Source organism: Buttiauxella sp. BIGb0471 (assembly GCF_024807715.1).
Taxonomy (GTDB): domain Bacteria; phylum Pseudomonadota; class Gammaproteobacteria; order Enterobacterales; family Enterobacteriaceae; genus Buttiauxella; species Buttiauxella agrestis.
In genome coordinates this window covers 687,791-905,227 of record NZ_JANUEU010000002.1, presented here as the reverse complement: position 1 = coordinate 905,227, position 217,437 = coordinate 687,791, and the positions used below count along the sequence as shown (strand labels likewise).

The 217,437-nt window shown below is 50.8% G+C and carries 188 protein-coding genes, 2 tRNA genes, 1 other RNA gene, 2 pseudogenes and 1 other annotated feature (1 of these 194 running past the window's edge); of the genes and pseudogenes, 89 read left to right on the top strand and 104 right to left on the bottom strand.

Annotated features, from left to right (window positions below; translation table 11 throughout):
• Window positions 1-333 precede the first annotated feature (333 nt).
• Together pntB and pntA are read right to left on the bottom strand one after the other, a co-directional pair.
• Complete coding sequence (gene pntB / locus M2371_RS10810) at window positions 334-1,722, bottom strand: Re/Si-specific NAD(P)(+) transhydrogenase subunit beta (protein ID WP_034495055.1); 1,389 nt, start codon at window positions 1,720-1,722, stop codon at window positions 334-336.
• Window positions 1,723-1,732: 10 nt separating this feature from the next.
• Window positions 1,733-3,262, bottom strand: a complete 1,530-nt coding sequence (pntA, locus tag M2371_RS10805) for a Re/Si-specific NAD(P)(+) transhydrogenase subunit alpha (RefSeq protein ID WP_172894432.1) — start codon at window positions 3,260-3,262, stop codon at window positions 1,733-1,735.
• Between the two features lie 518 nt (window positions 3,263-3,780).
• On the opposite strand from pntA, the gene ydgH reads away from it, so the two are divergent.
• From ydgH to tus, 6 genes are all read left to right on the top strand, one after another.
• Entirely contained in the window at window positions 3,781-4,725 is a 945-nt protein-coding gene (gene ydgH / locus M2371_RS10800) for a DUF1471 family protein YdgH (RefSeq protein ID WP_172894434.1), read from the top strand.
• A gap of 190 nt (window positions 4,726-4,915) precedes the next feature.
• Window positions 4,916-6,298, top strand: a complete 1,383-nt coding sequence (locus tag M2371_RS10795; RefSeq protein WP_034495053.1) for an amino acid permease — start codon at window positions 4,916-4,918, stop codon at window positions 6,296-6,298.
• Between the two features lie 19 nt (window positions 6,299-6,317).
• On the top strand, window positions 6,318-7,043 hold the full coding sequence (folM, locus tag M2371_RS10790; RefSeq protein ID WP_259267692.1) for a dihydromonapterin reductase: 726 nt from the start codon (window positions 6,318-6,320) through the stop codon (window positions 7,041-7,043).
• A 75-nt stretch (window positions 7,044-7,118) separates the two neighbouring features.
• Window positions 7,119-7,847, top strand: a complete 729-nt coding sequence (gene rstA / locus M2371_RS10785) for a two-component system response regulator RstA (protein ID WP_115628926.1) — start codon at window positions 7,119-7,121, stop codon at window positions 7,845-7,847.
• Complete coding sequence (rstB, locus tag M2371_RS10780; protein ID WP_259267691.1) at window positions 7,847-9,163, top strand: two-component system sensor histidine kinase RstB; 1,317 nt, start codon at window positions 7,847-7,849, stop codon at window positions 9,161-9,163. The genes rstA and rstB overlap by 1 nt, the downstream gene beginning before the upstream one ends.
• Before the next feature lie 106 nt (window positions 9,164-9,269).
• The gene (gene tus, locus M2371_RS10775) at window positions 9,270-10,199 is read left to right on the top strand and encodes a DNA replication terminus site-binding protein (RefSeq protein ID WP_259267690.1); all 930 of its coding nucleotides are present in this window, start codon (window positions 9,270-9,272) and stop codon (window positions 10,197-10,199) included.
• 18 nt (window positions 10,200-10,217) lie between these two features.
• Here the strand turns inward: tus and fumC are convergent, their stop codons facing one another.
• Together fumC and fumA are read right to left on the bottom strand one after the other, a co-directional pair.
• Window positions 10,218-11,615, bottom strand: coding sequence for a class II fumarate hydratase (gene fumC / locus M2371_RS10770; protein WP_259267689.1), 1,398 nt, complete (start codon window positions 11,613-11,615; stop codon window positions 10,218-10,220).
• 76 nt (window positions 11,616-11,691) lie between these two features.
• Entirely contained in the window at window positions 11,692-13,338 is a 1,647-nt protein-coding gene (gene fumA / locus M2371_RS10765; RefSeq protein ID WP_034495044.1) for a class I fumarate hydratase FumA, read from the bottom strand.
• A gap of 218 nt (window positions 13,339-13,556) precedes the next feature.
• On the opposite strand from fumA, the gene manA reads away from it, so the two are divergent.
• The 3 genes from manA to M2371_RS10750 all read left to right on the top strand — a co-directional run bounded on the left by manA (window position 13,557) and on the right by M2371_RS10750 (window position 18,746).
• The gene (gene manA / locus M2371_RS10760) at window positions 13,557-14,729 is read left to right on the top strand and encodes a mannose-6-phosphate isomerase (RefSeq protein WP_034495042.1); all 1,173 of its coding nucleotides are present in this window, start codon (window positions 13,557-13,559) and stop codon (window positions 14,727-14,729) included.
• A 161-nt stretch (window positions 14,730-14,890) separates the two neighbouring features.
• Complete coding sequence (locus tag M2371_RS10755; RefSeq protein ID WP_259267717.1) at window positions 14,891-16,441, top strand: YdgA family protein; 1,551 nt, start codon at window positions 14,891-14,893, stop codon at window positions 16,439-16,441.
• Window positions 16,442-16,766: 325 nt separating this feature from the next.
• Window positions 16,767-18,746 (top strand): alkyl/aryl-sulfatase, encoded by a 1,980-nt coding sequence (locus M2371_RS10750; RefSeq protein WP_024143307.1) that lies wholly within the window; start codon window positions 16,767-16,769, stop codon window positions 18,744-18,746.
• Between the two features lie 53 nt (window positions 18,747-18,799).
• On the opposite strand, the gene M2371_RS10745 is transcribed toward M2371_RS10750, so the two are convergent.
• Entirely contained in the window at window positions 18,800-19,834 is a 1,035-nt protein-coding gene (locus M2371_RS10745; RefSeq protein WP_034495038.1) for a Mal regulon transcriptional regulator MalI, read from the bottom strand.
• A gap of 184 nt (window positions 19,835-20,018) precedes the next feature.
• Here M2371_RS10745 and malX point away from each other — a divergent pair, with 184 nt between their 5' ends.
• From malX to add, 3 genes are all read left to right on the top strand, one after another.
• Window positions 20,019-21,611, top strand: coding sequence for a maltose/glucose-specific PTS transporter subunit IIBC (malX, locus tag M2371_RS10740; RefSeq protein WP_259267688.1), 1,593 nt, complete (start codon window positions 20,019-20,021; stop codon window positions 21,609-21,611).
• A gap of 41 nt (window positions 21,612-21,652) precedes the next feature.
• Complete coding sequence (locus tag M2371_RS10735; protein ID WP_259267687.1) at window positions 21,653-22,825, top strand: MalY/PatB family protein; 1,173 nt, start codon at window positions 21,653-21,655, stop codon at window positions 22,823-22,825.
• Between the two features lie 120 nt (window positions 22,826-22,945).
• On the top strand, window positions 22,946-23,947 hold the full coding sequence (gene add / locus M2371_RS10730) for an adenosine deaminase (protein ID WP_034495032.1): 1,002 nt from the start codon (window positions 22,946-22,948) through the stop codon (window positions 23,945-23,947).
• Window positions 23,948-23,964: 17 nt separating this feature from the next.
• Here add and M2371_RS10725 read toward each other — a convergent pair whose 3' ends face one another.
• Entirely contained in the window at window positions 23,965-24,963 is a 999-nt protein-coding gene (locus M2371_RS10725) for a bile acid:sodium symporter family protein (protein ID WP_259267686.1), read from the bottom strand.
• Window positions 24,964-24,988: 25 nt separating this feature from the next.
• Window positions 24,989-25,699, bottom strand: coding sequence for a YnfC family lipoprotein (locus tag M2371_RS10720; RefSeq protein ID WP_034495029.1), 711 nt, complete (start codon window positions 25,697-25,699; stop codon window positions 24,989-24,991).
• Between the two features lie 109 nt (window positions 25,700-25,808).
• Here M2371_RS10720 and M2371_RS10715 point away from each other — a divergent pair, with 109 nt between their 5' ends.
• The 10 genes from M2371_RS10715 (at window position 25,809) to clcB (ending at window position 36,121) form a co-directional block, all read left to right on the top strand.
• Window positions 25,809-26,111 (top strand): DUF1161 domain-containing protein, encoded by a 303-nt coding sequence (locus M2371_RS10715; protein ID WP_034495027.1) that lies wholly within the window; start codon window positions 25,809-25,811, stop codon window positions 26,109-26,111.
• Window positions 26,112-26,348: 237 nt separating this feature from the next.
• Window positions 26,349-28,790, top strand: a complete 2,442-nt coding sequence (gene ynfE / locus M2371_RS10710) for a selenate/tellurate reductase subunit YnfE (RefSeq protein WP_259267685.1) — start codon at window positions 26,349-26,351, stop codon at window positions 28,788-28,790.
• Between the two features lie 10 nt (window positions 28,791-28,800).
• A complete protein-coding gene (locus M2371_RS10705) occupies window positions 28,801-29,418 on the top strand; it encodes a DMSO/selenate family reductase complex B subunit (RefSeq protein ID WP_259267684.1) in 618 nt (205 codons plus the stop codon).
• A 1-nt stretch (window position 29,419) separates the two neighbouring features.
• Window positions 29,420-30,277, top strand: a complete 858-nt coding sequence (locus M2371_RS10700; RefSeq protein WP_259267683.1) for a dimethyl sulfoxide reductase anchor subunit family protein — start codon at window positions 29,420-29,422, stop codon at window positions 30,275-30,277.
• Between the two features lie 47 nt (window positions 30,278-30,324).
• Window positions 30,325-30,963: a Tat proofreading chaperone DmsD gene (dmsD, locus tag M2371_RS10695; protein WP_259267682.1), complete on the top strand. Its 639-nt coding sequence runs from the start codon at window positions 30,325-30,327 to the stop codon at window positions 30,961-30,963.
• A gap of 352 nt (window positions 30,964-31,315) precedes the next feature.
• On the top strand, window positions 31,316-32,032 hold the full coding sequence (gene osmY / locus M2371_RS10690) for an osmoprotectant ABC transporter permease OsmY (RefSeq protein WP_172894464.1): 717 nt from the start codon (window positions 31,316-31,318) through the stop codon (window positions 32,030-32,032).
• Window positions 32,033-32,054: 22 nt separating this feature from the next.
• Entirely contained in the window at window positions 32,055-32,957 is a 903-nt protein-coding gene (osmX, locus tag M2371_RS10685) for an osmoprotectant ABC transporter substrate-binding protein OsmX (protein WP_259267681.1), read from the top strand.
• A 9-nt stretch (window positions 32,958-32,966) separates the two neighbouring features.
• Window positions 32,967-33,614, top strand: coding sequence for an osmoprotectant ABC transporter permease OsmW (gene osmW, locus M2371_RS10680; protein ID WP_259267680.1), 648 nt, complete (start codon window positions 32,967-32,969; stop codon window positions 33,612-33,614).
• Window positions 33,614-34,759, top strand: a complete 1,146-nt coding sequence (gene osmV / locus M2371_RS10675; RefSeq protein ID WP_172894470.1) for an osmoprotectant ABC transporter ATP-binding protein OsmV — start codon at window positions 33,614-33,616, stop codon at window positions 34,757-34,759. Before osmW ends, osmV begins: the two co-directional genes overlap by 1 nt.
• Before the next feature lie 66 nt (window positions 34,760-34,825).
• Window positions 34,826-36,121 carry a voltage-gated ClC-type chloride channel ClcB gene (gene clcB / locus M2371_RS10670; RefSeq protein WP_259267716.1) on the top strand — a complete coding sequence of 432 codons (1,296 nt, stop codon included), beginning with the start codon at window positions 34,826-34,828 and terminating at the stop codon, window positions 36,119-36,121.
• On the opposite strand, the gene bioD is transcribed toward clcB, so the two are convergent.
• The 3 genes from bioD to M2371_RS10655 form a co-directional block, all read right to left on the bottom strand.
• Window positions 36,074-36,769 carry a dethiobiotin synthase gene (gene bioD, locus M2371_RS10665; RefSeq protein ID WP_115628968.1) on the bottom strand — a complete coding sequence of 232 codons (696 nt, stop codon included), beginning with the start codon at window positions 36,767-36,769 and terminating at the stop codon, window positions 36,074-36,076. The two genes, clcB and bioD, sit on opposite strands and share 48 nt — an antisense overlap.
• Window positions 36,770-36,892: 123 nt before the next feature.
• Window positions 36,893-38,110: a sugar metabolism global transcriptional regulator Mlc gene (mlc, locus tag M2371_RS10660; RefSeq protein WP_259267679.1), complete on the bottom strand. Its 1,218-nt coding sequence runs from the start codon at window positions 38,108-38,110 to the stop codon at window positions 36,893-36,895.
• Between the two features lie 117 nt (window positions 38,111-38,227).
• Window positions 38,228-39,136, bottom strand: a complete 909-nt coding sequence (locus M2371_RS10655) for a LysR family transcriptional regulator (protein WP_259267678.1) — start codon at window positions 39,134-39,136, stop codon at window positions 38,228-38,230.
• A gap of 99 nt (window positions 39,137-39,235) precedes the next feature.
• Here M2371_RS10655 and M2371_RS10650 point away from each other — a divergent pair, with 99 nt between their 5' ends.
• The 4 genes from M2371_RS10650 (at window position 39,236) to M2371_RS10635 (ending at window position 43,965) form a co-directional block, all read left to right on the top strand.
• A complete protein-coding gene (locus M2371_RS10650) occupies window positions 39,236-40,486 on the top strand; it encodes an MFS transporter (RefSeq protein ID WP_259267677.1) in 1,251 nt (416 codons plus the stop codon).
• 74 nt (window positions 40,487-40,560) lie between these two features.
• Window positions 40,561-42,045 (top strand): carboxypeptidase M32, encoded by a 1,485-nt coding sequence (locus M2371_RS10645; protein WP_259267676.1) that lies wholly within the window; start codon window positions 40,561-40,563, stop codon window positions 42,043-42,045.
• Between the two features lie 463 nt (window positions 42,046-42,508).
• Window positions 42,509-42,910, top strand: coding sequence for an acid resistance repetitive basic protein Asr (gene asr / locus M2371_RS10640; protein WP_259267675.1), 402 nt, complete (start codon window positions 42,509-42,511; stop codon window positions 42,908-42,910).
• Window positions 42,911-43,158: 248 nt separating this feature from the next.
• Entirely contained in the window at window positions 43,159-43,965 is an 807-nt protein-coding gene (locus M2371_RS10635) for a serine protease (RefSeq protein ID WP_172894481.1), read from the top strand.
• A 36-nt stretch (window positions 43,966-44,001) separates the two neighbouring features.
• Here M2371_RS10635 and mdtI read toward each other — a convergent pair whose 3' ends face one another.
• On the bottom strand, window positions 44,002-44,331 hold the full coding sequence (gene mdtI / locus M2371_RS10630; protein WP_172894483.1) for a multidrug/spermidine efflux SMR transporter subunit MdtI: 330 nt from the start codon (window positions 44,329-44,331) through the stop codon (window positions 44,002-44,004).
• Window positions 44,318-44,695: a multidrug/spermidine efflux SMR transporter subunit MdtJ gene (gene mdtJ, locus M2371_RS10625; RefSeq protein WP_259267715.1), complete on the bottom strand. Its 378-nt coding sequence runs from the start codon at window positions 44,693-44,695 to the stop codon at window positions 44,318-44,320. The genes mdtI and mdtJ overlap by 14 nt, the downstream gene beginning before the upstream one ends.
• Before the next feature lie 463 nt (window positions 44,696-45,158).
• Here mdtJ and M2371_RS10620 point away from each other — a divergent pair, with 463 nt between their 5' ends.
• Complete coding sequence (locus tag M2371_RS10620) at window positions 45,159-46,193, top strand: AI-2E family transporter (protein ID WP_034495008.1); 1,035 nt, start codon at window positions 45,159-45,161, stop codon at window positions 46,191-46,193.
• Between the two features lie 45 nt (window positions 46,194-46,238).
• Here M2371_RS10620 and pptA read toward each other — a convergent pair whose 3' ends face one another.
• A complete protein-coding gene (gene pptA / locus M2371_RS10615) occupies window positions 46,239-46,469 on the bottom strand; it encodes a tautomerase PptA (RefSeq protein ID WP_259267674.1) in 231 nt (76 codons plus the stop codon).
• Window positions 46,470-46,531: 62 nt separating this feature from the next.
• Window positions 46,532-47,332 carry an arylamine N-acetyltransferase gene (locus tag M2371_RS10610; protein WP_259267673.1) on the bottom strand — a complete coding sequence of 267 codons (801 nt, stop codon included), beginning with the start codon at window positions 47,330-47,332 and terminating at the stop codon, window positions 46,532-46,534.
• Window positions 47,333-47,442: 110 nt separating this feature from the next.
• Between M2371_RS10610 and M2371_RS10605 the strand changes: the two genes are divergently transcribed.
• The 4 genes from M2371_RS10605 (at window position 47,443) to pqqU (ending at window position 55,791) form a co-directional block, all read left to right on the top strand.
• On the top strand, window positions 47,443-48,525 hold the full coding sequence (locus tag M2371_RS10605; RefSeq protein WP_259267672.1) for a LacI family DNA-binding transcriptional regulator: 1,083 nt from the start codon (window positions 47,443-47,445) through the stop codon (window positions 48,523-48,525).
• A 112-nt stretch (window positions 48,526-48,637) separates the two neighbouring features.
• On the top strand, window positions 48,638-51,733 hold the full coding sequence (locus M2371_RS10600) for a beta-galactosidase (protein WP_259267671.1): 3,096 nt from the start codon (window positions 48,638-48,640) through the stop codon (window positions 51,731-51,733).
• A 249-nt stretch (window positions 51,734-51,982) separates the two neighbouring features.
• On the top strand, window positions 51,983-53,452 hold the full coding sequence (gene ansP / locus M2371_RS10595; RefSeq protein ID WP_259267670.1) for an L-asparagine permease: 1,470 nt from the start codon (window positions 51,983-51,985) through the stop codon (window positions 53,450-53,452).
• 218 nt (window positions 53,453-53,670) lie between these two features.
• Window positions 53,671-55,791 (top strand): TonB-dependent receptor PqqU, encoded by a 2,121-nt coding sequence (gene pqqU / locus M2371_RS10590; RefSeq protein WP_259267669.1) that lies wholly within the window; start codon window positions 53,671-53,673, stop codon window positions 55,789-55,791.
• Between the two features lie 67 nt (window positions 55,792-55,858).
• Here the strand turns inward: pqqU and M2371_RS10585 are convergent, their stop codons facing one another.
• Window positions 55,859-56,578 (bottom strand): energy transducer TonB, encoded by a 720-nt coding sequence (locus M2371_RS10585; protein WP_404979389.1) that lies wholly within the window; start codon window positions 56,576-56,578, stop codon window positions 55,859-55,861.
• A 224-nt stretch (window positions 56,579-56,802) separates the two neighbouring features.
• Here M2371_RS10585 and M2371_RS10580 point away from each other — a divergent pair, with 224 nt between their 5' ends.
• Both M2371_RS10580 and M2371_RS10575 read left to right on the top strand, forming a co-directional pair.
• Window positions 56,803-57,099: a YciI family protein gene (locus tag M2371_RS10580; RefSeq protein ID WP_034494998.1), complete on the top strand. Its 297-nt coding sequence runs from the start codon at window positions 56,803-56,805 to the stop codon at window positions 57,097-57,099.
• Window positions 57,100-57,141: 42 nt separating this feature from the next.
• The gene (locus M2371_RS10575; RefSeq protein WP_156104869.1) at window positions 57,142-57,297 is read left to right on the top strand and encodes a hypothetical protein; all 156 of its coding nucleotides are present in this window, start codon (window positions 57,142-57,144) and stop codon (window positions 57,295-57,297) included.
• A gap of 43 nt (window positions 57,298-57,340) precedes the next feature.
• On the opposite strand, the gene M2371_RS10570 is transcribed toward M2371_RS10575, so the two are convergent.
• Window positions 57,341-57,523, bottom strand: a complete 183-nt coding sequence (locus M2371_RS10570; protein ID WP_072009405.1) for a YciY family protein — start codon at window positions 57,521-57,523, stop codon at window positions 57,341-57,343.
• 145 nt (window positions 57,524-57,668) lie between these two features.
• Here M2371_RS10570 and cls point away from each other — a divergent pair, with 145 nt between their 5' ends.
• Window positions 57,669-59,129, top strand: a complete 1,461-nt coding sequence (gene cls, locus M2371_RS10565; RefSeq protein ID WP_259267668.1) for a cardiolipin synthase — start codon at window positions 57,669-57,671, stop codon at window positions 59,127-59,129.
• A gap of 37 nt (window positions 59,130-59,166) precedes the next feature.
• On the top strand, window positions 59,167-59,496 hold the full coding sequence (locus tag M2371_RS10560; protein WP_034494996.1) for an HI1450 family dsDNA-mimic protein: 330 nt from the start codon (window positions 59,167-59,169) through the stop codon (window positions 59,494-59,496).
• Between the two features lie 50 nt (window positions 59,497-59,546).
• Here M2371_RS10560 and M2371_RS10555 read toward each other — a convergent pair whose 3' ends face one another.
• The 7 genes from M2371_RS10555 to M2371_RS10525 all read right to left on the bottom strand — a co-directional run bounded on the left by M2371_RS10555 (window position 59,547) and on the right by M2371_RS10525 (window position 67,439).
• The gene (locus M2371_RS10555; RefSeq protein WP_259267667.1) at window positions 59,547-60,413 is read right to left on the bottom strand and encodes an ion transporter; all 867 of its coding nucleotides are present in this window, start codon (window positions 60,411-60,413) and stop codon (window positions 59,547-59,549) included.
• Between the two features lie 15 nt (window positions 60,414-60,428).
• A complete protein-coding gene (gene oppF / locus M2371_RS10550) occupies window positions 60,429-61,433 on the bottom strand; it encodes a murein tripeptide/oligopeptide ABC transporter ATP-binding protein OppF (protein WP_034494993.1) in 1,005 nt (334 codons plus the stop codon).
• Window positions 61,430-62,443: an ABC transporter ATP-binding protein gene (locus M2371_RS10545; RefSeq protein ID WP_034494992.1), complete on the bottom strand. Its 1,014-nt coding sequence runs from the start codon at window positions 62,441-62,443 to the stop codon at window positions 61,430-61,432. Before M2371_RS10545 ends, oppF begins: the two co-directional genes overlap by 4 nt.
• A gap of 11 nt (window positions 62,444-62,454) precedes the next feature.
• A complete protein-coding gene (oppC, locus tag M2371_RS10540) occupies window positions 62,455-63,363 on the bottom strand; it encodes an oligopeptide ABC transporter permease OppC (protein WP_034494990.1) in 909 nt (302 codons plus the stop codon).
• A gap of 14 nt (window positions 63,364-63,377) precedes the next feature.
• Window positions 63,378-64,298, bottom strand: coding sequence for an oligopeptide ABC transporter permease OppB (gene oppB, locus M2371_RS10535; protein WP_034455836.1), 921 nt, complete (start codon window positions 64,296-64,298; stop codon window positions 63,378-63,380).
• Window positions 64,299-64,392: 94 nt separating this feature from the next.
• Window positions 64,393-66,027, bottom strand: a complete 1,635-nt coding sequence (gene oppA, locus M2371_RS10530) for an oligopeptide ABC transporter substrate-binding protein OppA (protein ID WP_034455837.1) — start codon at window positions 66,025-66,027, stop codon at window positions 64,393-64,395.
• A 764-nt stretch (window positions 66,028-66,791) separates the two neighbouring features.
• Window positions 66,792-67,439, bottom strand: coding sequence for a YchE family NAAT transporter (locus tag M2371_RS10525; RefSeq protein WP_034494989.1), 648 nt, complete (start codon window positions 67,437-67,439; stop codon window positions 66,792-66,794).
• 481 nt (window positions 67,440-67,920) lie between these two features.
• On the opposite strand from M2371_RS10525, the gene adhE reads away from it, so the two are divergent.
• The gene (gene adhE, locus M2371_RS10520) at window positions 67,921-70,605 is read left to right on the top strand and encodes a bifunctional acetaldehyde-CoA/alcohol dehydrogenase (RefSeq protein WP_172894504.1); all 2,685 of its coding nucleotides are present in this window, start codon (window positions 67,921-67,923) and stop codon (window positions 70,603-70,605) included.
• A 124-nt stretch (window positions 70,606-70,729) separates the two neighbouring features.
• Here the strand turns inward: adhE and tdk are convergent, their stop codons facing one another.
• Window positions 70,730-71,335 carry a thymidine kinase gene (gene tdk / locus M2371_RS10515; protein ID WP_172894506.1) on the bottom strand — a complete coding sequence of 202 codons (606 nt, stop codon included), beginning with the start codon at window positions 71,333-71,335 and terminating at the stop codon, window positions 70,730-70,732.
• A gap of 555 nt (window positions 71,336-71,890) precedes the next feature.
• Between tdk and hns the strand changes: the two genes are divergently transcribed.
• A complete protein-coding gene (gene hns, locus M2371_RS10510) occupies window positions 71,891-72,301 on the top strand; it encodes a histone-like nucleoid-structuring protein H-NS (RefSeq protein WP_034494985.1) in 411 nt (136 codons plus the stop codon).
• 600 nt (window positions 72,302-72,901) lie between these two features.
• Here hns and M2371_RS10505 read toward each other — a convergent pair.
• From M2371_RS10505 to rssA, 4 genes are all read right to left on the bottom strand, one after another.
• Window positions 72,902-74,242, bottom strand: a complete 1,341-nt coding sequence (locus M2371_RS10505; RefSeq protein ID WP_115629015.1) for a UDP-glucose/GDP-mannose dehydrogenase family protein — start codon at window positions 74,240-74,242, stop codon at window positions 72,902-72,904.
• 24 nt (window positions 74,243-74,266) lie between these two features.
• Window positions 74,267-75,175, bottom strand: a complete 909-nt coding sequence (gene galU, locus M2371_RS10500) for a UTP--glucose-1-phosphate uridylyltransferase GalU (RefSeq protein WP_034494981.1) — start codon at window positions 75,173-75,175, stop codon at window positions 74,267-74,269.
• Window positions 75,176-75,374: 199 nt separating this feature from the next.
• On the bottom strand, window positions 75,375-76,388 hold the full coding sequence (rssB, locus tag M2371_RS10495; protein ID WP_259267666.1) for a two-component system response regulator RssB: 1,014 nt from the start codon (window positions 76,386-76,388) through the stop codon (window positions 75,375-75,377).
• 93 nt (window positions 76,389-76,481) lie between these two features.
• Window positions 76,482-77,390, bottom strand: a complete 909-nt coding sequence (gene rssA / locus M2371_RS10490; RefSeq protein ID WP_034494978.1) for a patatin-like phospholipase RssA — start codon at window positions 77,388-77,390, stop codon at window positions 76,482-76,484.
• A 116-nt stretch (window positions 77,391-77,506) separates the two neighbouring features.
• Between rssA and M2371_RS10485 the strand changes: the two genes are divergently transcribed.
• The 4 genes from M2371_RS10485 to M2371_RS10470 all read left to right on the top strand — a co-directional run bounded on the left by M2371_RS10485 (window position 77,507) and on the right by M2371_RS10470 (window position 79,246).
• Window positions 77,507-77,965 (top strand): YchJ family protein, encoded by a 459-nt coding sequence (locus M2371_RS10485; RefSeq protein ID WP_172894510.1) that lies wholly within the window; start codon window positions 77,507-77,509, stop codon window positions 77,963-77,965.
• Between the two features lie 55 nt (window positions 77,966-78,020).
• Entirely contained in the window at window positions 78,021-78,863 is an 843-nt protein-coding gene (gene purU / locus M2371_RS10480) for a formyltetrahydrofolate deformylase (RefSeq protein WP_259267665.1), read from the top strand.
• 163 nt (window positions 78,864-79,026) lie between these two features.
• Window positions 79,027-79,111, top strand: a tRNA-Tyr gene (locus tag M2371_RS10475).
• A 50-nt stretch (window positions 79,112-79,161) separates the two neighbouring features.
• Window positions 79,162-79,246, top strand: a tRNA-Tyr gene (locus tag M2371_RS10470).
• A 179-nt stretch (window positions 79,247-79,425) separates the two neighbouring features.
• Here M2371_RS10470 and narI read toward each other — a convergent pair.
• From narI to narU, 8 genes are all read right to left on the bottom strand, one after another.
• On the bottom strand, window positions 79,426-80,103 hold the full coding sequence (gene narI / locus M2371_RS10465) for a respiratory nitrate reductase subunit gamma (RefSeq protein ID WP_115629021.1): 678 nt from the start codon (window positions 80,101-80,103) through the stop codon (window positions 79,426-79,428).
• Between the two features lie 2 nt (window positions 80,104-80,105).
• Window positions 80,106-80,807, bottom strand: coding sequence for a nitrate reductase molybdenum cofactor assembly chaperone (gene narJ / locus M2371_RS10460; protein ID WP_259267664.1), 702 nt, complete (start codon window positions 80,805-80,807; stop codon window positions 80,106-80,108).
• Entirely contained in the window at window positions 80,804-82,339 is a 1,536-nt protein-coding gene (gene narH, locus M2371_RS10455; RefSeq protein WP_259267663.1) for a nitrate reductase subunit beta, read from the bottom strand. The genes narJ and narH overlap by 4 nt, the downstream gene beginning before the upstream one ends.
• Window positions 82,336-86,082, bottom strand: a complete 3,747-nt coding sequence (locus tag M2371_RS10450) for a nitrate reductase subunit alpha (RefSeq protein ID WP_259267662.1) — start codon at window positions 86,080-86,082, stop codon at window positions 82,336-82,338. Before M2371_RS10450 ends, narH begins: the two co-directional genes overlap by 4 nt.
• Before the next feature lie 341 nt (window positions 86,083-86,423).
• Window positions 86,424-87,689 carry an MFS transporter gene (locus tag M2371_RS10445; protein WP_259267661.1) on the bottom strand — a complete coding sequence of 422 codons (1,266 nt, stop codon included), beginning with the start codon at window positions 87,687-87,689 and terminating at the stop codon, window positions 86,424-86,426.
• Between the two features lie 100 nt (window positions 87,690-87,789).
• Complete coding sequence (locus tag M2371_RS10440) at window positions 87,790-88,764, bottom strand: sugar phosphate isomerase/epimerase (RefSeq protein WP_259267660.1); 975 nt, start codon at window positions 88,762-88,764, stop codon at window positions 87,790-87,792.
• On the bottom strand, window positions 88,761-89,480 hold the full coding sequence (locus tag M2371_RS10435; protein WP_259267659.1) for a GntR family transcriptional regulator: 720 nt from the start codon (window positions 89,478-89,480) through the stop codon (window positions 88,761-88,763). The genes M2371_RS10440 and M2371_RS10435 overlap by 4 nt, the downstream gene beginning before the upstream one ends.
• A 193-nt stretch (window positions 89,481-89,673) precedes the next feature.
• A complete protein-coding gene (gene narU, locus M2371_RS10430) occupies window positions 89,674-91,065 on the bottom strand; it encodes a nitrate/nitrite transporter NarU (protein WP_034495098.1) in 1,392 nt (463 codons plus the stop codon).
• Between the two features lie 309 nt (window positions 91,066-91,374).
• On the opposite strand from narU, the gene narX reads away from it, so the two are divergent.
• Both narX and narL read left to right on the top strand, forming a co-directional pair.
• Complete coding sequence (narX, locus tag M2371_RS10425; RefSeq protein WP_172894526.1) at window positions 91,375-93,159, top strand: nitrate/nitrite two-component system sensor histidine kinase NarX; 1,785 nt, start codon at window positions 91,375-91,377, stop codon at window positions 93,157-93,159.
• A complete protein-coding gene (gene narL / locus M2371_RS10420; RefSeq protein WP_034494964.1) occupies window positions 93,152-93,802 on the top strand; it encodes a two-component system response regulator NarL in 651 nt (216 codons plus the stop codon). Before narX ends, narL begins: the two co-directional genes overlap by 8 nt.
• A 77-nt stretch (window positions 93,803-93,879) precedes the next feature.
• Here the strand turns inward: narL and M2371_RS10415 are convergent, their stop codons facing one another.
• From M2371_RS10415 to M2371_RS10385, 7 genes are all read right to left on the bottom strand, one after another.
• Entirely contained in the window at window positions 93,880-95,280 is a 1,401-nt protein-coding gene (locus M2371_RS10415; protein ID WP_259267658.1) for a YchO/YchP family invasin, read from the bottom strand.
• Between the two features lie 67 nt (window positions 95,281-95,347).
• Window positions 95,348-97,927 carry a nitrate reductase gene (locus tag M2371_RS10410; RefSeq protein ID WP_259267657.1) on the bottom strand — a complete coding sequence of 860 codons (2,580 nt, stop codon included), beginning with the start codon at window positions 97,925-97,927 and terminating at the stop codon, window positions 95,348-95,350.
• Window positions 97,924-101,991: a nitrite reductase large subunit NirB gene (gene nirB, locus M2371_RS10405; protein ID WP_259267656.1), complete on the bottom strand. Its 4,068-nt coding sequence runs from the start codon at window positions 101,989-101,991 to the stop codon at window positions 97,924-97,926. The genes M2371_RS10410 and nirB overlap by 4 nt, the downstream gene beginning before the upstream one ends.
• 10 nt (window positions 101,992-102,001) lie before the next feature.
• On the bottom strand, window positions 102,002-102,790 hold the full coding sequence (locus M2371_RS10400) for an ABC transporter ATP-binding protein (protein WP_259267655.1): 789 nt from the start codon (window positions 102,788-102,790) through the stop codon (window positions 102,002-102,004).
• A 2-nt stretch (window positions 102,791-102,792) separates the two neighbouring features.
• Window positions 102,793-103,674 carry a nitrate ABC transporter permease gene (gene ntrB, locus M2371_RS10395; protein ID WP_259267654.1) on the bottom strand — a complete coding sequence of 294 codons (882 nt, stop codon included), beginning with the start codon at window positions 103,672-103,674 and terminating at the stop codon, window positions 102,793-102,795.
• A gap of 10 nt (window positions 103,675-103,684) precedes the next feature.
• The gene (locus M2371_RS10390; RefSeq protein ID WP_259267653.1) at window positions 103,685-104,938 is read right to left on the bottom strand and encodes a CmpA/NrtA family ABC transporter substrate-binding protein; all 1,254 of its coding nucleotides are present in this window, start codon (window positions 104,936-104,938) and stop codon (window positions 103,685-103,687) included.
• Window positions 104,939-105,179: 241 nt separating this feature from the next.
• Complete coding sequence (locus tag M2371_RS10385) at window positions 105,180-106,394, bottom strand: nitrate regulatory protein (RefSeq protein ID WP_259267652.1); 1,215 nt, start codon at window positions 106,392-106,394, stop codon at window positions 105,180-105,182.
• A 71-nt stretch (window positions 106,395-106,465) separates the two neighbouring features.
• Here M2371_RS10385 and M2371_RS10380 point away from each other — a divergent pair, with 71 nt between their 5' ends.
• Together M2371_RS10380 and M2371_RS10375 are read left to right on the top strand one after the other, a co-directional pair.
• Window positions 106,466-106,819, top strand: coding sequence for a DsrE/DsrF/TusD sulfur relay family protein (locus M2371_RS10380; protein ID WP_259267651.1), 354 nt, complete (start codon window positions 106,466-106,468; stop codon window positions 106,817-106,819).
• Between the two features lie 236 nt (window positions 106,820-107,055).
• Window positions 107,056-107,301 (top strand): DUF1883 domain-containing protein, encoded by a 246-nt coding sequence (locus tag M2371_RS10375; RefSeq protein WP_034494958.1) that lies wholly within the window; start codon window positions 107,056-107,058, stop codon window positions 107,299-107,301.
• A 42-nt stretch (window positions 107,302-107,343) separates the two neighbouring features.
• Here the strand turns inward: M2371_RS10375 and M2371_RS10370 are convergent, their stop codons facing one another.
• Window positions 107,344-108,039, bottom strand: coding sequence for a gamma-glutamylcyclotransferase (locus M2371_RS10370; protein ID WP_034495092.1), 696 nt, complete (start codon window positions 108,037-108,039; stop codon window positions 107,344-107,346).
• A gap of 225 nt (window positions 108,040-108,264) precedes the next feature.
• Window positions 108,265-108,495 carry a putative cation transport regulator ChaB gene (gene chaB / locus M2371_RS10365; RefSeq protein ID WP_259267650.1) on the bottom strand — a complete coding sequence of 77 codons (231 nt, stop codon included), beginning with the start codon at window positions 108,493-108,495 and terminating at the stop codon, window positions 108,265-108,267.
• 279 nt (window positions 108,496-108,774) lie between these two features.
• Here chaB and chaA point away from each other — a divergent pair, with 279 nt between their 5' ends.
• Window positions 108,775-109,878 carry a sodium-potassium/proton antiporter ChaA gene (gene chaA, locus M2371_RS10360; RefSeq protein WP_034494956.1) on the top strand — a complete coding sequence of 368 codons (1,104 nt, stop codon included), beginning with the start codon at window positions 108,775-108,777 and terminating at the stop codon, window positions 109,876-109,878.
• Window positions 109,879-109,944: 66 nt separating this feature from the next.
• Here the strand turns inward: chaA and kdsA are convergent, their stop codons facing one another.
• The 6 genes from kdsA to hemA are packed head-to-tail and all read right to left on the bottom strand — an operon-like array spanning window position 109,945 to window position 115,264.
• Complete coding sequence (gene kdsA, locus M2371_RS10355; RefSeq protein ID WP_034494955.1) at window positions 109,945-110,799, bottom strand: 3-deoxy-8-phosphooctulonate synthase; 855 nt, start codon at window positions 110,797-110,799, stop codon at window positions 109,945-109,947.
• Between the two features lie 40 nt (window positions 110,800-110,839).
• Window positions 110,840-111,649, bottom strand: coding sequence for an invasion regulator SirB1 (gene sirB1 / locus M2371_RS10350; protein WP_259267649.1), 810 nt, complete (start codon window positions 111,647-111,649; stop codon window positions 110,840-110,842).
• A gap of 3 nt (window positions 111,650-111,652) precedes the next feature.
• Window positions 111,653-112,042 carry a SirB2 family protein gene (locus tag M2371_RS10345; protein WP_034494953.1) on the bottom strand — a complete coding sequence of 130 codons (390 nt, stop codon included), beginning with the start codon at window positions 112,040-112,042 and terminating at the stop codon, window positions 111,653-111,655.
• Window positions 112,043-112,047: 5 nt separating this feature from the next.
• A complete protein-coding gene (prmC, locus tag M2371_RS10340; protein ID WP_259267648.1) occupies window positions 112,048-112,890 on the bottom strand; it encodes a peptide chain release factor N(5)-glutamine methyltransferase in 843 nt (280 codons plus the stop codon).
• Complete coding sequence (gene prfA / locus M2371_RS10335) at window positions 112,890-113,972, bottom strand: peptide chain release factor 1 (RefSeq protein WP_034494951.1); 1,083 nt, start codon at window positions 113,970-113,972, stop codon at window positions 112,890-112,892. The genes prmC and prfA overlap by 1 nt, the downstream gene beginning before the upstream one ends.
• Window positions 113,973-114,007: 35 nt before the next feature.
• Complete coding sequence (gene hemA / locus M2371_RS10330) at window positions 114,008-115,264, bottom strand: glutamyl-tRNA reductase (protein ID WP_115629063.1); 1,257 nt, start codon at window positions 115,262-115,264, stop codon at window positions 114,008-114,010.
• A gap of 204 nt (window positions 115,265-115,468) precedes the next feature.
• On the opposite strand from hemA, the gene lolB reads away from it, so the two are divergent.
• From lolB to dauA, 4 genes are all read left to right on the top strand, one after another.
• Window positions 115,469-116,092 carry a lipoprotein insertase outer membrane protein LolB gene (gene lolB, locus M2371_RS10325; protein WP_172894551.1) on the top strand — a complete coding sequence of 208 codons (624 nt, stop codon included), beginning with the start codon at window positions 115,469-115,471 and terminating at the stop codon, window positions 116,090-116,092.
• Window positions 116,092-116,961 (top strand): 4-(cytidine 5'-diphospho)-2-C-methyl-D-erythritol kinase, encoded by an 870-nt coding sequence (gene ispE, locus M2371_RS10320; RefSeq protein WP_259267647.1) that lies wholly within the window; start codon window positions 116,092-116,094, stop codon window positions 116,959-116,961. Before lolB ends, ispE begins: the two co-directional genes overlap by 1 nt.
• A gap of 122 nt (window positions 116,962-117,083) precedes the next feature.
• Complete coding sequence (prs, locus tag M2371_RS10315) at window positions 117,084-118,031, top strand: ribose-phosphate diphosphokinase (RefSeq protein ID WP_034494941.1); 948 nt, start codon at window positions 117,084-117,086, stop codon at window positions 118,029-118,031.
• 99 nt (window positions 118,032-118,130) lie between these two features.
• Window positions 118,131-119,804 (top strand): C4-dicarboxylic acid transporter DauA, encoded by a 1,674-nt coding sequence (gene dauA, locus M2371_RS10310; protein ID WP_259267646.1) that lies wholly within the window; start codon window positions 118,131-118,133, stop codon window positions 119,802-119,804.
• Between the two features lie 54 nt (window positions 119,805-119,858).
• Here dauA and ychH read toward each other — a convergent pair whose 3' ends face one another.
• Complete coding sequence (gene ychH / locus M2371_RS10305; protein WP_034494910.1) at window positions 119,859-120,137, bottom strand: stress-induced protein YchH; 279 nt, start codon at window positions 120,135-120,137, stop codon at window positions 119,859-119,861.
• A gap of 275 nt (window positions 120,138-120,412) precedes the next feature.
• Between ychH and pth the strand changes: the two genes are divergently transcribed.
• From pth to M2371_RS10290, 3 genes and pseudogenes are all read left to right on the top strand, one after another.
• Complete coding sequence (gene pth / locus M2371_RS10300; RefSeq protein WP_259267645.1) at window positions 120,413-120,997, top strand: aminoacyl-tRNA hydrolase; 585 nt, start codon at window positions 120,413-120,415, stop codon at window positions 120,995-120,997.
• A 137-nt stretch (window positions 120,998-121,134) separates the two neighbouring features.
• Window positions 121,135-122,226, top strand: coding sequence for a redox-regulated ATPase YchF (ychF, locus tag M2371_RS10295; RefSeq protein ID WP_034494901.1), 1,092 nt, complete (start codon window positions 121,135-121,137; stop codon window positions 122,224-122,226).
• Window positions 122,227-122,332: 106 nt separating this feature from the next.
• A pseudogene (locus tag M2371_RS10290) lies at window positions 122,333-122,557 on the top strand (tyrosine-type recombinase/integrase); the annotation flags it as partial.
• On the opposite strand, the pseudogene M2371_RS10285 reads toward M2371_RS10290, so the two are convergent.
• Window positions 122,530-122,775: pseudogene (locus tag M2371_RS10285) on the bottom strand (integrase core domain-containing protein); the annotation flags it as partial. The pseudogenes M2371_RS10290 and M2371_RS10285 overlap by 28 nt on opposite strands.
• A gap of 481 nt (window positions 122,776-123,256) precedes the next feature.
• Here M2371_RS10285 and M2371_RS10280 point away from each other — a divergent pair.
• From M2371_RS10280 to M2371_RS10265, 4 genes are all read left to right on the top strand, one after another.
• On the top strand, window positions 123,257-123,835 hold the full coding sequence (locus tag M2371_RS10280; RefSeq protein ID WP_172894559.1) for a fimbrial protein: 579 nt from the start codon (window positions 123,257-123,259) through the stop codon (window positions 123,833-123,835).
• A 124-nt stretch (window positions 123,836-123,959) separates the two neighbouring features.
• Window positions 123,960-124,646: a molecular chaperone gene (locus M2371_RS10275; RefSeq protein WP_172894561.1), complete on the top strand. Its 687-nt coding sequence runs from the start codon at window positions 123,960-123,962 to the stop codon at window positions 124,644-124,646.
• A 15-nt stretch (window positions 124,647-124,661) separates the two neighbouring features.
• Window positions 124,662-127,214 carry a fimbria/pilus outer membrane usher protein gene (locus M2371_RS10270; protein WP_259267644.1) on the top strand — a complete coding sequence of 851 codons (2,553 nt, stop codon included), beginning with the start codon at window positions 124,662-124,664 and terminating at the stop codon, window positions 127,212-127,214.
• Between the two features lie 133 nt (window positions 127,215-127,347).
• Window positions 127,348-128,385, top strand: coding sequence for a fimbrial protein (locus tag M2371_RS10265; RefSeq protein WP_259267643.1), 1,038 nt, complete (start codon window positions 127,348-127,350; stop codon window positions 128,383-128,385).
• A 190-nt stretch (window positions 128,386-128,575) separates the two neighbouring features.
• Here the strand turns inward: M2371_RS10265 and M2371_RS10260 are convergent, their stop codons facing one another.
• Window positions 128,576-129,139: a winged helix DNA-binding protein gene (locus tag M2371_RS10260; RefSeq protein WP_259267642.1), complete on the bottom strand. Its 564-nt coding sequence runs from the start codon at window positions 129,137-129,139 to the stop codon at window positions 128,576-128,578.
• Window positions 129,140-129,299: 160 nt separating this feature from the next.
• On the opposite strand from M2371_RS10260, the gene M2371_RS10255 reads away from it, so the two are divergent.
• From M2371_RS10255 to M2371_RS10245, 3 genes are read left to right on the top strand one after another with little or no spacing between them, the layout of a single operon-like run.
• The gene (locus tag M2371_RS10255; RefSeq protein ID WP_034494891.1) at window positions 129,300-130,028 is read left to right on the top strand and encodes a DUF969 domain-containing protein; all 729 of its coding nucleotides are present in this window, start codon (window positions 129,300-129,302) and stop codon (window positions 130,026-130,028) included.
• Complete coding sequence (locus M2371_RS10250; RefSeq protein ID WP_259267641.1) at window positions 130,025-131,011, top strand: DUF979 domain-containing protein; 987 nt, start codon at window positions 130,025-130,027, stop codon at window positions 131,009-131,011. Before M2371_RS10255 ends, M2371_RS10250 begins: the two co-directional genes overlap by 4 nt.
• A gap of 35 nt (window positions 131,012-131,046) precedes the next feature.
• The gene (locus M2371_RS10245; RefSeq protein WP_259267640.1) at window positions 131,047-132,042 is read left to right on the top strand and encodes a DUF2891 domain-containing protein; all 996 of its coding nucleotides are present in this window, start codon (window positions 131,047-131,049) and stop codon (window positions 132,040-132,042) included.
• Between the two features lie 56 nt (window positions 132,043-132,098).
• On the opposite strand, the gene M2371_RS10240 is transcribed toward M2371_RS10245, so the two are convergent.
• The gene (locus tag M2371_RS10240) at window positions 132,099-133,364 is read right to left on the bottom strand and encodes an MFS transporter (protein WP_259267639.1); all 1,266 of its coding nucleotides are present in this window, start codon (window positions 133,362-133,364) and stop codon (window positions 132,099-132,101) included.
• Between the two features lie 128 nt (window positions 133,365-133,492).
• Window positions 133,493-136,600: a beta-galactosidase gene (locus M2371_RS10235; protein ID WP_259267638.1), complete on the bottom strand. Its 3,108-nt coding sequence runs from the start codon at window positions 136,598-136,600 to the stop codon at window positions 133,493-133,495.
• Window positions 136,601-136,842: 242 nt separating this feature from the next.
• On the opposite strand from M2371_RS10235, the gene M2371_RS10230 reads away from it, so the two are divergent.
• The 6 genes from M2371_RS10230 to M2371_RS10205 all read left to right on the top strand — a co-directional run bounded on the left by M2371_RS10230 (window position 136,843) and on the right by M2371_RS10205 (window position 144,563).
• Window positions 136,843-137,913, top strand: a complete 1,071-nt coding sequence (locus tag M2371_RS10230) for a LacI family DNA-binding transcriptional regulator (RefSeq protein ID WP_259267637.1) — start codon at window positions 136,843-136,845, stop codon at window positions 137,911-137,913.
• A 268-nt stretch (window positions 137,914-138,181) separates the two neighbouring features.
• Window positions 138,182-138,553: a hypothetical protein gene (locus tag M2371_RS10225; RefSeq protein WP_259267636.1), complete on the top strand. Its 372-nt coding sequence runs from the start codon at window positions 138,182-138,184 to the stop codon at window positions 138,551-138,553.
• Window positions 138,554-138,565: 12 nt separating this feature from the next.
• Window positions 138,566-140,146 (top strand): EAL domain-containing protein, encoded by a 1,581-nt coding sequence (locus M2371_RS10220; protein WP_310473318.1) that lies wholly within the window; start codon window positions 138,566-138,568, stop codon window positions 140,144-140,146.
• 335 nt (window positions 140,147-140,481) lie between these two features.
• Window positions 140,482-142,704, top strand: coding sequence for an EAL domain-containing protein (locus M2371_RS10215; protein WP_259267635.1), 2,223 nt, complete (start codon window positions 140,482-140,484; stop codon window positions 142,702-142,704).
• The gene (locus M2371_RS10210) at window positions 142,704-143,621 is read left to right on the top strand and encodes an amino acid ABC transporter substrate-binding protein (RefSeq protein WP_259267634.1); all 918 of its coding nucleotides are present in this window, start codon (window positions 142,704-142,706) and stop codon (window positions 143,619-143,621) included. The genes M2371_RS10215 and M2371_RS10210 overlap by 1 nt, the downstream gene beginning before the upstream one ends.
• Before the next feature lie 135 nt (window positions 143,622-143,756).
• Window positions 143,757-144,563, top strand: coding sequence for a transporter substrate-binding domain-containing protein (locus M2371_RS10205; protein WP_259267633.1), 807 nt, complete (start codon window positions 143,757-143,759; stop codon window positions 144,561-144,563).
• A gap of 70 nt (window positions 144,564-144,633) precedes the next feature.
• Here the strand turns inward: M2371_RS10205 and M2371_RS10200 are convergent, their stop codons facing one another.
• The 5 genes from M2371_RS10200 to M2371_RS10180 all read right to left on the bottom strand — a co-directional run bounded on the left by M2371_RS10200 (window position 144,634) and on the right by M2371_RS10180 (window position 149,761).
• Window positions 144,634-144,948, bottom strand: coding sequence for a hypothetical protein (locus M2371_RS10200; protein WP_259267632.1), 315 nt, complete (start codon window positions 144,946-144,948; stop codon window positions 144,634-144,636).
• A gap of 175 nt (window positions 144,949-145,123) precedes the next feature.
• Window positions 145,124-146,431 (bottom strand): histidinol dehydrogenase, encoded by a 1,308-nt coding sequence (gene hisD / locus M2371_RS10195; RefSeq protein WP_259267631.1) that lies wholly within the window; start codon window positions 146,429-146,431, stop codon window positions 145,124-145,126.
• A gap of 3 nt (window positions 146,432-146,434) precedes the next feature.
• The gene (locus M2371_RS10190) at window positions 146,435-147,574 is read right to left on the bottom strand and encodes an ester cyclase (protein ID WP_034494876.1); all 1,140 of its coding nucleotides are present in this window, start codon (window positions 147,572-147,574) and stop codon (window positions 146,435-146,437) included.
• Between the two features lie 148 nt (window positions 147,575-147,722).
• The gene (locus M2371_RS10185) at window positions 147,723-148,694 is read right to left on the bottom strand and encodes a nuclear transport factor 2 family protein (protein ID WP_172894587.1); all 972 of its coding nucleotides are present in this window, start codon (window positions 148,692-148,694) and stop codon (window positions 147,723-147,725) included.
• On the bottom strand, window positions 148,691-149,761 hold the full coding sequence (locus M2371_RS10180) for a LacI family DNA-binding transcriptional regulator (protein WP_259267630.1): 1,071 nt from the start codon (window positions 149,759-149,761) through the stop codon (window positions 148,691-148,693). The genes M2371_RS10185 and M2371_RS10180 overlap by 4 nt, the downstream gene beginning before the upstream one ends.
• A gap of 281 nt (window positions 149,762-150,042) precedes the next feature.
• Here M2371_RS10180 and M2371_RS10175 point away from each other — a divergent pair, with 281 nt between their 5' ends.
• From M2371_RS10175 to M2371_RS10150, 6 genes are all read left to right on the top strand, one after another.
• On the top strand, window positions 150,043-151,293 hold the full coding sequence (locus M2371_RS10175) for an MFS transporter (protein ID WP_259267629.1): 1,251 nt from the start codon (window positions 150,043-150,045) through the stop codon (window positions 151,291-151,293).
• A gap of 94 nt (window positions 151,294-151,387) precedes the next feature.
• Window positions 151,388-152,719, top strand: a complete 1,332-nt coding sequence (hisD, locus tag M2371_RS10170) for a histidinol dehydrogenase (protein ID WP_172894593.1) — start codon at window positions 151,388-151,390, stop codon at window positions 152,717-152,719.
• Window positions 152,719-153,486 (top strand): SDR family NAD(P)-dependent oxidoreductase, encoded by a 768-nt coding sequence (locus M2371_RS10165; RefSeq protein ID WP_232886833.1) that lies wholly within the window; start codon window positions 152,719-152,721, stop codon window positions 153,484-153,486. Before hisD (M2371_RS10170) ends, M2371_RS10165 begins: the two co-directional genes overlap by 1 nt.
• The gene (locus M2371_RS10160; protein WP_259267628.1) at window positions 153,483-154,214 is read left to right on the top strand and encodes an alpha/beta fold hydrolase; all 732 of its coding nucleotides are present in this window, start codon (window positions 153,483-153,485) and stop codon (window positions 154,212-154,214) included. Before M2371_RS10165 ends, M2371_RS10160 begins: the two co-directional genes overlap by 4 nt.
• The gene (locus M2371_RS10155; RefSeq protein ID WP_259267627.1) at window positions 154,211-155,002 is read left to right on the top strand and encodes an HpcH/HpaI aldolase/citrate lyase family protein; all 792 of its coding nucleotides are present in this window, start codon (window positions 154,211-154,213) and stop codon (window positions 155,000-155,002) included. Before M2371_RS10160 ends, M2371_RS10155 begins: the two co-directional genes overlap by 4 nt.
• 11 nt (window positions 155,003-155,013) lie before the next feature.
• The gene (locus M2371_RS10150) at window positions 155,014-156,180 is read left to right on the top strand and encodes a cupin (protein WP_259267626.1); all 1,167 of its coding nucleotides are present in this window, start codon (window positions 155,014-155,016) and stop codon (window positions 156,178-156,180) included.
• 70 nt (window positions 156,181-156,250) lie between these two features.
• Here the strand turns inward: M2371_RS10150 and M2371_RS10145 are convergent, their stop codons facing one another.
• Window positions 156,251-156,457 (bottom strand): hypothetical protein, encoded by a 207-nt coding sequence (locus M2371_RS10145; RefSeq protein ID WP_259267625.1) that lies wholly within the window; start codon window positions 156,455-156,457, stop codon window positions 156,251-156,253.
• Window positions 156,458-157,000: 543 nt separating this feature from the next.
• On the opposite strand from M2371_RS10145, the gene pykF reads away from it, so the two are divergent.
• Window positions 157,001-158,413, top strand: coding sequence for a pyruvate kinase PykF (gene pykF / locus M2371_RS10140; protein ID WP_259267624.1), 1,413 nt, complete (start codon window positions 157,001-157,003; stop codon window positions 158,411-158,413).
• A gap of 307 nt (window positions 158,414-158,720) precedes the next feature.
• A complete protein-coding gene (locus M2371_RS10135; protein ID WP_034455915.1) occupies window positions 158,721-158,957 on the top strand; it encodes a major outer membrane lipoprotein in 237 nt (78 codons plus the stop codon).
• 75 nt (window positions 158,958-159,032) lie between these two features.
• On the opposite strand, the gene M2371_RS10130 is transcribed toward M2371_RS10135, so the two are convergent.
• The 7 genes from M2371_RS10130 to sufA all read right to left on the bottom strand — a co-directional run bounded on the left by M2371_RS10130 (window position 159,033) and on the right by sufA (window position 165,709).
• A complete protein-coding gene (locus tag M2371_RS10130; protein ID WP_034494868.1) occupies window positions 159,033-160,082 on the bottom strand; it encodes a L,D-transpeptidase family protein in 1,050 nt (349 codons plus the stop codon).
• A gap of 100 nt (window positions 160,083-160,182) precedes the next feature.
• Window positions 160,183-160,599, bottom strand: a complete 417-nt coding sequence (gene sufE, locus M2371_RS10125; RefSeq protein ID WP_034494866.1) for a cysteine desulfuration protein SufE — start codon at window positions 160,597-160,599, stop codon at window positions 160,183-160,185.
• Window positions 160,600-160,612: 13 nt separating this feature from the next.
• Window positions 160,613-161,833, bottom strand: a complete 1,221-nt coding sequence (sufS, locus tag M2371_RS10120; protein WP_172894606.1) for a cysteine desulfurase SufS — start codon at window positions 161,831-161,833, stop codon at window positions 160,613-160,615.
• The gene (gene sufD, locus M2371_RS10115; protein WP_259267623.1) at window positions 161,830-163,110 is read right to left on the bottom strand and encodes a Fe-S cluster assembly protein SufD; all 1,281 of its coding nucleotides are present in this window, start codon (window positions 163,108-163,110) and stop codon (window positions 161,830-161,832) included. The genes sufS and sufD overlap by 4 nt, the downstream gene beginning before the upstream one ends.
• Complete coding sequence (gene sufC, locus M2371_RS10110) at window positions 163,085-163,831, bottom strand: Fe-S cluster assembly ATPase SufC (RefSeq protein ID WP_034494859.1); 747 nt, start codon at window positions 163,829-163,831, stop codon at window positions 163,085-163,087. Before sufC ends, sufD begins: the two co-directional genes overlap by 26 nt.
• Before the next feature lie 16 nt (window positions 163,832-163,847).
• The gene (sufB, locus tag M2371_RS10105) at window positions 163,848-165,332 is read right to left on the bottom strand and encodes a Fe-S cluster assembly protein SufB (protein ID WP_172894612.1); all 1,485 of its coding nucleotides are present in this window, start codon (window positions 165,330-165,332) and stop codon (window positions 163,848-163,850) included.
• A gap of 8 nt (window positions 165,333-165,340) precedes the next feature.
• Window positions 165,341-165,709: a Fe-S cluster assembly scaffold SufA gene (gene sufA, locus M2371_RS10100; protein ID WP_115629157.1), complete on the bottom strand. Its 369-nt coding sequence runs from the start codon at window positions 165,707-165,709 to the stop codon at window positions 165,341-165,343.
• A 449-nt stretch (window positions 165,710-166,158) separates the two neighbouring features.
• Here sufA and iraP point away from each other — a divergent pair, with 449 nt between their 5' ends.
• Entirely contained in the window at window positions 166,159-166,494 is a 336-nt protein-coding gene (gene iraP / locus M2371_RS10095) for an anti-adapter protein IraP (protein ID WP_172896133.1), read from the top strand.
• 301 nt (window positions 166,495-166,795) lie between these two features.
• Here iraP and M2371_RS10090 read toward each other — a convergent pair whose 3' ends face one another.
• From M2371_RS10090 to nudI, 5 genes are all read right to left on the bottom strand, one after another.
• A complete protein-coding gene (locus tag M2371_RS10090) occupies window positions 166,796-166,957 on the bottom strand; it encodes a hypothetical protein (protein ID WP_259267622.1) in 162 nt (53 codons plus the stop codon).
• 181 nt (window positions 166,958-167,138) lie between these two features.
• On the bottom strand, window positions 167,139-167,639 hold the full coding sequence (locus M2371_RS10085) for a heme-binding protein (protein ID WP_172894617.1): 501 nt from the start codon (window positions 167,637-167,639) through the stop codon (window positions 167,139-167,141).
• Between the two features lie 101 nt (window positions 167,640-167,740).
• Window positions 167,741-168,355 (bottom strand): response regulator transcription factor, encoded by a 615-nt coding sequence (locus M2371_RS10080; RefSeq protein WP_259267621.1) that lies wholly within the window; start codon window positions 168,353-168,355, stop codon window positions 167,741-167,743.
• Window positions 168,355-169,668, bottom strand: a complete 1,314-nt coding sequence (locus tag M2371_RS10075; protein WP_259267620.1) for a sensor histidine kinase — start codon at window positions 169,666-169,668, stop codon at window positions 168,355-168,357. Before M2371_RS10075 ends, M2371_RS10080 begins: the two co-directional genes overlap by 1 nt.
• 34 nt (window positions 169,669-169,702) lie before the next feature.
• Window positions 169,703-170,128: a nucleoside triphosphatase NudI gene (gene nudI / locus M2371_RS10070; protein ID WP_259267619.1), complete on the bottom strand. Its 426-nt coding sequence runs from the start codon at window positions 170,126-170,128 to the stop codon at window positions 169,703-169,705.
• Between the two features lie 275 nt (window positions 170,129-170,403).
• Between nudI and M2371_RS21585 the strand changes: the two genes are divergently transcribed.
• Both M2371_RS21585 and nadS read left to right on the top strand, forming a co-directional pair.
• Window positions 170,404-170,883, top strand: coding sequence for a type II toxin-antitoxin system RelE/ParE family toxin (locus M2371_RS21585; protein ID WP_404979385.1), 480 nt, complete (start codon window positions 170,404-170,406; stop codon window positions 170,881-170,883).
• On the top strand, window positions 170,772-171,062 hold the full coding sequence (gene nadS / locus M2371_RS10060; RefSeq protein ID WP_034494842.1) for a NadS family protein: 291 nt from the start codon (window positions 170,772-170,774) through the stop codon (window positions 171,060-171,062). The genes M2371_RS21585 and nadS overlap by 112 nt, the downstream gene beginning before the upstream one ends.
• Here nadS and menI read toward each other — a convergent pair whose 3' ends face one another.
• Together menI and M2371_RS10050 are read right to left on the bottom strand one after the other, a co-directional pair.
• Window positions 171,063-171,473, bottom strand: a complete 411-nt coding sequence (gene menI, locus M2371_RS10055) for a 1,4-dihydroxy-2-naphthoyl-CoA hydrolase (RefSeq protein WP_172894628.1) — start codon at window positions 171,471-171,473, stop codon at window positions 171,063-171,065. It abuts the gene before it with no gap.
• On the bottom strand, window positions 171,470-174,526 hold the full coding sequence (locus M2371_RS10050) for an FAD-binding and (Fe-S)-binding domain-containing protein (RefSeq protein WP_259267618.1): 3,057 nt from the start codon (window positions 174,524-174,526) through the stop codon (window positions 171,470-171,472). The genes menI and M2371_RS10050 overlap by 4 nt, the downstream gene beginning before the upstream one ends.
• Before the next feature lie 205 nt (window positions 174,527-174,731).
• On the opposite strand from M2371_RS10050, the gene ydiK reads away from it, so the two are divergent.
• On the top strand, window positions 174,732-175,832 hold the full coding sequence (gene ydiK, locus M2371_RS10045; protein WP_172894633.1) for an AI-2E family transporter YdiK: 1,101 nt from the start codon (window positions 174,732-174,734) through the stop codon (window positions 175,830-175,832).
• A gap of 207 nt (window positions 175,833-176,039) precedes the next feature.
• Window positions 176,040-176,146: antisense sRNA RprA (rprA, locus tag M2371_RS10040), an RNA gene on the top strand.
• A 3-nt stretch (window positions 176,147-176,149) separates the two neighbouring features.
• On the opposite strand, the gene M2371_RS10035 is transcribed toward rprA, so the two are convergent.
• Window positions 176,150-178,525: a glycoside hydrolase family 3 N-terminal domain-containing protein gene (locus tag M2371_RS10035; protein WP_259267617.1), complete on the bottom strand. Its 2,376-nt coding sequence runs from the start codon at window positions 178,523-178,525 to the stop codon at window positions 176,150-176,152.
• Window positions 178,526-178,846: 321 nt separating this feature from the next.
• Here M2371_RS10035 and M2371_RS10030 point away from each other — a divergent pair, with 321 nt between their 5' ends.
• On the top strand, window positions 178,847-180,244 hold the full coding sequence (locus M2371_RS10030; protein ID WP_259267616.1) for a glycoside-pentoside-hexuronide (GPH):cation symporter: 1,398 nt from the start codon (window positions 178,847-178,849) through the stop codon (window positions 180,242-180,244).
• Between the two features lie 133 nt (window positions 180,245-180,377).
• Here the strand turns inward: M2371_RS10030 and ppsA are convergent, their stop codons facing one another.
• Complete coding sequence (gene ppsA, locus M2371_RS10025; RefSeq protein WP_259267615.1) at window positions 180,378-182,789, bottom strand: phosphoenolpyruvate synthase; 2,412 nt, start codon at window positions 182,787-182,789, stop codon at window positions 180,378-180,380.
• Between the two features lie 289 nt (window positions 182,790-183,078).
• Here ppsA and M2371_RS10020 point away from each other — a divergent pair, with 289 nt between their 5' ends.
• The 8 genes from M2371_RS10020 (at window position 183,079) to M2371_RS09985 (ending at window position 191,221) form a co-directional block, all read left to right on the top strand.
• Window positions 183,079-183,912, top strand: a complete 834-nt coding sequence (locus tag M2371_RS10020; protein ID WP_034494827.1) for a pyruvate, water dikinase regulatory protein — start codon at window positions 183,079-183,081, stop codon at window positions 183,910-183,912.
• Window positions 183,913-184,071: 159 nt separating this feature from the next.
• Complete coding sequence (gene aroH / locus M2371_RS10015) at window positions 184,072-185,118, top strand: 3-deoxy-7-phosphoheptulonate synthase AroH (RefSeq protein WP_034494825.1); 1,047 nt, start codon at window positions 184,072-184,074, stop codon at window positions 185,116-185,118.
• A gap of 246 nt (window positions 185,119-185,364) precedes the next feature.
• Complete coding sequence (gene hemP, locus M2371_RS10010) at window positions 185,365-185,529, top strand: hemin uptake protein HemP (protein WP_034494823.1); 165 nt, start codon at window positions 185,365-185,367, stop codon at window positions 185,527-185,529.
• 92 nt (window positions 185,530-185,621) lie between these two features.
• The gene (locus M2371_RS10005) at window positions 185,622-187,598 is read left to right on the top strand and encodes a TonB-dependent hemoglobin/transferrin/lactoferrin family receptor (protein ID WP_259267614.1); all 1,977 of its coding nucleotides are present in this window, start codon (window positions 185,622-185,624) and stop codon (window positions 187,596-187,598) included.
• 9 nt (window positions 187,599-187,607) lie between these two features.
• The gene (locus tag M2371_RS10000) at window positions 187,608-188,639 is read left to right on the top strand and encodes a hemin-degrading factor (protein WP_259267613.1); all 1,032 of its coding nucleotides are present in this window, start codon (window positions 187,608-187,610) and stop codon (window positions 188,637-188,639) included.
• Window positions 188,636-189,451 (top strand): hemin ABC transporter substrate-binding protein, encoded by an 816-nt coding sequence (locus tag M2371_RS09995; RefSeq protein ID WP_259267612.1) that lies wholly within the window; start codon window positions 188,636-188,638, stop codon window positions 189,449-189,451. Before M2371_RS10000 ends, M2371_RS09995 begins: the two co-directional genes overlap by 4 nt.
• Window positions 189,452-189,462: 11 nt before the next feature.
• The gene (locus M2371_RS09990; protein ID WP_310473316.1) at window positions 189,463-190,449 is read left to right on the top strand and encodes an iron ABC transporter permease; all 987 of its coding nucleotides are present in this window, start codon (window positions 189,463-189,465) and stop codon (window positions 190,447-190,449) included.
• Window positions 190,442-191,221: a heme ABC transporter ATP-binding protein gene (locus tag M2371_RS09985; RefSeq protein WP_259267611.1), complete on the top strand. Its 780-nt coding sequence runs from the start codon at window positions 190,442-190,444 to the stop codon at window positions 191,219-191,221. The genes M2371_RS09990 and M2371_RS09985 overlap by 8 nt, the downstream gene beginning before the upstream one ends.
• 42 nt (window positions 191,222-191,263) lie before the next feature.
• On the opposite strand, the gene selO is transcribed toward M2371_RS09985, so the two are convergent.
• From selO to thrS, 15 genes are all read right to left on the bottom strand, one after another.
• Window positions 191,264-192,709, bottom strand: coding sequence for a protein adenylyltransferase SelO (gene selO / locus M2371_RS09980; protein WP_259267610.1), 1,446 nt, complete (start codon window positions 192,707-192,709; stop codon window positions 191,264-191,266).
• 69 nt (window positions 192,710-192,778) lie between these two features.
• Window positions 192,779-193,504 carry an EAL domain-containing protein gene (locus M2371_RS09975; RefSeq protein WP_259267609.1) on the bottom strand — a complete coding sequence of 242 codons (726 nt, stop codon included), beginning with the start codon at window positions 193,502-193,504 and terminating at the stop codon, window positions 192,779-192,781.
• 293 nt (window positions 193,505-193,797) lie between these two features.
• Window positions 193,798-194,772: a LacI family DNA-binding transcriptional regulator gene (locus M2371_RS09970; protein ID WP_259267608.1), complete on the bottom strand. Its 975-nt coding sequence runs from the start codon at window positions 194,770-194,772 to the stop codon at window positions 193,798-193,800.
• Between the two features lie 128 nt (window positions 194,773-194,900).
• Complete coding sequence (locus M2371_RS09965; protein ID WP_034494811.1) at window positions 194,901-195,362, bottom strand: NlpC/P60 family protein; 462 nt, start codon at window positions 195,360-195,362, stop codon at window positions 194,901-194,903.
• Window positions 195,363-195,441: 79 nt separating this feature from the next.
• Window positions 195,442-196,188: a vitamin B12 ABC transporter ATP-binding protein BtuD gene (gene btuD / locus M2371_RS09960; RefSeq protein WP_259267607.1), complete on the bottom strand. Its 747-nt coding sequence runs from the start codon at window positions 196,186-196,188 to the stop codon at window positions 195,442-195,444.
• On the bottom strand, window positions 196,188-196,736 hold the full coding sequence (locus M2371_RS09955; RefSeq protein ID WP_259267606.1) for a glutathione peroxidase: 549 nt from the start codon (window positions 196,734-196,736) through the stop codon (window positions 196,188-196,190). Before M2371_RS09955 ends, btuD begins: the two co-directional genes overlap by 1 nt.
• A 29-nt stretch (window positions 196,737-196,765) precedes the next feature.
• A complete protein-coding gene (gene btuC, locus M2371_RS09950) occupies window positions 196,766-197,746 on the bottom strand; it encodes a vitamin B12 ABC transporter permease BtuC (protein WP_259267712.1) in 981 nt (326 codons plus the stop codon).
• A gap of 118 nt (window positions 197,747-197,864) precedes the next feature.
• A complete protein-coding gene (gene ihfA / locus M2371_RS09945) occupies window positions 197,865-198,164 on the bottom strand; it encodes an integration host factor subunit alpha (protein WP_001229265.1) in 300 nt (99 codons plus the stop codon).
• A gap of 4 nt (window positions 198,165-198,168) precedes the next feature.
• Entirely contained in the window at window positions 198,169-200,556 is a 2,388-nt protein-coding gene (pheT, locus tag M2371_RS09940) for a phenylalanine--tRNA ligase subunit beta (RefSeq protein WP_259267605.1), read from the bottom strand.
• A 14-nt stretch (window positions 200,557-200,570) separates the two neighbouring features.
• Window positions 200,571-201,554 carry a phenylalanine--tRNA ligase subunit alpha gene (pheS, locus tag M2371_RS09935; protein ID WP_034494802.1) on the bottom strand — a complete coding sequence of 328 codons (984 nt, stop codon included), beginning with the start codon at window positions 201,552-201,554 and terminating at the stop codon, window positions 200,571-200,573.
• A gap of 55 nt (window positions 201,555-201,609) precedes the next feature.
• Window positions 201,610-201,733 (bottom strand) — a sequence feature (Phe leader region).
• Entirely contained in the window at window positions 201,684-201,728 is a 45-nt protein-coding gene (gene pheM / locus M2371_RS09930) for a pheST operon leader peptide PheM (RefSeq protein ID WP_001386830.1), read from the bottom strand. It overlaps the preceding feature by 45 nt.
• A 77-nt stretch (window positions 201,734-201,810) precedes the next feature.
• A complete protein-coding gene (rplT, locus tag M2371_RS09925) occupies window positions 201,811-202,167 on the bottom strand; it encodes a 50S ribosomal protein L20 (RefSeq protein ID WP_000124850.1) in 357 nt (118 codons plus the stop codon).
• Window positions 202,168-202,212: 45 nt separating this feature from the next.
• Window positions 202,213-202,410, bottom strand: a complete 198-nt coding sequence (rpmI, locus tag M2371_RS09920; protein ID WP_005968897.1) for a 50S ribosomal protein L35 — start codon at window positions 202,408-202,410, stop codon at window positions 202,213-202,215.
• 96 nt (window positions 202,411-202,506) lie between these two features.
• Entirely contained in the window at window positions 202,507-203,049 is a 543-nt protein-coding gene (gene infC, locus M2371_RS09915; protein ID WP_074388328.1) for a translation initiation factor IF-3, read from the bottom strand.
• A 4-nt stretch (window positions 203,050-203,053) separates the two neighbouring features.
• Complete coding sequence (thrS, locus tag M2371_RS09910) at window positions 203,054-204,982, bottom strand: threonine--tRNA ligase (protein ID WP_034494799.1); 1,929 nt, start codon at window positions 204,980-204,982, stop codon at window positions 203,054-203,056.
• Between the two features lie 292 nt (window positions 204,983-205,274).
• Here thrS and M2371_RS09905 point away from each other — a divergent pair, with 292 nt between their 5' ends.
• On the top strand, window positions 205,275-205,955 hold the full coding sequence (locus M2371_RS09905; RefSeq protein WP_259267604.1) for an SOS response-associated peptidase family protein: 681 nt from the start codon (window positions 205,275-205,277) through the stop codon (window positions 205,953-205,955).
• A 112-nt stretch (window positions 205,956-206,067) separates the two neighbouring features.
• On the opposite strand, the gene M2371_RS09900 is transcribed toward M2371_RS09905, so the two are convergent.
• From M2371_RS09900 to M2371_RS09850, 11 genes are all read right to left on the bottom strand, one after another.
• Window positions 206,068-207,042: a YiiX/YebB-like N1pC/P60 family cysteine hydrolase gene (locus tag M2371_RS09900; protein ID WP_259267603.1), complete on the bottom strand. Its 975-nt coding sequence runs from the start codon at window positions 207,040-207,042 to the stop codon at window positions 206,068-206,070.
• 188 nt (window positions 207,043-207,230) lie between these two features.
• Complete coding sequence (locus M2371_RS09895) at window positions 207,231-208,505, bottom strand: Y-family DNA polymerase (protein ID WP_259267602.1); 1,275 nt, start codon at window positions 208,503-208,505, stop codon at window positions 207,231-207,233.
• A gap of 2 nt (window positions 208,506-208,507) precedes the next feature.
• Entirely contained in the window at window positions 208,508-208,927 is a 420-nt protein-coding gene (gene umuD / locus M2371_RS09890; RefSeq protein WP_259267601.1) for a translesion error-prone DNA polymerase V autoproteolytic subunit, read from the bottom strand.
• Window positions 208,928-209,056: 129 nt separating this feature from the next.
• Window positions 209,057-210,406: a phage tail protein gene (locus M2371_RS09885; protein WP_259267600.1), complete on the bottom strand. Its 1,350-nt coding sequence runs from the start codon at window positions 210,404-210,406 to the stop codon at window positions 209,057-209,059.
• Window positions 210,407-210,469: 63 nt separating this feature from the next.
• Window positions 210,470-211,120: a hypothetical protein gene (locus tag M2371_RS09880; RefSeq protein ID WP_259267599.1), complete on the bottom strand. Its 651-nt coding sequence runs from the start codon at window positions 211,118-211,120 to the stop codon at window positions 210,470-210,472.
• Window positions 211,120-211,431, bottom strand: coding sequence for a hypothetical protein (locus tag M2371_RS09875; protein ID WP_259267598.1), 312 nt, complete (start codon window positions 211,429-211,431; stop codon window positions 211,120-211,122). The genes M2371_RS09880 and M2371_RS09875 overlap by 1 nt, the downstream gene beginning before the upstream one ends.
• Window positions 211,431-215,336: a phage tail protein gene (locus tag M2371_RS09870; protein WP_259267597.1), complete on the bottom strand. Its 3,906-nt coding sequence runs from the start codon at window positions 215,334-215,336 to the stop codon at window positions 211,431-211,433. Before M2371_RS09870 ends, M2371_RS09875 begins: the two co-directional genes overlap by 1 nt.
• Window positions 215,337-215,394: 58 nt before the next feature.
• Complete coding sequence (locus M2371_RS09865; RefSeq protein WP_259267596.1) at window positions 215,395-215,850, bottom strand: hypothetical protein; 456 nt, start codon at window positions 215,848-215,850, stop codon at window positions 215,395-215,397.
• Between the two features lie 27 nt (window positions 215,851-215,877).
• Window positions 215,878-216,288 (bottom strand): hypothetical protein, encoded by a 411-nt coding sequence (locus tag M2371_RS09860; RefSeq protein WP_259267595.1) that lies wholly within the window; start codon window positions 216,286-216,288, stop codon window positions 215,878-215,880.
• Window positions 216,289-216,369: 81 nt separating this feature from the next.
• Window positions 216,370-216,963 (bottom strand): tail assembly protein, encoded by a 594-nt coding sequence (locus M2371_RS09855; RefSeq protein ID WP_259267594.1) that lies wholly within the window; start codon window positions 216,961-216,963, stop codon window positions 216,370-216,372.
• Window positions 216,951-217,437 carry the 3' portion of a C40 family peptidase gene (locus tag M2371_RS09850; RefSeq protein ID WP_259267593.1) on the bottom strand. Its footprint extends 245 nt past the window's final position, so 487 of the gene's 732 nt are visible here — the last part of the coding sequence; its start codon lies beyond the right edge, outside the window; the stop codon is at window positions 216,951-216,953. The genes M2371_RS09855 and M2371_RS09850 overlap by 13 nt, the downstream gene beginning before the upstream one ends.

Sequence of the window (217,437 nt, the reverse complement as noted above, 5' to 3'; positions counted from 1 at the left end):
CTTAACAACCTCAAGACGTTTCTCAAAGGAGTATTTTGGCTTTGCCATATAAGGGACTATTCCATTTTATAGTCCAACTAAATGGGTGCAGTGCAGCAGGTTGGTTTAACTAACTCGGGGCTTTTTTCTGTCTGCTTTTCACCATTGGGATCGAAGCCTACAGCTTCAGCACCCGGCTATACTTTACTCTTCGCCCTGTCTCTCGCATACATTATTTTTCCATAGATTCAGTGTGTTAAATGTAATATTGCATTCACGCTATTGATGTTCAGACGTAAAAAAAACCGCCCCGAGAGGCGGTTTTGGAATACGGCTCGCAATCTTAGCGAACAACTACAGCGCTTTAAGAATCGCTTCCACACTCGCCTTGGCATCGCCAAACAGCATCTGAGTGTTTTCTTTAAAGAACAGCGGATTCTGCACACCTGCGTAACCGGTGTTCATAGAACGCTTGAACACGATAACGTTCTGCGCTTTCCACACTTCCAGCACTGGCATACCCGCGATTGGGCTGCGAGGATCTTCGAGCGCAGCCGGGTTTACGGTGTCATTCGCACCGATAACCAGAACAGTATCGGTATCAGCGAAGTCATCGTTGATTTCATCCATTTCCAGAACGACATCGTAAGGCACACGCGCTTCGGCCAGCAAAACGTTCATGTGGCCTGGCAAACGCCCTGCAACCGGGTGAATACCAAAACGAACCTTGATGCCACGCGCACGAAGTTTTTCGGTAATTTCAGCTACCGGATATTGTGCCTGTGCCACCGCCATACCATACCCCGGAGTGATGATCACCGAGGTCGAGTTTTTCAGCATATCCGCAGTGTCTTCCGCCGTGATTTCACGATGTTCGCCTGCTTCTTCGTCGTCACCCGTTGAGGAACCGTCGGTACCGAAACCACCAGCGATCACGCTGATAAAGGAGCGGTTCATCGCTTTACACATGATGTAAGACAGGATGGCACCGGAAGAACCTACCAACGCACCAGTGACGATCAGCAGGTCGTTGCTGAGCATAAAGCCCGCAGCTGCCGCTGCCCAACCGGAGTAGGAGTTCAGCATGGAAACGACAACCGGCATGTCTGCGCCGCCAATCGACGCCACCAGGTGCCAGCCGATAACCAGCGCGATGATGGTCATCACCAGCAACGCCAGAACCTGCAAGCCAACGCTTTCGGTACGTACGAAGATGATCAGCATCGCGAAGGAAACCACGATTGCCGCCAGATTCAGTTTATGGCGGTTTGGCAACATCAACGGTTTAGAGGAGATTTTGCCACGCAGTTTGCCAAATGCCACGATGGAACCTGTGAAGGTCACTGCACCGATGAAGATACCGAGGAACACTTCCGTTAAATGGATGTTTTCCATCACCGGCTCAAGACCCGGCGCATGATCCAGATAGCTGTTGAAGCCCACCAGAACCGCCGCCAGACCCACGAAGCTGTGCAGAATTGCCACCAGCTCCGGCATTTCGGTCATTTCAACTTTCTTCGCTAGGTGAATACCGATGGCACCACCAATCACCATAGCGACAATAATCCAGACAACATTGCCGGTTTCAGGCCCGAAAATGGTCGCGACTAACGCGATAGCCATACCCGCCATGCCGAACAAGTTACCTTGTTTAGATGTTTCGTGTTTTGACAGCCCTGCCAGGCTGAAAATAAACAGAATTGCGGCAACAATGTATGCTGCTGTAACTAATCCACCAGACATGTGTTACCCCTTAGTTCTTCCGGAACATTTTCAGCATGCGCTGAGTGACGGTGAAACCACCAAAAATATTGATACTGGCAATCAGCACAGCAATAAAGCTCAGGAAGCTAACCCAGCCACCGTGGCCAATTTGTAATAACGCGCCAACCACAATGATCCCTGAAATGGCGTTAGTGACCGACATCAGTGGCGTGTGCAGAGCATGAGAAACGTTCCACACCACGTAGTAACCCACCACGCATGACAACGCGAATACGGTGAAGTGGCCAAGGAATTCTTTTGGAGCCACATCTGCAAGCCAGCCAAAAAGAATAATCGCCAGCGCCATAAACGCGTATTTACGCCATGGAGAGGCAGGCTTTTTCTCTTCTACCGGTGCAGCCACTTTCTTGGCAGCAGCCTGTGGTTGAGCAGACACCTGGATTGGCGGAGCCGGCCAGGTGACTTCGCCATCACGAATGACGGTCACGCCACGCACGACGACATCTTCAAAATCAACCACGGTATTGCCGTCTTTCTCTTTGCAGAGCAATTTGAGCAAGTTAACCAGGTTTGTGCCGTAAAGCTGGGAAGATTGCGTTGGCAGGCGGCCTGGCAAGTCGGTGTAACCGATAACTTTCACGCCGTTTGGCGTAACAGTCACCTGGTCAGCAACGGTATATTCACAGTTACCGCCGTTTTGCGCGGCCAAATCGACAATCACACTGCCCGCTTGCATGGAATCCACCATTTCGCGGGTGATAAGTTTTGGCGCAGGCTTGCCGGGGATCAGCGCCGTGGTGACGATGATATCAACTTCTTTTGCTTGCGCAGCAAACAGTTCCATTTCGGCTTTAATGAAGGCTTCGGACATGACTTTGGCATAACCGTCGCCGCTGCCTGCTTCTTCTTTAAAGTCCAGCTCAAGGAACTCAGCGCCCATACTTTGCACTTGTTCTTTCACTTCCGGACGCGTGTCGAACGCACGCACAATCGCACCAAGGCTGTTCGCCGCACCGATTGCCGCAAGCCCTGCAACACCAGCACCGATAACCATCACTTTTGCCGGCGGTACTTTACCCGCAGCGGTAATTTGCCCGGTAAAGAAACGACCAAATTCATGAGCAGCTTCAACAATTGCGCGATAACCCGCAATGTTTGCCATTGAGCTAAGAGCATCGAGAGACTGAGCACGAGAAATACGCGGCACGGAGTCCATCGCCATCACGGTGACATTTTTGGCAGCCAGTTTTTCCAGCAATTCTGGATTCTGGGCTGGCCAGATAAAACTCACCAGCGTCGAACCCGCACGCAGCAGTTCGATTTCGCTATCCTGCGGAGCGTTCACTTTCAAAATAATGTCAGATTGCCAGACGTCAGCGGTATCTGAAATGGTTGCCCCAACATGGACAAACGCCTCATCATCGAAGCTAGCCAGTTTGCCCGCTCCGCTTTCGACTGTGACGGTGAAACCCAGCTTCAGCAATTGCTCCACTGTTTTTGGCGTGGCAGCCACTCGGGATTCACCCGCCCACCGCTCTTTTGGTACCCCAATACGCATAGTATTCCCTTCCATCTGTTTTTTGTTGATGGTTTGTCAGACATCGTCCTGGCAATCGGCGTGGCCAAGTCCAAAACAATGAAAAAATACATCTGTAAAACTTTTTATAACCTACTGAAAATAACGCCTGTGATCCAGATCAGGATCTCAGTATTTGTATCATTATCGTAAAAGTTTAGCGCTATGCGCTTCAGACAGCTATTTCTGACTGATTTTCATCTGTGAGACCTGATAATCCGCTTAAGCGAAGCCGCAATTCACGATTCTGCTCCGGTGCAAATTGCATATTTAACATTGTATTAACTAATTAAGTTGTAAGCTTTACCGCTTTTACTGGTCAAAGCGTTCTTTTATTAACATATAAATTTTAGTTATGAAAAATATCTGCAACCAACCGTTGCAACCCTAAAAATGCCGCAGACAGTTGCAGTGTTCAATGCCATAATCGGCGGCTAGCAAGTAACCCACAGAGAATGCGGTATTTGTATTCATTTTGCGCAAGGCGAAGGATTATTTTTATGAAGCTCAAGAACACCCTTCTGGCGTCAGCACTGATTTCCCTGACTACGCTGTCCGCTCAGGCAGCAACGGAACTGACTCCTGATCAAGCTGCTGCTCTTAAACCATTTGATCGCATTACCATCACTGGCCGTTTTAACTCGATTGGCGAAGCGGTAAATGCCGTGTCCAAACGTGCAGATAAAATTGGCGCAGCTTCTTTCTATGTTCAGGACACCAACGATACTGGCAGTAGCGGTAACTGGCGTGTGGTTGCAGATGTCTATCACGCTGATGCCCCTAAGGCTGAAGAAAACACCAATCGCGTGATCAACGGCGTGACTGAGTTACCGAAAGATCAAGCTTATGCTCTTGAGCCGTTCGATACCGTGACAGTCCAGGGTTTTTATCGCAGTCAGCCCGATGTTAACGCAGCAATCACCCGCGCAGCTAAAGAGAAAGGTGCAGATTCGTTCTACATCGTGCGCCAGATTGACGCAAACTCAGGCGGCAACCAGCGCATTACGGCTTTCATCTATAAAAAAGACGCTAAGAAACGTGTTCTGCAAAGCCCTGATGCGATCCCTGCGAACTCAGAGGCAGGTAAAGCCGCGCTGGCAGCTGGTGGCGCTGCGGCAGCCGCAGTTGAAATCCCAGGCGTTGCAACAACCAGCACCCCAACTTCTGACGTAGGCCGTTTCTTTGAAACACAAACTACTAAAGGCGGACGTTACACTGTAACGCTTCCTGATGGCACCAAAATCGAAGAAGTGAATAAAATCACCGCGGCGCAAATGGTTCCTTTCGATAGCGTGAAGTTCACTGGCCATTACGGTAGCAGCACTGAAGTGTCTTACCAGGTGGCGAAACGTGCCGCTAAGAAAGGTGCTAAGTTCTACCACATCACCCGTCAATGGGAAGAGCGTGGCGGCAACCTGACTGTCAGCGCTGATTTGTACAAATAAGCTTTCATATAATCCTAAAAAGGGTGGCATTGCCGCCCTTTTTTTATTGCGCCGAGCATTTTATGGCTCATGTCATTGCAAGCAGCTCTTACACTCCGTAAAATCCCGCGCCTTAGTGTTACCCACCATTTTTATGCACAAAAGCATAATAATTATTCTGGGTTTTTAATTTGAATTTTACGGGACTGCTATGGAAAAGAAGCTTGGCCTCGCTGCGTTAACGGCATTGGTATTGAGTTCCATGCTCGGCGCAGGTGTATTTAGCCTGCCGCAAAATATGGCGAGCGTGGCGAGTCCCGCAGCATTGTTGATTGGCTGGGCGATTACCGGTGCGGGCATTCTGTTGTTGGCACTGGCAATGCTGGTGTTAACCCGTCTGCGCCCCGACCTTGACGGCGGCATTTTTACTTATGCACGCGAAGGTTTTGGTGAGCTTATCGGTTTCTTCTCGGCGTGGGGCTACTGGCTTTGCGCCGTTATCGCTAACGTTTCGTACCTGGTGATTGTTTTCTCTGCACTCAGTTTCTTCACCGATACGCCTGAACTGCGCCTGTTTGGCGACGGAAATACCTGGCAGTCGATTGTGGGTGCATCGGTATTGCTATGGATGGTGCACTTTTTGGTGCTTCGCGGCGTGCAAACCGCAGCCAGCATTAATCTGGTCGCCACTCTCGCTAAGCTGCTGCCGTTAGGTTTGTTTGTCGTTCTGGCCGCCATGGCTTTCAAACTTTCGACTTTTAGCCTCGATTTCAGCGGCATCGCGCTGGGTGTTCCGGTTTGGGAGCAGGTCAAAAACACCATGCTGATTACCCTTTGGGTCTTCATCGGTGTGGAAGGTGCCGTGGTCGTTTCAGCTCGCGCCCGGAATAAAAATGATGTCGGTCGCGCTACCCTTCTCGCAGTCATTGCCGCGTTAGGGGTTTACCTGCTGGTGACATTGCTTTCGTTGGGCGTGCTTGCCCGCCCTGAACTTGCCGGAATGCGCAATCCTTCCATGGCTGGGTTGATGGTCGAAATGATGGGGCCGTGGGGTGAGATAATTATCGCCGCCGGGCTGATTGTCTCAGTATGTGGGGCCTATCTGAGCTGGACGATTATGGCCGCCGAAGTGCCCTTTCTTGCCGCCACGCATAAAGCCTTCCCGAAAATTTTTGCGCGTCAGAATGAAAACAATGCGCCTTCGGCTTCTCTTTGGCTCACCAATATTAGTATCCAGATTTGCCTGGTGCTGATTTGGCTGACGGGTTCGGATTACAATACGCTGCTGACGATTGCCTCAGAAATGATACTGGTGCCCTATTTCCTGGTCGGTGCATTTTTGCTGAAAGTTTCGACTCGCCCATTGCATAAAGCGATTGGATTAGGTGCATGTATTTATGGCTTATGGCTGCTTTATGCGTCAGGCCCAATGCATTTACTTCTTTCGGTGGTACTGTATGCGCCGGGCTTGTTAGTCTTTATGTATACACGCAGCACGCATAAGCATGACATCAAACTGAATTTAAAGGAAAAATCAGTCATTTTCCTGATGCTGGTGGCAGCGTTCCCTGCAACGTGGATGTTGGTGAAATAAGTACATTAAGGAGTCGTCGATGGAGATTAAAACATCAGCTCGTCCCATTCTGATTACCGGTGCTGGTAAACGGATTGGCCTCGCGTTAGCACGACACTTTTTAGCCCAGCAACAGCCTGTGATTATCAGCTACCGCACACGTTATCCGGCGGTCGCTGAACTGGAAAAGGCTGGCGCAATTTGTTTGTTCGGTGACTTTTCTACCAATGACGGCATCAAACAATTTGCCGCTGAGGTAAAGCAACATTGCGACGGGCTGCGCGCCATTGTACATAATGCCAGCGCCTGGCTTGCGGAATCACCAAACTTTTCCCCTGCGGAAACCCTGGCCGCCATGTTGCAAATTCACGTCAACGCGCCTTATTTGTTGAATCAATATCTTGAGCCGTTATTGCGCGGCCATGGCCAGGCGGGTTCGGACATTATTCATTTCACCGATTATGTCGTGGAACGTGGCAGTGATAAGCATATTGCTTATGCGGCCAGTAAAGCGGCGCTGGATAATATGACGCGCTCGTTTGCCCGAAAGCTGGCACCCGAGGTAAAAGTGAATGCCATCGCGCCTGCGATGATCATGTTTAACGAACATGACGATGCCGAATACCGCAAGGCAGCGTTGAATAAGTCGTTGATGAAAATCGCCCCGGGCGAGCAGGAAATCATTGGGCTGGTAGAATACCTGTTGAATAGCGAGTATGTGACGGGCCGAACCCATGCTGTAGACGGCGGCCGCCCACTGCGTTAAATCTGTTTACCCATGATTTATGGTGTAAAAACATTTAGCAGTGTATGTTTCCCTTTTGATCTGAAGTGCCGGGCTATGAATAAAATCGTATACGTAGAAGACGATCCAGAAGTAGGAGCGTTGATTGCCGCTTATCTCGGCAAACATGACATTGATGTGATTGTTGAAAGTCGTGGCGACCGCGCCGAAGAAACAATTCAACAACAACGCCCTGACCTTGTGTTGCTGGATGTCATGTTACCCGGCAAAGATGGCATGACGTTGTGCCGCGATCTGCGTCCGCAATGGGATGGCCCGATTGTTCTTCTCACCTCTTTGGACAGCGATATGAACCATATTTTGTCGCTGGAGATGGGGGCTAACGATTATATTCTTAAAACCACTCCGCCTGCTGTTTTGCTGGCGCGTTTACGTCTGCATTTGCGCCAGCGCGTTTCGGCGCAACATACCGTTGAAAGCAATCCCAGTGCACTCAAACCTCACAAAGCCATGCGCTTTGGGACGCTATGCATCGATCCGGTGAACCGCCAGGTCACGCTCGGTGCTGAAAACATTACCCTTTCCACTGCAGATTTTGATTTGTTGTGGGAATTAGCCACTCATGCGGGGCAAATTATGGACCGCGACGCGTTACTTAAAAACCTGCGTGGCGTGACATACGATGGTCTGGATCGCAGCGTCGATGTCGCCATTTCGCGCCTGAGAAAAAAACTCTACGACAGCGCCACCGAACCCTTCCGTATCAAAACCGTGCGTAACAAAGGTTACCTTTTCGCACCTCACGCCTGGGAAAGTGAAGCCTGATGAAAAAGCTGTTTATTCAGTTTTATCTTCTGCTGTTCGTCTGCTTCCTGGTAATGACCATGCTGGTTGGCCTGGTCTATAAATTTACCGCTGAACGCGCGGGTCGCCAGTCACTCGATGATTTAATGAAAAGCTCGCTGTATTTGATGCGCAGCGAATTACGAGAGATCCCGCCACGGGACTGGAACCGCACGATTAAAGATCTCGACCTGAATTTGTCCTTTAAGCTTAATATTGAACCGATTGATAAATTCAAACTCGACGAAATGACCATGCACCATCTGCGTGCAGGGGAAATCGTCGCCCTCGACGATGAATACACTTTTATTCAGCGCATTCCCCGCAGCCATTATGTTCTGGCGGTCGGCCCGATACCGTATCTGTTTTTCCTGCATCAAATGCGGTTGCTGGATGTTGCGCTGATGGCGTTTATTGCGTTCTCTCTCGCCTTCCCGGTGTTTATCTGGATGCGTCCGCACTGGAAGGACATGCTTAAACTGGAAACCGCCGCGCAAAGATTAGGAACAGGCCATCTTGATGAACGCATCCATTTCGACAGTGCTTCAAGTTTTGAACGTTTAGGCGTTGCGTTTAACCAGATGGCTGACAGCATCAACGCGCAAATCGCCAGTAAGAAGCTGCTGATTGACGGTATTGCCCACGAGTTACGTACTCCGTTGGTGCGTTTACGTTACCGTCTTGAGATGAGTGACAACCTGACCGAAACCGAACTGCTGGCGCTCAATCGCGACATTGGTCAACTGGAAGCATTAATTGAAGAGTTACTCACCTATGCCCGACTGGATCGCCCGCAAACCGAGCTGCAACTGGCGCACGTGAATGTTCCGCGCTGGCTTGATGAACACATCGCCGATGTCAGAATTATTCATCCGCATCTCGATATTCAGCTTGATACGCCCGCCTCTGGTAATTTTGGCCTTATTGATCTGCGCCTGATGGAACGGGTCACCGATAACCTGATCAATAACGCCCTGCGCTATAGCAAAGAACGGCTTCGCGTAAGTTTATGGCTGGATGCTGATACCGCGATTTTGCAGGTGGAAGATGACGGCCCCGGCATTCCAGCTGAGGAACGGGAACGGGTATTTGAGCCATTTGTTCGTCTGGACCCAAGTCGTGACCGTGCCACGGGTGGCTGCGGACTGGGCCTGGCGATTGTTCATTCTGTTGCAACAGCGATGGAAGGATCCGTGGTCGTCGATAGCGGTTCGCTGGGGGGCGCTCGCTTCCGCTTTAGCTGGCCGATAAAAACTGAATCCCCTTTGCCACTGGCATCCATCACACCTCGCCGCTAGAAAACACATTCTCACCTGCCTGACCAAAAACGGCGCAGGTGGCCAGGTTCGTCTCCCTGTGTTATAAATCTTTAGTATGTTGTAACTAATGGATGGTGAAGGTGAAATGGCAAAGTATGATTTGATTGATCGATTGAACGGTACTTTTCGCGAGCTTGAACACGACCTGCACCAGTTGCAGGAACAGCTTGATAGTTATCGTTTATTGGTTGGCCGCGTCTTTCAGTTACCCGCTGTTGATAAAGGTAAAGAGCACGATTCGGTGACTAAAATCGAGGTGACGCAACTGCTCGGTAAAGCGGCGCATCAGGCAACCCTCACCCATTTCACTCGTTTATTTATTCAGCAACAGTCGGAAAAAACCAGCAGCAAAGCAGCGATTCGCCTGCCGGGAGCTCTTTGTTATCAGGTAGACGAAACAGAACGCAGCGAGACTCAGAGGCTGGTTGGGCGGATTAATCAATTAAAACAAGAGCTGGAAAACATTATCAGCGTGGAGTCGGGATTGCCCAGCGTGCAACGCTTTGAATGGGTTCACCGCCAGCTTCCAGGGCTGATTACGCTCAACGCTTATCGCACGATTACGTTACTCGACAACCCTGACACGCTGAATTTTGGCTGGGCGAATAAACAAATCATCAAGAATTACACCCGCCGCGAAGTTATCGACATTCTGGAAAAGAGCCTGAAGGCGAATCGTTCGGTGCCCCCATACACCCGCGAACAATGGGCAGAGCAAATCACCCGCGAGCTAAATTCAATCACCCGCCTTTCGGATAACGTGCGCCTGAAGATTAAGCGCCCGGTGAAAGTACAGCCCGTCGCACGCGCCTGGTATCAGGAGCGCAAAAAGCAGGTGCAGCACGCATGCCCATCGCCATTAATTGTGTTGTGTAACCGGGATAATGGCGAAATGCCGCCAGAGATGGGGGAATTGCTGAATTACGATGCGGATAATATTCGCCATCGTTATAAGCCTGATGCACAGCCGCTACAGCTGGTGATCCCGCGTCTGCATTTGTATTGCGAGACATAAACGCAGACGCGGTGAAGTTTACTGCTTCATACTGCCGACCATTTCTTCCGGGCGTACCCACGCATCAAACTCATCCTCGGTGAGATAACCGAGTTTGAGTGCCGAGGCTTTTAATGTCAGCCCCTCTTTGTGGGCTTTCTTGGCAATTTCGGCGGCTTTATCGTAACCAATATGCGTATTGAGTGCCGTCACCAGCATCAGCGACTCATTGAGCAATTGTGTGATGCGGTCACGATTCGGCTCGATACCCACCGCACAATGCTCATTGAAACTTTCCATTCCGTCAGCCAATAAACGCACCGATTGCAGGAAGTTATGAATCACCATCGGGCGATAGACGTTAAGCTCAAAATTGCCCGATGCGCCGCCCATATTGACCGCCACATCGTTGCCCATCACCTGGCAGCACAGCATGGTCATGGCTTCGCACTGCGTCGGATTGACCTTACCTGGCATAATCGAACTCCCCGGCTCGTTCTCAGGAATGGCAATTTCGCCAATCCCGCAGCGTGGCCCGGAAGATAGCCAACGTACATCGTTGGCAATTTTCATCAGTGACGCGGCCAGCCCTTTTAATGCACCGTGAGAGTGAACCAGGGCATCGCAAGTCGCCAGCGCTTCAAATTTATTGGGGGCCGTCACAAACGACTGGCCAGTAATTTCAGCCAGCTCTTTTGCTACACGTACAGCGTATTCCGGGTGCGTATTCAGCCCTGTCCCCACCGCCGTACCACCCAAGGCGAGTTCGGCAACGTGCGGCAAACTGTTTTCAACATGTTTGAGGCTGTGTTCAAGCATCGCGACCCAGCCTGAAATCTCCTGCCCAAGGGTCAACGGCGTGGCATCTTGCAAGTGGGTGCGGCCAATTTTTACGATATCTTTGAAAGCCACGGCTTTACCCTGCAACGTCTCTTTCAGCACGTTTAATTGCGGGATCAGTTGTTCGCGCACCGCAATCACCGCCGCAACGTGCATCGCCGTTGGAAAGACGTCGTTCGAACTTTGGCTCTTATTCACGTCGTCATTCGGGTGAACTTTACGTTCCATGCCGCGCACACCGCCGAGAATTTCACTCGCCCGGTTTGCCAGCACTTCGTTCATGTTCATATTGCTCTGGGTACCGGAGCCGGTCTGCCAGATTGCCAGCGGGAATTCATCCGGGTGTTTACCGGCCAGAACTTCGTCTGCCGCATCCATAATCGCCTTGCCGCGATCGGATACCAGCAAACCCAGATCCATATTCACCTTCGCCGCAGCGCGTTTGGTGAGCGCCAGCGCGTGAATCAACGCGGTGGGCATTTTCTCCGTGGAAATGCGGAAGTGCTCAAGGGAGCGCTGAGTTTGCGCGCCCCACAGTTTATCTGCCGGGACGTCAATTGGGCCCATTGAGTCTTTTTCACTACGAACGGCTACCATTTCATTCTCCTTAGATTTGAGCATCCCCAAAGAATTTGGGGTAAAAAAAACCGCCCTTATGGGCGGCTTGAGTGTCTTACTTCACGCATCGCGTACATTGGGAGGCGTGTATTTTCTGGAAGAAGTCGTTGCCCTTGTCATCGACCAGAATAAAGGCTGGGAAATCTTCGACTTCGATTTTCCAGATGGCTTCCATTCCTAACTCTGCGTATTCGACACAATCCAGGCTCTTGATACTTTGTTGCGCCAGTACAGCCGCCGGGCCGCCGATACTGCCAAGATAGAACCCGCCATGTTTATGACAGGCGTCGGTCACTTGCTGGCTTCGGTTGCCTTTTGCCAGCATCACCATGCTTCCGCCGTTTGACTGGAGTAAATCCACGTAGGAATCCATACGTCCGGCGGTGGTCGGCCCTAAAGAACCTGATGCATAACCCTCTGGCGTTTTAGCCGGGCCAGCGTAATAAACCGGGTGATCTTTAATGTATTGCGGCAAACCTTCGCCGTTGTCGATACGCTCTTTGAGTTTAGCGTGGGCAATATCACGCGCCACAATAATTGTCCCGCTCAGGGAAAGTCGAGTTGAAACCGGGTATTGCGACAACTGTTTGAGGATCTCACTCATCGGGCGGTTGAGATCGACTTTGATCGCCTCCCCCTCACCCGCCTGGCGTAATTCCTGCGGAATAAATTTGCCAGGATTGTGCTCCAGTTTCTCGATCCAGATACCGTCGCGGTTGATCTTGGCTTTGATGTTTCGGTCCGCAGAGCACGATACGCCCATGCCTACCGGGCAAGACGCACCGTGGCGTGGCAGGCGCACAACACGAATATCGTGAGCAAAATATTTACCGCCAAACTGCGCACCCAGACCGAGGTTTTGCGCTTCTTTCAGCAACTCTTCTTCCAGCTGAACGTCACGGAACGCCTGGCCATGCTCGTTACCTTCTGTTGGCAGGCCGTCGTAATATTTAGTCGACGCGAGTTTCACGGTTTTTAGCGTTGCTTCGGCAGAGGTTCCACCAATCACAAACGCCACATGATACGGCGGGCAAGCAGCCGTACCGAGGCTACGCATTTTCTCCACCAGGTATTCTTTCAGGCGACCCGGACTCAGCAGCGCCTTCGTTTCCTGGTAGAGATAAGTTTTGTTCGCTGAACCGCCACCTTTGGCGATGCAGAGGAATTTGTATTCAGCGCCATCTACGCTGTAGAGGTCGATTTGCGCAGGCAAGTTAGTGCCTGTATTCACCTCTTTGTACATATCCAGCGCCGCGTTTTGCGAGTAGCGCAGGTTATCTTCAATAAAGGTGTTGTAAACGCCACGAGACAACGCTTCCTCATCACCACCCCCGGTCCAGACACGTTGGCCTTTTTTACCCATGATGATGGCTGTGCCGGTATCCTGGCAGGTTGGCAAAATGCCCTTTGCAGCGATTTCGGAGTTACGCAGGAACTGGAGCGCGACATACTTATCGTTTTCGCTGGCTTCGGGATCATTGAGGATATCAGCCACCTGCTGCTGATGCGCCGGGCGCAACATAAACGAGGCATCGTGGAAGGCGTGTTGGGTGAGTAACGTGAGGGCTTTAGGGTCAACTTTCAGGACTTCCTGCCCTTCAAACTCTGATACGGAAACATAATCGCTGCTGAGCAGGTAGTATTCGGTTTCGTCTTTTTTTAACGGGAACGGTTCTTGATAATGAAAGTCTTTATTCGGCATTGTTCTCTCACTTACTACGTTAATTATTATCTTTTATACCCTTTAGATTTCAAGCCTGAGCCAACCCCGCTGTGGCTTGAAAGATAACGGGCCTAACATGCTACACAATTTTTTAACAAAAACTGAGACTAAACCGACTTTTTAATCCCCTGGTTACTTCACTGCGGATAATTGGTTTAATAGCAGTAACTTTGTTTAGATTACTATAGGGCTTACTGATGCAAAAACTCATTAACTCAGTGCAAAACTATGCCTGGGGAAGTAAAACTGCGTTAACAGAACTTTATGGTGTGGAAAATCCTGAAAATCTGCCAATGGCAGAACTATGGATGGGCGCACATCCAAAAAGCAGCTCAAAGATTCTTAATAACGGCCAGGTGCAATCGCTACGTGATGTGATTGACGCTGATAAGCCGACACTTTTAGGCAAGGCCGTTGCAGAGCGTTTTGGTGAGTTACCTTTTCTCTTCAAAGTGCTGTGTGCCGATCAACCGCTTTCCATTCAGGTCCATCCTAACAAAAAGGCATCTGAATTAGGCTTTGCCAAAGAAAATGCCGCGGGCATTCCACTGGATGCCGCCGAGCGCAATTATAAAGATCCAAACCACAAGCCAGAGCTGGTGTTTGCGCTAACGCCCTTCCTCGCCATGAACGCATTCCGCGAGTTCTCCGATATTGTCTCTCTGTTACAGCCAGTTTCCGGCGCGCACCCGGCGATTGCTCATTTCTTGCAAGAGCCGAATGCTGAATGTCTGTCGCAGCTTTTTGCCAGCCTGCTGAACATGAAAGGTGAAGAGAAATCACTCGCACTCGGCGTGTTGAAAGCCGCACTGAATAATCAGCAAGGCGAACCGTGGGAAACCATTCGCGTCATTTCCGAGTTCTACCCGGACGACAGCGGTTTGTTCTCGCCATTGTTGCTCAATGTGGTGAAATTACAGCCAGGCGAAGCGATGTTCCTGTTCGCTGAAACCCCACATGCCTATCTCAAAGGCGTTGCACTCGAAGTCATGGCGAATTCCGATAACGTCCTTCGTGCAGGGTTAACGCCAAAATATATCGACATTCCAGAGCTGGTCGCCAACGTTAAGTTCGAACCAAAGCCAGCCGCTGAGTTACTGACTCAGCCTGAGAAACATGCGGGCGAACTCGACTTCCCTATTCCGGTTGATGACTTTGCTTTCTCTTTACACGACCTGAGTACGCAGCAGACAAATCTTGCGCAGCCGAGCGCCGCTATTGTGTTCTGTACTGAAGGTGAAGCGGTGTTGAGCAAAGATGGGCAGCAGCTGGTACTTAAACCTGGCGAATCGGCCTTTATTTCTGCACAGGAATCTCCGGTTTCAATCAGTGGTGTGGGTCGTGTCGCGCGGGTTTATTCCAAAATCTGAGTTATAAGCAACTTACTGATCTTTTGAAGCAAGATTGCTAAGCTTTAAGATGAGTTTCTTAAATGCCTCTACCCAGGCATCTACACGATGCCGGGTAAAAGGTATTTCTTTCGCCTGCTGGAGGACTCCCGGCAGGTGCACTTAATATGGACTACGACAGAATGAAAAAATCACTGGTTGCTGTAGGTGTTATTGTGGCTCTGGGTGTGGTGTGGACGGGCACAGCCTGGTACACCGGTAAGCAGCTCGAAGGCCGCATGGCTGAAATGGTTAGTAACGCTAACGCCGAATTGAACAAAGCCTCGCCGGAAGCTGGTTTGACGCTGAGCTACCAGGATTATCATCGTGGCCTGTTCCATAGTTCCATGCAGTTGGTCGTGAAACCGACCGCCGGGAAGACAAGCGCCATTCTGAAACCTGATCAAAGTATCGTCTTCAACGAAACAATCGATCACGGTCCATTCCCGTTCGCTCAACTGAAAAAATTCAATCTGATTCCGTCTATGGCATCAGTTCACACCACGCTGGTGAATAACCCAACCACTAAGCCTTTGTTTGATATCGCTAAAGGTCAGTCCTTTATTGATGCACAAACGCGTATTGGCTACAACGGCGACACCTCTTCCGATATCGATTTACTGCCATTGAATTACGAAAAAGGCGAAGAGAAAGTGGCGTTCAGCGGCGGTCAGTTCAAGGCCGATGTTGATGGTCAGGGTGACAAAATTGCCGTCAGCGGTGAAGCACAAAGCGGGCTGGTGAATACCGTTAATGAATACGGTCAGCATGTGCAGATGACGTTCAACGGCATCAAAACCGACGGTGAAAGCTCGCGCAGTGAATTTGTCGAACGCATCGGCAGCCAAAAAGCCTCTATTGAAAAGCTGGCGGTGACTGTTGAAGGCAAAGAAATGGCGGTGTTCGAAGGTTTGAATATCAATGCTAAATCTGAGCTTCAGGAAGATAAAAAACATCTTTCCGGGCAAATTGATTACACCCTGAACTCGCTGAAAGTACAGAATAAAGATATTGGTAGCGGCAAGTTAACGATCAAAATCGGCAATCTCGACGGTGCAGCGGTGCATGAGTTCAGCCAGAAATATAACGCTGAATCGCAAAAACTGCTGGCCGATCCGAATCTTGCGCAGAATCCAGAAGCTTATCAGCAGCGTATTGTGGAGCTATTTGCTGCAAACTTGCCGATGCTGTTAAAAGGTGACCCGGTCATTACCGTTGCGCCGTTAAGCTGGAAAAATGCGAAAGGCGAAAGCAGCTTTAATCTTTCCCTGTTCCTGAAAGATCCGGCGCAGGCGGCTGGCGAGCCAACCACTCCAGAACAGCAGCTTGATCGCGTCGTAAAATCACTCGACAGCAAACTGGTTATTCCTGTGGATATGGCAACTGAATTGATGACTCAGGTCGCGCAGCTTGAAGGTTACCAGCCTGCTGAAGCCGCAAAACTTGCCGATCAACAAATCAAAGGCCTGGCGGCGATGGGACAAATGTTCCGCGTGACCACCATGGAAGACAACAAAGTCGTTTCCAGCCTGCAATATTCAAACGGTCAGGTCACACTGAACGGCCAGAAAATGCCGCTTGGCGAACTGTTAGGCATGTTTGGTATGGCGGCCCCTGGCGAACCAGAAGCAGCTCCAGCACCTGAACTGGAAACACCGGTCGTTCCGGCGGTACCAGCGGTTCCCCAGCAGTAATTATTTGTTTTGCCCGCAGTCTAAAGCCTCCCACGGGAGGCTTTTTCGTTTATCGCATCCTTCAATTCACATTCTGGCACTGGCGATAACGCGCTTTTGTTTCCGTTGATGGTGCATTTTTGAAAATCTTTTTAAACAGAATCCCCCTCAGTAGCACAAACATAAATTATTTGTATCCTTAAGTGGCGAAATGTAACTCTTTGGTTATATTTATAAAACGAAAATGCTGAGCAGTGATTCTTATCACTTAAGCGACCAAATAATTTCCAGATGTGATTACTCGAAGAAGCTGAGTAGTTAGAAGGTTTTAACATGAGGGGTACAAATGAGACTTACGTTGATCGTCAAAAGTCTTGCACTGGCAGGGTTGCTTTCCTCCACTGCACTGACACCTTTGTTCGCGCAGGAAGCACCAAAAGGTGCCACAGCGTCAACAAAGCAAGCCAACGATGCACTTTATAACCAGCTTCCTTTCTCCGATAACACCGATTTCACGAATGCTCACAAAGGCTTTATCGCCGCTTTACCGCAGGACGTGATTAAAGGCGAGCAGGGAAATGTTATCTGGAACCCACAGCAGTACGCATTTATCAAAGAAGGGGAAAAATCCCCTGACACCGTAAACCCGAGCCTTTGGCGACAGTCTCAGTTGATCAACATCAGCGGTCTGTTTGAAGTGACTGAGGGCGTTTACCAGATCCGTAACCTCGATTTATCCAACATGACCATCATTGAGGGTAAAGAAGGGATTACCGTCGTTGACCCGCTGGTTTCAGCAGAAACAGCAAAAGTCGGCATGGATTTGTACTTCAAAAATCGCGGCAATAAACCTGTCGTCGCCATCATTTATACCCATAGCCACGTTGACCATTATGGCGGCGTGCGTGGTGTGGTAGATGAAGCGGATGTGAAATCCGGGAAGGTAAAAGTTTATGCGCCAGCAGGCTTCATGGAAGCAGCGGTCGCGGAAAACATTATGGCGGGCAATGTCATGAGCCGCCGTGCCAGCTATATGTATGGCAACCTCCTGAAACCTGAAGCCACCGGCCAGGTCGGCGCGGGTCTGGGCACCACCACCTCAGCGGGTACCGTGACGCTGATTGCCCCAACGAACATCATCGAGAAAGATGGCCAGAAGGAAGTCATTGATGGTCTGACTTATGACTTCATGCTGGCACCGGGTTCAGAAGCCCCGTCTGAAATGCTGTGGTATATCGAAGAGAAGAAACTCATCGAAGCCGCAGAGGATGTGACTCACACTCTGCACAATACTTACTCCCTGCGCGGCGCGAAAATTCGTGAACCGCTACCATGGTCGAAATACATCAACGAAGCCATTGTGCGTTGGGGTGACAAAGCCGAAATCATTATGGCTCAGCACCACTGGCCGACATGGGGTAACGAAAACGTGGTTGGCCTGCTGAAAAGCCAGCGTGACCTGTATCGTTATATCAACGACCAGACCCTGCGCATGGCTAACGAAGGCCTGACACGCGATGAAATTGCTGCCAACTTCAAACTGCCAGACAGCCTGGCGAAGACCTGGGCTAACCGCGGCTATTACGGCTCCATCAGCCATGACGTAAAAGCGACCTATGTGCTGTATCTCGGCTGGTACGATGGCAACCCGGCAACGCTTGATGAATTACCGCCGGAAGAAGCGGCTAAGAAATTTGTTGAGTACATGGGCGGTGCCGATGCGATTCTTCAGAAAGCGAAAACCGACTTTGACCAGGGTAACTACCGTTGGGTTGCTCAGGTGGTGAGTAAAGTGGTGTTTGCCGATCCAAATAACCAGAATGCGCGTAACCTGGAAGCGGACGCACTGGAACAACTGGGTTATCAGGCTGAGTCCGGCCCATGGCGTAACTTCTACCTGACCGGTGCTCAGGAGCTGCGCAATGGTGTGGTTAAAGGCCCAACACCGAATACGGCAAGCCCGGATACCGTTCGTGCGATGACGCCTGAAATGTTCTTCGATTTCCTGGCGGTACATATCAACGGTGAAAAAGCCGGTAATGCCAAAGCGGTATTTAATATCGACCTGGGTAGCGATGGCGGTAAGTACAAGCTGGAGCTGGAAAACGGCGTGCTAAACCACACGCCTAATGCCGAAGCGAAAGATGCTGATGCCACGATTGCCCTGAACCGTGACACGCTGAATAAAATCATCCTGAAAGAAGAAACCCTGAAGCAGGCTGAAGATAAAGGCGAGGTTAAAGTCACCGGTAATGGTGCGAAGCTCGATGAGATGTTGGGCTATATGGACAAGTTTGAGTTCTGGTTCAATATCGTTACGCCATAAATGCATACCCTGCGGCAGCGATGCCGCAGGGTATTTACATCAGGGATCTCAATTTAGTTTTTACGTATCACCAATCTCGCCGGCATAATTTGGCTCCGAGCTTCTTCGTTATCGTTTTGCACTCGTTTGACAATCCGCTGCCCGGCACTGCGGCCGATTTCTCGGGCCGGTGTTGACACCCAGGTTAAGGGCAAATCATCCAGTTCGTCGTCCATCACTTCCGCGAAAGCTGCCAGCGCCACGTGCCTGTCGTAGTAACTGTCGATACTTCCCTCGCCGCTTTGCCGCCCCGCGCGCAGTAAACCGAACCATGCGCCCATCGCCACAATGCTGTTGTGGCAGAGTACGGCGGTAATGGTCGGGTTATGCTGCAACAATGTGGTAATGGCATCTGCTGCCTTTTTCTGGCTCGGTTCGCATTCAATAATCCACTCGCTGTGGAATGGTAAACCGTATTGCAGCAATGTGGCGCAGTAGCCGCCGACGCGTTCAGCGCGAGTTAATGACGATCCGTCGCCACCCAGCCACGCAATCCTCTGGTGCCCGCGTTTGATTAAATGCTCGGTCACCAGCTGTGCAGCCTGCATGTTATCAGGCCTGATGATATCGGCTTCGTCGAGATAGCTGGCGCGGGAGGCAAACACCAGCGGCAGGTTCTTTTGTTCGGCAATGGCGCGCATATCTGCACCCTGTCCTGCCGCGCCTGCCACAATAATCCCGTCCACGCCCTGCGCCACCAGCATGTCAAAGCAACGCTGCATATGCTGCCCTTGCGCGCCGCTTTGCGTCAGAAACAACAGTTTGCCCTGCTTCTCCAGTTCATCCGTCAGGCCTGCCGTCAGTTCCGCATAGAAAGGGTTACAAAGATCGCGCACGATCAAACCAATCACGCCGCTTTGGCCGCCACGCAATGAAACGGCTTGTCTATTGCGCACGAATCCTAATTTTTCGATGGCTTCATTCACGCGTAACCCGGTCGCCGGAGAGATGCGACCTTTGCCGCTAAGCACCAGCGAAACTGTCGTGACAGAAACCCCTGCGGCTTCAGCGACTTCGTGAATGGTTATTTTCTTTTCTTGAATCGTCATTAGTCAGACGAATCCTCCATGAAGCAAATTAGGTGATAAAACGTTTAACCCGTATGAGCATATTAGGCACTCTACTGCGCTTTGGATCTGTGAACTAACACGCAATAAAGCTTGGTAAAACGTTTTATCATCCGTCTCGTTTTGTACTACTACTCATTTATTAACCAGGGTTAAAGGAGTCGTTATGGCGGCTAATACACCACAAAAAATTACGCTTTGGGAGTTTTTTCAAAACCTTGGCAAAACGTTTATGTTGCCAGTGGCATTGTTGTCATTCTGCGGCATCATGCTCGGTATCGGCAGTTCACTAAGCAGTCACGATGTTGTTACATTACTTCCGGCTTTAGGTAATCCCGTTTTACAACTGATTTTCACCTGGATGGGCAAAGTCGGTTCGTTTGCTTTTAGTTTCCTGCCAATCATGTTCTGTATCGCCATCCCACTTGGCCTTGCGCGTGAAAACAAAGGTGTTGCTGCGTTTGCCGGTTTTGTCGGTTACGCGGTAATGAACCTGGCGGTGAACTTCTGGCTAACCGCCAAAGGCATTCTGCCAACCACTGACGCAGCAATCCTGAAAGCAAACAACATTCAAAATATCCTCGGTATTCAGTCTATTGATACCGGTATTTTGGGTGCGGTCATTGTCGGGATCATCGTTTTCCTGCTTCACGAACGTTTCCACAATGTGCGCCTGCCAGATGCTTTAGCCTTCTTCGGCGGTACGCGCTTTGTGCCAATCATTACTACCGTCGTTATGGGGCTGGTAGGTCTGGTTATCCCGTTGATTTGGCCTGTTTTTGCAGCTGGGATCAACGCACTGGGCAATATGATCAATAGCGCAGGCATGTTTGGCCCGATGATCTTCGGGACGGGCGAGCGTTTATTGCTGCCATTTGGCTTGCACCATATCCTCGTTGCGCTGATTCGCTTTACGGATGCAGGCGGCACGATGGATGTTTGTGGTCATAGCGTCAGCGGCGCATTGACAATCTTCCAGGCGCAGTTGAGTTGCCCGAGTGTTCATGGGTTCTCCGAAAGTGCGACCCGCTTCCTTTCTCAGGGTAAAATGCCTGCCTTCCTCGGGGGGTTACCTGGTGCTGCACTGGCGATGTATCACTGTGCCCGCCCGGAAAACCGTCATAAAATTAAAGGCCTGCTGATCTCCGGTGTGATTGCCTGCGTAGTTGGCGGCACCACGGAACCACTGGAATTCCTGTTCTTGTTCGTGGCTCCGGTTCTGTATGTCATCCATGCCTTGTTGACTGGCCTTGGCTTTACCATCATGGCGGTGTTGGGTGTGACTATCGGTAATACTGATGGCAACATCATCGACTTCGTGGTGTTTGGGATCCTGCACGGTCTGGCAACGAAATGGTATCTGGTGCCACTGGTCGCTGCTATCTGGTTCGGGGCATACTATTCCATCTTCCGCTTCGCCATTACGCGCTTCAATATCAAAACGCCAGGTCGTGATATTGACACCACCACCAGCGCGGAAAAAGCCATAGCCGGTCAGGTCGGTAAATCTGGCTACAATGTCCCAGCGATGTTGGCAGCCCTTGGCGGCGCGGATAATATTGTCTCACTCGATAACTGCATCACGCGTCTGCGTATGTCGGTGAAAGATATGGCTTTGGTGGACAGTGCTGCATTGAAAAATCTGCGCGCCATTGGTGTCGTGCAACTCAATCAGCATAATCTGCAAGTGGTGATTGGGCCGCAGGTCCAATCGGTGAAAGATGAAATGGCACACCTGATGCAAACTGCTCAGGCGTAAACCACAATGGGCGCTTCGGCGCCCGTTTGTTGCGAGGTGATATGTTCGATTTCTCCACCCCCGTTGACCGTCACGGAACCTGGTGTACCCAGTGGGATTATGTCGTAGACCGTTTCGGTGCCGCCGATCTCCTGCCCTTCACCATCTCAGATATGGATTTCCCTACCGCTCCGGTCATTCTCGATGCCCTGCAAAAACGGTTGTCTCACGGCGTTTTAGGCTACAGCCGCTGGAAGAATGAAGAGTTCCTCGGGGCGATTGCTCACTGGTACAACGTCCGTTTTAACAGCGTCATTGATAAAGAATCGGTGGTGTACGGCCCGTCAGTGATTTATATGGTCTCACAATTGATTCGCCAGTGGTCTGAACCAGGCGACGCCGTACTTATCCACACTCCGGCCTACGACGCCTTTTATAAAGCCATTGAGGGCAACAAGCGCCAGGTATTTAGCGCGCCGCTGCAAAAAACCGCAAGCGGCTGGATGTGCGACATGGCAGCGCTTGAAGCACAACTGGCGAAGCCTGAATGCAAAATCATGCTGCTGTGCAGCCCACAAAACCCAACCGGTAAAGTCTGGACGCGCGCGGAACTCGATACCATGGCAACGCTTTGCGAACGCCACGGTGTACGTGTTATTAGCGATGAAATCCATATGGATATGGTTTGGGAAGGCCACCGTCATACCCCGTGGAATGAAGTCGGAAAAGGCCAGTGGGCACTGTTCACTTCGGGTTCCAAAAGCTTCAACATTCCGGCATTAACCGGGGCATATGGCCTGATTAATGACGCCGATGAACGCCAGAAATACCTGAATGTGCTCAAAGGCCAGGACGGTCTCTCCTCACCCGCCATTCTTGCGGTGATTGCCCATATTGCTGCTTACCAGGAAGGCGCGGCATGGCTGGATGAACTGCGGACTTACCTGCAAAGTAATCTGCGTTATGTGGCCGATACACTCAACACTGAGTTTGCGCAACTGAACTGGCAGCCGTCAGAGTCAACTTATCTGGCGTGGATTGATTTGCGCCCGCTGGGTATTGATGACAATGCGCTGCAAACTGCGTTAATCGAGCAGCAAAAAGTCGCTATCATGCCGGGATATACCTACGGCGAGGAAGGAAAAGGCTTTGTGCGTCTGAATGCCGGTTGCCCGCGAGTGAAGCTCGAAGAAGGCGTGAAACGCTTGATTGCAGCGATTAAATCCCTGCAATAATCTGCCGTGACATAATAACGAGGGGAATTAAACTTCCCCTTTATTATTTGCGCAACGTAGCTATTTAGGTGCGTTTGTTTTTATACTGTTACGCACTTTAATCAAAAAAAGAGTGCGACCATGATTGATACCACCCTGCCGCTAACTGATTTGCACCGCCACCTTGATGGCAATATTCGTGCACAAACCATTCTCGATCTCGGCCGCCAGTTTAATTTACCGCTGCCGGCGGATTCCCTTGAAGCCCTTCGTCCTCATGTACAAGTCGTTGAAACTGCGCCGGACCTGGTGAGTTTCCTGCAAAAACTGGATTGGGGCGTGAAAGTCCTGGCCGACCTTGATGCCTGTCGCCGCGTGGCGTGGGAAAATATTGAAGATGCCGCGCGTAACGGCCTGCATTATGTTGAACTGCGTTTTTCACCGGGCTACATGGCGATGACGCATAACCTGCCGGTTGCGGGTGTGGTTGAAGCCGTTATTGAAGGCGTGCGCCAGGGCTGCCGCGATTTTGGTGTTGAAGCCCGTTTGATTGGCATTATGAGCCGTACATTCGGTGAAGCCGCATGCCTTGCCGAACTCGAAGCGCTGCTCGCCCATCGCGATAGCATTACTGCTCTTGACCTGGCTGGTGATGAGTTGGGTTTCCCAGGAAGCCTGTTCCTGAACCATTTCAACCGCGCACGTGACGCAGGCTGGCATATTACCGTCCATGCAGGTGAAGCCGCAGGGCCGGAAAGTATCTGGCAGGCGATTCGTGAACTGGGTGCCGAGCGTATCGGTCACGGTGTGAAAGCTATCGAAGATCCCGCGTTAATGGATTTCCTGGCCGAACACGGTATTGGCATTGAGTCTTGCCTGACGTCGAATATCCAGACCAGCACCATCGCGTCGTTGGATAAGCATCCGTTAATCACCTTCCTTGAGAAAGGCGTACTGGCGACGATTAATACCGATGACCCGGCGGTTCAGGGCATCGATATTATTCATGAATACACGGTTGCCGCACCGCAGGCGGGTTTGAGTGCGGCGCAGATTCGCACCGCACAAGAGAATGGTTTGAAAATTGCTTTCTTGTCCGACGCAGAAAAGCAGGCGCTGATCGCTAAAGTTCGCGCGGCTTAAACCTGTTACAGCTTGGGTCAGGAAACTGACTCAAGCTCGCTTTTTTCCTTCGCCGTTTTTTTCGCGTAGCGTTGCGCAAGCACCGCGCAAACCATCAATTGCACCTGGTGGAAGATCATCAGCGGCAGCACCATCATCCCCACGGCACTCGCCGGGAACAGCACGTTTGCCATCGGCACGCCATTAGCCAGGCTTTTCTTCGAGCCACAAAACACAATGGTAATTTCGTCTGCCGTATTGAAACCCATTAAGCGTGCAACCCAGGTGTTGATCACCAGCACAATCGCCAGCAACACGATGGAACAACCGAGCACACCGAGCAGCGCGGTGCCATTCACCTGCTGCCAGATGCCTTCCACCACCGCTTCGCTAAACGCCACATACACCACCAGCAGAATGGATGAGCGGTCAGTCAGGCTGATCAATTTCTTATGTTTATCGACCCAGCGGCCAATCAACGGACGCGACAAATGTCCCACCACAAACGGCACCATCAATTGCAGGACGATTTTCCCAATCGCATGTAACGTGTCAGTGCTTCCTTCCTGGGTATTCATCAGCGCGCCAACTAAAACGGGCGACAGGAAAATCCCCAGAATGCTGGAGGCCGATGCGCTACACACCGCCGCCGCAACGTTGCCGCCCGCGACCGAAGTAAATGCAATGGCCGACTGCACCGTAGCAGGTAGCGCACACAGATAAAGGAAGCCCATATACAGCGGCTGATTAAGAATGGCGGGCGAGAGAAAACCCATCGCCAGGCCTAATAATGGAAACAGTGCGAAGGTGCTGAGAAACACGACAAGGTGTAATTTCCAGTGCCCCATTCCCGCCACAATGGCGTCGCGCGAAAGTTTGGCTCCGTGCATGAAAAACAGCAGCGCAATCGCGGCGGTTGTCAGATATTCAAACATCGTTTTGATGGCCCCTTCGCAGGGGAAGAGTGAAGCCACCACGACCACGCCAATCATAATCAGCAAAAATGTGTCAATTTTCAGACGCTGCAACCAATTCATCCGGCTTCCTTAAAAACGCTTAGCATCAATAATAATTGATACTGTTTTTGATGGTGTAACTTTCAACTTTAGGCGGTTCGACACTTTCATCGGTAATGCGCAACACACATTCCAGCGGGTTGAAATGGCCATCGTAATCGCAGGTTTGCTTAACCACCGCAATCGCTTTGCCGTTAAGTGTACTTTCAGAGGTGTAATCGAGTTTTTTCTTATCGTCGCTACCCGCTTTCGCGGTGATGGCGAGAGTCTCGGTTTTTACCGTGGTCGTTTTACCTAAAGGGTAGCCCTGCGCATCATATTGATAAGTGATGGCGGTGCCTTCGCCGTGAGCCGCGACCACAAAACCGTTATCGTCCGTCACATACGTTACGGCAGCACCGGGTAATTCAGCCAGTTGGCATTTCCCTTGTAGCTTGACTCGCCTTTCCCGACTCACCGAATCAAGGTAATAATTGGCGTCGAGCACCAGCGTGGCTCCGGTATTATTTTCCAGATCGTGAAATTCGAGTTCGTTGAAACACCCTTCCTCTGACACCAAACCCACCACGCGTTTAATCACTTCGCCCTTTTCATTGATGAGCGTTTGGCTGAAATCTTTAACCGGCCCGCGCAACGGATCGAAATCAAATTCATTAGAGAAACTCGCCATTTCAGGCGTGTAGGAAAGGGTACTGTTCTGATTGTCGCACCCGGCAATAGACACCGCCAGAGCACAGAGGATAATGATTTTATTCACGTAAATCCTGTCATCGACTTGATAGGTAACAATCATGATATAAGCAAATACAGCGATTTACACTAAAGCGACTATTCTTTAATAGCACTCTCAACATAAGGAAGAGATCATGAAACACTCGATTTGGCTGGGTGTATGTCTGTTAATCGCGACCACTCCAGTGTTAGCCGCGCAGACATCATGCGATAAAGTTAAGGCCGACATTCAGCAAAAGATTATTAATAACGGTGTCCCTGAGTCGGGATTTAGTTTGACGATTGTCCCTAACGACCAGGCCGACCAACCCGATGCGCAAGTCGTAGGGCATTGCGCTAATGATACGCAGAAAATCTTATATACGCGCACCAGCAGCGGCAACAATCCGGCAAGTGGCAGCACCACTCAGGATGGAACACAAACCGAGCCGCAGTAATCTCTTAAACCGGGGCATCACAGCCCCGCTCTCTCCCTCGCACCATACAAGTCAACTTTCATTCAAAACTCCGCACTTACTTTGACCCGTGTTAACAAACGCTACTCCTAAATGAGTAAAACTCCTTCCTGACGAAAATATTCGCCTGATAAGCAATTTTTCGCGCCGCTGTCATTACACCTAAAACTACAAAAACAATGACATCCCGACCTGAAATAAAATGTCATGGAGTGAGTTATGTCGAACCAAAGTTGCCCTGATGGAATCACCCGTCGAAGCCTGGTGAAAACCAGCGCCATTGGTGGGCTTGCCCTTGCGGTCAGTGGAATATCCCTGCCCTTTGGCTTGCGGGCCGCAGCCACGGCTGTTGGCGCTGCGGTAAACCAAAATACTGAAGATAAAGTGGTCTGGGGCGCATGTTCAGTGAACTGCGGAAGTCGCTGCGCCCTGCGTTTGCACGTAAGCGATAATGAAGTCACCTGGGTTGAAACCGATAACACCGGGCATGACGTGTATGGCGATCATCAGGTACGCGCTTGCCTGCGTGGACGCTCGATTCGTCGCCGTATCAATCACCCGGAACGCCTGAACTACCCGATGAAGCGCGTAGGTCTTCGCGGTGAAGGGAAATTCGAACGCATCTCCTGGGATGAAGCGCTGGACACCATCACCAAAAGCCTGAAAGGCACAGTGGAAAAGTACGGCAACGAAGCGGTTTATATCAACTACACCTCGGGGATCGTCGGCGGGAATATTACGCGTTCGTCGCCTTACGCCTCGCTGGTTGCCCGCCTGATGAACAGCTATGGCGGATTCCTCAGCCACTACGGCACTTACAGTACCGCGCAAATTGCCTGCGCGATGCCTTACACCTACGGCAGCAACGACGGCAACAGCACGTCTGATATTGAAAACAGCAAACTGGTGGTGTTGTTCGGTAATAATCCTGCCGAAACGCGCATGAGCGGCGGCGGGATTACGTATTATCTGGAGCAAGCTCGCGAGCGCTCCAACGCACGCATGATCGTTATCGATCCGCGCTACACAGACACCGCCGCCGGGCGCGAAGATGAATGGCTGCCGATTCGTCCGGGTACGGATGCCGCTCTGGTTGCCGGTATTGCTCACGTTTTGATTCGCGAAAACCTCGTCGACCAACCTTTCCTCGATAAATACTGCGTAGGTTACGATGAGAAAACCCTGCCGGAAGGCGCGCCCACCAACTCGCATTACAAAGCCTATATTCTCGGTCAGGGCGACGACGGCGTAGAAAAATCCCCGCAATGGGCGTCGGCGATTACCGGTATTCCGACAGATAAAATCATCAAACTGGCCCGTGAAATTGGCAGCACTAAACCGGCGTATATCGCGCAGGGTTGGGGGCCGCAACGCCAGGCCAACGGTGAATTAACCTCACGAGCCATCGCCATGCTGCCGATTCTGACCGGCAACGTGGGCATCAATGGCGGTAACAGCGGCGCACGCGAGTCCACCTACACCATCACTATTGAACGCATGCCGGTGTTGACGAACCCGGTGAAAACACAGATTTCCTGCTTTAGCTGGACTGATGCCATCGCTCGCGGGCCAGAAATGACCGCCAAACGTGACGGTGTGCGCGGCAAAGACAAACTTGATGTGCCGATCAAATTCATCTGGAACTACGCCGGAAACACCATTACTAACCAGCATTCCGACATCAATAAAACCCACGATATTCTGCAAGATGACAGCCAATGCGAAATGATTGTGGTCATCGAAAACTTTATGACTTCATCGGCGAAATATGCCGACATCCTGCTGCCGGATTTAATGACTGTCGAACAAGAAGACATTATCCCGAATGATTACGCCGGGAATATGGGCTATCTGATCTTCATCCAACCGGCGACTGAACCGAAGTTCGAACGCAAGCCGATTTACTGGATAACCAGCGAAATCGCCCGTCGACTCGGGCCGGATATCTACCAGAAGTTTACCGAGGGCCGCACCCAGGAAGAATGGCTGAAATATCTCTACGCCAGGATGCTGGCAACTGACCCCGCACTGCCGTCGTATGAAGAACTGCGCGCGATGGGAATATTTAAGCGTAAAGATCCGAACGGGCATTTTGTCGCTTATAAAGATTTCCGCACCGACCCGGATGCTAATCCGTTGAAAACGCCGTCCGGTAAAATCGAAATCTACTCCAGCCAGCTTGCGAAAATCGCCGCCAGCTGGGAGTTGGAAAAAGACGAAACCATCAGTCCGCTGCCCATTTATGCCTCCACTTTTGACGGCTGGGACGCCCCTGAACGCAGCACTTACCCGCTGCAACTTTTCGGCTTCCATTACAAAGCCCGCACCCACTCAAGCTACGGCAACATTGATGTGCTCAAAGCTGCATGTCGCCAGGAAGTGTGGATTAACCCGATTGATGCGCAGGCTCGCGGTATCGCCAGTGGCGATATGGTGCGCGTGTTTAACAGCCGGGGCGAGTTGCGGATCCCGGCGAAAGTCACGCCACGCATCATGCCGGGTGTGACCGCCATGGGCCAGGGCGCCTGGCACGAAGCCAATATGACCGGCGATCGCATTGACCACGGGTCATGTATCAACACGCTGACCACGCAGCGCCCTTCACCGCTGGCGAAAGGCAATCCACAACATACCAATCTCGTTGATATCCAGAAGGCGTAAGGAATAGCGAATGACAACCCAATACGGATTTTACATAGATTCCAGCCGCTGCACCGGATGTAAAACTTGCGAGCTGGCCTGCAAGGATTACAAAAACTTAGGCCCGGATGTCAGTTTCCGCCGCATTTATGAATATGCAGGCGGCGACTGGCAGCAAGACAACGGTGTCTGGCAGCAAAACGTGTTTGCTTATTACCTGTCGATCGCCTGCAACCACTGCGAAGACCCAGCTTGTACCAAGGTTTGCCCAAGCGGCGCGATGCACAAGCGTGAAGATGGTTTTGTAGTGGTGAATGAAGACGTTTGCATTGGTTGCCGCTACTGCCACATGGCCTGCCCGTACGGTGCGCCGCAATACAATGCGGAAAAAGGCCATATGACCAAATGCGATGGCTGCTATTCACGCATCGCGGAAGGCAAGAAACCTGTTTGCGTCGAATCCTGCCCGCTTCGTGCTCTGGATATGGCTCCGATTGCTGAACTGCGGCAAAAATATGGCAACCAGGCGTCAATCGCGCCACTGCCTTCTGCGCATTTCACCAAGCCTAATATTGTTATTAAACCCAACGCCAACAGCCGCCCTTGTGGGGATAAAACCGGTTATCTGGCCAATCCTCTGGAGGTCTAAGATGGGAAGCGGATGGCATGAATGGCCATTAGTGTTATTTACCGTGCTGGGCCAGTGCGTGGTGGGCGCTGTCATTGTGATGGGGCTGGCGTGGAACTCGGCAAGTAATAATAGCGAGTTACAGCAAAAAATGGTTCGCGCCATGTTCTTTATCTGGGTGCTGATGGGCATTGCGTTTCTGGCATCGGTCATGCACCTCGGTTCACCGCTACGGGCGTTTAATTCGCTCAATCGCGTTGGGCAGTCGGCTCTGAGCAATGAAATTGCCAGCGGTTCAGTGTTCTTCGCGGTGGGCGGTTTCTGGTGGCTGATAGCGGTGCTGAAGAAAATGCCGTTGGCGATTGGCCGAGTATGGCTTGCCGCAACGATGGTTTTGGGGCTGGTTTTTGTCTGGGCAATGACTCGCGTTTATCAGATTGACACCGTTCCGACCTGGCACAATAGCTATACCACGCTGAGTTTCTTTATCACCGTGGTGCTGGGTGGCCCGCTGCTCGCGACTTTGCTGTTACGCGCCGTCGATTACTCCTTCCACCACATAAAACTCGCCGCGCTGAGCGTGCTGGCGTTATTTGTAGCGGTGGCGATTATCGTCCTGCAAGGCAGTGAACTCGCGGCAATTCAAAGTTCCGTTCAGCATGCCAGCGCCCTGGTTCCTGATTACGCCTCGCTTCAGGTCTGGCGCATCGCACTGTTAGCGCTCGGTTTAGGCTGCTGGATTTGCCCGCTTTTACGCCGCGTTCAGCCTAAAACTCCTGGCTTGTTGATAGGGTTTATCCTGATCGTTGTCGGTGAATGTATTGGTCGCGGGATTTTTTATGGCCTGCATATGACCGTCGGCATGGCGGTGGCCGGTTAATTGGTACAAAATGCGCGGGAAAACCCGCGCAATTAAGGAAGAGAAGAATGTCTAAAAGTACGTCGGCAACAACACAACGCCTGGCGACTATCGCCCTGACAGGTAGAGTCCTGGGTGCGCTTTATTATCAAGAACCAAAAAGCCGGGATGTCGCCTCGCTGTACGCCTCACTGGCTGACCCGAAATGGGTCGAGCAATGGCCAGTCCAGCACGATGAACTGGCAGCCATTGCACAACGCATGACCGACGGGTTGGAGTATTCGCAAGAATCACTTAGCGAAGCCTGGCAACGCCTGTTTATTGGCCCTTACGCATTGCCTGCCTCCCCGTGGGGTTCGGTTTATCTCGATAAAGAAAGTGTCCTGTTTGGCGATTCAATGCTGGAACTGCGCCGCTGGATGCGCAAAAACGATATTTCCAATGAGCAAGAGAGCAATGAACCGGAAGATCACATCGGTTTGTTACTGATGCTGGCGGCTTGGCTTGCTGAAGAAGGCTTGCAGCAGAAAGTCGATGAACTGCTGGCATGGCACATTTTGCCGTGGAGCGGGCGTTTTCTGGAGCTGTTTATCGCCCATGCCGAACACCCGTTTTATCAGGCATTAGGTGAGCTAACCCAAATCACCCTTGCTGACTGGCGAACAGACCTGCTGATCCCGGTCGCAACCAAAGAATTGCACGCCTAAGAATCTGAGAAGCGGTGGATGACGCTTGCGCTTATCCACCCTACACAACCCGAACCGTAGGTCGGATAAGCGCAGCGTCATCCGACATTAACGCCCCCTGCTCACCTACCTTAAAGTTACACCGTAACTTCTATCAATCCATTTTAAGACAATTCTTTACCTTGCTCCTCAAGCGAAGCGGCACAAGGCCAAACTCGTCATTCCCCCAGAAATCATAAGCCTGCTAAATTCCACATAAACTGGAATCATTCCCGTCACGTTGCTATAGGTCAAAACACCCTGCCGACACAAGGCATAACAACAGGCGACCCGCGCGGTGGCTATAACACGTGCAACAGGGAGACACACTGCAATGCAAAATTCATCACTCGTTAAACGCACCTTCGCAGGTGCATTGGCACTGATCGTCGTGCTCGGGCTGCTCGTCTGGGGAATTGGCCCGGAGACGATCAAAGCCCGTCAGGTCGATTTGCTCTATCTCGGGCAACAGCACCTGATTTTAGTGTTTAGCTCGATGGCGCTGGCGCTGTTAGTCGGTGTCCCAAGCGGCATTCTGCTCAGTCGCCCTGCCGCCCGCCGCTGGGCCGAATACGTGATGCAGATATTTAACGTCGGCAATACGTTGCCCCCGCTAGCTGTGCTGGCGCTGGCGATGGTGTTCATCGGGATTGGTGACAAACCGGCGATCATCGCGCTGTTCCTCGCCTCACTGCTGCCGATTGTTCGTAATACCTACTCGGGTTTATGCGGCGTTCCGGCTTCGCTCATTGAAGCCGCCAACGGTATCGGCATGACGAAATGGCAGCGTCTGCGCCAGGTCGAATTACCCAACGCCTGGCCTGTCATCCTGTCAGGGATCCGCATTGCGACGGCGATTAATGTGGGCACCGCGCCACTGGCATTTTTGATTGGTGCCAGCAGTTACGGCGAGCTGATTTTCCCGGGGATATATCTTAACGATTTCCCGACCCTGATATTAGGTGCCGCCGCAACAGCCCTGTTTGCCCTGATTCTTGATATTGCACTTGCGGGCTTAGGCCGTGTTTTAAGCCCCCACACAGCGAAATAACAACAATAAAAAGGAGCGAATAATGACATCCATTAAACCCCTGATTGCGGGACTGGCCGCAACACTACTCCTGGCTGGCACAGCCAAAGCCGAGCCGATTGTGCTGGCGACGAAAAGCTTTACCGAGCAGCATATTTTATCGACAATGACCACGCAGTACCTGCGTAAAAAAGGCTTCCAGGTGACCCCGCAAACCAACATCGCCACGGTGATTTCGCGTAACGCGATGATTAACAAACAGGTCGATATGACCTGGGAATATACCGGCACCTCGCTGATTATTTTTAACCATATCAACAAGCGTATGAGTCCGCAGGAATCCTACGACACGGTTAAAAAACTCGATGCGAAACTGGGGCTGGTGTGGCTAAAACCGGCAGATATGAACAACACCTACGCCTTTGCGATGCAGCGTAAACGCGCAGAGGAAGAGAACATTCACACCATGTCGGAACTGGTAGCCAAAGTAGAACAGGTTCGCAAAACCGATCCGGATAACAACTGGATGCTCGGCCTGGACCTGGAATTCGCCGGGCGCAGCGACGGTATGAAACCGTTACAGCAAGCCTATAGCATGCCGCTCGATCGCCCGCAGATTCGCCAGATGGACCCAGGTCTTGTGTATAACGCGGTGCGCGATGGCTTCGTTGACGCGGGTCTGATTTACACCACCGATGGCCGCGTAAAAGGCTTCGATTTAAAGGTGTTGGAAGATGATAAAGGTTTTTTCCCAAGTTACGCCGTCACGCCTGTGGTGCGTAAAGAGACGCTGGCAGCCAACCCTGGCCTTGAAGATGCCCTGGACACCCTCTCCGGCCTGCTCAACAACGACGTGATCTCCACACTGAATGCCAAAGTGGATATCGACCATGAAACCCCACAAAAAGTGGCGCAAGAGTTCCTGCAACAGAAAGGTTTGCTCTAAGGAGGCATCATGGAAACGTTGAATTATATGATGGATAACGCAGGGTATCTGGGCAGTTTAACGCTGCAACACCTCTGGTTAGTGCTTTTAGCTGTGGGGCTGGCGATTGTGATTGGCGTGCCGCTGGGCATTTTAATCGTGCGCCACAAATGGCTGGCAACGCCCGTGTTAGGTGTTGCGACTATTGTGCTGACCATCCCTTCAATCGCCCTGTTTGGGTTGATGATCCCGCTGTTTTCCATGGTCGGGCAAGGGATTGGCGTGTTGCCTGCCATCACGGCCGTTTTCCTCTATTCATTGCTGCCGATTGTCCGTAATACCCATACCGCCCTCGACAGCCTGCCGCCAGGTTTGCGTGAAGCCGGACGCGGTATCGGCATGACGTTCTGGCAACGCCTGCGCTGGGTCGAAATCCCCATGGCTCTGCCGGTGATTTTTGGCGGTATCCGAACCGCCGTGGTCATGAACATTGGCGTAATGGCCATCGCTGCGGTTATCGGCGCGGGCGGTTTGGGTTTGTTACTGCTTAACGGCATCGGGAGTAGCGACATTCGCATGTTGATTGCGGGTGCCGTCATGATTTGTGTTTTGGCTATTGTGCTTGATTGGTTATTGCACCGTTTACAGCTGGTGCTGACTCCTAAGGGGATTCGATAATGATTAAACTAGAAAACCTCACGAAACAGTTTGTTCAGAAGAACGGTCAGACTTTTAACGCCGTGGATAATGTCAGCCTGAATGTGCCGGAAGGCGAAATGTGCGTATTGCTCGGCCCTTCCGGCTGCGGCAAAACCACCACGCTGAAAATGATCAACCGCCTGATTGCGCCGACCGGCGGCAATATTCTGATTAACGGTAAAAATACCAATGAGCTGGATACCGTGACCCTGCGCCGCAATATTGGCTATGTTATTCAGCAAATCGGCCTGTTCCCGAACATGACGATTGAAGAAAACATTACCGTTGTGCCGCGCATGTTGGGTTGGGACAAAGCCCGTTGTAAAGAGCGTGCCAGCGAATTAATGAGCATGGTGGCGCTCGACCCGAGCAAGTTTCTGAACCGTTACCCGCGTGAAATGTCCGGCGGCCAGCAACAACGTATCGGCGTGATTCGGGCACTTGCGGCTGATCCTCCGGTACTGCTGATGGATGAGCCTTTTGGCGCCGTCGACCCTATCAACCGCGAAACGATTCAGAATGAGTTTCTGGAAATGCAGCGCCAGTTGAAGAAAACCGTCATGCTGGTCAGCCACGATATCGACGAAGCGCTGAAATTAGGCGATCGTATTGCCGTATTCCGCCAGGGCAAAATCGTGCAGTGCGCCAGCCCCGATGAGCTGCTTGCAAAACCGGCCAATGAATTTGTTGGCTCGTTTGTCGGCCAGGACCGCACGCTCAAACGCCTGCTGCTGGTTCAGGCCGGGGATGTGACGGACCAACAGCCGACCATTACCGCTCGCGAATCTACCCCACTGCCGGAAGCGTTCGCCACTATGGATGACAACGATATGCGTTCGATTACCGTTGTCGATGGCGAAGGCAAACCGTTAGGTTTCGTGAAACGCCGGGAAGCGCGTGGTGCAACCGGAGCATGTGCCGATATCCTGCACCCGTTCCGTATTACCGGACGCGCCGAAGATAACCTGCGTATCGTGCTGTCGAAACTCTATGAGCACAACATGGTGTGGATGCCCATTACCGACGAAGATGGCCGTTACAGCGGCGAGATTTCGCAGGATTATATTGCCGATTATCTCAGTTCAGGGCGAACGCGTCGGGCGTTAAATATTTATCAGCCATAATTCATCGTTGGCGGATGGTGTAAATGGTGGATGACGCTTGCGCTTATCCACCCTACAATGCTTGCTATGCACCGCTTAAACCACTTCCCTGACATGAAAGGCATGTTACGACGGCTCATTTTTGCCGTCTGGATTGGCATCGCCTCAGCGGTGGTGGTCTGGCTGTTCCGCCAGTCGATGTATCTCCTTGAAGGCCTGTTTTTGGGCGACCACAGTGGAAGCCTGGTCGCCGCTGCCGCGGCTTTACCTTCCTGGCGACGTTTACTGACACCGGCACTCGGCGGTTTACTGGCCGGGACATTGCTCTGGAGTTGGCAACGCGCCACGCGTCAGCGCCCCTGCGCCCCCACCGATTATATGGAAGCCATTGAAACGGGCGACGGTCGGTTAGATGTTTCCGCAAGCCTGGTCAAATCGGCAGCGTCGCTGATTGTGGTGGCCAGCGGAAGCGCCATTGGCCGTGAAGGTGCGATGGTGCTGCTGGCAACCGTTTTTGCTTCGGTATTCGCCCAGCGATGTTCAAACAAAGATGAATGGAAATTATGGGTGGCCTGCGGTGCAGCCGCCGGGATGGCAAGCGCCTATCACGCGCCGCTGGCGGGCAGTTTGTTTATCGCAGAGATTCTGTTTGGCACCTTGATGCTCGCTTCACTCGGCCCGGTGGTTATTGCCGCCGTCAGCGCTTTGCTGGTTACTCATTTATTGAATGACCAACAAGCGCTGTTATATACCGTGCGCACGTTAAACGCTCCGCAGCCCATCCAATATTTGCTGATGGCAACATTCGGTTTAATAGCCGGGGTTGCTGGGCCGCTGTTCCTGTGGTTGATGTCGAAAAGTAGTCAATTTTTCCAGAGTTTGCACTTAACGCCGCCATTACAACTGGCGCTGGGCGGATTGCTGGTCGGGCTGCTTTCATTGATCACGCCGCTGGTTTGGGGGAATGGCTACAGCGTAGTGCAGTCGTTTCTTTCGCAGCCTCCGGCATTGCTCTTCGTCGCCGGGATTCTGGTTTATAAACTGGCTGCGGTGCTGGCAAGTAGCGGTTCGGGTGCGCCGGGCGGCGTATTTACCCCGACGTTATTCGTTGGTGCTGCACTGGGAATGGTCGTGGGTCAATGGTTTGGGATCTGGGCGTGGAGCGGGGATAACGTGGCGATATTGCTGGCGTTAACCGGTATGGCAACTCTTCTGGCGGCTACGACTCATGCCCCGATTATGTCAACGCTGATGGTGTGTGAAATGACCGGGGAGTTTTCATTGCTCCCCGGATTACTGCTGGCATGCGTGATTGCTTCAGCACTTTCGCGCTGGTTACGCCCGCAAACGGTCTACCATCAAAGCGCCGCTAAGGCGGGATAAATCGATGTAGTGCGCCAGTTCGCGCTGCTCTGCACGTGGCAAGTAAGGCAACTCACCCACCAGCGGCGCTGGCAATTTTTTGCTTAAGACGTCGATGATTTCGGCGTAATGTGCCAGACCAGGATTGATACGGTTAGCGACCCAGCCCATCAACGGCAGGCCGTCATTGGCGATGGCCTGCGCCGTCAGTAAAGCGTGGTTAATACAGCCTTCCTGAATGCCCACCACCATCAACACCGGTAATTGCTCCTGAACTACCCATTCAGATAATGGGCGTAAATCATTCATCAGGCTACGCCAGCCGCCCGTACCTTCGACCACAACGTGATCCGCTTGCGCAGTTAACCGTTGTAGCCCATCAGACAGCAGCGAATAGTTAATCTGGCAATTGTGGCTAACGCTGCTCTCTTCTTCGCTCAGCGCGATAGGATTGATGGCTTCGTAAGGCACGTCGACAGTAGAAACACTTTGCAGAACTAACGCATCTTTATTGCGAAGTCCCTCTGGCGTCTCTTTACTGCCTTTGGCTACCGGCTTAAAGCCGACGACGCTTTTGCCGCTGGCTGCAAGAGCCTGCAACAAAGCGCGAGAAACCACAGTCTTCCCGACTGCGGTATCGGTACCCGTTATAAAGAAACGCGTAAGCATGACGAACTCCCGAGGTAATGCTCAAAGTGATTAAGAATTGAATAATTCAGGAGTGAAAGTCTAAAAGAATAGTGATTTGACCAGTTTGAGATAGCGCAATTTTTAGTGGATCAACCAACGACATTAGCCTTGCAGCAGACGAATTAATAACGAACCGTTATACATTGCGTCTTTTACCAGCGCCGCCCCCGCCATGGTTCCACGGTGATTGTACTGCGTGCTTTCGACGTAAGTATATTCGCTATAGGCGGGCAACGCCTGCTGGCGAATACAGTCTGTAATAGCCGGATGCAGAATATCCGCGGCCCGGTTAAACGGCGAACCAATCAGGATTTTTTGCGGATGGAACAAATTGACCATGATCGCCAGAATTCGGCCGACGTTGGTTCCGATACCCAGAATGATATCTTTCGCTAATAAGTCGCCGTTTAATGCGGCATCGCACAGTGACTCAACTGTCAGCGGCTGTTCATGCAGCATAGAGCCCATAGACTGACTCATACGAAGCTGCGCCAGCTCAAGCACGCTGTCGATACTGGCGATGGTTTCCAGGCAACCGTGGTTGCCGCAATAACAGCGCTTTCCGTAAGGGTCGACCTGCGTATGTCCGATTTCGACCAGGCTGCTGCTCCCGGCATGAAGTAAACGCCCGTCGGTAATTACACCTGCGCCGACGTTATCATCAATCACCACCTGAATGACGTCTCGCGCCCCTTTTGAGGCACCAAACAGCCCTTCTGCCATCGTCCACGCGCTGATGTCGTGTTGGATATAAACCGGCACGCCGGTGTAATTTTCCAGAATCTCGCCCAGCGGCATATCGCAAACTTCGTAGAACGGCATACGGTGCACAATGCCGCGCTTGGTATCAATAATCCCAGGCATGGTGATGGCGATGGCGGTGAGGCGTTCGAGTTTGTGTTGATGGCGGATAAAAAATTGATCGATTTGCGCGATGATCCGCTCGACCAGCGGTTGCGTGTCTTCAACCGCCAGCACGACGGTGTCTTCGACAATCAACTTGCTGCTTAAATCATGCAGGCCGAGTGAGATTTCCCCGCGACTAATCCGCACAGATAAATAGTGCCATGCTTCCGTTTCCAGCATCAGCCCCACAGCAGGACGCCCCCGGCTACCCGGGTCCTGAATTTCCGTTTCTTGCACCAGATGGGCTTCAATCATCTCACGAACAATTTTCGTGATACTGGCTGGAGCCAGTTGCGCCAGGCGAGAAAGATCGATGCGCGACACCGGCCCATGGGTATCAATCAAGCGATAAACTACGCCAGCGTTAGTTTGCTTGATCTGATCAATATGGCCCGGTTGGCTATCAGCAACCACTTGCGACTCCCTTTATTTTCGCGCTGCGAAATAAACTTTGGGCTATGGTGAAACACTTCAAGTGAAGGAGTCAAATATTTACGTAGGGTTGTGATTTACCGCACATATTCCGCCGGTTTACGGCTCTTTTAACACCGTTATTGACTCGGTTAACAAGGCGGAGATCCGAAGTGCGGCGGCAGAAAGCTCACGATGTTTAGGCCAGACCAGCCACATTTCCGACTGCGCTTCGGCCTCTTTCAACGGCAGCCATACCACTTCGGATAAACGTACCCGCTTAAATGACGCCGGAAGTATCGAAACGCCTAATCCTGCGGACACCAGGCCAATAATCGTCATCGCCTCACCCACTTCCTGCGTGATATAGGGCGAAATCCCATGGCGTTGCAGCAGGCCGAGAATATCGTCATACAGGCCCGTTCCCACATGCGGGTCAAAAAAGACAAACGGCTCCTGCGCCAGTTGTTGCAGGGAAATGGCTGAACACGCCGCCAGAGGATGATCACGATGTACCATCGCCATCAGCGGTTCGCGCAATACCACACTCCAGGCGAGCGTGTCCGGAAGCCGCGTGTTGCGCATCAAACCCAGCTCCAGCTCACCGTCATTTAATGGCGCGATTTGCTCACGAGTATTAATTTCCCGCATCTGGAGATGAACATCCGGGTAACTTCGGCGAAAAGTCGACAGGCTGTCGGACACCGTTTTAATAAAAGGTGCCGATGACGTGAAACCGATACGCAGCTCCCCCGTTTCGCCCTGATGCAACCTTGCGGCTCGCCCTGCTGCGGCATCCACCTGGTTTAAAATCTGCCGTGAATCGAGCAAAAACTGACTGCCCGCCGCTGTCAGGCTAACGCTACGGTTGGTGCGTGCCAGTAGACGCGCGCCGATTTGTTGTTCAAGAATTTGAATTTGCTGGCTAAGAGGAGGTTGCGAGATACGTAAGCGTGCGGCAGCACGGCCAAAATGTAGCTCTTCAGCAACGGCAATAAAGTAGCGCAGGTGGCGTAATTCAATATTCATACTTTAAACATATCAATTGAGATTATTAATATATTAGACAGAACATTCATGTTTTTCTACTCTGAGAATTCGACCACACCTGCACAATAAGGACCCATTTTGAGTCGTACAACCCTCGTCAACACCGCCCCGGCACAGGACGTTGACGAAACAGTTTTGCCCCAGCCGACGAGCTTTATCAAACGTGGTTCACCTCAGTTTATGCGCGTCACGCTGGCGCTATTTTCTGCCGGACTCGCCACCTTCGCTCTGCTTTATTGCGTCCAACCCATTTTGCCGGTTCTGTCGCATGAATTTGGTGTATCCCCTGCCAGCAGCAGTATTTCGTTATCCGTTTCTACCGCCACGTTGGCCATCGGCCTGCTGTTTACCGGGCCACTTTCCGATGCGATAGGTCGTAAACCCGTGATGGTGACAGCGCTTTTGCTGGCCTCAATTTGCACACTGCTTTCGACCATGATGACCAGTTGGCACGGCATTTTAATGATGCGGGCGCTGATTGGATTGTCGCTCAGCGGTGTGGCGGCGGTCGGCATGACCTATCTGAGCGAAGAGATTCACCCAAGCGTAGTGGCTTTTTCGATGGGGTTGTATATCAGCGGGAACTCCATTGGTGGCATGAGCGGACGCTTGCTGAGCGGTGTGATAACCGACTTCTTTAACTGGCGCATTGCCGTCGCCGCGATTGGCTGTTTCGCGCTCGCATCCGCTTTAATGTTCTGGAAGATTTTGCCGGCCTCGAAGCATTTCCGCCCTTCTTCTTTGCGGCCAAAAACACTGTTTATCAACTTCCGCCTGCACTGGCGCGACCGGGGTTTGCCGCTGCTGTTTGCCCAAGGGTTTCTGCTGATGGGCGCGTTCGTGACACTGTTTAATTACATCGGTTATCGACTGATGCAAGGGCCGTGGTATTTAAGCCAGGCGGTGGTGGGATTGCTGTCGGTGGCTTATTTAACCGGCACCTGGAGTTCCCCAAAAGCGGGCGCGATGACGGCTAAATTTGGTCGCGGCCCGGTGATGATTTTTTCCACCGCCATCATGCTGACCGGCCTGCTGTTAACGGTGTTTTCCCCCTTGCCGGTTATTTTTGCGGGAATGCTGCTCTTTTCAGCAGGATTTTTCGCCGCGCACTCCGTCGCCAGCGGCTGGATTGGCCCACGGGCTAAACGCGCAAAAGGCCAGGCTTCTTCCCTGTATTTATTCAGTTATTACCTGGGTTCAAGCCTTGCGGGGACACTCGGCGGTGTGTTCTGGCACCAGTTTGGTTGGGTAGGTGTGGCGAGTTTTATCGGCTCGCTGTTGGTCTTGTCATTACTGGTGGGGACGCGTTTGCATCATCGCGCACAATAAGCGGCTTACAGCCTCGTTTTAGTGGATGCTTTTTGCTATTTTCACAGGCGAAAATCATCTCTTCTCGAGGCCATATGGAAAAGCAAAATTACAACCACCTCACCCGCACCTTCCAGCGTCTTTCAAGATTTGAGCATCTTTCAGCCATCGCTGGCTGGGATATGTTCACCAATATGCCTCCCAACGGTAGCGCCGCGCGAGGCGACGCTTTGGCTGAACTCAGCGTTTTGCGCCACCAGATCCTGACGGATAAAAAAATTGCCACGCTGTTGCAGGCGGCCGTTCAGGAAAACCTGAATGATGTCGAGCGTGCTAACTTGCGTGAAATGACGCGCCAGTACCAGGAGGCTATTTTACTGCCCGCTTCTCTGGTGGAAGAGAAATCACTGGTCGGCACACGCTGTGAACATGGTTGGCGTACCCAGCGCCCAGCGAACGACTGGCAGGGGTTTTCGGCCAATCTGAAAGAGGTGGTACGCGTCAGCCGCGAAGAAGCAAAACTGCGTGCCGATGCGAAAGGGAAATCCTGCTACGACGCGTTGTTAGATATCTACGAACCTGGCATGACCAGCGCTAAACTCGATGTGTTGTTCGGAGATTTACGCACCTGGCTGCCCGATTTGCTGCAAAAAGTGGTTGATATACAAGCGAAAGAAACGGTTGTTACGCCGACTGGCCCGTTTGCCACCCAGGACCAACGGGAACTGGGTCTGGAAACCATGAAGCTGTTGGGTTTTGATTTTAACGGCGGGCGACTCGATGTCAGTGCGCATCCCTTCTGCGGCGGTGTGCCACAAGATGTGCGTATCACCACGCGCTATGATGAATCCGACTTGGTTAGCGCCCTGTTTGGTGTCATCCACGAAACAGGTCACGCACGTTACGAACAAAACTTACCGCGGGAATGGCTCGGCCAACCCGTTGCACTGGCGCGTTCCACGGCTATCCACGAATCACAAAGTCTGTTCTTTGAAATGCAGTTGGGCCGCAGCAAAGAGTTCCTGAAACTGTTGCTGCCGATGGTCACTGCTCGCTTTGGCAAGCAACCGGCGTTCGAAACCGCTAACTTTATTGCCGTTAATCAGCGCGTTGAACGTGGCTTTATTCGCGTTGATGCCGATGAAGTCAGCTATCCGGCTCATGTCGTTTTACGATATGAAATCGAACGTGCGCTGATTGATGGCGATATCGAAGTGGAAGATATCCCGGCATTGTGGGATGAGAAAATGCAGCATTGGCTGGGACTTTCGACTAAAGATAACTTCCGCAACGGCTGTATGCAGGATATTCACTGGACGGACGGCGCGTTTGGCTATTTCCCGTCATACACGCTGGGTGCGATGTATGCCGCACAATTGTTCAATTCCGCAAAACTGGCACTGCCGCAGCTTGAAAGCGATATCGCAGAAGGTAACTTCACCGCGCTGTTCGACTGGTTACGCCAAAATATCTGGCAGCACGGCAGCCGATTCACCACTTCAGAATTGATTACCAACGCAACCGGTGAAGATCTTAACCCGTTGTATTTCCGTAAACATTTAGAAGCGCGTTACCTTTAGTGTTCCCCGCCTTTCCGCGCCCAAAATAATTTGAATTGTAGAAAGGCGGCAAGCGCATGAATCCCCAGGAGCATAGCTAACTATGTGACTGGGGTGACAAATCTGTCGGGAACAGATTTGAACACTGCTTGCAGTGGCCCCGAAGGGGTGAGGCCCACGATGGGCCGAATAACCGCGCGCAGCCAACGCATCAACAATTCAAAGTATGACGGGCGCAGTGTACAAACCGTTACACGCCGATACCAATCACTCACTGAAGGCTTTGATCCACAAGTCTATAGTTCATCTCAATGGCCCCGCAGTGGGGTTCAAACATTGACCCAAAGTAATTCGAGTTGCAGGAAGGCGGCAAGTGACCGAGTCCCGATGAGCTTACTCTAGTAAGTGATTCGGGTGAGTAAATGAAGCCAACACACCAGCAACTTGAAGTACGAAGGGCATAAACAAATTCGAGGATGTCGAGATGAATAAAGTATTAGCTCTGGTAGTTGCCGCTGCAATGGGTCTGTCTTCTGCTGCTTTCGCTGCTGAAACTACAGCCGCTCCGGCTCCTGCAGCAACTTCTGCTGCTGCTCACGCTCCAGCTGCAAAAACCACTCACCACAAAAAGTACAAAAAAACTGCTACCGAGCAAAAAGCTCAGGCCGCTAAAAAACACAAAAAAGAAGTGAAGAAAACTGAAGCAGCAAAACCTGCACAAACCGAGCAGAAAGCTCAGGCTGCTAAAAAGCACCACAAAAAAGCAGTAACCAAAACTGAAGCGGCAAAACCAGCTGCTCAGAAAGCGCAAGCTGCTAAAAAACACCACAAAAAACCAGTAGCTAAAACTGAAGCAGCAAAACCTGCAACTCAGCCAGCTGCGTAAGGTTATCGGGGTTCACCCGTAGGCTAAAAACACCCGGTTCGCCGGGTGTTTACTTCCGGAGTCTGGATGATGTTGCGACGCTATAGTTTTGAAATCATCCTCACGCTGCTCATTCTTTGCGGCATTATTACGCTAAGCTTCTGGCTTTAATGACTTTTTACTCCCACTTTTTGTGCGACCCGTCTATAGTTAGACCATTCATCTCGTTTATATAAAAATCAAAATTAATCGCCCCATCAGAGAGTGATATGCGCAAAAAAGTTGTGATGTTGTTAGGAGTGCTGTGTTTTTTACCCGCCCTTTCCCATGCCGATGACGATAGCGCGGCCGACGTCAAAACGCTTTTTTTTGGTAAGGATGACCGTACACACGTCAACGACCCTGCAACACCGCCCTGGGATGCCATTGGTCAGCTCGAAACGGCCAGCGGTAATTTGTGCACCGCGACGTTAATTTCCCCTCATCTGGCGCTGACTGCCGGACACTGTTTGCTGCAACCGCCTCGCGGCAAGCCTGATAAAGCCATTGCATTGCGTTTTGTCTCGAATAAAGGTAAATGGCGTTATGAAATTCATGATATTGAAGGCAGAGTTGAATCGACGCTTGGCCGTCGCCTGAAACCGGATGGGGATGGTTGGATTGTGCCGTCGGGTGCCGCACCACATGATTTTGGCCTGATTATTTTGCATAACCCGCCTTCTGGAATTACCCCGTTGCCTCTGTTTGAAGGGGATCGCGACGCACTCACTGAAGCGCTTAAAAGTCAGAGCCGCAAAGTCACGCAGTCGGGTTATCCGGAAGATCATCTTGACGACCTGTATACCCATAGCGATTGCCTGATTACAGGTTGGGCGCAAAAAACCGTGCTTTCGCATCAGTGCGACACATTGCCGGGAGATAGCGGTTCGCCATTGATGTTAAAAACAGACAGTGGCTGGAAGTTGATTGCGGTACAAAGCTCCGCCCCTGCTGCTAAAGACCGTTACCGCGCCGATAACCGGGCGATTTCAGTGACAGGTTTTCGTGACCAGCTAGAAGTTTTAGCCAGGCAGTAATTTCACCGCCCGGCCAACATGCCGGGCGGTTTTGCTTTATGCCAGTTTGATGAGCACCATTCCCGCCAGCAATAAAACCAGCCCAATCCATCCCTTACGATTTAGCCGCTGGCCGAACAAAATCCAACCCGCAGCCACGGTAGCCATAATGCCGAAACCGCCCCACAATGCGTAAGCTACCGAAAGTTCGATACCTTTTACCGCCTGCGCCAGCGCGCTAAAAGCGGCCAGCACCGCACACAGAGACAACACACCGTAGCCAAAACGACGGAATCCGTCAGAGTGCTTTAAGAGAATGTTAGCGACAATTTCCAACACGATTGCCAGCAGTAACCACAACGCGTGAATCCATTCAAACGACGGCATGTTCCCTCTCCTTTGCAGGTTTTGGGGTGCGTGGTTTTTTGGTGCTGGTGCCTGATTTAATCAGCGCAATCCCCACCACCAGCGTCGTCAATCCTATTATTTTAAGCGGTGAGATTGACTCATCAAACAATAAGACGCTGAACAGGGTGATGAATAAAATGCCGATCCCTTCCCACATCGCATAGGCCACGCCAAGTGCAATTTTTTTAACCGAGAATGAAAGTAAAATATAAGACAGTGCAATCATTAACAGCATGAAAATATAACCGAGATTATCATCGCTGACGCTCGACCATTTCATGGATAATGTGCCGGTAATTTCAGCAGCGATAGCAAGCGCTAATAAAATCCAATAGATCATGATTTCTCTCCTGACAGAGAAAATAGCCTAACCACGGCTTGCAAATGTGCTTAATAAAGCCTGCAAGCCAAATAAAATAAGTGTGATTTTTATCCCAAATTTATTCGAGATACTGCCAGGCAAAGGGATCTAAAGCGCGTTACGCCAGTGTTGTTCACCGGATAGGGAGAAAGCAGAAGAGAAAGACGGGGCTTGATGGGTCAGTAACGTTCTGAACAGCTTGTTCGTAAGCATAATGTCCATAATTTTCACAACATATCCGCGGTGTTGCTTCTCATCAGTTGCGGATAGTAAATTGTCCTCAGTAGTCAAACACCCCGAATTTATACCATATTTCAGGATGTGTCGCTTTCCCTTTTCAATTCTTTACGCTCATGAGCAGGGAAAATAAGTGTATACCCCTTCTTTTCTCGCCCGTATTATAAGCTCCATTAAGGAACATTCTATTCAGACGGGAACATCAATAATGGCAAAACCCATTATTACACTCAGCGGTTTAAAAGCCGTCATTATGTTCGGGATGATTGTCATCATTCTGGTGGGCATAAAAATAGCCGCAGAGATTATCGTGCCATTTATTCTGGCGCTGTTTATTGCCATTATCCTCAATCCGATGATTCGCCGTCTGGAGCGTGTCCGGGTGCCGCGCGTGATGGCGATTGTGCTCGTCATTTCAGTGATCGTTTGTTTTGTGGTGCTTTTACTCGCCTATCTTGGCACTACGCTGAATGAACTCACGCGCACCTTGCCGCAATATCGCTCGTCGTTAATTTCTCCGCTGCAAACGCTGGAACCCTGGTTACAACGTGCAGGAATTTCCGTTTCGGTCGATGAACTGGTGAAATATATCGACCCGAATGCCGCAATGACGCTCGTCACCAGCCTGATTACCCAGCTTTCTAACGCCATGACGTCCATCTTTTTGCTGCTGCTGACCGTGGTATTTATGCTGACTGAAGTGCCGCAGTTGCCGATAAAACTTCAGCAATTAATGTCGCGCCCGGCGGAAGGTATGGGAGCGATTCAACGTGCCCTGGATAGCGTCAGTCGCTATCTGGTGCTGAAAACCGCCATCAGCCTGGTCACGGGTTTGGTGGTGTGGATCATGCTCGCGATGCTCGATGTGCGCTTTGCCTTTGTCTGGGCGCTGCTCGCCTTCTCGCTTAATTACATTCCCAATATCGGTTCCGTTCTGGCTGCAATCCCTCCTGTCGCGCAGGTTCTGGTATTCAGTGGGTTATATGAAGCGTTACTGGTGGTGGCGGGTTATCTGGCGATAAACCTGGTATTCGGCAATATCATTGAGCCACGCATGATGGGGCGCGGGCTGGGTTTATCAACACTGGTGGTGTTTTTGTCGTTGATTTTTTGGGGTTGGCTGCTGGGACCTGTGGGCATGTTGCTTTCGGTTCCGCTGACTATAGCGGTGAAAATTGCACTTGAACAAAACGAAGGTGGCAAAAGCATTGCGGTGCTGCTTAGTGATGTGACAAAAAACTAATCATGTGGAGCCGTTCGCTTTATTGAGAGCGGCTCCAACATGAGATTACAGACTGTAGCCCGGTTTTTTGGCAAGAGTCTCAAGCTGCGGGGCTATCTCTTTATCGTAGACATCCTCTTTCCAGCGATCTTTTTCAATCGGTGTCAGCGCCACAGAAAGCGATTCATCCGATGAGCTGAAATGCTTTTTAAGCACGTCGCAAATATCGGCAGCCAGTGCTTCTTTTTGCTCGTCGGTCAACTCACGTGGAAAGTGTTTTACAGTGATATGCGGCACAGCGATTCTCCCCTTTTATTGGAAACAATATACTTACGTGAAGCTCTGTTTTGTTGCAATCGCTAAAAGCGACAAATTGCAGCAAACTCATCAAGGCTGAAACCGTGCTGTTTATCATCGACGCGCAGTCCGAATCTTTGCTGAATTAATTGATAAAGTTCAGCGGCATTGTCCAGGGCTCGCGATTGCCCATCACTGAATTGCCAGTCATTTTGCGTCAGGCTCACCCCGTTATCCCCCTTTAAACACATCATCAAATGATGGCGAAAATGGGACGTTGGCCAGTTCGAGACGTAGTAATTAGCCACCTCAAAATCGGCCGGATACTGCGGGTTTAAATCGAATCGGTACAGTGGCAGCCATTCATTTTGCTGCTGAATACTCAGCAAATAATCGTCTTCCACCTGCGTTAAGCGATAAACGCCGTGGGCGGTGGGTTGGGAGATATCGACCGCAAGGCGCAACGGCGTCGTCAAGGTCTTGCCGCCAAAACCGACATCGGCAATAAAGCGTTGCTGATGGATGCTCACCAGCAGTAAACGGTGGGTGCGCGCAGGCATTTCAGGCGGGTTGGCGATAAGCACTCGGGCGCCTAAGTCCTCCACCTCAAAACCGATGTTTTCCAGGGCGGCACGCAACAACGCGTTTTGCTCGTAGCAGTAACCGCCGCGGCCACCCACCACTAACTTTTCGAACACATCATCCAGCCCGATATTGATTTGTCGCCCCAGCAGCACGTCTAAATTTTCGAAAGGGATCGAGGAGGTATGCAGGAGATGAATACGTTGCAAGGTTTCTAAGTCTGGTGCCGCTGCCCCGTCAAAACCAATGCGCGCGAAATATGCCTGTTGGTCAAAAGCCATAATCTCAATCTCTTAAAAGAAGATGACTTCACTATAATGCGTTTTTTTGGCAGCAAATGATCGATAATGCCAAACACGCCCCGGAATAGTTGCGCCAGAAGGAAGCCGCCATGAAAAATAAATCGATGACACTTTACGATGTGGCAAAACATGCCAACGTCTCCTATCAGACCGTGTCGCGAGTCATTAATCAGGCGGAGCATGTTTCGGAAAAAACACGGCGTAAAGTAGAAACCGCCATGCAGGAACTCAATTACGTTCCCAATCGCGTCGCGCAGCAACTGGCCGGGAAACTGAGCCATACCCTTGGGCTGGTCACCAGTAATTTGTCATTGCACGCCCCCTCGCAAATTGCCGCGGCGATTAAATCTCAGGCCAGCAAACTCCACTTTAACGTGGTGATGTCGATGATTGAGCAGGCCGATTTAAATGCCTGTAAAAATGCAGTGAACGGTTTGCTTTCCCAGCGTGTCGATGGACTGATCGTTAACATCCCGCTGGAAGATGAGCAGGCACAAGCTATCCGCGTGATGTGCGGTAATATTCCGGTGTTGTTCGTGGATGTTTCCCCTGAAATGGCAACCCACAGTATTACGTTTGATGCCGTCGCGGGTACGCATTTGGCGGTGGAACATCTCATTGCGCAGGGTCACAAGCAGGTCGCTTTACTTTGCGGCCCGCAGGATTCGGTATCCGCTCGTCTGCGTCAGCAAGGCTGGCAACAGGCGCTGGCGAAACATCACCTGAATGCAGTGGCGCAGCTGCAAGGCGACTGGAGTTCGTTGTCGGGTTATCTGCAAACACTGGCGCTCATCAGTCTCAATACCCCGTTCACCGCCCTGTTAGTCGCCAACGACCAAATGGCGTTAGGTGCGTTGCGTGCGCTCAACGAGTCGGGTTTGTCCGTCCCGAAGGACGTTTCGGTCGTCGGTTATGACGACACCGAGGACAGCGCCTGTTTTATCCCGCCGCTCACTACCATCAAGCAGGACTTTAAAGCGCTGGGATCTGCCAGTGTCGACCGACTGATTGCCCTGATTCATAGCGGCGACCTTCCCTTGCAGGCGACAGTGCTGCCGGTGACGCTTATCGAGCGCAAGACCACCGCCGCTCCCCACTCGGAAACCGAGTCACCGCAAGCATTAGCCGACGCGTTGACGGCTCTTGCCCGCCAGGTTGCCCGCCTGAAATGATTTTGTGAATCGACTCACCTGAACGTGTTTTGCTGCTTTACATCTGCGTGAGTAAAAACCATATTAATGACAATTGTGAGCGCATCGCAAAAAATACAAAGGAACATTCAATATGGCAATAAAATCGGCAACCGTCGCGGCTTCACTGGCTGCAATTCTTGGGCGACGTGACTGGGAAAACCCGGCGGTGACGCAATTAAACCGCCTGCCTGCACATCCCCCTTTTGCCAGCTGGCGTTGTGAACAGGCGGCGCGGAAAGACACTGCTTCTGAAAGTACCATCAGCCTCAATGGTGACTGGCAATTTACCTATTTTACTCAGCCAGAGCGTGTTCCGCAGAGTTGGATTGCCGCCGATTTACCCGATGCGCAGACTTTACCCGTCCCCTCAAACTGGCAAATGCACGGCTTTGATGCGCCCATTTACACCAATGTGACCTATCCAATTCCCGTCACCCCGCCGCGGGTTCCTGAAGAGAATCCAACCGGTTGTTACTCGCTCACATTTAATATTAATGAAGCGTGGCTTAAGAGCGGCAAAACGCGCATTATTTTCGACGGCGTCAATTCTGCCTTTCACCTGTGGTGCAACGGGGCATGGATTGGCTACGGCCAGGACAGCCGTTTGCCTTCTGAATTTGATTTAAGCGATGTGCTGCATGCGGGAGAGAACCGGATCGCCGTGATGGTGTTGCGTTGGTGCGATGGCAGTTATCTGGAAGATCAGGATATGTGGCGCATGAGCGGGATTTTCCGCGATGTCACGCTGTTGCACAAACCGGCTACTCATCTGAGCAATGTGCGAGTGAGTACGCATCTTAATGACGATTTCAGTCATGCGGTGCTGGAAACTCAGGTCACAGTCCAGGGCGAAAATACAGCGTCGGTGCAGGTATCGGTCCAGTTGTGGCGCGGCGAGCAATGTATTGGCGAGAAGCAGCAGAAACTCGGCAGTGAAATTATTGATGAACGTGGTGCATATCACGACCGCACGACGCTGAAACTCCCGGTCGCCAATCCGCTTTTGTGGAGTGCCGAACTTCCGCATTTATATCGCGTGGTGGTGGTGTTGCGCGATGGCGCGGGCAACACCATTGAAGCGGAAGCCTATGACGTGGGTTTCCGTAAAGTCGAAATCCAGCAAGGCTTGCTGAAGCTTAACGGCAAACCGCTACTGATCCGCGGCACCAACCGCCATGAACATCACCCGATCCATGGCCAGGTGATGGACGCAGAAACCATGCGCCAGGACATTATGCTGATGAAACAGCATAACTTTAATGCGGTGCGCTGCTCGCATTATCCCAATCACCCGCTCTGGTACCGGCTGTGCGACAAATACGGAATGTACGTGGTCGACGAAGCAAATATTGAAACTCACGGCATGGTGCCGATGAACCGTCTAAGTGACGATCCGGTGTGGCTCCCCGCGATGACCGAACGCGTCACGCGAATGGTGCAGCGCGATTTCAACCATCCCTCGATTATTATCTGGTCGCTGGGTAATGAATCCGGCCATGGCGCGAACCACGACGCGCTTTACCGCTGGATTAAATCCGTCGACCCGACGCGCCCGGTGCAGTACGAAGGCGGAGGTGCCGACAGTGCAGCCACCGATATTATTTGCCCGATGTATGCGCGAGTCGACCAGGATCAGCCTTTCCCTGCGGTACCAAAATGGTCAATCAAAAAGTGGATTGGAATGCCCGGTGAAACGCGCCCGCTGATCCTGTGTGAATACGCTCACGCCATGGGAAACAGCTTTGGCGGCTTCCATAAATACTGGCAGGCGTTCCGCCAATACCCACGTCTGCAAGGTGGTTTCGTCTGGGATTGGGTGGACCAATCGCTGATTAAACACGATGAAAACGGCAATGCTTTTTCTGCTTACGGCGGCGACTTTGGCGATAAACCCAACGATCGTCAGTTCTGCATGAATGGCCTGGTGTTTGCCGACCGCACGCCACACCCGGCATTGTATGAAGCCCAACAGGCACAGCAGTTTTTCCAGTTTGAACTGCATCGTGAGTCCCCATTACGCCTGGTCATTTCCAGCGAATATTTATTCCGCCACAGCGATAACGAACGCCTGACCTGGAATATCGCCCAGGCCGGAGAAACCCTCACCAGCGGTGAAGTGCTGTTAGAGATGGCGGCGCAAGGTACGCAGACCGTTATCTTCGATTCCCTGCCGAAAATAACCCAAAACGGCGACGTCTGGCTTACAGTAAAAGTCGAACAAATCAACGCCACCGCCTGGTCTGATGCCGGTCATATTTGCGCCTGGGATCAATGGCAGCTTGCGGGTTCGCTGAACGCTACGGTGTCGCAGATTACGGGCGAAGCGCCACGTCTGGAAACCAGCCCTTGTCACTTTAATGTTCACCTTGGTCGCCACCACTGGCAATTTAACCGTGAAACCGGACTGCTCAATCAGTGGTGGACGGCGCAACAGCCCGCCCTGCTACACCCGCTGCACGATCAATTCACGCGTGCTCCGTTAGATAACGACATCGGCGTAAGCGAAGTGACGCGCATTGACCCCAATGCCTGGGTGGAGCGCTGGAAAGCCGCGGGCATGTATCAACTCGAGTCACAACTGGAGTACTGCGAAGCCGAAGCGCTGGCCAATGAAGTCCAGTTGCGCACGGTTCATAGCTGGGTGCATGACGGTAAAACGCTGTTTGTCAGCCGCAAACTGTGGCGGATTGATTGCCAGGGTGAGTTGCATGTCAGCGTAGATGTTGATGTGGCATTTGGCACACCGCCGCCTGCGCGGATTGGTTTAACCTGCCAGCTTGCCCACGTCGATTCGCAGGTCAGTTGGCTCGGGCTGGGGCCGCACGAAAACTACCCCGACCGTCAGCAATCTGCACTGTTTGATTACTGGCAGCGCCCGCTTGAGGAGATGCACACGCCGTATGTTTTCCCTGGCGAAAATGGTCTGCGGTGCGACACTCAAATGCTGGAATATGGCGATAATCAATGGCGCGGGAATTTCCATTTCAACATCAGCCGCTTTAGCCAGCAGCAATTGCGCGAAACGTCCCATCGCCATTTGTTAGTCGAAGAAGCCGGGAGTTGGCTGAATCTGGATGGTTTCCATATGGGTGTTGGGGGTGATGATTCCTGGAGCCCGAGCGTGTCGCCGGAATATCTGCTGGATAAACAGCATTATCATTACGAGCTGAGCTGGACGCGTCGTTAATCGTAGGCCGGATGAGCGCAGCGTCATCCGGCATTTACGTCTGATTGTCGGATGACGCTACCGCTTATCCGACCTACAAAACTATTTCTCGCACTTTTCCCCTTCATCTCTGAAAAAAGGCATTAGCGTCCTTAACCATTTATGGATAGGATTTAGCGCCCGTTTTGCCATGACGCTGCCGTTATAAGGCTGAAGTTAAAAAATGTCAGGTTACAAACCGGGATTCTTTTGACAAGGATAAAGGGAAACATGAACACAACATCGACCACAGAAGCAGAAAAACACGCAGCCAAACGACGTTGGCTAAACTCACACGATTCCGGTTATCACAAAGCGATGGGCAACCGTCAGGTGCAGATGATAGCCATTGGCGGCGCGATTGGTACTGGCCTGTTCTTAGGCGCAGGCGCTCGTTTGCAGATGGCTGGCCCGGCGTTGGCGCTGGTTTATCTGGTTTGCGGGATCTTTTCTTTCTTTATTCTGCGCGCCCTGGGCGAACTGGTGCTCCATCGCCCTTCCAGCGGTAGTTTCGTTTCTTATGCCCGTGAGTTCCTCGGTGAGAAAGCCTCTTACGTCGCAGGCTGGATGTACTTCGTAAACTGGGCGATGACCGGCATCGTCGATATCACCGCCGTCGCGCTGTATATGCATTACTGGGGTGCATTCGGAGATATTCCGCAGTGGGTGTTTGCGCTCTGCGCCCTGGGGATCGTCGGCACGATGAACATGATCGGCGTGAAGTGGTTCGCGGAAATGGAATTTTGGTTCGCGCTAATCAAAGTCCTCGCTATTGTCGCGTTCCTGGTCGTCGGGACGGTTTTCCTCGGCAGCGGCAAAATGCTTGATGGCAACGCGACCGGCTTCCATTTAATCACCGATAACGGCGGTTTCTTCCCCCACGGCCTGTTGCCTGCTTTGGTCCTGGTGCAGGGCGTGGTGTTTGCCTTTGCCTCGATTGAACTGGTCGGCACGGCGGCTGGCGAGTGTAAAGACCCGCAGACCATGGTGCCAAAAGCGATTAACAGCGTTATCTGGCGCATTGGCCTGTTTTACGTCGGCTCCGTGGTTTTGCTGGTGTTGTTGCTGCCGTGGAATGCCTATCAAGCCGGGCAAAGCCCGTTTGTGACATTTTTCTCAAAACTTGGCGTGCCTTATATCGGTGACATCATGAATATGGTGGTGCTGAGCGCGGCGCTTTCGAGCCTCAACTCTGGCCTCTATTCCACCGGGCGTATTCTGCGTTCCATGTCGATGGGCGGCTCGGCACCAAAATTCATGTCAAAGATGAGTAAGCAACAAGTGCCGTATGCCGGGATTCTGGTGACGCTTGGCGTTTATGTGATTGGCGTGGTGCTGAACTATCTTGTGCCTTCGCAAGTGTTTGAGATTGTCCTGAACGTGGCCTCGCTGGGAATTATCACTTCCTGGGCGTTTATCGTGGTTTGCCAGATGCGTCTGCGCAAAGCGATTAAAGAAGGGAAAGCAGCGGATGTCAGTTTCAAAATGCCGGGCGCGCCGTTCACCTCGTGGTTGACGCTGTTGTTCCTGTTCAGCGTACTGGTGTTAATGGCGTTCGATTATCCGAATGGAACCTATACCATTGCGTCCATTCCACTGATTGGGGCGTTGCTGGTGCTGGGTTGGTTTGGTGCACGTAAACGCGTGCACGAGCTGGCGCATAATCCTGATGCACATCCAGACGATATTCCAAACGTTTAGTCAGGTTTAAAATAAAGGGCAGAAATAAGCTTCTGCCCTTTTTTCAGTATTTGAAATCCCATCTGAATCTCTCGTTTTCTTCCTCACGCTAAAAATTTGCATTAACGTTATGTGCCGTTAACACTTTTCAAACATTCATCACAAGTATTAACATACCCACCTGAATGTTCCAGATGGTTCGTCCGGAACGTAAATGTCCCCACCAGTGAAAATGTCTGATGAAAATTGTGCACCATGGAAAGATTTCCCTACCGCTGATCTTAGCTCCGGCCCTCTCCACCTTTGCGTTTCCCGTGCTCGCGGTCGAAGACACGATGGTCGTCAGCGCCACGCCAGGCCCGATTTCCGAGCTGGATACGCCCGCGGCGGTGAGTGTGGTCAATGGCGACGATATGCGACAGGCGGCTGCGCGCGTGAATCTTTCAGAAAGCCTCGGCAGCGTGCCGGGTCTGCAAGTTCAGAATCGCCAGAATTACGCGCAGGATTTACAGCTTTCGGTTCGTGGATTCGGCTCGCGTTCCACTTACGGCGTGCGCGGGATAAGGATGTATGTCGACGGTATTCCTGCCACCATGCCTGACGGGCAAGGGCAAACCTCGAATATCGACATTAACAGCGTAGAAAGCATTGAAGTGCTGCGTGGGCCATTCTCAGCGCTCTACGGCAACGCATCGGGTGGCGTCATTAATGTCACGACAACCACCGGCACACAGCCGCCGACGCTCGAAGCCAGCACGTATTACGGGAGTTTTGGAAGCTGGCGCAATAGCGTTAAAGCGACAGGCGCTACCGGCGACGGCACCCAGGCGGGCGATGTTGACTACGCTATCTCAGCATCACGCTTTACCACTCATGGTTATCGCGACCACAGCAGCGCACAAAAAAATCTCGGCAATGCCAAACTGGGTGTGCGGCTTAACGAGGCGAGTAAATTAACGCTTCTGCTCAATAGCGTAGACATTGATGCCGACGATCCGGGCGGTTTAACCGAGCAAGAATGGCATGACAATCCGACGCAAGCCCCTCGTGCTGAACAATACAATACACGCAAGAGCACTAAACAGACTCAAGCCGGGCTGCGTTATGACCGCCAGTTAAGTGCCAATGACGATCTGAGCGTGATGATGTATGCCGGTGTGCGAGAAACCACGCAATACCAGTCAATTCCTGTGGCTCCGCAGTTGAACCCTACTCATCCAGGCGGCGTGATAGAGTTGTCCCGGCATTATCAAGGGATTGATTCGCGCTGGACGCATCGTGGAAATCTGCTCGCTGTTCCGGTGACATTTACCACCGGGCTTGATTACGAGACCATGTCGGAAAAGCGTAAAGGCTATCAAAACTTTGTCGTCGAAAATGGCACGACGGTTTTGGGTGAGAAAGGCGATCTGCGGCGTGATGAGCGCAACCTGATGTGGAATGTCGATCCTTATTTGCAAACGGCCTGGCAATTCACCGATAAGCTGAGTCTTGATGCGGGCGTGCGGTTTAGCTCGGTCTATTTTGATTCGAACGATCAATATATTGTCGGTAAAAATGGCGATGACAGTGGTGACGCGAGCTACCACAAATGGCTACCCGCGGCGGCACTGAAATATGCAGTGACCGACGCGTGGAATATTTATACCTCTGCGGGCCGGGGTTTTGAAACACCGACCATCAACGAGCTTTCCTATCGTGATAATGGGCAGTCTGGTTTGAATTTCGGTTTAAAACCGTCCACCAGCGATACGGTTGAAATCGGCAGCAAAACGCGTGTGGGTAATGGCCTGTTTAGCGCGGCACTTTTCCAGACCGACACCGATGATGAAATCGTCGCGGACCAGAGCAGCGGTGGGCGCACGACATACAAAAACGCTGGGAAAACGCGTCGCCAGGGGTTAGAACTTTCTGCTGATAGCCAGTTTGCCAATGACTGGCGCGTGAAAATGGCGTGGACTTATCTTGACGCGACTTATCGCAGCAACGCCTGTGGCGCTGAAAACTGCGAGGGTAATCGCATTCCAGGTATCGCGCGGAATATGGGCTACGCGTCTGTGGGGTACGCTCCGCCTGAAGGTTTCTACGCAGGTGCCGATGTACGTTATATGAGTGACATTCAGGCGAATGATGAAAACACCGCGAAAGCGCCTTCTTATACCGTCGCGTCGCTCAACAGCGGCTATAAATTGCGCATTCAGGAAAGCTGGATGTTAGATATATGGGGGCGCGTTGATAACTTGTTCGACCGCGAATACGTCGGCTCCGTTATCGTTAACGAAGGGAATAATCGCTATTACGAACCGGCACCTGGGCGTAATTATGGCGTGGGGGTGAACCTGAGTTACACCTTCATGTAAGCGCATATCGTAAGCATAAAAAAACGGAACCAGAAGGTTCCGTTTTTTTATGACATCAGGAGTGCGATTACTCCATCGTCGCGCTACCGTTAAGTTTGAATATCACGTTAACGGTCAGGCCACGTGCAGGTTTGCCACTTTCGTAGCGCCATTTTTTCACGGCCATTTTCACCTCACGCGCGAACAGGTTTGCGTTCTTCCCATCCAGCACGTTGATATTCGTCACGCTGCCATCAGGTTCCACATCAAATTGCACACGGACGTTGCCATCGAGGCGCAGGGCGCGAGCGCGCTGCGGATAGGTCGGCGAATTTCGGCTCAGTGCACGAGGGCCTGTTGCAACAGGTGCCGTAGAAGTAACCGGTGCCGCTTTTGCCACCGGTGCCGGGCGAGCAGGTGCAGTATTCGTCTGAGCAGCCGGGCGCGGTTCAACAGGTTTCACGTCGCGTTTCGGCTCTTCAACCTTTTTCACCGGCTTCGGTTTTGGCTTGGGTTTAGGCTTCGGCTCTGGCTTATGAATGACAACCGGCGCTTCTTTCGGTGGCTCAGGGATCGGTTCTGGCTCAGGTTCTGCTACCGGCTCAGGCGGCGGTTGCACGACCTCAGGCTGTGGAGGCTCAAGCTCAGCAGGTGCCACCATCGTGACACTGATCGGCTGTGCCGGTGCGGGCAACTCAATAACCTGATGATGTACCGAGGTATAGAGCAACCCCGCAACTACAGCGCCATGCAGCACGACAGAGAGTGCGGTCGGCCACGGAAAGCGGCGAGGTAAATCAAGGGTCATTGACGTCATAATGGCTTAGGTGTCTTAAACAGGCGTTAATTTTAAATGCAAATAGCAATCATATTCAACAACGCATCGTATAAAGTCGTTTTTTTTCCTGCCAGACGCTGGATTTTCCCTCATTCACCGCACCGATTTAACATCTTGTTTATCTTTCAATTGCAGTATTAACGTCATTCACTTACCGTACTTTACAACCCTCATATCATTAAGGAGTGCTGCTCGTGCTGTATGTCATTTATGCGGAAGATAATGCCGACTCTCTCGAAAAGCGTACGGCAGTGCGCCCTGCCCACCTCGCACGTCTACAATTGTTACGCGATGAAGGTCGCCTGCTAACGGCTGGTCCAATGCCTGCGGTCGACAGTAACGATCCTGGTGCTGCGGGTTTTACCGGTTCAACGGTGATTGCTGAGTTTGCATCACTTGAAGATGCGCAAGCCTGGGCCGAAGCTGACCCTTATATTGCTGCGGGTGTTTATAAGCAGGTGGCTATCAAGCCATATAAAAAGGTATTCTGATTCAACTATCAGTTCGGTGAATGAAGTTATCAGGAAATTTTGATGGATCTTTTTGACGAGTCGTATGAACGCCATAAGCAATCGGTGGGTAATCAGGAAGCTCGCTGGAATGCCTGGCTGGCAAAGCATCCATTAGTGATCGTCGCCGCAGGTTCGGTAACGGTGGTGATTATCTTACTGGCAATGCATTTCTCGTAAAACGATTTGAAGATTCGGGGCACCGCAAGCGGTGCCCTTTTCTTTACGACGCCCATTGATCGTGAATGGCAAACAGCAAGGAATTACGTTGGCGGTTTGTCTGGCACTTTCTGATGGCGTGAATGCGCATGTTGCGGCGCGACTGACCTTCCAGCCAACGCGATCTGCGCCGTTGTGTCTGACGAAGCATACGCCACCGTCCGACCTCAGTTCTACTACGCCTCATTTTTACGACTCAGGTTGCATTTAACACGCGCCATTATAATGTCTTCTTCTCGCCAGGCCAGTCGTTTTACGATTAGTTTTAGTGTCAACAACTGGCGGTTGTGCGTAAACTCAAAAGCATACGGTTTCTAAAGGATTTTTGAACTATGACAACCTTCTATACAGTCGTTAGTTGGCTGATAATTTTAGGTTACTGGCTTTTAATCGCCGGCGTGACGCTACGCATTTTAATGAAGCGTCGCGCAGTTCCTTCTGCCATGGCATGGCTTCTGATTATCTATATTCTGCCGCTGGTCGGGATAATCGCCTATCTCTCGTTTGGTGAGCTTCATCTGGGTAAACGTCGCGCAGAACGCGCACGCGCGATGTGGCCGTCGACCGCCAAATGGCTTAACGATCTAAAAAGCTGCAAACATATCTTTGCTGAAGAAAACAGCGAAGTCGCCGCCTCATTATTCCAGCTATGCGAACGCCGCCAGGGGATTGGAGGCGTCAAAGGCAATCAGCTCCAGTTGCTCACCACTTCTGATGAGACAATGCATGCGCTGATTCGTGATATCCAGTTGGCGCGCCATAACATCGAGATGGTGTTTTACATCTGGCAGCCTGGCGGTTTAGCCGATCAGGTGGCGGAATCCCTGATGGCAGCGGCGCGTCGCGGCATCCATTGCCGGTTAATGCTCGACTCTGCGGGCAGCGTCGCATTCTTCCGCAGCCCCTGGGCGAACATGATGCGTAACGCGGGCGTGGAAGTGGTTGAAGCGCTCAAAGTTAATCTGATGCGTGTGTTCCTACGCCGCATGGACTTACGCCAGCACCGCAAAATGGTGATGATCGATAACTATATTGCTTACACCGGCAGCATGAATCTCGTCGATCCGCGCTTCTTTAAGCAAGATGCAGGCGTTGGGCAATGGGTGGATTTAATGGCGCGCATGGAAGGCCCGGTCGCCACCGCAATGGGCATTGTCTATTCCTGCGACTGGGAAATCGAAACCGGAAAACGCATATTACCGCCCGCCCCTGACGCGAATATCATGCCGTTTGAGGAAGCAACCGGACACACAATTCACACCATAGCTTCAGGTCCTGGTTTCCCTGAAGATTTGATTCACCAGGCGTTACTGACTTCGGTCTATGCGGCGCGTGAATATTTGATTATGACCACGCCGTACTTTGTACCGAGCGACGATTTGCTCCATGCGATTTGTACCGCTGCACAACGGGGTGTCGACGTGAGCATTATCATTCCGCGCAAGAATGATTCGTTACTGGTGGGCTGGGCGAGTCGCGCCTTCTTTACCGAATTGCTGGAAGCCGGCGTGAAGATTTATCAGTTCGAAGGTGGATTACTGCATACCAAGAGCGTGTTGGTCGATGGGCAATTGAGTCTGGTGGGTACCGTGAACCTGGATATGCGTAGTCTGTGGCTTAATTTCGAGATTACGTTGGTTATCGACGACGCCGGTTTTGCCAGTGACCTTGCCGCGGTACAAGACGACTATATCTCCCGCTCACGGCTGGTAGACCTGCGTTTGTGGGTGAAACGACCAATGTGGCAGCGCGTGGTAGAGCGACTGTTTTACTTCTTTAGCCCGTTGCTGTAAAACGTGGCGCATTAGCACTCGATAAGTGGAAAAAGAGATGGAAATGGATCTGAACAACCGCCTGACAGAAGATGAAACGCTCGAGCAGGCTTACGATATTTTTCTCGAACTGGCGGTAGATAATCTCGATCCGGCAGATGTGATTCTGTTTAACCTGCAATTTGAAGAGCGCGGCGGTGCCGAACTTTTTGACCCAGCCGAAGACTGGCAGGAACACGTTGATTTTGACCTGAACCCGGACTTCTTTGCCGAAGTGGTGATTGGCCTTGCCGATACCGACGGTGGCGAACTCAATGATATCTTTGCTCGCGTGCTGTTGTGCCGTGAAAAAGACCACAAACTTTGCCATATTCTGTGGCGCGAGTAAGCTTTTGTAGGGCGGATACGCGTTAGCGCCATCCGCCATTTACATCGGAACTACAGCTTAGGTAACGCACTCCCGCAGGATTTGCAGAATCGCGCCTCTTCGTCGTGATTGCCTTTATGGCAATTTGGGCACAGGCGCGCATTACGCTGCTTTTGAAATTCATTGGTCATGTGCGCGGTGATAATCCCGGTCGGGATAGCAATGACCGAGTAACCAATCAAAATAAGTATCGACGCAACCATTCGGCCAGGCCCGGTATGCGGCGTAATATCGCCATACCCCACCGTTGTTACCGTCACCACAGCCCAATAGACCGATGTGCTTAATGTCGTAAAACCGTTGGGTGGCCCTTCAATGCCATACATCAAGCCGCCTGCCACCACCATAACAATCAAAATAAAGGCATAAAACAGAATGAGCTGGTGCCGGGCATTGAGAATTGCCTGCCACAAAGAATGCAGCGTCGGCATATAACGCAGCAATTTGAGGATCCTGAAGACGCGTATGGCACGCATTGCGCGCCAGGCGAAGACGTAATTGACGCCAATTTCGGGCCACAGCCACAAAACATATAACGGCAAAATAGTCGCCAGATCGATAAAACCCCAGAAGCTAAAAACATATTTGCGCGGATTGGGCCAACACAGTACCCGCAAAATATATTCCAGAGTAAATAGCAGCGTAAAACCGATTTCCAGGTAAACAAACAGCTTCCATTCGTCGTAAGTCAGATGATATTGCGTCCCAAGCCCTGATTCGACAAATACGGCAATCACACTGAGTAAGGCGAATAAGCCACAAAACGCTTCAAAGCGTCGACCTGAATGAGTTCTTTGATCGAAGAGAAGATGGTACATCCGCTTACGGGCGGTCGTAATCAGCACAGTAACCTCACAAACTAAAAGGGCTGGCATCATGCCAGCCCTGCGAGATTATAGCGGGTCTACCTTGAGACAGGAAACGGCATGCTTGAAGCTGCCCTCCAGTACCGGGCGAGTTTTCGCACATTCTGGTCCTGCAATCGGGCAACGTGTACGGAATACGCAGCCTGACGGCGGGTTGATAGGCGATGGCAACTCCCCTTCAAGAAGTTGTATCGTTTTATTTCTTTCCAGGTCCGGGTCAGGAATCGGCACCGCTGACATCAATGCTTTGGTGTAAGGATGCAGCGGATTGTGATAAACCTCGTCGTAAGTACCCAATTCGACCGCATGGCCCAGATACATCACCAGAACACGGTCAGAAATATGTTTTACCACTGCCAGGTCGTGCGCGATGAAGATCAGGGAAAGCCCCATTTCACGTTGCAGTTTTTGCAGCAGGTTAACGACCTGAGCCTGAATGGATACGTCCAGTGCCGATACCGGTTCGTCGCAGATAATCAGTTTTGGCTCAAGGATCAATGCGCGGGCAATCCCGATACGCTGGCACTGACCACCTGAGAATTCGTGCGGGTAACGGTTGATGAGGTTTGGCAGCAAGCCCACTTTCATCATCATCGCTTTTACGCGGTCACGAACTTCCTGGCGTGGCATTTTCGGGTGATAAGTGCGCAGCGGCTCCGCGATAATATCGCCGATATTCATACGCGGGTTAAGCGAAGCCAGCGGGTCCTGGAAAATCATCTGGATATCGCTGCGCACTTCACGCCACTCGTCAGGATTCATCCCCAGCAAATCTTTGCCCAACCAGGCAACGCGGCCTTCGGTGGCTTTTACCAGGCCGATAATGGCACGGGCAAAAGTCGATTTTCCGCAACCGGATTCCCCTACCACGCCCAGCGTTTCGCCTTCGTACAAACGCAGCGTCACACCATCAACGGCTTTCAGAGTTTTGGACGGTTGCCAGAACCACTGTTTGCCATCTTTGATATCAAAATGCACTTTGAGATCGGCGATTTCTAAGAGAACTTTTTTCTCTTCAGTCACTGCGTTCATACTAATTCCTCCACTGGCTTAAAGCAGGCGCGCAAGCGACCTTCACCAAAACGCTCAAGTGGTGGCGCTGTATTACAAATTTCCATTGCGTGTGGGCAACGTGGCTGGAACGGGCAGCCTTTCGGTAAACGCAGCAGGTTTGGCGGATTACCAGGAATAGTCAGCAGTGATTCACCTTCGGCGTCCAGACGCGGAACCGCATTCAGCAGGCCGATAGAATACGGGTGCACTGGGTTGTAGAACACATCTCGCGCCTGACCGTATTCCATGGTACGACCGGCATACATCACCAGCACTTTGTCGCAGATCCCGGCAACCACGCCGAGATCGTGAGTGATCATGATAATCGCCGTGTTAAATTCGCGTTTCAGCTCGTTTAACAGCGTCATGATTTGCGCCTGAACGGTGACGTCCAGTGCGGTTGTTGGCTCATCAGCAATCAGCAGCTTCGGACGACACAGCAACGCCATAGCAATCATTACACGCTGGCGCATACCGCCGGAAAACTCATGCGGGAACATACGCATGCGTTTACGTGCTTCAGGCATTTTAACCGCGTCTAACATGCGAACCGATTCTTCAAACGCTTCTGCTTTACCCAATTTTTTGTGCAACATCAGCACTTCCATCAACTGCTCGCCTACTCGCATGTAAGGATTCAGTGAGGTCATTGGGTCCTGGAAGATCATCGAAATCTGTTCTGCACGCAAGCGGTTAAGCTGGCTTTCCGGCAGGTTGAGGATTTCGCGTCCATTGAATTTAGCTGACCCGCCGATACGGCCATTTGCCGCCAGCAAGCCCATTAAAGCGAAAGCAGTTTGCGATTTACCGGAGCCGGACTCGCCGACAATACCCAGTGTTTCACCGGCTTTCAGGCTGAAATTCAGATCGTTTACCGCAGTAACGTCACCGTCTGGCGTACCGAAGGTGACACGCAAATCTTTTACGTCTAACAACGCAGAAGTCGCGTTCAGTGGAGTAACCACCGCAGGATTTTCAATTGTGCTCATCGCGGCACTCCTTAACGATCTTTCGGGTCGAGGGCATCACGCAGGCCATCGCCGATAAAGTTGAAACAGAACAGAGTGATAACCAGGAAGCCTGCCGGGAACATCAGCAACCATGGGGAAACTTCCATGGAGTTAGCACCATCGCTCAGCAATGCACCCCAGCTACTTAACGGCTCTTGCGTACCCAAACCCAGAAAGCTCAGGAAGGATTCGAAGAGAATCATGCTTGGCACCAGCAGCGAGGCGTAAACGACGACCACACCCAGTACGTTTGGCACGATGTGACGAACCACAATATTGGCGGTAGAAACCCCACCGACCTGAGCGGCTTCTATGAACTCTTTACGTTTCAGGCTAAGGGTCTGACCGCGTACAATACGCGCCATATCCAGCCAGGAAACCATCCCGATTGCCACGAAGATAAGCAGGATGTTTTGCCCAAAGAAAGTCACCAGCAAAATCACGAAGAACATGAACGGGAAGGAGTTCAGGATTTCCAGCAGACGCATCATTACCGAGTCGATTTTGCCGCCCAGATAACCCGCCATAGAACCGTATAACGTCCCGACGACGACCGCGACCAACGCTGCTGCAACGCCTACCATCAGCGAGATACGTCCGCCGATGGCGACACGCACCAGCAGGTCACGTCCTGAGGAGTCAGTACCAAAATAGTGACCTGAGGTCATATCCGGTGCGGCCGACATCATTCCCCAGTCGGTATCAAAATAACTAAACTGCGACAGCATCGGCGCAAAAGTGACGAACAGCGCGATAAATGCCAGGACAATCAGACTCGCAACCGCTGCACGGTTATGCATAAAGCGGCGGCGAGCATCTTGCCAAAGGCTACGGCCTTCTACTTCTAGTTTTTCACTGAAGTTTTCCAGCGCCTCGCTGTTTTTATTACTCAACATCATGGCGTACTCCAGTATCAGTAACGGATTTTCGGATCGATAACGGCGTACAGCACATCAACAATCGCGTTAAAGAGAATCGTCAGTGCGCCGACCAGAATGGTCAGACTCAGCACCAAAGAGTAATCGCGGTTCAGCGCGCCATTAACGAACAACTGGCCGATACCTGGTAATCCGTAAATGGTTTCAATAACCATTGAACCCGTAATGATACCGACGAAAGCCGGGCCTAAATAAGACAGAACCGGTAACAGTGCAGGTTTCAAAGCGTGACGCAAAATAATGCGGCGCATTGGCAACCCTTTTGCACGTGCGGTACGGATAAAGTTGGAGTGCAGAACTTCAATCATCGAGCCACGAGTGATACGCGCGATACTGGCGATGTAAGCCAAAGACAGCGCGACCATTGGCAGGATCATGTATTGAATGGCCCCTCCGTTCCACCCGCCTCCGGGCAACCACTTCAGGGTTATCGCAAATATCAGAACCAGTAATGGCGCAACCACGAAGCTCGGGATAACAACCCCGGTCATGGCCACCCCCATTACGGCATAATCCCATTTGGTATTTTGATTCAGTGCGGCAATCACCCCTGCTAATACACCTAAGACCACTGCAAAAATAAATGCAGCTGCGCCTAATTTGGCAGAGACAGGGAAGCTCGAAGCCACCAGGTCGTTCACTGAATAATCTTTATATTTAAATGACGGGCCAAAATCACCGTGCGCCAGTTGTTTCAGGTAGCTGAAATACTGGGTGGAGATCGGATCGTTTAAATGGTATTTGGCTTCAATGTTCGCCATCACTTCTGGCGGCAGTGCGCGTTCGCTGGTGAATGGACTACCCGGCGCAAGGCGCATCATGAAGAATGAAATTGTTATAAGAATAAAGAGTGTCGGAATTGCTTCCAGACAACGACGCAGAATAAATTTCAACATTGCCCGTACCTTCTGGCTGTGCCTTTAGAGTGCGATAAAATAAGACACGATGGGGCAAATTTGCTAACCCACAAATTTGCCCCACGAATTGCCATTAATGTTTAATGATATACATATCTTTGGTGTAGATATTATCCATCGGGTCTTTGCCGGTATAACCGCCAACCCATGGTTTCACCAGACGGGCGTTCACGTAGTAATAAACCGGAACGATGGCAGAATCTTTGCCCAATTGCTGTTCCGCTTTATCGTATGCAGCAGCACGTTGTGCATCATCAGTTGCTTTCAGCGATTCCGCCATGATGGCGTCAAACGCTGGACTCTTATAATGCGCGGTGTTCATTGAGCTTGTTGAAAGCATCGTGTTCAGGAAGGAAGTCGGTTCGTTGTAATCCGCACACCAGCCAGCACGCGCAACGTTGTAGTTGCCCTGGTGACGAGTATCAAGGAAGGTTTTCCACTCCTGGTTTACCAGCTTAACGTTCACACCGAGGTTTTTCTGCCAGATAGAAGCGGCAGCGATGGCCAGTTTCTTGTGCAGATCTGAGGTGTTGTACAGCAGATCGAAGGTCAGCGGTTTATCTTTAGTGTAGCCCGCTTCAGCCAGCAATTTCTTCGCTTCTTCGTTGCGTTTTTCCTGAGTCCAGGAGAACCACTCAGGTTTAGTCAGTTTTGCACCGTCAGCGTAAGGAGGCGTGTAGCCATAAGCTGGCAAGTCGCCCTGCGCTTTCACTTTATTAACGATGATGTCGCGATCCAGGCCCAGTTTCAGAGCGGTACGCACGCGCGCATCATTGAACGGAGCTTTCTGGTTGTTGATTTCGTAGTAGTAAGTACACAGATACGGGTCAACATGAACTTCAGCTGGAATTTCTTTTTTCAGCTTCTGGAACAGTTCGATTGGCAGGTTGTTATAGGTCATGTCAATCTCACCGCTGCGATAGCGGTTCACATCCGTCACTTCGGAAGAGATTGGCAGATAAGTAATTTGTGAAATAACAGTTTTCGCGTTATCCCAATAATTAGTATTACGCTCCATTACGATGCGTTCGTTAACAACCCAGTCTTTCAGTTTGTAAGCGCCGTTGCTTACGATGTTTGCAGGTTGGGTCCACTTCTCACCAAACTTCTCAATGGCAGTTTTATTCACCGGGGACATCGCCGGGTTGACCAGAAGTTTGTAGAAGTAAGGAACAGGCTCGCTCAGAGTGACTTCCAGAGTGTGGTCGTCAATGGCTTTTACGCCCAGTTCACTTGGTTTCATTTTGCCGTCGATGATGGCATCAACGTTTACGATATGGCCGTATTGCGGGTAGCTTGCGTATGGCGAAGCGGTGTTTGGATCAACCAGACGCTGCCAGCTATAGACGAAATCTTGCGCTGTAACAGGCTCGCCGTTAGACCATTTCGCATCTTTACGCAGATGGAAGGTCCAGACTTTAAAATCTTTATTATCCCAGGACTCTGCTACACCCGGAATTGGGTGGCCGTCTTTTGGAGAAGTAATTAATAAACCTTCAAACAGGTCACGGCTCACGTTTGACTCAGGAACACCTTCAATTTTATTTGGGTCCAGAGACTGTGGTTCAGCACCGTTGTTTCGAATCAACGTTTGCTTTTCTGACAGTTGAACACCTGCAGGAACTTCGGCCGCCATGGCCACATTGCCTACGATTAGCGCGGATAAAATGCTTGCTGCTACCAGACTTTTTTTTGTGATGATGGACATTGTGTTGATACTCCACTCATTATAATTACCGACCCGAAAGCCAGCCTCTTCCCCTCTGGGGGTTCCTTAACAGTGCAAGAGCGTTATGCAACTGCCAGGTTGTTCTTCTGTGTTACTTGCTATCACCGACTTTATTTGGGGGATGCTCTTATTGGCACCCTGCTCCGTCGATTCTTAATCAACCTACCCTGTTCTCAGGTTGATATTGATGAGTCATCTGTAAATGAAACATTTTTCAGATAATTGTGTTGCCCGGAAAGTATCAAAAGCGCCTGATGCCCGCCAATACAATTTGCAAATTTGTTAAGCATTTCTCTTTTATCTAGTCAGCATCACATTTGCAGACGTGTCATATCGGCGCATTTTCTCTGGTTAACTGATTAAAAATAAAAGAGATAGTAGCGTGACCGCATGCAGATGCTTTTCAGGTTTTTGGCACCATTAAGCAATTCACAATAACTTAACAATTGGTTGTTTTTTAGCACATTCATCTACAAGAGAGCTTGATTAACTAATATCATCTCAATAAAGCGGCAGCAAGTATCATTGTGTAGTGTGAGTAAAATAACGATGCGATTGTGAATTTTATGTACAACGGAAGAAAATCAAGGCGGCTAATGCCCCGTTTCCAAAGCATTTTCTTATGATTGATTTTTTAAAATAAACGATGCGGGATTGTTCTTAACAGATGAGTTTTGGTGGGAAGTTAACAAGAAAAAAGCAGAATGGTTATTCTGCTTTTTCATATATCAGATTCAGCAGAACTAACTTAGCAATCCGGGGAAGATAGTTTTCAGACCGGTGACAATAAATTCAATCCCCAACGCCATCAACAACAACCCCATAATACGGGTGATGACGTTAATGCCCGTTTGCCCCAGCAGACGTACTAACCATGGCGCAAGGCGGAAAACCAGCCAACAACAGAAAGCAAATAGTGCAATAGCAATCGTAAAACCGATTAAATAATTCCAGCTATGGTAGCGAGTCCCCCAGACAATGGTAGAACTGATTGCACCAGGGCCGGCCATTAGTGGTAGTGCCAGGGGAACAACACCTACGCTTTCGCGAATAGCACTTTCTGACTTCTCTTGTTTGTTCTGTTTATCTTCCCCGAGCTTACCGCTAATCATCGACATCGCAATAGTCACGACCAGAATCCCGCCGGCAATACGGAAAGAATCTATTGATATGCCGAATAACTGAAGAATGCCGTCACCGAGGAACAATGACGTCCATAAGATGATAGCTACTGACAGATTTGCAGTAAGGTTGGTTTTATTCCTCGCTACAGCGGTTTGGTAGCTGGTCATGCTAATAAAGACGGGAATAATCCCCACCGGGTTTACCAGCGCGAACAAGCCAATAAAGAACTTAAAATAGGTAGGCAAATCAAACAAGGATTGAGCCACTAAAAACTCCGCAAATGAACGTAGCAAAGGCCGGCGTAATGTAATGGAAAACAGTTGCTGGCGCTACGCCCTTTCGTAGCATAGATAACTACTTTTAGAAGCAAATGCGATATTAATCAATAATGTTACTCGCTTGTTGAAAATATGGTAGTTTGTTTTGTCTTAGCTGTGACTAAAATTTTAAAGATTTATCAGTAACCTGATTCTGGCGTGCTGAATGGAGTCAGCCTTAGGATAATGTGATTTACATCACAAAAAACCTACTCAGAAGTGAGTACTCTTGGATACATCTGAAGAGCGTATAATTCAGACCATGAATAGGTTTTTTCGATAAGGCTCTTTTAGTAAATCAGCAGGTCGTTTTGGGAAGTTTTTGGATAGTCGTGGCTCGTGGTTTTACGCAAGCTGTTGCCCGCTGACTATACTGTCGTCTCGAGCAGCTCATTTACTAAAAGAGTTTAAACATTATCAGGAGAGCATTATGGCTGTAACTAATGTCGCTGAACTTAACGCACTTGTAGAGCGCGTCAAGAAAGCCCAGCGTGAATATGCCAACTTTACTCAAGAGCAAGTTGATAAAATCTTCCGCGCCGCCGCTCTGGCTGCCGCAGATGCTCGAATCCCTCTCGCGAAACTGGCCGTTGCCGAATCTGGCATGGGTATCATTGAAGATAAAGTGATCAAAAACCACTTTGCTTCAGAGTATATCTACAACGCCTATAAAGATGAAAAGACCTGTGGTGTTCTGAGTGAAGACCAGACCTTCGGTACTATCACCATCGCTGAGCCAATCGGTATCATCTGCGGTATCGTTCCGACGACTAACCCAACTTCAACGGCTATCTTTAAGTCTCTGATCAGCCTGAAGACGCGTAACGCGATCATCTTCTCTCCACACCCACGTGCAAAAGACGCGACCAATAAAGCCGCAGACATCGTTCTGCAAGCTGCAATCGCGGCGGGTGCTCCTAAAGATCTGATTGGTTGGATTGACCAGCCATCTGTCGAACTGTCTAACGCTCTGATGCACCACCCAGATATCAACATGATTCTGGCTACTGGTGGTCCAGGCATGGTTAAGGCTGCATACAGCTCCGGTAAACCAGCAATCGGCGTAGGCGCAGGTAACACTCCAGTTGTTGTTGACGAAACTGCCGACATCAAACGTGTTGTTGCTTCTATCCTGATGTCTAAAACCTTCGATAACGGCGTAATCTGTGCTTCCGAGCAATCAGTTATCGTTGTTGACTCTGCTTATAACGCAGTGCGCGAACGTTTTGCATCCCACGGCGGCTACATGCTGCAGGGCAAAGAGCTGAAAGCTGTTCAGGACATCATCCTGAAAAACGGCGCGCTGAACGCAGCTATCGTTGGTCAGCCAGCAACTAAAATTGCTGAACTGGCAGGCTTCACAGTACCGGCTGACACCAAGATTCTGATTGGTGAAGTTAGCGTTGTTGACGAATCTGAACCATTTGCTCACGAAAAACTGTCCCCAACTCTGGCTATGTACCGTGCTAAGAGCTTCGAAGATGCAGTTGTTAAAGCTGAGAAACTGGTTGAGATGGGCGGCATCGGCCACACCTCTTGCCTGTACACAGACCAGGACAACCAGCCAGAGCGCGTTAAGCACTTCGGCGACAAAATGAAAACTGCACGTATCCTGATCAACACCCCTGCTTCACAGGGTGGTATCGGTGACCTGTACAACTTTAAACTCGCGCCTTCCCTGACTCTGGGTTGTGGTTCATGGGGTGGTAACTCCATCTCTGAGAACGTGGGTCCTAAGCACCTGATCAACAAGAAAACCGTTGCTAAGCGAGCTGAGAACATGTTGTGGCATAAACTTCCGAAATCTATCTACTTCCGCCGTGGCTCTCTGCCAATCGCGCTGGACGAAGTGATTACTGATGGTCACAAACGTGCGATGATCGTTACCGACCGTTTCCTGTTCAACAATGGCTATGCGGACCAGATCACTTCTGTTCTGAAAGCAGCTGGCGTTGAAACTGAAGTCTTCTTCGAAGTAGAAGCTGATCCAACTCTGACCGTGGTACGTAAAGGTGCAGAACTGGCGAACTCCTTCAAACCAGACGTGATCATCGCGCTGGGCGGCGGTTCTCCAATGGATGCTGCGAAAATCATGTGGGTTATGTACGAGCACCCAGAAACTCACTTCGAAGAACTGGCACTGCGCTTCATGGACATCCGTAAGCGTATCTACAAGTTCCCGAAAATGGGCGTAAAAGCGAAAATGATCGCGGTTACTACCACTTCCGGTACAGGTTCAGAAGTGACTCCGTTTGCAGTTGTAACTGATGATGCAACTGGCCAGAAATACCCACTGGCTGACTACGCTCTGACTCCAGACATGGCGATTGTTGATGCCAACCTGGTAATGGACATGCCTAAGTCCCTGTGTGCATTCGGTGGTCTTGATGCCGTAACTCACGCACTGGAAGCTTATGTTTCTGTTCTGGCGAGCGAGTTCTCTGACGGTCAGGCTCTGCAAGCGCTGAAACTGCTGAAAGAAAACCTGCCAGCATCTTACAACGAAGGCTCTAAAAACCCAGTTGCTCGTGAGCGTGTACACAACGCTGCGACCATCGCGGGTATCGCGTTTGCGAACGCCTTCCTGGGTGTGTGTCACTCAATGGCTCACAAACTGGGTTCTCAGTTCCACATTCCTCACGGTCTGGCGAACGCCCTGTTGATCTCTAACGTTATCCGTTATAACGCGAACGACAACCCAACTAAGCAGACTGCATTCAGCCAGTATGACCGCCCACAAGCGCGTCGTCGTTATGCTGAAATCGCAGACCATCTGGGTCTGAGCGCACCGGGCGACCGTACTGCTGCTAAGATTGAGAAACTGCTGGCATGGCTTGACAGCATCAAGGCTGAACTGGGTATTCCTAAGTCCATCCGCGAAGCTGGCGTTCAGGAAGCTGACTTCCTGGCTCACGTTGACAAACTGTCTGAAGATGCGTTCGATGACCAGTGTACCGGTGCTAACCCACGTTACCCACTGATCTCTGAGCTGAAACAAATTCTGATGGATACCTTCTACGGTCGTGAATTCTCCGAAGAAGGCAATGAAGCAGCACAGGCTAAAACAGCAGCTCCTGCCGCTAAAGCTGACAAGAAAGCGAAGAAAACCGCTTAATTGTTATCGCTAATAAAAAACCCGCTTCGGCGGGTTTTTTTATATCTGAATTTTTCAAAATCACACTGTAAAGCGTTATACAGCCTTCAAGGGGAAAGCCTTCCCTTCCCCTTCATTCAGTTTTTTAAACGCCCTGAATGCCTTGTAGGGAGCCTTTTTGCAGCGCTTCTTTGTAATGCTTGCGGCATACCGATACATAGCGTTCATTACCACCGATAACCACCTGCTCGCCCTGGTTATACGGGCGGCCTTCGTGATCAAGTCGCAATACCATGCTCGCCTTGCGGCCGCAGAAACAAATGGTTTTTAATTCCACCAGCTTATCTGACCATGCCAATAAATATTGGCTCCCGCCAAATAGTTCACCCTGGAAGTCAGTGCGTAATCCATAACACAGCACGGGAATATCAAGGTCATCTACGACATCTGATAAAGCTAATACTTGATCTCGCGTCAGGAACTGGCATTCGTCCACCAGGACACAATTCACGGCATTACGTTGATGCTCATCGCGTATTTCATTGAACAATTGAGTTGAAGCATTGTAGAGCTTTGCAGGCGACGACAATCCAATACGCGAACTCACCTTTCCAGAACCAAATCGATTGTCAATTTCTGCGGTATACACCAGCGTGCGCATTCCGCGCTCTTGATAGTTGTATGAAGATTGCAGTAATGCAGTGGATTTCCCCGCATTCATTGCGGAATAGTAAAAGTAGAGTTGCGCCATTGGTCAGCTAGCCTGAGTTAAAATGTAAATATTATTAACACGGATTATATCATAAGCCGTTACAGAGTTGCCGCTACCTGATGGTGGCATGGAAAATTCCTGCATTATTTGGCCGATATATAAATCTCAGAGCGCATTGGTTCGGCATGCCTGTTGTTTAAAAGCCATCATGCAGCACTTAACTTACGGAGTTTTCAGTGTTTTCCTCACTATTTCTTAAAGTGTGATGAATCACTAATAATAATGTTCTATTAAGAATATCCCCTGGAAAGGACAATAATACCAAAGGTTGATATTTCGCCATTAACGCTCTTATGGCTCAATTTACTGCACCAACAACCCTTGACTCTATCAGGGTTGTTGAAGAAAAATTGAGTTATCCACGTTTTGTTTACCGCGCATGTAAGCCAAAATTTAAGTTAATACGCTTTTATAAATCGACAAAATATTATGGAATTTTAGATTCCTTACATTACCCCCTATTGCAGAAGTTAATTTAAGCCTCTATTATTAGCCCAACAAGCCAACCATCAATATAAGATTGAGATTACTAAAATGAGCGAAGCACTTAAAATTCTGAACAACATCCGTACTCTTCGTGCACAAGCTAGAGAATGTACTCTGGAAACGCTGGAAGAAATGCTGGAAAAATTAGAAGTTGTTGTTAACGAACGTCGCGAAGAAGATAATGCTGCTGCAGCAGAAATTGAAGAACGCACTCGTAAACTGCAACAATACCGTGAAATGCTGATTGCTGATGGCATTGATCCTAACGAATTACTGAATAGCATGGCTGCTGTTAAATCTGCAGGCAAAGCAAAACGCGCTGCGCGCCCAGCTAAATATCAGTACATCGACGAAAACGGCGAAAGCAAAACCTGGACTGGCCAGGGCCGTACTCCAGCAGTAATCAAAAAAGCAATGGAAGAACAAGGCAAAAAACTGGAAGACTTCCTGATTGCCTAATTTTTGCTTTTAGTGCTGCTTATTAAATCCCGCTTCGGCGGGATTTTTGTTTTGTACGCTTTCAACAAGAACATAAAAAGAAACCAGGTGGCCTTTTCATTTCAGCTCCTCTGATATCATCCTGAATTGCCCTGAGCCTCTCTCCCTGCCACTGTACGCCGTTCTGGCTATCAATATAAATTCTAGTATGTATGTGCCAGTGAATCGTCGATTTTATGGATTACCACATATAAAGAAATGGAATTAACAGTTCCATCGCTGAGCATTAAACTGGTCGTCAGGTTTGGCTCCGCATAAGTCCGAGGGGTTTCGAACGAATAACAAACGCCAGCCTGCACTGTGAGATGAATCACGGATCAATTTGTCTGCGGTCAATAAATCAGCCATAGCATTACGCTGGGCAGGGTCAAATTTCTGCCAGTAGAAGTAAGAATGGGAGGAGATGGGATAAAACAGGATTAGCTATAAGCTCGAGTAATAATAGTCTTGCGGGGAAGCGATATCTGTATCCGGGAAACCGGACGCCAACAAATCCTCAGGACTCGATCGCCAATAAGATTTGCTGCGCCGGTAACCGGATATTTCCTACAACCCTACTTATTACGCAATATTGAGGGACGCTCCGCGACCGATTGCATAATAAACAAAACCGCGCTTACTGAGCCTTTCAGGATCATACAAGTTACGGCCATCGAAGATAATAGGTTGTTTCAGGGACTTCTTAATTGCATCGAAATCAGGTGCTTTGAAACTCTGCCATTCAGTACAAATAACCAGAGCATCCGCTCCCTGCAATGCAGCTTCTTTCGTTCCCATCAGTTTCAGATCTGAGCGATGTCCATAAATGCGCTGGGTTTCATCCATTGCTTCCGGGTCATACGCCTGCACCTGAGCACCACGTTCCCACAGCGCTTCCATCAGGACGCGGCTTGAGGCTTCACGCATATCGTCAGTATTAGGTTTGAAAGAAAGCCCCCACAGCGCGAAGGTTTTGCCTTCCAGATTTTCACCAAAGTGACGATAAATAAACTCAGGGAGTTTTAACTTCTGGTCCTGGTTCACCTCTTCAACCGCCTGCAGAATACGCGGCGTATAGCCAATCTGCTGGGCAGTGCGAATCAGAGCCTGAACATCTTTAGGGAAACAGGAACCGCCATAACCACAGCCTGGATAAATAAAGCTGTAGCCAATACGCGAATCTGAGCCGATACCCATACGCACTTTTTCGATATCCGCACCCAGACGTTCTGCCAGGTTCGAAATCTCGTTCATAAAGCTGATTTTGGTCGCCAACATACAGTTGGCTGCGTACTTGGTCAGCTCCGCGCTACGGATATCCATCAGGATCATGCGGTCGTGGTTACGGTTGAATGGCTCGTACAACTCACGCAGTAGATCAACGATGTCTTCGTTATCGGTACCGATAACGATACGCTCAGGACGCATACAGTCGGAAACCGCGGCACCTTCTTTGAGGAACTCCGGGTTAGAGACCACATCAAAGGAAACATCCACGCCACGCGCTTTCAGGGTTTCTTCCATTACAGCGCGGACTTTATCTGCGGTTCCAACCGGAACCGTAGATTTATCGAGCACAACTTTATGGGAAGTCATGTACTGGGCGATGGTTCGCGCGACGGCGGTAACGTATTTCAGGTCGGCAGAACCGTCTTCATCAGGCGGTGTACCCACGGCGATAAATTGCATTTCACCATGTTGAACGCCCATTTCAGCATCAGTGCTGAAATGTAAACGCCCTTCTTCATAGTTTTTTTTCACCAGCGGCGTTAAGCCCGGCTCAAAAATAGGGATCACGCCGTTTTTCAGATTTTCGACTTTCTTTGCATCGACATCTATGCACATTACATCGTGCCCGACTTCCGCAAGCACTGCTGCCTGCACGAGTCCTACATAGCCGATACCAAATACAGTAACTTTCATCTTTCTATCCTGCGTTGCAATGAATTACTTTTTCGTGCCAACCGTCTCTTCAAGCCATGCTTTGAAATCAGCACCCAGAGTGTTGTGACGAATACCGTATTCCACAAACGCCTGCATATAGCCAAGTTTGTTACCACAGTCATGGCTCACGCCTTTCATGTGATACGCTTCAACGGTCTGTTTTTCCATCAGCATCGCAATGGAGTCAGTCAGCTGAATTTCATCGCCCGCACCTGGAGGCGTTTTGGACAACAGCGGCCAGATATCGGCGGTCAGCACGTAACGGCCCACAACAGCCAGGTTGGATGGTGCGACGTTTGCTTTAGGCTTCTCAACGATGCCAACCATCGGCACGCTGTCACCTTCATTTAGTTCAACGCCTTTACAGTCAACAACACCGTAAGCCGTCACGTCTTCTACCGGCTCTACCATAATCTGGCTGTGGCCTGTCGCATCAAAACGTTTGATCATTTCTGCCAGGTTGTCTTGAGACAAATCAGACTCGAATTCATCGAGGATTACGTCAGGCAAAATAACCGCTACCGGCTCATCACCGACAACCGGATGCGCACACAGAACGGCGTGGCCGAGGCCTTTCGCCAGACCTTGACGAACCTGCATGATAGTCACATGCGGCGGGCAGATAGCCTGAACTTCTTCCAGCAACTGGCGCTTAACGCGTTTTTCCAGCATGGCTTCCAGTTCAAAACTGGTATCGAAATGGTTTTCGATGGAGTTTTTCGACGAGTGCGTTACCAGCACAATTTCAGTAATACCTGCGGCGATACATTCATTGACCACATATTGAATAAGTGGCTTATCAACCAGCGGCAGCATCTCTTTTGGAATTGCCTTGGTGGCCGGTAACATGCGTGTACCCAATCCCGCAACAGGGATTACTGCTTTTCTTACTTTAGAATTAATGGCAGCCATTGAAAAATCTCCTGGACTGTTCAAGTTTTCACTTGCAAGTCAATTAAAATACGCATCGAGTATATCAGCTTAAAAATGAAATCTGCCGCTGTTTACCCGCTGCGCTGGTAATTTAAGATAAATACGAGTTGGTTAAGTACGATATTAGCACCAGCAAAGATAGGGGAGAAAACCTAAATGTTTTCAAGCATCCAGATGCTCATTCCGCAGACAACATGAGTCTTAAACGCCCGCCGGAACCCCACACCTGACACTGCCAGGATTCGCAACGCTGGCTAATCTGATTAAGGTAAGTATTGCCCAGAGTGCCCAGAGGCACACCATTACTGACCTGAATTTGATGCTCGCCGGTATTTAAAGTCGCATTCAGTCCAGCGGAGACCAAAATGAGGTTTTTAAGCTCGCTATGGTAATAGCCAACCATGAGAGGGAACTGTCCAGTCAAATTAGCTTGTCGTAATAACTGGTTAACTTGTTTAAGCAAATTCCCTAATTCTGGTAACCGCTGATGCTGGTGGGAAAGCTGTTCCTGCAATAAGCCATTAAATAATGCCCGTAATAGCAGTGCAGCTAACACGCCGTTATCCCCTGCTCGAGTCACATCGAGGCAATAAAATGCCAGGTCGTTTTCTGAAAGCGGAGCGATATCCAGCACTAGCCCAGGTTGATTGAGGGTAATCAATTGACGGTAATTGACGCGACAATGCGACATCACCTGTTGCACCGGGGGTTGCAGTTCTTGCAGTAATTTAGACGCCGCCTGCGGGTCGCTAACCAGCGCGTCCCAGTCCTGGAACAAACGCTCTTCTTCTTCAACCCGCGAATTAAACATATTGGGATACAGGCAAGCAAAGACGGTTTCACGTAAGCGGTTAAGATCTTTAATGGGTTTGAGCAGAACATCCTGCACGCCAAAACGCAGCGCTTTGGCGATGTCTGACATATTCTCAGTCGCGGAAATGACTAATATCGGCGTTTGTACCCCTTCGTTACGCAGATGCTCGACTAATTTCAGCCCATTCATGCGCGGCATCGCCAAATCACAAATCAACAAATCGGGCGCAAAAGTGGCTATTTTTTCCAGAGCGTCGATACCATCAGTGGCAACGGCAATGATTGCCCCTAAAGAAGAAAGATAATTCTCCAGCAAAGAGCGGAAAACGGGCTCGTCCTCAACAATGAGAATCTGTTTTCCAACGAGTGGCTGTGTCATGTGCGCTCCCCTGACTGACGATAGATCAATAGTGGCATGGTATGACAATCACCGCCTGTCAGAATTGCCTGAAGATGCGAGTTTTCACCGTACTCATTCATGGGTACGAACCAAAGGTAACAGCTCATCCATCTTTTTCTCGACGGCCAGACTCCCCGCACTGATCGCCTCTGCGGCGCGGTGGAAATCCAGGGTAGAAATCTGAGGGCAAAATGGCTGGAGCAAAATATCAGGAGGATCACCGGCCATACGGTTGCGCTTTAAGCGGTTTTCCAGCACCTGAATTGAGGTCGTCATGATTTCCATGGCCGTCGGCGTGGTATTAGCGCGTCGCGTAGTGATTTTTCCGAGCTGCTCGCGTAAACGGCCACGCCAGGAATCCGGTTGCACCTGGTTTTCAGCCAACGGCGTGGTCATATTTACGGAAAGTAAATCTTGTTGCATCAAATGGGCGTCATGCTGGAGATCGACTGCAATAACAATATCAGCGCCTAACGCACGGGTCAGCGACACCGGCACCGGGTTAACCACCGCACCGTCCACCAGCCAGTAGCCATTGTATCCGACAGGCGACAGCAGCCCCGGCATACTACAAGAAGCACGTACGGCCTGATGAAGATCGCCATCGGTAAACCACAACTCGCGCCCGGTGCTTAAATTGGTTGCAACCGAGCCAAACCGCAGCGCGCAATCTTCAATTTTTTCTTCAGTTATGATTTTACGGACGTTATTGAAAACTCTCTCGCCACGTAACAAACCGCCACGGCGCCAGGAAAGATCCATCAGCCGCAGTACATCCCAATAGCCGAACGAACGCACCCAGCGTTCCATCATAGGTAAACGATTACTGGCGTACGCCGCGCCAACCAGCGCCCCCACCGAGCAACCTGCTACGATATCAACCTGAATACCCGCTCGTTTTAACGCATTAATGACACCAATATGCGCCCATCCTTTTGCTGCTCCCGACCCTAATGCCAGGCCGATCTTTACCTGTCTCATTTCGCCTCGGTCTTTCTTCCCCGGTATATCACCGCGTGGCGAACTCGCCACAGCTCAGTTAACATGACTACCCCGCGTATTTACGCTGACTATTTTTTTGTAACCAAGGAGATGCTGTGTCGCAACTTTGCCCTTGTGGTAGCGGTCTGGAGTATAGCTTATGTTGCCAGCCTTACCTACGCGCGGAGCGCCATGCGCCAACACCATCACAGCTTATGCGCTCACGTTATAGCGCCTATGTGATGCAAGACGCAGATTACCTTGTCGCAACCTGGTATCCCCAGACTCGTAGCCCTTCGCTGAAGACCGATATTTCTGGTAGTTTTGCGACGACGCGCTGGCTGGGTTTAACCGTTTATGAATCGGCTGACGGCAATGACGAAAACGAAGGTTTCGTCAGCTTCGTCGCACGCTTTGAAGAGCAAGGCGAGGAAACTGCAATCATTGAACGTTCTCGTTTCTTAAAGGAAAACGGTCAATGGTACTATGTGGACGGAACCCGCCCGCAATTTGGTCGTAATGACCCCTGCCCTTGCGGTTCCGGCAAAAAATATAAAAAGTGTTGTGGGCGTTAACGCGACGTGGCACAAGATATTTAGCAAACAAACGAACAACAGGACTCACCCTGCAATGCAATCATTACAGCGAAAAGTACTCCGCACCATTTGCCCTGACGCAAAGGGCCTGATCGCCAAGATCACCAATATTTGTTACAAGCACGAACTGAACATCGTTCAGAACAATGAGTTTGTTGACCATCGCACCGGGCGCTTCTTTATGCGTACCGAACTCGAAGGCATTTTCAACGACACCACTTTGCTGGCAGATTTGGACAGCGCATTGCCTGAAGGTTCATTGCGTGAACTCATTCCAGCCGGCCGTCGTCGCGTGGTGATTCTTGTCACTAAAGAAGCGCACTGTCTGGGCGATTTATTAATGAAAGCGAATTACGGCGGCCTTGATGTCGAAATCGCCGCCGTTATTGGCAACCACGAAACGCTGCGCACTCTGGTCGAGCGTTTTGATATCCCGTTTGAGCTGGTGAGCCATGAAGGTCTGTCACGCGAAGATCACGATAAACAGATGGCAGACGCGATTGAAGCGCATCAACCTGATTATGTGGTGCTGGCTAAATACATGCGCGTGTTAACTCCGGAATTTGTTTCACGCTTCCCGAACCAGATTATCAATATCCACCACTCATTCCTGCCTGCTTTTATTGGCGCACGCCCTTATCACCAGGCCTACGAGCGCGGCGTGAAGATCATAGGCGCCACCGCGCACTATGTGAATGACAATCTGGATGAAGGCCCAATCATCATGCAGGATGTGATTCACGTCGATCACACCTACACCGCAGAAGATATGATGCGTGCCGGGCGTGATGTTGAGAAAAATGTTTTGAGCCGTGCTCTGTATCAGGTTCTGGCGCAACGCGTGTTTGTTTATGGAAATCGTACGATAATTCTCTGATCCAGAAATGAATTGTTTAGCTTTACGCCGTTAAGTGTAAAAAAACGGCAAACGATTCATTTTCTTACAGCGAATGCTTTACAGCGGCGCTTCATTTGATATGATGCGCCCCGCTTCCAGACAAAGGACGCGAGTAAGAAAGCCATTAAAAAGTAACACCCCTGGCGGGGTTCCCGAGCGGCCAAAGGGAGCAGACTGTAAATCTGCCGTCATCGACTTCGAAGGTTCGAATCCTTCCCCCGCCACCATCTTCAAGCGTTAAGTTCGGCCAGTAGTTTCAAACATGCATCATACCCCTGGCGGGGTTCCCGAGCGGCCAAAGGGAGCAGACTGTAAATCTGCCGTCATCGACTTCGAAGGTTCGAATCCTTCCCCCGCCACCATTCTCAAGTAGTACCTCCCAAACAAATCCCCAATCGCATAATATTCAACACCAAACATAAAACCAAAAACGCAAAACCGATCCGTAGGTCGGATAAGCGCAGCGTCATCCGACACCATCAACAAAAGCACAAAAAAATACCCGGCCGAAGCCAGGTATCTTTAAAACAAATAACAGCACTTAGCGACGAGCGCGAACGACCTGATACTTACGCGTCAAATACTCCACCGGAGCACTCCAGACATGCACCAGACGGGTGAACGGGAACAGCAGGAACAGCGTCATCCCCAACACCAGATGCACACGGAAGATAAACGCCACGCCATCCAGATGCTCAGATGCGCCGCCGTGGAACGTCACCACCGCCTGCGCCCATCCCACCAGCTTCATCATCTCGCTGCCGTCCATGTGCTGAGCCGAGAACGGAATCGTCAGCAGGCCGAGTGCGCATTGAATCATCAGCAAGCTCAGAATCAAAATATCCGCCACGCTTGATGTCGCCCGCACACGTGGATTAAACAGACGGCGCTTAAGCAGCAGCAAACCGCCCACCAGCGTCATCACACCACATGCGCCACCGGCAATCATCGCCATCTTCTGCTTCACATCGATTGGCAGGAATGACTCGTACATCCAGTGTGGCGTTAACATGCCCAGGAAGTGCCCGGCGAAAATCCCCAGAATCCCAATATGGAACAGATTAGAAGCCAGATTCATGCCTTTGCGATCCAGCATCTGGCTGGAACCGGCTTTCCACGTGTACTGCCCGTAGTCATAGCGCAGCCAACTGCCCAGCAGGAAAACCGTACCGCAAATGTACGGATACATGTCATAGAAGAACACATTGAGAAAATGCATGATTACTGTCCTCCGATATTCAGATACTGCGGAGCGACAGCCCCGGCAAAACGACGCTGATGGCTGCTAATTTCAGACTCGCCACACCCTGCCTCTGCAACAAATTTCACCTGCTCTTCTTCCCAAACGGCATCCAGCGCTTGCGGAGTATCATCACGTGCTTCACCGGCAATTTGTTGGCTCACACTTTCAACGGCCACATCGCTTTGCGATAACCCCAACAGCACGTCAAACAGAACGGCGTAATCACTTTCACGCTGTTTCAGGCGCGCTGCCAGCAGTGCCAGAATCGGTGCCACATCCTGCAAACCGCCACGCGCTTCGGCTTCGTCGCGTTGTGACAAGTATTCCAGGTACAACGGAAGATGGTCCGGCAACTCGCGGCTGTCGATTTCCATACCCGCCTGCTGATACTGGTTCATCAGGTTCACCATCGCCTGCCCGCGATCACGGGATTCACCGTGAACGTGTTCGAACAGCAATAGCGAGGTCGCGCGGCCACGGTCAAACAGTTCGCTGTAACTTGCCTGCGCATCCAGCAAATCACGGTTGCACAATGAGGTAATGAAACCGTTGAGCTGGGCCGCCTGTTGCAGATTTAACGCACTCCCTTCAGCCAATGCCTCGCGGAGTTCCTGTTGATGCTGCCACAGGGCAGCATCCGGATACTCCAGCAAGCGGGAAATCACCAGAAGTTCAATCATGGTTTTGGCTCCGTTTTGCTGGACACATCAATCGCGTCAATGCGTTTACTGTTGAACAGGTTGAATTTGCTGTCCGAGCCATGGCAGCCATCACCAAAGCTGAAACCACAACCTTTGCTTTCAGGGAATGCATCTGCGGCCAGTTCACGGTGGCTGCTTGGGATCACGAAGCGATCTTCGTAATTCGCAATGGCCAGATAACGATACATTTCCTGCGCCTGCGCTTCAGTCAAACCCACTTCTTCCAGCGCGCTAATATCGTGAACACCTTCCACCGTTTCAGCACGTTTGTAATGGCGCATCGCCATCATGCGTTTCAGAGCGCGCAGAACCGGCGCGGTGTCACCCGCAGTCAACAGATTTGCCAGGTATTCCACCGGAATACGCAGGCTTTCAACGTCAGGCAGGATCCCGGTATGCGGAAGCTCACCTGCGTCAGCCGCAGACTGAATTGGCGACAACGGCGGCACATACCAGACCATCGGTAATGTGCGGTATTCAGGGTGCAGCGGCAGCGCCAGTTTCCAGTCCATCGCCATTTTATAAACTGGCGACTGCTGCGCAGCATCGATAACACTTTGTGGAACGCCGTCTTTCAGCGCTTGTTCAATCACCGCCGGGTCATTCGGATTCAGGAAAATGCTCAACTGACGCTCGTACAGATCTTTTTCGTTCTCGGTGCTGGCTGCAGATTCAATCGCATCCGCGTCATACAACAACACGCCGAGGTAACGAATACGGCCTACACAAGTCTCGGAACAGACAGTGGGTTGGCCTGCTTCGATACGCGGGTAACAGAAAATGCACTTCTCTGATTTGCCGCTCTTCCAGTTGAAGTAGATTTTTTTGTACGGGCAACCGGTGATGCACATCCGCCAGCCGCGGCATTTGTCCTGGTCAATCAGCACAATACCGTCTTCTTCACGCTTATAAATCGCACCGCTCGGGCAAGTCGCCACACACGCCGGGTTCAGGCAGTGCTCGCACAAGCGCGGCAGGTACGCCATAAAGGTGTTTTCGAACTGGCCGTACATCGCCTTCTGCATGTTGACGAAGTTCTGATCTTTGGCGCGTTTTTCAAATTCGCCACCGAGGATCTCTTCCCAGTTCGGGCCAGCTTCGATTTTGTTCATGCGCTGGCCGGTAATCAGCGAGCGTGGGCGTGCAATCGGCTGGTGCTTACCTTCCGGCGCGTTATGCAGATGCTGATAGTCATAATCAAACGGCTCGTAATAATCGTCGATGCCCGGCTGATGCGGGTTAGCGAAGATTTTACCCAGCAACATGGCGCGGTTGCCCATGCGCGGTTGCAGTTTGCCGTTGATTTTACGAATCCAACCGCCCTTCCATTTTTCCTGGTTTTCCCAGTCGTTCGGGTAGCCAATCCCCGGTTTGGTTTCGACGTTATTGAACCACGCGTACTCCATCCCTTCGCGGCTGGTCCAGACGTTTTTACAGGTCACAGAACAGGTGTGACAGCCGATGCATTTATCAAGATTCAGCACCATGCCGACTTGTGAACGAATTTTCATTTTACGCTCTCCTGTTTCTGGTCGTTGCCTTCACCGTCTAACCAGTTAATGTCTTTCATCTTGCGCACCACCACGAACTCATCACGGTTTGACCCGACGGTGCCGTAGTAGTTAAAGCCGTACGCCAGTTGCGCGTAGCCGCCAATCATGTGCGTTGGTTTCGGGCTAATTCGGGTGACCGAGTTATGAATCCCCCCGCGTTGACCGGTAATTTCAGAACCCGGCAGGTTCACGATGCGTTCCTGGGCGTGATACATCATGGTCATGCCTTCCGGCACACGCTGGCTCACAACCGCACGCGCCGTCAGCGCCCCGTTTTTGTTGAACACTTCAATCCAGTCGTTATCTTCGATGCCCAGATCTTTGGCGTCGATTTCACTCATCCAGACAATCGGGCCGCCGCGTGACAGCGTCAGCATCAGCAAGTTGTCGCTGTAGGTTGAGTGAATGCCCCATTTCTGGTGCGGCGTCAGGAAGTTCAGCGCTTTTTCCGGGTTACCGTTCGATTTCTTACCCATCACACCTTTTACGGAGCGGGTATCAATCGGCGGACGGTACACCAGCAGGCTTTCGCCAAAATCACGCATCCACTGGTGATCCTGATACAGCTGCTGGCGGCCAGACAGCGTGCGCCATGGAATCAACTCGTGAACGTTGGTGTAACCCGCGCTGTAAGAAACGTGTTCGTCTTCAAGGCCAGACCAGGTCGGGCTGGAGATGATTTTGCGCGGCTGCGCCTGGATATCGCGGAAGCGAATCTTTTCGTCTTCTTTATTGAGCGCCAGGTGCGTGTGGTCACGACCGGTAAATTCACTCAGTGCTGCCCAGGCTTTCACCGCCACCTGGCCGTTGGTTTCGGGTGCCAGGGTGAGGATCATTTCTGCGGCATCAATCGCCGTGTTAATCATCGGCTGGCCTTTCGCCGGGCCATCTGCTTTGGTGTAATTAAGCTTACGCAGCAAGTCCATCTCAGACTGGGTATTCCAGGCGATGCCCTTGCCGCCGTTACCGATGGTTTCCATCAGCGGGCCAATAGAGGTGAAACGCTCGTAAGTCGCCGGGTAATCACGCTCAACCACCATCAGGTGCGGCGCGGTTTTACCTGGGATCAGGTCACATTCGCCTTTTTTCCAGTCCATCACGCCAAACGGCTGCGCCAGTTCTGCAGCGGAGTCGTGCTGAATCGGCAGCGTGACGACATCGGTTTCTTTGCCTAAATGGCCGACGCACACTTCGGAGAATTTCTTCGCGATGGCTTTATAAATTTCCCAGTCGCTTTTTGAATCCCAGGCTGGGTCAACGGCTGCTGAAAGCGGGTGAATAAACGGATGCATGTCCGAAGTATTCATATCGTCTTTCTCATACCAGGTCGCCGTTGGCAGCACGATATCGGAATACAAACAGGTGCTCGACAGGCGGAAGTCCAGCGTCACGACCAAGTCCAGTTTTCCATCCAGACCGTTATCAACCCACTCGACTTCTTCCGGCATCACACCGCCTTCTTTGCCCAAATCTTTACCCTGAATACCGTTCTCAGTACCCAACAGGTATTTGAGCATGTACTCGTGGCCCTTACCGGAAGAACCCAGCAGGTTTGAGCGCCAGACGAACAAGTTACGCGGATGGTTATTGCCCGCATCCGGCTGTTCTGCCGCAAAGCGAATATCGCCGCTTTTCAGTTGCTGCGCGGTGAAATCAGCCGGGCTCATGCCTGCCGCTTTCGCCTGCTTCGCAATGTGTAATGGGTTGGTGTTCAACTGCGGTGCCGATGGCAACCAGCCCATGCGTTCAGCACGCACGTTGAAGTCAATCAAATGACCGCTATAGCGGGATTTATCCGCCAACGGGGACAGCAGTTCTTCGGCAGTCAACGACTCGTAGCGCCACTGGCTGGAATGGTTGTAGAAGAATGACGTGCTGTTCATGTGGCGTGGCGGGCGCTGCCAGTCAAGAGCAAATGCCAGCGGAGTCCAGCCGGTTTGCGGACGCAGTTTTTCCTGACCGACATAGTGTGCCCAGCCGCCGCCGCTTTGGCCGACGCAACCGCAGAAGATCAACATATTGATCAGGCCACGGTAGTTCATGTCCATGTGGAACCAGTGGTTCATACCTGCACCGACGATGATCATCGAACGGCCATGGGTTTTGTCGGCGTTGTCAGCAAATTCACGAGCGATGCGGATAATGTTCTGGCGAGAAACGCCAGTAATTTGTTCCGCCCACGCCGGGGTATACGCTTTCACGTCGTCATAGCTGGAGGCGCAGTTTTCGTCGTTCAGGCCGCGATCCAGACCATAGTTCGCCAACGTCAAGTCATAAACGGTCGTGACCAGCGTGGTGGAACCATCCGCCAGTTGAATACGTTTCACCGGCAGTTTGTGCATTAGCACGTTATCGAGCTTAACGTTGCTGAAGTGTTCGGTGCTTTCGCCACCGAAGTAAGGGAAGCCCACATCCGCCACTTCGTCGTGGCTGCCGAGCAGGCTCAGGCGCAGTTCGGCTTCTTCGCCGCTGGTGCCGTCACGTTGCTCCAGGTTCCACTTGCCCTTCTCGCCCCAGCGGTATCCGATAGAACCGTTTGGTGCCAGCAGTTCGCCGTTCTGGTTATCGAGTGCGACCGTTTTCCATTGCGGGTTGTTTTCCTGACCCAGACCATCAACCAGATCGGACGCACGTAACATGCGGCCTGCGGCGTAGAAGCCGTCACGCTCTTCGAGCATCACCAGCATTGGCATGTCGGTGTAACGGCGCACGTAATCGGTGAAGTATTGGCTTGGGTTATCGAGGTGGAATTCACGCAGCATAACGTGGCCCATCGCCAGCGCCATCGCCGCATCCGTACCTTGTTTCGGTGCCAGCCACTGGTCGCACAGCTTGGCGATTTCAGCGTAATCCGGCGTCACCGCCACGGTTTTGGTGCCTTTGTAACGCACTTCGGTAAAGAAGTGGGCATCTGGCGTACGCGTCTGCGGAACGTTAGAACCCCAGGCGATGATGTAGCTTGAGTTGTACCAGTCTGCGGATTCCGGCACGTCCGTTTGCTCGCCCCAGGTCATCGGTGACGCTGGCGGCAAATCGCAATACCAGTCGTAGAAGCTCAGGCAAGTCCCGCCAATCAGGGAAAGGTAGCGCGCGCCGGAAGCATACGACACCATCGACATCGCCGGAATCGGCGAGAAGCCTGCGATACGGTCAGGGCCGAACGTTTTTGCGGTAAAGACGTTAGCGGCGGCAATCAGTTCATTTACTTCAGCCCAGCTTGAGCGCACAAAACCACCGCGACCACGGGCTTGTTTATAACTTTTTGCTTTTTCCGGGTCGTTGATGATTGAGGCCCAGGCATCGACTGGGTCTTCGTGCAGAGTTTTCGCTTCACGCCAAAGTTTGATCAGACGCTTGCGCATCAAAGGATATTTCAGGCGGTTCGCGCTGTAGAGATACCAGGAATAGCTCGCGCCGCGTGGGCACCCGCGTGGTTCATGGTTTGGCATATCCGGGCGAGTACGCGGGTAGTCAGTTTGCTGAGTTTCCCAGGTCACCAGGCCGCTTTTGACGTAGATCTTCCAGCTACAGGAGCCTGTGCAGTTTACACCGTGAGTGGAGCGAACCACTTTGTCGTGCTGCCAACGCTGACGATAACCTTCTTCCCAATCACGATTGGTATCGAGCAGTTGGCCATGTCCATCGGCAAAAGTTTCGCCCTTCTGTTTGAAGTACCGAAACCGGTCAAGAAATTTGCTCATCGGGGTTCTCCTGATGTGGAGCCTGGAGGCTCTATCTTATGAATACGACATTGCTAATTTGTTGGCACGGTAGCGCGCGCATATGAAGGGAGAATTGATAACGATCAACTGTGGCGGAGGAAGATTTGCACGTGGACGGTCGATATACCACCAAAGTGGCAATCCATAGTTGATAGTTAAGCAACTGATATATAATCAAAATAATGATTCACTACTTTCTGTAAGGAGTAGAAATCAGAGCATCTGGGTATTAAGGGGTAAGTCAGCCAATATAGGGGGCATTGAAGCAAAAAAATGGGGCGCCCCCTTGCGGAGAAGCCCCATGTTGAATGGTGTAATGATCAGACAGAGGTTAGCGTTTCTGCTTTTCGTTCCGCACGAATGTTTTTCATAAGCAGGCCCGAAATCACTATTCCGGCGCAGGCGAAAACAGCCATCAAGCCAAATACGATTTTGTAGCCCAATAACCCTGGGTTGGTATCTAAGATGTAGCCATACAGGCTGTAGCAGAACATCGCTGGGGCATAACCGATAAAACTTCCTAACGCCATTGCCGCACCGGTGTTTTTCTCACTGATTCCCGCCTCGCCAATAGGGGCGAAAAATACCGCTCGCTGAGTAAAGATTACCGCACCAAACATCAGGGTGCAGGCCATGCCTAAATAAACAGGCATTTGTTCATGAGGCAGTAATATCAGTGCAACCAAAGCCAGCGCACTAATAATAAAGGTATAGAACAAATATTGGCTGGGTGATTTTAAAACCTTATCCGCAATTAACCCACCAATCGGGCCACCTACCATTTTCAAACAATACTGATTGATAATCCCATACGCCCCTACCAATGCAATCGGTAAAGCGTAGACATTTCTTAAGAATGGAATAAAGAATGTCAGCCCGCAATACACCGCATAAACACAGAACACGCTAAAAGCGATTAGCCAGACAGTTTTGTTTTTTAATACACTGCCCAGACCGGGGTTCGCTTCTTTTTTCTCTGCCTTATTTTGTTTAGCCGTTTGTTCTTCCGGGCTTTCTTTTAATACAAAGAAAATAACCACACCGACCAGAATAGCAATGAAAGAGTAAAACAATATTGCTGCTTTAAATCCGAAATAATCGCTGCCAAACCAGGTGAACACCGCCAGGGCGCTAAATGCGATAACGGTATCGACAATTCCTCGCCCGGTTTCAAAGAAGCCAAACAAGCGCCCCTGTTGAGTGTTGTCCCCCAGCAAACTCACCGACTTTAGCAATACCGGCCAGTTGAGCATGTCGCAGGTCACCCCGAACAACGCCCAGACAAACAGTATTCCCCAGTAGCCCGGCATGGTAGAAAGATAGATCCCCAGCAGGCCAGTCGCAATCAGTGAAAGCGACATGGTAAAGCGGCGCGGTAGTTTGTCGGAAAAGTAAATGGATAAGAAGAAACCAATGGTCGTCACAATCGAGTTAACCGACATCGCATTACCAATCTCACCGTTGGTCAGGTGAAAATACTCCTGCATCGGAACATAGAATGCGTCTTTCAAGGACGGCAGTTTATATATTGTCCCACCGCACAGAACCAACAAGCTAAATATAGTCCATCTTTTTTTGGATAGCATAAGACACTCCACCCCTGAATTAGCGGAATTAATTATTATTTTGAGAGTACAGTTACCTCACTAAAAGTGAGACAGCTGAATTTAAATGTTTATTGGTTAATTACTTTCTTAAAACAGCCACAGCATCTTTATGCAGTTCGCCAAGAATATTACGCACATGCATTATTTGATTCATTGCATCGTCAATTTCTTTATTGAGCCTTTCTTCCAGCCCGGAGGTCGGCAACGGGGTTTCACTCATCTGGCGCAATGGAATCCACGGATTTTTATCTTCGTTGGTAAAACGAAATGCCGGGGCGTAATAATCCACTTCTTCTTCCAGACCGAAGGCGGTGACTTGCGGTTTATCTTCGCCCAGACAAATTAATTGCAGTAATAATTCTTTAAACGGTAATTCGCCTTCGCCAGAAATACATGCGGTATGCCCGCGCCCTTCACCTTCGTGATTGATTAACGCATCTTTGATATGCACCTGAGTGACTTCTTTTCCCATCACCGCCAGCGCCTCAAGCGGCTCTTCGTTGGCATTAATCATGTTGGCAAAGTCAAACAGCAGGGAAAGCTGTGGAAAATCAGCCTGCTGAACCAGCTGCACCAGTTCGTGACTCTGTAAATCTTCGTGTTGCTCAAGCGTAAATGTCAGGCCGCTGTGTTGGTATTGCGCTTTAATATATTGAATATCCTGAGCAATGATTTCCATGACCTCAGAAAGTGTCCCTTCATAGCGCGGATAAAACCTCACCGAAGTCGCCCCGGATTTCAGCGCAATTTTCACCGCCTCATCAATGGTTCGGGCATCAGAGGCGCTGGTTTCGATATGAACATCCAACCCCAAATGGCGCGATTTTTCTGCAAACTTCTCAAGTCGCTCATCGCTGGCATGCCTTAAAGACTGGCTTTCTCCATCCACAACATGAATTTTCACCCCTTTCAGTTGCTGCTGGCTGGCAATATCCAGTAAATCTTCCGGCAGAATCTTCTCCATGCGCATATTTAGATGAAACGCATAGGCATGCAGATACAGCGGCAGATTTGCGGCGCGTTCGACAATTTTTGTAGCCTGGATGTTGTTCATGGAAACTCCTGGAAATCGATATAAAACTCTACTGATTCAAAACGCCAATATTCGATATCAACCTGAATAACTTGCCCGGCTTCGTCGGCGCGGTATTTTTCAACCCGGATAGAAGGTGTCCCTGCGGTGCCGCCCATCCCTTTGCAAGCCCCTGCCGAAAGTCGTGTGGGTTTAAACGCTAAATGCTGCGTGTGCGAACTTTTACCGAAAGCTTCTTGCCACACATCAACAAAAGAACGATCGCCTAATTTGTCGATAAAACCGGGGGCGGACTGCGCGTTGATAAAGGTTTCGTGATAGAAAACTTTATGGTTATCAAGCGCTCCCCAACCACAAATTTTGTAGATTTCATCGCCGTCTTTTACATTCAACTGCGACAAAATTTCGGGTTCCGCGGTGTAAACCCGCTCTTTTTCCAGAAAACCCCAGGACGGCAAACGCCCCTGCTCCAGAGCTGCCTGCTTAAAACTGGTGGAAGTGTTCGGGGTGTATTTGAAGCACGGCAAGGCCACAAACCAGCCGCGACGATCTTTACGAAAGATCTTTTCTTCCCCTTCGAGAAACAACAACGCCTGTCGCAGTGTCATGCGCTTGATGCCCAGTAATTCTTCCAGCTCACGCTCGGAAGGTAATTTCCCGCCCGGCTGGACGACACCTTTGCTCAGCCAGTCATTGAGCATCTCTTTTGCCGTTTCTACGGTGGAATGGGTTTTCATGTTTTAATCCATTTGGTTTAAACCAGATTTGCCGTCACGGTACTCTTAGCCAGTGAATGTGACAATGGGATCTGGCGGGGTAGTTATTCTAAATGTGAGGTTTCTCGCAGAATAAAGTCGGATCGGGGAGGAATTTCAGGCAAAAAAAAGCGCGACCGAAGTCGCGCAAGGGATAACCAAAAGGTCAAAACGATTATTTGGATGACTTCCGGCCATATACGGCCCAGGTGATCACCACACAAACAATATAAAACACGAGGAACACTTTCATCGCGCCCGCCGGAGAACCGGTCAGCGCAAGCGAGGTGCCGAACGCTTTCGGGATAAAGAACCCGCCAATGGCGCCAATGGCAGAGATGAACCCCAGTGCCGCAGCAGTATCAGTTGCCGCTTCACGCAACGCTCTTTCTTCCGTTCCACCCTGCGCTTTCACGCGATCCATGGTCAATTTGCGGAAGATAACGGAGATCATCTGGAAGGTAGAACCACTCCCCAGACCGGCCGTCAGGAACAGCATCAGGAACACACCAAAGAAGGCAATAAAGTTACCGCCAACGCCATTGTGAGGCAGCGTGGTAAACAGTAGCGCACTGAAAATTGCCATGAAGATAAAGTTCAACAGCGAAACACGCGTGCCGCCAAAGCGGTCAGAAATCGCCCCGCCCGCAGAACGTGCCAGCGCACCAAACAGTGGGCCGAAGAAAGCAAAGTGCAAAATGTTGACGTCCGGGAACTGCGTTTTAGCCAGCATCGCAAAACCAGCGGAGAAACCGATAAACGAGCCGAATGTCGCCAGATACAGCACGCCCATAATCCACAGGTGAGCACGTTTCAGAACCGGCAACTGCTCTTTTAAAGAGGCTTTAGATGTTGCAAGGTCGTTCATGCCAAACCAGGCTGCAATGGTGAAGATAGCCAACAGCGGCACCCAAACCCATGCGGCGTTTTCGAGGAACAGCATGGTGCCGTCAGCCTGCTCAACGCCTGTTCCGCCAAATACCGCAAACATGGAAAGCGAGATCACCAGCGGGGCGACTAACTGCATCACGCTCACGCCCAGGTTACCTAAACCGCCGTTAATACCCAGCGCGCCGCCCTGTTTTGCTTTCGGGAAGAAGAAACTGATGTTTGCCATGCTGGAAGCAAAGTTCGCCCCGGCGAAGCCGCACAGCAACGCAATCATGATAAACACGCTAAAAGGTGTTGCCGGGTTTTGCACCGCGAAGCCCAACCACACGCAAGGGATGATCAAAATCCCGGTGCTGAATGCGGTCCAGCGGCGGCCACCGAACACTGGCACCATAAAGGAGTAAGGCACGCGCAACAAAGCGCCAGACACAGACGGCAGCGCCGTCAGCATAAAGAGTTGGTCAGTGGTGAAGTTAAAACCGACTTTGTTCAGGTTAACGGCTACCGCGCTGAACAGCATCCAGACGCAGAACGCCAACAGCAAACACGGAACGGAAATCCATAAGTTACGGCTGGCAATGCCGTGACCCTTACTTTGCCAGAATGCGGGTTCTTCTGGTCGCCATTCGGTGATGAGCGATCCCGATTTCTGGTTATTTGTGGGGGACTGAGACATAAACACCTCAAAAAGAGTGAGAGTAATTGCCGCCACATTAGGTGCTAACGAGGAATAAAAATTGATGTGAATCAAGGGATAACCCATCAGAATAATGGTCAAAAATTAACCGTCATTCTTTGTGGGTAATGAACAAATCCGTAAATAGTGTGGTTTTTCACATGCCTGAAAGAAGGTGTTAATACCCTTACACCGAAATATGCCACCCCTGGCAATTAGTGGGTAATCCTTAAGGGGTATGGGTATACTCCGGGGGATGTCTGAAAATAACCGCATTGTCATTTTTCACTCAACGGAGTTCCTCTGTTAATGCTTAAACGCCTGCTCTCCCCGCTCACTTTGTTCAACCAACTGGCCTTAATTGTGCTGTTGCTGGCATTGTTGGGTGTCGCGGGTATGAGTCTTGCGGGCTGGCTGGCGCAAGGAATTCAGGGTAACGCGCACGCCATCAATAAGGCGGGTTCAATGCGCATGCAAAGCTATCGTCTGCTGGCGTCTATTCCGCTTAACGATCAGGACAGCGCACTGCTCGATGAGATGGAACAGACCACCTGGAGCAAAGATTTACAGGAGGCAGCGGAACAAGACGGCCAACAAGATAAACTTGCCGCCCTGCAACATTACTGGCGTGAGGAACTCGAACCCGCGCTGCGCCGTGCCAACAATGCCGACCAGGTCAAACCGCATGTTGCCGGTTTTGTCGCCCGCATCGATCAGCTTGTCACCACCTTTGATCACACCACCGAAATGCGCCTGCACCGGATTATCCAGCTGCAACTTGGCATGGCGGCATTAATGGGCCTGCTGATCATTTTCACCGTCATCTGGTTACGCAAACAGTTACTGCGCCCGTGGCAGAAATTACTGACCATGGCGCAGGCGATTGGGCAGCGGGATTTCACTCACCGCGTGAATGTTCGTGGTCGCAATGAAATGGCAACGCTCGGCATTGCGCTAAACAGCATGTCTGAGGAGCTGGCAGAAAGCTACGCCAGCCTTGAGCAGCGCGTGCGTGATAAAACCGCCGGGCTGGAGCAAAAAAACCAGATCCTCTCATTTTTGTATCAGGCTAACCGCCGCCTGCACTCGCAAGCTCCACTGTGCCAGCGCCTGTCGCCGGTTCTGAGCGAATTACAGCATTTGACCCCGCTGCGTAACATCGAGCTGCGGGTTTATGAATATGAAGACGAAGAGAATTACGAAGAATATACCTACCAGCCTGACAGCAGTTGTGAAGCCAGCGGCTGCAATCTTTGCCCGCGCGAGCCGTTGCCACAACCTTGCGAAACCACCGCACAAAAATGGCGTTTGACCGATAACCACATTCAGTACGGTCTGGTGCTGGCGCAATTACCGCTCGGCAGCAGCCTCACGCATGACCAGCAGCAACTGGTTTTAACCCTGATTGAACAGCTCACCGCCACGTTGGCGCTTGAGCGGCAGTACGAGCGCCAGCAGCAACTGGTGGTCATGGAAGAACGTTCAGCCATCGCCCGCGAATTACATGATTCTATCGCTCAGTCGCTCTCCTGCCTGAAAATGCAGGTCAGCTGTCTGCAAATGCAAGGCGCTTCCCTGCCCCCTGAAATGCAGACGTTGCTGGGGCAGATGCGTAGCGAGCTGAATACTTCATGGCGACAACTGCGTGAATTACTGACGACCTTCCGCCTGCAATTAATCGAGCCGGGGCTGCGCCCGGCGCTGGAAGCCAGTTGCCGCGAATTTAGCGAAAAACTCGGCTTCCCGGTCAATCTGGATTACCAGGTGCCGCCGCGCCTGGTGCCGTCTCATCAGGCCATTCACCTGGTGCAAATTACCCGTGAAGCGTTAAATAACAGCCTGAAACACGCCAACGCCACCGCAAGTGGTGTCAGCGTAATTCATCGCGACAATCAAATTACCTTAACCATCTGGGATAACGGCTGTGGCATTCCCGACAACGGCGAGCGCCGCAACCATTACGGTCTTATTATTATGCGAGATCGTGCGCAAAGTCTGAGAGGCGATTGCCAGGTGCGCGAACGCCCTGGTGGCGGCACTCAGGTCATCGTGAGTTTTATCCCCGAAATAACCCCAGGAGCACAACATGAGTAACCCGGAAGCCTCGACCATATTGCTTATCGACGATCATCCCATGCTGCGCACTGGCGTTAAACAACTCATCAGTATGGCGCCGGAACTGGCGGTTGTCGGTGAAGCGGGCAATGGTGAGCAAGGCGTTCAACTTGCCGAAGAACTCGACCCTGATTTGATCCTGTTGGATTTGAATATGCCGGGGATGAACGGACTGGAAACACTCGATTGCCTGCGTGAAAAACCGCTGTCTGGTCGCATTGTGGTATTCAGCGTTTCAAATCATGAGGAAGATGTGGTCACAGCGCTGAAACGCGGCGCAGATGGTTATCTGCTCAAAGACATGGAACCGGAAGATTTACTTAAGGCGTTGCAACAGGCCGCTGCGGGTGAAATGGTATTAAGCGAAGCGTTAACGCCAGTGCTGGCCGCCAGCCTGCGTGCCAACCGCGCAACGTCTGACCGTGACGTTAACCTGCTGACACCCCGCGAGCGCGATATCCTTAAACTCATCGCCCAGGGCTTGCCGAATAAGATGATTGCCCGCCGCCTCGATATCACCGAAAGCACGGTGAAGGTTCACGTTAAGCACCTGCTTAAAAAGATGAAACTGAAATCCCGTGTCGAAGCGGCGGTTTGGGTGCATCAGGACCGGATATTTTAAGGTTAGAACGGGGAATGTGGTGGATGACGCTTCGCTTATCCACCCTACAAAACCAAACCGTATCCCGAAATCACAGATTATTGCGGTAACAACTCATAACGCGGATCGGCAAGTGGACTCACCACCAACGGCTCCGCCAGTTTCAGCGTAATCCAGTTAGACGTCACTTTCTGGCCCTTATCATCTTCAATCACCACAGAAAGACGATATTCATTCGGGCCGTTATCGTTCCACATCGGCATGATCATGCTCCAGCCGTTAGTGTCGCGGTTATTCGCAGGCGGCGTCAGACTCAATGCCTGAGTATCTCCCTGCCAGGTAATACTGCGAATACCGTGGCTGGCGCGGATTTGCAGCTTAAGTGCCACCGTTTCGCCCGCGTGCAACTCCCAGGGTGGTGTTGCCAAAAATACCGATAACGTTTTGCGCTGGCGATACTCCATCACCGGCAAGGAATCACGTTCCACGTTGTCATAACGGCTACCGCGTAATGAACTGGTGGTCGCAACTTCAGCCGCAGACAACTGTTTTGCCACCGGCACGCCAAAACGGTAATTCAGCTTCAGGCCGAGATTATCCTGCGATACGCCGCTTTCACCCTGCTTATGCTGCGCGGTGAGCGTCAGCAGCGGTATCGGCGTGTAACTCAATCCCATCGTCACCGCCACCGGGTTACGATAACCCGTACCGCTATCAAACAAGTCAACGCTATTACCGTAGTATTTCTCGAAACTGAGGCTGGTATTGATATGGCGATAAAACGGCAGCCACGCCTGCGCCGTAATGTCGTAACCTCGCGCCAGACGCTGCTCCAGAGTTTCGCTACTCCCGTCCTGCCAACTGGATAATGGCTGATAATAATTAGCTGACAGACGTAAATACTCGCCCCACGCTTCGGTGCCAAACCCGGCACGCTGCAAATTGTTGGCAAGCTGATTGTCGTAAAAAGCGTTATATCCGAGCAGCCAGTCGCCCGCCACCCAACGCTGCCCGGCACCGATATTTCCTATCGACCCGTCGTCATGCTGGGTAAAACCTACCTGGCTCCAGGTGAGATAACGGTTGTTATCCTGCCAGGGCGTAAACAAAGAGGCGCTGCTGCCGTTCCAGTTACCGTGCTCATCCACCAGCAAATTGACGCTGGCTTTCCCCCAGGGAGATAACAGCGATTCCGCTTCACTGGTGACTTTGTCGGTAAGCACATCCCGCAGGCGAGTAAAAGCCAGCAACCGCGCCTGATCCCCCGCATCCAGCCCATCATCGACCATGCTGGCTTCACCGAATTTCTTTGCCATGGCGGCAATTTCACGTGCGGCGGCGTCCGATTCCGGGGCCATACCCAAATCGGGCAGTTGTTCGGTTGACTGATCAAAAGGGTTTTCGGCTTTCTCGATAAAGGTCTGCCGGGTACTGGCAACCCCTCCAGCGCTAAGGAGTGCGTATGACAGGGTGAAAAATGGAACGGCTTTTCTAAACATCTGGAAATTATAACATCACACCGCAGCAATTCATTCCCAAACTCGTAAACACAGATTACTCCGGATGTTATTTCAACAACGCTTTAAGTTCTGGAATACAAGAGCCGCAGTTTGTGCCACAACGCAGTTTTTCACCCAGTTGTGCGACGGACTGGCAGCCCCCTGCGATTGCGGCAAGAATCGTTTTCTCTCCCACACTAAAGCAACTACACACTGTCGCACCCGCATCGGCTTGTGCGCCGGGCGCTTTTCCGGCTAACAGCCGATGGCGATCCGCCGCCGTTTCCGGGGCCTGTTCAAACGCATTCACTACCGCAGCCGTGGCGATCTCAGGCCAGACGTGTGCGCTATAGAAAGCGAGCTGTAATACCCCGTTTTGCCAGGCGAGGATATGGTAAAACTGACCATCCCCGCAGGCGGTTTGCAACTGCCAGCCGCGCCCGGCAGCAAGCGCTTCTATCCATGCATCAGCATGAGTGTCTGCGGCACACAGGAAATGCGTAACACCGGGTGAAGCCTGCTTCCACCAGTGGATCTCCTGCGCAAACACGATGTCTTCACGCGCAAAAATCTCACCACACCATCCAGGCTGCCAGCGCTGAATGCGCACGGCTGTTTGTTTGCTTTCAGGCTGCCCGGAATGGGGATCGCACACGCTTTTCACCAGGCTGTTGATCTGCCCTTTGCGCGCAAACTGCTGGTTCCAGTGCATCGGCACAAACACATTTCCCGGCAGTTGGCTTTCGCTCACCAACACCTTCGCCACCATGCCGCCGGAACGTGAAGCCACTCTGGCCAGACCGTTATGGGTGACACTGTAACGTTTGGCGTCATGCGGATGGATCTCCAGTAACGGCAATTTCATATGCTGCATCAGGCGCGGCACGTTACCGGTGCGCGTCATGGTGTGCCACTGGTCACGAATACGCCCGCTGTTGAGAATCAGCGGGTAAGTGTGGTCGGCGCTCGCCTGGGGTAAAACCGGTTCAACCGGCAGCAACTGGAACTTCCCGTTCGGATGCCAGCTTTTAAAGGGTGAGTGCCCCTGCTCCGTGACCGGCCAGCGCACAGGTTCAAGCACGTCGTATTGCGCGCGGCTTAAATTTGCCAGACCGCTGATATCAAATGCGCGAGTGCCGTTATTTTCATAGCCGGAAAGAGCCGCATGTTCGCTGAATATTTGATGGGGATGTTGCCACTGAAAGGCTTCACGATAACCCAGGCGTTGGGCAACTTGCGCGACCATCCACCAGTCGGCTCGCGCCTCGCCTGGTGCGGGTAGAAACGCACGCTGGCGTGAAATACGCCGTTCAGAGTTGGTGACGGTTCCGTTTTTCTCCCCCCATGCCAGTGCCGGAAATTTGACGGTGGCGAAACGCGAAGTATCCGTTTCCCGCACCACCTCCGAGACAATCACCAGCGGGCATTTCGCCAGCGCCTGCGCCACATGCGAGCTATCCGGCAGTGAAACCAGGGGATTGGTGCCCATAATCCACACGGCTTTGACTTCACCGCGCCCTACCGCTTCAAACAGTTCGACGGCCATTAACCCCGGCGTTTCGGCAATACGTTCACTGCCCCAAAAGCGCCCGACACGGGCGATATCAGCTGGCTCAAAATTCATATGGCAGGCCAGCTGATTTGCCAGGCCGCCAACTTCACGTCCGCCCATGGCATTCGGTTGTCCGGTCAGCGAAAAGGGGCCGCACCCTGTGCGCCCAATTTTGCCGCTCGCCAGATGCACGTTGATGATCGCATTGCATTTATCACTGCCGCTCGACGACTGGTTAATGCCCATGGTGTAAAGCGTCATCGCCCGGTTTGCCTGGGCGAACCATTGCCAAAAAGTCTGCACATCCGCGCTTTCGAGCTGGCAAAAATCCGCGCATTTCTGCAGTGTCCAGTCGGCGGCGATATCCAGCGCTGCGGTTTGCCCGTCAAATGTCGTTTCCGCAAAAGACGGCTGCAAATGGTTCAATAACCCAACAAACAATGCGGCGTCACTGCCCGGACGAAGCGCGAGGTGCAAATCGGCAATGTCACACGTCGCCGTACGACGCGGGTCGATAACCACGACTTTCATCTGCGGGCGCTGCTGTTTAGCCTGCATCAGGCGCTGATAAAGAACCGGATGTGCCCAGGCCGCATTGGAACCCACCAGGATAACCAAGTCAGTTTGCTCGAGATCCTCATAGCTGCATGGCACAAAATCCGCGCCAAATGCGCGTTTGTATCCCACTACCGCCGAAGACATACACAGCCGTGAATTGGTGTCGATATTCCCCGCGCCAATAAACCCCTTCATCAGCTTGTTGGCGGCATAATAATCTTCGGTCAACAACTGACCGGAGGCGTAAAACGCGACGGCTTTTGGACCAGATTCATCAATGATGGTCTGCAAACGGCGTGCGGTTTCATCCAGCGCGACGTTCCATGCCACGCGCTCGCCGTTGATTTCCGGGTGCAGCAAGCGCCCTTCCAGACCCAGCGTTTCGCCTAATGCCGCACCTTTAACACACAGCCGCCCAAAGTTTGCCGGATGCTGTTTGTCGCCGCTTATCTCAAACCCTCGGCTCTCGGTTTGACGAGCCTCCACGCCACAACCGACGCCGCAGTAAGGGCACGTTGAACGCACGACGTTTGTCATGATGCCTCCGCACGCACAATCAACGCCTGACTTCCCACCCACACGGTGCCTTGTTCCACTTTCACCGGCCAGGCGCGAACGGCAGGTTCGCCATCCTGCGTTCGCCCATCGCGCAAGCGAATGCGATGTTTATAGAGCGGGGAAATGACAATCGGCTCACCGGCGGCGTCACCGACAATTCCTCGCGACAAAACGTTGGCATCGCTGCCCGGCTCGAGGTTATCAAGCGCGTAAATCGCATCGCCAAAACGGAACAGAGCGATTTGCTGCTCCCCCAGACGTGCGCCGATTCCCGCCTGCGCCGGTATTTCGCTGATATTACAAACTGCCTGCCACGGTTTGACTGGCGCGACCGTTGGCAGATGCACCACTTCGCTGACCGGTTGTAACTGGCCGCGCAGAGTCTGACGCTGCACCGCTTCGTCCGGTTGTTCGCTGTTCACGTAAGAGCGGAACAATGCCAGGCGATCCGGGCTATTGAGCGTGGTTTGCCACTCGCACTGGAAGGACTCCACCACGTTCACCATCTCTTTTTCCAGCTCGTCAGCAAGGCAGAGGCTGTCGTTAAGAATCACGTCGCGCAGATAGTCGATTCCGCCCTCCAGGTTATCCATCCAGGTGCTGGTGCGTTGCAGACGGTCGGCGGTGCGGATGTAAAACATTAGCAGGCAATCGATGGTACGAATCAACGTTTCGCGACTCAGGTCGCTGGCAAACAGGTCCGCATGGCGCGGTTTCATGCCGCCATTTCCGCAAACGTAGAGGTTCCAGCCCTTGTCTGTCGCAATCACGCCGATATCTTTGCTCTGCGCTTCGGCACATTCCCGGGTGCAACCGGAGACCGCCATTTTGATTTTGTGCGGCGAACGCAGGCCCTTGTAGCGGTTCTCGAGTTCAATCGCCAGCCCCGTTGAGTCTTGTACGCCGTAACGGCACCAGGTCGAACCGACGCAGGATTTCACGGTGCGCAGCGATTTACCGTAGGCGTGTCCGGTTTCAAAACCTGCCGCGACCAGCTCTTCCCAAATCGCCGGCAGCTCTTCCAGGCGGGCGCCAAACAGGTCGATTCGCTGGCCGCCGGTAATTTTGCTGTATAGCTGGTAGCGTTTTGCCACCTGACCAATCGCAATTAAACCATCGGGTGTGATTTCGCCTGCCGGAACACGCGGCACAATGGAGTAGGTGCCATCTTTCTGGATGTTGGCGAAGTAGCGGTCATTGGTGTCCTGTAACGGCAAATGGGCAGGTTTGAGTAAATATTCGTTCCAACACGACGCCAGCACCGAAGCCGCCAGCGGCTTGCAGATTTCACAGCCATGACCGTGCCCATAGCGGCTAATGAGTTGCTCAAAACTGCGGATATGGTTGACGCGCACCAGATGGTAGATTTCCTGGCGCGAGTACGGGAAGTGTTCGCAGATGTCCTTTTTCACCTCCACGCCCTGCTCTTGTAACTGGTATTCCATCACCTGTTTCACCAGTGCCGAACAGCCGCCGCAGCCCGTTGCCGCTTTGGTGCATGCCTTAATCGCGCCCATGTCTCCCGCGCCGTTGCTTACCGCGGCGCAAATATCCGCTTTGCTAACGTTATGGCACGAGCAGATTTGTGCGCTTTCCGGTAATGCCGCGACACCCAACCCTTTTGGCGCGCCGCCTGCCATTGTTGGCAAAATCAGGCTTTCCGGTTGTGCGGGTAGCGCCATGCCGTTGAGCATCATTTGCAGCAGCGTAGCGTATTCCTGGCTGTCGCCCACCAGTACGCCACCGAGCAGGGTTTTGTTATCTGCAGAGACCACGATTTTTTTGTAGATTTGCTGTGGGCCGTGGGTCCACTGGTAACTCTGGCAGCCTGGCGTGCGCCCGTGAGCGTCACCAAATGAGGCCACTTCAACGCCGAGCAATTTCAGTTTAGTGCTCATATCGGCACCCAGGAATGCTGATTCCTGCCCGGCAAGGGTTGCAGCCGTTACACGTGCCATTTGGTAACCCGGCGCGACCAGACCGAAAATTTTCCCCTCCCAAAGTGCGCATTCGCCGATGGCATAAATTGCGCTGTCGCTGGTTTGGCAACGGTCGTTAATCACAATCCCACCGCGTTCGCCAAGTGCGAGTTCACTGCTACGTGCCAGCGCATCTTGCGGACGGATACCCGCAGAGAAGACGATGAGATCGGTATTGAGCGTTTCGCCATCGGCGAAATTAAGCTGCAAACCGTCAACGTCGGTAATCGCTGTTGTGGATTTGCTGGTATGCACCTGCACGCCAATATCGCTGATTTTTTCGCGCAGCATCGCCGCCCCCGCGTTATCGAGTTGCACCGCCATGAGATTGGGCGCGAACTCCACGACATGCGTTTCAAGACCCAACTGTTTGAGCGCATTTGCCGCTTCCAGCCCCAGCAGACCACCGCCAATCACAACGCCGCGAGTGGCATTGCGGGCCCGTTCGGCAATGGCGTCCAGGTCATCAAGCGTGCGGTAAACAAAGCAGCCCGGCAGATCGTTACCCGGAACCGGTGGCACAAACGGAAACGACCCGGTCGCCAGCACCAGTTTGTCGAACCAGGTTTCACGTCCTTCGTGGTCACGCACCACCCGTTGCTGGCGGTCAATTTCAACGATTTTACTGTTGCAACGCAGCTCAATACCGTTCTCTGCAAAGAAATCGCCCTGCACCATTGAGAGCGACTGCGCACTGCGTCCCGCAAAATATTCCGACAGATGCACACGGTCATACGCCGGGTGGCGTTCTTCGCCAAACACCACAATGTGATGGCTGTGATGCAGTTTCTGCGCCACGCACTGTTCCAGAAAGTGGTGTCCGACCATGCCGTGACCAATTACTACCAGCGTTGCTTTTGTCATGTCGTCATTTCCGGCAGCCAACGGCTGCTCATCAGAGTGGTATTCATCAAACAGCACGTCAGGCGTAACGGGCGCCGCGCTGAGTAAAATATCGGTGAGTGTATTAGCAGGGGTGATATCGCCCATTAACAGTGCGCCCACCAGCTTGCCGCCCCGCAAATGCAGGCAGCGATAATGTCTGGTGATGGGATCAAAGGCGGTGAGCACGCGTGTGTCCGGCTGGCTGCGAATGTCGCCTGCGGAAAATAGCGGGATACCGCTGACTTTCAGGCGCGTGCCGCGATCCTGATAGTGGAAGTCGTTTAAAGCGCTACCGCATAAACGGGCGGCTAAAACGTCGGCCTGTTGCAGACAAGGTGCCACCAGCCCCCAGGTTTGCCCGTCTATCTCGCAGCATTCGCCCAATGCGCTGACGCAGGGCGTCGTGCTACGCAGTTGTGCATCAACGGTGATGCCGCGCTGGCAAGAAATACCCGCCTGCTGCGCAAGCCGGATATTGGGTTTTACGCCGGTGGCGATAATCACTCGCCCGGCGGGTAAAACATCGCCATTGCTTAACGTCACGCTAGTTTCAGAAATGCGCTCAATGCCGCAATTTAGCTGGCAGCAAATCCCCCGTTGTGCGAGATGCTCCGCAAGCAAAGCACCTGCCTGCGGGTTGAGTTGAATATCCATGAGCCATGGCTGACGGTGAATCAGAGTGACGGAAATGCCCCGCGCACAAAGTGCCGCCGCGGCTTCCACCCCCAATAAACCTCCGCCAAGTACCACAACATGGCCTTCGCCGCCAAGAATCGCGTCGACATCTGCCAGGGTGCGAAAGCCGTGCACATGTGGCTGTTGATGCCCGTCAATCGGGGGGATAAACGGGTATGAGCCGGTGGCAAAAACCAGTTCATCATATTCGAGCGTGCGACTATCAGAGCGAACCGTCTGGCGCTGCGTGTCCACCTCCAGGACCGCCTCTCCCGTGAGCAACTCAATGCCGTGGGAAACGTACCACGCAGCGTCGTGCAACTGCGTCGCCTGGGCGGGTTTTTCCCCCGCCAACACCGGCGAGAGCAAAATGCGGTTGTAACTCAGCACCGGCTCTTCACCAAAAACGGTAATGGCAAAACGACCCGCCGCTTGCGCCACGATTTGCTCCACCAGGCGGATAGCGGACATGCCATTGCCGATCACAATCAGACGTCGCATCATGAGCGGCTCCTCAGGCAGCCTTAGGCTGCTTTTCGTAGAGGAAGCGCAGCACCTGCTGGCGCAGATGGTGATAACGGTTGTCTTCCGCCAGTTCCACGCGATGACGCGGACGTGGTAAATCGACCAGTAGCGTTTCACCCACAGTGGCCGCCGGGCCATTGGTCATCATTAATACGCGGTCAGAAAGCAGCACCGCTTCATCGACGTCATGAGTAATCAGCACAATGGTGGTGTGAAGTTCTTGTTGAATGTGCATCACGGCATCTTGCAAATGGGCGCGGGTCAAGGCATCGAGGGCGCCAAATGGTTCGTCCATCAGCAACACTTTCGGTTTCATCGCCAGCGCGCGGGCAATGCCAACACGCTGTTTCATGCCGCCGGAAATCTCGCCAGGACGCTTGTTAACGGCGTGGCCCATCTGCACGCGCTCAAGGTTATGAATAATCCATTCGCGTCGTTCGGCTCGATTCATGGTGTGGCGAAACACTTGATCTACCGCCAGCGCGACGTTTTCAAAACAGGTCATCCACGGCAGCAAAGAGTGGTTCTGAAACACCACGGCGCGCTCAGGCCCTGGCCCGGCGATTTCGCGGTTGTCGCACAGTAAGCCGCCTTCAGAAGGTAGTGTGATGCCAGCAATTAAGTTCAGCAGCGTGGATTTGCCGCATCCTGAGTGACCAATCAGGCTGATGGTTTCGCCTTCTTCAATATCAAAACTGACGTTGCTCAGCGCTAAAAACTCGCCGCTGGTAGTGGAAAAACGCTGGCTAACATTTTGAACCTGAATAATTTTCTTCATGATTATTTCTCCCAGCTGAAACGACGCGCCAACAACATCAACCCCTGCTCGAGCAGCAGCCCGACGACGCCGATAATCACAATCGCAATAAGAATGTTTTCGACGTTGAGGTTGTTCCACTCATTCCAGATCCAGAAACCGATACCCAACCCGCCGGTGAGCATTTCGGCGGCAACAATGACCAACCATGCAATGCCAATGGATAAACGCACGCCGGTTAATACCGCGGGTAACACAGCCGGGAACAAAATCTTGCGCATCACCGTCCATTCGGACAATTTCAGCACCCGCGCCACGTTGAGGTAATCGTCGGGAATGCGTTTTACGCCCTCGGCGGTGTTAATCACCATCGGCCAGATAGAGCAGATAAAAATGGTCCAGCTCGACGCCGGTTCTGCTTTCTGGAACAACAGCAGGCCAATCGGTAGCCAGGCCAGCGGGCTGACCGGGCGCAATAACGAAATAATCGGGTTGAACATGCGGGCTAAGAAGGTAAAGCGGCCAATCAGAAAGCCTGCCGGAATACCAACAATGGCCGCGAGGCCAAACCCAACAGCCACGCGCTGGAGCGAGGCAAGCACATTCCAGCCAATGCCCTGATCGTTTGGCCCGGCGTTATAGAACGGGTCTGAAAACAGCGTAATAGCCGATTCCAGCGTACTGAGCGGCGTGGGAAAACCCTGGCTATTTAGCGCGGCGATTTGCCAGGCAACAATCAACAACCCCATCCCTAAAACAGCGGGCACCAGGCGCTGGAAAAAACTCAGGCAGTATGTGCGCCACGGCGATTTACGGCTGCGAACGGTGACGGGCGGCAGAGTAATGACTTCCCCTGGCGTGGCGCTAAGTGCTGTGGTCGGCGGTTTCTGTGCAGGCTGATTCATGTCATTTCCCTTAGCGTTTATTAATGGCAAAACTTGCGGCGTAGGCAGCAGGATCACTGCCGTTCCAGGTGCTTCCATCCATCAGGGTGCTGGTGCGCATCGGGGTGGCTGGAATGGAAATGTTGCCCACGGCGGTAGCGGCTTGCTGATAGATATCAATGCGGTTGATACGTTTGGCGACGGCGAGGTAATCCGGGTCGCTATCCAGCAGGCCCCAACGACGGTGTTGCGTCAGGAACCACATGCCGTCAGAAAGCCACGGGAAGGTCACTTCGCCCTCACGGAAGAAATGCATGGCATGGTCGTCCTGCCATTTTTTGCCGATGCCGTTGTCGTATTGCCCGAGCATGCGCCCGGTCAGATAGTCCGCTTTGGTGTTCAGATAAGCGCGCCCGGCAAGGACACTTGCGGTTTCACGGCGATTGTCGTCGCTGGCGTCAATCCAACGCGACGCTTCAAGAATGGCGGCCACCAGCGCACGGGCGGTATTCGGGTTTTGTTCGACCCAGGTACGGCGCGTGCCAAGAATTTTTTCCGGATGATCCGGCCAGATTGATTGCGAGGTTGCGGCGGTAAAACCGACCCCGTCGCTAATGGCTCTTTGGTTCCAGGGTTCACCGACACAAAAACCGTGCATGTTGCCGATGCGCATGTTCATCACCATTTGCGGAGGCGGAACCACAACGGTTCGCACATCGGTAAACGGGTTGATTCCCGCCTGTGCCAGCCAGTAATACAGCCACATCGCGTGTGTGCCCGTCGGGAAGGTATGCGCGAAGGTAAAACTACCCGGCGCTTTGCTGGCCACGAGTTTTTTCAGGCTTTCCGCATCCGTCACGCCCTGTTTGGCGAGATCCATCGAAAGAGAGATCGCCTGGCCGTTATTGTTGAGCGTCATCAGGTTGGCCATTGACTGTTGCTTACCGGCGATACCCATTTCCAGCCCGTAGACCAACCCGTATAAAACATGGGCAGCATCAAGTTCGCCGGAAACCATTTTGTCGCGCACGGCAGCCCAGCTCGCCTCTTTACTCGGCACAATCGAAATACCGTATTTTTTATCGAAGCCTTTGACCGCAGCCATGACGACCGAGGCACAATCGGTAAGCGGAATAAAACCGACTTTCACCGTGGTTTGCTCCGGTTTGTCGCTCCCCGCAGCCCACACAGAATTCATCATGCCCGGCAGTAAATACGCACCGCCTAGTGCCGCACCCGCCTGTAGAAATCGGCGGCGCGAGAGGGTTATGGTTTTATTGCTCATCGGCTTCATCCTGATAAAAGGGTAAAAAAAAGCGCCCGACAATGTGTGGTTAACACATTGAAGGACGCCTTTGTCCAACCCGAACCGCACCGCCATTGGCGCACTTCGGGTCAAAATAATTTTCATAATGAGTGTTGCAACTCGCGTGCCAGTTTTTGAAGGCCGCAATCCATGGGTTCTGATGGAAAACAGGTTGTGACTCGCACCATAAACACGCAGTTTACGCCCACTGTTTGTGCACCTACTCCTTAGTGGGTATCTGCCAGATATCCGCCACAGACACCATCGCGTTTGCCACATCCACCATGCGTTTATTCTGGTTCATCGCCATTTTGCGCAAGGTCTGCCACGCCTGCTCTTCACTGTAGCCCTGGTGGCGAATCAGCAGGGCTTTAGCCTGATCGATGACTTTACGTTCCTCAAGCGTGGCTTTGAGCGAGGCCAATTGTTGAGCCATGGTTTCGAGTTGCTGCGCCTGTTGACGCACCAACGGCAAAAGATGACGGTCAAAATAACGTTCTGCCTCGTGGCTGCCGTGCCCTGCCACCCAACGAGCAATTTCAAGCTCGTCTGGATCTCTTTGCTGCAAAACCTGCCCGAGCGCTTGCTGCGCCTGCGCCATAACCCGCTCGATCAGCGCATCTTCCACCTGTTTGAGCGCATCAATTCGCGTCGTTAACAGTGCAAACCAGCGCAGCGCGCGTTGTGGTTCATCGCCGTCGTGTTGCAGCCGGGTGCAGGCCATGCGACGGAGTTGTTCGGTTTCGCGGCATGGTTCACCACAGGTCTGAAATTGCTGGCGCAGTTGTGAGTCCGTCATGCTACAAAAAGCCTCAAAACAGTGTTGCTGGCTGTCGATTCGGTCGACCAGTTGCTGGCGCAATGTGTCGCTAAATTTCCCCAGAGTGAACCCAAGCGCACCAATCGCCCGCTCTTGCCCAGCAAGTTCTTTACCCTGCATAAAACTGAATAACGCCGCCAGCGCGCGAGCCACACCAGCATCCTCAACCACATTGCTGGTTTCGGGAACAATACTCAGCAGATGGCGCAGGGTAATATTGAACTGCTCCATGGCCTGCAACGGTTGAATCTGTTGAGCGGAAATTTGTGCGCGCAGCGAGGGTAAGCGTTCAAGGTAATGCAGCGCGCAAGCGAGGCTGACAAATAGCGCGCTACCCGGCAGGTAATCCGGTTCGGCGATAGCCTGGCGGAAAAGCGCCAGTTCACGATCAACCCCGGCGATACAACGCAGATGTTCATCACCAAACATCCGACCGGAGGAGCACAGCCAAATGTTGGAAGCCCCGCGTTCGCGTTGTAGCATATGGGCGAGCCTGGCTATGCAGCCAGTGAGTTCACCGATTTGCAAAATATCCTGCAACTGCTCACGCCCACGGGTTTGGGCTGCTATTAAAAAGCCACGAGCAGTGGGATTCACGGCGACGATAGCCTTCATAAAACGCTCCTGAACGGCATGTATTGCTATAGATAAGCAAAAGTCGTGCCGAAGGGTGCACAGGAGAATACATGCAAAAAATAGTGATTATTGCCAACGGAGCTGCTTACGGCAGCGAATCTCTGTTTAACAGCCTGCGCCTGGCTATCGCGTTATGCGACCAACAGCCGCAACCGGAAGTGAAACTGTTTTTGATGTCTGACGCAGTGACTGCGGGTTTACGCGGCCAGAAACCGTCTGAAGGCTACAACATTCAGCAAATGCTGGAGATTTTGACTGCGCAGAATGTGCCAGTAAAACTGTGCAAGACCTGCACCGACGGGCGCGGCATCACGGCTTTGCCTTTGGTCGAAGGCGTTGAGATTGGCACGTTGGTTGAACTGGCTGAGTGGACGCTGGCCGCAGATAAAGCCTTAACCTTCTGATACCAGATTTAATGATGACCAGAGGCTAATTTTCCGCATAAAAATTCATCAGCTGAATGGTTTCAGGAACATGTACACTAAAGTTGATTCGTTACAGCATTTTTTGATCAAAGTCAGCATTTGTGACGCCGGGGTCTGGTGTTATGCGTTAAGTGCGATTTGTGAACAACATCACTGATTGCCAGCAAAACCAGCGGCGCGGATGTCTAACTTTGTTGTGATAGCGGAGTATAAAAATGCCTGTAGTGAAAGCCAGTCTGCATCTTTTCGGCGGTGATACCGTGGTGGTTCACTGTTCAAATAAAAGCCATATTCATTTGATGAGCGACAACAGTTCTGCGGGCAAACCGCAGGCAGATATTTTGAGTGTGGAAGATAAGCAGTCTGCTTATTTGACGGTACCGTACAGCGGGAAGTGGAAGGTGCTGATTGATAGCCACAGCAAATCGCTTGAGCATTCAATTAGTTATGTCCCTGCTTAAAAGCAGTATTCCGGCTCTTATGACTAAGAGCCGGAATGAATTTTATGCGAAGTGAGTTTGCAAATCCCCTTCATCGCCCTTCGGTTGTAGCCAGTCTCTGACTTTATTCACCAGCTCATCCAGGCAATCGTCATGCATTCCCCGATTGATCAACTCTTGTTCTAGCGAGAAGAGATACTGCGCATTGGTGCCCAGTGGGCCACTGGCGGCGGCAATTAACGGCGCGATAATTTCAGCTCGCGTATCGGCTTCGTACAGCGGATGACGCGGATCCATGATAAATACCAGCGCGTTGACGACGCGACCATCATCGAGTTCGAGTTTGCACCACGTCGGCAAATAACAGCCGGTGATCATTTCCCGTTTCCACACCAGCGTCAGCTCATCTTCAAGCATGGCTTCGGGAAGGCGGTAAGCCAGACCCGTGGTGCGCCCGCCTTCTTTGAGTGCCAGCATGCGCCCAGGCTGACAAGCGGTTCCGCGCCCTGCCGTCAAACGCAGGCAAAAAGCACGGTGCCAGCCAACAAGCGTTCCTGCGGCTGACTCTTCATATTCAAATGCCGGGTTCCACATCAGGGAACCATAGCCGAAAATCCATACGGGGCTGTTATCGGGACGACAAGCAATCGTCGCGGCGAGTGATGCCGAGCGCTGCTCAGGACTCCACAACAACGATTCCTCAATGGAACCAAAAGCTGTCTTACAATCCGCTTTCATTAAGAAATCACGCGTTAACACCATACACCTCCGCCACTGCAAACTTCCGTGTGACTACGTCAGATGCGCCTTCCGGGCTTTTTAGTTACTGCTTAATATTAAAACAACATATACCTGAACATAAGCAATTAGCGGGGCGCTGGCAAGTTTGATGACGATCACAAAACAACAAAAATGTCATATTAACTTGCCATACTGATGTGTGTTGCGGCGTTTGAATATGGATATCAATACATTATGTAGGGTTTAGTTTTTCTTGTGCCATTTGTCGTCATCCCCTTTTTGATACCCGTGTTTCACCGCCGCCCAGGCGACTTTATGGGCAGTTTCTTCGCGACTGGCATCATCGCGACGGTCATCTTTGTCTTTATATTCATCCCAGGCGCTATTAAATGCCTCTTTGTAGATATCCTGGGCATGGGAGGGAAGAACGTTTTGAACATTGTCAGGGAGGTCACTTCGGCTTTTGTAAGGCATCACACCATCCTCAGTCAGGGAAAACTAAAGTGTGAAACAACATATGTGATTTTGCCAGAAATCGGGGTTATTGCTTTTATAGCAATCCTATCTCTATGTTTAGTATTGCTTAAAATCAGTAAACTGTGATTTTTATTCATCAGAAATACTATGGCTATATAAGCGGTAAAACTGAGTAAATTTCCCCATAAAAACGCCTTAGTTTGCTATTTTAACGGGGTTTTAATGTCCGACTATAATAACTAAATTGCTTAATACCTATGCAACTGGAGAAGTATTTTGACCAAAACACAACATGAGGCGGTGAAAACCCGTCATAAGGAGAGTTCCCTCATTTTCCCGGTATTAGCGCTGGTCGTACTGGCTGTGTGGGGAGGAAGCCAGTCTTTGCCGGCGGTTGTAGGGATTAATATTCTGGCCCTGGTGGGCATTTTAAGTAGCGCTTTTAGCGTGGTGCGTCATGCTGACGTCCTTGCGCACCGTTTAGGTGAACCTTACGGTTCTCTGATTCTTAGTCTTTCGGTGGTTATTTTAGAAGTTAGTTTAATTTCTGCATTAATGGCGACCGGTGATGCCGCGCCGACACTGATGCGCGACACACTCTATTCCATCATCATGATTGTGACGGGGGGGCTGGTCGGTTTCTCTCTCCTGCTGGGTGGAAATAAATTCGCCACACAGTATATGAACCTGTTTGGCATCAAACAGTATTTGATTGCCCTGTTTCCCCTTGCGGTGATTGTGCTGGTGCTACCCACAGCGCTTCCGGAAGGTAATTTTAGTACCGGCCAGGCGTTAATGGCGGCCGCTATTTCAGCGGCAATGTATGGCGTGTTCTTGTTGATTCAGACCAAAACGCACCAGAGTCTGTTTGTCTATGAGCATGAAGACGAGTCTGATGACGACGACCCACATCATGGTAAACCGTCAGCGCACAGCAACACCTGGCACGCCATCTGGCTGATTGTGCATTTGGTTGCGGTCATTGCGGTGACTAAGATGAATGCCGGGCCGCTGGAATCGCTTCTCACGACGCTGAATGCGCCTGCGCAATTTACTGGCTTCCTGGTGGCGTTGTTGATTCTCTCCCCGGAAGGTTTAGGGGCGTTGAGAGCGGTGCTGAGTAACCAGGTGCAGCGCGCAATGAACCTGTTCTTTGGCTCAGTGCTGGCCACCATTTCACTGACGGTGCCGGCGGTGACGTTGATTGCCATGCTAACTGGCAACGATCTGACCTTTGGTTTAGGGATGCCGGAGTTGGTGGTGATGCTCACGTCGCTGGTGTTGTGCCAGATTTCGTTCTCAACCGGGCGAACCAATGTGCTTAATGGTACGGCGCACCTTGCTTTGTTTGCCGCCTATTTGATGACGATCTTTGCCTGATAATCCAAAGGCATAAAAAAAGCCCTTATCGCGAGATAAGGGCTTTTTATTTTCTGATTCAGAAAATTACTTGCTGGTGTCCAGCGGCTCGAAATTCTTCACCAGATCGTCAATTGCTTTGATCTGCTTGAGGAATGGCTCAAGTTTCGCCAGTGGCAATGCAGATGGACCATCGCAACGCGCGTTGTCTGGATCCGGGTGCGCTTCGATAAACAGGCCAGCCAGACCCGTAGCCATGCCAGCACGAGCCAGTTCAGTGACCTGAGCACGACGGCCGCCAGATGCGGAGCCAAACGGGTCACGGCATTGCAGGGCGTGTGTCACATCGAAGATGACCGGTGAACCGTTAGACACTTGTTTCATCACGCTGAAGCCCAGCATATCGACGACTAAGTTGTCGTAACCGAAGTTAGCGCCACGGTCGCACAGAATGATTTGATCGTTGCCGCCTTCGTGGAATTTATCAACGATATTACCCATTTGGCCTGGGCTAACGAACTGCGGTTTCTTAACGTTGATTACCGCGCCGGTTTTAGCCATCGCTTCAACGAGGTCGGTCTGACGAGCAAGGAACGCAGGCAACTGAATCACATCAACCACATCGGCAACAGGTTGCGCCTGGCTTGCTTCATGAACATCAGTAATGATTTTCACGCCGAAGGTTTGCTTCAGTTCCTGGAAAATCTTCATCCCTTCTTCCAGGCCTGGGCCACGGTAAGAGTTGATGGATGAACGGTTGGCTTTATCGAAAGACGCTTTGAAGACGTAAGGAATACCCAGTTTCTGAGTGACGGTGACGTAATGCTCACAAATACGCATCGCCAGATCGCGGGATTCCAGCACGTTCATGCCGCCAAACAGCACGAATGGCAGGTCGTTTGCGACCTTGATGTCACCAATCTTAACTACTTTTTGTTCCATCTTTATCTCGCCTTGTTGGGAAATATTTAAAAATTTAGCATCAGTGCAAGGTGATCTGCTTTTGCGAAATCGAGTTAATTTGCGCTTTGATCATCTCGCTTATCGGGTCTTCCGGGCACTGCTCAACAAAATAGCTGAGGTCTGTCAGTGCTACGTGTTCGCAATCGAGTTGAGCATAAATCAAACCACGGTCGCGGATTTCGTACGGATCTTCCGGATTAAACTGGAGCAGAACCTGGCTTGCACGCAGTGCCAGCTCCATTTGACGCTCTTCCATCAATGCCGATTTCAGGGTGTCGAGCAACTTACGCACCACTTCCGCGTTATCGGCTTCGTCTAAATCTTCATCGAACAGCTCGGCTGTCGGCCCAACGTTACCTTTCAGCCACACTTCCAGCGTGTGTTCGTTGAGTGTGTCACCATTAAACGGGTTGATAAGCCACATTTCACCGTCCATCCAGTCGCTGCGTAAAATCAGCTGCGTCGGGAAAATGACCGGATTTAATGGAATATCAAGGCGTTCGGCAATCCACAACAGAATGGCGCCCAATGACACCGCACTGCCCTGGCGTTTTGCCAGCACTTTATCGAGCCACAACGCATCAGATAAACGGTAAACGCCACTGGCGTCTTTAAAACCCCAGGTGCCATAAAACAGTTCGATTAATTTTTCGAGTTGCACATCCTGGTGCAGACCTTCGCAGATCTCTTCACGCGCCTGACGGGCCAGGCCTTCCAGTTGTGCACGTACTTCTTGCGCCGGGAAATCATCACGGATCAGCTGCGAGACTAAAACCATACCCTCGCACAACGGCGCCTGATTGAATTCAAAATCGGCCAACGACCTCATGACTTACCCCAATAATGGTATTTTTGTGGTGGCGAGTTTAATGATGATGTAAAGCACCACCAGGGCCAACAAAAAGGCAAAAAGCCGAATTTGCTGGCTGCGCGGGCGTTTGCCCAGCACGATAAACCCTAAAACAATATAGATAATAACGCCAAATAGCTTCTCAGTCAGCCATGCACCTTGCGGCGTGAAGGGATAGAAATGCGTAATCATCACTAATGCGGCGCCACTGACCAGCAATACCGTGTCGTTGATATGCGGCACAATGCGCACCCAGCGCTTGTTTGACATCGCTGAATGACGGTATTGCCACCAATAGCGTAAAACGAACAGACTGATGGAAATGAAGACCGTCAGAATATGCAAATGCTTGAGCGCGAAGTAAGTTGCCATTTTGCTCAGTTCCTTATGTAAAAATAGCGTCCCACTGTCAGACGGTCGTTCCCACCGTAATCCTGACAGCTCTGTATCTCGGTATATCCAGCATCATTAAACAGTTCACGCACCTGCGCCGCCTGCTGCCAACCATGTTCGAGCAGCACCCAGCCACCCGGCTCAAGGAAATTTCGCGCAGTCTCTACCAACGTGCGTAAATCGGCTAAACCGTGGTTTTCAGCTACCAACGCGCTACGAGGTTCAAAACGCACGTCACCCTGTGAAAGGTGCGGATCTTGCGCATCAATGTACGGCGGGTTACTGACAATCACGCTAAAACGTTGTGTATTGAGCGCACTAAACCAATCGCTTTGCAAGACCTCAACATTGGGAATTCCGAGGCGACTCGCATTATCGCGAGCAAGTTCTACGGCATCAGGGATAAGGTCGAGTGCGGTGACGCAACAATCCGGGCGTTCGCTGGCAATCGCCAGGGCAATTGCCCCGGTTCCGGTGCCTAAGTCCAACACGGAACATGGCGTTTCAGGCATTCTGGCGAGGGCTTGTTCAACCAGGCATTCAGTATCTGGACGCGGGATTAACGTCACCGGCGAAACTCGCAGCGGCAACGACCAAAACTCACGCTCGCCCACCAGGTGAGCGATAGGTTCACCCTTCACCCGGCGTGCCAGCAAACCGTCCAACCGCTGTAACTGTTCGGCGGTCAGTTCGGTTTCACCAAAGGCCAGAATGAAGGTTCGCGCTTTTCCAGTGACGAAACCGAGCAGGATTTCCGCGTCACGGCGCGGACTTTCACTTTCCTGAAGCTGGGCGATGGCCTGTTGTAGCCAGTATTTAAAATCCATTAATCCTGCTCAGACAGCGCCGCTAACTGGTCTGCCTGGAATTCTTGCACGATTGGTTCGATAAGCCCGTCGAGCTTACCTTCCATCACTTCATCAAGACGATATAACGTCACGTTGATGCGGTGATCGGTCACACGGCCTTGCGGGAAGTTATAGGTACGGTTGCGGTCTGAACGGTCGCCACTGCCCAGCAGGTTACGGCGCGTTGACGCTTCTTCTTGCTGACGCTTAGCTATTTCAGCGGCACGAATACGCGAACCCAACACCGAAAGCGCTTTGGCTTTGTTTTTGTGCTGCGAACGTTCGTCCTGGCACTCAACAACGATACCGGTTGGCAAGTGGGTAATACGAATTGCGGAGTCGGTGGTGTTAACGTGCTGACCGCCCGCGCCCGAGGAACGGAAGGTGTCGATACGCAAATCACCAGGGTTGATATCCGGCAGTTCCGCTTCTGGAATTTCTGGCATCACCGCAACGGTACACGCTGAAGTGTGGATACGGCCCTGGGATTCAGTCGCAGGAACACGCTGTACGCGATGGCCACCGGACTCGAATTTCAGACGCCCATAAACCCCATCGCCGCTGATTTTAGCGATAACTTCTTTAAAGCCGCCGTGTTCGCCTTCGTTGGCGCTGAGGATTTCGACTTTCCAGCGACGTGATTCCGCGTAACGACTGTACATGCGGAACAGATCGCCTGCGAAGATAGCCGCTTCATCGCCACCCGTTCCGGCGCGAACTTCAACAAAGGCATTGCGTTCGTCATCCGGATCTTTCGGCAGTAACAGCACTTGCAGTTGTTGTTCTAATTCTTCGCTGTCACTTTTTGCCTGGTTTAATTCTTCTTGCGCCATCTCGCGCATTTCCGGGTCATCAAGCATGCTCTGCGCGGTTTCAATATCTTCCTGAACCTGGCGCCATTGCAGGAAGCAACGGGAAACGTCGCTTAATTGAGCGTATTCACGCGACAACGCGCGGAAACGGTCCTGGTCGGCAATTGTGGAAGCATCACCAAGCAGGGCCTGAACTTCTTCATGGCGCTCTTGCAGGGCTTCTAGTTTGGCAACGATAGAAGACTTCATGGGCGGTGTTTCACCTTGTAATAAGAGTTTATTTGCTAATCCAGCCCGAGGCTGTTACGCAGAATCTGCAGGCGTTCGTCATCCCCGTCACGGGCAGCCTGCTGGAGAGATTTGGTTGGTGCGTGGATCAGGCGATTGGTTAATTTCCACGCCAGATCCTGAAGAACGGTTTCGGCATCGCCACCCTGCTTGAGGGCGGCGAGCGCTTTGGCTGCCAGGTCATCACGCACCTGTTCAGCCTGACTACGATATTCGCGGATGGTTTCGGTGGCACTTTGCGCGCGCAACCAGGCCATAAATTCGCTGCATTCTTGCGCGACAATGGTTTCGGCTTCAACCGCGGCGGCTTTGCGCTGCGCGAGGTTGCTTTGAATAATCGCCTGCAAATCGTCAACGCTATACAAATAGGCATTCGCCAGTTTGCCTACTTCGGGTTCTACGTCGCGCGGAACGGCGATATCCACCAGCAGTAGCGGTTGGTTGCGGCGAGCTTTCAGGGCGCGCTCCACCATGCCTTTGCCGATAATCGGCAGCGGACTGGCGGTGGAACTGATAATAATGTCGGCTTCCTGCAAGCGTGAATCGATGTCGCTGAGGCTGATAACTTCTGCGCCGACTTCATCAGCCAGCACCTGAGCGCGTTCACGTGTGCGGTTGGCGATAATCATTTTCTGCACGTTGTGTTCACGCAAATGACGCGCTGCCAACTCGATAGTTTCACCCGCACCGACCAGAAGCACCGTCACGGTCGATAAGGATTCAAAGATTTGGCGCGCCAGCGTACAGGCCGCAAACGCTACGGAAACGGCGCTGGCACCGATATCGGTTTCAGTTCTGACACGCTTCGCAACGGAGAAGGATTTCTGGAACATACGTTCCAGCTCGCTTGAGTGCGAGTGCCCTTTCAGGGAGTCCGCGTAGGCTTTTTTGACCTGCCCTAAGATTTGCGGCTCGCCAAGCACCAGGGAATCCAGACCACTTGCGACGCGCATTAAATGCGTGACCGCTTCGTTATCGTGATGCCAGTACAGGCTGTTACGCACTTCATCTTCGTCGAGATTGTGGTAGTTACACAGCCAGCGCACCAGTTGCTCGTGCAGGTTTTCCTGTTCTTCAACACTCAGGTACAACTCGGTGCGGTTGCACGTTGAAAGCACCACTCCGCCCTGCACCATCGGCTGTTCGAGCAGGCTCTTCAAAGCGAGGTCGAGCGTGTCCGGCGAAAACGTAACACGTTCTCGCAACGAGACTGGAGCTGTTTTGTGGTTGATGCCAAGTGCTAACAGGGTCATTGAGCGGTCTGAGTAATACCGATGTTGATAAGGATTAACTCGGCGCATCATACAGGATGCGGGCAGTCAATAAAAGAGAGTCACCCCTTGTGGAGTATCACTGCAATTAATGATTTAAGATAACTTGACCGTAGACGACCTGGCCTGGCACCGCTAGCATAAACAGTTAACAACTAAAATGATTGAGAAGGATCTGCCGCCGCTATGTTTATGCCGAAAGCCCGTCTGATGCGCCTTTTGCCACTGGCAAGCCTTGTTTTGGCTGCTTGTTCTGTTCATCAACCCAGTGGTCCTGGTAAAAGTCCTGACTCCCCGCAATGGTTACAACACCAGCAACAAGTTCAAAAAATCACCCAATACCAGACACGTGGTGCTTTTGCCTATCTCTCCGATAGCCAAAAAGTTTATGCGCGTTATAACTGGCAGCAAACCTCACCAGACCGTTACCGCCTGTTGCTGACCAATCCATTAGGCAGCACCGAACTGGAGCTGAACGCCCAGCCAGGCGTTGTGCAACTGACTGACCGCAACGGTAAAAAGTACGTTTCTGATAACGCTGAAGAAATGGTGGGCAAACTGACAGGCATGCCGATTCCGCTCAATAGCCTGCGTCAATGGATCCTCGGCCTGCCGGGTGAAGCCACAGATTACAAACTGGATGACAAGTACCGCCTGAGCGAAATCAACTACACCCAGGACGGCAAAACCTGGAAAGTGGTTTACAGTGATTATGATGACAAGGTGCAACCTGCACTGCCATCAAACATGGAATTGCGTGAAGGTTCGCAGCGAATCAAACTCAAAATGGACAGCTGGACGGTTAAATAATGAGAAAACGTTGGCCATCACCGGCAAAACTGAATCTTTTTTTGTATATCACTGGGCGTCGTGAAGACGGCTACCATAATTTACAAACTTTATTTCAGTTCCTCGATTATGGCGACACACTGACCATTGAGCCGAGAAACGATGGTCAAATTCATCTCGCAACACCCATTGCAGGCGTGCCAGATGAAGAAAATTTAATTGTTCGTGCCGCACGTTTATTGCAAGACACCGCTCTGCTGATGGGTTCGTTACCTCAGGGTGCCGGGGCTGAAATCAGCGTTGAGAAAAAGTTACCGATGGGCGGTGGTTTAGGCGGTGGCTCCTCCAACGCGGCGACCGTGTTAGTCGCCCTCAACCATATCTGGAACACCGGCCTGACTGAAGATCAGCTTGCGGCCATTGGCGTTACGCTGGGTGCCGATGTTCCGGTATTCGTGCGCGGTTTTGCTGCTTTTGCGGAAGGTGTTGGCGAGAAGCTCACGCCGGTTTCTGTGCCGGAGAAATGGTACCTGGTGGCGCATCCTGGTGTCAGTATCCCCACCCCGGTCATTTTCCAGGATCCAGAGCTACCACGAAATACCCCGATTAGATCAATTGACACGTTATTAAACTGTGAATTTGGTAATGATTGTGAGGTTATCGCAAGAAAACGTTTTCGTAAGGTTGATGAGCTGCTTTCCTGGCTGTTAGAATACGCGCCGTCGCGCCTGACCGGCACCGGCGCTTGTGTGTTTGCAGAATTTGACACCGAGAACGCTGCCCGCCAGGTGCTTAAGCAAGCCCCGGAATGGCTGCATGGGTTTGTTGCGCGAGGCGTTAATGTCTCCCCGCTGCATCAGGCCATATCCGGGCAAGCTGAGTATTGGTGACAACGTCACCTTGTTTCAGACGTTGCATCAAGCTCTTTATACACCGCCTGGATGGCGCTACCCCGCCCGCATAAGCTGCGGTAGTACCATCCGCCACTGGACGCATGCCTGAGGTTTTTCTCGTGCCTGATATGAAGCTTTTTGCTGGTAACGCCACCCCGGAACTAGCACAACGTATTGCCAACCGCCTGTACACCTCCCTTGGTGACGCCGCCGTCGGTCGTTTTAGCGACGGCGAAGTAAGCGTACAAATCAACGAAAATGTACGCGGTGGTGATATTTTCATCATCCAGTCCACCTGTGCACCAACTAATGACAACCTGATGGAATTGGTTGTTATGGTCGACGCCCTGCGCCGTGCTTCTGCAGGTCGTATTACCGCTGTTATCCCTTACTTTGGTTATGCTCGTCAGGATCGTCGTGTACGTTCCGCCCGTGTGCCAATCACCGCGAAAGTGGTTGCTGACTTCCTCTCAAGTGTTGGGGTTGACCGTGTTCTTACCGTGGACTTGCACGCAGAACAGATTCAGGGCTTCTTCGATGTTCCTGTAGATAACGTCTTCGGCAGCCCAATCCTGCTTGAAGATATGCTGCAAATCGGCCTGGAAAATCCAATCGTGGTTTCTCCAGATATCGGTGGTGTTGTGCGTGCTCGTGCTATCGCGAAACTGCTCAACGATACCGACATGGCTATCATCGACAAACGTCGTCCTCGCGCTAACGTTTCCCAGGTTATGCATATCATCGGTGATGTTTCTGGCCGTGACTGTGTACTGGTTGACGATATGATCGACACCGGCGGCACTCTGTGCAAAGCAGCTGAAGCGCTGAAAGAACGTGGTGCTAAACGTGTGTTTGCTTACGCAACTCACCCGATTTTCTCCGGCAATGCGGTTCACAACCTGCGTAACTCCGTGATCGACGAAGTTATCGTATGTGACACCATCCCACTGTCTGAAGAAATCAAAGCACTGCCAAACGTCCGCACCCTGACTCTGTCTGGAATGCTGGCTGAAGCAATTCGCCGTATCAGTAACGAAGAATCAATCTCTGCGATGTTCGAGCATTAATCGAGCTCGCTTAAAAAAACCCGCCACGGCGGGTTTTTTCTTTTACAGGCTTCCTAACTGCCATAAATGACAGTTGATGCGCTCACGGATGGAATCAAAGTGAAAAACGTATCTTCTTCTGTATTACCTTTCCGCGCTCTGGTAGACGCTTGTTGGCGTGAGAAATACACCGTTTCCCGTTTTAGCCGCGATGTTATTGCCGGTATCACCGTGGGGATTATTGCCATTCCACTGGCGATGGCCCTGGCGATTGGCAGCGGTGTAGCCCCTCAGTACGGCCTTTATACTTCCGCGATTGCCGGGATTGTTATCGCTTTAAGCGGAGGTTCACGCTTTAGCGTTTCCGGGCCTACCGCCGCATTTGTCGTTATTCTCTACCCGGTCGCCCAGCAGTTTGGCCTGGCGGGATTATTGATTGCGACGCTGATGTCAGGCGTGTTTCTTATTTTGTTTGGTCTGGCGCGATTTGGCCGCCTGATTGAATATATTCCCGTTTCCGTGACGCTCGGTTTTACCTCCGGGATTGGGATTACCATCGCGACCATGCAGGTGAAAGATTTCTTTGGCCTGACGCTCGCCCATGTTCCCGAGCACTATCTGAATAAAGTCGCGGCACTGGCGATGGCGATGCCGACCATCAATATGGGTGACGTCGCAATTGGTGTTGTCACCCTGGCCGTGCTGATCCTCTGGCCGCGCCTGGGCATTCGTTTGCCGGGGCATTTACCGGCGCTGTTAGCGGGCTGCGGGGTGATGGCTGCGGTTCATGCCATGGGATTTGACGTGGCAACTATCGGCTCACGTTTCCACTATGTGCTGGCCGATGGCACGCAGGGCAACGGCATCCCGCAGCTATTGCCGCAATTAATGCTGCCATGGAACATCCCTGCATCTAATTTCACGCTCAGTTGGGATTCGCTCAGCGCCCTGCTTCCGGCAGCGTTTTCGATGGCAATGCTTGGCGCAATCGAATCGCTGCTATGCGCGGTGGTGTTAGATGGCATGACCGGCACCAAACATAATGCGAATAGCGAACTTATCGGCCAGGGACTGGGCAATATTATTGCGCCATTCTTTGGTGGGATTACCGCCACCGCCGCCATTGCACGTTCTGCCGCTAACGTGCGTGCAGGAGCGACCTCGCCGATCGCCGCCGTGATTCACGCATTATTGGTGATTATGGCCTTGCTGGTGCTGGCCCCGCTGCTTTCGTGGCTACCGCTTTCGGCAATGGCTGCCCTGCTGCTGATGGTGGCGTGGAATATGAGCGAGGCGCACAAAGTGGTGAGCCTGCTGCGCCACGCGCCAAAAGACGACATTATCGTGATGCTCATCTGCATGTCGTTGACGGTGCTGTTCGATATGGTTATCGCCATAAGTGTGGGCATCGTGCTGGCATCGCTGCTGTTTATGCGTCGTATCGCACGAATGACGCGTCTGGCCCCGGTGAATATCACCACGCCAGAAGGTGTTCTCGCATTACGGGTTACCGGGCCGTTGTTTTTTGCCGCCGCTGAAGGGTTGTTTAACGACCTCACCCAACGCATTGAACAAAACCATCTGATTATTCTGCAATGGGATGCTGTACCGGTGCTGGACGCGGGGGGGCTGGAGGCATTTCAACGTTTTGTAGAAAAACTACCTGAAGGTTGCGAATTACGGGTCACAAATCTGGAATTTCAGCCGCTGAAAACCCTGGCGCGAGCACGTGTGCAGCCCATTCCTGGGCGCCTTGCTTTTTATCCTGACGTTCAGGCCGCGTTGGCCGGATAAAATTTTGCCAAAAAAAACGGTTCTGAAGAGAACCGTTTTTTTTTCGTGAATTGACTAGCTGTGCTTGTGGCTATCATTTCGACGACAACGTTTATCGAAGTGTCGTACCCACCAATAACGATCACCGACTTGTTCGTGACCGCCTACGCGCGCACCGGCCAGCCAAAGTACCGCACCAACGAATATGCTCAAAACGGCACCGTGGGCGAAATATTGCGGGAAATTGAATTGAGGGAGCTGGTTTAAAATAGAATAACCAACACCGCCCACCATGACGACAAGCCCCAAGCCCATGAAAATATTACCGAGTAATGAAGCGTTTTTGCGTTTCATGTGTCACCTCCGGGTGTTCCTGGGTCGGCGGGGGAAATCCCCATTCCTTGTGTGTAAAGTATAGACAACACCGCTTCGGATTATGTGCGCGGGCGATCACAATTACGAATGAAAGGCCTACAAATATTTACAAATAACACGCTGAATAGCATGAAATTCTAATGGTTCACACCCTGAATTATTCAACTATTGAATGGGTAATGCATTGCTTCTTTGTCATCGCGACGGGAGCGCAGTAAACTACGCGGCTCTGGTCTGTTTTCAGGATATTAAACGTGAGTATTAAATTAATTGTTGGCCTGGCAAATCCAGGTGCGGAATATGCGGCAACGCGTCACAACGCAGGTGCCTGGTATGTGGATCTGCTTGCTGAGCGCCATAATCAGTCGCTGAAAGAAGAAAGCAAATTCTTCGGTTACACCGCGCGCATAAACCTTGCCGGAGAAGATGTTCGCCTGCTGGTGCCAACCACGTTTATGAACCTCAGCGGCAAAGCGGTCGGAGCGATGGCGACATTTTTCCGCATTGCGCCTGATGAAATCCTCGTCGCGCATGACGAACTGGACTTGCCGCCTGGTGTGGCAAAATTCAAACTCGGTGGCGGCCACGGTGGGCATAATGGCCTGAAAGACATCATCAGCAAATTGGGCAATAACCCCAACTTTCACCGCTTACGTGTCGGAATCGGCCATCCGGGCGATAAAAACAAAGTTGTTGGCTTTGTGCTGGGCAAACCTCCTCTTAGCGAACAGAAGCTAATTGATGATGCAGTAGACGAAGCGGCGCGTTGCACCGAGGTTTGGCTGAAAGAAGGTTTGACTAAAGCCACTAATCGCCTGCACGCCTTTAAGGCGCAATAAACGTCTGCGCGGCAGTCAGCAAGGATTTCTGCGCCCGTTATATGCCGTTTGCGTGTATAATGGGAAAAGTTATGATCATTTTATCAATGAGACAACATTAACTCATTGAATATCAAGTAATTAAGGTGAATTAAACCATGGGATTCAAATGCGGTATCGTCGGCTTGCCGAACGTTGGTAAATCAACCCTGTTCAACGCGCTCACCAAAGCGGGAATCGAAGCAGCAAACTTCCCGTTCTGTACCATTGAGCCGAACACTGGTGTGGTGCCAATGCCGGACCCACGTCTGGATAAACTAGCCGAAATCGTTAAACCACAGCGCATTTTGCCTACCACCATGGAATTCGTTGATATCGCCGGTCTGGTGAAAGGCGCATCCAAAGGTGAAGGCCTGGGTAACCAGTTCCTGACCAACATCCGTGAAACCGAAGCTATCGGCCACGTTGTGCGTTGTTTTGAAAACGACAACATCATTCACGTTAACAATAAAGTTGATCCAGCTGATGACATTGAAGTCATTAACACCGAGCTGGCGCTTTCTGACCTCGATACCTGTGAGCGTGCGATTCACCGTGTGCAGAAGAAAGCTAAAGGCGGCGATAAAGACGCAAAAGCTGAACTGGCTGCGCTGGAAAAATGTCTGCCACAGCTTGAGAACGCCGGTATGTTGCGTGCACTTCCTCTGACCGACGAAGACAAAGCGGCTATCAAATACCTGAGCTTCCTGACGCTGAAACCAACGATGTATATTGCGAACGTCAATGAAGACGGTTACGAAAACAACCCATACCTCGACAAAGTGCGTGAAATCGCCGCTGCCGAAGGTTCTGTGGTTGTTGCTGTGTGTGCCGCCGTTGAGTCTGATATTGCTGAACTTGACGATGCTGACCGTGACGAGTTCATGGCAGAAATGGGCCTGGAAGAACCTGGCCTGAACCGCGTTATCCGCGCAGGTTATGAGCTGTTGAATCTGCAAACTTACTTCACCGCTGGTGTGAAAGAAGTGCGTGCATGGACTATCCCTGTTGGCGCGACGGCTCCGCAAGCAGCGGGTAAAATCCACACCGACTTCGAAAAAGGCTTTATCCGCGCTCAGACTATCGCGTATGAAGATTTCATCACCTACAAGGGTGAGCAAGGCGCGAAAGAAGCCGGTAAGATGCGTGCAGAAGGTAAAGACTACATCGTTAAAGATGGTGATGTAATGAACTTCCTGTTTAACGTCTAAATAAACGAAAACCTTTGTTTCGCAGAGGCCCTCGCTGTCTCGGCGAATACGAAATAAACTTAAAATCCACGCAGTTGCGTGGATTTTTTATATCTGTAGCATTCAAACCATCTCATCTCTGCGTCAGCTTCTCAAGCAACTTGGTGGGAGTGGCAAATATAGCCCTCACGCAACCAGGACAACGGGTAGTACTTTTATGAATGAGATGGGTTATCGGTCTGATGTCTTAGAAGCTCAGCTCGCGCACGCTGATGCTAATAATATGAGCCGGCAATATAATAACCATGCTGTAGTGTGTAGCGGTCAACAAAAATGGGTCACGGTTTTAGAGTTTTTCCAGAACAATCGCTCTGATTCATTTGGCGTCAAACCACGTTATATTGATGAGGTCTGAACTGGCTGTAATATTCCGCTATGAAATTTTCCTTATCGCTGTGCTGGCTTCGCTAAAGCTAGCGTATCTATTACCCTACGCTCACTCCGTTTTCAGACTTTTAAAAAAAGTTCCATCGGGCTGTTATTCCAGCAATCCTTCCGGCGACTCAGGCTTTACTCGCACTTCTCAGGCCAGGGACAGCGCTTTCGCTGTCAGTGCAGAGTCCGGGAAAAATAACATTGCCCAGCGAACCAGTTTACGGGAAACATAATTAAATAGATTAATTTTTGCGATACATATCGTGAAATAGAATGATCATTCAAATCAATATGTATTATTAAAACATTCAAAAAAATAATACACCTGCATATACAATTGAGTGAATTTGATTTACTTCAAAGAATGGTCGATACAAAATAATACAATCTTAAACAACAAAAAAATGAAACATAAAAGCTATCAATTTGATGTTGGCACACGCATCAGAAAACTCACCTTTAATTTCGTCGTCTTATTACTCGTTTAACTAAAATGTATACGCACTTTCTAATACCCATTTTGTGTGTATAATTGCCGCACCTCTGCAATTACAATATAGAAGGCACTATTTAATTAATTAATTAGTTACCCAGCATTCATTAACCTGGAGAATATATGAAAAGGAATAGTTTTGTTTGCTTGCTTATAGCCTTGTCAACCGCAAGTGCGTGGGCGGCGGAAGACAATGCAGGAACAGTCCACTTCACCGGCGAAATCATTACACCAAGTTGCGTCATTGATGGAGAAGGTGGAGGTACAGATTATACCGTTAATTTAGGCTCGTACCCCGCGTCTCATTTTACCGAACCAGGCGTAGAGGGGGATCCGGCTAATTTTTCAATCAGTCTAAAGGATTGCCCTCTATCCAGTGAAGGCCTGGAAAATGTTCAGTTAACCTTTAATGGTTCAACGACTCTCACCAAATCGGTAGAACTTCTGGATGTGAGCTATTTATCGACAGAGACAGCCGGTACAACTGCAGCTACAGGTATAGGGATTAAAGTCACTGCAGATTCTGATGACACTGTTATTAAATTCGATGGTTCAGATAGTTTGGTGTACGTCCCATTACCAACCACAATAACAACAAATTCCATTCCAGTTAGTTTTACTGCTCGTTACGTATCGTTTGCTGATACTGTCACCGCCGGGCCAGCCGATGCAGATTTAACCATCAATATTTTATATCGGTGATGCTGTATTTATAACAGATTAATGTATTTGAAACACATACACCACACGGCAAGTATTTCTATCGGTAAACCCGATAACATAATGGGTTTACCGCGTTTGCAAATAGCTTCTGGAGTTAATTCTCATGCGTATTTCTGTGCTAATACTAATTGGCATTACAGTTCTTTATTCCGAATTTAACCTGGCTTCGGGTATTCAGGTAGGGCGAACACGCGTAATTTATGATGCAAATAAGAAAGAAGTAGCGCTACCGCTAACTAATAAAGAAACAGAACTCCCGTGGCTCATTCAGTCATGGACAGATACCGGCGATGGTAAAACCCGCGGGCCGTTTATTATTACTCCCCCCCTGTTCCGGTTAGACCCGCAAAAAGAGCAGAACTTGCGTATTACCTGGTCCGGGCAAGCACTGCCGCAAGATCGAGAATCGCTGTTTTATCTGAATATCCGCACCATTCCTGCCCAGGCAAAGGAACAAGAGGATCAAAATGTGTTGCGGCTTATATACAAAACGCGTTTGAAACTGTTTTGGCGCCCGAGTGGGTTACAAGGTAGCCCTTTAGAAGCGTGTAAAAATCTGCACTTCAGCCGCCATGCTGACCAACTATTGATCACTAATAATGGCGCGTTTTACAGCGTATTCGACAGCTTGCGCCTGGGGGGTAAAGCCTTACCTCAAGCAGATATGGTTGCCCCGCAGCAAACAGCTCAGTTTAACTTGCCCGCAGGCGTCAGCGGACAACAGGTCAGTTGGCATTGCATCTCAGATTACGGCAGTGCCACAGAAAAATTCACTGCTAGTTTAACCTGAGAATAATGGTGCCTAATGGCTAATGGACTGAGCCAGTATCCCTGCGGCCTCTTCGGGCGTCTACAGCCTATAGGGTATGGTCTTGGTAGTTTATTGCTGGTTCTCGCCAGCAGCACCCATGCCCGTGAATTTTACTTTGCCCCTTCCACACTTGAGGGCGATGGCCTGTCCCGGCAAGACATCGATTTATCGTTGTTTTCAAAGGAGAATGGTCAGTTACCCGGTGTATATAAAACAAACGTTCGTCTCAATAAGCAGACTCTGGATGACGAATCCATTGGCTACGTCAATGACGAAAAGGGAGAACTGCATCCGCTGTTAACGCCTCAGTTATTGCGCAAATGGGGTATCCGCGTCGATGCGTATCCCGAACTGGCAAAACAGTCCGCCAACAATCCTCTCAGCGATCCATTGGGGCACTATATTCCCTTTGCCACCGCCAGGTTTGATTTCAATTCCATGACGCTGCATATAAGCATGCCGCAGGCGGCTATTGACGCACACAGCAGGAATTTCATTGATCCGTCGCGCTGGAATGATGGCGTCCCCGTGTTGTTTGCTGACTATTCTTTCTCCGGCTCACAGCGGGAAAATGGAGATCATAACAACGACAGCAGCCAGTATCTTAATCTTCGCAGTGGCGCCAATCTGGGCGGCTGGCGGCTGCGCAGTTATTCCGTCTGGAATAAAACCGCCGAAACACAATCATGGGACACGATTAACACGTGGATACAGCATGATATTGATTTCCTGAAGGCACAGCTTACCGCTGGGGAGAACAGTACTCGCGGCGAGGTTTTTGACAGCATTCAATACAATGGGGTCAACATCACCTCTGATGAACAAATGCTTCCTTATAGTCAGCGCGGTTTCGCCCCCGTCATCCGGGGTATCGCCCATTCTAATGCCGAAGTAACCATCCGGCAGAATGGTTACATTATCTATCAGGCCACTGTTGCCCCTGGCGCCTTTGAAATTACCGATCTCTACTCCACCACCAACAGTGCCGATCTCGATATCACGATTAAAGAAGCCGACGGCACAGAGTTCCATTCTGTTCAGCCCTATTCGAGTGTCGCGGTAATGCAACGTCCGGGCAATTTGCGCTATGAGGCCACTCTGGCCCGCTACCGAGCTGATAATAATCAGCAGGCCAATGAGCCTCTATTCGTTCAGGGCAGTGCTATCTTTGGCCTGAATAATTATCTGACTCTGTTCGGTGGATTAACATCCTCTTCCAATTATCAGTCAGTAGATATTGGTATCGGAATGGCGCTGGGTGAAATCGGTGCCCTCTCCACGGATATTACCGCCGCCCGGGCCCGTTTAGATAATGGCGACCAGTACGACGGACAGTCCTTACGGGCGATGTATACCAAAAATATAGAAGCAACAGACACCAACCTGACGCTGGCTAGCTACCGTTATTCCACAAGCGGCTATTACAGTTTTGCCGATGCAAACCAAAAATACGATCCTGATGACGACTGGTCCTATGAATACAACAAACGTAGCCGTCTTCAAGCCAGCATCAATCAAACGTTGTTGGGCAGTAGTTTATATCTCACGGGTTATCAGCAAGATTACTGGAACACCAATCGCAAAGAGACCAGCATTTCATCGGGTATCAACAGTGTGATTAGCGGCATTAGTTATCATCTGGCCTACACCTACAGTAAAACAGATGAAGAACAGAGCGATCAGTCGATGTCCTTCGGCTTCAGCATCCCTTTATCACGCTGGCTTCCGAAAAGCTGGGCCAACTACAACGTTAGCAATAGCAAAAATGGTTATACCAACCAGAATATCGGGTTGGGCGGCACTCTGTTCCAGGATGATCGCATGAGCTATTCGCTGCAACAGAGTATGGCCAACCATGATGGCGAAGACAGTAGCAGCCTTTATGGCACGTATCGTTCGCAGTATGCCAATCTCAATGCGGGCTACTATTCGTCATCTGATGGTTCAAGACAAATAACCTATGGCATGAGCGGTGGCGTTGTTGCCCATCCTGCTGGTGTCACGCTATCGCAACCCTTGGGCGATCAGTTTGCTATCGTGACGGCAAAGGGAGCATCCGGGATACATTTCAGCAATCAGCGCGGGGTGCAGACTGATATATTCGGCAATGCCATTATCCCTTCCCTGAGTCCTTATCAGGAAAACGTCATTCGCATCGACACGACCAGCCTACCGAATGATGTCGATACCGACGAGACAGCAATGACAGTGATCCCAAGCCGTAACGCCGCCGTGAGTACCCATTTCTCTGCGCACGTAGGCTATCGCGTGCTAATCACACTGACCCGCCCCAATGGTCAAAAGGTACCTTTCGGGGCTATGGGCACCGTGGACAGTACAGCCATCAGTGGAATTGTGAATGACGAAGGCGTGCTTTATCTCGCTGGGGTCAGCGAAAACATCCCCCTAACAGTCAAGTGGGGTAACTCGGCTACGCAGCGCTGCAATGCTGCGGTAACACTTTCCCCCTCAACCGAAAATCTCCCCGCTGGCGGTATTCGCCAGGCAACCGCTTTGTGTAACCCCGAGATCAATTATGCGAAATAATACCGCCGTGCATTCAGCAAAGACTCAATTCTTTACCCGGATACTTCTGGTTGGGCTCTTCATTTTGCCGCTCGCTGGTCACTGTGCAGCAACCGTAGTGCTACAAAATTGTTTCTCTGGAATGACCACATATATGAGTACCGTGGATGCTGAGCTTCCCTCCGAGGATAATAAAAATGGGCATGCCATTGAAACCGGGACACTGTTGGCAGGAGATGGTCCAATTGCTACGGCGCACTGCGATTGTCCGAAAAACCTTAGCGCCAGCACCAATATCTATGAAATGACCGCAGCCGGTAGCCCACTTCCGGCAGGGACAAACGGGTATGCCTATCTGACTGAGAATTTGGATATCGATGTGAGTGGTTATGCTGATGCCATAAACTCTCCTACCGGCGACAATCTAAATGAACTGATGATTGACACCTATCCCACTCCTATGGGGAGTTTGCCCAAATATAATGAATTATCTAAGCTCTCAATAGGAACCAACAATGTCTGCGGCGAAAATTTTAACCCTGCTGGTGTTACTGACCAGACCCCTAAACATCAGTTCAAGTGGAATATGTCTCGCTTCAAGTTGTATGTGAAGAAATCGATTCTGGGTGAAGAGATCATTCCCTCGACAGTCATCGTACAAAACTATTCCTGTCTGTCGACCAATAACTACTGTACCCGAACGGCAGATAGCACCCTGGTATCCGAAATATTTCTCAGTGGCAGGATCACCGCCCCGCTTACTTGCACGATAAACGCAGGCAGCACCATTGAGGTTGAACTTGGGAATATCGTCACCTCTCAGTTTGTTACGCAAGGCCAACCCCCGGCGAGCTATACGCTCAAAGACGTTGATATCAGCTACCATTGTGACGATCCGGCTGCAGGTAACGCCAGGAAAATTAAATTCAGCCTCAGTGCCGATCAAGGGGTTGTACCAGGGAGCAACAATCTCATTGCCAGCATGATCGGTCGGGATGACGTTGGAGTACGTATGTATGATCAAGACAACAATAACGTCGTGCTGGATGGATCGCTGGATTTACCAGTGACGCTGGATGAACAAGGAAATGGCAGTATTATGATGACCGCAGCACCAGTCAGCACGACCTCTAAAAGGCCAGTGGCCGGTAAGTTTGAGGGAAATGTGACGGTGAAAATGGAGTTGCGCTAGCATAATCAAAAAAACCACGCAATTGCGTGGCTTTTTTGATTATATTGCAACGCTTTCAGAAAGCGTTCCCGGTCACTATTCACTTATTAACTGTTTTAATTAGTGAACGAGTAATTCAACAAACCAATATCCAGACTATTCGCAAGGTTAATATCGCGAATTAACTTAAATGTTCTTCCATAAGATTTAATTATAGTGATGCAGCGGTTCGGGCCGCATTATCATAGAGCGCCGAAATGGCACGTAATAATTGCGCATTTTCTCCAATAGATTTAGCAGAAATGCCTGTCTCAACCTGCAAACCAATAAGACATGTCTCGCGGACCTCACGATATTTAGCACACAGCACTTTACCTTTATCAGTGGCAGAAAAGTAAAGTTCCTTGCCCTGCTTTTCACTTTTAACGTAACCCGACTTAACCATTTTCTTTAATGCGTAGGCAACGATATGGGTGTCTTCGACGTTCAGAACAAAACAAATATCCGCCAGTTTTTTTTGCCGATCGCGGTGATTGATATGATGCAGTAACGATACGTCGAGCGGCCCCATACCTGGCTCTCCGGCTGCCGTCATGCAACGTACCATCCATTTGTTAAACGCATTGCTGGTCATGATTAATGCGTATTCCAGCTCCGACAATTCCGCACATCTTTCAGAAACCAGATGGTGAGAAGAGACAATGGGATCTTTTAACCCTGCGCTATTAGCGATTGTTCCTACTGCTGAATCGAGTCTTTTTTTCTCAGACGCCATTGGCTGCCCCTTAATATGATATCCATAAAACATAATTGAATACGAATAAAACACCAATAAATTAATGATAATTTATTTTCATTTTGTCTTCGTTTTGCTATATGTTTTTACCTCTTCGTCATTCTAAAAAAACACAACACACATAGACAGGGTAAAAATAATGGATAGTGCCACCCTTTTACCGCTCATCGGAATACCCGTTGTTGTTATTGGTTTTGCACTACGATTCAATCCGCTGATTGTTGTCGTTATTGCAGGATTAACAACTGGACTCGCCGTAGGAATGGATTTCGGAATGCTACTGGAAACCTTTGGCGAGAAATTTTTCAATAGCCGCTCGCTCGCCACTTTTATTCTGATTCTGCCCGTGATTGGCCTGTTGGAATATTACGGTTTGAAAGAACGCGCTCAGGCCTGGATTGCCAAAATAGCCAGCGCCACGTCCGCACGCATACTGATGATTTACTTTATTGGCCGCGAAGGAACCGCCGCACTTGGGCTGATGTCTCTTGGCGGCCACGCGCAAACTGTTCGCCCGCTGTTAGCGCCAATGGCGGAAGGTGCGGCCCTGAACAAGTACGGCGAACTTCCTCTTCACATTCGCGATAAAATAAAAGCCCACGCCGCAGCCTGCGACAACATCGCCGTCTTTTTTGGCGAAGACATTTTCATCGCCTTCGGTGCGGTTCTGCTAATTGATGCGTTTTTGAAAGAAAACGGCATTACGAATATTGAACCGCTGCATATCGGCCTTTGGGCTATTCCCACAGCGATTGCCGCGCTGATCATCCATATGTTCCGCCTCACACGACTTGATGCGAGCCTCCACCGCGATGTGATGGCCTGGCGTGCTCAACAAGAACCTGAAATGAAAGAGGTGACAAAATGAGCACTCTGCTAACCATTAACCGTGTTTATTACCTGATTGGCATTATCGTCATGATTCTGGTGGTGATGACACTGCGCGATCGCGGCAACCCTAAACGCCTGACCACAGCTCTCTTCTGGTTCTTATTTGGCGCGATTTTCCTGTTTGGCGACCTGATGGTGGACACCCTCGGAAAATCACTGGCTTACCGGATCATAGGCGGAAGCGTGATTGTCATTGCGCTCCTGGCAGGCTTTGGATTAGTAGGCAAAGGGCATTACGCCATGGCGACAGACGAGCAACGAGAAGCCTCTGCCTCACGCATCAAAAACTGGTTATTTCTACCCGCGCTACTGATTCCCGTCATCACCGTCATCTGCACCCTATTCATGAAAAACGTGTCGATTGGCGGCGTTTACCTGCTAGACCAGAAGCAACTCACGTTGGCCTCCTTGTGTGTGGCAAGTATCGCGGCAATCTTAACAGGATGGTGGATAACCAAAGGTTCACCGGTGCAGGCCATTGCGCAGTCGCGCCGAATTGTTGACACCGTGGGCTGGGCAATCATTTTGCCGCAAATGTTAGCGATGCTTGGTGGGGTGTTTATCGTCGCCAACACCGGCGAATCGGTACGCAAAGTGGTCGAGTTGTTTGTTGACCCGGAAAACCGCTTCATGCTGGTCGTTATTTACTGCGTGGGCATGGCGGTATTTACCATGATTATGGGTAACGCTTTTGCTGCATTCCCGGTTTTAACGGCAGGTATCGCGATGCCGTTTCTTGTCATCCACCATAACGCAGATCCCGCGCCGTTGCTGGCGATTGGGATGTACGCAGGCTACTGCGGCACGTTAATGACGCCGATGGCCGCGAACTTCAACATTGTCCCGGCCGCGTTGCTCGAGCTTAAAGATAAATACCAGGTCATCAAGATTCAGATCCCGAGCGCCCTGGCCATACTGCTGGCGAACGTGTTCTTGATGTACTTCCTGTCATTCCGCTAAGGCACTGAAAAACGATGAATCTCAAAGGAGTTTTTATGTCATTAAGCCCGATTCAGGCTGAAGCATTTGCCAACATGCCACTGACGTTTTTACGCCAGGAATATCCAAATCACATCATGCATTTGCTCAATGATGATGGTGACGTGTTGCCACCCCGGGAATTACACCCGATTTTTTACGGCTGTTTTGACTGGCACTCAGCTGTTCACGGTTACTGGTTGCTGCTGCGTTGTTTGCGCCGTTTCCCAGAACTGCCTTCCCGCGAGGTGATCATTAGTCTGTTTGATGAACACTTTACCGAAGCCAATGTAACCCGCGAACTGGCCTATTTTACTGCCCCGTTCCGCGCATCGTTCGAGCGCCCTTACGGCTACGGTTGGCTGCTGGCGCTGGCGCAAGAACTGGCGGAATCGACTCTGCCGCAGGCAAAACGTTGGTCCGCCCTACTTGAGCCGCTGACACAGGATATTCGTGCGCGCCTGATTGGCTACCTTGAAAAGCTCACTTACCCGATTCGCGTCGGTACGCATTACAACACCGCTTTTGCTCTCGCCTTAGGGCTGGACTACGCCCGTTCGCGCCACGATACGCAACTCGAAACAGCAATCATTGATGGTGCAAATCGATTCTATCAGCACGATGTCAATTATCCGGCTCACTATGAACCGGGTGGCGACGAGTACGTTTCAGGTGCGCTCTGCGAAGCGTTGCTGATGAGCCAGGTCAGCGCGGATTTCCCAGGCTGGTTTGACCGTTATCTGCCAGAGGTCGCCAGTATCAATGCACTGATGCATCCTGCCGTTGTCAGTGACCGCACCGACCCAAAAATCGCGCATCTCGATGGCCTGAATCTCAGCCGCACATGGTGCTTTAAACGTATTGCGGCGGCACTACCGGCTGAACACCCTGCCCAGCAAGCCTTACAACAGGCGATAACCCGCCATCTTGACGCCAGTCTTGATCATGTGGTCGGCAGCCATTACAGCGGCGGACACTGGTTAGCCAGTTTTGCTATGCTGGCACTGGAGTAACCTCCCCGTTTGAACGCTTTCCCCGCACGCCCGAGTGCGGGGAAATAAAACCGCTATCAGGCTTTACTCACTTCCGGCGTCAAAAACTGGCTGCGCGGTGAATTACGCAATGTAAAGAATGAGATAGCCGTGAAGCAGGCAGTGATCAATCCTAACGTCAGATAAGCCTGGCTAAAGCCCACCGAGTCATACATTGACCCCGCCCACGTTGAGAGCACAACGCCAGAAAGCTGTTTGGATAAGTTAAAACCGATCAGGAAGAGCGTCGCCGACAGGCGAGGATCAAATACCGAAGAGATATATTTGAACGTTCCCACCAGCAAGAATGGCAGCTCAAACATATGCAGCATTTTCAGAATAATGACTTCAACGCCGGTCGTGGCAAACGAGGAGCCAATTATCCGCACAGACATAATCACGCCCGCCACCAGCAAAGCATTTTTAGCCCCGATGCGATTAATAATGAAAGGTGCAAAGAACATGATCGTGGCGTTCAGTAATTCTCCGCCGGTAGTGACAAAACCAAATATTTCAGTCCCTCGCTGCGGCGATGAGAAAAAGCCTTTAAAGAAGTTAGCAAACTGCTGATCGAACACATCGTAAATACTGGCCACGCCAATCACGTACAACAAGAATGCCCAGAAGCGCGGCATCTTCAGCAATTCCACCACCATATGCAGTGAGAATTCCTGTTTTTTATTTACGCCCGGCTCGGCAAGTTCAGATTCCATTTTAGGATCGGGCTTTGAGAGCAGTAAAAGTACCGCCAGCACCAGAGCGAAACCGGAGGCAATCCAGAAGGTAATATTCGGGTTAATGCTAAATAAGATGCCGGTCAACGAGGCGCAAATGGCCCAGCCCACACAGCCTGATACGCGCACCTGGCCGTATTCGAAACGGTTATTACGGCTCACACGTTCTATATACGCTTCCACCGCACCGGAACCGCCGGAAAAAACACAACCGAGATAGATCCCGCCCGCCATCGCACCCAGATAAATATTGAATTGTAATAGCGGCGATAACACGTAGATAAAGAACGGCGCAAACAGAACCAACAGCACGACGATGAACCACAGCAAATGTTTGCGCAGTCCTAACTTGTCGGAAATTAAGCCAAAAGCAATCTGAAAGATAATGGCGAATAGCGAGATCGACGAGAACACCACGCCGGTTTCGGTTTTGGTCAGATGGTTTACGTCTGCAAGCCACACCGGGAAGAACGGAAAGTAGGCAGACATAATGAAATAATAGAAAAAGAAGAACAGCATAAAATAGATGAAATTATGTTGTTCCCGACGACTCAACGCTGACAGTTTCATAGGGTATTTCCACTTATTATTATTTATGGATTGAGGGGCAAAGGCTGATAAACGTTTTTTGTAGGGGGATAAGCGTTAGCGTCATCCACCACTTCCGTCAGTGGTGGATGACGCTGCGCTGAACCGACCTACATAAGTCTAAGAGTCAGTTGATAATGCCATTGTGTATCCAGTAACAACCATTTCTTCAGCACGGATGGCGTCCAGGAATCATCACCTCCAACGCCCATATGATGGGCATCGAGCGAAATAGTGACCCCGTCTTCTGGCACCATTTTGTGCCAGTGCGTCACCGTCATCAGTTGTTCGATGCTCCAGGATTGAACAGAGAAATGGAAATTCCCGCGCGCCTGCCAGATTCCCCAGTCGAGTGATTTTGTTCCGCCACGTAAACCATTTTCCGTCGGGAAGATATACGGCGTGCTCATCTCATCTAGCGGTAATGCCCAACGCGAGAAGATCGCGCTATTGCGGCGGTCAGGGTAGTTTTCATGCGGCCCGAGTCCCAGCCAGCTAACCTCTTCGTTCTGTGGTTTCACTTTGAAAACCACGCCGACACGAGGCAGCGGCGGCAGGGTTTCTGCGCGTTCGCCGGTCACGGTAAGATGCAATTGCCCAAGGCCATCAAAGCGCATCTGCCAGCAGCTCACGATCGCCACACCTTGATGATTGTGATATCGCCATTCGCTGACCACCACAATATCGTCGCCAAATTGTGTCGCTTCGCAACGCACGCACTCCCTTTCCAGTTGATAAAGCCCGGCACTTTTCCAGCGTTCCGCCCACGCATTCGGATCGATGCGCGTCACTTCGCTAACGCCGATATCGTTGTCGATAGGGGCGCGGACAAAGTTGTCACGCAGCGGTTGCAACAACTGCTCATCGCCGCCCTTCAACCAGCTGCAAAGTAAGCCGTTGGCGCGATCGACTTGCCACTGCTGGCCTGCGGCCTGCACGGTAAATCGACTTGCTGAGGTAGTGAGAACCGGTGGGTTAGCCGCCGTAGGTTTGGTAGTTAAAACCAGCGGTGCGGCGATGGAAAACTGCTGCCACGCAACGCGATGCCCGGCGGCTGACCACGGCGTTTCATGAGGCTGAATCACTTCAAGCGTCAGCCAGACATCGTTTGCTCCGGCAGGAAGAATCAGGTTTTCGGTCAATGTCAGCTCAACGCTGGCTTCGGCTGCAAGAGTCAGCGTTTCACGCCCGTTTAGCACCGGCAATCCCGCCGCTTCGATACGCCATTGCAGCGTTTCGTTATCGGTATCGCGGAACAAATATTCACTGTGGACTCGCACTCTGAGCGGCTGCTGGCTAATCAATTCAAACTGGAAGTATTGCTGCGCTTGTTTGGCTTCAAACAGTGCCGGATGTGGCGTGCGGTCAGGGAAAACCACGCCGTTCATGCAGAACTGGCGGTCGTTAGGCGTGTCGCCAAAATCTCCGCCATAGGCCCAGCCTTGTGAACCATCGTCGAAGGTTTTCATGATGGCCTGATCCGCCCAGTCCCAAATGAACCCGCCCTGCAAACGAGGATATTCACGGAATGCCTGCCAGTAATCAGAGAAGTTACCCAGGCTGTTGCCCATCGCGTGGGAATATTCACACAAAATGAGCGGACGCTGCTCACCCGGCAGGCTGATCCACTTTTTAATCGCCCATTTCGGCACCGCCGGAATAATCAAATCCGTTTCAACGCGCGAATACATCGGGCAAATAATATCGGTGACTGCCGTATCCCCGCCGCCGCCTTCATATTGCACCGGGCGCGATGGATCATTCTTTTTCAGCCAGTGGTAAACCGCGTCGTGATTTGCGCCGTAGCCGGACTCATTGCCCAAAGACCAGATAATAATGCACGGATGGTTGCGGTTAGTCTGAACCATGCGCGTGACGCGTGCGCTGTAGGCAGGCAGCCAGCTGGCATCATCAGAAAGACGGTTCATCGGCATCATGCCGTGAGTTTCGATGTTTGCCTCATCAACCACATACAAACCATAGCGGTTACAAAGCTGATACCAGAGCGCGGTGTTCGGATAATGAGAGCAGCGCACGGCATTAAAGTTATTCTGCTTCATCAGCAAAATGTCCTGCACCATATCGGCCTCGGTCACGACCTGGCCGCGAAGATGATGGTGTTCATGGCGGTTAACGCCGCGAATCAACAACGGCTTGCCATTCACCCGCAGCAGCCCGTTTTTGATTTCGACCTGGCGGAAACCCACGTCGCACGCTTCGGCCTGAATCAGCTCATCACCCTTCCACACCGCCACAACGGCGCGATAACAGTGCGGTGTTTCCGCGCTCCACAACAGTGGGCGCTCAACCGGCAACCTGAGATAGGCACGCTCGGCGTAATTGCCCCGGTCGTCGATCATCGGCGTGCCAAGGGGCTGGCGAATGGCGGCAATTTGCTGATTTCCCTGCCAGAGAGTCGTTTCCACTTCCAGTTCGGATAAACAGGCTGTGGGAGCCGCAACCGCGATGTGGATATTTAGCTCCGCATCGCGATACAACGCATCCAGTTCAGGGGTGATCTGCATATCGGTCAGATGAATCTCTGGCAAATTCATCAGTGAAACCGAGCGGAAAATACCGCTCATGCGCCACATATCCTGATCTTCAAGCCAGGTCCCTGCACTCCAGCGCAACACCATTACACAAAGACGATTTTCCCCGCCGTGCAAAAACGGAGTCAAATCGAACTCGGCAGGCAAACGGCTATCGACCGAATACCCCACCCATTTGCCATTACACCACAAATGAAAAGCGGAATTCACACCGTCAAAAATAATGCGTGTCTGCCCGGATGCCAGCCACTGGTCGGAAATATCCACCGTACGGGTGTAACATCCGGTGGCATTTTCTTCCGGCACAAACGGCGGCGTGGTTTCGATGGGATAGCGCACGTTGGTGTAAATCGGCGCATCGTCGCCGGTCATTTGCCAGTTCGATGGCACGGTAACGGGACGTGCATCCGCCAAATCATGCTGCAACCAACTGGCGTCAACAGCCTGCGGTTTAGCCCGCCAGCTAAATTGCCAGTCACCATCCAGCGAGCGATGCTGTGGCGACACATGCTCGTCACGCGCTGCCGCAATATCCCGCCAAGCCCTGAACTGCGGGTGCGCCGGTAAACGGTTAATCTGCGTCACCGCCTGTTGCTGCCAGTCACGGCGGTTAAGAATTGCTGCAAACTCTGCTTCTGGGCAGAAAGCGCCCGAACTTTGCGTCATGCTGATTCACCTGTAGTCGTTAAAATGTTATGCGCAATACAATTGAGCAAATTTAGGCAGAGAATCAGCATCACTGGCAAACACAGGTTTTATCAATTCTAAGCATGATCGCAAAAGCGGTCGATTAATCAGCATTTCTGTCGTGAGCATGACAATAAATGTTAGCGCTATACATTTCATGTGTCGCTGGCTTGACTCAACCAAATCTGCCCCGCATTATGCGAACAAAAAAGGGGTACGCGATGAGCACTCGGCAGGCAACATTAAATGATGTAGCACGTGAAGCGGGCGTGTCGCAGCAGACGGTTTCACGGGTGTTGAATAGCCCGGATTTAGTGTCGTCCCGTACCCGTGAAAAAGTGCTGCATGCGATGAACGTACTGCACTATGTGCCGAACCGTTCCGCTCAGTTACTGGCGGGTAAAACGATGCCTGCACTCGGGCTCATCACCTCTTCTCTCACCTACCATGCGCCGTCACAAATTGCCGCGGCCATAAAAAGTCACGCCGAAGGACAGCAATTGCAGGTTTCTGTCGCGATGCCAAAAGGGGCGGAGTACGAAGCATTGCAGGCAGTGCTTAACGAATTTCGGGCGCAAAACATTCGCGGCGTGATTGCGAATCTGCCGCTCGAGAGCACGCTCGCGGAACAACTGGCGCGGGAAAATGACGATCTGGCTTGTTTATTTCTGGATGTTCCGCCGGAAACTGACGTTTCTTGCGTGCGCTTCGATCACCAGGACGGTTCTGGCGCTTGCGTAAAGCATTTGTGGGAACTGGGACACCGACAATTTGGTTTATTAGCAGGCCCGGCAGAGTCCATTTCTGCTCGTCTGCGCCTGGGTTGCTGGCGTGAAACACTTCATCGATTTGGCGTCAGCAATGCCATAACAGCCTGGGGTGACTGGAGTGCCAGCAGCGGCTGGGCAAAAACCTTTGAACTGATTCATGCCAATCCTCGCATCAGCGCCATTATCGTCGCCAACGATCAAATGGCTTTAGGTGTATTAAGCGCGTTGGCGCAACTTAAACGCAGCGGCGCAAATGCGGTTTCAGTGACCGGTTATGACGATACCGCAGACAGCCTCTTCTTTCAGCCCGCGTTAACAACGGTTGCGCAGGATTTCGATCTGCTCGGCAAACGCGCAGTGGAAATCGTGACATCGCTGATGGCACAATCGTCGTCACCACAAAAAATACTGAAACTCCTTCCTACCCGTCTTGTCATTCGCGAGTCGACTTATCCCTTTCCACAGAATGAGACACCGACAGATATTGTGGCGCAGCTGAAATTGCTCATTAATCAGCTATAAATATTCATGGACATTAGCAGCCACAAATAATGTGTAAAAATGGATATTGGTTGGCGGTGCTATTATAAAACAAACTGATTAGCATTATCTCCGCATTAATTATAGTGATATAGTAGAGTTTATTCTTGCCGCACCGATAACAATTCAACCCACAACTAAGCAACGAATGAATCACAATATAATCATAAGAAACACGAAAAGTATCATTCATCAATTAAAAATAGCCTTTATTAACAACCGTATTTCGCAAGCGGTTCTGAGTTGCACCATGGCTATTATGCCATTTTCAGTTTTACGCGGAGTCGTTATTGTTGCATGTACGTTATCCCTGAATTTGCATTGGGTAAAAATTTCACAATGGTTAGGTGATTTGCAGCAAAACATGCTTATTTTCTTGCCTGTTTTGTTAAATATTATCTTTTCATTACAATGGGCCGTCAGATATCGTCTTTCAATCATGCTCAGTATTTCTCTTAGCCTGACGGTACTGTTTGGAATTACTGGCCTTGAAAATAATCATGAAGCTAATTTTCTTTTGGGCGTGAGCCTGCCCGTCGCCCTGCTCTCCGCCATTTTCACAAATTTAATACTTGAAAAAAACATCACCTTATTTAGAACCAATAAGTTTCAATTAAACTGAAAGTCGGCAAAAATATTATCTTTTTTCATTGCCAGGCTAACTTCGCTAATTGTTATTGGGCATATTATATTAAGCGCCAGCAGTTGGTTAACAAAAGATATCTCCATCGCCATTTACCCTGATGGTTTCTTTCATGGTTTGCTATATGAAATGATCCGTGAATTTACCTGGTTCTTTGGTATCCACGGGTTTTATATTTTCCAGGATATCGGGTTCAGATTCATGAACAATACGATATCTAACATGGACGCCTGGAAAGCCGGTCATGGGTCTTTAAATATCCTGAGCATCACTTTTTATGAGATGTGGTGTGCGTCCGGCGGATGCGGCGGTACGTTAAGCCTGTTAATCTGCTTATTAATCAGTCGCAACCCGTCTAACCGTCATCTTATTAATGTCTCACTGCCACTGGCGATATTTAACATCAATGAACCGCTGATTTTTGGCGTGCCCGTGGTGCTCAATCCCGTGATGTTCGTCCCTTTTCTGATGACTCCAGCGGTAGATTACATCCTCGCTTACTATGCTACGCTGTGGCACATCATCCCACCCGCGCAGCAACTGGTGGGTTGGGCAACACCGGCCATCATTAATTCATGGCTGGCCACCAATGGTGCATTCAGCGCGGTCTTCTTCCAGATATTGCTCATTTGCGCGGGAATTGGTATTTACTGGCCTTTCCTGCGCTATATGGAAAAGCGTGACTATAAAGAAATCGCCTTGCCGTGCGGCAAAAAGCGATTTGTTCCGCAAAAAGGTAATCAGTTCCAATTGACGGTGCCGGGTCATCGAGAGGCAGAATCGCCGCATCATTACCTTTCTGAAGTAAATGAATATATAGAAGCAAGACGTCATATTAACGCTCTGCAAAATAGCGGTAATTTTGTTTTGTGGTTTCAGCCTCAAATTACCCTCGATGAACGGAAAATAGTGGCAATGGAAGTTTTACTTCGTCATCAAAGTGATGATGGTAAAATTACACCACCGTATTTTCTAAAATATTATGAACGTATTGGCATGATGCCCGAAGTTGATTTTTGGGTACTGGAAAATGCCGTTGAAGTGATTCATAACGAATTTTCTCGCTTTCCTGGCATGACACTTTCGGTAAATATTTCGCCGCAAACGTTGCTTGAACCTAATTTCCTGAGTGTGGTGAGTAAGTTGCTCCGTAACCCGTTGCCTTCTGGCTGGCAGTTGGAAATGGAAATTACCGAATCGCAAAAAGTGAAAGAACCACAGCAAGTGATTGAGGTTCTGGCAGTGTTACGCCAGTTTGGTATCAAAATAGCACTGGATGATTTTGGTTCGGGTTATTCAACCTTATCCTATTTGACGCAATATGAGCTGGATAAAATTAAGCTGGATCGTACTTTGGTGCTGGGTCTGGCCCGAGAAGGAGGAGAAGCGTTTCTCCATCATGTTGTGCAGTTATGCAAAACTTCCGGGAGCATTGTGCTGATTGAAGGGGTGGAAACCGAAGAAGAACATCAAATTGTACAAAATTGTGGAATCCATTTAGCACAAGGTTTCCTTTTTCACCGCCCGCAGCCCATAAGCCAATTATGCGAACTTTTAGAAACAAATACTTAGCCGGACATGGCGCCTATTTTTATGCATAAAACACAGGAGTGGATTGTCCAGCCCTGAATAAATAGTTGAGTAAAAATACACGAACAGCAACACGGTTGCGTTAATATTTATCGTTGACGCTTTAATTAGCCAACTTTATAATCCTGTTAATTAAATGAAAGCGCATTTCTCATAAATCGAACAAGTCGATAAAAACCTACATTGCGCTAACATCAGTTAAACAACATATTAAAGTACAGCAGTATATAAACAACAAATAAAAACGATAATTTATCTCATTGAGAATTCCTTTCGAGCCTTCTTTAATCGCTTATAAAAGAGTACGAATAGAAAAAATGGTTGTTAAAGAGCTCATTCAACATGAAGTTGTGCCTGTCTGCGAACAGGAACCCCAGCTGCGTGGGGATTATCATTGGTATCATTCAATTACCGGAAAAGTTGCTATCTATCTGATGCTAGGGGTTTTAATTGCCTATGGCATTGGTTCAGGCGCTGGAGTTTTTGAAGTAAACCGTATTTCGCACGAACAATGGTACAAACAAGCCGCCACCAATTCTCAAATCACCAGTTATATTATTCGTAATATTTATACCTCCACCACGGTTAAATCCAACCACGAAGGACAAGTGGTTTCCATTGAATCCGAACGACCGCTCAGTGATGATGAAACCATTATCCAGACCGGATTTAACCCGGCCGATATGCTGACCCTGGTATCAACACAAACTCATAATCCAACCTGGTTATTGTTGTATGACAAGAAACACGGTTTTACCGACCTCAATAACACGGACGATATCTCGCAAAAAATCACCACCGCTGCGGATACCGCCAATAGATCAGCGTTAACGGCCTATTATCGCGGCTTCGCGGATATTGGCGGCAAAGAGTATTTCGTCGGTTCGATTCCTATCGTAGACCCCTCAGGAAAGTTACTCGGTGCCGTAGTAAGCAGTATCGGAGAACGGGACGCGCTATTTGCCACCCACAATGCACTGCTGAAAAATACGCTACTGATGCTGATTTTAATCCTCGGTATTACGGTTGTGGTGGTCAATTGGCTGGTGCGTAACCTCTTTCGCCCCGTGCCACGTCTGATTCAAGCGGTCTCACTTATCGCCGATGAAAAAACCGACCAGGTCACTCCTTTCCAGACCCAGGATGATGAAATCGGTGAACTGGCGAAAGCCATTGAAAAACTTCGTGTGGCTATGGTTGACCGGGGTTATCTGCAACGGATGCAGGAAATGGCGCAAAAAATGGAGTACATGGCGCATCATGACTCTTTGACGTTGCTGCCTAACAGGGTTTCTTATCGAAATTCTATCGATGAGCGGCTGATAAAATTGAGAACCGAGGGCCGCATTTTCAATCTGTTGCTCATCGATTTAGATAATTTCAAACCGGTTAATGATACTTACGGCCACGTGGTTGGCGACGAACTCCTTATTGAATCGTCGGTACGTCTGTGCGCAATTATCGGTGAAAAAGATATGGCTATTCGCCTGGGCGGCGATGAATTTGCCATTCTTCAGGAAGTGCAACGCGACTCAATTCTTGAAGCACAAACGCTGGCAAGAAAAGTGCTGGCGACGCTGAACGAACCGTTCACCTGTAGCGGGAATACGTTTTCTATCAGTGGCAGCATCGGGATTTCCTGTGCTCCGCAACATGGGAACACCCGTGAAGATTTATTCGCCCATGCCGATCTTGCGTTGTACACCTCTAAAAGTTTCGGCCGCAATTGTTTCCATTTTTATTCTCCGGGGATGACGATGAACCCTTCCAATAACCTGATCTTTAGCCAGGAAATTGAGAACGGCATCAGAAATAATGAGTTTTTCCTGCACTACCAAAAAATTGTCAGCCTCGATAACTGCCGCAGCGAAGGCTATGAAGCGCTGGTCCGCTGGCAGCACCCGGTTCGTGGACAACTGCAACCCCATCATTTTATTTCTGTTTCTGAAGATATAGGGCTGATTGCCCGGCTTGGCGAGTGGCTGATACGCAGCGCCTGCATAGATGCGGCTAACTGGCCCGTGGCGAAAACCGTTTCAGTGAATGTTTCCCCGCACCAGCTTCGTCATCCGAGAATTTTAGATACCATTCGGAACGCCTTGCGTGACAGCGGCCTGGATCCTGCCCGTCTGGAAATAGAAATTACCGGTTCTGAGCCGTTGGACAGAGAAATTATCCTTCCTATTCTTAATGCCATCCAGGCGCTGGGGATAGGAATTGTTCTCGATGGGTTCGGCACGGGCTTTGCCACGCTCGATTACTTAATTATTTTCCCGTTCAGCCACATCAAAATTGCCCGCCCACTGATTGATATGCTCGATAAGTGCGAGGACAGGCAGGCGTTAGTGAGTATGTTGGTTCGTTACGCGCTACAACGTGGGCTGAAAGTCACCGCTGAAGGCGTTGAAACCCAGCAACAGTATGAATTCTTGCTCTCACTGGGCGGCGTAAACATGACGGCACAAGGCTTTTACTTTGGCAGAGCCGTAGAAAATTCAAATGTAGTGGCAGAACTGGAGCAAGAGAAAATGGAGCAATAATGTCACTTTTAATCAATCACTTATATCAAATATTATTCTCTGCGGGCGCAGCATTAATATTTTCCCTTGGTATGCTCACTCCTTCGAGCGGCCACGCGGAAGACATTTTGGCTCGTATCACCCAAAGCAAAACCATCACTCTGAGTTATCAGACAGATGTATTTCCTTATTCTTATTTCGAAAATAATAAGCCACAAGGTTATTCCATTGATATCTGCCATAAACTGATCGGCATGATTAAGCAGGAGTTAAAGCTTCCTGAGCTTCGCATCAAATGGGTTCCCGTCACCACGGCCACACAATTTATCACCATCAAAAATAAAAGCATCGATATGGGCTGCATCCCCACGATTTACACGGCAGAAAGGCAAAAAATCGTGACGTTTTCTGAGCCGTATTTCTTCTCAGCGACCCGCTTTGTGTCGCGTATGGAAGATGATATTACGGATATTGAAGAGCTGAACGGCCATACGGTTATCGTGAAAAGTGGTACGGTGTTTGTCAGACATATTCAGCAAGCGAACGCCCAGCACCAACTGTCGCTCAATATTGATCTCGGCACCGACAATATGAAAGCCTTTACCGACCTGGAAAGTGGCAGAACGCCGGTTATTGTCTCCAGCGACGTGTTACTGCTTGCGCAAATAGCGCTTTCTGGACACCCTCAAGCATTCAGGATTTCTGCGGACACTCTCAGTCCACGGCTACCCGTTGCCATGCCGATGCAGAAAGGTAATCCTAAATTTACCGCGCTTATTAATACTTCGATGAAACGTCTGCTGCGCAGTGCGGATTTCACCACTATTTATAACAGATGGTTTTTGCAACCGATAATGCCTGAAGGGATCACGCTCAACTTGCCATTATCGCCAGAATTGAAGCAAATCGTTTCATCAGATGCCCCTTACGCTTATTAACTATTTTTCGTTGGTGTGAACAGCGAAGAGAAAGACAAACTATAAAGTCCATATATGAAATCCAAACCGTTCCTGAGTTATATATTAAGTTTGTTTATGCTATTTACCGTTACAGCGGTGAAAGCAGAACCGAATATGTCTACGCTGGAAAGAATTTCCAGCCATAAAATCATCAATATTGGCTATCGCGATGCGCCGCCCTATTCCTACAAAACTCGTGATGGACAGGTTGTTGGGTATGTCATTGAATTGTGCAAAAACGTGACAGAGAGTCTGAAAAAGAACCTGCACATTAATCATCTGGAAGTTAACTATATTCCTGTGCCCATATCCATGCGCATCACGATGCTAAAACATAATGCGATTGATATGGATTGTTCGGTTAATACGGATACCGTAAAACGCCGAAGCGTCGTTTCATTCTCCCGCCATTATCTGTTAGTTCAAACACGATTCGGTACCCCAACCGGGACGAATATTCATACTTTTTTAGACTTAGCGGGCAGAACAATCAGTGTAACCAAGGGGACGGCAGACTTAATTAGTGCTAATACCCTCAATCGAGTACAGAATCTTAATCTATTTGTTTTGACTCAACCTACAATGAAAGATGCCTTTATTACTATGACTCAGCATAAGAGTTTTGCGACAGCAACGAATGAGGTGTCGCTTAGGGAACTGATTGAAAGTAGTGAACATCCTGAAGATTATCAGATGTCAGATCTGACGCTGGGTACGCCACAAAATCTGGGCATCATGCTCCGTTATGACGATCAAGAATTCAAAAAAATAGTCGATGCCTCTCTGGCAGAACGGTTCAAGCGCCATGATTTTAAGTCATTTTATGATCAATGGTTTAATAGCGTCTTACCCGATAAAAACGTCAACCTGCATCTTCCTCTAACAGCTGAAATGTATAAATATATTGCACAGAACACCTGATTTTAAAAATATAACTCCGCGCAATAAAAAAGGGAGAAAGTAAACTTTCTCCCTTAATACGCGATATTAATTACATCAGTTGAAGCAACATGCAGAAAAACATTCCGCACAAAACACCATATAACAAATTGCTCTGCGCCGTTTTACGCACACGTTTTTGAGAATGAATGGTAACGTCTTCCAGTCTTTTACGAACGTTGCGCGAAACCTGTGTATGGTGTGTTATGACATCTTTTGAACAGTGCCGGAACCTTGCGATGTCATCCCGTATAAACTCATCAACAACGCCTTTATTGGCTTTGAGTTCGCGGACAATTCCTTCAAGCATTTTTTCCATGCCTTTTACCCGCAGGACAACATCTTCTTCCATTTCCAGTGACAGCATAATCCAAATCCATGATTAATTATAACACCTGGGGGTAATTCATTTACCACCCATCCCTTTCAAGATAATAATGTCGTCAAGAAACAACCTAAGCAAGACAATAAACATTAATAAAACTTAAGTTGAAAATATTTCAGGTGAATTGACGCTATTTTGTTCACCAATAAAAAAATAATTAATCGCGCTCTCCATTGGTTATTGCATCAATACTTTCGGGTAACAAACGAATTTCAGCCGCGCGGCGATGAGCCTGCATTCCTTCAGTGCGACTTTGGCGCACAGCAGGTTGCGCGACTGCTGCAATTCCATGGTCGTCAATCCACTGGTGGGTGCAAATTTTCACATACGCGCCAACCCACAAACCGCCGGTATAGCGAGCCGCAGCCATGGTAGGCAAAGTATGGTTGGTTCCGCAACACTTGTCAGAGAACACAACGCTGGCATTTTGTCCGATGAACAACGAACCATAATTACGGATTTTGCTGGCCGTCGCATGTGGGTCACGGGTGTGCACTTGCAGATGTTCCGTGGCCATATGGTCTGCCCAGGCGATGAGTTGTTCCTCGTCGCGGCAAATCACAATTTCGCCCTGACGTTTCCAGGCTTCACCTGCGGTTACTGCCGTGGGTAAATTCGACAGCTGGCGTTCAATTTCAGCCAGCGTCGCGCGGGCGATTTGTGGACTGGTGGTCGCCATCCCGACGCGGGTATGCACATCATGTTCAGCCTGAGCCAACAGGTCCGCAGCCAGAATTCGCGGGTCTGCGCTGTCATCAGCAATCACATAAATCTCACTTGGCCCAGCCAGTGCGTCGATGCCGACTTTACCAAACACCTGGCGTTTAGCTTCGTTAACAAAGGCGTTGCCCGGCCCGACAACTTTATCCACTACCGGGATAGATTCTGTCCCCCAGGCCATGGCGGCAATCGCCTGTGCGCCACCAACCTTGAAGATGCGGTGCGCCCCCGCAAGGTGGCAAATGGCTATCATCGCCGGCTGTGCCCCCGGCGGCAGACAGGCAATGATCTGGTCACATCCCGCCACTACCGCTGGGACAATTGACATTACCGGCGCGGATAAAATGGGGTAACGCCCGCCTGGCACATAACAGCCCACCGTCTGAATAGGGATAATGCGGTGCCCGAGATGCACGCCCGGCAGCGTTTCGATATCCAGCGGTTGCATGGTTGCCAGTTGCGCCTGCGCAAAGCGTTTAACCTGCGCAATGGCAAACTCGCTGTCCTTGCGCGTTTGCGGGTCGAGTTCCGCCAGTGCGCTGGCAATTTCATGTTCCGAAACTTCAAATTTGTCCGGTGTGGTTTTATCAAACTTTGCCGAGTAGTCACGCAGCGCGGCATCGCCACGCTCGCGCACCTGGTCGATAATATTCTGCACCGTCTCGGTTAGCGTGCGGTCAGCCTGAACATCTTGCCCCTGCGGGCGTTTAATAAACTCAACATCAGCCTCAGAAATCGTACCCATTTCTTACTCCTCCATTTGTCCCAGTTTAATTTGTGCCAGCAGAGCCAGATGGTCGTAGACCACCCATTCATCAACGATTTTGCCGTTGACGATGTGATAGTGGGACATACCCATAACGAAGAGGCGCTCACCGGTCGGTTTACCCAGCTCGCCGTAACCCAGATGGTGGCCTTCCATGATCCAACGCACCGCCACTTTGGTGCCGCCTTCTTCGCAAGGATTGGAGCAGACATGCTGCGGCATCCACGCCCCGTCCGGGATCATGCCAATCAGCGCCAGCGTCTGGTGGATAACTGCCGCCTGACCGTACAACTCTTTCATCAGCGGACCATGCCACTGTACATTCGGGGCATACACATCTTTGATTTTGCCGAGCATGCGACGGTTATAAATTTCGTGCAGCCAGCGCAGGCACTGCTCTTCGGTATCGGTATGAGCAATGGAAACGTCACATTCCATTTCCGGTGGATATTGCCCGACCATGCGGCGGTTTTCGCCAATATCGGTGACACGGAAGCCCTTATCGAACTGCTCCTTCGCCATGCCATAGGCTATTGCATCGGTATCCAGCCCCAACTGACGCATCATCGCCATGTTGTCGCTGACCACCCACTCACGATAAATCTTGTTTTCGTGGATCATGCAGTCCGCCACGGTGCGGGTCACAAACGTGCGGTTAGTGGGTTTACCCAGATGGCTGTACTGAGTGTGACGGCCAGTGCCGGTTACCAGGTGGGAGGTGTAAAAACCGTCAACGTCGTTACCATTCCAGATAACTTGCGTTGCCATACCGCGACGTTCCGGGAAGGCAATTAAGCGCTGCAACGTATCCTGCACAACCTGCTCGCGGTTATACATGGTGCCGAGTGCGTTATATAAAACACAGTTGTGGGTATAGTGGGTGTAAATTAAACCAACGTCACGCTCGTCCCATATTTTATGGGTGCAACGCACAATGTAATCGACAATATCCGTATAACAATCATCAAAGCCACGCAATGATTGCACACGCGGACGTTTCTCCGGAACTAAATCAATAAAGTCGCGGCGTTCCACTTGTAAGACAGGTTCATCGCGCGTGGATTTTACATTGGTTTTTTCCGAAGCTACCGGCGTTTTATTGGTTGTTTCAGTTGAAGACATATGATCTCCTGCGTTATTTGATTGCGCTATTGGTATTGTCAGCGCACATTATTCAGGGATAGGAATATCCCTCACCTGCAAATGGCGATAATATTTATTTCCTGGGTTAGCTATTTGGCGAGGAGATTATCCTCGCCAATAAATATAATTAATTAAAAATCTGTGACCATATCGCTAATTCATCCACGCCCAGATATTCCCGGATAATTAACCCATCGCGTAATTCCAGTTGGCTAATACCGGTAATAGAAACCGGGCGACGGGTCGGCGTACCGAATTTCCCATAACCGTCGTGCCAGGTTAACAGCGACCAGCGCAACGAGAGGCGCACCGGTTCATTGGCATCGCGGCGCACCACCAGATGATGGAGATGCGTTTCGCTGTCGGCGAACGACGCGCGGTATCCCGAAAGAAAACCGCCGATATCCTGCTCGCCCGTGCACAACACGTGGCCCGGCCCATGCAGCGTTGCCGCTGGATGGTAAAGCCCCGGCACCACACCGCTGTTGCCACCTGCCCACATCGACAAATAGCGTTCGACCAGTCCCGCCAGCGGGCCGTCAACGTCATCCCCTTCAGGGCCGCCCGCCCAACGCGCGTCCATCTCTTCGGCACTGATATTTTCCAGCCCGGCTTCACGACGTGAATCAGCGAGTTGCCTCGCAAAATCACGCACTTCCATGCCCGTTTGCAAAATGATGGCTGCGCGATCTTGCAATAACCACTCCTGGCGCACCGCACCTTCAGCGCAAATGCGATCCGCCCAGGTACGCACCCAAATCGATTTGCCGCTCGGTTTCCCAAAGAATCCCTCGCCCTGATGCTGGATACAGGCCACCGTGCGTTGCGCGGCGTAATATTCAAACTGTGGCGAATGGGTACAGAGAATATCTTCGGTTAGCACCGTGCGCTGCGGGAAACTGTGCATCGCTTCAAGCGTGAGCCGCATAAATTGCGACAGGTCATTGAGCTGTTTTTCCGGAGTGTTAAATACCACCGGAGTGGCGTAGAAATCTGCCAGTTGGCCGATATCTTTTTGCTCCCACACCACATGGGTCAGCGTCAAAATAAACTGCTGGATAGAATCAAACTGAGGGCTAAAGCCCGGCAACCTGGTCATTCAACCTCCTGCGGCTGGAACAATGACAGCCCATCTTTTTCGATAACGCCAAATTGTGGCCGCCTTGCGGAATGACGCACCACCAGCACACCAGGAACCACAACCTGTTCCGGTTCAATGTTTTCACTTTCAATCTGTTTCATCAGTAGCGCTATGGTGGCCCCGACCATGGCATCAACAGGCTGAGATGCCGACGTCAAAGCGTAAGACGGCCAACCGGAAGGGCCGGTATCGTCATAACCGATGACCGAAAGATCTTCTGGAATCCGCAGGCCAAATTCGAACCGGGCAACATCCATCACGGTGAGCGCCATATGATCGTTGGCGGCAAAAATGGCATCCGGTGGCTGTGGCGAGGAAAACAGTTCCCAGGCCGCTTTTGCGGTTTTTCTGGCATCGTAATCCCCCTGCACCACGCGGACATCCTTAATTCCGTGGTGATTAAGCGTATTGATATACCCGCTCTGCCGCGCCAGGTTGACCGAAGAATCAGAAAGCCCGGCCACATACGCAAAATGCTGGTGATCTCCGGCGAGCAGGAATTCTGCAATCTGTTTGGCCGCCGCTTCGTTGTCCGTATTCACGCTGGAAGCCGTGGCATTTTCTTCGCTGCGATTAAACAGCACTACCGGAATACCAGCAGCGACACACTCTTCGGAAAGCTCGACCGACAGCGAAACCGACGCCAGCACGATCCCGTCAACCCGGTATTGCATGATCTGGTCGAAAATCCGGTCGACGTTACCATCGCGATCGCCCACAAACAGCAACAGGTGGTAATTCAGCTCATCGAGTTTTTGCGCCAGTGCTTCCAGAACCTGCGGGTAAAACTGGTTATCAAAATAGGACATCACCACACCCACAATCCTTGAGCGGGCGGTGTTCAGGGATCGGGCAATGGCATTTGGCCGATAGCCCAATTCACGCGCCGCCTTCAGCACTTTTTCACGCGTTGCCGGAGAAATACTCGCTCCTGGCGTGAAAGTGCGCGATACCGCCGATTGTGATACTCCCGCTATTTGCGCCACTTGCTGAGAAGTCACGGGGCCAAAAGTCTTACGTTTCATGATTTGGTAGTCCTTATCCACATCCCTCTGGAATGCCTGTTTTTTATACTTACACCATCTTTGCATGCGTATGCAACAGACAAAATTATTTTTTTCACATTTACACTATCGACCTTTACAAAATTGAAACCTTTTCGTAACTTCAACTTTTGAATACGTATGCAGAACACAAAAAATACGCCGTCAGTTTTACCGGTGACGCAAGTTAGCGACAAAGGATTGCACCGGTTAATGCCGTACTTGATTGGTTATAACCCATTAATATTTAAGAGGTTCACCACATGTTTCGTGCACTCTTTAGTCGATCCGAAGTCAGACTGTTTTTTACCATTAGCGTGTTGTTCTTCATATGCATCCACAGTATTGATGCGTTCCTCGCTCCGATGTTAATCAGCGAAGGAATGCAGCCAGAAGTGGTGGGAATGATTATGGGCGCCAGTGGATTAGCCACGTTATTTATCCGTTTCCCGATTGGCATTTTGTCGGACGTGGTGAAGAGCCGAAAAATATTTATCCAGTTCAGCCTGCTGTTACCGATGGTGACCTGGCCGATAGCCTACCTGGAACCCACCGCCGTGACATTGTACCTGGCGAAAGCCGCCGATGGATTCACCGCGGCGACCTGGGTTTTGTATAACATCCTGTTTATTCGCTATTTTGATAAAAAAGATGCACCTGCCGCTGTGGCATTGCTGGCACTTGCCGGGCCATTAGGGGTTTTCCTCGGCAACTGTATTGGTGGCGCGTTAATCCACTTTTTTGACAAGAACATCGGCTATTTTGTCTCAAGCGTATCGGCGCTGCTGGCATTAATTCTGACGTTTCGTATTAAAGAAGTTCACGATGCCGCCCGCGCACCCACGCTTAAAGCCTGTATCAATAGTGCGAAGCGCCAGCTCGCGGATTCTTCCGTGTGGTTTATTGGCCTGCTGGCCACCATTGTCATCCTGGTGCCTTTCGCCACCCGCGATACGCTGACCCCTATTTATGCCCAACAGCTCGGCGCGAAAGCCGGTATTTTGACCTTGCTGAGTAATATCCATTTGATCTTCTACGCGCTGGCGATAGCAATGTGTAGTTCGGTGTTTTATAAACGCCTGGGACTGGTAAACACCGCCGTTATTGGCATTATCCTGCAAGTGATTTCCAGTATTGGCATTCCTTTCACCAGCAATATGTACCTCATCTATTTCTTACAGGCGATGGCGGGCTTCTCGTTTGGTATGGCGTTCGCCGTATTTATGTCGTTAAGCGTGGTGAATACTGTTGAAGATGAACAATCAACGCGCATGGGCTTATTCCAGACCATTTATTCTGTCGGCATGTTTGTCGGCCCGGTCGCCATGGGCTTGATGTTGCAGCACATTAATTTGTCTTCCGGGTATCTGATGATTGGCGCACTGTGTGTGATCGCGGCTTTCCTCACCCCCATGGCGGCACGCAGTGTGGAGCAGCGCCAGATTAAAGCGGCGCAAAAGAATCTACCGAAAGTTTCATCTGCACAGGAATATGCCAATAAAACCAGCCAGTAAATTTAACCCTTAGTCATTTATTTAATCCGATTCACCCCATTCACCCGCAATGCCGGGCGGGATAAATACGCATTAAAAATCACAGGAGAGCGTCATGGCGCAATATTTAAAAACCAGTAAGTCATTATCTGAACGCCAGCAAGCCAATAAACAGGTCAGTATTGTGGTGGAAAATACGCTGGCTGATATTGAACAACGCGGCAATCAGGCGATTCGTGAGTTATCCATTAAGTTCGATAATTACGATCGCCAGGATTATCGTTTATCGCAGAGTGAAATTAATGCCTGCATCAAACAATTAAGCCGTCAGGATATTAAAGATATCGAGTTTGCCCAGCAGCAAGTATTTAATTTTGCTACTGCGCAAAAAAGCTGCCTGACCGATCTTGAAATCGAAACCCGTCCCGGCGTTATTCTGGGTCATAAAAACATTCCGATTAATGCCGTCGGTTGTTATGTCCCGGGTGGGAAATATCCGCTGCTGGCTTCGGCGCATATGTCGATTATTACGGCAAACGTAGCGGGGTGTTCGCGCATTGTGAGCTGTGCGCCGCCGTTTAATGGTCGCCCTGCCCCGGCGATTGTCGCCGCCCAGGCGATGGCAGGTGCATCCGAGATTTACGCGTTAGGCGGTATTCAGGCCATCGGTGCGATGGCGCTCGGCACCGACACTATCGCGCCTGTGGATATGCTGGTCGGCCCCGGTAATGCCTTCGTTGCAGAAGCTAAACGCCAGTTATTTGGGCGCGTCGGCATCGACTTGTTCGCCGGGCCAACGGAAACGCTGGTGATTGCCGACGAAACGGTAGATGCCGAAATCTGCGCCACCGACCTGCTGGGCCAGGCCGAACACGGCGTGACCACCCCTGCGATTCTGCTCACCAATTCGGTGAAACTGGCACAAGAAACGATCCGTGAAGTCGAGCGCCTGCTGACGCAATTGCCCACCGCAGAAATTGCCCGCCAGGCATGGCGCGATTACGGTGAAGTGATTGTTTGCGACAGTTACGAGGAGATGTTGCAGGAAGCCGACCGCATCGCCTCCGAGCATGTGCAGGTGATGACCAATCGCGACGACTGGTTCCTCGCCAATATGACCAACTTTGGCGCGCTATTCCTTGGCCCGCGCACCAATGTGGCTTACGGCGATAAAGTCATCGGCACCAACCATACCCTGCCAACGCAGAAAGCAGCGCGTTATACCGGCGGACTATGGGTCGGTAAGTTTATGAAAACCTGCACCTGGCAGAAAGTGCTGAGTGATGAAGCCTCTACAGAAATTGGCAGCTATTGCTCACGCTTGTGCCAACTCGAAGGTTTCTCGGGCCATGCGGAGCAAGCCAATATTCGCGTGCGTCGTTACGGCAACCAGGATGTGCCATATGCAGGCTCGGTTCCGGCGGCGGATATTGAGAAGGCATCGTAATGATGGCGCTTCCTCGCACCCCGGAATTCCGCCTCGATAATCAGCGGGCTTTAGTGACTGGCGGTTCTCGTGGTATCGGTTTTGCGGCGGCCATCGCCCTGGCACGCGCCGGGGCGCAGGTGTGGATTATTGCTCGCCAGGCGCAACAGCTTGAGGACGCCGTTAAAAGTGCGGCCGCAGAAGGTCTGCAATTAAACAGCCTTGCGCTGGATATTACCGATACCGCGCAGGTTGGTGCTGCTTTGGCAGCACTGCCGGGCTTCGACATTCTGGTCAACAGCGCCGGGCTTGCGCGTCATCAGCCCTTTCTTGAAGTGAGTGAAGAAAATTTTGATGCGGTGATGGCGCTCAATCTGCGGGCAACCTTCTTTATTAGCCAGTGGGTCGCACGCAGCATGAAAATGCGCCAGGTTCCCGGTTCAATTATTCACATCTCCTCGCAAATGGGGCATGTCGGTGGCCCGCAACGCAGCGTTTATTGTGCTTCTAAGTTTGCCCTTGAGGGTTTGACGAAAACGATGGCGCTGGAATTGGGCGAGTCGGGTATTCGGGTGAATACCTTGTGCCCGACGTTTATTGAAACTGAGCTGTCGCGTGCGAATCTCGCAGACCCGGCGTTCAGTCGCTATGTGTTGGACAACATAAAGCTCAAGCGGCTGGGGACGCTGGAGGATGTGATGGGACCGGTGGTGTTTCTCGCCTCGCCCGCTTCTGCCCTGATTACCGGCACGGCATTAATGGTCGATGGCGGGTGGACAGCAACATGAAGACGATGCCTTTGCTGGAAAACCATCACGCGCCATTGATTCTGCTCGGCGGAACGCTGTGCAACGGGCGGCTGTGGCAGCCGTTAACTGAACAGTTAAACGTCAGCTCTTTCAGCTGCATCACGCTCAGCGCGGGCAAATCAGCGCATGAGCTGGCAACTCAGTTGCTCGAGGTTTTACCGCCGCGCTTTTGCCTGGCGGGGTTTTCACTCGGGGCGATGGTTGCCCTGCAAATGGTGGCGTTGGCACCGCATCGAATTGCCGGTCTGGCGCTGCTGTCCGTGAACCCGCTGCGGGATTTACCCGCTAACGCGGCCGGGCGTCGTGCGGCGGTGAAAGAAGCGGCACGCCTGGGAATTGCACCGTGGCTCACGAAAACTCTCTGGCCGAAGTATGTCGCCCCGCATCGTCTGGATAACGCGTCGCTTCACCAGACAATCGTACAAATGGCTGAAGAGTGCGGCATTGCGGTTTTTGCAGACCAGACTGAGGTGGCGATTTCACGCGATGACCATCGCGCGGCTCTGGCCACGTTTCCCTCTCCGATACTCATCATCAACGGCGCGTATGACGCCATTTGTACCCATTCACATCACCAGTCGGTTGCCGCTGCCGCTGCTCATGCCCGCTGGATAACGCTTCCCGAAAGCGGACATTTCTTACCGCTTGAAGAACCGAAACTGGTGGCAATCGCCATGCGCAACTGGATACAGGAGTCACAACCATGAGAAAAAATCCGCTCAAAGCGGCCTTTCGCCAGCAGCAACCCATCATTAATGGATGGCTGGCGATACCTTCGGGCTACAGCGCCGAAATCATCGGGCATCAGGGCTATGATTCAGTCACCGTCGATATGCAGCACGGCATGATTGATTTCGCCAGCGCGTTGTCGATGCTTCAGGCCATTTCGGCGACGCCTGCCACGCCGCTGGCCCGCGTGAACACCAACGAACCGGCGCAAATCATGCGCCTGCTTGATGCCGGAGCCTGGGGAATCATCTGCCCGATGATTTCGACGGCGGAACAAGCGCGGCAGTTTGTTTCAGCCTGCCGCTACCCGCCACTCGGTAACCGTTCTTTCGGCCCGGCGCGCGCCCTTTTATACGGCGGCAAAGATTACCCGCAGTATGCCAATGAAGAGATCCTGACGCTGGCGATGATTGAAACCCGTGAAGGGCTGGAAAATCTCGACGCGATTATGGATACCGCCGGGCTGGACGGCGTATTTATCGGGCCGAACGACCTTTCCTTAACTCTCACGGGAAGTGCCAGCGCCGAGTCGCAACACCCTGAAATGTTAGCCGCGATAGAGTTAGTGCTGAGTCGTTGCAAAGCACATAACAAGCTCGCCGGGATTTTTTGCACTTCCGGGCAGGCCGCCGCCCATCGAATTGAGCAGGGCTTTAACTTTGTGACCCCGGCCAATGACGTTATGCAACTGGGCAGTGCGTCACGCACCGCTATCGCCGCCGCGCGGAGTGAAGCCGCGCCAACCAGTGGCGCATCTGGATATTAATCGAGGACATTATGCAAAATATTACTCTGACCCAAGAAGAGGCCCAGCGCCGCCTGGTGCGCCCGGAAGACCGCGTGTCCTGTAGCGTGGCGTTTATCGACTGCAAACTGCCCGGCTCGCATCTTAAGCAAAATTACTCATTTATTGGCCCAGGCGTGACGCAGTCGGCTTCGCAAGTGGTGAATATTCCTGAGCCGCACGGCTTTAATATCGGTGCGGCGGCGATGCCAAAAGGCGTCACTAATAATCTGCATCTGCATTTCACCGCCGAAGTGTTTTTGATTCATGAAGGGAGCTGGCGTTTCCGCTGGGGCGCTAATGGCGAGCATCAGGCTGAATTCAGCGCACCCGCTATTTTGTCTATCCCTACATGGATTTTCCGCGGTTTTACTAACGTCAGCCCAAATGATACCTGCGGCATGGTGTTCACCGTTTTAGGGGGCAATAACACCGGCGGGATTATCTGGCATCCGTCGATACTTGAGGCCGCAAGCGAATATGGTTTGTATCTGAGCCGCGACAATATGCTGATTGATGTCGAGGCCGGCGACAAACTTCCCGCGCAATATGAGTTGTTGCAGCCGCTGGGGGCGGAACATATCGCCGCGTTGCGCGATTATTCGATAGAGGAAATGAGCCAGCGCGCCGTGACGGGCGAGCAGCGGACATGGTCGGCGAACGCTCTGCTGGATTCTGTTTTGCCCGGACACGGTGGCGAACTGGCTCCGGTGATTGGCTATGGAATATCACAGGATCTGCATAACACGCCGCCAATTCTTAACCCGCATGGTTTCTCTGTGGAGTGGCTGCGCATTCAGGACCAGCATCGCGTTGGCTTGCATTTCTGCCCGGACGTCCAGGTTTTGATGGTGTTTAAAGGGACGCTGGAAGTTACGTGGAATCGAGCGGGAGACGAAGTCACGATTGTGGCTGAAGAAGGTTCGGTGATTTCAGTTCCTGCCAATAGCTGGCGTCAGTACCGGGCGCTGGATGGCGTAATGGAAGCCACGCTGACCACTCAGGGCGATCATCGTAAAAAGATTTACTGGGATGCGGAAGTTATTGAGCAAGCGCTGGAGCGGGATCGCTGTCTCGATCCCGATGGCTACGTGGCAACGGCAAGTATCCTGCCTGCAACCGCGCGCCGGGCGGGTGAGAAAATAGCTCGCGCCTTATAGGCGAGATCAAAGCAAGATTCTCACTTTTTGCAGGGACGCATGCGGTGCGAAACATTGCCGCGTAATGCGCTTATTTCTGAGTGTTTACGCGGCTTGCCAGTGCGGAAAGATCGTTATCGGAAAATGGGCTTTCCATCGCAAAATCCCATTCGTGTGCGGCACAAATCCCATCGCTGCCCCCCTGGTTTTCACATTGCGCAATTCTTTTTGCCGGAGCATTCCCGCATACCAACAGGAAAGCGACAACCACAACACCGGGGATAAACCACTTAATCATGACAAAAATTCTTCATTAATATAAAAGCCGTCAACAGGACGTTAATGCTCATCGATCCTGTCATTCAAAAAAATATTATATTCCGCAATTATATTTTAAGGAATAACTCATATTTATTATAAATGACTAAAAAAGTTGCAAAGTCGCGCCCAGGGTCGCTGAGATCAGGAATGAGTCTCCCCAACCTTTTGCGACGCCAAGTTTGTTAATAACCACTTAACGCACTGATAACACTTCGCCGTATTTCTGCGCATTCCGTATTTGAAACAGCGTTTTCAATTCCTTTCGGAGCAAGTTACCTCTATAATGTGCTCGTCTTGACTTGAATGGTTTCAGCGCATTGAACTGTCCTAATACACTAGAAAGCAATCAATATCCCCGGCAGGCTGAACCGCAAGCACACTTTCCTCTGCACGCTTTATTTCTGTCACCTATCCTTACCGGGTGGCACATGAACAATACCAGCTTTAGTTTGCGCTCCGGCGCCCGTATCGACCGGAACCGAATTTTCACAATCCTTCTCAACTTACAGATAAGACTGTCATGAAAAAGACTAAAATTGTTTGCACCATCGGTCCGAAAACCGAATCCGAAGAAATGCTGAGCAAAATGCTTGATGCTGGCATGAACGTAATGCGTCTGAACTTCTCCCACGGTGACTACGAAGAACACGGTCAGCGTATCAAGAACCTGCGCAACGTAATGGAAAAAACCGGTAAGAAAGCAGCGATCCTGCTGGACACCAAAGGTCCTGAAATCCGCACTATCAAACTGGAAGGCGGCAACGACGTCTCTCTGAAAGCAGGTCAGACCTTTACTTTCACCACCGACAAAACTGTTGTGGGTAACAGCGATATCGTTGCTGTCACTTACGAAGGTTTCACCAGCGACCTGAGCGTTGGTAACACCGTACTGGTTGACGATGGTCTGATCGGTATGGAAGTCACTGCAATCGAAGGCAAAAACGTTGTTTGTAAAGTACTGAACAACGGCGACCTGGGCGAAAACAAAGGCGTTAACCTGCCGGGCGTTTCCATCGCGCTGCCAGCTTTGGCTGAAAAAGACAAACAAGACCTGGTGTTCGGTTGCGAGCAAGGCGTTGATTTCGTAGCGGCTTCCTTCATCCGTAAACGTTCTGACGTTGTTGAAATCCGTGAGCACTTAAAAGCGCATGGCGGCGAGAACATCCAGATCATCTCCAAAATCGAAAACCAGGAAGGCCTGAACAACTTCGACGAAATCCTCGAAGCTTCTGACGGCATCATGGTTGCTCGTGGTGACCTGGGCGTTGAAATCCCGGTTGAAGAAGTTATCTTCGCGCAGAAGATGATGATTGAAAAATGTGTTCGCGCTCGTAAAGTTGTTATCACTGCAACTCAGATGCTCGACTCCATGATCAAAAACCCACGCCCTACTCGCGCAGAAGCGGGTGACGTTGCTAACGCCATCATCGACGGCACCGACGCAGTAATGCTGTCTGGTGAGTCTGCTAAAGGTAAATACCCACTGGAAGCTGTGACCATCATGGCTACCATCTGTGAGCGTACTGACCGCGTGATGACCAGCCGTCTGGATAACAACCATGACAGCCGTAAACTGCGTATCACCGAAGCAGTTTGCCGTGGTGCGGTTGAAACTGCAGAAAACCTGGCAGCTCCAATCATTGTTGTTGCAACTCAGGGCGGCAAATCAGCTAAAGCTGTGCGTAAATACTTCCCGAATGCAACTATCCTGGCGCTGACCACCAATGAAGTGACTGCTCGTCAGTTAGTTCTGAGCAAAGGTGTGATTCCACAGCTGGTTAAAGAAATCGCCTCTACTGATGATTTCTACCGTCTGGGTAAAGAAGTTGCACTGGAGAGCGGTTTAGCTCGTAAAGGCGACATCGTAGTGATGGTTTCTGGTGCATTAGTACCAAGTGGCACCACCAATACTGCGTCCGTTCACGTACTGTAAATTTCCTGTGAACGAATAATTTGCTAAAAAAGCGCCTTCGGGCGCTTTTTTTATGGGGTTTAATAGACTGTCTGAAATAAAAATCAAATCGGCTTGCTCTATTTAAGATGCAATTTAGTAAGATGAATCCGATTAAAATCCTCTGTTTTTTCTATTTTTTTTAGTTTTTAGCCCCGGTTCGGTGTTTCTTTGAGCGAACGATCAAATTTAAGTGCATTCCCATCAAAAATTTATTCTCAAGATAAAAAACTTTGTGTAATACTTGTAACGCTACATGGAGATTAACTCAATCTAGAGGGTATTAATAATGAATCGTACTAAACTGGTACTGGGCGCGGTAATCCTGGCTTCTACTATGCTGGCAGGTTGTTCTTCTAACGCTAAAATCGATCAACTGTCTTCTGACGTTCAGACTCTGAACGCTAAAGTTGATCAGCTGAGCAACGACGTGAACGCAATGCGTTCTGACGTTCAAGCTGCTAAAGACGACGCAGCACGCGCTAACCAGCGTCTGGACAACCAAGCTCACTCTTACCGTAAGTAAGAGTACTTGTATTAAAATGGCGCACATTGTGCGCCATTTTTTTTGCCTGTCATTCCTGTTCCCGTAAAAACTCCGCTAGTTCATCACCACGCTGTTTTGTCCGCTAACCAGACTTCCGCTACCGTTCGGCGCTATCGTGCCGCCAGTGGACGCTTTGACGCTCTGTATTGGCGTGATGTTAACCGGTTGCGATGGCACCCCCTGCGGCGCATTCACCAGCACCGGATAACCCGCTCGCCGTACAATAGCGCTATCAACCTGCGCCTTGTCGCTCATAGAGTTATCGATGAACGATGCGAAAGAGGCATTAATCGCAATCGGCACGGTCTGTGGGTTTTCCCAATCATTGCGCGACAGCGGTTGATGCACTTCCACAAATCGCCTGCCGTCCGGCTCAATAGTAAATTTCACCGGCTCATTAATGATTTGCACTCGTGTGCCCCAGGCCACCTGGCTAAACAGCGCCTTAATATCTGGCGCCCGCATGCGCATGCAACCAGAACTCACGCGCAACCCAATGCTGTTACGTGCGTTGGTACCATGAATCAGATATTCACCCCCACCCTGTTCAAGACGCAGCGCATAGCGGCCAAGCGGGTTATTCGGCCCGGCAGGGACCACTGCGGGCAACGTAATTCCTTGCGCGGCAGAACGTGCACGAATATTCGCCGTCGGCGTCCAGGTCGGATTAGGGATTTTCTGGCTGATACGCGTCACCATAACCGGTGTTTCACGCCCAAGCTGGCCAATTCCCAATGGATAGACTTCGACACGATTCTGCCCTGGCGGATAGTAATACAGCCGCAGTTCAGCAAGATTAATCACAATACCGACTCGCGGCGTATCCGGCAGGATCATTTGAGAAGGAATGGTCAATTCACTGCCCGGTTTTGGCAGGAAAGGATCGACAGTATTATTTGCCTCCAGAAGTAATAACACGCCGGTATTATATTTCGCGGCTACCGCTTCGAGGTTTTTACCATCATTCGGAACTATATAAGTTTGATTCACGCCAATAATCCGGCTGCCCGGTGGCGGGAGTAAATAATCAACAGCCCATGCCGACTGGCTTGCAGCCAGGGCGCTTACCAACATAAGTGTTATTTGAGAGAACGCGCGTTTCATACTGAATTCCTGTATTCACCGGCTGAACGCCGGAATGCTGAAAGCCATGCGAGGCAATAAAATTACCTCGCGTTAACAGGATGAAAGCTGTTCTAAGAGTTTAGCTAAGATTGGTGGCTTTGGTGCGGATTGCGCGGATCATTGCCTCAAGCCCCTGAGAGCGAGACGGCGTAAGATGTTGAGCAAGTTCAAGTTTCTCAAACCATGGGCGCACATCAAACGCGACAATATCCTGCGCAGTCATCTGTTGGTAGAGAATAAATACGATAGCAATCAGCCCTTTGACAATCGCGGCGTCACTGTCACCCTCAAGCGTAATCACGCCATCCGGCTGCTGATGCATCACAATCCACACCTGGCTTTGGCAGCCCTGAATGGTATTTTCCGCTCTATGTTCAGCCGGTGGTAGTTCAGGTAACCGCCCACCAAGCTCAATGATATAGAGATATTTCTCTTCCCAATTACTACAGCGGCTGAAATTCTTCAGCAGTTTTTCTTTGTCTGGCAACGTAGCCATGGCTTTCTCCGTGTTAGCCCAGCAGGCGATGGATGCGTTGTAATCCCGTAACCAGGCGGTCCACCTCTTCTTCGGTATTGTACATCGCAAACGAAGCACGACACATTGCCGGAACCTTGTAGAACGCCATCAACGGCATCGCGCAGTGGTGCCCGGTTCGTACCGCAATACCATAGTTATCAAGGAAGCTGCCGACATCATAAGCATGATGTTTACCGAGGTTGAACGCGATAACACCGAGCCGCTGCTCAGGGCCATAAATCGTTAAATCCGGCACCGCTTGCAACGACTGCTGCGCGTAGCGCATAAGCGATTGCTCGTACTCGCCCACCTCTGCCAACCCCAGATTTTCAACATATCGCAAAGCGGCACCCAGCCCAATAATCCCGGCTGTATTTGGCGTTCCCGCCTCAAAACGCCACGGAGCGGCGGCGTAAGTCGTACCTTCTGTGAGACTCACACTGGCAATCATCGACCCGCCCCCTTCCCACGGCGGCATGTTTTGCAGGATTTCTTCACGCGCATACAGCACGCCAATTCCCGTCGGGCCGTAAATTTTATGACCGGAGAAAAGATAGAAATCGCAATCCAGTGCCTGCACATCAATGGCGTGATGCATGATGGCCTGCGCACCGTCCACCAGCACTTTTACGCCGGCCTGATGCGCAGTCGCAATCATTTGTTGTACCGGGTTTTCGGTGCCCAGTACGTTTGAAACATGCGTAATCGCCAGCAGTTTTGTGTGCTCATCAATCAGCGTCGGGAACACTTCGAGTTGTAACGTGCCGTCCTGATTGAGTGGGATAACGCGCAACGTCGCTCCCGTGTGTTCGCACAGAATTTGCCACGGCACGATATTGGCGTGGTGTTCCATCGCAGAAATAATAATATTATCTCCGCGCTGAATATTGGCTCGCCCCCAGCTGTTGGCAACCAGATTGATCCCCTCAGTGGTGCCTCGCACAAAGACAATCTCTTCAGGAGATCGCGCATTAATGAAGCGCGAAACCTGATTGCGCACGTTTTCCATGAGCTGCGTCGCTTCCGCGCTCAGCGTATGTATCCCGCGATGCACCGCCGCGTAACCGTGGCTGTAAAAGTCCAGTTCAGCGTCGATAACCGCCTGCGGCTTTTGCGCACTGGCCGCGCTGTCTAAATAGGCCAGCGGCTGGCCGTTGACTTCGCGGCTCAGAATGGGGAAATCAGCCCGCACCCGTTCGATGGAAAAACTCATGCATCGCCTCCCGCAAAGCGCTGGCCGATCCGCGCCAGAACCTGCTGTTTTAATGCTTCGTCGCGAATACTTTCCGTAAGCTGCGCGGCGAAGGCATAAATAATCATCTGTCTTGCGGCCTCTTCTTTAATGCCGCGCGAACGTAGATAGAACATCTGTTCGTCGTCGATGCGACCGATAGTCGCGCCATGACTACATTTCACGTCATCGGCATAAATTTCGAGCTGTGGTTTGGTGTCCACTTCCGCCAGACGCCCGAGCAACAGGTTATTGTTGGTCATCTGTCCATCGGTTTTAATGGCATGTTGAGCCACTTTAATCATGCCGTTGAACACCGCACGGCCTTTGTCACGCACGATAGTTTTGTGCAGCTGACGGCTATTGCAATAACCCTTGTTGTGCTCAAGCCAGGTTCGCGTGTCGCACACTTCGTTATTTATCGGCAACGCCAGGCTGTTCATGCGTAGTTGCGTGTTCTCGCCGTTAAGTTGCGTACTGGTGTTGTGGCGCAACACCGCTGCACCCAGCAGGAAGCTATTACTCTCAACCGTCGCATCCTGGCCGACCACTAAATCGTTATGAGCGAAGTGATAGCTCTGCGCATTTTCAAACGCCATTTTGTCATGGTGCAACTGGCTGTTTGCGCCGATTTCTGCGGTAAAGCGGGCACCCGTAAAATGCGCATGCTCGTCAAAACTCACGTAGTGCTCGATAACCGTCGCGTTTGCGCCTTCGCCCAGAGATAAATGGTGGCGATAATGTGCCGTATTCATCTCACCCTGCGCACTCCCCCGGCTGACGTGCATTAGCAACAACGCTCTTGCTGGGCTGTGATTACGCGCCACGCGAATATGCGTCACCGTTTCGGCGAGACTCTCGGTAAGATGCAGGAATACTTCACCCTGCACGGCGGCGGGCAGCGAGTCCCGTTGTTCATCGACGGTCACATCAAAACCACTGTGGGTAATATCGTCGCTCAGTTCACGGTTGAATCGCCCATCAACAAATACCAGCCGCCATGCGTCTACCGGCAATGCCAATTTATCGCGCTGAATTTCGCTCAACGATTCCTGCACAGGCAGAACAAACTGGTTATTCAGCAACCCATCAAGAGGCGTGTATTTCCAGTTTTCATGTTTGCGCGTCGGCAGCCCCAGGCGCAGCATTTGCTGCATATGTTCCTGAGCTTCTTTGCTGCGTTTATCACCCTGCGTTTCAAACAAATGATGCCATTGTTGCAGGGCATTGCCGTTACTGCTGTTCGGTAAGCCAGCCATAACCCTGCTCCTCCAGTTGTTTCACCAGACTGAAATCACCCGATTTCACGATTCGGCCCTGATACAGCACATGAACAAAATCAGGTTTGATATAGTCAAGGATACGCTGGTAGTGCGTGACGATAATGAATGAACGGTTGCCATCACGCAGGGAATTGACCCCTTCTGCGACAATTTTCAGCGCATCAATATCCAGCCCTGAGTCGGTTTCATCGAGAATACAAAGTTCAGGTTCCAGCACCGCCATTTGCAGAATGTCGTTGCGTTTTTTCTCACCACCAGAGAAACCAACGTTCACCGAACGCGTCAGTAAATCTTCTGGCATTTTCAGTAATTTGATTTTCTCTTCCATCAAATCCTGGAAATCAAAGCGGTCGAGTTCTTCTTTGCCCCGATATTCGCGCACCGCATTCAGCGCGGTTTGCAGGAAGAATTGGTTGCTGACGCCGGGAATTTCTACCGGATACTGAAATGCCATGAAAATGCCTTCGCCCGCTCGGTCTTCCGGCGATAATTCCAGTAAATCTTTGCCTTTGAAATGCACCTGCCCGCCGGTGACTTCATAATCTTCACGCCCGGCAAGCGTTGCGGAAAGCGTACTTTTCCCGGAGCCGTTCGGCCCCATGATGGCGTGTACTTCGCCCGGTTTTACTTCAAGGCTTAAGCCGCGCAGGATCTCTTTGTCCTCAACGCTTACCTGTAAATCTTTAATGCTCAGCATAATTTTCCCTTAATTCTTATCCGACACTGTGTTCGAGGCTAATCGCTAATAATTTTTGTGCTTCCACTGCGAACTCCAGCGGTAATTCCGAGAACACGTCTTTACAGAACCCGTTGACGATCATTGAAATCGCATCGTCCTGGGCGATGCCGCGTTGCAGGCAATAGAACAACTGGTCTTCACCGATGCGCGATGTCGTCGCTTCGTGCTCTAGCTGAGCAGTATTATTGCGGCACTCAACATACGGGAAAGTGTGCGCGCCGCTGTCCGGGCCAATAAGCATCGAATCGCACTGCGTAAAGTTACGGGCGTTGGTCGCTGTAGGCATGATTTTCACCAGTCCACGGTAGCTGTTCTGGCTATGCCCGGCAGAGATCCCTTTCGAGATAATGGTCGATTTGGTGTTTTTGCCGATGTGGATCATTTTGGTGCCGGTGTCCGCCTGCTGATGCCCTGCCGTCAGCGCCACCGAGAAGAATTCGCCGATGGAGTTATCACCGCGCAGGATCACACTCGGGTATTTCCAGGTGATTGCTGAACCCGTTTCAGACTGCGTCCAGGACATCTTGCTGTTCGCCCCTTCGCACAACGCACGCTTGGTCACGAAGTTGAGAATGCCGCCGGTGTTGCCGTCGCCCGGGAACCAGTTCTGTACGGTCGAGTATTTCACTTCAGCATCTTTATGGATGATGACTTCCACTACCGCTGCGTGAAGCTGGTAGCTATCGCGCACGGGAGCCGAGCACCCTTCGATATAACTGACATAACTTCCTTCGTCGGCGATTAAAATAGTGCGTTCGAACTGGCCGGTTTTTTCGGCATTGATGCGGAAATAAGTTGAAAGCTCCATTGGGCAACGCACGCCTTTCGGCACATAAATGAATGTGCCGTCGGAGGCCACTGCTGCATTTAACGCGGCAAAGAAGTTGTCGTTGCTGGGAACCACAGTGCCGAGATATTTTTGCACCAGTTCAGGGAACTCATGAATCGCTTCGCCAAAGGAGCAGAAAATAATGCCCTGTTCGGAGAGTTTTTCACGGTAAGTGGTCGCCACAGAAACAGAGTCAAAAATGGCATCCATGGCGATATTCGAGCCTTCATGCACCGGGACACCAAGCTGTTTAAACGCCTCTTCCACTTCGCCCGTCAAATACGCATTGCTGCCGGGTTGCTGAACCGCACCCGGTTGCGACTCGCAGTTATCGTCGCAACTCCCGCACGACGGCGCAGAGTAATAGCTGTAATCCTGATAGTTTAGCTTTTCGTAATTGGCTTTCAGCCAGTGTGGCTCTTCCATTTCAAGCCAGGCACGATAAGCACTCAGGCGAAATTCCAGCATCCACTCGGGCTCATTACGCCGCGCAGAGATCGCCCGCACCACATCTTCGTTGATGCCGTGCGCCATTTCGTCGGTTTTCAACTGGGTGAAAAAGCCTTCTTTATAAGAATGGCTGCCCGCCCAGGTTTGCACTTCTTCAGACGTTTCAGTGTTACGTGACATAATCCCGCCTACACCCCAAAGCTTTCACCACAACCACATTCGTGTTGTGCTTTCGGGTTGTTAAATTTGAATATTTCGTTTAATCCTTCATGCACATAATCGACTTCCGTTCCGTCGATAAACGGCATAGCTGAAAGCGGAACCCACAGCTTTGCGCCGTCCGTCTCAAAAAGTAGGTCGTCAGGGTTAGGCTCTTTTACGGTGTCCAGCACGTAGCCAAAGCCCGCGCATCCAGTTTGTTTGATACCCAGACGCACGCCCAAAAACCCCGGCTGTTGACTTGCCAGTTTGCGAATATGTGAGCACGCATCAGGCGTGAGCGTTAGCCCCTTCCAGGCGAAGTCAGTGGGGTCGAAGCTACCGGTTTGCACATCCATAGTTCACCTCTTTTATGTTTTGCCGCCCAAAGGCCAATACCCTATGTTAATGATAACAATTATCAATACAACATCCTGATAACAGGGGTATTCATGAAATGCTGCATTTTTAGGCGTATTAACTAAGGATAGACCCTGCTGAAACTCTTGCAGGTGGTGAAAAGAGCTATTTAACCCACTGAATTGAGAAGGATTTAAATACCGGGCGAATGATTAGGTGATAGAAAGTAAAAGATGTATAGAGAATACCGATTTAAGTGATTGGTGGTTCCAGTGAGCACGATGTTCTTCATCGTCAATGCATAGATGCGTGTTCGCAATACCAGGCGGGTGTTGAATGTTCATTAAGGGGAGTGGTGCGCAATCACAACTTAGGCTATTTTCATTTTCATCAAATACATCTCACCCTGATTTTGTTTAGGGGTTATCTGGCTAGAAATGAGGCTTTTATGAAAAACTTAATACTGGGTGTGATAGCAAAAATTTCTAAAATGGATGCCGAAGCCAAGCAACTGGCGGCAAAAGTCGAAGCTCAGTCTTTGCTGATAGGGGCATTGTTACTGACCATCGGTAAAAATGGCGGTATGAATGAGATGCTTGAAAACGTCCGAAAAGCAATCAATGCAGCTTTAGATGCGGCTGACACTCCCCTGAAGACTGACGCTGAGATACTTTTAAATGAATTCAACAATCTTATTTTGTTAACGCAACTCATGGAAACAAACGATGCTGAGATTGACCTTGATGCTTTGAAGAGCATACCCGGAGAAACAGCGACGGACTGAGTTTATATTAGGGTGGTAAGGCAAGGCATGTCCTTGCCTTTTTGATAAATTGCAATCCGGTAAAACGCACAAAAGATAATTTGATGATAACCATTACAACCGAAAGGTTAATTTTGCGTCCGCATACCATCATGGATTTTGATGTGTGGTATCTGATGTATGCTGACCCTAAAATTTCCACGTGACGAGCTCTCCAGGGTCGGTTACCGTATTTATGATGAGTGTTTATATAAAGGAGCGGAGTGCTTCAAGCTCAAGCGTTTATGGGAAAAGTAATCCACTATTCCCATTTTTCCAAATATTAATAACCGGCAGCTTTGTTAGCCGCTTTTATACGCTTATTCCTTGAGTCTTTTTCATTTTTATCAGTAGCCTGCATTATTCCACCAGCAGCATCTATCCAATCACTTGCTGTACACCCGGATAGTGTCAGGCTCAACATAAGCGCAAACATATACTTCATTTTAACTCCCTTATTTTCTGTCAATGTATAAAAAACGTCCGTGTAATACGCAAAGTATTTGACGCTGAATACGTTATTTTGACAAAAAATTTAAACATGAGCAAAAGGGAATAAGAAGCACAACTGTTTTGCGCATGACGTTACACACTAAAATGCACCTGCAACGCCACGAAATTCGTTATCAAGAAGCGTTGAGAGCTGCCTTATTTGCCTCAAGTGCATCAACCGCACATTGCTGATCCAGATGCCCGCCTGGTGCACCGCCAATACCAATCGCGCCAATAGTCTGGTTATCGACTTTCACAGGAACTCCGCCGCCCAATAATAAGAAGCCCGGAATATCGCGCATATTCTGTGCACCCGCGTTATCCTGAGCACTTTTCATCACATCGCCAGTGGTATTTTTTGTGGTCAGCGCGGTATACGCTTTCATACGGCTGGCCTCAACGGTGTGCGGGCCTGCGTTATCCATGCGCTTAACCACTTTCACTACACCCGCGCGGTCAACAATCGTTACCGCTACGTTGTAGTTTTTGGCGCTACAAGCCTGGATGGCGCTTTGGGCAAGCTTGTCAGCAAACTCGAGAGAGAGATTCTTTTCAGTCAGAACATTACTGGCAAATGCAGGCATTGCCGCCATGCTACTGAACAGAGCAGCCGCTAACAGGATGGATTTTTTCATGGTTTCTTCCCTCAACTCGGAGTGATTAATTGACAAGAGTTAAGGTAACCAACTGCGCGAGTCGAAACCATTCGGGCGAATACCTGGCAAACCTGGTAATTTTACGTAGTTCCTTTTAAACCGCCGTAAACTTTAATCAGTTTCGCCAGAGAATTAATCTCCAGCCGGGCAAATAAACTGGCTCGATGCGCCTCCACGGTTCGTGGTGATAACGAAAGATCGCGCGCCATTTCTTTATTTGATTTGCCCTGCATGATAAGCGCCATCACTTCCTGTTCTCGGGCAGAAAGCGTGGCCAGTTTCGCCTGCAAATCGGCCACGCTTTCACGTTGTTGCTGGGTAAGCTTCTGCTGCTCAAATGCCGCACCGACTGTTTCAATCAACAAGTCCGCATCAATAGGTTTGGTGAGAAACTCAAAAGCCCCGTTTTTAAACGCTCGACGGCAAAGATCGATACTGCCATGGCCGGTCATCATGATAATCGGCAAGGTACTTCCCCTTTGCTCCCAGCTTTCAAGCAACGTAATACCCGATTTACCAGGCATACGAATATCCAAAAGCAAACACCCGTTCAGATGCTGCAACTCAGGCTGAGACGCCAGAAAACTTTGTACGCTGTCATAGGCCTGCGTTTCCCAGCCCATCGTTGCCAGAAGAGCGCTTAATGAAATGCGGATTGCCTCGTCGTCGTCAATTAAGTAGATTCGTTGCGCCATCACGCCTCCTGCTGTGTGAGAGGGAAAACCAGAGTGAAACACGCCCCGCCACTGGCGCTGTTTTGCGCCTGAATACTGCCATTCAACCGCTGCACCAGCGTTTCCGTCAGGGCCATTCCTAGCCCAAGTCCATCTTTACGCGTGGTAAAGAAAGGCATAAAAACTTGCTCTAATGCCTGTTCAGATAACCCCTGCCCGCCATCAGTGACGGTCAGAATAATGCTGTCCGCCGTCTGGGATGCATGAATTGTGACCCAGGCTTTTTCCGTTTTCTGCTGCGCCTGAATCGCGTTATTGAGCAAATTATGGAAGATTTGCTCAATGCCCAATGGCGAGGCGATGAGAGAAGGCAGAGACTCAGGAACCTGGTTAATGACACTGACTTTGCCGCGCTCGATTTCGTTACCCAGCAGCATCGTCACTCGTTCCCATACCTGACGCAAATTGATCGGTTGTAGCGCCTGTTCGTCACTGTGCAATTTTTCACGGAATGCCAGTAGCAGAGCGCTGATGCGTTTAGTTTGCATGACCGACGCATCCAGCAGCGGTTGTGCTTTTTCCGCCTGTTGCTGCTTAATTAAACGCTGTGCCGTTTGCGAATAGCTCAAAATTGCAGTGAGGGGTTGATTCAGTTCATGCACCATGCCTGCAGCGATTTCTCCCATCGCATTCAAACGCGCCAACTCTGAAAAATGGGCGCGTAAATTGGCAATGTTGCGCTGTCGTTTAGTCATCTGATACTGATTATAAAAGTAGATAACGACCGCCCAAAAAACACCCACCAGCAGCAAAACCAACCAGGGCAAACTTCGCCAGTCCGGATTATTTGTCACCAGTAAATTCAAAGGCTGTGAAGGGCTGGCAATGTCCTTTTCCCAACTCCACCAGTCCCCCTTGCCTTCCGCGCCCTGCTTGATAAGCGGCGTATCTTTCCAGCTCAGGCTGAAATGGCGGAATTTCTGGGTGCGAACAAAATCGGCCAGCAACGTCGGCAAATCAATCAATAAAGACCCCTGCGGCGAGTTTATCCAGTATGTGCCGGCACGCGCAGGGTTAATATCCGGGCGCGGCGGCTCATGGGGTTTAGTTTGCCAGCGCAGAATATAGGGGAACTTTTGCTGCACAACTTTCGGGTCGCTACTGTTCGAAAGCAGCGCGAGGATCACATCGTTTTGCGAAAGTTTGACGGTGATGTCGCGATACAAAATACGGAACTCCGCACTTTGCTCCTCATACTGCTGATGCAGCGCATAAACCACGACGCCACCGCCCGACAGCACGGTGAGAATCAGCCAGATGAGTGCTTTACGCATCGCATTCCTTAATGTGGGAAGGGTTGATCGGGAATCAAATCCAGCCTTTTTTACTGAATGTCACTTTCGTCGCTTCATTCAAATCGTAGTTGCTCAGCTCAGAATGTTTAACCCAGGCAATATCCTGAAACTCTTCGTTAAAGGCGACATTACGGTTTGCGCTCACACAGTCAAACATCAGGTAAATCATATAAATTTCTTCTTTTGAACCGTCAGCGTAAGTCTTCACGCGCACATCGTCAGCGAAGGTCCAGGGTTTAATACTGGTAATTTGCAGCTCAGTTCCTAGCTCTTCAGCGATCTCTCGCAGCAACGCTTCTTCCATTTGTTCACCCGGCTCCATTCCACCGCCGGATAACGCCCATTGTCCGGGGAACACACCGCGATCGTCGGCCATCTTGCACAACAGAACTTCACCATTATTTTCTATAATCGGGCAAACGATAACTCTCTGACGCATACGACCTCCCGCTGTCTTTAATTTTGCAAACGTTAGCAGAAATGCGCACGTGAGTCTCACGGGAAGTCACGCTTATGACGCTGATAAGTAATTATTTGCGAGGCGCTTTCCGCAATTCATTCGTGCAGATTTTATTACGCTGGCAATGAATCTAAAGTGACGAACTCATGGCATAACCCGTTCAATTAATCACCGCAAAAAATCGTACTTAGTACGAAAAAAACATTGACACTCGCACATCGTACGACTAAAAATACAACACAAGGACAAAACAGATGATGGAACATTTTGAGTTTATAGAGACGCCGACTTTTGTCAGGCAGCGTGAAGGCTTGTTAGATGATGATACCTTCCAACAGCTTCAGGAATATCTGCTCAGGCAGCATGTCGATGGAGACACTATACGAAACTCCGGTGGCTGTAAAAAGCTGCGCTGGAACCGGCCTGGCACAGGAAAGCGTGGCGGTGTAAGGGTGATATATTATGCGGTTACTCGCAAAGGAAAGTTATATCTATTAACGATTTACGCCAAAAATGTCAAAGACGATATGACCGAAGCGGAGAAATCTGTGCTCAAACGGTTGGCGCATCATCTGGATCTGGCATTGACTATTTTTCACAATGAAAACTCAAGGAAACCAATATGGATAAGCAACTTTTCAACGATCTGGTGCAAAGCATGGAAGAGATGGTTGCCATCGAAAAAGGGGAAATGCAGCCAGGCCGCGTTCATCGCTACCCTTTACCAGATGTAAAAGCATTGCGTGAATCAATAGGTCTAAAACAGGAAGAGTTTGCTCAGGCTGTGGGGGTTAGCCCTTCACTGGTACAAAGCTGGGAGCAAAAGCGCCGCATTCCATCCGGGTCATCGCTAAAAATATTGTTGATGCTCGAACATAATCCAGCGCTTATTAAGGTTCTGCTGGCTATTTAATTACACCACCGCTGTGGTCAGCCGTGATGTGCAACAAAGCCGCCCTTGCTCGTCGCTGATTTCTATTTGCCAGACCTGGTGCCTGCGCCCGACATGCACCGCTTTGCAAACACCGCGCACAATGCCTTCTCGCGCCGATCGCAGATGGTTAGCGTTTACTTCCAGACCCACTATTTTCTGCTCGCCTTCGGTACATAAATATCCGGCTACCGAACCGAGCGTTTCAGCCAACACCACCGATGCGCCACCGTGCAGCAGGCCAAACGGTTGGCGAGTACGGTTATCCACGGGCATAGTGGCTTCCAGTTCATTGTCGCCGATGCGGGTAAATACGATGCCCACGTGTTCCACCATGTTGTCCGCGCCCATTTTATTGAGCGCTTCCAGATTCACTTCACGTCGCCAGATCATCCCATAATCTCCAGTAATGCCTGTAGCGGATGGCGAACACCGTTGCCTTCCACACGTTTGACCTGACTGCGGCACGAATACCCGGTTGCCAGGCAGCGTTGGCGCGGCAGGCGCTGCATTGCCTGGTGCCACGACAGCTCGTAAATCCCCAGTGAGTTAGCATGGTTTTTTACCTCATGCCCGTAGGTTCCAGCCATACCGCAGCAGCCGACGCTAACATTTTCAAGCTTCGCACCTAAGCGCGCAAAAATTGCCGACCATTGGTTTGGCGCCGTAGGCAACGCGGTGACTTCGGTACAATGGCCAAACAGATACCAGGATTCGCCACCAACCGCAGCGGCTTCACGGTTTGCAAGCACACCAGGCAACCATTCATGAACTAATTGAACGTGGAACGCCCCACGATCTTCACCCAACGTTTGTTTGTATTCGTCGCGATAACACAGCACCAGCGCAGGGTCGACACCTACCATCGGCATTCCGAGTTTCGCAACGCGGTTGAGGAATTCAGATGTTTTACGTGCCGTCCTGGCGAACTTTTGCAGGAATCCTTTAATGTGCTGCGCTTTACCGTTGGGTGAAAATGGCAGTACCACCGGCTCCAGTCCCAGCTTTTCAACCAGACGCACAAAATCGGCCACCACTTGCGCATCGTAGTAACTGGTAAACGGGTCTTGTACCACCAGCACTGTTCTGGCTTTCTGTTCAGCGGAGTAGCTTTCCAGCTGTTCAAGCGTGGTATTTGCCGAAGTATGCCCGACCAATTGCTGTTGCAACGAGGGTGTGGAAAGCATCGGCAAATCAATCATGCCAATATGTCTGGCAGACAAATTACGTACCCACGGCTGGCTCATAAAGAAGTTAAACGTCTTCGGCGCACGAGCCATAAGAGGGGCGTAACTTTCTACGGTTGCCACCAGATGATCGCGCATCGGGCGTAAATAGCGGGTGTGATAAAGCTGCAAGAAGCGCGAGCGGAATTCCGGCACATCGATTTTGATTGGGCATTGCGTTGAACACGCTTTGCAGGCCAGGCACCCGGACATTGCCTCTTTCACTTCATGAGAGAAATCGTATTCACCTTTACGAGCATGCCAGGAGTTGCGTGTGCGCTCGATTAAAGTGCGCAGGCTGGCGCGTTTTTCTGGCATCTGTTTTTCAAGTGCATCCGGATCAACCCCGCGATCGGCCAGTAAACGCAGCCATTCGCGCGTTAATGTTGCCCGCCCTTTTGGCGAGTGAATACGATTGCTGGTGATTTTCATCGACGGACACATCGGGCTTTTCACATCGAAGTTAAAGCACAAACCGTTCCCGTTACATTCCATCGCCCCGCGCCACGAGGTACGCACCGCAATGGGGATTTGCCTGTCGAAAGTACCGCGCTTCACCGCATCAACCTGCATCATGGGGTCATCCACACCTAACGGCGGGCAGATTTTCCCAGGGTTCAGGCGGTTATCCGGGTCGAATACCGCTTTGATGCGACGCAGTTCTTCATACAGCGTTTCACCAAAGAACGCCGGACTGTATTCAGCACGGAAGCCCTTACCGTGTTCGCCCCAAAGCAGACCGCCATACTTCGCCGTCAGCGCAACCACATCATCAGAAATGCGCTTCATCAGCACTTCCTGATGCGGATCGGTCATATCCAGCGCAGGGCGCACATGTAAAACACCAGCATCTACATGGCCGAACATGCCATAACTGAGATTGTGGCTGTCGAGCAAAGCGCGGAACTCAGTAATGTAATCGGCCAGATGTTGCGGCGGTACACAGGTATCTTCCGCAAACGGGATTGGTTTCGCCTGCCCTTTCGCGTTACCCAGCAGGCCAACGGCTTTTTTGCGCATGTTATAGATGCGTTCAATGCCTGCCAGTTCTGTACAAACCTGCCAGCCGATAACGCCACCCTCACCCTGGGAAATCAAGGAATCGAGGCGCTCGCACAATGAAGCAACCTGCCCTTCAATTAATTCCAGGTCGTCGCCTGCAAATTCAACGATATTCAGGCCGAGCATTTCTTTGCCGGGAACATCGGTGATTAATTCATTGACTGAGTGCCAGACGATATCTTCTCGCGCCAGGTTCAGGACTTTTGAATCGACAGTTTCGACGGACAGCGCACGTGCCTCCACCATAAACGGTGCATTACGCAGCGCAGAATCAAAAGAGTCGTACTTGATATTCACCAGACGGCGCACTTTCGGCAGGCGCGTGATGTCCAGCTTCGCCTCAGTGATAAACGCCAGCGTGCCTTCCGAACCGCAGAGAATGCGCGTCAAATCGAATTGCGAAAGGGAGTCGTTGAAGACGTGGCGTAGATCGTAGCCGGTCAGGAAACGGTTAAGTTTCGGGAATTTATCGATAATCAACTGGCGCTGCTCACGGCAACGTTCGAGTACGGTGCGATAAATCTTTCCTGTCGGGCTGTCATCGCGCCCTAAATCTTCCGCGAGGGCTGTAGACATAGGATGAGTGTCAAGAATATCGCCGTTCAATAGAACAGCCCGCACGCCCATCACGTGGTCAGAGGTTTTGCCATACACCAACGAGCCTTGCCCGGAGGCGTCGGTGTTGATCATTCCACCGAGCGTTGCGCGGTTGCTGGTAGAAAGCTCAGGCGCGAAGAAATAACCGTAAGGCTTGAGGTATTGGTTCAACTGGTCTTTGATTACCCCGGCTTCCACCCGCACCCAACCCTGCTCAGGATTGATTTCAATGATGCGATTCATGTAGCGCGACATATCAACGACAATGCCAGTATTGAGCGACTGACCGTTGGTCCCCGTACCACCGCCGCGTGGCGTGAAGACCAGAGATTTAAAGCGTTCTTCTGAGGCGAGCCTGGCCAGCAACGCCACATCTGCCGTAGAGCGCGGGAATAACACCGCATCCGGTAACAGCTGATAAATGCTGTTATCGGTCGCCATCGTGAGTCTGTCAGCGTAGCTGGTGGCGGTATCGCCGGTGAAACCTTGTTGTTCCAGTGCCTGTAAAAAATTGAGCACCAATTGAACAAGACCTGGTGCCTGAGATATTTGTGGGATCATTGACGGGTCGACCCTGCCTGACGTTATTAGTTGTGAGTTATCGTTTGCGTTTGCTTCCATTCATTTTTTAACACATTTTTTTAGGACATGCGCGTACGTTTTGTTTCTGTCAAAAACCGTGGAAATACATCATCATTAACACATCCGCTTCGCGGCTTTAACGAAGGCACTTTGCCCGTTATCAGTTATTAAGGTGATTTTATCTATGGTTAAAGTCAGTCAGCCGAAGGATCTGCTACAGATTCTGCTGTCGGTGTTGTTTATCTCGGTGATGATCATCGCCTGCTTATGGGTTGTCCGTCCGTTCGTACTCGGTTTTGCCTGGGCAGGTACCATCGTGCTCGCGACATGGCCCCTGATGCTTAAGGTTCAGAGATTGCTGTGGGGGAAACGCTCCCTTGCCGTTCTGGTGATGACGCTGTTGCTGTTAATGTTATTCGTGATCCCCGTTGCGCTGTTGGTGAACAGCCTGGTGGATAACAGCGGCCCGGTTATCGATTGGGCGACGAAAGGCAATATGGAGCTGCCAAAGTTCGATTGGCTTAACACCATTCCATTGGTGGGCGACAAACTTTACGCAGGCTGGAATGCTCTGGTTGATAGCGGCGGCAGCGCTATTATGGCAAAAATTCGCCCTTATATCGGCACAACGACAACCTGGTTCCTCGGCCAGGCCATTCACGTCGGTAGCTTCCTGATGCATTGCGGCCTGATGCTGTTGTTCAGCGTGCTGCTGTATGCGAAAGGTGAAACGCTGGGTAACGGCATTCGACACTTTGCGTTCCGCCTGGCGGGTAAACGTGGTGATGCGGCGGTATTGCTGGCAGGACAAGCCATTCGTGCCGTCGCATTGGGTGTTGTGGTTACGGCGCTGGTTCAGTCAGTCCTCGGTGGCGTGGGTTTAGCTATTGCAGGCATTCCTAACGCAACGCTACTCACCGTAGTGATGATGCTGTGCTGCCTGGTGCAAATCGGTCCGTTGCTGGTGTTGGTCCCATCAATCGCCTGGTTGTACTGGACCGGTGACACGACCTGGGGCACGGTGCTGCTGGTGTGGAGTTGCGTGGTAGGTACGATGGATAACGTTATCCGCCCGGTTCTGATTCGTATGGGTGCAGACTTACCGATGATCCTGATTCTCTCAGGGGTTATTGGGGGGTTAATTGCATTCGGGATGATTGGTTTGTTTATCGGGCCAGTTCTGTTGGCGGTCTCTTACCGTTTAATTTCAGTGTGGATGCACGAAGCTCCAGCCCCGCAAGATGATCCTAATGAAGTGGTAGAGATTCTGGAAGAGCAGGAATAAACCACGCTAATACTTGTGTTGCTCGCCTGGAATGGGAGCAACACAAGCACATTGATTAACAACGCTTATCAATTCCCCGCGTTTTATCTTCTGTTTAAGCCTTTGATTCTATAACCACGCAGTAATGTGATCTCAACCGTTAACTTCTTATTAACTATTGAGACGAATCCGAGTGACGCTCCAGGGCGAGATGCCTACTATTAGTTCACGGCTATGAATCAACGCATTGATTTATAAGCATGGAAATCCCCTGAGTGAAACAACGAATTGCTGTGTGTAGTCTTTGCCCATCTCTACGATGGGCTTTTTTTTGTAGATCAGTCTTCGACCTCGCAATGACTCACCATCCGCCATTTACCGGTAATAACCCGCGTTTCGCCGGTCACTCGCACAACACCCACACTTCGGATATCCGCACTCGACGCGCCAACACGAATTTCAAACTCGCCCGGTTCCACCACGCGTTCACCATTACGGCGAGTGAAATTGAGCATATCGGTTGGGATGCTGAACGTGAGTCGAGCGCTGGCACCAGGTTCAAGGTGAACACGCTGGAAGGCTTTCAACTCTTGCACCGGGCGCACCATCGACGCCACTTTATCGTGAACATAAAGCTGCACCACTTCGCTACCCGCGACGCTCCCGCTGTTGCGAACGATGACGCTAACCGTCACCACTCCGTTATCGCAAGGAACATTGTCGCTTTCGATTTGTAGCGGGCTGTAGTCGAATTCCGTCCACGTCTTACCGAAGCCAAACGGATAGCGTGAGCCAAAATGGAACGCGAACGGTGTACCGCCGCTTTTGAGTTTATGGTTGTAGTAATACGGCACGGCACCGGCACTTTTCGGGATGGACACCACCAGTCGCCCGCCGGGCTCTGCGCGCCCGGTAAGCACATCGGCGATCGCGTATCCGCCCTCTTGCCCCGGCGCCCAGGCCATCAGCAATGCCGCAACGTTGTCTTCCTGCCCGCCTAAATTATAGGGACGCCCGCCGGTCATCACGACGACCACCGGTTTGCCTGTCGCGATGAGTTGATCGAGTAATTGTTGCTGTACGCCAGGTAGCACCAGGCTATCGGTATCAGAGCCTTCGCCAACGGTGCCACTCTGGAACAAACCGGATAAATCCCCCACACATAACACCACGACATCACTTTGTTCAGCTGTTTTCACCGCATCAGGAATCAAAGAAATATCGTGTGAAACGGGCGATGACTGCATCGGTTTTCCGCCACTGTCGCCAGGGAACACCGGAGCGCCAGCCATGCGTTTTTCGATAATATGGCAGCCTTTGCTGTAGTGAACATTGTCGCTGCCCAGTTGCTCGCGCAGCGCTTGCAATGGCGTGGTCACTTGCGAGGTTTGCTCAAGCATATCGCTGATGATCAGATGCACCGGGAAGCTATAACCACTCAGCAATGCCAGCGGGTCATCAGCCGTCGGGCCAATAACTGCCACGCGGGGTTTGCCGTGCAAAGGCAAAACGCCGTTGTTTTCCAGCATAGTCATGGAACGCGTTGCTACGTCGCGGGCAATTTTTCGGGTCGATTCCGTTTGCAGCGCAACGCCATTTTCATCACGGTAAGGCTGCTCAAACAAGCCAAGGCGGAATTTCTCTTTCAGTACGCGGCTAACAATTTCATCAATCTTTTCCATGGTTATCAGGCCACGTTCCACCGCTTGCGCGAGGTGGCGGGCACAGTCATCTTTCGGCAACTCCACATCCAGGCCAGCGTTAAACGCCAGCGCCGCGGATTCTGCCGCATCGTGCGAAATCCCATGATGCTGGTGTAACAAACTCACACCGCCGTAATCGGCCACTATCAGCCCGTCAAAGCCCCACTGCTCACGCAAAACGGTGGTCATCAGGAATTCATCAGAATGCCCCGGCTGGTTATCAATATCGTGATAGGCCGGCATGACGGAACCGGCATTTGCCAGCTTCACTGCCATTTCAAACGGTAGCAAGAATATGTCATTCAGCTCGCAAAAACCCAGATGCACCGGGGCATGATTACGCGCGCCTTCGCTAAATGAATGGCCAACGTAATGCTTGAGCGTCGCCAGCAGGTCACGTTTTTTACCCTGCAAACCTTTGACGTAATGCGTCGCCATCACGCCCACAAGCCAAGGGTCTTCACCGAAAGTCTCTTCGGTGCGTCCCCAGCGTACATCGCGCGAAACATCAAGCACGGGCGCAAGCCCCTGGTGGCAACCCGTTGAACGGGCTTCCTCACCAATCGCGGCAGCGGCGCGCTCAACAAGGTCTAAATCCCAGGTCGAACCATAATTTAGCGATGAGGGAAATAACGTCGCGTCTTTGCACAATAAACCCACTAAACACTCTTCATGAAACAACGCCGGAATACCCAGGCGAGTCTCTTCCACCAGCGTTTTCTGTAAGCGGTTGGCCGCACGTACGCCCTCTTTCGCCTCCACAATATGCGTGCCTAACGGCCTGGTAATCTGCCCGATGCCAAGTTTAAGGCGCTCAGTCAATACCGCTTGTTCTGTGATACCGGAAAACTCATCGCTCAAATCGGTACGTTCACGATGATTACCGTCGCTTTGTAAAATCAGCCAGTACGCATGCATTTGCGCAAATTTTTCTTCCGGCGTCATACGCGACAGCAAATCGCTGACACGTTCATTTATTTTGCGGTGAGCGTCCTTATAAATGGCTGGCATCATATTCCCCTTTCAAGTTCGGTCATCCGCGCGACTGTCGCGGATATGATATCTAATCATCAATATGAGTGATGAATAGCACAGGGAACAATTGCCAGAATAACCAGCCAGATTACGTTTTTTAGTTTTTAGCCATAACTGTGACGGGATTCAAAAATACAGTGAGTACAAATCTATTTCAGTGCAAAGCGAGGGGGATAAGAGATAACTCCGTCACATTTGATAAGAAACATAAAACACAAATGAAAAATTACAATACTCCTGGCAACATTCACAACATATAACTACTGGCATATTCGGGATTTTAATAAAGGTGAATGTATGTCGGTACTGGCAGAAAAGATTACCAACAAAGAAAAACTGGGGTTTGGCCTTGGCGATGCGGCAAGTCACATCGTTTTTGATTCCTCCGTCGCCATCCTGGCTTATTTTTATACCAATATTTATGGCTTGCCCCCGGCAGTAATGGGGACATTGTTTTTAGTGGTCAGAGTCCTGGATGCGATTACCGACCCTATTATGGGTGCCATCGCCGATCAAACCAAAAGCCGTTGGGGGCGTTTCCGCCCATGGTTATTGATTATCTGCGTACCCTTCGCTGTCAGTTGCGTGCTGGTTTATTCAACACCAGACTTTGAACAAACCGGTAAAATTGTTTATGCCGTCCTCGCATATATATTTATGACGCTAATGTACACAGCGATTAATATTCCCTATTGCTCGCTGGGTGCCGCCATTACTTCTGACCCACAAGAGAACCTCTCTTTGCAGTCCTGGCGTTTCGCCATCGCGCCAATCGGCGGTGCGATGGGTACTGCACTGATTCTTCCGCTGGCTGATTTTATTTCTCCAACAGACAGAGCGGCGGGGATGCAGTGGGCAATGGGTATCTTTGGTGTGATTGGCTGCATAATGTTCCTGGTTTGCTTTATGACAACCCGCGAGCGTATTACGCCAGTCAAAGAAGAAAACCTGAATATTATGCGCGACGTGAAAGTTTTATTGAAAAACGATCAGTGGCGTATTTTGTCAGTTTATAACCTTGCAATGCTGTGCGGTGTTGTCGTGCGCGGTAGTCTGTTAGTTTACTTCGTGCAATATATCCTTAATCAGGGCAGTGGCATTATTTCTATGTTTATGCTCGCCACCACAATAGCCGCTGTATTTGGTAGCTTATTTGCCAAACACCTCGGCGGCTGGATGTGTAAAATTCGGGCTTCTATCTGGATTAACGTCCTTAGCGCATTAGTAGGGTTATTATTCCTGGTATTACCGACTAACTACTGGATCCCTGCCTTCCTGATACATATTTTCCTTAATATTTTGCAAGGCATTAACGCCCCTCTGCAATGGTCGATGATTACCGATGCCAATAACTATGGCGAATGGAAAACCCAGCGTCGTATTACAGGCATGAACGTCGCCGCGAATATCTTCATTATTAAATTGGGCGTGGCAATTGGTGGCGCATTAACGGGTTGGGGTCTGGCGGCGTTTGGGTATCAGGCGGGTGTAGAACAGCAATCTGCTGAAGCCGTACAGGGCGTGTTGATTCTGTTTACGGTGTTACCGGCTATTTTCTACTTAATTACCGCAATCTCGATTCGTTATTATAAATTAACCGAAGAGAGAATGAATATTGTGGTCAGCGATCTGCGTGAAGGGAAATTCCAGACTGAAAGTGAAGTCACTGGGGTGATGACGCCAGGAGCTTTGTAATAAACGATTGGTAGGTCGGGCAAGCGCAGCGCCCCCGACATAATCGACGACAATGGTGGATGGCGCTTAGCTACCCTACAACTTATCCGACCTACAAATATTAAAGGCTCCTCAATGATGAGGAGCCTTTTTTTTACTTATTCGCTTCCGCCAGACTCAGCCAGGTTTGCACAACGGTATCGGGGTTCAGAGAAAGACTGTCTATCCCCTCTTCCATCAACCACGCGGCAAAATCTTCATGGTCCGATGGACCCTGACCACAAATCCCAACATATTTACCCTGTTTCTTCGCCGCTTTGATCGCCATTGACAGTAGCGCTTTCACCGCATCGTTGCGCTCATCAAACAGCTCGGAAACCACGCCGGAATCGCGATCCAGACCGAGAGCTAACTGAGTCATGTCGTTTGAACCGATTGAGAAACCATCGAAGTATTGCAAGAACTCATCAGCCAACAAGGCGTTCGATGGGATCTCACACATCATGATGATTTTCAGTCCGTTTTCTCCACGTTTCAGTCCCTGACGCTCTAGCTCTTCAACCACGGCTTTGGCCTGCGCCACGGTGCGCACGAACGGCACCATCACTTCAACGTTAGTCAGGCCCATTTCGTTGCGCACGCGTTTCATCGCCGCACATTCCAGTGCGAAACACTCACGGAAACTGTCGGCAATATAACGGCCTGCGCCACGGAAACCGAGCATTGGGTTCTCTTCTTCCGGCTCATAACGCTCGCCGCCGACCAGGTTGGCGTATTCGTTAGATTTGAAATCAGAAAGACGAACAATCACACGCTTCGGCCAGAAGGCCGCGCCCAATGTGGCAATCCCTTCGGTCAGGCGACCGACATAAAACTCAACCGGATCGTCATAGCCTTTCATCATTTCACGGATTTCGTTTTGCAAAGCAGGCTCTTGCTGATCAAATTCCAGCAACGCACGCGGATGCACGCCAATCATACGGTTGATGATGAACTCCAGACGCGCCAGCCCCACGCCTTCATTCGGCAGGCAGGCGAAATCAAATGCACGGTCGGGGTTGCCGACGTTCATCATGATTTTCAGCGGCAGGTCCGGCATGGTATCGACGGTGGAACTTTTGATGCTGAAGTCGAGCAGTTCCTGGTAAACATAGCCGGTGTCGCCTTCGGCGCAGGAAACGGTCACATTCTGGTCGTCAGTCATGCGTTCTGTCGCGTCGCCGCAACCCACTACCGCAGGAATCCCCAGTTCACGGGCAATAATCGCCGCATGGCATGTACGCCCGCCCCGGTTGGTGACAATCGCGGCGGCCTTTTTCATGATAGGTTCCCAGTCCGGGTCAGTCATGTCGGTGACTAAAACGTCGCCTGGCTGGATGCGGTTCATCTCGCTGATGTCGTGAATCACTTTCACCGGACCCGCACCAATACGATGGCCGATGGCACGTCCTTCAGCAATGATTTTGCCTTGAGAATGAAGCTGATAACGCTCCATCACCTGGCCCTGAGAACGCACGGTTTCCGGACGAGCCTGGACGATAAACAGCTTGCCAGTATGCCCATCTTTAGCCCACTCGATATCCATCGGGCGGCCATAGTGCTTCTCGATTTGCACCGCTTGCTTCGCCAGTTCCTGCACTTCTTCCGGTGTGATAGAGAACTTATCGCGATCGGCCTGCGGCACATCTTCGATACGCACCTGCTTGCCATGCTCCTGACTTGGCGCGTACACCATACGGATTTTTTTAGAACCCATATTACGACGCACAATCGACGGCTTACCCGCCGCAAGTGTCGGTTTGTGAACGTAGAATTCGTCCGGGTTGACTGCGCCCTGCACCACCATTTCACCCAGGCCGTAAGCGGAGGTGATAAACACCACCTGGTCGAAACCAGATTCAGTGTCGATGGAGAACAGCACGCCGGAAGACGCGAGATCTGAACGCACCATGCGTTGCACACCAGCGGAAAGCGCCACACCACGGTGGTCATAACCCTGGTGAACGCGATAAGAGATAGCGCGGTCGTTAAACAGCGAAGCAAAGACGTGTTTCACGGCAATCAATACCGCGTCATACCCTTGCACATTGAGGAAAGTTTCTTGTTGTCCGGCAAACGATGCATCCGGCATATCTTCGGCTGTCGCTGAGGAACGCACAGCAAAAGAAGCATCAGCATCGTCAGAGGAAAGTTGTTCGTAGGCATCGTGAATGGCTTTTTCCAGCTCAGGCTGGAAAGGCGTGTCGATTATCCATTGGCGGATTTGCGCACCTGCTTTTGCAAGCTCAGTGACATCATCAATATCCGTTTTATCCAGCAGCTCATAAATACGCTGGTTCACCCCACTTTGGTCAAGAAACAAGTTAAACGCTTCGGCCGTGGTGGCAAAACCATTTGGCACGGAAACACCCATACCAGAAAGGTTAGTAATCATTTCACCCAGAGAGGCATTTTTGCCCCCGACCCTGTCTACATCATTCATGCCGAGTTGGTTGTACCAAAGCACCAGCGGTGACGAGTTGGACATCGAAACAATCCTTTTGTGATATATGAATGAGAAATACATTACATCCTTTTTAGATTGGCATAATTAGATGAGGGAATAAAACAGGTGAATCGTTCAAGCAAAATAAAAATTTGAATTTTTCAGATATATTTACATTTTGCATAAACCCTTGATTCTTAATTTAATCCCTATATTAATAATGGTTTAATCAAAGATTAAAAATGAACCGTGCATTTCATTAAAAATAAAAACTACGTTTCATTTTTAATTTTGAGATGAGTATGATCCCGAAGTGTGTTGTTTTAATTTATGCTTTACGAAATTGACGAATAAATATCAGGGACAATAAATGGATAACGCGGCAGACAGACAAGTTTTTTATATCTCCGATGGCACCGCCATTACCGCTGAAGTGCTCGGACATGCGGTGATGTCGCAGTTTCCGGTTGCGATTAACAGTATTACGCTGCCGTTTGTGGAAAACGAAAGCCGGGCGAATGCGGTGAAGGAGCAAATCAATGCTCTTTACCTAAAATCCGGTGTTCGTCCACTGGTGTTTTACTCCATCGTTATCCCGGAAATTCGCGACATTATTTTGCAAAGCGAAGGTTTTTGTCAGGATATCGTGCAAGCGTTAGTCGCCCCTTTACAGCAAGAATTGAAGCTTGAACCAACGCCCATTGCCCACCGTACTCACGGCCTGAATCCAGGCAACTTAATTAAATACGATGCGCGTATCGCCGCGATTGATTACACACTCGCGCATGATGACGGCATTTCGATGCGCAACCTCGACCAGGCACAGGTGATTTTGCTCGGCGTTTCACGCTGTGGCAAAACCCCGACCAGTTTGTACCTCGCAATGCAATTTGGTATCCGGGCGGCAAACTACCCGTTTATTGCCGATGATATGGATAATATTCAACTCCCTGCGGTGCTTAAGCCGCTGCAACATAAACTTTTCGGCCTGACAATCAATCCTGAGCGCCTCGCGGCGATTCGCGAAGAACGCCGTGAAAACAGCCGTTACGCATCCATGCGCCAGTGCCGTCTTGAAGTTGCCGAAGTTGAAGCGCTGTTTCGCAAGAACCAGATTCGCTATCTCAACAGCACCAATTATTCGGTGGAAGAGATGGCAACTAAGATCCTCGATATCATGGGATTGAATCGCCGCATGTACTAACAAACTAGTTCAAAGGTGCAATTTTGTATGGTAGGGTGTACGCAATCTGGTGGTAACGATTCAGTTTTACGGTTGAATTCAACATAAATTGGTTTATCGTGACTGCCATCACTTCCCGGTATTCCTGCCGAGCTGAAGACAAATTTTCTGAGACACCCAATGAACAAAACAGATGAATTGCGCACCGCGCGCATCGACAGTCTGGTAACACCTGCGGAACTGGCACAGCGCCTGACGGTTTCCCAGGACGTTGCGCAAAATGTGACTGCCGCGCGTCGTCGTATCGAAAAGATCCTCAATGGCGAAGACAATCGGTTACTGGTGATTGTTGGCCCTTGCTCAATCCACGACCTGGATGCGGCGATGGATTACGCGCGCCGCCTGCAAACTGCGCGTGAAAAACACCAGCATCGCCTTGAAATTGTCATGCGGACGTATTTCGAGAAGCCGCGCACCGTGGTTGGCTGGAAAGGTTTGATTTCCGATCCTGATTTAAACGGCAGCTATCGAGTGAATCACGGCATTGAGCAGGCTCGCCGTTTACTGCTGCAAGTGAACGAGCTGGGCGTGCCGACCGCCACCGAATTCCTCGATATGGTCACAGGCCAATATATTGCCGATTTAATTAGCTGGGGCGCGATTGGTGCGCGAACCACTGAAAGCCAGATTCATCGTGAAATGGCCTCAGCCCTTTCCTGCCCGGTCGGATTCAAAAATGGCACCGATGGCAATACGCGTATTGCCGTTGATGCCATTCGTGCCGCACGCGCCAGCCACATGTTCCTGTCGCCGGATAAAAACGGTCAGATGACCATTTACCAGACCAGCGGTAATCCGTACGGCCATATCATTATGCGCGGCGGCAAACAGCCGAACTACCACGCAGCCGATATTGCCGCCGCTTGCGATAGCCTGCATGAGTTTGATTTACCAGAACAATTGGTCATTGATTTCAGCCACGGCAACTGCCAGAAACAGCACCGTCGCCAGCTCGAAGTGTGCGAAAACGTGTGTAACCAAATCCGCAACGGTTCCCGTGCGATTGCCGGTGTAATGGCCGAAAGTTTTATTCGCGAAGGCACGCAGAAAATTGTTGCCGGGCAACCATTGGTTTATGGCCAGTCTATTACCGACCCTTGCCTGAGCTGGGAAGATACTGAGACATTGCTCGATATGCTGGCTGACGCAACAGACAGCCGCTTCTGATTTTTCGAGTCCCCTCTCCTGGGGGAGAGGGCCAGGGTGAGGGCGTCCGATACCTGAACATTTTCTCTGCCTGAAGTCTGGGTCCCCTCATCCCAACCTTCTCCCCCAGGAGAAGGAGAAAACCAATCCTTCCCCAAAATTGATCCATTCACAAATTTCTTACAAATAACACTTGATGATGAAACACAGTTTATTGATAATGATTATCATTGTTACATTGATTGTCATTTGTATACAGAGTGAAACATGGATAAAACATTCGCCCCTACGAATTCGCAATCTGCGGCCGTTCCCCGTCAGATAGACAGTAAAGCCTTGCTCGGCCCTGACGGGCGAGTGGTTATTGTCCACGAAGGCCAACAATATCAATTACGTCAGACCCAGGCAGGAAAGTTAATCCTGACCAAGTAAACAAAAAATAGCCTTACTACTACGCAAGCCACCCAGGTTTTTCACCATCCCCAGGCAGCCAGCGCTTTTAATTTTCTTATGGAGATTTGCGCATGCCTGCTTTACACACAGTCGGATTCCGTCTGTCATTACTGACTGTTGCGGTATTTTCCGCCCTGCCCGCCAGTGCAAAAGATGATCAAATGACCGTTGTCGCCACGGGAAACCAACGCAGCACCTTCGAAGCGCCAATGATGGTTACCGTCATTGATGGCGATACTCCTGAAGGCCAGACAACCTCTTCTGCCGCTGATATGTTGCGTAAGGTTCCGGGGATTACCGTTTCCGGCTCAGGTCGCACCAACGGTCAGGACATCAATATGCGTGGATATGACCGCCGTGGTGTGTTGATGCTGGTTGACGGCGTCCGTCAGGGAACTGATACCGGGCACCTCAACAGCACGTTTATCGATCCGGCGTTGATCAAGCGTATCGAAGTGGTGCGTGGCCCTTCTGCTCTGCTCTACGGCAGCGGTGCGTTAGGCGGGGTAATCTCATATGAAACCGCTGATGCCAGCGATTTGCTGTACGAAGGCCAAAACAGCGGATACCGCGTATTTGGAACAGGAGCCACTGGCGACCACAGCGTTGGCATGGGCGCCAGTGCTTTTGGCCGCACCGACAATCTTGACGGTCTGGTGGCCTGGTCAAGCCGCGATCGGGGTGATATTCGCCAGAGCGACGGTGAAACGGCTCCTAACGATGAAAGCATCAGTAACTTCCTGACCAAAGGCACATGGTATATCGACCCGGCACAATCTCTGGGTGGCTCCCTGCGATACTACAATAACGCCGCTCGTGAACCCAAAAACCCGCAAACGACGACTGCTGACCCAAGCAATCCGATGGTTGATCGCTCAACCATTCAGCGTGACGCACAGGTGAAATATCATATCGGGCCGGAGCAAAGTGACTGGCTGAATGCTGATGCCACCGCTTACTGGTCCGAAGCGCGTATTAATGCCCAGGGTCAAACCGATGGATCTGAATTCCGCAAACAGACCACAACGGGCGGCAAACTTGAAAACCGCAGCCGCCTGTTTACCGACAGCTTCGCCGCACATTTGCTGACTTATGGTGGTGAATATTACCGCCAGGATCAAAAACCAGGTGGCAACACAACCGGCTTCCCACAGGCCAATATCGACTTCGGCTCTGGCTGGTTGCAGGATGAAATCACCCTGCGCGACCTGCCTGTTTCTATTCTCGCAGGCACACGTTATGACGATTACAGCGGCAGTAGCGACGGCTATCAGGATGTGAATGCTGACGAATGGTCATCTCGTGGCGCTCTGTCCGTTACGCCAACCGACTGGCTGATGTTGTTCGGTTCTTACGCACAAGCCTTCCGCGCCCCGACGATGGGCGAAATGTATAACGACGCGAAACACTTCTCGATTGGTTCCCGTTACACCAACTATTGGGTTCCGAACCCTAACCTGCGCCCTGAAACCAACGAAACTCAGGAATACGGTTTCGGCCTGCGCTTTGACGATTTAATGCTGGCTGACGACGGCATTGAATTCAAAGCCAGCTACTTCGATACCAAAGCGGAAGACTATATTTCAACTACCGTCGATTTCGCCCGCGCGACCACCATGTCTTACAACGTCCCTAACGCAAAAATTTGGGGCTGGGATATGACGGCGAAATACACCAGTGCCTGGTTCAGCCTGGATCTGGCTTATAACCGCACCCGCGGGAAAGACACCGACACCGGTGAGTGGATTTCAAGTCTGAACCCGGACACCGTCACCAGCATTCTTGACGTTCCCGTTGCACAAAGCGGCTTCTCCGTAGGCTGGGTTGGCACATTTGCTGAAAGTTCCACGCATATCAGCAGCAGCTATAGCGCGCAGCCAGGCTATGGCGTGAATGATTTCTATATCAGTTATACCGGCCAGCAGCAGTTGCGCGGGCTAACCACTTCCCTGGTACTGGGTAACGCCTTTGATAAGGAATACTGGTCGCCACAGGGGCTCCCTCAAGATGGCCGTAACGGCAAAATCTTCGTTAGTTATCAATGGTAAGGAAGCAATATGACTCAGCGTTATGAAAACTGGTTGCAGCTAAAACAACAGAACCCTAAAAAATATGCTCGCGACATCGCAAAACTGATGAATATCAGCGAAGCCGAATTAACTCATGCCCGCGTCGGGCATGATGCCTGGCGCTTGAAAGGCGAAGTGCGCGACATCCTCACCTCTCTGGAAAGCGTGGGTGAGATTAAGTCCATCTGCCGGAATGAATATGCGGTACATGAGCACATCGGGCGCTTCGAGAATCAGCAATTGCACGGTCACGCCGGGCTGGTTCTTAACCCTCGTGCGCTGGACTTGCGTCTGTTCCTGAATCAGTGGGCTTTCGCCTTCCACGTTCGTGAAGAAACTGCACGCGGTGAACGTCAAAGCATTCAATTCTTTGACCATCAGGGTGATGCACTGCTAAAGGTTTACACCACTGACAACACGGATTTTGCAGCCTGGGGCCAGGTTCTCGCGACGTATATTTATGCCGACAACCCGGAGCTTGAACTGCAAGCGGCGGAAGAAAGTGTCATGACGCCAGCTGTTGATGGCCGCCTTGTTGAAGATGAATGGCGTGCCATGCGTGACGTGCATCAGTTCTTCGGGCTGCTCAAACGCCACCAGCTCACGCGCCAACAAGCGTTCCGACTGGTCGCAGAAGATCTGGCGTGCCAGGTTGATAACAGCGCTCTGTCACAACTGCTGGCGATGGCTAAGCAAGACAAAAACGAAATCATGGTGTTTGTTGGTAACAAGGGCAGCGTGCAGATTTTCACTGGCGTCGTTGAAAAAGTCGTGCCGATGGACAACTGGATTAACATTTTTAACCCGCAATTCACGCTGCACTTGCTGGCTGACACCATCGCTGAAAGCTGGATCACACGTAAGCCAAGCGGCGACGGTTTTGTTACCAGCCTTGAATTGTTTGCCGCCGACGGCACGCAAATCGCCCAACTTTACGGCCAACGTACTGAAGGCGAACCGGAGCAACAACAGTGGCGCACTCAGCTTGAGGCGCTGGTAAGCAAAGGGCTGGCCGCATGAAACGCTGGCTAATTGCCCTGCTTGCAATGCCTGTGGTTGTCACCGCCAGTGAACGGGTGGTAGCAATTGGTGGCGACGTGACAGAAATTGCCTATGCATTAGGTGCGAGCGACCAGTTAGTCGCTCGTGACAGCACCAGTCTGCATCCGGCGGCGGCAACCAAACTGCCTGACGTTGGCTATATGCGTCAGCTTAATGCCGAGGGGATTCTGGCAATGCGCCCAACGTTGGTGCTGGCGAGCGCGCAGGCGAAACCTTCACTTGCGCTGGAGCAGGTTGCCAGCAGCCACGTCAAAGTCGTGACGATTCCCGCCACAAATTCGCTGGATGGGATTGATGACAAGATTGCTGCAGTAGCGCAGGCCATGGGAAAAACGGCCCAGGGCGACGCTTTGCGACAGCAAGTCCATACCAGGCTGGAGGCGATTCCTGAAAACCCACTGCCGGTAAAAGTGCTGTTTATCATGAGTCATGGCGGCATGACCGCGATGGCCGCCGGGCAAGAAACTGCGGCAGATGCCGCGATTCATGCCGCAGGTTTGCAAAATGCCATGCAGGGTTTCAAGCGTTATCAGCCCATGTCGCAGGAGGGTGTGATTGCCAGCCAGCCACAACTGGTGCTGGTCACTGCCGATGGCGTGAAAACACTGGGCGGTGAAGATAACGTCTGGAAGTTACCGGGGCTTGCGCAAACCCCTGCCGGGAAAAACCGCCAACTATTAGTGGTGGATGATATGGCTCTGCTGGGTTTTGGCCTGCAAACACCGGATGCGATTCTTGCATTACGTCATAAAGCGGAGCAATTGCCTTGATACGTCGGCCCCTGCCTCAACGCGCCTTGTTCGCCATGGTTTTGGCGTTGCTAGCGCTGTCTTTAGTTGCCGCCAATTTAGGTGCCATGCGGCTTTCCATTGCCGTTTTGTGGCAAGCCCAGGACGACGCATTGCGCCATATCTGGCTCAATATTCGCCTGCCTCGCGTGCTGCTGGCAACGCTGGTAGGCGGCGCTCTGGCGCTTTCAGGTTGCGTGATGCAGGGACTATTTCGTAACCCGCTCGCTGACCCTGGCTTGCTCGGGATAAGTAGCGGTGCGGCACTGGCGGTCGGTTTTTCGGTCGTCATGCCCTTCGCCTTGCCCGTTGTATTCGCATTATATGTTCCGATGCTTGCCGCATTTCTGGGCAGCCTCGCCGTCACTTTGGTGATTTTCTTCCTGAGCCGCCAGAGCAACAATAGCCTTTCACGCCTGCTGTTAGTTGGTATCGCGATTAATGCGTTATGCGGTGCGGCGGTGGGAGTGCTTTCCTGGATAAGCAACGATGCGCAGCTGCGCCAGTTGTCGCTTTGGGGGATGGGCAGTCTTGGACAGGCGCAGTGGTCAACGTTACTGGCTACCGCTTCGTTTATTCTTCCGGCTTCAGTGGCTATCGCGTTTACGTCCAGACGCCTTAATCTTTTACAACTGGGTGACGAAGAAGCCCATTACCTGGGCGTAGACGTCAAAAAAACGCAGCGTCAGTTGCTGATTCTAAGCGCATTGCTGGTGGCGGCAGCGGTTGCCGTGAGTGGCGTGATTGGTTTCGTTGGCCTGGTGGTTCCGCATCTGGTACGAATGTGGCTCGGGGCCGATCATCGCTGGCTGATCCCGGGTTCTGTATTGGCAGGAGCAATGCTATTGCTGGTGGCGGATACCCTCGCCCGCACACTGGTTGCCCCTGCGGAAATGCCGGTGGGTTTGCTGACCAGCCTGCTTGGCGGCCCGTGGTTCCTGGCATTAATTTTCCGTCAACGGAGAGAAACGGATGGCTGATTTACTCCTGGCGCGAAACGTCACGCTACGCTCAGGCGTTCGAAAGCTGCTTGATGATATTAATCTGACGCTGGCGGCGGGCGAAGTGGTCGCGCTAATCGGCCCTAATGGTGCGGGGAAATCCACGCTACTCCGGGTGCTTACCGGTTTTCAGCTGCCGGAAAGTGGCTATATTTCCCTGGACGGACGCCCGTTACATGAATGGTCTGGCGAAGCGTTATCGCGCAAACGCGCGGTGATGCGCCAGCGCGGTGGCATGGCGTTTAGTTGGGCGGTCGAAGATGTCATCGCCATGGGACGTGCGCCGTGGCCGGAAAAAGAGACAAAGGCGGTCATTCAGGAAGTAATGGCGCTGACGGGATGCGATACGCTCGCAGGGCGCGATTTTTGCCAGCTTTCCGGCGGTGAACAACAGCGCGTGCAGCTCGCACGCGCACTGGCACAATTGTGGCAGAACGGGCAACCCCACGGCTGGCTGTTTTTAGATGAACCGACTTCTGCACTCGATCTCTATCATCAGCAGCATATTCTGCGTTTACTGCGCAGGTTATCGTTGATGGGGACGTTATCGGTTTGCGTAGTGCTACATGATTTGAACCTGGCCGCACTGTGGGCTGACCGGATTGTGCTGTTGCACGAAGGACGACTGGTTGCCAGTGGTTCGCCGCAAGAAGTGTTGAACGAGGCTATCTTACAACACTGGTATCAGGCCGATTTACGGGTGTTCAGTCATCCTGAACACCCGGTGCCGCAGGTTTGGTTGCAGCCGTGATCGTTTTGTCGGATGACGCTGCTGTACGACCGACAAAAAAAGTTAGCTCGAGCAACTCACTTCTAACCGCTTGCCCCAGTCCGGCGGGCGTTGGGTCAAATCAGCAGAATATTCAGCAAATGGCTGGCGCAGTGCTTCATGCAGTTGCGCCAGCACACTCACATCCCCTTTATCGGCGGCATCAATTGCCCGTTGTGCCAACCAGTTACGCAACACGATTGAAGGGTTTGCGGCTTTCATCGCTTGTTGACGCTGTTCATCGCTGACCTGTTCGGCCTGCAAACGGGTACGATAACGAGTAAACCAGTTATCAAAACTTGCGCGGTCGATAAATTCATCACGCAGCGGCGAGCTGGCAGAGTTTTGTTCAGTCAGGCTTAACATGCGGAATGTGCGCGTGTAATCACTCCCCTCTTTGGCCATCAGCCCGAATAGCTCGGTGAGAATTTCGTTATCCGCCGTTTGTTCGGTTAGCAGCCCCAGTTTCCCACGCATTAACTCACCGAAAGCTTTCATTAGCGCGAATTGATAATGGTCGAGCAACTCGTTTAACCACTCCACAGAAATAAACGGTGACAGCGTTTGCGCGAGACGTTGCAGATTCCACAGCCCAACCGCAGGCTGATTATCAAAAGCGTAACGCCCCTGATGGTCAGAATGGTTGCAGATAAAATCGGGCTGATAATCATCGAGGAAACCGTACGGGCCGTAATCCATCGTCAGTCCAAGAATCGACATATTGTCGGTATTCATTACGCCATGGGCGAAACCAATAGTTTGCCAGTGGGCAATCATTTGCGCTGTACGTTCGACAACATCACGGAACCAAAGCTGGTATTTATCGGCTTCATCGACCAGATGCGGCCAGTTATGGGCAATCACGTAATCCGCCAATTGCTGGACTTTTTGCGGTTCCCGACGATAGTAGAAATGCTCAAAGTGGCCGAAGCGAGCATGACTTTGCGCCACGCGAATCATCATCGCACCTTGTTCGGTGGTTTCACGTTGTACCGGCGTTTCGCTGGTGACAATACTGAGCGCACGCGTGGTCGGAACGCCTAACCCGTGCATCGCTTCACTCGCAAGGAACTCGCGAACCGTTGAACGCAGCACCGCGCGGCCATCGCCCATGCGCGAATAAGGCGTTAATCCCGCCCCTTTTAGGTGCCAGTCGAATTTACGCCCGTCCGCTAATTGTTGTTCGCCGAGCAAAATACCGCGTCCGTCGCCAAGCTGTCCCGCCCAGACGCCAAACTGGTGCCCGCTGTACACTTGTGCCAAAGGCTGCATCCCCGGCAACAGTGTTTCACCGCTCCAGATACCCGTGTGGGCTGCATCAAACAATGAATCATCCAGACCCAGATCATCGGCCAGAGGGCGGTTATGGTAAAACAAACGCGCATTATGCAGCGGTGTTGGCTTAAGAGCCGTATAAAAGCCGGGCAATTCATCGTGCCAGCTATTTTTGAATACAGGTTTATTGGTCATGGAACCTCCTGCCGATAGTGTAGTGCTTGTGTGAAGTTTTAAACACGGCACATTGGCAGGGGTATTCTCTTAATGCAGAGAATAAGGATGAAGCCAGTCTATCAGCGCGTTTGAGGGAATAGCGGGCCAGTAATTCCCCTGCATAGCAAAGTCCGATAATGAAAGCACTTTCTGGCGAGCAGTATCTTCATCAACACCGTTAATCACCAGAGTCTGGCAAAACGGCGAAAGCTGCGCCAGTAATGCCATCATAAAAGGCTCAAAAGAACGTTGTTTAATTTGTTTATGAATAAACACTTTATCCAAAAACACACGCTTAAATAAACCGTCGAAAATCGATTTAGTGGTCGCAATTCCAGCACCAAAATTAGCCAACGCTAATGGAAAATGCTTAGTCATTGCCATTAGCCTGGCATTTTCATTGCCAAGATTTAACTCGGGAAAGTTCTCATTGATAGAGAATTCAATGAATGAAAGCTGCATCAACCGGGAATGCAGTTCGGTACTGGCTAAAACCGCATCAACAATTACCACGCTTATATTCACCCATACAACTATATTTTGAGCCTTAAAGAATTCTTGATAGTTTTCGAGTAATTCTATTTGTTCTTTGAATAATTGTAATTGTTGTACAGGTGTAATTGTCGAGTTCACTAATTCAGTTGGAATACGCACCGGTGCGTCAACGCCAACAAAATTAAGTAATAATTCAATACCTAAAAGTTCATCATTAGGTAAGTAAACAGGCTGGAAATAAAAATCCGAGCGATATTGTACATCGAATGCGAGGATCATGTTCCCAACCGTGTATCAAATGAGGTGGATGGTATCGTGACACGATGAGTATCCAGGGTTAGCTGGATTGATTTTATTGTAATTAAATGCAAAATCGTCCCTGAATGCGTATCAGAATCTTCTTGAAGTATAATTAAATGCTTATTGGAATTCATGCTGCTGGAAGGCTGAAAAGAAAACGACCCCCGAGGAACTGAGTAAACAAAGTGACAGGGGTATGTAAACGTGGCCAACACATCAACAACTTGAAAGTCGAAAGATATATTATCCTGTTTAAGTCATTATCGCCAGTTTTAGCGAATAACACGAACTGAATCGCGATGGATTATCTCGGGAGAAAAAGATTCATTCTCACAATGAGAGTCCAATAATTTACGGATAGCGAAGCGGGCCATTTCACTTATCGGAAAATGGACGCTGGTAATTGCAGGGCGGACAAATGCGGCTCGTTCCCCACTGTCATAACATATAAGTGAGATATCCTGGGGAATTCGCAACCCGCGCTCGGTGATAGCCAGCATTGCGCCAATGGCCAGTTCTTCGTTACAACAATAAATTGCCGTCGGCTGCGTATTTTCAAGCAGTTGCGCGGCCAGTTGATAGCCGCTGGGCATATCATACTCGCCCCCCAGAATCGCAACAGGTTCGATGTTTGCCCGGTCCATGGCATCGATAAAACCTTGCCTGCGCAGCAAACTTGAAGAACGGCTTACTGGCCCGTGCAGACAGGCAATTTTAGTATGCCCTGCATCAATAAATACCTGGGTGGCGCACGCACTCGCAGCACGGTGATCAAACACCACGCAACGCGGTTCGAGGCCAGGAACGTCCCGGTCTAATATGATAAATTTCTTTTCTTGTTCCGCCAGTTGATTCAGCGTTTCATCGCTGATGGCGCGAACGTGTAATACCAGCCCGTCGCAGCGCAGATTAAACAGCCGCTGAATGGCATTGAGTTCTTTCTCAGCCGTATCTCGCCCTTGCGTTACCAACAATTGCTTACTATTTAGTTCAGCTTCACTTTGTACGGTGTCCATTAAGGCACCAAAAAATCCGCCGCGATATGACGTGGTGACTAAACCGAGTGTATGACTTTGGCTCGACGCTAACGCACGAGCGGCGGGATTTGGGGAGTAACCCAATTCAACAATGGCGGCTTCAACTTTGATACGCGTCTGCGATTTAACTTTAGTATCGCCATTCACGACGCGTGAAACGGTTGCCCGGGATACACCTGCGCTGGCGGCAACATCTTCCAGAGTAACCATGAACTATCCTTTCAAGGGAACGAAATGCACCCAGATATTACCTGAAATTATTACTAGCGCCTGGGTTAACCACGGAATTGCGGAAGGGAGTCACGTTTAGGGCCATTTGCTGGCCCTGACGCGTAAAACTAGATGCGGCGAGCCTGCCAGAATTTTTTGCTCCAGTAGACGTTATCAAGCGACGAACGCATCACGCCACGGCTGGTCGAGGCATGAATAAACTGGTTATCCGTATCGTAAATACCGACGTGCAAACCGCTTTCACCAGAACCGGTTTTAAAGAATACCAGGTCACCCGGTAGCAAATCGTCTTTGTCTATTTGCGTGCCGATCTTCGCCTGCTGTTTTGTTTCACGCGGGAGTTGTAACTCGAACCTGTCGCGGAAGGTAAGAGAGACAAAGCCGGAACAATCAACGCCACGGCGGCTCATTCCCCCATAACGGTAAGGCGTGCCATGCCAGCCACTGAGCTGATCGTTGAGTTTAGCGATGACCGTTATCGAGTCCGACAAACGAGAATTTGGCGGTGGCGCATGATGGCTACACCCTGCGAGTACCAGACATGCTACAAGAAGAATCCATACACGCATTTCAGGCTAATCCTCACCCGTTTATAATTTCCAGTAATTTAGCGCTTACCTATGATTTGGTGCAAGTTTTTACCATCATCTAAAGCGGGGCTATTAGCATACTGTGCCCTTCAATCTGTAATCGGCGGAAGTGCATGTTATAAGCTGTCGCTAAATGTTGCGGCGACAGCACTTCATCCCGATTTCCTTGTGCAATCATTTTACCTGCCCGCAATAACCAGACGGTGTGCGCATGGCGCAAACTATGGTTTAAATCATGGCTGCTCATCACCACCGCAATACCCGCTTCACACAATGCCACCAGGATCCTGTCCAGCACAGTCTGTTGCGCGACATCGAGGCTATTCATTGGCTCATCCAACAAGAGTAAACGCCCTTGCGGATTGATTTCAGGATGAATTTGCAGAACGACAGCGGCCAGACGAACGCGTTGCCATTCCCCACCCGAAAGCTGATTCACGCTGCGGGTGAGTTTGTCGGTCAGACCGAGCGTTTCCACAAGGTCGAGCATAATGGTGTCTGTAGGGCCAATCGTTTGATGAAGCTGTAAATAGTGCCAGACGGGCATGGAAAATGGCGGCATCTGTTGTTGAGATAAATAAGCCCGATGACGTGCCAGCTGCGTCGGTTTCCAGTCATTCAGTTCACGTTCAACAAAAGTGATTTGCCCGCCACCGGAGCTTAAACCCGCAGCCCGTGTTAACAAGGTGCTTTTCCCGGCCCCGTTTGGCCCGACAAGGTGTATCAGTTCACCAGCGTGCACCGTGGCGGAAATCGGCCCAAGCCGTTCCGCCACTGCGACATCATTGAGTTGCAACAACGGCATTATTTTGCCAGTGCCGACTTAATTGCATCAACAATGATTGCGTCGTCAGGCGTCATGTCTGGTGAAAAGCGTTGAATGACCTGACCATCACGACCAATCAGGAATTTTTCGAAGTTCCACAGAATATCGCCAGGATGAGCTGGAGCGCGGCCTGTGCTGCTCATGCGCTCCAGAAAACCGCTGCCTTCGGGCGCGACGGCATTCGGTGCAGCGGCGACCAGTTTTTCATATAGCGGGTGACGATTTTCACCGTTCACGTCCAGCTTGCTGAACATCGGGAAAGTCACGCCGTAAGTGGTGCTGCAGAAAGTTTTGATCTCTTCTTCACTACCCGGCTCTTGCCCCAGGAATTGGTTGCACGGAAAACCGAGCACTGAGAAGCCTTGCTGCTCATATTCTTTCTGCAGGTTTTCTAGTTGCTCGTATTGCACTGTCAGGCCGCATTTAGAAGCAACGTTCACCATCAACAGCACTTTGCCTTTCCATTTTTCGAGCGTTGTGGCTTCACCATCAATGGTAGTAACTTGAGTGTTCAGAATGTCTTGCATTGTTTACCCCTGAATTGAACAGCGTTTGATTATTTCCCAGCTTTTAATAATAGCCAGATAAATACAGGTGCGCCTAACGTTGCTGTCACGACACCTATTGGTAATTCTGCAGAAGCCAGAGCCAGGCGAGCAATCACATCGGCCCCCAATAACACAGTGGCACCTGCCAGGGCGCTTGCAGGCAGCAAAATACGATGATCGGTTAAGCCTTTCAGACGTAACATATGAGGGATCACCAGGCCGATAAAACCAATTGCGCCAGCAAGCGCAACGCTCACGCCCACCAGCCAGCCTGTCGCTATCACCAGAATGTTGCGCCATACCCAGACGGGCAAACCGAGCTGACGTGCGGATATTTCGCCAAGCGCCATGAGATTCAATGGGGCGTAGTTGCGGCATAACCACAGCATCACGGGCAATAACGTGACCATGAGCCACCATTGCCGCCAGTCCACGCCACCAAACCCGCCCATCATCCAGTACATTAACTGGCGCAGGTCGAGGCTGCTGCTGAAATAAATTGCCCAGGTCATCAGTGCGCTACAGATGATGCCCAGCGCCACACCGGCGAGCAGCAAGCGGCTATTCGAAAGATGACGACGTGAAAAACGCAGCAGGATAAATGTGATGATAAGCGCACCAGCAATGGCACAGATACCCAAAACCCAACCTGGCAGCATGCCCTGCCCAAGTAAAACAGCCGCCACTAAGGCCACACCCGCGCCATTGGAAACCCCTAAAAGACCGGGTTCCGCCAGTGGGTTTTCAAAAAGTGCCTGCATGATAGTGCCAGAAATCGCCAGTGCCGCTCCAACCAGTAACACCGCTAATGTACGAGGCAGGCGAATTTGCCAGATAAACAACTGCGCATCCTCACCCATCCAGTGTTGTGGGGCAAACCATTGCTCCCCTGCGCTCAGGCTCAACACCACCATGCCTAGCATTGTGGCGAACAATGCAAGCAACCAGCGGCGTTCCAGAAAGCGCTGTCGCGCAACGAAAGTGTGCATCTGGATAATAAGATCCAATTAGTAGCAATTCATAAACTTGATTTTACGGGGGATTTTCCGCGCAGGACAAGAAGAAAAGAAAAAGGCCGCTTCAGGCGGCCTTTTTGGTTAATTCAGGTTACTCGTCTTTTGGCGACGCGTTTTCAACCCTACTTTTCAACTTCTGACCAGGTCGGAAAGTCACAACACGGCGAGCCGTGATAGGAATATCTTCACCAGTCTTCGGGTTACGCCCGGGACGTTGGTTTTTATCGCGTAAGTCAAAATTACCAAAGCCTGATAGCTTAACCTGCTCGCCGTTCTCCAGAGCGCGACGGATCTCTTCGAAAAACAGCTCTACCAACTCTTTAGCATCACGTTTGCTAAGCCCTAGCTTATCAAACAGATATTCTGACATTTCAGCTTTTGTAAGCGCCATACGTTCAATCCCTCAATGATGCCTGGAATCGCTCTTTTAATGCCTCTACGCATTTTGCAACGGTAGCGGCCATCTCCTCTTCTTCGAGTGTACGGCCCGTATCCTGCAGGATAAGGCTTATGGCAAGGCTCTTATAGCCTTCGGCTACGCCTTTGCCACGGTACACATCAAATAAGTTTACGCCAACTACCTGATTTGCGCCAACTTTCTTACACTCGGCCAAAATATCTGCTGCGGGAACGTTTTCAGCGACCACAACAGCAATGTCACGTCGGTTCGCAGGATAGCGAGAAATCTCTGCCGACTCAGGCACAGCGCGGTCTGCAAGCTTGCTCCACAGCACTTCGAACACCAGCGTACGACCATTGAGTGACAGCTTGCGCTCGAGCTCTGGATGCACAACACCAATGAAACCAACGTATTCCCCGCCTAAATAAATGGCAGCGCTTTGGCCTGGATGCAACGCTGGGTTGCTTGCAGCTTTGAATTCGATGTCAGAAAGTTTACCAGTAAGATCTAATACTGCTTCCAGATCGCCCTTCAAATCATAGAAGTCGACGGTATTACGCGCCAGATCCCAATGCTCTTCGTAGCGATTACCACAGATGGCACCAGCCAGCATAAGATCCTGACGGATACCCAGGTCTGCCTGAGTATCAGGAACAAAGCGTAAACCTGATTCAAAGATACGTACACGTGCCTGCTGGCGGTTTTGGTTATAAACCACGGTATTAAGCAGGCCTGGCAGCAGAGATAAACGCATCGCTGACATTTCGCTGGAAATTGGGCTTGGCAGAATCAGATTTTCTTCACCTGGGTGCAGCAATTGCTGAACTTTAGGATCAACAAAGCTGTAGGTGATAACTTCCTGGTAGCCTTTATCGACCAGCATGGTTTTCACACGCTTGAGCGATAAGTCTGCTTCGCGATGGCTGCCCATAATCAGACCTGCTTGAACAGGCTCATTCGGGATGCTGTTATAACCATAAACGCGTACCACTTCTTCAACCAGATCTTCTTCAATCTGCATATCGAAGCGCCAGCTTGGTGCTACTGCCGTCCACTGGTTGTCGCCTTCAGTTACTTCACAGCCTAAGCGGCGCAGGATGTCGCTAACCTGTGCATCTTCAATGTGATGACCAATCAGGCGATCCAGTTTGCTGCGACGCAGAGTAATTGTGGCAGCTTTTGGCAGATGTGCTTCATTAGTCACGTCAATGACCGGACCCACTTCGCCACCGCAGATATCAGTCAACAGGCGAGTTGCACGTTCCATCGCTTTATATTGCAGAGCTGAATCCACACCACGCTCATAACGATGAGAAGCATCGGTATGCAAACCATGGCGACGAGCGCGGCCTGTAATAGACAGCGGGCTGAAGAATGCGCACTCTAGCAGCACATCCTGGGTTTCATCATTCACACCAGAATGTTCACCACCAAAGATACCGCCCATTGCCAGCGCTTTATTGTGGTCAGCGATAACCAGCGTGTCAGCTTTCAGCTTCACTTCGTTACCATCAAGCAGAGTCAGCGCTTCGCCCTCTTCTGCCATACGCACAACAATGCCACCTTCGATGCGACTCAGATCGAATGCGTGCATCGGTTGGCCAAGTTCGAGAAGCACATAGTTGGTCACGTCAACGACTGCATCGATAGAACGAATACCACAACGACGCAGTTTCTCTTTCATCCACAGTGGGGTTGGCGCTTTAACGTTGATGCCTTTAACCACACGGCCAAGGTAACGCGGGCACGCTTCAGGCGCATCCACACGAATGGGCAACGTGTCGGTAATGGTCGCCGCTACTGCGGGCATTTCTGGTTCGTGCAGCGGCAGTTGGTTCACAACCGCTACATCACGCGCAACACCGATGATACCAAGGCAATCGGCACGGTTTGGCGTAACGCTGATTTCGATAGTATTGTCATCGAGCTTCAGGTATTCGCGGATATCAGTGCCAATTGACGCATCCAGCGGCAACTCAATAATACCGTTATGATCGTCGGAAATACCCAGCTCGGAGAACGAGCACAGCATCCCTTCAGATGGCTCGCCACGCAGTTTGGCGGCTTTGATTTTGAAATCACCTGGCAGAACAGCACCGACGGTTGCCACAGCAACTTTCAGGCCCTGACGGCAATTTGGCGCACCACAAACGATGTCTAACAGGCGCTCGCCACCGACATTCACTTTCGTTACACGCAGTTTGTCAGCGTTTGGATGTTGGCCGCACTCAACCACTTCACCCACCACCACGCCATTGAATGCACCGGCAACGGCGTCAACACCATCAACTTCCAGACCAGCCATAGTGATTTGGTTTGAAAGCTCTTCACTGCTGTTGGCTGGGTTTACCCATTCGCGTAACCAGAGTTCACTGAATTTCATTGGATATCCCGCCCTTATTTGAACTGTTTGAGGAAACGTAAATCATTTTCGAAGAATGCACGCAGATCGGTCACACCGTAGCGCAACATGGTCAGACGCTCCATGCCCATGCCGAACGCAAAGCCTGAATAAACTTCTGGGTCGATACCGACGTTACGAAGAACGTTCGGGTGCACCATGCCGCAACCTAATACTTCCAGCCACTTGCCGTTTTTACCCATCACATCAACTTCTGCGGACGGTTCAGTGAACGGGAAATAGGATGGACGGAAACGAATCTGCAGATCCGCTTCGAAGAAGTTGTTCAGGAAGTCGTGGATGGTTCCTTTCAGGTTGGTGAAGTTGATGTTGGTATCAACAATCAAACCTTCCATCTGGTGGAACATCGGGGTGTGAGTCTGATCGTAATCGTTACGATAAACACGGCCTGGCGCGATAATACGAATCGGCGGCTGCTTGTCTTTCATGGTACGAATCTGTACACCAGACGTTTGGGTGCGCAGCAGGCGAGTTGCATCGAACCAGAAAGTATCGTGGTCAGCGCGAGCTGGGTGGTGCCCAGGGATATTCAACGCATCGAAGTTATGGTAATCGTCTTCGATTTCCGGGCCAGTTGCCACAGTAAAGCCAAGTTCACCAAAGAAGCTTTCAATACGGTCAATGGTGCGAGTCACCGGGTGCAAGCCGCCATTTTCAATGCGACGGCCAGGCAGGGAAATATCAATGGTCTCTTCTGCCAGACGCGCATTCAGCGCGGCACTTTCGAGAGCGTGTTTGCGTGCATTCAATGCTTCCTGCACTTTCTCTTTCGCTTCATTGATTACCGCACCAGCGGCTGGACGCTCTTCTGGTGGCAATTCACGCAGGGTTGTCATCTGGAGGGTCAGATGCCCTTTCTTCCCTAAATACTCGACGCGTACGTTGTCCAACGCGGCAACATCATGGGCCTCGTTTATGGCGGCCGTTGCATTGGCAACCAGCTCTGCGAGATGTGGCATGGTATTCCTCTTATGCCGGCACAATTGCCGGGGTAGTTGATCCGTATACAGAAGCAAAAAAAAAGCCTCCATAGTGGAGGCTTTCGGCGCTATTTTTCGTTTCTTTTCTTACGCGCAAAGCCCCCTGATTCAGGTGCTAAAGTAAAAAAAGAAACGGAAAATAGCAGCATTCATGCTTGCAGTTACCTTATTGATCAGTGTTAAAAATTACCGTCAGAAATTAAAAGAGGGAGACAAGCTCCCTCTAATAACCGGCTTACGCCAGAGCTGCTTTCGCTTTCTCAACCAGTGCAGTAAATGCCACTTTGTCGAATACGGCGATGTCAGCCAGGATCTTACGGTCGATTTCAACAGAAGCTTTTTTCAAGCCGTTGATGAATTTGCTGTAAGAGATCCCGTTCTGACGAGCTGCAGCGTTGATACGTGCAATCCACAGCTGACGGAATTGACGTTTACGTTGACGACGGTCACGGTAAGCGTATTGGCCAGCTTTGATAACAGCCTGGAAAGCAACGCGGTAAACGCGTGAACGCGCACCGTAGTAGCCTTTGGCTTGTTTAAGGATTTTTTTGTGACGAGCACGTGCGATAACACCACGTTTTACGCGAGCCATATTAGCTCTCCTGTTCTATATTCTGAATTAATTAAAAAGTGCTACTTATGCGTACGGCAGGCAAGCGATGACCAGGCCCAGATCCCCTTTGGAGACCATACCTTTCGGACGCAGGTGACGTTTACGCTTAGTAGACTTTTTAGTCAGAATATGACGCAGGTTAGCGTGCTTACGCTTAAAACCACCACCGGCGGTCTTTTTGAAGCGCTTAGCGGCGCCGCGTACAGTTTTAATCTTTGGCATTTAATAACTTTCCACTTCGCATTGTTAATAAAACGAACCAGAAGGCGAACAAATCTCACGAGGCCGAAACCTCGCGAGAACTGTTACTTGATGGCCTTACTGTTTCTTCTTCGGAGCGAGCACCATGATCATCTGGCGGCCTTCGATCTTCGATGGGAAGGATTCGACGACTGCCAGTTCACTCAGATCGTCACGGACGCGGTTAAGCACTTCCATACCAATCTGTTGGTGAGCCATTTCACGACCGCGGAAACGCAGTGTGATTTTAGCTTTATCACCCTCTTCCAGAAAGCGAACCAGGCTGCGGAGTTTTACCTGATAGTCGCCATCATCGGTACCAGGTCGGAATTTGATTTCCTTGACCTGAATAACTTTCTGCTTCTTCTTCTGTTCCTTAGAAGATTTGCTTTTTTCGTAGAGGAATTTGCCGTAATCCATAATTCGACAAACAGGCGGTTCAGCATTAGGACTGATTTCAACTAAATCGACCCCAGCTTCCTCGGCTTTTTCTAAAGCTTCATTCAGACTGACAATACCTAGCTGCTCGCCTTCAATACCTGTCAGACGAACCTCAGTGGCACGAATTTCTCTGTTTATGCGATTAGGACGCGCCGGTTGAACTCTTTTTCCGCCTTTAATAACTCTATTCCTCTAGTTGATTAAGATTGCGACTGCGAATTTCATTCTGCAGTTTTTCAATCAATTCGTTGACGTCCATGCTGCCCAAATCTTTGCCACGACGAGTACGAACGGCTACTTTGCCTGCTTCGACCTCTTTATCGCCACAAACTAACATGTATGGGACACGACGCAACGTGTGTTCACGGATTTTAAAGCCAATCTTCTCATTTCTCAAGTCTGCTTTTACACGAATGCCTGCATTTTGCAGTTTACGGGTCAATTCGTTAACGTAATCAGACTGTCCATCAGTGATATTCATGACCACTGCTTGTACTGGCGCAAGCCAGGTTGGGAAGAAACCCGCGAACTCTTCAGTCAGGATACCAATAAAACGCTCCATTGACCCGAGAATTGCACGGTGAATCATTACCGGAACCAGGCGTTCGTTATTTTCACCAATAAACGAAGCGTTCAAACGTGATGGTAATGAGAAGTCTAGCTGTACAGTACCGCACTGCCATGCACGGTCCAGGCAGTCGTACAGGGTAAATTCAATTTTAGGGCCATAGAATGCACCCTCACCCGGTTGATAATCAAACGGAATGTTATTTTCTTGCAGTGCAACAGCCAAATCCGCTTCTGCACGGTCCCACATTTCGTCAGTACCGATGCGTTTTTCAGGACGAGTAGACAGTTTCACAACGATTTTTTCAAAACCGAAGGTACTGTACATGTCATAAACCATGCGGATACAGCTGTTTACTTCATCACGAACCTGGCTTTCGGTACAGAAAATGTGCGCATCGTCTTGAGTAAAACCACGAACGCGCATCAGACCATGCAACGCACCTGATGGTTCGTTACGGTGGCAGCTACCAAACTCAGCCATACGTAATGGCAAGTCGCGGTAGGATTTCAGGCCTTGATTAAAGATCTGAACATGACCTGGGCAGTTCATTGGCTTGATGCAGTATTCACGGTTCTCGGAAGAAGTCGTAAACATCGCATCTTTATAGTTGTCCCAGTGGCCGGTTTTTTCCCACAGCACACGGTCCATCATGAACGGGCCTTTCACTTCTTGATACTGGTACTCTTTGAGTTTGGAGCGAACAAACACTTCTAACTCACGGAAGATAGTCCAGCCGTCGTTGTGCCAGAACACCATACCAGGCGCTTCTTCCTGCATATGATACAGGTCGAGTTGCTTACCAATTTTGCGATGGTCACGCTTGGACGCTTCTTCCAGACGTTGCAGATAGGCATTCAGTTGTTTTTTATCAGCCCACGCAGTGCCATAGATACGTTGCAGCATCTTGTTGTTGCTATCGCCACGCCAGTAAGCACCGGAGGTTTTCTGCAATTTGAAATGATGGCAGAAACGCATATTCGGTACGTGCGGGCCACGGCACATATCAACATATTCTTCATGATGATAGAGACCAGGCTTATCATCATGGCTGATGTTTTCATCAAGGATCGCGACTTTGTAGCTCTCACCACGGTTCACGAATGTTTCACGGGCTTCATGCCAGCTCACTTTCTTCTTAATGACATCGTAATCTTTCTCAGCCAGCTCGTGCATACGCTTTTCGAGCAGCTCAAGATCTTCCTGCGTCAGCGTGTGGTCGATATCAACGTCATAATAAAAGCCGTTGTCAATCACCGGGCCAATCGCCATTTTGGTGTGCGGCCACAGCTGCTTGATAGCATGACCCAATAAGTGGGCGCATGAGTGGCGGAGAATCTCCAGGCCAGCTTCATCTTTTACAGTGATAATCGCAAGTTTGGCATCGTGCTCAATAACATCAGATGCATCAACCAATTCACCATCAACACGGCCAGCGATACACGCTTTTGCAAGGCCTGGACCAATATCCAGAGCAACATCCAGCGGGCTAACAGCATGGTCGTAATGGCGTTGGCTGCCATCAGGAAGAGTAATAACAGGCATTATAAGTCCTTATTCGCAGTGGTGACCCATACGCAAGATCACATGCAACTTTATATAGTTTAAATAAATCAGCAAGTTAAGAAGGGTTGAGTGCTTCACCTCGCAAACTGTGTACATCGTAGTGTACAAAATACTAAATGTACCCGCTTCTACCTACTAATTAGACCGGACAATAGTACACGTCATTGAGATGGGGATAAAGGCAGAACTTGATTGCAACGAAATGAACCAACTGATTTTTAAGAATGTACACTGTGTACATCTATACTTTTCATCTCAACCGGAGGTGAATATGTGCGGTCGCTTTACTCAAATCCAGTCGCGTGATGACTATTTGGCGTTTCTCATTGAAGAAGCCGAAAGTGATATCCCCTATGACCCCGAACCGATAGGTCGTTACAACGTCGCGCCAGGCACTAAAGTTCTCCTGCTGAATAATCGTGATGACTCCCTTCACCTCGATCCCGTTGTCTGGTCATATGCGCCGGGTTGGTGGGATAAAGCACCGCTAATAAATGCCAGGGTAGAAACTGCGTCCACCAGCCGGATGTTTAAACCGTTATGGAATCATGGCCGGGCTATCGTGTTTGCTGATGGTTGGTATGAGTGGAAACGTGAAGGCGATAAGAAACAGCCCTACTACATTTACCGGAAAGACAGGAAGCCGCTCTTCTTTGCCGCGATTGGCAAGCAGCCGTTTGATGCAAGGGATGAGGCTGAGGGATTTTTGATTATTACTGCAGCGGCCGATAAAGGCCTGGTCGATATTCACGACCGTAGGCCATTAGTGTTTACGCCTGAAGCAGCGCTGGAATGGATGAATCCTGAAACTGCAGCGGCACAGGCCAGCGAACTAGCTCATGATGCTGCAGTACCGGCAGATGAAATGATTTGGCACCGGGTAACCCAAGCTGTGGGAAATGTGAAAAACCAATGGCCGGAGCTTATAGAACCAATGAGCGACATGAAATAATCAATTCACTCACTCACAGAATTTTGATCTCTGCCGGTTGAGATGAGTATTAATTTGACTTAAACCTTATGTTCACTACTAGCCTAGCTCATATAAAAAAATAAACAGTTAGTTAAATATTGTCCAAGACATGCTGAGCAGCCAATATATTAGCCATAGTGTTTGAAACCATTTGTTCATACAAATCAAAGTGTAATTTCAAGTACTCTAGCTTGTGTATTTTATTTAAGGAATCGTATTGTTTAAGGTTCCTGTTGTAAACTTCAAGTCTATCATGAGCCCACTTTATTTCTGACTCCGCTACTGTAGATAGTTTATTTTTATCCCCGGGTAAACTCAAAAAGATTTCACCATTATATCGCCAAGGGTTTTTGGTTACCTCATAGACCCACAATGTAAAATACCCAGAATCATTGAAAATTTTAGATATCACACCATCGTAATTCGGGTTTAAAATCACAAACTCTGTAATTTGCTCCAGCGTCTGAATGTCACGCTGGGTTAGCGATCTTAAATCACACAAAATTTTTTTTGTGATATCTTCTTGCCTTTTCAATGGATTTTCGCTGTTAGCAAAGGCAATTTCATTTTCATTTGCCTTTCTAACTTTAACTGATACCTTTCGTATATACTCGGATTTAAATATGTCCTGTGGCGTACAGAAACTTGGATTCTCCACCAATTTAAGTCCTGCGTAATCATATGATTGTGCAACAAGCCTAGAGCAAAACTGTCTATTCTCATTATCCTTTTTTATTATTTTTAGCTTTACTCTAATAGCATCCTTTATCGAATACTTTGTACCTATTTTTGACCTTGCAAATAAACAAGCATTGTTTATTATTTCCGTACTGCAATCAACCCGTAAAACGGTGATATTTTCAGCATTTTCAAAAAGAAGTCGTTGTATATTTCCTGCGCGGACACCTTCAGAATCAGAATGTATATAGCTACCTGAGCCTACATACAAAATCGCATGTGAAAAATCACTTCCAGTAGATTTCCTCACGACTTTACTAGTCGCAGAGCTCTCTGACGTAAGAAGAATATCCCCCTTTACCAAATCATTAACGGAGATCAAATACACTAGTCAACTCCCTAACCATCATAATAACAAGCATCGTAATCATGGCAAACTCTGAACGAAATACACGCGTGATTGTGCATCTGCTGTTTATATCATCATGGTGCTGCAATCCTCAATGATTTTGTTTATCACAGCTAATAACGCAACCATATTGCATAATTATTTTGCTATTGGGGATTAAAATAAAACTATCTAACCTTGACTACCGGCAAATCTGACCATCTCGTCGTGTACCGCGGCGAGAGCATGTCCCGCTTCATCTGCCACTGCTGCTGGATGCCCTGCCCTGCAAAATACAGAGCCCCTTTCCCGTTCTTGTGGTTGAGATGGTCCAGCACTTCCATTAGTGCAGCACTGTTTTGCCGCGGCGCGTTGTCGTCAAACAGATTGAGCTGCGCCACGCCCTGGCTAAAGAAGTCGCCCAACATGATCCCCGCTTTCTGGTATCGATATCCATTCTTCCAGATTTTATCCAGACAGCGCATCGCCGCCGCAATAATGTCACGGGTGTCCTGCGTAGGTGTCATTAACTTCACGGCGCCCTGATTGCCGTAATATGGTTCATTCAGCGCAAACGGTGATGTTTTGATGAATACCGAGATATAACGACAGAACTGATGTTCACCCCGCAGTTTCTCCCCGGCACGCGCCGCATAGCTGCAGATAGCCTGGCGCATTTGTTCGTACTCAGTGACCCGGTCGCCGAATGAGCGAGAGCAGACGATTTCCTGTTTGGTTGGTGCAAACTCTTCCAGGCCGAGGCAGGATTCGCCGCGCAGCTCCCGAACGGTACGCTCGAGTACCACGTTGAAGTGCTTCCGGATGAACCGGATATCGGTATCAGCCAGCTGCAAGACGGTTTTGATACCCATGGCTTCGAGCTTTTTAGAAATACGACGCCCCACGCCCCACACTTCATCAACAGGAAAATACGCCATCAGCTTGCGTTGTTTTTCTAAATTTGTCAGGTCCACCACACCACCCGTTTGCCGCTGCCATTTCTTGGCCGCATGATTAGCGAGCTTGGCTAAAGTCTTGGTTTGCGCTACCCCAACGCCCACGGTCAGGCGCGTGCGCAGCAAAATAGTTTCCCTGATTTCCCGCCCAAAATCCTCCAGATTGCGACAGTTACGCACGCCAGTCAGGTCACAAAATGCTTCATCAATGCTATAAATCTCGCAGCGCGGGGACATCTCCTCGAGTGTGGTCATCACACGGTCAGACATGTCGGCGTACAACTCGTAATTTGAGCTGAAGCAGACAACCCCGTATCGCCTGAACAAGTCCTTTTGCTTGAAAAACGGGTCACCCATTTTGACGCCAATGGCTTTCGCCTCCGCACTCCGGGCAATAACGCAGCCATCGTTGTTCGAGAGAACAACGACCGGCCTGCCCTGCAAATCCGGCCTGAATACGGTTTCGCAACTGGCATAGAACGAATTGACATCCACCAGGGCAAACATGGTCAGCGTATTGATTTAATGACGAAGGTGACCACGCCCAGAATATTGAGCGTGCCCTCGCTACCAATCAGGATCGGCGCGTATGCCGTGTTCATTGGGTTAAGCTGGATGGTCGGATAAAGCTGAAGACGTTTAACGGTAAATTCACCATCAACCGAGGCAATGACCACATCGTTGTGCCTGGCGGTGCGCGAACAATCCACCGCCAGCAAATCACCGTCACTGATCCCCCCGTCAATCATCGAGTCTCCCGACGCACGGACGAAATAAGTGCTGCTCGGGTGGGGCACTATCAGCTCAGCAATGTCCACGCGCTCTTCCACATAGTCCTGGGCAGGCGACGGGAAGCCGCACTTAACCGGGTCGCTGAACAACGGGACGGTAACAACCTCTCGCAAAAAGACGGGTTTGATAAGATTCATAAGATAGCCATAAACAATAACTGTGTTTATATACAGTATATCTATCGTTAAACCTGATCAAGCGAACCGGCTATGTAGGCTGGCGATGTTTTGAGCTAGCGGGATTAAAGGGCTTTACTGATGAAGGGATTACGCGTTGTGTAAATTTTCAGGATTTGAGTCAACTTGTTGTTCAGTCGCCGCACGCTCAGCTTCTTCCATCGCTTTCTGAGCTGCTGCTTGCTTCTGGTTGAAAATGCTGCGTTGTGGCATTTCAACTCGCACAGAAACGAACTGGTCCGCAGGGATATCAATCAGATCGCCATTCACCACGGTTTCAGTAAACGAACCATCATCATTTTTGTGGCCCACTTTGTTTTGTGCAAATTCAGGCGCATCAGGATAGGTGCGATGGTAGGTCTTAACCAGCACTGAACCATCTCCGTTGACTTCGTAGTCGAGCCAGATAAGCGGTTGCTTATTGCGGTCTGTAGGGATATCAAAGCCGCCATCGATACCACCCCACGCAGCATCAGCATTCAGGCCCATACAACCTTTAACCAGATATACGCCTGGAGCCTGGCGATTCACTGTTACACCTTCGGACTCTTCGTTTGTTTCCGCATTACCATCAGCAAAGATTTTTACCACAGGGGATGCAGCTTTGAGAGCCCCGTCACTGGCTTTTGTGGTATTTGATGTTCCCCAGAGTACCTGACCCATTGAGACTGAAAATATCTTTGTATTATATGAGCCATCAGCGTTGTAATAATGACCTGAAAGAACTTGGCCTGCATCCATACCGATGCGAACACGAAGGATTCCAGTTGAGTTCGCATAAGCTATCCATGAACTGCCAGAACTGCTACCAGGGCGTAGTTTTAACGGGTCATCTGAAATAATGGTTTGAGACTTTGAGAACGTGTTCATCCCATCCAGCAAAGGAATTGTATTACCTGATGTACCTGTATCTTTTGTCGCAGCAGAGCCTAATCCCAACCCCAGACGCGCATCAGCCGCATTTTTCCCTCCGGTCCCACCCTGGCTGACACTTAATGCGGTTGTCAGGCCAGAGAGCGAGGTGATATCGCTGTTCGCCCCTTTCTTTGCCAGAGACTTCTGGCCAGGCACTGTGACGGGCGAACCGTTGATGGTTATCGTCACATCACTGGAACCATTCATGACATCTGCAAACCCGCCCATGTACTTCTGGTACATGCCAAATGTCTCGGCAATGTCCTGCGCCAGCCCGTCAACACTCAGACTGTCACTGAGCAGGATGGCAAATTTCGTGCCGGCAGCAATCGCCGGGCTGATAGCCGGGGTGACGGACAAGGCTGTACCGCTGGTGATGGCGGTGATTTGCAGTACCTGAACCGGATTGGTGAAGGCAATCAGCGTACAGCCCACACGGATAAGGCTGCCTGCCGCGGTGAAGTTTGTGCCAGTACCGGTGATGGTGCTGCCGTTTCCTGCAATGGTGCCTGTGGTGTAAATCATGTTTTCTCCGGACAATAAAAAACCCGCACCAGGCGGGTTATGTTGTTCTGCTTTCAGAAATAATTAATCGTATCTCGAGACATCTATCGCCCGCACCACGGTTTTGGTGTCCAGTGGCGCACCAATCTGTGCATCATGCGGGGGTTGAGTGACCAGGACGGATTTGATAGCGGTGGTTGAGCCGTTATAGTTAGCCGTGAAACCCGCGGCTATCTGAATGGGACGTTGCTGATAAACCCCGACATAGAAACCGGCAAGCTCGGGCAAGATTGCCCACTTTCCGTTGCGGGTTGATGTGAGATTTAGCCCCGAAGTTGCACTCCCCTTCACACCAATCGTCACGATGTCAGTCAGGACTTTTGTCTCGTTGGTTAATATGCATTTCCCGTTTTTATCCCAGATAGCCACTCCCCATTTTGGTAACGGCTGCTCCCGGGTGGTGAACACATAACAGGTTACTGTGTATTGAGCAGTGTCAGCACTGTTTGCGTACGCCATTACCGTCAACGTGGTTCCTGAAATGGAATAACTGAAAACGATATTCCCCGTGGCCAGACAAAAAGGCAACACGACATCGTCCGTTTTAATCGGGATGGTTAATGTGACATAGCCACTTCCCGAACCGGTGTAAATGCCCTGCAACGATATGGGCGTGGATTCCTCAGTAATGAACTGAGTGCCATCATCCGCGGTAATTAATGCCCCCCATGCCATTATGCTTTCCTCACATACACCACAATCATGGCGGCCTGCGCAGACTCGGAGCCAATGCCATAGCTGGTATCGCCCCCCTGGCTGAGCGTGACGGTTCCCCCTCTGATGGTGATGATCCGTCGTTTGGTTGTCGGGAAAAAGGCCCGCGGGCTGTGGATGTAATCCAGTACATGCCCGGCCGGAACTGAATACGTTGCAGAGCCGGTTACCTGATCCAGTGCAACAGCAAACTGCCCCACCACGGTGACCGGGACAAGACCGTAGTTATTAGGTTTCCCCTTTGCATCCCATGTCTGAAATCCCCATGCCATTACCATACCCCCGTTATCAGTCCAAACTGCGCCCGAACGGCACCCGCGGCATCACGTACAGTGATGGTGTTGTTCGTCTGCTTCATTGCGCCACTACTGTCACTACCGTAGTTTTCGAGCGTTCCTGTTTTGAAGTTGATTGACAGCCCCGCCTTGCCTGGAGAGTAATTCACAGAGCTGATAGTTTCCGCCAGCTTCGCGCGGGTGATTGAGGCATCGCCTATGACGGTATCGCGGATGATGGTCTGCCCATTCTGGATGACAAAAGGCAGCGTTACCGCGCCTCCCGCCTGAGCCATCACCGCAAACCGGTCAGCCAGAAAGAGAACCTGTGACTGCATGCCACTCGGAGTGCTCTCAACGCCAATCCCCATCCCTGCGGCATACTTGCGACCGTTATCGTCGACTGCCACCTTGATGTTGTACATCGCGTTAAGTTTGCCAGAAGTATCAATCTGAGCGTTGTACAGCTCAGTGATGGCGGCGGTTTGTCCGTTCATCGATACCGTCATCGAATTAATACGTGTCGCGGCGACCTGGCTGAAATCGGCAAGAGTTTTGGACAAATCAGTGACATTTGACGAGTTTCCACCAGCCGTTGAATCAAGTGATAGCAGTGATTCCGCCACAGCTCTGCTGGCATCGACCATCACATTATCGACGCGCTGAATATCCGCTTTGTTGTCGCCGTACTGTGCGCTGATTGTCTGCTTCAGGTTCACCTGCGCCAAAGTGCTCTGAATCAGTGCCACAGCCGTATTCTGCACACCGCCTTTGATGGTGCCAACCTGCCCGCTCTGGTCAGCCAGTTGTGCCGAAACCTCCTCAAACCTTGAAGCTGTAGCTGTATCGAGTGTGGTTACCGCCTGGTCGAGAGTGGAGATAGCCGCGGTGTTCTGCGCTGACTTTCGGTCCGCTTCATCTGCTTTGCTGCCTGCGGCTTCCGCCTTTTCGTCTGCCGCATCAGCTTTATCAGACGCCACCTGAGTGGCTGCGGAAACCTGATTAACCGCCTGAGCACGCGCTTCGGTTTCCGTGGCAACAGCCTGACGAACCTCGGTGATATCGGCGGCATTTTTCGCGGTACCGTCAGCATTCTCACCAATCTTCGCTTCCAGATGCCTGACATCCGTGACACGCGCTTCCGTTTCTGTAGCGATAACTTCACGCAGTTGTTCAAACTTCGCAGAGTTTGCGCCGTTCTGGGCAGACTGACTGACAACAACATTCGCAATCGCCAGCGCGTTGTGAATGATGGATTCAGCAGTCTGTTTGTTTGCTCCAGCAGCTGCGGCAAGCTGGTCAGCGTTAGCAGTAATTGCCGCTGCCATATCGGCAATTTTCTGATTGCTGTCGACAGCATTCTCGATGAGGTCTTTGAAAAGGTCGGTATCTTTAATTTCCGCAAGGATGGCGTCTGTAATATCGGAAACATCGATACTCGCCTGGCCACCAACCCAGTCCGTCCAGTCACTTTGATTACCGATGCGGTCAATCAGTCGTGCGCGGTACCAGAAATTTTGCCCCGCCTTCAGCCCCATTTGCTGGTAAATCTTCTGGGGATAAGGCACATCGGATAACAGCATCGGACTGCCACCGTCAGCCGTGGCGCTGTACTGGATTTCTGTGTTCAGCGTATCGCCTGAATCGGCAGGGAAACCCCATGTAACGTTGATGCCAAACACAACATTATTCGTGGCAGCGAGTCCAACTGGCTTAGGCACATCACCAACACGCCCTTTGAGATGCGTCAGCACTGAACTGGCCCACAAACTAGATGCACCACCGGAATTGATAGCTCGAACACGAACCAGATAATCGCCTTCAAAAATACCCGGCACTTCAAAGCTACGCATTCCGGTTTGCGGCAAGTTTATCCACTCGTTGTTACCGCGCCTCCATTGCGGCACGTAAGCGACAATATCGGCCTGAGGTTTGCCGTTTTTATCCAGCGGTGCATCCCAGGTGGCAACAAGTGTGGCGATACGTTGCCCTTGCCGAACTGAGTCGTAACTAGAAAGTGCAACATTTCCGGGCTGCCCAACCAGGCCAGTGGGAATGAGGCTAATCGGTGGAGTATCGAGTCGGGCATTGTTATCAACTGCATCGTACTTCGACGAGTTATATTCAACGCCCATTATGGTGAACGTGTTCTCTTCATCGTTAAATGTGAGAGTAGTCACCCTGAAGTACTGCAAGCGCAGCTGCCCGGCATCGATGACAAACACGGCATCTGGCGCTGGCAGTGCAGTGAATGGCGTGGCCACGATTAACTGCGTGCCGTTTACCGCCTGAATGACGCGATGTTCAACTACGCCACCCAGAGTGCGAATCATCAGCGTATCGCCAGCAGCGGCACTGGTACCCTGGTCTGTAGTGATGGCTTTAATAGAGGCATCGTAAGCAACGACACGCCCACCATAAATTCGCCCCGATACACGTTCATCTGCAAAAGCAAATACGGTACCAGGGACATACACAAAGCCATCAAGGCCTGTTTGCAACATGATCATGCGGTCAAGATAGTTGGAATAAACCGCCCATCCGCCGCGGCGTTGCGCCTCGCTCTCTCGTGTGCAACCAATTGCCGTTAGCTGCGTTTGTTTGAATTTGAATTGTTTAACCAGGTCAGGAAACATCACCGCCGTGGTGCGGTCCTGATAATGGTTGTCCGGGTCGCTGAAGTTAATCAGCGCCGAACTGTAGCGGTTCTTTTCGCTGCCGCTGGAATAGACTGGTTTACCCACCACTGAAGCGCGGGTCAGTATTTGCAACTTTGATGTATCTGCTGGCATATCAGAGACAACATTGAACATGTTGTTTCCCCAGGAGGTCATGCCATTGAAGCCTGCGGCAATATCTTTAACTACCTGAAAAGCATCCGCCTGAGACTGAATGTAAACATCAAAGAGAAAGCGAGGTTCGGTACCTGAGCCACCTTTGCCGTCCGGTACCAACTGATCACAGCGCTGTGCGATGCGATAAAGTTCCCATTTATCCAACATCTCGATAGTGACGCGGCGACCCAGGCCGAAACGAGGTTCCGTCAATACATCAAACCAAATCCACGCCGGATTATTGGTCCACGCCCATTTGAATGTGCCATTCCAGGTGCCGCCATAGCTTCGTGCTACCGGATCGTAATTCGATGGAACTCGGATGACACGGCCTTTGGGCTTGCAGGAAATGCGCGGAATATTACTGAAAGCTTTGGCGTTAAATGAAACGTACAGCAGTGCGGTGTGCGGGTACCGAAGTCGCGCATCGATGACTTCTGTGATGGCTTGAATCTGCGTTTTGTTCTGTAGCATCTGGCTGGCGCTGTCTGCTGTGTCGCGCACAACACGAATCTGCCAGCCTGTATTCGCCTTTGGTAAATTGATGCGGTGAGTCAGCTCATACAGCGTGCTGAGTTTTTCAGTGACCGTTTTGGTCATGACTGTTGAGTAAGCGCCGCCATCGGTCGCAACGTCGATATGATATGCGACCGTTGTACCAACGATATCACCATCATTTTCCTGTTGCTGAAGCCCGGTAATACCAACTCGCACCAGCACCGCGTCAATCTGTGTATTACTCAGCGCGCGTGTCCATGGCGTGGCTTTCGTCAGGGATACGCCAATACTCGTTTCATTCTCAACAGCGGGAAACCCCAATATTGGATCCTGAACCTGAGTGCCGGGCCGGAAGTCCCATGCCACGCTTTCAAAGTTCATTGAGCCATCAGCATTACCCAGCGGCGTGCCATCCAGATAAATGCGAGTAGCATCCAGGCCACCAGCAAACTCACCCTCGCCCAACGCCAGTAAAATTCGGCAACGCGCCATAGACTGGGCAGAGTCGGCCTGTTCAACAGGCGTGTGTTGCTTCTGGCTGCCACCTTTTGCACCAGTAATCGTTGCCATATTTTTCTCATAAAAAAACCCGCCGAAGCGGGTAGGTGTGGAACTAAAAGTTGAATGATTAATAAGAGGCAATCATGAATTTCTTACTATCTGTATTCCAAGCATCAAGACTTATTTTGGATTCGGAGTTTGAGTTTCGAATGGTGACTTCAGCAATAGAATTGTTTAGCCCTTTAAATCTAAACTTTCCAACGTTTTCTCCTTGATAGAAGCCACTGCTTGCTTCTATTTGATAAAATCGTTCGTTATCGATAGTTACATCAACTTTGCCTTGCTTTGAAATGAAAACCTTTGCGTGATGCCATTTTCCAGAACCTAACAAATCCCCAGATAAAAACTCGCAATCTAATGAAACCTCTCCCTTAGTACATTCAGATGTTAGCTCTTCTGTACCGTTAGCAATCATGCTTGAGATGCTTGGTTTGGAATCGGCAGACGGAATTGAATCTTGATCGGATGCGTTATCGCATCCAGAAAGCCCAATAAGAGCAAATGCTATAAACAATCTCTTCACTGACATTCCCTTACTCAGGTTTGAATTTTATTTAACGCGCCACATACGGTACTGGCCCCAGAAACCAATTTCAGTTAGGTATTCTTGGTCTTTACCATCAGCAGTAATGTCGAGTGTTTTACGCATTCCCATACTCAAAACATTACATTCATTGCTGACTCGCAATTGATGCGGGCCATTATTTAAATAAGCTGTCACAAATTGATTCTGTCGCAGTTTAGCTACGTCGTTTCCATCAATTTGAATGAGAAATTTGCATGTACCACCGCTTCCACCACCAGCAAACTGCTTGTTCCTGGTTACAGTTACTTTGGTTTGTTCTACTCCAACCTTCGGCTCAACAATCTGTTTGTTTATAATCGTTTCTGCAGGACCGTATGGACGTGCGCACCCAGTCAATAAAAGCCCACCAACCACCACCATTAATGTTTTTTTCACTTCAATCCCTTCTTATATTATGGACAGCCATATAATAACCTTAAGGCATTGAAAAGTATTGATGGTTACTTATAGCTGAGCCTAAATATCCTCGGCAACTATTCCAGCACTAATGATCCCTCCACCAATTTCTCGCTCCCCATACAATACCGGGACTGGGTTGCCCATAGCCAACGAGTTAACCGCACCGCCAAATGCATAACTTGGTTTATTGTCAGGATCATCTCGACCCTGAAGTCCTTTAGGTTGTGGTGAAAGCATCTGATAGATTCCACCCGCCATCATTGCCAATCCAGATGAGATTAAACCTGCGGCCAATGGAGAAGCAGTTCCCCCCGATACATAAGTCATGATTCCCCCAACCACTACCATTATTGCCCCAAGTATCGTTTGGAATAACCCGGCTTTCTTTGCCCCTTCCATAACAGGAGCAATGCGAATGTCATCATTTCCGCCAAGGCTCTTAAAATCATCAAGGCCAATGTTCCGTTTCCCACGAAACACTGCGAATACCATCCCATTGCTTTTGGCGTTGTTAAGATAGTCTTCAAACCCGTCGAAATTCACGCATAAGGCTTTAACGGCTTCCATCGATGTTTGAACTGCGAATTTATGAACGCGACCAAAGCGAGCGCCCAGAGCCCCATACAGGCGAATAGTAGTTAAACGTTCCATGGCTTCAGCTCCAGGGGTAGGTTTTTGTGGCGGACGCATATCATTGTCCGGTCTTTGAAATAGCCGCGTGAATACGGTGTGATGCAGGAGGGCTGCCCGTAGAGATGATGCAGCAAATCGCCATTTTCGGTGATAATCCCCGCATGGTTCCACTTGCCTGATTCAACTTGCATGATGACCATGCAGCCAGGAATAGGCGAGCACTCAAGAAAGCCTTCGCTCTCCCAGTTATCGTAATAGAGGTTGTCCCGATACTGGCTCTCCCACCAGGGATAATCGACACGGAAATCATTCAGTTTCACGCCCTGCGTGGCGTGCCAATCCATGATCAGCCCCCAACAGTCATGTGAACCGAGAATAAACGGGCGGCCTACAAGCGGGATCGAATCAGGCGTGATTTCTGCGTACTCATCACAATCAGGTGCGTAAATCCCCCACACTACTCCTGAGTTATTGCATTGCTGCCGATCGAGG

Excerpts from the sequence above, each read along its gene's own strand:
- M2371_RS10080 (WP_259267621.1), bottom strand. The coding sequence starts at position 168,355 with ATGGCGCAACGAATCTACTTAATTGACGACGACGAGGCAATCCGCATT.
- sufD (WP_259267623.1), bottom strand. The coding sequence starts at position 163,110 with ATGGCTGGCTTACCGAACAGCAGTAACGGCAATGCCCTGCAACAATGG.
- fumA (WP_034495044.1), bottom strand. The coding sequence starts at position 13,338 with ATGCCGAATAAAGACTTTCATTATCAAGAACCGTTCCCGTTAAAAAAA.
- asr (WP_259267675.1), top strand. The coding sequence starts at position 42,509 with ATGAATAAAGTATTAGCTCTGGTAGTTGCCGCTGCAATGGGTCTGTCT.
- M2371_RS10240 (WP_259267639.1), bottom strand. The coding sequence starts at position 133,364 with ATGAAACTGTCAGCGTTGAGTCGTCGGGAACAACATAATTTCATCTAT.
- M2371_RS09965 (WP_034494811.1), bottom strand. The coding sequence starts at position 195,362 with ATGCGTGTATGGATTCTTCTTGTAGCATGTCTGGTACTCGCAGGGTGT.
- rstB (WP_259267691.1), top strand. The coding sequence starts at position 7,847 with ATGAAAAAGCTGTTTATTCAGTTTTATCTTCTGCTGTTCGTCTGCTTC.
- sufE (WP_034494866.1), bottom strand. The coding sequence starts at position 160,599 with ATGGCTACGTTGCCAGACAAAGAAAAACTGCTGAAGAATTTCAGCCGC.
- chaB (WP_259267650.1), bottom strand. The coding sequence starts at position 108,495 with ATGCCTTACAAAAGCCGAAGTGACCTCCCTGACAATGTTCAAAACGTT.
- M2371_RS09885 (WP_259267600.1), bottom strand. The coding sequence starts at position 210,406 with ATGATTTACACCACAGGCACCATTGCAGGAAACGGCAGCACCATCACC.
- M2371_RS10175 (WP_259267629.1), top strand. The coding sequence starts at position 150,043 with ATGTTTCGTGCACTCTTTAGTCGATCCGAAGTCAGACTGTTTTTTACC.
- M2371_RS10795 (WP_034495053.1), top strand. The coding sequence starts at position 4,916 with ATGGAAAAGAAGCTTGGCCTCGCTGCGTTAACGGCATTGGTATTGAGT.
- fumC (WP_259267689.1), bottom strand. The coding sequence starts at position 11,615 with ATGGTAGCCGTTCGTAGTGAAAAAGACTCAATGGGCCCAATTGACGTC.
- M2371_RS09870 (WP_259267597.1), bottom strand. The coding sequence starts at position 215,336 with ATGGCAACGATTACTGGTGCAAAAGGTGGCAGCCAGAAGCAACACACG.
- sufS (WP_172894606.1), bottom strand. The coding sequence starts at position 161,833 with ATGAGTTTTTCCATCGAACGGGTGCGGGCTGATTTCCCCATTCTGAGC.
- btuC (WP_259267712.1), bottom strand. The coding sequence starts at position 197,746 with ATGCACACTTTCGTTGCGCGACAGCGCTTTCTGGAACGCCGCTGGTTG.
- M2371_RS10245 (WP_259267640.1), top strand. The coding sequence starts at position 131,047 with ATGTCATTAAGCCCGATTCAGGCTGAAGCATTTGCCAACATGCCACTG.
- M2371_RS10215 (WP_259267635.1), top strand. The coding sequence starts at position 140,482 with ATGGTTGTTAAAGAGCTCATTCAACATGAAGTTGTGCCTGTCTGCGAA.
- osmY (WP_172894464.1), top strand. The coding sequence starts at position 31,316 with ATGCAAAATTCATCACTCGTTAAACGCACCTTCGCAGGTGCATTGGCA.
- M2371_RS10255 (WP_034494891.1), top strand. The coding sequence starts at position 129,300 with ATGGATAGTGCCACCCTTTTACCGCTCATCGGAATACCCGTTGTTGTT.
- M2371_RS10575 (WP_156104869.1), top strand. The coding sequence starts at position 57,142 with ATGGATCTTTTTGACGAGTCGTATGAACGCCATAAGCAATCGGTGGGT.
- M2371_RS10750 (WP_024143307.1), top strand. The coding sequence starts at position 16,767 with ATGAGACTTACGTTGATCGTCAAAAGTCTTGCACTGGCAGGGTTGCTT.
- M2371_RS10205 (WP_259267633.1), top strand. The coding sequence starts at position 143,757 with ATGTCTACGCTGGAAAGAATTTCCAGCCATAAAATCATCAATATTGGC.
- pntA (WP_172894432.1), bottom strand. The coding sequence starts at position 3,262 with ATGCGTATTGGGGTACCAAAAGAGCGGTGGGCGGGTGAATCCCGAGTG.
- M2371_RS10385 (WP_259267652.1), bottom strand. The coding sequence starts at position 106,394 with ATGAAGGCTATCGTCGCCGTGAATCCCACTGCTCGTGGCTTTTTAATA.
- M2371_RS10380 (WP_259267651.1), top strand. The coding sequence starts at position 106,466 with ATGCAAAAAATAGTGATTATTGCCAACGGAGCTGCTTACGGCAGCGAA.
- M2371_RS10410 (WP_259267657.1), bottom strand. The coding sequence starts at position 97,927 with ATGACAAACGTCGTGCGTTCAACGTGCCCTTACTGCGGCGTCGGTTGT.
- M2371_RS10270 (WP_259267644.1), top strand. The coding sequence starts at position 124,662 with ATGGCTAATGGACTGAGCCAGTATCCCTGCGGCCTCTTCGGGCGTCTA.
- oppC (WP_034494990.1), bottom strand. The coding sequence starts at position 63,363 with ATGATGTTGAGTAATAAAAACAGCGAGGCGCTGGAAAACTTCAGTGAA.
- manA (WP_034495042.1), top strand. The coding sequence starts at position 13,557 with ATGCAAAAACTCATTAACTCAGTGCAAAACTATGCCTGGGGAAGTAAA.
- nudI (WP_259267619.1), bottom strand. The coding sequence starts at position 170,128 with ATGCGTCAGAGAGTTATCGTTTGCCCGATTATAGAAAATAATGGTGAA.
- M2371_RS10390 (WP_259267653.1), bottom strand. The coding sequence starts at position 104,938 with ATGAGCAATAAAACCATAACCCTCTCGCGCCGCCGATTTCTACAGGCG.
- ihfA (WP_001229265.1), bottom strand. The coding sequence starts at position 198,164 with ATGGCGCTTACAAAAGCTGAAATGTCAGAATATCTGTTTGATAAGCTA.
- M2371_RS10700 (WP_259267683.1), top strand. The coding sequence starts at position 29,420 with ATGGGAAGCGGATGGCATGAATGGCCATTAGTGTTATTTACCGTGCTG.
- M2371_RS10075 (WP_259267620.1), bottom strand. The coding sequence starts at position 169,668 with ATGCGTAAAGCACTCATCTGGCTGATTCTCACCGTGCTGTCGGGCGGT.
- M2371_RS09985 (WP_259267611.1), top strand. The coding sequence starts at position 190,442 with ATGGCTGATTTACTCCTGGCGCGAAACGTCACGCTACGCTCAGGCGTT.
- ntrB (WP_259267654.1), bottom strand. The coding sequence starts at position 103,674 with ATGAATCAGCCTGCACAGAAACCGCCGACCACAGCACTTAGCGCCACG.
- M2371_RS10005 (WP_259267614.1), top strand. The coding sequence starts at position 185,622 with ATGCCTGCTTTACACACAGTCGGATTCCGTCTGTCATTACTGACTGTT.
- hns (WP_034494985.1), top strand. The coding sequence starts at position 71,891 with ATGAGCGAAGCACTTAAAATTCTGAACAACATCCGTACTCTTCGTGCA.
- M2371_RS10735 (WP_259267687.1), top strand. The coding sequence starts at position 21,653 with ATGTTCGATTTCTCCACCCCCGTTGACCGTCACGGAACCTGGTGTACC.
- M2371_RS10600 (WP_259267671.1), top strand. The coding sequence starts at position 48,638 with ATGGCAATAAAATCGGCAACCGTCGCGGCTTCACTGGCTGCAATTCTT.
- M2371_RS10725 (WP_259267686.1), bottom strand. The coding sequence starts at position 24,963 with ATGAATTGGTTGCAGCGTCTGAAAATTGACACATTTTTGCTGATTATG.
- M2371_RS10570 (WP_072009405.1), bottom strand. The coding sequence starts at position 57,523 with ATGAGGCGTAGTAGAACTGAGGTCGGACGGTGGCGTATGCTTCGTCAG.
- M2371_RS09995 (WP_259267612.1), top strand. The coding sequence starts at position 188,636 with ATGAAACGCTGGCTAATTGCCCTGCTTGCAATGCCTGTGGTTGTCACC.
- M2371_RS10230 (WP_259267637.1), top strand. The coding sequence starts at position 136,843 with ATGAGCACTCGGCAGGCAACATTAAATGATGTAGCACGTGAAGCGGGC.
- M2371_RS10450 (WP_259267662.1), bottom strand. The coding sequence starts at position 86,082 with ATGAGCAAATTTCTTGACCGGTTTCGGTACTTCAAACAGAAGGGCGAA.
- rssA (WP_034494978.1), bottom strand. The coding sequence starts at position 77,390 with ATGAGACAGGTAAAGATCGGCCTGGCATTAGGGTCGGGAGCAGCAAAA.
- M2371_RS10130 (WP_034494868.1), bottom strand. The coding sequence starts at position 160,082 with ATGAAACGCGCGTTCTCTCAAATAACACTTATGTTGGTAAGCGCCCTG.
- M2371_RS09970 (WP_259267608.1), bottom strand. The coding sequence starts at position 194,772 with ATGGTTACTCTGGAAGATGTTGCCGCCAGCGCAGGTGTATCCCGGGCA.
- M2371_RS10200 (WP_259267632.1), bottom strand. The coding sequence starts at position 144,948 with ATGCTGTCACTGGAAATGGAAGAAGATGTTGTCCTGCGGGTAAAAGGC.
- narH (WP_259267663.1), bottom strand. The coding sequence starts at position 82,339 with ATGAAAATTCGTTCACAAGTCGGCATGGTGCTGAATCTTGATAAATGC.
- M2371_RS09955 (WP_259267606.1), bottom strand. The coding sequence starts at position 196,736 with ATGCAAGACATTCTGAACACTCAAGTTACTACCATTGATGGTGAAGCC.
- hisD (WP_172894593.1), top strand. The coding sequence starts at position 151,388 with ATGGCGCAATATTTAAAAACCAGTAAGTCATTATCTGAACGCCAGCAA.
- M2371_RS10745 (WP_034495038.1), bottom strand. The coding sequence starts at position 19,834 with ATGACGATTCAAGAAAAGAAAATAACCATTCACGAAGTCGCTGAAGCC.
- M2371_RS10235 (WP_259267638.1), bottom strand. The coding sequence starts at position 136,600 with ATGACGCAAAGTTCGGGCGCTTTCTGCCCAGAAGCAGAGTTTGCAGCA.
- ynfE (WP_259267685.1), top strand. The coding sequence starts at position 26,349 with ATGTCGAACCAAAGTTGCCCTGATGGAATCACCCGTCGAAGCCTGGTG.
- rssB (WP_259267666.1), bottom strand. The coding sequence starts at position 76,388 with ATGACACAGCCACTCGTTGGAAAACAGATTCTCATTGTTGAGGACGAG.
- narL (WP_034494964.1), top strand. The coding sequence starts at position 93,152 with ATGAGTAACCCGGAAGCCTCGACCATATTGCTTATCGACGATCATCCC.
- prfA (WP_034494951.1), bottom strand. The coding sequence starts at position 113,972 with ATGAAGTCTTCTATCGTTGCCAAACTAGAAGCCCTGCAAGAGCGCCAT.
- bioD (WP_115628968.1), bottom strand. The coding sequence starts at position 36,769 with ATGCTTACGCGTTTCTTTATAACGGGTACCGATACCGCAGTCGGGAAG.
- lolB (WP_172894551.1), top strand. The coding sequence starts at position 115,469 with ATGTTTATGCCGAAAGCCCGTCTGATGCGCCTTTTGCCACTGGCAAGC.
- narI (WP_115629021.1), bottom strand. The coding sequence starts at position 80,103 with ATGCATTTTCTCAATGTGTTCTTCTATGACATGTATCCGTACATTTGC.
- M2371_RS10180 (WP_259267630.1), bottom strand. The coding sequence starts at position 149,761 with ATGAAACGTAAGACTTTTGGCCCCGTGACTTCTCAGCAAGTGGCGCAA.
- rstA (WP_115628926.1), top strand. The coding sequence starts at position 7,119 with ATGAATAAAATCGTATACGTAGAAGACGATCCAGAAGTAGGAGCGTTG.
- M2371_RS21585 (WP_404979385.1), top strand. The coding sequence starts at position 170,404 with ATGATGGAACATTTTGAGTTTATAGAGACGCCGACTTTTGTCAGGCAG.
- M2371_RS10250 (WP_259267641.1), top strand. The coding sequence starts at position 130,025 with ATGAGCACTCTGCTAACCATTAACCGTGTTTATTACCTGATTGGCATT.
- M2371_RS10445 (WP_259267661.1), bottom strand. The coding sequence starts at position 87,689 with ATGCTATCCAAAAAAAGATGGACTATATTTAGCTTGTTGGTTCTGTGC.
- malX (WP_259267688.1), top strand. The coding sequence starts at position 20,019 with ATGGCGGCTAATACACCACAAAAAATTACGCTTTGGGAGTTTTTTCAA.
- M2371_RS10645 (WP_259267676.1), top strand. The coding sequence starts at position 40,561 with ATGGAAAAGCAAAATTACAACCACCTCACCCGCACCTTCCAGCGTCTT.
- M2371_RS10155 (WP_259267627.1), top strand. The coding sequence starts at position 154,211 with ATGAGAAAAAATCCGCTCAAAGCGGCCTTTCGCCAGCAGCAACCCATC.
- M2371_RS10135 (WP_034455915.1), top strand. The coding sequence starts at position 158,721 with ATGAATCGTACTAAACTGGTACTGGGCGCGGTAATCCTGGCTTCTACT.
- M2371_RS10185 (WP_172894587.1), bottom strand. The coding sequence starts at position 148,694 with ATGACCAGGTTGCCGGGCTTTAGCCCTCAGTTTGATTCTATCCAGCAG.
- oppB (WP_034455836.1), bottom strand. The coding sequence starts at position 64,298 with ATGTTGAAATTTATTCTGCGTCGTTGTCTGGAAGCAATTCCGACACTC.
- M2371_RS09875 (WP_259267598.1), bottom strand. The coding sequence starts at position 211,431 with ATGGCATGGGGATTTCAGACATGGGATGCAAAGGGGAAACCTAATAAC.
- M2371_RS10280 (WP_172894559.1), top strand. The coding sequence starts at position 123,257 with ATGAAAAGGAATAGTTTTGTTTGCTTGCTTATAGCCTTGTCAACCGCA.
- M2371_RS10435 (WP_259267659.1), bottom strand. The coding sequence starts at position 89,480 with ATGAAAACCCATTCCACCGTAGAAACGGCAAAAGAGATGCTCAATGAC.
- M2371_RS10505 (WP_115629015.1), bottom strand. The coding sequence starts at position 74,242 with ATGAAAGTTACTGTATTTGGTATCGGCTATGTAGGACTCGTGCAGGCA.
- adhE (WP_172894504.1), top strand. The coding sequence starts at position 67,921 with ATGGCTGTAACTAATGTCGCTGAACTTAACGCACTTGTAGAGCGCGTC.
- nadS (WP_034494842.1), top strand. The coding sequence starts at position 170,772 with ATGGATAAGCAACTTTTCAACGATCTGGTGCAAAGCATGGAAGAGATG.
- rpmI (WP_005968897.1), bottom strand. The coding sequence starts at position 202,410 with ATGCCAAAGATTAAAACTGTACGCGGCGCCGCTAAGCGCTTCAAAAAG.
- M2371_RS10635 (WP_172894481.1), top strand. The coding sequence starts at position 43,159 with ATGCGCAAAAAAGTTGTGATGTTGTTAGGAGTGCTGTGTTTTTTACCC.
- hemP (WP_034494823.1), top strand. The coding sequence starts at position 185,365 with ATGGATAAAACATTCGCCCCTACGAATTCGCAATCTGCGGCCGTTCCC.
- M2371_RS10555 (WP_259267667.1), bottom strand. The coding sequence starts at position 60,413 with ATGATGCCAGCCCTTTTAGTTTGTGAGGTTACTGTGCTGATTACGACC.
- M2371_RS10085 (WP_172894617.1), bottom strand. The coding sequence starts at position 167,639 with ATGAAAAAATCCATCCTGTTAGCGGCTGCTCTGTTCAGTAGCATGGCG.
- M2371_RS09855 (WP_259267594.1), bottom strand. The coding sequence starts at position 216,963 with ATGGAACGTTTAACTACTATTCGCCTGTATGGGGCTCTGGGCGCTCGC.
- M2371_RS10020 (WP_034494827.1), top strand. The coding sequence starts at position 183,079 with ATGGATAACGCGGCAGACAGACAAGTTTTTTATATCTCCGATGGCACC.
- M2371_RS10165 (WP_232886833.1), top strand. The coding sequence starts at position 152,719 with ATGATGGCGCTTCCTCGCACCCCGGAATTCCGCCTCGATAATCAGCGG.
- M2371_RS10030 (WP_259267616.1), top strand. The coding sequence starts at position 178,847 with ATGTCGGTACTGGCAGAAAAGATTACCAACAAAGAAAAACTGGGGTTT.
- M2371_RS10755 (WP_259267717.1), top strand. The coding sequence starts at position 14,891 with ATGAAAAAATCACTGGTTGCTGTAGGTGTTATTGTGGCTCTGGGTGTG.
- M2371_RS10225 (WP_259267636.1), top strand. The coding sequence starts at position 138,182 with ATGGCTATTATGCCATTTTCAGTTTTACGCGGAGTCGTTATTGTTGCA.
- sufC (WP_034494859.1), bottom strand. The coding sequence starts at position 163,831 with ATGCTGAGCATTAAAGATTTACAGGTAAGCGTTGAGGACAAAGAGATC.
- prmC (WP_259267648.1), bottom strand. The coding sequence starts at position 112,890 with ATGGATTTTAAATACTGGCTACAACAGGCCATCGCCCAGCTTCAGGAA.
- ansP (WP_259267670.1), top strand. The coding sequence starts at position 51,983 with ATGAACACAACATCGACCACAGAAGCAGAAAAACACGCAGCCAAACGA.
- mdtI (WP_172894483.1), bottom strand. The coding sequence starts at position 44,331 with ATGCCGTCGTTTGAATGGATTCACGCGTTGTGGTTACTGCTGGCAATC.
- M2371_RS09880 (WP_259267599.1), bottom strand. The coding sequence starts at position 211,120 with ATGGCATGGGGGGCATTAATTACCGCGGATGATGGCACTCAGTTCATT.
- oppA (WP_034455837.1), bottom strand. The coding sequence starts at position 66,027 with ATGTCCATCATCACAAAAAAAAGTCTGGTAGCAGCAAGCATTTTATCC.
- M2371_RS10415 (WP_259267658.1), bottom strand. The coding sequence starts at position 95,280 with ATGTTTAGAAAAGCCGTTCCATTTTTCACCCTGTCATACGCACTCCTT.
- selO (WP_259267610.1), bottom strand. The coding sequence starts at position 192,709 with ATGACCAATAAACCTGTATTCAAAAATAGCTGGCACGATGAATTGCCC.
- M2371_RS10260 (WP_259267642.1), bottom strand. The coding sequence starts at position 129,139 with ATGGCGTCTGAGAAAAAAAGACTCGATTCAGCAGTAGGAACAATCGCT.
- ppsA (WP_259267615.1), bottom strand. The coding sequence starts at position 182,789 with ATGTATTTCTCATTCATATATCACAAAAGGATTGTTTCGATGTCCAAC.
- M2371_RS10605 (WP_259267672.1), top strand. The coding sequence starts at position 47,443 with ATGAAAAATAAATCGATGACACTTTACGATGTGGCAAAACATGCCAAC.
- osmW (WP_259267680.1), top strand. The coding sequence starts at position 32,967 with ATGGAAACGTTGAATTATATGATGGATAACGCAGGGTATCTGGGCAGT.
- folM (WP_259267692.1), top strand. The coding sequence starts at position 6,318 with ATGGAGATTAAAACATCAGCTCGTCCCATTCTGATTACCGGTGCTGGT.
- M2371_RS10275 (WP_172894561.1), top strand. The coding sequence starts at position 123,960 with ATGCGTATTTCTGTGCTAATACTAATTGGCATTACAGTTCTTTATTCC.
- iraP (WP_172896133.1), top strand. The coding sequence starts at position 166,159 with ATGAAAAACTTAATACTGGGTGTGATAGCAAAAATTTCTAAAATGGAT.
- aroH (WP_034494825.1), top strand. The coding sequence starts at position 184,072 with ATGAACAAAACAGATGAATTGCGCACCGCGCGCATCGACAGTCTGGTA.
- ychH (WP_034494910.1), bottom strand. The coding sequence starts at position 120,137 with ATGAAACGCAAAAACGCTTCATTACTCGGTAATATTTTCATGGGCTTG.
- M2371_RS10190 (WP_034494876.1), bottom strand. The coding sequence starts at position 147,574 with ATGTCTTCAACTGAAACAACCAATAAAACGCCGGTAGCTTCGGAAAAA.
- M2371_RS10035 (WP_259267617.1), bottom strand. The coding sequence starts at position 178,525 with ATGCCAGCCATTTATAAGGACGCTCACCGCAAAATAAATGAACGTGTC.
- ychF (WP_034494901.1), top strand. The coding sequence starts at position 121,135 with ATGGGATTCAAATGCGGTATCGTCGGCTTGCCGAACGTTGGTAAATCA.
- M2371_RS09895 (WP_259267602.1), bottom strand. The coding sequence starts at position 208,505 with ATGTTTGCCCTGGTGGATGTCAATTCGTTCTATGCCAGTTGCGAAACC.
- M2371_RS10145 (WP_259267625.1), bottom strand. The coding sequence starts at position 156,457 with ATGATTAAGTGGTTTATCCCCGGTGTTGTGGTTGTCGCTTTCCTGTTG.
- M2371_RS10345 (WP_034494953.1), bottom strand. The coding sequence starts at position 112,042 with ATGGCAACTTACTTCGCGCTCAAGCATTTGCATATTCTGACGGTCTTC.
- dmsD (WP_259267682.1), top strand. The coding sequence starts at position 30,325 with ATGTCTAAAAGTACGTCGGCAACAACACAACGCCTGGCGACTATCGCC.
- M2371_RS10655 (WP_259267678.1), bottom strand. The coding sequence starts at position 39,136 with ATGAATATTGAATTACGCCACCTGCGCTACTTTATTGCCGTTGCTGAA.
- rplT (WP_000124850.1), bottom strand. The coding sequence starts at position 202,167 with ATGGCTCGCGTAAAACGTGGTGTTATCGCACGTGCTCGTCACAAAAAA.
- hemA (WP_115629063.1), bottom strand. The coding sequence starts at position 115,264 with ATGACCCTGTTAGCACTTGGCATCAACCACAAAACAGCTCCAGTCTCG.
- M2371_RS10610 (WP_259267673.1), bottom strand. The coding sequence starts at position 47,332 with ATGGCTTTTGACCAACAGGCATATTTCGCGCGCATTGGTTTTGACGGG.
- narU (WP_034495098.1), bottom strand. The coding sequence starts at position 91,065 with ATGTCTCAGTCCCCCACAAATAACCAGAAATCGGGATCGCTCATCACC.
- sufA (WP_115629157.1), bottom strand. The coding sequence starts at position 165,709 with ATGGATGTGCAAACCGGTAGCTTCGACCCCACTGACTTCGCCTGGAAG.
- oppF (WP_034494993.1), bottom strand. The coding sequence starts at position 61,433 with ATGAACGCAGTGACTGAAGAGAAAAAAGTTCTCTTAGAAATCGCCGAT.
- M2371_RS10050 (WP_259267618.1), bottom strand. The coding sequence starts at position 174,526 with ATGATCCCACAAATATCTCAGGCACCAGGTCTTGTTCAATTGGTGCTC.
- M2371_RS10150 (WP_259267626.1), top strand. The coding sequence starts at position 155,014 with ATGCAAAATATTACTCTGACCCAAGAAGAGGCCCAGCGCCGCCTGGTG.
- M2371_RS10400 (WP_259267655.1), bottom strand. The coding sequence starts at position 102,790 with ATGAAGAAAATTATTCAGGTTCAAAATGTTAGCCAGCGTTTTTCCACT.
- pheS (WP_034494802.1), bottom strand. The coding sequence starts at position 201,554 with ATGCCACATCTCGCAGAGCTGGTTGCCAATGCAACGGCCGCCATAAAC.
- pqqU (WP_259267669.1), top strand. The coding sequence starts at position 53,671 with ATGAAAATTGTGCACCATGGAAAGATTTCCCTACCGCTGATCTTAGCT.
- M2371_RS10265 (WP_259267643.1), top strand. The coding sequence starts at position 127,348 with ATGAGTACCGTGGATGCTGAGCTTCCCTCCGAGGATAATAAAAATGGG.
- add (WP_034495032.1), top strand. The coding sequence starts at position 22,946 with ATGATTGATACCACCCTGCCGCTAACTGATTTGCACCGCCACCTTGAT.
- M2371_RS10090 (WP_259267622.1), bottom strand. The coding sequence starts at position 166,957 with ATGAAGTATATGTTTGCGCTTATGTTGAGCCTGACACTATCCGGGTGT.
- M2371_RS09975 (WP_259267609.1), bottom strand. The coding sequence starts at position 193,504 with ATGATCCTCGCATTCGATGTACAATATCGCTCGGATTTTTATTTCCAG.
- kdsA (WP_034494955.1), bottom strand. The coding sequence starts at position 110,799 with ATGGAACAAAAAGTAGTTAAGATTGGTGACATCAAGGTCGCAAACGAC.
- narX (WP_172894526.1), top strand. The coding sequence starts at position 91,375 with ATGCTTAAACGCCTGCTCTCCCCGCTCACTTTGTTCAACCAACTGGCC.
- M2371_RS10585 (WP_404979389.1), bottom strand. The coding sequence starts at position 56,578 with ATGACCCTTGATTTACCTCGCCGCTTTCCGTGGCCGACCGCACTCTCT.
- ispE (WP_259267647.1), top strand. The coding sequence starts at position 116,092 with ATGAGAAAACGTTGGCCATCACCGGCAAAACTGAATCTTTTTTTGTAT.
- M2371_RS10705 (WP_259267684.1), top strand. The coding sequence starts at position 28,801 with ATGACAACCCAATACGGATTTTACATAGATTCCAGCCGCTGCACCGGA.
- M2371_RS10375 (WP_034494958.1), top strand. The coding sequence starts at position 107,056 with ATGCCTGTAGTGAAAGCCAGTCTGCATCTTTTCGGCGGTGATACCGTG.
- clcB (WP_259267716.1), top strand. The coding sequence starts at position 34,826 with ATGCACCGCTTAAACCACTTCCCTGACATGAAAGGCATGTTACGACGG.
- tus (WP_259267690.1), top strand. The coding sequence starts at position 9,270 with ATGGCAAAGTATGATTTGATTGATCGATTGAACGGTACTTTTCGCGAG.
- pykF (WP_259267624.1), top strand. The coding sequence starts at position 157,001 with ATGAAAAAGACTAAAATTGTTTGCACCATCGGTCCGAAAACCGAATCC.
- M2371_RS10560 (WP_034494996.1), top strand. The coding sequence starts at position 59,167 with ATGGAAATGGATCTGAACAACCGCCTGACAGAAGATGAAACGCTCGAG.
- M2371_RS10620 (WP_034495008.1), top strand. The coding sequence starts at position 45,159 with ATGGCAAAACCCATTATTACACTCAGCGGTTTAAAAGCCGTCATTATG.
- pheT (WP_259267605.1), bottom strand. The coding sequence starts at position 200,556 with ATGAAATTCAGTGAACTCTGGTTACGCGAATGGGTAAACCCAGCCAAC.
- M2371_RS10160 (WP_259267628.1), top strand. The coding sequence starts at position 153,483 with ATGAAGACGATGCCTTTGCTGGAAAACCATCACGCGCCATTGATTCTG.
- M2371_RS10440 (WP_259267660.1), bottom strand. The coding sequence starts at position 88,764 with ATGAACAACATCCAGGCTACAAAAATTGTCGAACGCGCCGCAAATCTG.
- purU (WP_259267665.1), top strand. The coding sequence starts at position 78,021 with ATGCAATCATTACAGCGAAAAGTACTCCGCACCATTTGCCCTGACGCA.
- M2371_RS10000 (WP_259267613.1), top strand. The coding sequence starts at position 187,608 with ATGACTCAGCGTTATGAAAACTGGTTGCAGCTAAAACAACAGAACCCT.
- sirB1 (WP_259267649.1), bottom strand. The coding sequence starts at position 111,649 with ATGAGGTCGTTGGCCGATTTTGAATTCAATCAGGCGCCGTTGTGCGAG.
- M2371_RS09905 (WP_259267604.1), top strand. The coding sequence starts at position 205,275 with ATGTGCGGTCGCTTTACTCAAATCCAGTCGCGTGATGACTATTTGGCG.
- ydgH (WP_172894434.1), top strand. The coding sequence starts at position 3,781 with ATGAAGCTCAAGAACACCCTTCTGGCGTCAGCACTGATTTCCCTGACT.
- ydiK (WP_172894633.1), top strand. The coding sequence starts at position 174,732 with ATGGTTAAAGTCAGTCAGCCGAAGGATCTGCTACAGATTCTGCTGTCG.
- menI (WP_172894628.1), bottom strand. The coding sequence starts at position 171,473 with ATGATCTGGCGACGTGAAGTGAATCTGGAAGCGCTCAATAAAATGGGC.
- umuD (WP_259267601.1), bottom strand. The coding sequence starts at position 208,927 with ATGAATCTTATCAAACCCGTCTTTTTGCGAGAGGTTGTTACCGTCCCG.
- galU (WP_034494981.1), bottom strand. The coding sequence starts at position 75,175 with ATGGCTGCCATTAATTCTAAAGTAAGAAAAGCAGTAATCCCTGTTGCG.
- nirB (WP_259267656.1), bottom strand. The coding sequence starts at position 101,991 with ATGATGCGACGTCTGATTGTGATCGGCAATGGCATGTCCGCTATCCGC.
- btuD (WP_259267607.1), bottom strand. The coding sequence starts at position 196,188 with ATGCCGTTGTTGCAACTCAATGATGTCGCAGTGGCGGAACGGCTTGGG.
- cls (WP_259267668.1), top strand. The coding sequence starts at position 57,669 with ATGACAACCTTCTATACAGTCGTTAGTTGGCTGATAATTTTAGGTTAC.
- narJ (WP_259267664.1), bottom strand. The coding sequence starts at position 80,807 with ATGATTGAACTTCTGGTGATTTCCCGCTTGCTGGAGTATCCGGATGCT.
- thrS (WP_034494799.1), bottom strand. The coding sequence starts at position 204,982 with ATGCCTGTTATTACTCTTCCTGATGGCAGCCAACGCCATTACGACCAT.
- M2371_RS10715 (WP_034495027.1), top strand. The coding sequence starts at position 25,809 with ATGAAACACTCGATTTGGCTGGGTGTATGTCTGTTAATCGCGACCACT.
- M2371_RS10545 (WP_034494992.1), bottom strand. The coding sequence starts at position 62,443 with ATGAGCACAATTGAAAATCCTGCGGTGGTTACTCCACTGAACGCGACT.
- hisD (WP_259267631.1), bottom strand. The coding sequence starts at position 146,431 with ATGGGTACGATTTCTGAGGCTGATGTTGAGTTTATTAAACGCCCGCAG.
- osmX (WP_259267681.1), top strand. The coding sequence starts at position 32,055 with ATGACATCCATTAAACCCCTGATTGCGGGACTGGCCGCAACACTACTC.
- pntB (WP_034495055.1), bottom strand. The coding sequence starts at position 1,722 with ATGTCTGGTGGATTAGTTACAGCAGCATACATTGTTGCCGCAATTCTG.
- M2371_RS10210 (WP_259267634.1), top strand. The coding sequence starts at position 142,704 with ATGTCACTTTTAATCAATCACTTATATCAAATATTATTCTCTGCGGGC.
- tdk (WP_172894506.1), bottom strand. The coding sequence starts at position 71,335 with ATGGCGCAACTCTACTTTTACTATTCCGCAATGAATGCGGGGAAATCC.
- sufB (WP_172894612.1), bottom strand. The coding sequence starts at position 165,332 with ATGTCACGTAACACTGAAACGTCTGAAGAAGTGCAAACCTGGGCGGGC.
- osmV (WP_172894470.1), top strand. The coding sequence starts at position 33,614 with ATGATTAAACTAGAAAACCTCACGAAACAGTTTGTTCAGAAGAACGGT.